This window comes from Emticicia soli, from assembly GCF_037860775.1.
GTDB lineage: Bacteria > Bacteroidota > Bacteroidia > Cytophagales > Spirosomataceae > Emticicia > Emticicia soli.
On sequence record NZ_JBBEWC010000006.1, the window covers coordinates 288358 to 464335 of the forward strand.

Here is a 175978-nt window from a genome sequence, read left to right on the forward strand (position 1 = left end):
GACCGATTTCGGGGTTTGGCGAAAATATAGTAACGATTCCGTCAGGATGAATTGACAGATAAGCATTCGGAGCAAAATCGGCGGCTACTGTTGCAGCAGTAGCATCAGCAGCAAAAACTTCTTTGCCAAACCAATTAAAACTCAACATGAAACCACCACCTGCTAGCGCGGCCGATTTCAAAAAATCTCTACGGCTGTTGTTGCTTGTCTTTTCCATGTTATTTCATTTTGGTTGCGGCTAGTTGAACGGCTTCTCTGATACGGTGATATGTACCACAACGGCATAGGTTGTTTGACATAGCAGTTTCAATCTCTTGCAGCGTTGGTTTAGGATTACTTTTCAGAAACGCAGCGGCGGTCATTATCTGCCCTGCCTGGCAATACCCACACTGAGGTACGTCTACCTCGTTCCATGCGGCTTGCACAGGGTGGTCGCCTTTTTCTGAAAGACCTTCGATAGTAGTTATTTTAGCTTCGCTCACCGACGAAACAGGTAAGATACAGGTACGGGTGGCTTCGCCGTTTATGTGTACCGTACAGGCACCACACATGGCCATACCACAACCATATTTGGTACCTAGCAAACCAAGGTGGTCGCGCAGTACCCATAGTAAAGGTGTGTCGGGGGCGGCTTCAGTCTTATAAACTCGCCCGTTAATGTTAAGGTTGTAAATTGCCATCGTAGCTTTATTTTGTTGATAGTCAATAATTTAACCAAAATTAACCAAAAATATTACATATTGGAAAGAATTTTGATACTAAATATTTTGTTAAACCATCTAACAATTAACAATTCAAAGATATTTGTACCTCAAATTGGGCACTTTTTTCCACATACGTATATAAATTCCCTAAAAACGTAGATGGTTTATTAATTTACAAATATACTTTAATAACTTTGAGGCGCCGAAGCTCCACTAATTAAAGAAAATATGAGTTTACATTCTAAAAAGAACTTGTTCTCCGAAAAAATTGATAACTGGCTAATTGGTTTTAAAGACGGTGCCGATTTCCTGATTTTGTTCGTAAAAGAGACACTTAGTGGAAATTTTGAATTTAAAGAGTTTGTTAACCAATGTTACCGTATCGGTAATAGTTCGCTGCTACTAATATCGCTGACAGGTTTTGTAACAGGTTTTGTATTCACCAAGCAATCACGCCCCTCGCTCGAAAGTTTTGGCGCTACCTCATGGCTACCCTCGCTTGTAACAATTGCAATCATAAGAGCACTAGCCCCATTGGTTACATCCTTGATATGTGCAGGAAAAGTTGGCTCAAGTATCGGAGCTGAGCTAGGCTCTATGAAAGTTACCGAGCAGGTTGATGCCATGGAAGTTTCAGCCGTTAACCCTATCAAATTTTTAGTTGTTACCCGGGTACTTGCTACAACAATCACCATTCCTATTTTGTCTTTTTATTGCGCTATAATGGCCCTCACGGGAGTGTTTCTTAACGTAGCTACCAACGAAGACACAAGCCTTCCGGCTTTTTTTGAACAAGCCTTCAATAGTATAGTTTTCTTAGATATGTGGACCTTGATAATAAAGGCTGTTGCTTATGGCTTTACTATCGGAATTGTAGGTTGTTATAAAGGCTACAACGCCAGTAATGGTACATTGGGCGTAGGTAAAGCAGCCAATTCGTCGGTAGTAACGTCAATGTTCCTGATATTTATTGAAGAAGTGTTTATTGTACAAGTAACCAACTGGTTTAGGTAATATAAATTTAGTGAATGAGTCTTGAACTTTGATTTACCTGATTTTACTGATTTATATGATAGCAAATTTTTCGCACTAATAATTCAGATAATGTTTTCTAGTAAAATCAGTGAAATCATACAAATCAGGTTAATCACAGTTCAAGACATCCACTCAATATCGCAAACATGAACAAAGTAATAGAAATCAAGCATCTTTATAAGGCATTTGGCGACAGGAAGGTACTGGAGAATGCTAGTTTAGATGTATTTCAGAGCGAAAACATGGTGGTACTCGGACGCTCAGGAACAGGGAAGTCGGTATTGATTAAAATCATTGCCGGGCTTTTAAGTGCCGATAAGGGTAGCGTAAAAGTATTAGGAAAAGAGGTAACTCAACTGAATAAACAAGAACTGAATGAGCTTCGGCTAAAAATCGGGTTTTCGTTTCAGAACAGTGCCTTGTATGATAGTATGACGGTGAAAGAAAACCTGGAGTTTCCGCTCGTAAGGAACGTAAAGAATATGTCACGCCCCGAAATAAATAAGGCTGTACACAAGGTATTAGAATCGGTGGGTTTGTTAAACTCTATTAATCAAATGCCTTCTGAACTATCAGGCGGACAAAAGAAACGCATAGGTATTGCCCGTACGCTTATCATGAACCCTGAGATTATGCTGTACGATGAACCTACGGCGGGCCTTGACCCTATCACCTGTATGGAAATCAATCAGTTGATAAACGAGGTAAAAGAAAACTATAAGACAAGCTCTATCATTATTACCCATGACCTTACCTGTGCCAAAGAAACAGGCGACCGTGTGGCAGTATTATTTGATGGCAACTTTAAATTTCAGGGTACATTTGAAGAGGTATTTGGTAATCCTGACCCTAGAATTAAGAATTTTTACGATTATAACTTTATAGAAAATCATTAAAAGAAATAGATATATGGCGACCCCCGAATCTTCACAAAAAATAGCAGCTAAAGTTGGTTTATTTATCCTGATAGGTGTTATTATATTGGCAGCGGGTATTCTGACACTCGGTACAATGCGTAAATCATTCATTAAACGAATTGATGCTACTGCTACTTTTGAAAGTGTAAACGGACTCACCAAAGGCAACAACGTATGGTTTGCCGGTGTAAAAGTAGGCACAGTGCGTGAAATTGCCTTTACCCCCGACTCTAAAGTAAAGGTTCTTTTCAGTATTGAAGATACCTCTCAACCTTTTATTAAGCAAGATGCCACCGTAAGAGTAAGCTCCGATGGTTTGATTGGTAACCCTATCATTCTTATTTCGGGTGGTAGCCCAAATGCCAAAATGATTGAAAACGGCTTTAATTTTCAGATTGAGCCAGACGTAACTCAACAAGAAATGCTTACAACCTTACAGGCAAACAATAAGAATATTCTGGCTATTACAACCGACCTTAAAGATATTACAGCCGATATTCGTGCCGGACAGGGCTCTATAGGCAAATTAATGAAAGACGAAGCACTGTATGCCAATATTTCAAAAAGCATGGCTACTGTTGAAGCAGCCACCCGTGAACTGAAAAAAGGGGCATCTAACCTTGTGGCCTTATCAAACAAATTAACCGCCGATGGTAGCTTTATTAACTCTATTGCCACCGATAAAGAGATGTATCCGGCTATTAAAACCACAATAGCTTCGTTGCAAAGTACGTCGGAAACACTAAAAGAAACCACTGTTTCGGCCAAGCAAATGGTTAATAACCTTGAGCAAACAACCACTACATTGGTAAATAATAAGAAAAGCCCGGTAGGTGTTTTGTTGCATGACGAAAACGCTGCAAACAATATCAGAGAAACCATCAGTAATCTGGAAAGCAGCAGTGAAAAACTAGACCAGAACCTAGAGGCTCTGAAACACAATTTCTTGTTCAGAAGATATTTCAGAAAACAGGCCAAAGCCGAAGAGAAGAAAAAAGAAGAAGAGCAGAAAACGCAATCGGCTACGCCGCAGCAGTAAGAATATTAAGCATAAAAAAATAGGCTGTCTTTTCGGGCAGCCTATTTTCGTATGTATATAAACTAAAACCGCTTCTTACAAAACAGTTTTAATCTTCAATTCGTCCATTTGTTTCTGGTCAATGGTTGATGGTGAATCAATCATCATGTCACGGCCTGAATTGTTTTTCGGGAACGCAATAAAGTCACGGATTGAATCTGCGCCACCAAAGATTGAACAAAGACGGTCGAAACCAAAGGCGATACCTGCGTGTGGCGGTGCGCCAAACTCAAAGGCATCCATCAGGAAGCCGAATTGTTTTTTAGCTTCTTCTTCGCTAAAGCCTAAGATACCAAACATTTTTTGTTGCAATGGTCTCTGGAAGATACGCACCGAGCCACCGCCTACTTCAGTACCGTTAATTACCATGTCATAAGCATTGGCTCTTACACTACCTAAATCGTCAGTTTCTAATAACGGAATATCCTCTGGTTTAGGGCTAGTGAACGGGTGGTGCATAGCAAACCAACGGTTTTCTTCTTCGCCATACTCTAACAACGGGAAGTCAAGTACCCACAAAGCCTTAAATTCATCTGGTTTACGTAGGCCCAAACGGCTACCCATTTCAAGGCGCAGTTCGTTTAGTTGCTTACGAGTTTTGTTAGCTTCGCCTGCCAGTATAAAGATTAAATCGCCAGGTTTTGCATCAAACTTCTCAGCTATTTGTTTCAGCGCAGCTTCATCGAAGAATTTATCGAACGATGATTTAAGCGTACCGTCGGCATTGAATCTGATATATGCCAAACCTCTTGCACCTACTTGCGGGCGTTTTACCCACTCAGTTATTTCATCAATTTGTTTACGGGTATATTCGGCGCAACCTGCGGCGTTAATACCAACAACCAATTCAGCCGAATCGAATACCACAAAATCTTTACCTTTTACTACGTCGTTCAACTCAACAAACTCCATTCCGAAACGAGTATCTGGCTTGTCAGAACCATACAAACGCATCGCATCAGCGTAGGTCATGCGTGGTACTTCCGGCATATCAATGTTTTTTACAGTTTTGAAAAGGTGACGAATCAAGTTTTCAAACATCTGCAAAATATCTTCTTGTTTCACAAACGACATCTCGCAGTCTATCTGTGTAAACTCCGGTTGTCGGTCGGCACGTAAATCTTCATCACGGAAACATTTTACAATTTGGTAGTAACGGTCAAAGCCCGACACCATCAATAATTGCTTAAATGTTTGTGGCGATTGCGGCAAAGCATAAAACTCACCCGGATTCATACGGCTAGGTACAACGAAATCTCTCGCACCTTCAGGCGTCGACTTAATCAATACAGGTGTTTCAACCTCAATAAAATCTTGTCCGTCAAGAAAAATACGGGTTTGTTGAGCTACTTTATGGCGCAATTGTAAGTTCTGACGAACAACATTACGGCGTAAGTCAAGGTAACGGTATTTCATTCTGATGTCATCACCACCATCGGTTTCGTCCTGAATCAGAAACGGAGGCAACTTAGCAGGGTTTAAGATTTCAAGACCCGTTACTTTAATTTCAATATCACCTGTGCCAATTTTATCATTTTTTGATACACGCTCAACTACTTCGCCCGTAGCCTGAATCACAAATTCACGGCTTAGTGTGCGGGCCAAAGCAATTACGTCGGTATCGCTACTATTTTCATTTAAGATTAACTGTGTGATACCATAGCGGTCGCGAAGGTCGATATAAATAATACCGCCTTTATCACGAACAACCTGTACCCATCCACATAAGGAAACCGTTTGATTAACATCTGCGATACGCAATTGTCCGCAGGTATGAGTTCTTAACATTATGTCTAAAGAATTATGTTGAGCAATTTTTTTGCAAAAGTAAGCATTTTAAAGGAAAGCTCTCATGGCTTTTCTAAAAATACCGAATTTATAGTAATCCCGCTCAACAAGCTCCTGACTTATCTGTTTTTATTTGCAAAAATTAGCACATAGTTGCCGGTATTGTTTTCTTTCCGCTTTTCATGTAGTTTCTTACAATAATGCAGGCTTCAAAATATTCTTTTTTCTCGTAGAAGCGAAGTAATTCGGTGAGTTCTTCCATATCTAAGCCACGTACAAATTCGCTTAGGTCGTCTAAGGAGAGATTCAACAACAGTTTTTGAGAAGGCAATGTAAGTACATTGCTACGACTTTTGTGGTAGAAGGATGGCATTTAATTTGGGATATAAATAAGTATAATATAGGTAACTTTTGGCCTAATTAAAATGTTTTATAAATTTCGTTAATGCGCAGTTTTATTTTCAAAGATAAACCTAAGTTTTGCATTCTGGATACAATACTGAAGATTTCTACAAAAATAAACTATAAGGTTTTTTCTAGCCTCTCATTTATTACTGTGTTTACAATATCAAAAAAGCGGCTGAGTTCTTTTTCACGGCCACGAAGCCACACCATTCGCATTTCTGATTTGGTACTCACATGAGTCAGCTCTATGTGTTTTACATTCATATTCTGCCCACTCAATGCCGATTTTGGTTCTATGGAAACACCAACGCCAGCCTCAACCAAACGCAAAACCGTATTGGTATTGCCCGATTGATAAGCTACTTTCGGAATAAACCCATGATATTGGCAAAGTGCTTCAATGCTCTCAACATAGCCTGAGCTTTCACTGCGAGAAGGCAAAATGAAGTTTTCGTCGGCCAATTGTGCCAATGATTTAAAATTTTCGTTGCTCAACCAATGGTCTTGCGGCAGTAGAATTACAAAATTTTCGGCATAAAGCGTGCGGGCATTTATTTCTTTAGGTACTATTACGTTTGGTCCAAAACCTACATCTATTGTGCGGTTAAGCAAGGCATTAATTTCATATACGTTGGTAGATTCTATCAATACCGTTTGCATAGAAGGTATTTCTTTCTGAATCCTGGCCAGAATAGCAGGCAACAAAAACTGCATCGAAGAGCTTGAATGCGCAATCCTGATTTCGCCACCTTCTCCCCTATGTATCTGTGCGGTGTGCTGGCGTACCCTTTCAAAATCGCCTAATATACGTTTGGCCTCATCTCTGAAATAAACGCCAGCCTCGGTAAGTGTTACCTTTCTTTTATGGCGGTCGAACAACACCACGCCCAGGTCTTCTTCTAATTGCATAATCTGGCGGCTTAGTGCAGGTTGAGCAATATAAATATCCTCGGCAGTTTTGCGGTAATTAAGCCTTTCAGTAAGTTTCAGAAAATTCTCTATGGTTCGTAAATCCATCTTAGTGTATTTATCAATTCAAACTGATGCCTAACAAGCATCAATTAATCAAAATTAAGTATTTTTTGTTATCATAAATAAATATTTGCTTTGTGGCTCTAAATATTAATCTATTATGAACCAGCCATTACAAAGCATTTCTGATACCGCTTTCACAGAAAACATATCTGCCATTCAAGCCCAGTTGCACCATGTTGATGCCGTAGCCGAGGTGTTTGATGCCTATCGCCAATATTACGGGCAAGAATCAGACATTGAAGGCGCAAAACAATTTCTTGCAGAGCGCATAAGCAATCAGGAATCTGTCATTTTTCTGGCTTTAGAAAATGGCAAGGCGCTTGGTTTTACACAATTGTACCCAAGTTTTTCATCGGTTTCCATGCGCCGCTCATGGGTACTCAACGATTTGTTTGTAACAGAAGACCTAAGAAGCAAAGGCATTGGCAAGGCACTATTAGCCGCCGCACAGAACTTTGTAGTACAACAAGGCCACAAAGGTTTATTGCTCGAAACTACACCCGACAACACCAAAGCCCAAAGTTTATACCAACGCTTGGGTTGGATACGAGAGCAAAACTATTATTATTTCTGGCAGGCTTAAAAAATATTTGCCGACTTGAGTCGGCATACTAAATGCATTATTCCTTTGTTTAATTAGCCCTCCAATTTATTGGGGGAAGAAAACCATGACACCCAATATACAAAAAGCATTTTCTCCAGACCTTTTCCGCCAACAGGCACATGCTTTAGTTGACCAAATGGCCGATTATCTCGAACAAGCCCAGAGTGGTTCGCTCGAGACCGTAATTCCTTACAAAGACCCGGAAGAAAGTCTGGCATTCTGGCAGGAAGATTACCAACAAGGGCAAAGCGATGTAGCTGCTTTTTTCAACAAAACCATTCAGCACTCTACACACCTGCATCACCCACGCTATATGGGTCATCAGGTTACGCCACCTGTGCCTGTTGCTGCACTTGCGGGCTTGCTTTCGGGTATGCTCAATAATGGCATGGCTGTGTACGAAATGGGCTTGGTGTCTAATCCGCTCGAACGTATTCTTTCAGAATTATTAGCCAAAAAGATTGGCTTCGATAACAATGCCAGTGGCTTGCTTACCTCGGGCGGAACGTTGGCAAATCTTACCGCTCTACTAGCCGCAAGAGCAGCAAAAACTGGTGTTTGGGAAGATGGCACAAGCGAACGCTTGGCAGTAATGGTATCGGAAGAAGCACATTATTGTATTGACAGAGCAGCACGCATTATGGGCATGGGTGACGAGGGTATTATAAAAGTACCAACCAACGAGCGTTTCCAAATCAGAACCGATTTATTGGAACAATATTATAAGGAAGCAAGTGAGAAAGGCTTGCGGGTAATTGCCATTATTGGTAGCGCCTGCTCTACTTCTACCGGCAGTTACGATGATTTAGAAGCCATTGCAGCCTTTGCGCAAAAACACCAGCTTTGGTTTCATGCCGATGGCGCACATGGTGGTGCAGTTGTATTCTCTGATAAATACAGACACCTAGTAAAAGGACTTAATAAAGCCGATTCGGTGGTGATTGACTGGCACAAAATGTTGATGGCGCCTGCCCTGACAACAGCCTTGATTTTTAGGCGAGACGATGATGCCTTTAAGACTTTTCAGCAGAAAGCGCAATATCTCTGGGCTAATCAGCACTCAAAAGACTGGTTTAATTCGGGCAAGCGTACATTTGAATGTACCAAACTCATGATGAGCCTAAAAGTTTACGCTATACTAAAAGCACATGGCGAGCAGATTTTTACTGATAACGTAGAATACCTTTATGATTTAGGGCAAACATTTGCCAAACTCGTAAAAGCACGCCCCAATTTTGAATTAGCCCTTGAGCCTGAAAGCAACATTGTGTGTTTCCGATTAAAGAGCAATTCAGCCGATAGCCCAAACAACCTGAATGCCAGCATCAGAAAAAAACTATTAGAAGACGGCAAATTCTATATTGTACAAACAACACTTGCCGATAAACTCTATCTGCGAGTATCGTTAATGAATCCGCTTACTACTGAGGTTGATTTGATAGCTTTGCTTGATGAGATAGAAAACATAGCTAATCAATTATAGCCCCGGTCAAGGAGTTTTTTCTTCAGAGCCTCAAACTCTTCTTTAGTTAAAACTCCTTCATCAAATAAATCTTTTAGCTTGCTCAATTCATCGGCTATGCTAAACGTGGGGTGCAGTCCATCCGTTTTTTTTGCTTTAAATTCGTCAGGCACTATCACTTCATTAAATTCTATAGCCCCCTCAATATCAACCCAGAATGTCCTGAAACCACTCCCTACAACTAAGTAGTTGGTTTTTCCTATTTTGTTACTTCCTCTTGCTTTTATGCTTTTAATCTTCAGTTTTTTATCACGGTAAGAAACACCTATACCCTCGCCCAGGTCTTGCCCAGTTACATACTTGAAATTCTGGTTAAAGTTCGAACCATTCCCCAAGGTAATTTCATCACCAACCCTAAATACCATACCATTTTTAGCCTCGTAGGTATCTTTATCTATAATTTGTTGCGCATATCCCGAAAACGAGAAGAATATACTTAATGCTATTACAAAATATCTGCCTGCCATACTGTTATAATTTTAATTTATGTGTAGAAATACTAGAGTTTAAACACATTTTAGCGAGAATATATTGCTGTGTTATAGCATTTTAATACCCTCGTCAATGTTTCATTTACTTCATAAAATCTTTATCTTCGCCCTTTTTAAAACATAACAGGTGCCAAAATCTTATTTCCAATTCAAGCAATTCATTATCAATCAGGATAAATGTGCCATGAAAGTGTGTACAGATGCCTGTATTCTGGGAGCTTATACTGATACCACAGGCACTGAAAAGATATTGGATATTGGCACCGGAACTGGGCTTTTGTCGCTGATGCTTGCGCAACGAAGCACCGCCGCCATTGATGCCGTTGAAATAGATGACGATGCCTACGCACAGGCCAAAGCAAATATTGCCGAAAGCAAATTTGCCGATAGTATCAGCCTACACCACAAATCTATTCAAGAATTTAGTCGCCTGCATTCAGTTGAGAATCAATATGACCTCATCATCTCAAACCCACCGTTTTATCAGAACTCCCTGCAATCGCCTGATTTGCAAACCAATAAAGCCCTGCACGCCACAACGCTTACTTTTGATGAGCTGATAGATGCCGTGCTGAACCTTTTAAGCCCCAATGGGCGTTTTATAGTATTGCTGCCGCCTTTTGAAGCCCAACAATTAGCAGCAGTAGCTCAAAAAAAAGCCTTATATTTGTACGAAAAATTGCTGATACAACACAATCCGCAGAAACCCGTATTCAGGAATATTCTCAGCTTTAGCAAAAAGCCTGTACCAGAATACAGCGAAGACACGTTAGTGATTCATGAAAAAAATTCGAATGCGTATGCCGATAAATTCAGGCAACTGTTGAGCGATTATTACACGATTTTTTAGAACTTTGCCACTAATGAACCAAGCACTTCAAATATCTGTCGTTATACCACTATATAACGAAGCCGAATCTTTACCTGAGCTCCACGATTGGATTGTGAGAGTAATGCAAGAACATAACTTTACTTACGAAATTCTTTTTGTTGACGATGGCAGTAGCGATGGCTCGTGGGAAGTAATTGCTGGTCTATCAAAAAGAAACCCCAAAGTCAGAGGTTTTAAGTTTGTGCGTAACTACGGTAAAACTGCCGCTTTACAAACTGCTTTTGTGCAAGCACGTGGTAATGTAATAATTACGATGGATGCCGATTTGCAGGATAGCCCCGACGAGATTCCGGAGTTATACCGCATGATAACCGAAGATAAATATGATTTAGTATCGGGCTGGAAAAAGAAACGCTACGACCCTATCACCAAAACCCTGCCTACCAAACTTTTCAATGCGGTTTCACGTTGGGTATCGGGTGTGCATCTGCACGATTTTAATTGTGGCTTGAAAGCCTACCAGTCGAGAGTGGTAAAAAACATCACGATTTATGGCGAAATGCACCGCAATATTCCAATTATAGCCAAATGGAATGGATTCAAGAAAATTGGCGAGAAAGTGGTTCAACACCGTGCCCGCAAATATGGCACAACTAAATTTGGTTTAGAGCGCTTCATTTTCGGCTTTCTTGATTTGCTGACCGTAGCCTTTGTGAATAAATTTGGCCGCCGCCCTATGCACTTCTTCGGCACTATGGGCGTGCTTTCGTTTGTAATAGGCACTATATCGGCCTTATATCTGCTTTTCGAAAAACTCTATAACATCAGTCAGGGGCTTCGCTACCGCAACGCAACCGACAACCCGACGTTTTTCTTGGCTATTGTAGCCATTATTATCGGTTCGCAATTGTTTCTGGCTGGCTTTATCGGTGAACTCTTTGTGAAACAAACTTTCAAAAAAGACGAATATCTAATAGAACAAACAACAGGTGAATAATCTTACCAAACCAACAAACTATATATGAGAATCATCAAACTAAGCCTTGTCCTCTTTCTTATCACTTACGCCTCACAGGCACAAAAAGAAAATAAATACATAAAAGATGCAGAAGTAAAACGCATCATAAGCACATTAGCTGCCGACGATATGATGGGCCGTAGCTCAATGCACCCCGAGCAAATTGAAAAAGCAACGGCTTTTATTGATGCCGAGTTCAAAAAAGCAGGTTTAAAACCATTGCAAGGGCTTAAAGGCTTCAGACAGGAATTTCCGGTTACAAAAATAGATGGCCTTGAAACAGCAGAAGTGATTGTAAACGGACAGGTGATTCCGAAAGACAAGTTTATTTTTATGTCGGATAACGACGAAATAAACTGGAAATCGGGCGTTCCGGTTGTGATTGTTGGCGCAAGTGACACTTTTAATCCTAACCAGTTTATGAGCGACTCTACCAACAAAATAGTTGTACTAGATGCTGCTCACGAAGCTAAATTAAGCGGACTAAAACGTTTCCTGAGCCGTGCCAGAATATTATCTACACCATCCCGCTTTAAAGGCAATATTTTGTTTGTATCAGGCATCAGTTCAGTTGAAAACTACTCTGTAAAAATCAAACAACGCAAAGAGTCATTTAAAATGACCAATCTGGTAGGTGTGTTGCCGGGTAAAAGTAAGCCTGATGAAATAGTTGTTTTTTCTGGCCATTACGACCACATCGGTATCTTGAAAGCAGTTGAGGGCGACTCTATTGCCAACGGTGCAGACGATGATGCTTCGGGTACTACTGCCGTAATTGCTTTGGCAAATTATTTCAAGAAACTTAAAAACAACGAACGCACACTTGTTTTTACGGCTTTCACGGCCGAAGAGATTGGAGGGTTTGGTTCAAAGTATTTCTCACAACAATTAGATGCCGACAAAGTTGTGGCTATGTTTAACATCGAAATGATAGGCAAAGCTTCTAAATGGGGTACAAACTCGGCCTTTATTACAGGTTATGAGCGTTCTGATTTTGGCACTATTCTACAAAAAAACCTACAAGGCACTGCCTTTAATTTCCACCCCGACCCATATCCTCAACAAAACCTTTTCTACCGCTCTGATAACGCCACTTTAGCCCGTTTGGGTGTTCCGGCACATACCATTTCTACCGACCAGATTGATTCTGATAAATTGTATCACTCGGTTAATGATGAAGTAGAATCGTTAGATATTAAGAATATAGTAGCCACTATCCGTGCCATTGCACTAAGCGCTAAAAGCATTGTAGCAGGTACCGATACCCCTACAAGAATTGATAAAACAACAGTAAAATAAAATGCTGATTTATAGTTAAGGTCTCCCTTTGTGATGTTCATAAAGGGAGACCTTAAAGTATAAAACAAAGCCCTTGTTTGCTTAGTTATAATAGTAGCAGAATTTGAAGCAGGATTTTAATTTAATAAACCTGTTTTATTTAAATGGCTGTTGTTTTTAATACAATAATTCCACAAAACTTTCGTATGATATGTGTCAGAAAGCCTATGGGCATTCATAAAAAATGTCATTTAAACGTGCCAAGGTTTTGCAACAATACACAAAAATGCTTACGTTTGCTTTTATAAAACACCCTTTTCCTCACCAAAATGAAGTTTAAGTTTCCAGAATTAGCCGCAGGTAAATACAAAAAAATAATTTCGAGAATATGGATGTTCACCGGATTCACGGCCATTGCTGTGGTTGTTTATCTGGTGGCCGTGAGCTTTAATTTATTCTGGTTATTTGGTAAAATGCCAGGCCCCGAAGAGATAGAAAACCCTAAGAGTGATGTGGCTTCTGAAATTATTTCGTCTGACGGAAAAGTGATTGGCAAATTTCTTTACGAAAACCGTAGCCCTATCGAATTCAACGAGCTTTCGCCCAATATCATCAATGCCTTAATAGCAACCGAAGATGCCCGTTTTACCGTGCACTCGGGTATTGATGCCCGCAGTACGCTGCGTGTTGTAACAGGGATATTTACTGGCCAGCGCAAAGGGGGTGGTAGTACTATTTCGCAGCAGCTTGCCAAAAACCTGTTTAAACTTCGTGAAACTGACTACTATAAAGGCCCTTTATATAATGTACCGGGTATCAGGCAGATTATCATAAAAACCAAAGAATGGATAACCGCCATTAAGTTGGAGCGTCGCTATACCAAGCAAGAAATAATGGAGAAGTACCTCAACACCATTGAGTTCAGTAGTGGTGCTTTTGGTATTCGTTCGGCTACTAAAACCTATTTCAAAAAAGAGCCAAGCGAGGTAACGCTCGAAGAAGCTGCCGTATTGGTAGGCATGATTCAGAACCCCTCTCGTTTCAATCCTAAGTTTCATCCGCAGGCTTCAAAAACACGCCGTAATATCGTTTTCGACCAGATGGTGAAGTATGATAAACTTTCACCAGCCAAAGCCGAGACCTTAAAACAAGTACCTATTGTACTAAATTACCAGCCCGAAAGCCATAATACAGGCCCTGCGCCTTACTTCCGTGAGTTCCTGAAAGGTTGGTTGAAAGAGCAAATAGCCAAAGAAGGCTACGACCCCGACGATATTTATACTAAGGGTTTCAAGATATATACGACCATCGATTCTCGCATGCAATTCTATGCCGAAGAAGCATTGAGAGAGAACATGAAAGAGCAACAAAAGAAATTTTATGAGCACTGGAAAGGCCGTAACCCCTGGACATTAGAAAAACCGGGAACCTCTGGCGTTTATGCAGAAATTCCGAACTTTATTGAGAATATCGCCAAAACTACTCCTCGTTTCCGTGAGCTGAAAGAAGAATATGACGGCGATATGGACAAGGTTTGGAAAGAAATGAATCGCCCAAATAAAATGAGGGTATTCTCATGGAATGGTGAAAGAGATACAGTGATGTCGTCGATGGACTCAATCCGCTACTATAAACATTACCTACACTCTAGCTTCTTGGCAATGGACCCTCGCAATGGGCAGATTAAAGCATGGGTTGGTGGTATTAACTACAAGTATTTTAAATACGACCACGTAAAACAAGGAAAAAGACAACCCGGCTCAACATTTAAGCCATTTGTATATGTTACAGCCATTGACAATGGCTTTTCAACCTGCGAACACGTAGTTGACCAACCGGTAACTATCTCGGTACCAGGCGGTAGCTGGACACCTAAAAACTCTGATGGAGTTTATAGTTACAGGTCTTTAACCCTACGGCAGGCCTTGGGGCAGTCTATCAATACGGTGAGTGCTTATCTTGTAAATCAGTTTAAGGCCAATAACGTGATAAACTATGCACACAAACTTGGTATTAAAAGCGAATTACCCGAAGTACCCGCTATTTGTTTGGGTATCGGTAACGTTTCTTTGTATGAGCTAATGGCAGGTTATTGTGTATTTGCCAACTCGGGTAAATATACCGAACCGATATTTGTAACACGCATTGAAGACAAAAACGGCGAGCTGGTTAAAGAATATTACTCTGATAGTAAAGAGGTAATCAGCCAGGAAACAGCCTATAAAATGATACACCTGATGCGTGGCGCTACGCAACCGGGTGGTACGGCCTTTGGTGGTTTATCAAGATACGGTGTTTTAGATGGCAACGAGGTGGCTGCTAAAACGGGTACAACCTCAAACTACTCTGATGGTTGGTTTATGGGTATTACACCTACACTTGTAGCCGGAGGCTGGACAGGCGGCGACGACCCGACGATTCACTTCCGAACTATTGCTTTAGGGCAAGGTGCACGGGTATCGTTACCAACCTGGGGTATGTTCTTCCAGAAAGTATATGGAGATAAAACCCTGGAATACAAAAAGGGCTCCTTTTTGAAGCCCTCTACAGTGTCTATATCAGGTGACTGTGTGTTTACTGCCGGTGAAGGGTATCATATTGATTCAACTCAAAAATACACCCCGCCTACTGCAAAACCTGCCGACGATGACCAATTATAATTGAGTTTATGCTGCCATTGGCGCAAAGTCCATATCTGGTTCGGTTTCTACCTCGGTAGATTCGAGCAGCATATAAACTGCTTTGGTTTGTTTTCTGTTAACAACGTACTCGTTCCAGTTTGAAATGATTACGCTGATACCGCAGATTAAACTCAGAATTACATACGGAATTTGGATTAGTAAGACAAAGAAGTGTGACATAATTTTTATAGTTTCATGGAATTACCATAAGTGAATAAAAATCTATGCCATCCATTTTTGCATCAGCAAAAGCAAAACATGAGTAAATATTTACTCATTTTTTGCTTTTTTTTATGTCTTCTTGCCAAAAAAGAATCGATTTTCTTATAAATCAACCCCTTACTACGCTAATTCGCTGTATTCAGGCTATTGCGTTTGGCTTACTTAATAATTGCTTAACATAAGGGTAATATTCTGAGAATAGTAAAACTCTACTTTTGCGGCATGAAAATTAATGAATCGAAAGGTTGAAGAAAGAAAAGTGCAGGAAATTTTACCAAAGAAAAAACAAATCTTCTAATTACCAATTATTCCGTTTTTTGGTTCGATTTAGCGAAAAATTTAAAACGTTTGCAGAACGATTTAAAACGTTTGCATAGCATTACTTAAAAATAATAATATTTTTTATTGTTATAATGCAACAAATTTCAAAGAATTCGTAAATAACACCAATAATCTGAAGATTAATAGTGTGCTTGAGTTTAGGCAGAATCCCGACAGTTAATGCGGCCAAACACTCAATGCTACTATGTTTACCCTTTTCCGTATGCACTATTATTTATCGAAATACCTCACCCTTTGTAATTACATTGTTACAACATCTAATTGTTTAATTAATCATCTTATTATGAAACACCTTTCTACCTCTCCCCCACCTTTAAGATTCCTGTTGGGGGTAATTTTGTTTGCTGCTATGTGCATACCGCAGGTATATGCACAAAAAGCAGTATTCGCCAGTGTGAAAGACTCACGTAGCACAAGCAACGTTGATAGTAAAATTGTAGACATAACTGTAAAAGGCCGTGTAACAGACGAAACCACAGGCGAGCCACTCATTGGTGCCAGTGTGGTTGTAAAAGGCACACAAAAAGGTGCAACTACCGATGCAAACGGTAGCTACTCTATTGTAGTACCTAGCCAAAATTCGGTGCTTGTGGTAGGTTTTATTGGCTATACAAAAAAAGAAGTAACTGTTGGCAACAACACTACACTTGATATAACCTTAAAATCAGAAGCATCTGACCTGGCTCAGGTAGTTGTAATCGGCTATGGTACTGTTGCCAAAAAAGATATGACAGGGGCTGTAAAGTCTCTGAAAAGTTCTGAGTTCAATAAAGGTATCATCAACTCACCTGAGCAATTGTTGCAAGGTAAAGTTGCCGGGGTAAATGTTACATCGGCAAGTGGTGAGCCTGGTGCTGCACAAAACATCAGCATTCGTGGCCCAGGGGGTGTGCGTACAGGTAGTACGCCTTTGTTTATCCTTGATGGTATGGCGCTTGATAACTCAAGCACTGGTGGTGCAACAAACCCATTAACATTTTTGAACCCACAAGATATTGAGTCGATTGACGTATTGAAAGATGCCTCGGCTACTGCTATCTACGGTTCTCGTGGTGCTAATGGGGTAGTTTTAATCACTACAAAAAAAGGTAAAGCCGGTTTCTCAACCCTTACTTATTCGGGTAGTGTAGGTATCTCAAAAATAGCAAGAGCATTGCCTGTTTTTGGTGCCGATGAGTTTAAGAAACAAGTAACAGCTTTAGGTGGTGTATTAGAAGACTTAGGTGCAAATACCGACTGGCAAAAAGAAGTTACACAAACGGCCATTACACAAAACCACAACTTATCGATGGGTGGTGGTGCAGATAAACTAACTTATTATGGTTCGTTTGGTATCCAGAACCAAGAAGGTATCTTGAAAAACAGCAACCTGAACCGTTATACAGGCCGTATCAACGTAACACAAAAATTCTTAGACGACCGCCTTACTGTTGATGTAAACCTGAATGCTACCTACACTACGAACTCAAGACCTCCGACCGAGGGCCTTATTGGTGGAGCTATCACGGCGAACCCAACGTATCCGGTTTATGACGATAAAGGGAATCCTCGTAATTATCCAAACTTTACGAACCCACTTATCACGCTTAAATTGCAAAAAGATGTTACTAACACCAACCGTGTAATTGGTAGTATCTCGCCATCGTTCAAAATCACAAAAGATTTAGTTTATAAACTAAACTTTGGTATTGATAACTCAACTGCAACACGTGATATTCAGTCATTACCAAATGCTGAACCATTACAAGAAGGTAGACTTGAAACTTATAACACGTACAACAGAAATAAGTTGATAGAAAACTACCTTACTTATACTTTAAACAAAAACGCACATAGCCTTACAGCTTTGGCGGGTCACTCATACCAGAAGATATTTATTCAAGGCCGTTTTACAAGTATCAACAAATTCCCGATTACAGACATCGAGCCTATCTATAACCCGGGCTTAGGGCAGGAGTTAACTCTGGCTAACAACAAACCAACAGGTTATGCTATCGTAAACGAGCTACAATCATTCTTTGGCCGTGTTAATTACCAATACAAAGATAAATATCTGGCTACTGCTACTGTACGTGCCGATGGTTCGTCAAAATTTGGTTCGAACAACAAATATGGTGTATTCCCTTCGTTCTCATTAGGTTGGAGAATCTCGGAAGAAGAGTTCATGAAATCAGCTAATTTCAGCGAATTGAAATTAAGAGCTGGTTGGGGACAAACCGGAAACCAGGAGATTCCTTCAAAAATCACGCAGGCCCTATTTACTTCGCAAGTATCGGCTTCTACAAGTTACCCACTGTATCCAACAGGCTCATTCCCTGCCGGAACATCGTATGCACGTTTAGCTAACCCGAATATCCAATGGGAGGTTTCAACCCAAACTAACGTAGGGCTTGATTTTGGTTTGTTCCGTGGTGCCTTAACAGGAGCTATTGATTACTTCCACAAGGTATCAAACAATATCTTATTAGAGGTTATTCCTGCCGACCCGGTTCAACCTGCCGGAACATTCTGGACTAACGTACAAGATATGAATATCATAAACCAAGGTCTTGAACTAGAATTAAACTACCGCTACACAGCCGGAAATGGTTTCAGATTTGATTTAGGTGGTAACGTAACGTTTATCAAAAATATCGTTAAAAACTCGCCTTATTCAGTTATTCCGTCGGGTAGTGCTTCTGGTTCTGGTCTTACTTCGGCCACTATCAATGGTTATATCAGCGGCCAGCCTATCGGTACATTCTTCCTGAAAGAATTTACAGGTTTTGATGACAAAGGCATAAGCACTTACAGAGATGTTAATGGCGATGGCCTTGTAACAGACAACGACCGTGTTGCTGCCGGAAGTGCCCTTCCGACCAGACAATACAACATCAATACAAACTTATCGTACAAAGGATTTGACCTATCGGCCAACTTCAACGGTGTAGCTGGCAACAAAATCTACGATAACACAGCCAATGCTAACTTCTATAAACTAAGATTATCGAAAGGTATCAATACAACGCCTGAGGCAATTGCTTTTGCCAACGAGTCTATCAATAACTCGGCTCCGGTTTCAACAAGATTCCTGAAAGACGGTGCGTTTTTCAGATTGAACAACTTGTCGTTAGGATATAGCGTAAGCCCCAAAGCGATTGGTCTTGATAAATGGGTATCTAATCTGAGATTGTCAGTAACTGGCCAAAACCTATTTGTAATTACAAAATATAATGGTTTTGACCCTGAGGTAAATATCGACAGAACTATTGCCGGTATTTCTTCTTATGGTATCGATTATTTAAGTTATCCTAAAGCTCGTTCGGTAGTATTTGGCCTGAACGTTTCATTTTAAAAATTAGCACTCATGAAAAAGAAATTATATACAGCATTAGCACTTGCCGGCTTGTTGGTTATGAATAGTTGTACCGATTTGAATGAAATCGTTTTAGATGAAACATTCGGCTCTAATCTTTCAGACAAAGAGGCAACAGAGGGAATTATTGCGCCGGTGTATGCCCGCCTTCCCGACATTTTTTTGCATACAAACTATTTTGCTTTACAGGAGATTTCGACTGACGAGGCTATCCTACCTTACCGTGGTGGTACCGACTGGGGCGACAATGGAATTTACCTTGCCATGCACGCTCATACGCACGGTGCCACCGACCCAAACATCCGTAATACCTGGAACCTGATTCTACAAGGTATGTCAAGAGCTATCACGGCTATCAATACCTTGCCTACAATGAAAGATGCTTCGGCTAAAACATTCCTGGCCGAAGCAAGAGGCATGAGAGCCTATTACTCTATGCTTACCTTAGATTTGTTTGGTCTAGTTTTCGTTAAAAATGATGTGGGTGAAACGTCAAAAATTATCAGAGGCGAAGAAGCATTTGAGTACATCAAAAGCGAATTGCTGGCTGTTGAACCAAACCTTGAAACAACTGTTGGCCCTGGTAGATTATCGAAAGGTGCTGCTTGGGGCTTGTTGGCTCGTTTGTATCTGAATGCAGGTGTTTATCGTGACAGATACGCTACGCAGTTTACTTTCAAGCCTGAAGATATGGACAAAGTAATTGAGTATACCGATAAAATCATTTCTTCGGGTCAATACCAATTGTCGAGTGATTATTTCTCTATCTTCAATTCTGACAACCATACCAACAAAGAATTGATTTTTGCAGTAGACCAAAGAGCAGAGTTAAACGGCCACAACCGTATGGCTTATTTCTCAATCTCAGGCGACCAGTTCCCGCTTCCGGCTTATCCGGCGGCCAATGGCACTGATGGCCCTGCCATTACTTCTGATTTCTATCGTTCATGGACAAGTGCTTATGGCACACAAGACCCATCGGTTGACCCACGTTTCTATAAACAAAACATTTCGGTTTACACAAATCCAGCTGATTCGTGTGTAGCCGGAGACAAATTCAATATGAACCGAGGTATTTTACGTGGTCAACAATATGGCTTAATCAGAAGAAACGGTGTATTTGTAAAATGTGCAAACGGCGATTATAAAGTTGCCAAATTGAATTACGATACTCGTAACAGATCTGACTTACCGGTTAATTTCAGCGAAAAAATTGACTTTACAGTAGAAGGCAGTAACTATAACTCTGGTTACAGAGTACTGAAATATGAGTTCAGCAAAAAATCGACAAGTGGCAGAAACTTTGGTGATGCTGATATAGTTATCTTACGTTTGGCTGATATATACCTGATGCGTGCAGAAGCTAAATTGCGTAAAAGCGGCGATGCAGCCGGCGCATTGGCAGATGTAAACATTGTAAGAGCAGCAAGAACAGCGTCTACGCCTCCTCCGGCATTAACCTCTATGTCATTAGATTTATTATTCCGTGAGCGTGGATTTGAATTCTATTGGGAAATGGTACGCCGTCCGGACATGGTTCGCTTTGGTAAATACGAAAGCACCTGGACAGAGAAAACCAACAATGACGTGAAGAAAAGAGTTTTCCCGATTCCGCAAACAGCTATCGATGGCGCGTCTAATATCCCGGGTTATTTAAAACAAAACGACGGATATTAATCGCTTACTTACCTATTCTTTTACACAGCCATGTTTCCAGACTGGAAACATGGCTTTTTTGTAAGCGTTTCACCAGATTTATTCTATAATAAAATTGCTTTTGTCTTTCAAATAGAATGCAACCCAAGCCGATGCAATAAGCATTAAGGCCATCGGGAATGCTCCTCCTGAAATTTCGGCGGCGGCTGCTCCACCCAGATACGACAGTATAAAATAGAAGCCTATTTTATAGGTTTTAGGTATCCAGAATAGAATAACGAAGATGATTTCGGCTATACCAAAAGTTGTAATATAAGGGCCATAGCCTGCTTTTGTAAGCCCTGTTATGACTTGTTCGCCACCCATAATTTTCATTACACCGCTCATAACAAGCATTAACGATGGAATTGCCATAAAAATAATGGCTAAGATTTTCTGTACTTTGTTCGACATGATACTGTAGTTTTAAGATATGTTTTAGTAAATGTTCTATGCTACTACAATAATCGAAAAAAATAAGTTTATATTTTGCAGTTAATTTCTATTAGAAAGTAGTTTCCTTTAAGAAACTATCTAATTTAACTAAAGTATCAGCATAATTTGTTATAGTAGAATCAGATATATCTGCACTAGTGTACACTAATAGCACTTTGTAGCTATCTTTGTTATGAAAATGGAGCGGTATTAGCTTTTTTTAATGCCAATCCGAGTTATTTATGACGCTATGAATAAGAAAATTGCTGAAGTACCCGACCACCGAGACCATGCCCAATGCAGCCAACACATGACGGCCGTGCACGACGCTATGGATATTTTGAGTGGCAAATGGAAAATAATGATAATTGGTTCGCTAAGTTTCGGCAAGAAACGCTTTATGGAATTATTGCGTGATGTAACAGGTATAGGGGCAAAAATGCTTTCGAAAGAACTAAAAGACCTTGAAGATAACGATTTAGTAAAACGCACTGTTTATGATACCAAACCCGTAACGGTGGAGTATGAGCTAACAGAATATGGCGGTACCTTACAAGAAGTAATAGGTTCTATTGCACAATGGGGAGCTGAGCATCGCAAACGCATTTTCAATAAGTAATGTGTTCTAAAACCAAACGCACTCTTTCTGCCACAGTATAATCACCTCTGATTTCAAGAATCGGGCAGGTTTGTTGAGCCAGCCAGTTCTCGTGTGCTGCAAGTGTGCGGCCCGGCGTTGTGTTATCGTCATAACCTCTCGCCCACTCCATAAAATCCAGGTATTGTTGGTTACGCACGGGGTCGGTTAGTATAATATCTCCGTATCGCTCAAGCTCACGTTTTCGGAGCCGCTCCATTCTTACCTCATGCGGAATGTACAGAAAGACGATTAAATCAAAACGTAAATCTAATTCCCATTTAAGCAAAGAGCCGCCAAGTATCCAGCTATCATGCTTTGCTATGTCATCTGTAAGCATCTCATCCCGCAAGGCCGGATTCCGTTTAGTAGTAAAAGGCGGATTGCTTTTCTCCCAGAAATACGCATCACTATCAAAATAAGGTATGCCCAGTTCTTGGGCAAGGGCATTGCCTAAAGTAGTAGACCCACTACACGATGCCCCCATAATATGCAGTTTCATAAAACTTGTTTTGTTAGAAACATAAAGATAACTTATACCCAAAATAAAATAGATTTTAAGCAAACCTGCAAAAAAACTATTACGCTTTTATTAGTAAAATCTTAACTTTGCAAATTATTACAAATTATGTTTCTTTAGTATCTGTTGTTTGCAAAGAAATATTTATTAACAATCTGAAAAAAGATGTTTGAAAATTTAAGTGATAAGCTAAATAAAGCCGTCAAAACCCTGAAAGGGCAAGGTAGAATCTCTGATATTAACATTGCCTCTACTATAAAAGAAGTACGCCGTGCCTTGATGGACGCTGACGTGAACTATAAAGTTGCTAAAGATGTAACCGACCGTGTACGTGAAAAAGCCATTGACCGTAAGGTAATGATTGCCGTTGAACCGGGTCAGTTATTTGTTAAAATTATACAGGAAGAGTTAACAGAATTAATGGGCGGGCAAGCCCAGAGTATTAATCTGAAGGGTTCTCCGGCCATTGTGCTTATTGCAGGTTTGCAAGGTTCGGGTAAAACCACTTTTTCAGGAAAGTTTGCCAACTATCTTAAAAAACAAGGCCGCCAGATATTATTGGTTGCCTGCGATATTTACCGCCCTGCGGCCATTACCCAGCTACAAGTTTTAGGCGAGCAAATTGGTGTAGATGTATATGCCGAGCCTGAAAACAAAGATGCTGTTTCTATTGCACAAAATGCCATTGCTCACGCAAAAAGCAAAGGTAAAAATATAGTCATCATAGATACAGCCGGTCGTTTGGCGGTTGACGAAGTGATGATGAAAGAGGTTGAGAACATCAAAAAAGCCGTTACGCCAAGCGAAATCTTATTTGTTGTTGACTCCATGACAGGGCAAGATGCTGTGAATACAGCCAAGACTTTCAATGAGCGACTTGATTTTGATGGGGTTGTATTAACCAAGCTTGATGGTGATGCCCGTGGTGGTGCGGCGCTTTCTATCAAAAACGTTGTAAATAAACCTATCAAGTTTATTTCGACGGGCGAGAAAATGGAAGCACTTGATGTGTTCTACCCAGACCGTATGGCGAGCCGTATCTTAGGCATGGGCGATGTTATCTCGTTAGTAGAGCGTGCACAACAAGCCTTTGATGAAGACGAAGCCAAACGCCTGAACAAAAAAATGCGTGAGAATAAGTTTGACCTGAACGACTTCCTGACGCAATTAGAGCAAATCAAGAAAATGGGTAATATCAAAGACCTGATGGGGATGATTCCGGGTGTAGGCTCGCAGATTAAAGACCTTGACATAAGCAACGATTCTTTTAAACCAATAGAGGCTATTATCCGCTCTATGACACCAAAAGAGCGTGAAAAACCGGATATTATTGATGGTAGCCGCAAGAAAAGAATTGCCGCAGGTAGCGGAACCCAGATTTTGCAGGTTAATAACCTTTTGAAGCAATTCGATCAGATGCGCTCAATGATGAAGAAAGTGAATCAGATGCAGACAACCGGCAAAATGAAAAGCTTTAAATAAAAACGTTGTATTACGTTCCATCATAAAAAAAACACCTTGTAACGTACAAGGTGTTTTTTTATGGCTTTATGACTTTAAATTAAGAAACTTATTTCGATACAACTTTAAAATCGGCTTTATCGCCACCACCCTGAATACCAATGGCATCGATACGGGTGTCAATAATACCTGCTGCCATTAATCTTTTCTTGATTGCAAAGGCTCTTTTGGTTGCCATAGCCTTGTTATCAATACCTACGGCGTCTGTCGAATGCCCCTGAATTCTTACTTGCATTTTAGGGTATTTCTTCAGCAATTCTGCCAGTTCAGTAATAGCCGCATTAGATTTATCGTCTAGTGCCTGCGAACCTTTAATGAAGGCAACATCTTTCATCGTAAAAACCTGTCCGGCCGGCTTTGTGTTATCAGTCAGGTATGGCTCTACCTCTTTAGTAAGCGCACCACTGCCCGAAGCTGCCGCAGTTTTAATACTATCTTTTATTGCCACCGAATCAACCGCAATTGCATTGGTTGTGTCAGTTGCCAACGAATCACCTATTACCGTTGTTTCTTCCTGGCTTGCACCTTCTTGTGATGGTTTATAGTAGTTTTCATAATAATAATAACCACCGGCTCCGGCAGCAATCACTACCAGTACAATCAACAACCATTTCACAGGGAATGATGAGTTGCTTTCTTCTTCTTCCTCTTCGGCTTCTACCACCTGTGGAGCACTCGTAGGTGTACCCGTAACAGCCTTAGGTTTTACTGATGCAGGCTTAGGAGCAATTACACGCTTTGTTGCAGTTGGAGAGAATTTAGGAGAAAGTAGTTCTTGCAAACCTAATTGCGGAATCATTTTTTCTACCAGTTCTTCCGGTGCTTTCTTAAATAATGGTTCATGATGCTCGGCCAGGTAGGTGGTTAGGGCATCAACATCCATTTTATTATTGTTTATCTCTCTACTTACCGCATCAATCAAAATCGGCGTTGCAAGGCTCGAATACATCGTTGACGAATTCTTTTTAATACCTGCATAAGTACCAATCATACTAATTAACGGGCTTTTGTAAGCCGGAAAAACCTGGCTTACCAATGCATCACCTGTCTTTAATATCGCATCAAGCTTATCTTTTTTATTCAGATAAGACATCACGTCCCCAATCAGCTCTCCTCCTTGGTTACCTTTCTGTACCTGATTGTAAAGCATATTCACGCTCATGGTACTTCCGGTACGTCGTACTAAACCCGCAATTAGTGTACAAAAAATTCCGTCAATAGCTTTCTTAGTTTTCGTAGGCTCTTCGTCGGTCAACTTGGCAATTTTTGATACAACTTCATCAGTCATTGCCTCGTTCAACGTATCAAATAAGTTCATAATTTTTAAATTTTAAGTCATTCTAAATTAATTCCAACAAATTTCTTAATTTGGTTGCAAAACAACACAAAAATAAGGATTATTGGTAAATTTTTTTGCCTTTTTCTCTAACTTAAATTATGACCTCTGAAAATACAACAAAATTACGCAGCCAGGATTGGTTCGGAAAAGATGGAAAAGATGGCTTCATCTACAGAAGCTGGATAAAGAATCAGGGCTATCCTGCACATCAGTTTAAAGGCAAACCTGTTATAGGAATTTGTAATACATGGTCGGAAGTAACACCTTGTAACGGACATTTTCGTGAACTAGCCCAATCGGTTAAAAATGGCGTTTATGAAGCCGGTGGTTTCCCGCTCGAGTTCCCTGTAATGTCGTTGGGTGAAACGCTGATTCGGCCTACTGCAATGCTTTATAGAAACTTAGCAGCCATGACAGTAGAAGAAAGTATCAGGGGGAATCCTTTTGATGCCATTGTTTTACTTACCGGTTGCGACAAAACCACGCCATCGTTAGTGATGGGTGCGGCGAGTGTCGATTTACCAACTATTGTAGTACCGGGCGGCCCAATGCTCAACGGACGCTTTCAGGGCAAAGCCATTGGCTCGGGTACTGATGTATGGCGTTTTGCTGATGATGTAAAAACCGGCAAAATGACACCCGAAGAGTTTGAAGAAGCCGAATCTTGTATGAGCCGAAGCATAGGCCACTGCTCTACTATGGGTACAGCCTCAACAATGGCTGTAATGGTAGAGGCCCTGGGCCTTACCCTTCCGGGAGCATCGGCAATTCCGGCGGCTGACTCTCGTAAGAAGGTACTCGCACACATGTCGGGTATGCGTATAGTAGAAATGGTAAAAGAAAACCAGGCACTTTCTTCGGTACTAACCCGTGAGGCATTCGAAAACGCTATTATGATGAATGCAGCCGTAGGTGGCTCCACTAATCTGGTATTGCACTTATTGGCTATTGCAGGCCGCATAGGTGTTGATTTAGACCTAGAAGATTTCGATAAAATTGGCAGTAAAATGCCTTTCTTGCTCAACCTGATGCCATCGGGTAAATACCTGATGGAAGATTTTTATTATGCAGGGGGGCTTCCGGCAGTTATTAAAGAAATGTCAGAATTTTTGCATAAAACGGCTATCACGGTAAATGGAAAGAGTTTGGTTGACAACTCGAAAGGTGCTAAAATATGGAACGACGAGGTAATTGCCAGCGCCGAAAACCCTATTTTAAGAGAAGGCGGTATTGCCGTTGTAAAAGGTAACCTTTGCGAAAACGGTGCGGTTATTAAACCTTCGGCGGCATCGGCACACCTGATGCAACACACAGGCAAAGCCGTAGTTTTTGAAACCATAGAAGACTACCACGCCCGCATCGATGACCCGAATCTGGAAGTTGATGAAACCTGTGTACTTGTACTAAAAAACGTAGGGCCAAAAGGCTACCCTGGTATGCCTGAAGTAGGCAATATGCAATTGCCGAAGAAAATACTTGAGAAAGGCATAACTGATATGGTGCGTATATCTGATGCCCGTATGAGTGGTACAGCTTATGGCACGGTGTTTTTGCACGCATCACCTGAGTCGGCAGTTGGTGGTACGCTCGGCTTGGTACAGAACGGCGATTTAATTGAGGTTGATGTACCTAATCGTAAAATTTGGCTACATGTACCAGACGAAGAACTTGCCGAAAGACGTAAAAACTGGAAACCGCTCGACCTGGGCTATAACCGTGGTTATACACAATTGTATATCAACACTGTTACACAGGCTGATAAAGGAGCTGACCTGGACTTTTTAGCCGGTAAGTCTGGCCATGAAGTACAAAGAGAATCTCATTAGAAACCAAACATGATTTGAGCCTACCTTGTTAGGCTCAAATCAAAATATTCTTATGAATTTAAAATACCTGACTGCTACTATTCTTTTGCTGTTTTCAGAATTTTTCTTAATTGAGCTACCTGAGAGCCAAAGTGTAATTGCAATAGCTCTAATTCGGATTTTGGCTGCTTTTGTGCTTTGTTTGTGGTATTTCCAGTATCGCAAGCCGCTACCTACTTTAATCGATAAGCTTTTTTTTCTTACCTTACTTCTTCCCGTACTTATTTCGGTTGGTGTTATGTTTTCTCCTGGCATTATGAAAAACATCAACATTATTATACATGCTGGCATTTTGTGCCTGTGGGCAGCAGTTTTCAGGCAAATGGGAGCCGAAATCAAGTTTCAGGGAGAGTTATATAAGTTCCTTTGGAGTATTCCTATCTATGCTTTGTTGCCTATTCTGTTTTATGTCTTTTCGTTGCATACTTCCTTACCAAATTTTGACAAAGCATTGCTTCTGGGCTATACACTCATTTATATATATACGAGTACGTTAGCTTCGTTTCTGCCAATTCAGGCAGTAGATAAATTCTGGATACGTTGGAGTGTGATTCTGATGGCCTTTGCTAACTTGCTTGTTTTCTATAGCATTTTTGTCGAAAAACTTCCATGGTTGGGTACTATCCCCCGAATCACAGTAATCCTCAGCAGATGTATTTTGATTATGGCTATGCTTAATTATTTTTCAGGCAAGCAGGCATCCGAACAAAACTAGTGAAGGTAACACAAAAAATCCCGGAAGATGTTATCAACCGGGATATATCTACTTTTTAAAGTATGGTTCTACTACAAAAACCTGGCTCTCAACTCGGGTGTTGGTAAGCGGCAGGCGTCCATTTTGCCCATCAACCGATAGCGATTTTTAGCCACCAAGTCATAAACAAAATCACGGATAAACCTGGGCAGTATCTTAAAGCCATAAAGCAACTTCCAGAGACCATCCATATTGCGGGCTATCTCCAGTGCAGCATCCGACTTCTGGTAGAGTTTCCCGTCTTTTTCTAGTATTACGCTATCAAAATCAGTTAGCGTAGTTATGTTGTGTTTCTTTAGAATTTCTCTTCCGGGGTCTGACTGCAAGGCGGCAAATTTGAAAATACCTTTTTTGTCTCTGTCAATCAGAAAATTGATAGTGGAATTACAGAAATTACAAACACCATCAAATAAGATAACCATGTTTTTATTGGTTTTGCATCGAAACTGCCGGTTTCATATCTTCTTCTTTCAACTCACCGTTGTTGTATTTCGACGGACATTTCAATAAGATTTGGTCAGCACGAAAAACATTATTTTGTAAGTCCATGCTACCAACCACCACCACTTTCTCCGACTTATCTAAGTCTTGCGGTTTTGGTTGACTATAAATTACTGTTTTTTCGTTATGCAGTGAATCAACCATTTTAAACTGAAAACTATTGGGGTCAGTTACTGGGTCATAAATCATTCCTACAATATTGCCCTGTGCGTCTTTTTTCAAAGAACCCACCACGTGCACCGATTTGTTGCTTCCCTCTTTAGCCAACGATTCAGCTTCAGTGAAACCTACATAAGTACTGGCATCGCCAACAGTAGAGATAATGATTCCGATGGCTATCGCAATTACGCCTAATGCTATAATATGTGATTTTTTCATAAACCTTTTTCTATTTTACTAATCTTTCTATCTAACAAAACTAAGTAAGCAATAATTCCCACAAAAACTACGGCAATTACCGCTACTACAACCCAAATTTTACCGTCAGCACGCATCTTATCAGCCATTTCTACTTCTTGTTGTGCAAAAAGCTTGGTTGAGAAAAGCAGCGTCATTGTTATTAGTGCTAATATTTTTTTCATATACTATTTATTTTACATCAGAATTATAAATACAATTTATTGTTCAGCCTTCAATCGTTGAATCGCTCTCAGCCTGATTCTTAAACTCGTCATCCAAACGCCCAGGAGCGTCCAGCCGATAATAGCAGGGTAAAACACCATTCTTACACGGTTGTCCATATCATATTTACCAAAAGCAGGGTTGCCACCATTGCCAGGGTGTAACGAATCGGTGAGGCGTGGTAGTATCCAGACCAAAGGCATAAAGGCTGCAAACGCAAAAATATTATAAACAGCCGACAGACGGCCTCTTTTTTGTTCGTCTTCAAAAGAACTTCTCAACACAAAATAGGCAGAGTATATAAGTAATCCTACCTCAACCGCTATAATCTTTGGGTCTTTTGGTATTGGGTCTCCCCATGTGTAGTTACCCCATATAGCACCGGTAAGAAAACCCAATGCGCCATAAAGAATAGCAGTATTGGCAAACTCTGACGAATATTCGTCGTCTTGTATATTACCACCTCTCAGGTACTTAATACCAAACCACACCGATGCCACCATGAGGGTCATCATACCAAACCATAAGGGCACATGAAAATACACATTACGGAGCGTTTCGTTCAGCACGGGTTGGCGAGGTATGGTACCAACCAGCCCTTGTATAAGGGTGTATAACAAAAGCACCACAGAAAGGATTTTCCACCAGGATTGTCTCATAAATATATTAAAACAATTATTCTTAATTAATTACACGTCTAACTTCTCCACAAATACGGAAACAACAAATAACTTATACTTAGCACAATGGCATCAATAGCCAGCAATATGGCAATTTCATCGTAGCTCGTGCTCCAGTCCAGACCATCCATTGCACTTTTCGATAGCTTGGTTATCATCATCAACATTGGCAGAATAATCGGAAAACTCAGGATAGCCATGAGCGTTGAAGTATTTTCGGCCTTAGAGGCTATTCCGGCTACCATCGTCAGGGTTGTTGAAAAACCAATAGCACCAAGTACAATAGATACCAGATACATGGGTATATTCATGACCGGATTGCCCATCATGATTATGTAAATCAGAAAACCTAGCAGCGAAAGCACTACCATCAACAGCGTATTATAGATAATCTTTGATATGATAATACTCTGCGGACTCGCCAGCGTATAATAATACAGTTGTCGGCCAGCTCCCTCCTGCGTAAAACTTTTGGTGATAGAATTAACAGCGGCAAAAAGTAAAATTATCCAGAAGAGGGTATTCCACGTGATAGGCTCAATGTTATCTACCTTTAGCTTAAAGCTCATATAACATACAAAAACCGTACTTATAATGTATAGAAGCATGCCGTTAAGGGCATATTTCTGGCGCCATTCTAAACGAATTTCCTTTTCGATAAGAGCTTTGATTTCTTGCATTTACACATTTGCGACTACGTTGTCGTACTATCGTGCTGCAAAGGTACTACGCAAACGTTTAGTATTTTATGATTTTTATTCTTTTTTTCAAGTTTTCTTGTCCATAATTTTATGAGTATAATCTACTATATTCAAGCCCTTATGGGGCTTCAATATACACTAGCGTAAAAATCTTTTTTATTTACGAACAAAAACTAGTAAACTTGCGTTTTATTTAAAATTATTCTAAATAAGTGTAATGAAGTTTTCAGAAAAAACCGTTGCAGACCTAAACATTGGAGAGAAAGGAATTATTAATAATTTTAAAGACCCTGCTATGTCGTTAAAGTTATTAGAGATGGGCTGCTTACCCGGAACCGAAGTTACCTTAGATTTTATTGCCCCTTTAGGTTGCCCCGTTGGTATCAGAGTAGCGGGTTATCATCTTTCTCTAAGAAAAAGAGAAGCTGCAACCATTGTTTTACAAACTGGTCAAGTATAATTCATTCTGCTTGATTACTTAAAATTCGTGGATTTAAGGTGAAAGAAAAAAAAGTTATAGCCCTACTAGGGAACCCTAATGCGGGTAAATCCTCTCTTTTTAATCAACTGACCGGCCTACGCCAAAAAATTGGAAATTTTCCGGGTGTTACTGTCGACAAAAAAATAGGTTTCTGTCGGCTAGACTCCAATCATGATGTTGAAGTACTTGATTTACCCGGCACTTATAGTATCTACCCCAACTCTCTTGACGAGCAAGTAGTATTAGAAGTATTGGCAAACCCGAGCCACCCCGAATACCCCGATGTAGCCGTGGTGGTAGCCGATGCCTCGAACCTGAAACGCAATATGTTACTTTTTGAACAGGTAAGTGATTTGGGGATTCCGACTATTCTAGCACTAAATATGCTTGATGTAGCCGAAGAAATGGGTATTTCTATCAATTCGGGTAAACTTTCGAAGATTTTGGGTGTGCCTGTAGTAGAACTGAACGCCCGTATGGGTATCGGAGTAGATGGGCTGAAGTATACTATTCTGAATCAGCTAGATGCCAAAAAGACCCACATCAATCCTCCTATTTTTGATGATAAAGCCGAAGCAGTTGCTTCTGAAGTACGCAAGAAATACAACATTTCTAATAAATATCTGGCATTGCAGTATGCAGCTCAGTCGTCTAAAATGATGTTTCTGGGCAATAGTGCCCAAAGAGACCTTCAAACACTGGTTAACGACCATGATTTCAACCCTGACTCTTTCCAGTCAGCCGAAACAATCAATCGTTATCATGACATCAGCGGTACATTAACCGAAGTGATGCACGAAACCGGAGCAAAAAAAGAAACAATTTCAGAGAAGATTGATAAAATATTACTACACCGTATCTGGGGTTATGTTATCTTCCTGAGCATTCTGTTTCTGATTTTCCAATCTGTTTTCTCGTTTGCCGAATACCCTATGGACTTAATTGACCAAGGTGTTGCGGGCTTAAACGATTGGTTGAAGTCTGTATTGCCAGATAGTGTTTTGGTAAGCCTGCTCACCGATGGGCTAATTGCCGGCGTTGGTGGTGTAGTTATTTTTATTCCTCAGATTGCTTTTTTGTTTGCCTTTATTTCGATTCTTGAAGAATCAGGCTATATGGCTCGTGTGGTGGTGCTGATGGATAAATTGATACGTCGTTTTGGTATGAGTGGCAAATCGGTTGTGCCATTAATCTCGAGCATGGCTTGTGCTGTACCTGCTATTATGTCGGCACGTACGATTGGTAGCTGGAAAGACCGCCTTATTACTATTATGGTTACGCCCTTAATGAGTTGCTCGGCACGCTTGCCAATCTATACTATTCTGATAGCGCTGGTTGTACCCGACACCAAGGTTCTAGGATTCTTCAATATGCAAGGTATTGCTTTAATGGCATTGTATTTATTAGGTTTTTTCTCTGCTCTTGTAGCAGGCTGGATAATGAAATTGATTCTGAAGTCTACAGAAAGAAGTTATTTCATTATGGAATTGCCTACTTATAAAATGCCTCGTTGGAAACAAGTAGGTTTTATGATTATAGAAAAAGTAAAAACCTTTGTTTTTGAAGCCGGTAAAGTAATCATAGCTATATCAATAGTACTTTGGGTATTGGCTTCTTATGGCCCGGGTGATAAAATGGACCAAGCTCAACAACAAGTAATAGCCACAAACCCAACACAAACGGAAGAAGAACTGGCATCGAAAATAGCATCGGTAAGACTTGAAAACTCTTATGCAGGGCACTTTGGTAAGTTTATCGAGCCAGCAATTGCTCCCCTAGGCTACGATTGGAAAATTGGAATCGCCCTTATTACTTCGTTTGCCGCACGTGAAGTTTTTGTAGGTACTGTTTCTACTATCTATAGTATAGGCGCTGACCCAGACGATGAATCGACGATTAAAGAAAGACTACGTAACGAAATTAATGCTAACACGGGCCAGCCGTCGTTCTCGATAGCCACTTCGTTTTCATTATTGATATTCTATGTATTTGCCATGATGTGTATGAGTACCATTGCCACGGTTTATCGTGAAACCAAAGGTTGGAAATGGCCACTTATTCAGCTAGGCTATATGTCGGTGCTGGCTTATGTTGCGGCATTGGTGGTGTATCAGGTTTTGAAATAAAACTTTTTCAATAACATTTGCGTTTGTTTCTCAACGGTACTTCCTGAACCTGATTCGGGAAGTATTGTTTTTTATACTAATTTTGTACCCCACTATATTCATCATTTATGATTGGCGTAACAGCAGATAATAAACTTAAAAGACTTATTGTAGTAGGCGATAAAGTATTGGTAAAGCCCAATAATCCATCAGATAAAACCAACTCGGGTTTATACCTGCCTCCTACCGTAACCGAAAAAGAAGAAGTTCAAACGGGCTATATTATAAAAGTTGGGCCGGGGTATCCGCTGCCACAACAAACCGAAGACGAGCCATGGAAAGAAACTGAGGAGAAAGTTAAATATATGCCTTTGCAAGCTCAGGAAGGCGACCTGGCTATCTATCTGCAACGCCATGCCATTGAGGTAATGTATGAAGGCGAGAGATACGTTATTCTGCCACAGGCTTCTATTCTGATGCTTGAGCGTTTTGAAGATTTAGGTTAATTTTCTTTTGCTCGTTTGGCAGCAAAATCGGCCTCGTCCATAAAAACCTGTGGAGGCATGATGCCTTCAATTCGATGGAGAACTTTTCCCTCTGGGGCAATAAAGATATATGTCGGATACGAATCTACCTTGTATAAGTTTCTGACAAGCTGCCCCTCAGAAGTATCTCCATCGACTTTGTAATTAATAAACTGCTTATTGAATTTCTCTGCTACACGGGCATCAGCAAAAGTATTGGCGTCCATCCACTTGCAAGGCCCACACCACGTGGCATATACATCTACAAAAATGATTTGCTTTTTGGCTTTGGCTTCTGCCAGTATCTGCTGCATGGTTTTATCTTGCCCCTGTACAAATTTCATTTGCGCATTGGCCATATTGCAGAGCAGTACGGATAGTAGTGTAAATGTGAGTTTCTTCATAAGATTTATTCAAACATAACAAAGCTAGCAATTTCTTTGTAACGTTTTTAAAATAGCGAATGAATTGCAGTTAATCACTCAATCACAAATCACTAATTCACTAAATTACTTAATCACCGCCGGCAAAATATACTCCTGCATCATTTTATCCACCTGTGGGTGACCATACGGGCGACCATACGCTTTGGCCGTGATAACTACCGTGAGCGGAATATCTTTGAATACATATATTTTACTCCCCCCATTACCTGTGCAATAGAATGTCTCATAGTTTTTGCCTTTTATGGTAAAGGTTTTGTTCCAGAATAAAAATCCGTAATATTCATTGTCTCTACCGCCAATAGGCAATTGCTTTGTAAATGTTTTGGCAACCCAGCTTGCCGATAAAAGTTGTTTACCTTTCCACTTGCCTTTGTTTTGATACAATTGTCCGTATCGGGCATAATCTAGTGTCGACATACGTAAACCTCCGGCAGTATTTGCGACTTTCTGTGGAGTATATTGCCACTCGTAGTTTTTAATACCTAATGGCGAAAAGAGTTTCTTGTCGGCATATTTTTCCAGCCCACCATGTACCGATTTGTCAATCACATCGCCCAATACAACCACCCCTGCCGTAAAGTAGTCCCAACGTTTACCATTCGCTTTCGAATTGTCCATTGGTAAATCCAATGCAAATTTTACCCAGTTATCGGTCGGGTACATATTTTCTTCATTGCCCGGTGATTCCATATTAGAATCGTTCCCATTAAATGCCGAACTCATGCTAAGTAAATCTCTTAGTTTTACACTGTCTTTTTTAGTGCTATAGTTGGCATATTGTTTCAAATCATAAAACTTGTTCAGTGTCTGGTTCTCATTTTTAATATAGCCATCCTGAATAGCAAAGCCCATCATGGTTGAGGCAAACGATTTACCAACCGAGCGTGTATCATGCAGCGTATTTCTATCCGCTTTATTAAAATATTCTTCCAGCAATAGCTTCCCATCTTTTATCACCACAACTCCGGTTATTTCTTTTAGCTTATTCAATGCTATCAGCTTATTCATTTCCTCAATTTTCGGCTTGTCGATAGGTGCATTTGAAATTTCCCAGCCTGAATTTGCTTGAATTGGCTGCACAGCTATTTCTTCCTGCGTTAGCACAGGCGTTTTCATAATCAATTGTACTTCGCCCTGAGCTATTATATCACCAACTTTTATTTCGCCTAGGTTTATATAAGGCCGCATTTCTATTTTCAGTTGATGCGTTCCATCTGTAAGCACTTTCTCTCCCCCATTCAGCATGAATCTGTTGAACATATAAATAGCCCACCAATCTTCCCCTTTCGAGCTTGTTATCGGCACTCTGAAAGTGGTTGTGGTATGTTTTTTCAGTCCTGCGCCATAATGTAGATTTTCGGTGTAGACAGACTTACCATCAACATAAAACGTAAACTGATAATTACCTTTCTTAATGAGTTCGTCGGCAGGTAAATCGGGTGCTAATTGGTGAAGATAATTAGTGATTGAATTGGCAAGAAATGGCCGAATGCTTAAGTCTGATACAGGTTTTAACTCATAAGCTGTCAGGAAATCGGTTTCTTTGAGTTGCTCCAGAGGAATATTACTTCCCATAAAAACGATTCGCCCAGCATTGGCTTGATGCAATGGATTGACGAATCCGTCGGTTTCAACAATGTCATTTGTTTGTCCATGAACAGTGATAGTGCACACGGATAGTAAGATTAAAATTAGCTTTTTCATTTTTCATATTTTTTAGAATTGCAAAATTAGGTATTAGGCATTTCTAAAAATAGAACAGAATTAACATCAGCCAAGAATAATTTTACGATATTCTAGTGGATTAACGCCATTAATGGCCTTGAAACAGCGGGTAAAGTGGCTTTGGTCGGCAAAACCACACTCGTAGCTTATATCGGTGAGAGATTTGTTTTTGTGCGAAAGCAATGTAAGTGATTTTTCGACTTTCAGTTTTCGGATATACTCGCCTATGTTACAATGAAAATACTTAGAAAAGTCTCGGGAAAGATGCACAGGGTGAATACCTAGTTCATCAGATAATTCATTCAAGCTCCATTGCTCAGCAAAGTTTTCATGCAATAACTCCTTCAATCTACTTACCCATGTAGGATTTTTGTAGATAGTCGTTTGATTATCTTTCTCCATCTGGCCGAGCAATTGCAGTAATAGGGTTTGAACACCTAAATTAGTCGTCATATCGTCGGTTTTTGATTCTCTGAAAATCTTATATAGCACTAGCTTTAAGGCCGGATTTGAGATATTAATGCTGCCAGTGAGCTTATCCAGACTAAAATCCAAGTTATCAAGCCATTGATGCGCCAATTCAATATGAAAACCACGAGTAAAGCCGGGTGGCTTTATGTTATAATGAGGTTCTTGCCAATTATGAAACAACAGGCTTCCGGCGCTGCAATTATATACTTCTTTCTTGTTACCTTCTATCACGTTACCCTGTAAGATAAAAGTAAAATAGGCGTTTTCGTGATAATGCCAATCTACTTTATCGAGCGTGTATTCGGTATCAGTCAAAGTAATACCCTCCAGCCTGATAGTCTGGTTAGTTTGCCCATGAAATTGCCCTGTTTGTAAGTGTTTCATTGGATTGTTGATCACTAATATATTTGGCGCGAGCTTCCGGCTCACGCCAAATATATTTTACAACTGCGTTTTATCATCAGGTTCGAAATCAAGTGCGATTGAGTTCATACAATAGCGCTTGTGTGTTGGTGCCGGGCCATCATCAAAAAGATGCCCTAGGTGCCCGCCACAACGCCCGCAAAGCGCTTCTATGCGGTTCATACCGTGCGAATGGTCTTCTTCAAACACTACGCTGCTTTTGTCTTCTTGTTCAAAGAAACTTGGCCAACCGCACATACTGGCAAATTTGGCATCAGAGCGGAAAAGCTTATTGCCACAAGCAGCACAGTAGTAAGTACCTTTGCCGGTGTAGTCCCAGAATTTACCTGTAAAAGCCCTTTCGGTTGCCTTTTGGCGCATAATTGCGTATACATCAGGCGGTAGCACTTTTTTCCACTCTTCATTACTGATATTCAACGGGGTTTTATCGGTATGTGAGTAATACGGATTACCTTTTTTTAATTCTTCGGTTTGCATAGTATTTTGTTGGGATTTATTCTGACAACTAAGGAAACTTAAAACTGCTAAAGAAAGAATAAGTATTTTTTTTAGGCCAACAGGTTTTATCATAACAAATATATTGATACTTAAAAATTGATGAGTCTTTCAATTAAACAACGTTTACTCAACAATAAATGTTTCAATAATATAATAGCTAATGAATTTATTGCCGAGCTGGTTTCTCTACAACTCATTTTAATTTCCTTCAACACTATCAGTTTTCAGAAACCATATATTTGCTGTATATTTAAACACTGAAACCTACTACATATAATAACAATCTGAATTTCCTCTAATAAATGAACAACCTGCATATTAAAATCATAAGAAACGACGAATTGTTTCTTTTTACCAATTTAGGGGATGAAGCTATAATGATGAATACCTCAAATGGAGTTTTCATGGAGCTTAATAGGATAGCTGTTGATATATGGATGTTTTTACAAGAACCCATCTCAGTAGAAAACCTAATTAAAAAGCTTACTGATAAATATGAAGTTGATGAATCCGTCTGCAAAAATGAAACAGTAGTTTATCTACAAAAAATGCTGAAAGAAAAAATGCTCCATAAGCTAGCTGATTAAAAGACTGAGCGAGTTCGCTAAAAATATTTGACTTAAAACATTACCCATGACATTGTTTTTTCTAGAACCTTGTCTTGGTATGACTTTATATGCTTCGATAAGATGAGTGCAATTTTTGGCATTATCAATAAAAATAAAGTATTAGTAAAACTGACAGATATTAACACCATGAGCCAGAAACTCATGCATCATGCTATTGATGGCAAAGACATTTATTCTGCTGAAAACGTAATGCTTGGGTATCATCATTTAATGACTCATGCTACGCAGGAAGAAGAGAAAATGCCATTTGTGTACGAAGAATATATTGTTATTGCTGATGCTCGTATAGACAACAGAGTAAACTTGTCCGTGTTGCTAAATATTAGAAAAAAACAAGAAGATATATCTAATGCTTTGTTGCTAATAGAATCGTTTAAGAAATGGGGAGAAAACTGTGTTGAGCATCTGGAAGGTGAGTTCAGCTTTATGATATATCATAAAAGTACAGGGTCTTTTTTTGCTGCCTCTGACCACATTGGTCACAGAAGTTTTTTTTATCATGATTCGCCCGAACGATTCATTTTTGCCAGTGAAATAAAAGCAGTTCTTGCTGTAAAATCTTCACCACACTATTTCAACGACGACTTTATTGTTAAATGCTTTGTCAGAAATTATAATGGGTATACTTACATAAAAGATATTCATGCACTAAAGGGCGGTCATAGTTTGGTCTATAACCCTCACAAAGGTCTGAGGCAACAAAAATACTGGACAGCCCAAATACCTGGAAAATATAGGTTTCAGTCTTTGACACAATGGGGAGAATGCTTGAGAGAACTAATGACCGAAGCTATTGAACAGCGCATCTCAACCAATCAAGCTGTTGGGGTTAAGCTAAGCGGAGGCTTAGACTCTTCGTTTATTACAAGCCTCATAAGCCAGATTTTACTCAAAAAGAATAAATCTTTTACTGCTTTTTCATCAGTCTTAGACGAAAACGACCCTAATAAAGCAAACGATGAAAGTTTCTATATCAATTTATTAGGCAAACACTTGCCTAATATGGAGCAGGTATTTATCTGCCCTCCAAAACACATAGGCCCATTTCATAACCTGAAACGCCTATTTGAAGAGGCCGATGGCGCATTTAACCCTTTTCATTATCTGGATACCACTTTTCTTGAAGCTGCTCAAAGCCGAAACATAAGGTTACTTTTTAATGGTTACGGTGGCGACCATGCCATTTCTAACACCAGAAGGTCATATTTATACCAACTAACAAAGGGGATGGAATTTGGTGAGATATTCAGGATTCTTAAATTACTGAAGAAAGGCTATGGTTACTCAGTTTTACAATTAGTAAGATCTGATATTCTGGCATATACTCCTTTTTATATTTTTCTAAAGAAAACCTTAAAAAAGAAAAGTGATGATAATACAGATTATTTTTCGCCGGAAATCGAAAAAAAGATAGTCGATTTTGATAGAACTTATAGCCTTGATTTGAAAACTACGCTTCTGGATGCTATGAACAACGGCAACCTGGGACGAGACCACCACGAAGTTTATTACAGAGATGCTCATTTTGGTTTACGCAAAACAACACCTTTTCTAGATAAAAAACTACTGGAGTTTTACCTAGATGTACCCGAAAAAGTGCTATTTGATAATGGCTTAAGAAGAGGTCTCATCAGAGAAGCAATGAGAGGATTGGTACCTGATGAAATTGTTTGGCGCAAATACAAAAAGGCTTATTCACCCGATTTTCAAGATAGAACAGGTGCCTTAGAGATATGGAGAAATAAACTATTATATGCCCCTGAATACGAATCGACCCGAGTGTATATGAATAAAAAAAACATAAAAGCTCATTTGCACAAAGGAGATATTAATGCTACCATGAGCGTACTCATATTCGTTTTTATTCAATGGCTAAAAGACCATAACATTGAGTAAGTATACCTTATTTTTAAAAATATTATTAACCTCTACTCCTAAATTTTTATTATGAATCAAAGTACAATCCCTGAATTTCCGGATAAAGACCCTAAAGAAAAAAAAGATACCTGGATAACCCCAGAGTTTACTATTATCGAACAAGAGCGCATTCAAGGCGTTGGTGACTCAGGTGGTGACTTCGGATCACTTGAAATTTCTTAAAGTCCGGAAGGGAGCGCAATAGCTCCCTCTTTTACTTAGCCTAAGCGATATATTAGCTAATATTCTCTAAAAACTACCCATAAAAAATCCCGATTCCACCATAAAGGCAAAATCGGGATTAATTGGTTTAAGCATAATTCTGATTAATTCAAGTGCTAGTTTTATAGTACTAACTTATGGATAAACGTCGTAATTATAAGCAATCATTTTAAGTTGAACCGATACCCAAAAGCAATACTCAATGCCCCATTCCTAAAAGTTATTGATTTTATATCAGGTTCTACATCAGTAAAACCATTGAAGCCTCTAACATCTGCAAAAACAGAGCCTTTTCCTAGTATATATGAAGCACCAATACCTAAAGAGAAACCAATATCATTTTTTGAAATGCTTTCTTTTCCATAAACAATTTTTTCTGACGAAACTGAATTTCCATCTGTTTCTGTAACCTTACCATTAAGCCCTAACACTAATGAAGGCCCTGCAAAACCATATATGCCTATTTGCTCAGTAATACTGTAATCGTATCTTAACAAAACTGGGATTTCGATAGCATTGGTTACTATTTTCAACTCATAATCATCATAATAATCCCAATCATATCCTTTTATACCTCTTTTGGTAATAAATATTTCAGGGTTAATTGAGAGAGATTTAACAGGTAAAGGAAAAGTTGCAGAGAGTCCTATATTTATTGAACTCAACCTTTTTTGATGTGTTAAATCAAAAACTCCTAGAAATCCATCATTACCAATCCACTTTGAGCCCGTAGCTCCAATTTTCAGCGCAATCGTTTGTGAGAAGGCTTGAAATGATGCACATAGTAGAATCATCAACAGTAGCTTTTTTTTCATTTTAATTAAAGTTTTATTGTTTAGGCTTAATTCTTTTTCAAACTTTGATAAATTTCAGAAGAATGCATAATAGAAATAATACTACTCATTAATCAATAACCATCACAAACACAAACCCGATTAATAAATACCGCTAGCAAATATTAAAAATTAATAAACACAAACAAAAAATAATTATTTATCGGTATATTTTTAATAAAAATTAATGCATTTACCCTAATAAGGGAGATATAAGCGAAAACTAAACCCTTGTAAATCAAGCAATAAAAAAATCCCGATTCTACCATAAAGGCAAAATCGGGATTAATTGGTTTAAGGCCAATTGTTTATTAACTCAAAGAATTCTTACAGAATTCTAAGCATTTTTTCACCTCAGCAACCGGATTCGAGCCTTCTGGTACTTTGTATTCTAGTTCGATAGTTGCCGGGAATTTATATTTATTGTCTTTTATCAATTTCAAAGCCTCTCTGATAGGCGTATCTCCTTGCCCCCATACTACGTTGCCTTTGCCGTGCTCAGGTGTCTGGCGGTCTTTGATGTGCATACTCACGATTTTGTCATGTTTCAATTTAATGAAATCAAGCGGTTTCGGGTTACCTGCGGCCACGAAGTGTCCAAAATCAAGGTTTAAAGCATTGGCCGGAGATTGTGCTAAAGCAGTATCCCAGAAAGTATAAGTTTGTTGCTCGTGGCCATGATACCCTACTTTCACACCCACTTTCTCAGCGATTTTGCCCAATTTCAAAGTATGTTCATCATTTGCCGGATGCTCTAGTGTTACTTGATTAGCCCCCAAAGCTTTAGCGGCTTTCATACCAAATTCAATTTCTACATCGCTGTTGTTACGGCCAAAAGCATTTGGTTTGAATGCATATATTGACACCCCTGCTTTTTTATAGATTTTGCCTAGTTCTTCAAACTTCGCCATAGAAGCACCTGCTCTCCACTTGGCTACCTCAGCATTGTATGATTTCATTTGTGCTTCGGCATCTTCCAGTTTCTTTTTCTCTTCTTCGGTCATTTCCTGTTTTTCGTTTCTTTTTCTCATCAACGGAAAAACAGAACGCATATCAACATAGCTCTTAGGTTTACCTGCATAGATTTCGGCAGGGTCGCCCATCAATTCAATGGCACTGATACCTGTTTCTAATACATATTGCAAAACGGCTTCTGCGCTTTGGTCAGGCATTTCTCTGAACGAGTAAGTAATTACGCCAATCTGAACACCATTAATAAGTGAATTGGGTCCGAAAAGATTTTTGATGTAAGCAGGCGCTCCGAAAACAGAATTGCTTGCCAATACCGAACCCGAAACAAGTGTTGCGGCAGTTCCGAGAAACTGGCGACGTGACACAGAGAGATTGTTTGATTTTTCCATTGTATTTTATTGTTCGCTACTGATTTTACGAATTTAATATAATTAATTGAGCTCAAATATTTTTAATTGCTTCATTGTCCATGGAATATCGTCCTCAGGATTATCTACACCCTGATTAAGCTTTATTCTGATAAATTTAGCCTTTCTAGGATTCAAAGCTATAATATTATCACCATCTTTTCCTTGTTGTGAGGCTAGGCTAGGTTGCCAGTTTGTACCATCGGCCGATGTTTCTACTGTGTATATTCTTGGGTAGGTTTGTACCATTGGTCTTTGCCCTGGTGGCGTATTTGGTTTAGGCACCCAACCTCTTTTTACCATTGCAGCCGAATTAAACTGTATTTCGCTAACGGCTGTTTCTTTCGGAAACTCAATCTGATACCACATATCTTTGGCTTGTTTTACACCTGTTGACCAGCCTTCGTAAGTAAACGCACTTGTCGGCGACACATTGCCACCAATACGGGTTGAAGCCGTGTTGCTGGCGGTTACTTTCCAGCCATCACGTTGTTGTAATTCGTGCGGCACAAGCTTAATAAGTTCGTCGTACTTATACATACCTGCTTGGCTAGCCGTTTTCTGGCGTATGCCTGCCACCACATTAGGCGACACTAAAGAAGCATCGTTCGATAAACCATTGCGGATGTAAGAAATCACATCAGCTACCCATTGGTCGGGTTGCTCTTTCATGCTTGCCATCATGCCACCTGCGTAGGTTTTGCCTTCTATGGCGCCATCCATTCCGTGCAACAATACTCTTATGGCATATTCCGGGTGCGCCTGAATACGCTGTGAACCTGCCAACGCCGGAGCTAATAATTTGCCATCACCTGCCGGCGTACCCATGCCATTGTTACCGTGGCATTGCGAGCATAGCTCGTTATAAATTACAGCACCTCGGCTTAGCATTTCCTGCTGGTCTTTACTTAGTTCGCCTCCTATACCCAGTCCTCTGGTAACCCTTGGTGGGGTCATAATCTGCTCACCAACCAGTTTCACCCCTGCGGCTTTATTGTTTGCTACTGTATTTTTGATATTAGCTTCTAAATCAGGCACTTTCAAGAACTTACTGCTCAACATGGCCTGCACTACCACGTCGGTATCGGTATCGTTCAATGCAGTTTTGTAATTGGCATCTAATTCTTTTTGTCCGGCTTTATAAAGCGTTTCACCTGCTCTTAGCGCTTGAATGCGTATGCGAGGGTTAGTATCGTTGGCTAGCTTTTGCACTGTTTCGGTTTTCAAAGCCCCCAAACCTTCAAGCGACCAGATGGCGTGTATGCGGGCCTGTACATTCGGACTATTTAATGCCATTTTTTCTAATGCCGATACCACCGAAAGGTCTTTGCGCAATACTATTAGTTGCTGAGCGGCGTCTCTCCACCAGCCATTCGGATGTTCAAGGTGTTTTACCAGAGCCGATGTTTTCTCGTTCAACATCTTAGGCTTGGTTTTGTCTCTTTCCTTGCCGTCGTAAGTAATACGCCAGATACGCCCCAAACCTACTACTTTATCTAATTGGTATTGTTCGATTTTTGTACGTAGGTAGGTACCTTTTTGTGTCCATTGACCTTCCTGAATAATGCCATGATACATATCTACTATATACATGGTGCCATCAGGCGCAGTGGCCATGTCAACCGGACGGAAAAGCGGGTCGGTAGAACGTAAAAACTCAGACTGCTGGTCTTGATACACGTTATGGAGAGTAGTTAAACCCTCTTTTACGACAGGATTTATCTGGCGCACAATGCGGGCTACCGGCTCACCATAGAAGTACTGACCTCTGAGCGATTCCGGTAGGCGGTCTCCCCTGTACACATCATTTCCTGCCGAACCGGTAACGCGTTTCAACGAGCCATCAGGTTGTCTGATTTCGTCCATACCTCCCTGCATATCCGATATCTTTATAGCTGCTCCCCACGGAATATCAAAACCTTTGGCAAACTCGTTAGGCACTTCAAAGTTTCCGTAATGAATCGGAAACTGGAAGTACGACGGCAAGCCACTTGCACCGCCCTGAAACCATAGTTTACCCTCATCATCGTGCGTGATACCCCATTGAGCACGGTTAAAACCTGTTTTTTCACGTATTACACCGCCCGGCGTTTCCCTTACCCTGAAAGCATTTACTGTGCTATATAGCCAGTTGTCCATGCCCCAGTACATAAAAGCCTGCTGATGCTCTACATTGCCCGAACGGCCATATTTATTGGTAAAAAGCTCTTTTTTATCGGCCTTGCCATCGCCGTCGGTATCGGTATATTTATAAACATTGTCAGCGTCCGACTCCATCGTGAGCACGCAGTCTTTGCCATAAGGCAACACAAAGCGTGGGAATATCAGATTATCAATGAAAGTAGTGCCCGATTCATAAACCCCGTCATTGTCTTTATCTTCCCATCTCGAAATCCGGCTTGTTGGCTCTAGTTCATCTTTAGAGTCGGCAGTGAGCATATAAGACCTTAACTCTAGCACATACATACGCCCGTTGCCATCAAAAGCGATAGCACCCGGTTGCTGAATAGCAGGCTCAGTCAGTATTGGTTCAATGCGATAGCCCGGAGGGAGCAAAAAATGCTTGGCTTCTTCGGCGGGATACAAGGGCTTAACAGGTTGCTTTTCCTCTAAATCAACGCCATTCCAGTCATCGCTTTTAGGGTCTGCCCCTTCCGGCAAACTCAATTGCGGAAGATTGGCCGAAAACGAGCTGATAACGTCTTTCACCAAATCTTGCTCAGGTATAGCAGCCGTAGTTTGGGTAGGTTGGCTTGTTTTACAAGAACTTATGAGGTAGAGACAAAAAGCAACAGGTAAGAAAACTCTTAGGGTTTTGGAAGGCATTTTCTTAGATACTTTCATTTTTTTATTTGAAAAATAATATTTCAATAAAAATACTTGATTGTTGTACATACTTCCAAAAAAATCGACAAATACCCGTATAAAGACGGCAAATTGGGGAATTACAAAATATAGAAGGTGATAAAATTAAGAGTAGGTTCCGCTATCTTTAATTATAAGCTAAAACAAGATGAGTCATAAACTTCACTTTTGCTTCATCAACTTCAAACTCTGCTCCAGTTCTTCGGTATCAATGCCTTGTTTCTTAGCCAGCTTAATTGCTTCTTTTTCTATGGTAATGGCTTCTTTTTTTCTGCCTAGTTTGGCTAATAAATTGGCGTAGGTGTCTAGGTTTCCTGGTAGTTTCAATAATTCAATTGAGCGTTCCGACCATCTTAAGGCTGTTTCGAGTTCGTCTTTGTTTTCTATTAACTGCAAATACCCAAAGGCATAATCATTCAGTTGAAAGGCAGTCAGTTTTTCGGCATTGTTTTGCATTTCTTCCAATGCTGCCCGATACTCAGGTGTATTTTCATTAATACCTCTGGCTTTTGCGTTTTGTATAAATCGCTCGGTTTTCTGCTGTGTTTCTGCTGCCAATTCTTCATTGGTTTTTGCCAGCAAGCGGGCACCCTCTTTAGCTGCAATCATTCTGAAATTTTCGGCATCACGGGTCATTTTGGCATAATCGAGCCTGAATTTCCTTTCTTCTGCTTCAAATCCGACCTCACTATACGAAGTCTGTCTCACGGCTTCAATCAGCCGCTCAAATAGTGCTTTGTCTTTATTTTCAACAGCTATTTTAAAGGTATTCCGTTTAGCTTTTGAGATACCATCTAACACAAAACGCTGCTGCTCGGGTGTCATGTTCATGAAGCGTTTCAAGGAAGCAGTCAGAATCTCAAAAGCCTTTGTGTTAATCACCTCAATATTCTCCGATATTATCATCAATATCTTTTCGGTCTTATGTGCCGACTCCGGTACGGCTTTCAGGTATTCGTCAAGCATTATTGCGGTTGACTCACCATTCAGCTTTTTTCGGTTAAGCAATTCATACAAAAACTCCTTATCTCTGCGCCCCTCGGTGTAGTCTTTTTCCAGCTTGGTAAGAGGCGTAAAAACCTTAACTGCCTGCATGGCTTTGTCGGCTTCTGCCATAAACCTAGTGGCAGGCATAGAACCTTCAATTCGGTGCACCAGTTCGCCATCGGCATTTATAAAAAGGTAAGATGGATACGCTGTTATCAGGTACTTTTTTGCCAAAGTTATTCCCTCGCCTTTTTCGGCATCAATCTTGAAATTGACAAAAGAAGCGTTGAACTTCTCGCCTACTGCGGCATCGGTAAATACCCTGTTGGCCATTGTTTTGCATGGCCCGCACCAGGTGGTATAAATATCTACAAAAATAAGTTTCTGCTGTGTTTTGGCTTCGGTGAGTATATCTGCCCATGTGCCCTCGGTAAAACTGATGCCTTTTGTGTCTTTGGCAGAAGCAGCAGAAACGATAAAAAACAGCAAACAGAGTATTTTTTTCATAGAATTAAGTGTGTTTTTGCACATTTCTAACAAATTTATATGATTAAATCTACATCATGAAAACTTCTGCTTTTTTTTGAGAGGTTTTCGCCCCAAATTTGTTTCTTTGAATAGAGGATTTATTAAATACCTTATATCTTACAAAAATGTTTAGGATATAGTCTCGTGATATGACAACAACGACTTCAAAGACAAATAATTATAGACAAACACTCTGGAATGCGGCGCTCTCATTAGGTTTACCAACAGCCATGTGGCGCTTGCCCAAACAACATACGAAACACTTTCTTACGTCTTTTCTTAAAGAGCCTGAGCAAATCAAGATAGAATTTGAAGAACTGGGCCCGGGTTTTGCGTTTTCGCCATTTATTAATCCAGAGGGGAACGATACGTACTTTCTAAAAGCCGACTTGCACTATATTTTTTCTGATACGACTAATTACGAAAACGAAGTATTTCAAGAAGTCATAAGTCCTTCGTCTCTTGACCCCAGTTTTATAGAATTACAAAAGGCAAGGCTTTCGGCAAAACCCTTTTTTTATACCCAAAACGGTGCTGTTGAAGAAGCTACGAAGAAAGAAGACTTTATTGAAGAAGTAGAGACAGCAATTAATGAGATTGAAGCCGGAAATTTTAAGAAAGTGGTGCTTTCAAGGACAAAAATTATTACTATTCCCAACGATTTTGAAATAGTATCGGTTTTTGATAAACTATGTAATGCCTACCCCAATGCCTTTGTGTCGGCGGTTTCTATTCCAAGCTTAGGTATTGTCTGGATGGGTGCAACACCCGAAACGCTGGTTAGCCAGGATGCGCAAGGAATATTCAGAACAATGGCACTGGCAGGTACGCAGTCGGCTTATGATGCCGATGGAAATCTAATTAAAACATCGGAGGCGATGTGGCGACAAAAAGAGATTGAAGAGCACGCTTTGGTGAGCCGTTATATTGTGAGTTGCCTGAAAAAGATACGGGTGCGTGAGTTTGAAGAAGAAGGGCCAAAGACCGTAATAGCCGGAAACCTGATGCACCTGCGCATGGATTATAGTGTTGATACGGTAGAAATCAATTTCCCTGAAATGGCTACTGTGATGCTCGATTTGTTGCATCCAACCTCGGCAGTTTGTGGCATGCCCAAAGAACCTGCCAAGCAGTTTATATTGGCCAACGAAAAATATAACCGTGAGTTTTACAGTGGATTTTTAGGTCCTGTGAATATCCAGCAGGAATCTCATATTTTTGTTAATTTGCGTACTATGAAACTGCAAAACGGTGTAGCTACGCTTTATGCAGGTTGTGGTATAACGGCCGACTCAAGCGCAGAAAAAGAGTGGCTCGAAACTGAAATGAAATTGCAGACTTTAGGTAAGTTTTTGGGATGAAATTTACGCCTGTGTATCTTTTAGCAACGAATTCGGTTCGTAAGACTGCTTTATTTTTTTATAGTATTATTTATTAAGGTACGCAAAGTAGAGACAGGGCATTGCCCTGTCTCTACAATATTAGGCATTCCAAAGAACGTTTATTTCTTAACTCCTAATCATTCGGTGTAGACGTTAGACAAAATCAATACAAAAAAGGGAATAAGCGTTAAAACTTATTCCCTTTAGTTTTATAAAAAGCCTTGCTTATTTTTTACCGAATAATCGACTCCAGAAACCTTTAGCTTTTTGTGTTGCTTTTTCTGCTGCCTCGGCCGCTTCATTGGCTAATTCCTGTGCTTTTGCTTTTGCCGTTTCAATGGCTTCCTCAGCGTCTTCTTTTATGTCTTCCAATTTATCAGCCGCCTGATTTTTCAGCTCATTGATTTTTTCTTCGGTAGCATATTTGTTTTTAAGCTCTTCAAATTTCTCCGATGCTTCTGCTGCAAACTCCTGTGCTTTAGCTTTTGCCGATGCTGCTGCTTCTTTCACATCATCTTTAAAGTCTTCAAACTTATCGGCTGCATCTTCTGCCACTTCTTTTGCCTTAGCTTTTGCCGACGATGCTGCATCTTTTACATCATCTTTAAAATCATCAAATTTATCTGATGCACTAGCGGCTGCAGCTTGTGCTTTGGCTTTAGCGGCATCAATTGCTTCGGCCGCATCTTCTTTCAAATCATTGATTTTATCGCTAGCTGTTTCGGTAAAAGATTGTACTTTTTCTTTGCCAGCTTCAACTGCTTCTTTGGCATCAGCTTTTACTTCAGCCGCTTTTTCGGCTGCTGCAGTTTTTACCTCTTCTACTTTGTCTTCTGCCGCAGCTACTTTTTCTTCTACTGCTGCTTTTACCTCTTCAACTTTGCCTTTGGCTTCTTCTTTTAGCTCTGAGGCTTTTTCTGCTGCTGCGCTTTTTACCTCTTCTACTTTGGCCTTAGCTTCTTCTTTTACCTCTGCGGCTTTTTCGGCTGCTGCGCTTTTTACCTCTTCTACTTTGTCTTCTGCCTCAGCTATTTTTGCTGTTGCCGCTGCTTTTGCTTCTTCAACTTTAGCTTTGGCTTCTTCTTTTAGCTCTGCGGCTTTTTCGGTTGCTGCGCTTTTTATTTCTTCCACTTTCTCTTCTGCAAGTGCCACTTTTTCTTCGGCTTTGGCTTTTACCTCTTCGGCTTTAGCAGTAGCGGCTTCTTTGGCTTCTGTAGCCTCGGCTTTAATTTCTTCTACTTTTGCTGCTGCTTCCTCTTTTGCTTCTTCTACTTTCTCTTCGGCGGCGGCTTTTGCTTCTTTAGCGGCAATGGCTGCCTCTTCTTTTACCTCAGCAGCTTTTTCTTTACCTGCTTCAATGGTTTCTTTAACAGCAGCTTTTGCATCTGATACTGCATCATTACTTGTTTCTTCAACTTTATCGGTTTCGGGTTTCTTACTAGTTGCCATTTTTTGTTAAAAGTTTAAATGTGTAATTTATTGAAAGAGCCTATCGAAGAGAATATGCAAAGATTATCGTCTGTGGTACAAAGTATCTTGTTGCCTCAGGAAAAATAACACTCAAACCTACTCCGAAAATTTTATTACAAATAAAACCAAAGCAATTGATTTTTAAGCATTTAAGACGTTTTTTTATTATTAAAATAACACACAACGTTTGACTTAATCTTGTTATGTTCAAAATACTTATAAAAGCTTAACTAAATACTTGCTGCTCGTGTTTAAACTTACTTAAAACTAATAATTAAATGCGCCACATGCGGGTTTAGTTTCTGAGCATTGGGGTTCTTAGATTCAAAAGAATTATCGCCCAGTAATTTATCCACAACATTGTTTAATGTCTGGTCGTCATAATCATAGCCAAGAATCACCGATAAATAACTGGTGCTATCGGCATTCATTAATTTACCACCGTTCCAGTCTACTACCGAGCCACCATAATCCCAGCCAAAGCCTGAGAAATTAAAGGGTTTTCCGTTTATTCTTTCTAACTCTGTCAGTTTTGTACCTATTTTTACACCTGTTGTTGTGTACCAATCCACCTTATTCAGGTTGCTGAGTTCGGCAAAACCTACCTCAACATACGCAGGGTCTTTAAAGTTGAGTGTATCCTTCCATGTTATATGCGCTTCATTAGGTGTGCCTTTATAAAGTATTGTTCCTATCGAAAACATGCCTTCGGCACCATAAATGGTATCGTGAGGGCTTACGTTTTCACTACCGAGTAAATCTATTAAGCCTTGTTCGCTACTTGTGCTGTTTACCACTCCTGCTTTTTCGCCCGGAATACACTCCCAATCTACTGTCTTTTTTGCGGCAGAATCGGCTAAGGCTGTAGAATCAGTAGCTTGTTCATTATTATTTGATGTACACGAATTAAGTAATAGAACAAATAAACTCCCAAGTAGTAAAAATCTCATATCAGAATTGTTTAAGGTAACTTATTTTAGCAATTACGTGGTCTTCGGCCTGTGTTTGTTTCAACTGTAAATTATCGAATCCTCGATGGTTATAAACCACGTAAATATACGATAATGGACGATACTCCCAAGACAAACGTATGTTGTAATTCTGTGAATTGTTCTCAGAGTTTTTCTGATAAAAGCCTATCACCTGCACCCTCGGATTCAAAGCAAAACGCCCTTCAATGCTATACAAATCTACTTTGGTAGAAGTATTAAGTTCGCCTACGTTTTTGAAATGGTTGCGGTTATAGCGTGCCTGTATTGAAATATGTGGAATTGGCGCTAGCAATACACGCATATCGTGCCCATTTAAACGACCGTTAAAATAGGTTCCCCAGTTAAACTCAGTATTAAAACTGATAAACTTTGATGGGTCGGTGCTGGCATAAATCTGATGCCTTACATAATTATAATCACCCGTGCCTATGTATACGCCCAGAGGCTGGAAAGGCTCGGTAAGACGCTGAAAAGTTGGATTGACAAGATAGCCAAAGAATCCACCTCGCTGAAAATTCAGCCAGATTGGGTTAATATTCAATTGACGTTCAATAAGTTTTCCGGTTGAAGCCTGATGGTAAAATTCTGTCATGATACCCGGCTCAAAGGCCCTGATAAATTTCTTGAACGGAATCCATTTACCTCGATTAAAGAAAAATATACCTGGTGTAGTACCTATCACATCGCTACGAGAAACAAAGCCCATTTCGGGGTTAAAATTCTTGGTAACAACAGATTGTGTCCACCAGAATTTCAGTTGGTTGGTAGTATAATAATACTGAGCCAAACCCGAAAACCCTTGCTTGCCACCATTGGTTGAAGTTGAGTAAACCGCCATTGTATTAAGCGAATGAGATTCGCTCAAACGGAAAAACCCATCTATTGTGCCCGTCATGTTACTACCATCGGGGCGATTCTTCACGGTTACAAGCCCGCCAATACGGTTTTGTTTACCAAAGTTTTCAGAGTATCGCCCAACAAAGAAATTAGTACCGGGACTATCGCCCACCTCTCGCTGGCGCATGGCAATAGCACCATAATTACGTTTCAGCGAACGATACACAAAGCGAGCACCCACATCAATCGGAATCGGGTTTCCTCTATCATCTAAACCAATTCTACGGCTGAAAAATGGCTGCACACGCATAGTTCCGCCCGAAAGGTCATCGTTTGGCCCTACGCCTACCCCAAACAAAGAAGCATTCTCTAAGAAAAACTGTCTTCTTTCAGGAAAAAACACCGAGAAACGAGTAACGTTATTTACCTGACGGTCGGCATCGGCCTGTGCGAAATCGGTATTGGCCGTGAGGTCTAAAATAGCGTTGGGGTTAATTGCCCATTTGATTTCACCTCCTATCTTATACGTATTATCGTTCGGCTTGTTATCAAAATTCTTATATCTGTCGAATGATGTCAGAAAATACGGCTGTACACGTAAATTGGTAGACGGTGGCGGCGGCTGCAAGTTGGTCAGTACACCTGCGTAGTCCATACGTGTGTTAGTAAACGAACGTGGATAAGGCGAAAAAGCCGTTTGTTCATTAGTTAGCCGACGGTTACGGAATATGTTAATCCCCCAGTTCTGCGTCAGAGAATCAGTTTTCGGGTACCGTAGCGTTTGCCAGGGCACAGCCATTTCGGCAACCCAGCCCGAGTCTGTGCGGCTAGTTCGTACTCGCCATAGGCCGTCCCAGTCAATGTCATAATAAATATCGTCGAACGACAGAAAGTCTCTTTGTACACCATAGGGGTTAGTAACCAAAGCCATCGCATTGCGTTTATCGTTGAAACCATCAAACGAAACAGCCACTAAATCGTGCTGACGGAAACTGAAATCCCGTTTGAAGTCAGTAGCCCTGATAGCTTTTTTTCCTAGAGAATCACTGGCAAAAATGCCAAAATATAAATAGTACTTGTTATAAAGCACCCTTACTTCGGTTCGTTGGCTTGGTTTTTTCCCCTGAAAAGGCTCAATCTGAATAAAGTCAGCTATTGGTCTGGCCAGTTTCCATTCAGCATCGTTCATTACACCATCAATTCTTAAATTGGTGCTTACAGCTACAGCTTCAATCTTTTTTTTGATTGAGTCTGGTTTAAAAATTTCGGCATCTTGAGCAAAAGAGAAAGAGGTAATAAAAAATAAAAAATAAGGTAGTTTTCTTATCATAGGTTCGTAGCTTTTCACATACACAAAAATAGCAAAAAGTAGCACTTCATACTATTTTGCGTACAAATTAAGTGATGAGTTGTTATAGCAGTGTATTGAGTTGTTGAATCATAGCTTATAGTAGAGTAATTAGCGTTTTCTTAAAATATCATTTATTTTATGCATAATATCATTTATTCTACAAATGTTATCTTCTATTGATTAGCTTTGCTGCGAGCGCTAAACCGGCTCAATAGTAATTTTTTTACCCTTATAATTTTAAATACTATGATGTTTACAAAAACCCTACGATTATTAATTTTATCAGTTTTAACTCTCGCCTATTTTCAATCAAAAGCATCTACTGTCGACACTCTGGATGTGCCAAGTGCTGTAATGAAAAAAGCTTACAAAGCAGCAGTTGTATTGCCAGCATCTTATGCCAATAGTAAAGCATCTTATCCGGTATTATATCTGCTACATGGGGGAAGCGGTCATTTTCGTGATTGGCTTACACAAACACCAGACAAAATGCTGGTTAGAAATCTGGCCGACCAGTTTAATATGATTATCGTAATGCCAGAAGGTGAAACCTTTGGCTGGTATCTGGATAGCCCTTTCGACCAGAACAATAAGTTTGAAACCTACATTACTAAAGAAGTTATCCAAAAAATAGATAACACTTACCGCACTGTACGTAGCAATAAAGGCCGTGTAATTACGGGTCTTTCGATGGGTGGACACGGTGCTATGTACCTTTCGAGCCGACACCCGGAATTGTTTTGTGCAGCAGGCACTATGAGCGGAGCAATGGACATGAACTACACTAAGTTTAAAATTAACGAAGACTTTACGAAATCGCTTAAAGCCCGTTTTGAGAAATTACTGGGCACATCAGATACTTCGAACGATGTATTTGTAAAAAACTCAATCATCAACATGGTTGATGCCATTAAGAAAAACGGTATGCCTATTACAATTGATTGTGGTGTAGATGATTTCTTGATTGACGCTAACAGAGAATTGCACAGCCGATTGCTATACAATGGTGTTCCGCACGATTATACAGAAAGACCGGGAGCACATACCTGGGAATATTGGCAGAACTCATTACCTTATCACCTGCTTTTCTTCCAGAAGGTATTAAGAGCGAATGGTGTAGCGGTTGAGAAGTAATAAATACTAGGGCGAACAATTTGTGGCGCGAACTTTTAGTTCGCAGTAGGTCTATAAATATTTCAAAACCATAAATTGTTGGAAATGAAATTATCTAGTTCGACTTGTAGCAATTTTATAAATGATACACTCTGATGCCAACTGCGAACTAAAAGTTCGCGCCACAAACATTTGTTGCTACTACAATTACCCATACGAAAACCCTCCAACCAGAGGGTTTTATTTTTTATGATACAGCCCAAAACCACCCCAAATCTTGTTTACGGAATTTTATTGTACATGGGAATGTTTGTTTACTAAGCAATTTTATAATTTTGCAGCACATTAAACAAAGGAAGGTATATTATGCTTGTAAATATTTTTAAGTCGAAAATCCATAGAGTGAAAGTAACTCAGGCAGAGTTAAATTACGTAGGAAGTATCACGATTGATGAAGATTTGCTCGATGCCGCGGGTATCATGGAAAACGAAAGAGTACAAGTTGTAAATAATAATAACGGCGAACGCCTTGAAACATACGCCATAAAAGGTAAACGTGGCTCGGGTATTATATGCCTCAATGGTGCCGCAGCCCGCAAAGCAGAAGTAGGCGATATAGTGATTATTATCTCTTATGCCTGGATGACGCAGGAAGAAGCCAAAACCCACAAACCCCTTGTAGTGTTTCCTGACGAGAATAACCGTGTTGTGAAATGATAAAAAAAGTTTTGCAATACCTTATCTCATTGGCTGTAGCCGGAGGTTTGCTGTGGTTTGTTTTTAAAGATATTGACCTGAATGCCCTTTGGGCAAAAATAAAACAGGCCGATTACACATGGGTTGCACTCTCGGGTGTATTGGCACTGGTGGCACACTGGAGCAGGGCCTACCGTTGGGCATTAATGCTACAACCTTTGGGCTATAATCCATCGGTTTTCAGAACTACTATAGCCGTATTGGTTGGGTATCTGGCCAATCTGGTTTTTCCGAGAGCCGGAGAGTTTGCACGTTGTGGTACTTTAAAAAACCTTGAAGATATTCCGTTTGAGAAATCTTTCGGGGCTGTAGTGGCCGAGCGCATAGCCGATGTATTGGTGTTATTGGTACTTATTCTGCTAAATCTGGTACTTGAATTCGACCGCCTCAGTGCATTCTTTTTCAATTTCTTTGGCAATAAATTCAAGAACCCGATTTTATTATTTGGTTTAGGTGCAGCATTTATCATATTAGCCTTTATGGCGTATCTGACTTTTAAGCGCAATAAAGACAAAATCTCACAATTGCCACTATACCAAAAAATCAGTAAGGTTGTAGAAGGCTTGGCAAGTGGATTTTTGAGTGTACGTAACCTTAAAAACCCAATGGTATTTGTGTTTCATACGATATTTATCTGGGTTATTTATTACCTTACTACTTATGTACTTTGTTTTGCATTGCCAGAGACAGCCAACCTGTCGCCACTGGCAGCGCTTACAATCTTTGTAATGGGTTCTATTGGCATGGCTGCGCCTACGCAAGGCGGTATTGGCAGTTATCATTTTCTGGTAGGAAGCATTGTAGTACTTTACGGACTTTCAGAGCAAGATGGTATTACGTTAGCTACATTTTTACATGCCATGCAAGGGCTGTTTTTTGTAGTTATTTTTGGTGTTATTGCCTTTTTGCTCAGCCTCACACTGCCAAAGAAAAAGATTGAAAGTGTTTGATTTTTAGGGTACGAAAGAAAAAACTCTGTGTTACTTCGTGCAAAACTCCGGGAAACTCTGTGGTAAAATCTAAAATACTAAATGTGATACTAAAATCCTCCGACAACGTATAAATTTTGAATAATTTCATGACCGAATCCAAAATATTAAATAAAGAAGAAGCACAAAAACAAGTGCAGGAATGGCAATCTGAGGGCAAAAAAATCGTTTTTACTAATGGATGCTTCGACATTGTTCACCTAGGCCACATCGATTATCTCGAAAAAGCCCGCAATTTAGGCGATAAACTTGTATTAGGTTTAAACACCGATGCCTCAGTATCAAGACTTAAAGGCCCAAGCCGCCCCATTGTTAATGAGTACGCCCGTGCCCGCATGATGTCGGCTTTTGAATTTATAGATACTGTCATTTTGTTCGATGAACCAACCCCCAAAGAACTGATTGAGACACTTTGTCCGAATATTTTGGTGAAAGGTGACGACTATAGCATTGAGAACATTGTTGGAGCAGATTTTGTTATAGCTAAAGGAGGAGAGGTAAAAACCGTTGCCCTGGTAAATGGTTACTCAACCACTGCTATCATAAAAAAAATAAAGGATTTAGACTGATACCTTTTAGAGTAGGTTTAAATATTATTGTTCTGACCGCGCGGCGGCCGCCGAAAAGGAAAGATTTTTTATTTAGACAAGGCATATTTTGCAGATGTAGCCAGCAGCTACATCGAAAAATGCAACGAAGTATAGACAAAAAAGATGACTTTGCAGGTCGAATGATAATGGTTAAACATACTCTTTTCAAAATCCGTCAAACTACTATCAACTTTTAAAATGAAAAAGTAACGCTATGATTTTTGTAATAAGTATTGTTTTTATGCTACTTGGCTTGGCGGTTTCGTCAAGATTAAAGAGCAAATTTGCCGAGTATTCAAAAGTAGGATTAGCTAATGGCATGACAGGTGCAGAAATTGCCCGTAAAATGCTTAACGACAACGGCATATATGACGTAAGAATTGTACAGGTTGAAGGTCAGTTATCAGACCACTACGACCCGCTTAATAAGACTGTTAACCTTAGTTACGATGTATATAATGGTAACAGTGCGGCCTCAGCAGCCGTTGCAGCTCACGAGTGCGGGCATGCCGTACAACACAACATTGCCTATGGCCCACTTAAAATGCGTTCGGCCTTGGTGCCTATCGTAAACGTAGCCACAAACGCCATGAACTTCTTTTATATGTTCGGGTTCATGTTTATGGCCTATATATTTTCAAGAAATACAGCTATGGCACAAACAGTGTTATTAGCCCTGATAGTAGCCAACGCTATTATTGCCGGTTTTGCATTGATTACGCTACCAGTAGAATACGATGCCAGCAACCGTGCTTTGGCCTGGATGGAGTCGAGAGGAATTGTAAACAACCGTGAGCATGGTATGGCTAAAGACGCCTTGAAATGGGCTGCTCTTACGTATGTAGTAGCTGCGGCAGGTGCAGTAGCCAACTTACTATATTATGTAAGTATGTTTCTTGGTAGAAGAGACTAAGCGCATCTAGCAAAAAAATATTGGGAAACCATCAATCAAACAAGCTTATTAATTACTTTTGTTTGATTGATGGTTTTTCTGTTTTTTATTCATTTTAATACTATTATCTATTGTGATTTCGACCTTCAACTTCCCTACCAAAATACGCTTTGGCGCAGGTGTCGTAGACGAACTGGCTGATTACCTGAAAGACAACGGGCTTTCAAAACCACTCATAGTTACCGACCCTGTGGTAGCAAACTTGCCTTTCTTAAAGCGAATAGTAGAAAACTTACGTCTTAAAGGCATTAGCTCCGAGGTTTTCTCTGATATTCATAAAAACCCTGTTAAATCAGATGTTTATAAGGGAGATGAGGCTTATTATGCAAGCGAACGAGATAGTATAATAGGTATTGGTGGCGGTGCCGCAATGGATGTTGCAAGAGCCATTTTGTTGCGTATAAACCACAGAGAAGATTTATTTAAGTACGATGATTTGATTGGCGGAGACATCTATGTAACCAACGATGTACCGCATTTTATCACAATACCCACAACCTCGGGCACAGGTAGCGAAGTAGGCAGAAGTGCGATTATTGCCGACGACGAAACACATCAGAAGAAAATTCTTTTTTCGCCTAAATTACTGGCAAAAATAGTTTTCGCCGACCCACTTCTTACAATGGACTTACCGCCATTTGTAACAGCAGCCACAGGCATGGATGCCCTGACACATAACATGGAGGCTTTTGTAGCTAAAATGTATCATCCAATATGCGAAGGTATTGCACTAGAAGGAATTTCTCTCATCCATAATTCATTAGAAAAAGCAGTACTTAACCCTGATGTAGACTCACGCAGCAAAATGTTATTGGGCTCAATGATGGGTGCTATTGCATTTCAGAAAGGTTTAGGTGTTGTGCACTCGTTAGCGCACCCGCTTTCGTCGTTGTTAGATACACATCATGGCTTAGCCAATGCGGTAAACATACCCTATGGCATGAAGTTTAACATAGCAGGTTTTGAAGATAAATTCCGCCGAATTGCCCGCACGCTTGACCTGAAAGACGAAACAGGTGAAGCAGTAGTACAATATCTTTTCGACCTCAATAGTCGCATCAATATTCCACATCGTTTAAGAGACATTGGCGTAAAAGACGAGCATATAGAAACACTAGCCGACCTAGCTATTGCCGACTTTGCCCACCCCAATAACCCCAAACCTGTGAGCAGGGAAGATTTTAAAGCATTGTATCTGGAAGCCTTGTAAGAGTCGCCCCAGTGATATCATAGGTTTGAACAAAATAAATGCACTAATTTCTTGCAATATTTAAACATATTGTAAGAAAAGTACATTTTTTGCTATTATTTTTGTTGTAAACATTTATCCGTATTATACCTATGAAAGCGATTCTACTTTTTTCTGCATTAGTGGCATTGCCGCTATATGTTTCCGGGCAGCAGCTTTATAACTCCCCACAGGGATACAGTTATTTCATAAGAGGGGCTAAGTTTACAGATAACAACCAGACAAAAATTGTTATTAACGAAAAAGGTGATACTACACTTGTGGCCTATTACAATCCGCAAGATATAGTTAACCAAACCTCGCAAGAAATCTCAAAGGTTTTTAAAGGTACTCCGTTTTTTAAAAATGGTTGGTACAAGGGCACAATTAGCTCAGAAAAAGGCAAAGATATGAGCTTTCTGATGGCCTATAATATTCAGAAAGATGTTGTTTACATTGTAGAAAGTGCAAAAAATGATGCTGTGGCCATACGGCCAACAGAGTTTACCATTGAAGGCCATACATTCAGGAAATACGAAAACATATTTCTTGAAACGCTTTACATGAAGCAAAACATTTTACTGAAAGGTTACAATTGCACATTAAGTAGTACGCATGTCGAGAAAACAGGATATGAAGCCCAGGGTGGAGATTTTGCCTACGAGGGAGAATTTACAAAGTCGCATAAATATTTCACCATTCAAAATGATATGCTACAGGTAGTTTCTACGGGGCGAAAAGCTTTGCAAAGTTTCCCGAAAGAAAAACGAGCATCATTAGAACAATTTGTAAAAAACAATAAAATCAACCTGAAAACCGAACAAGGTTTGGTTGAAGTATTTAAGTATTACGATACGCTTTAGGAATATAACGTTTTAAAAATAAAGCCGATTCTATCTCATGTAGAATCGGCTTTACTATAAAAAATCTATCAGAACATAATAATAATCACCGAGCCGATTATCATTATTATACCGCCTATTAGCTTCTTGTAAATATCTTGCTCTTTAAATATTCTGTACCCAAGAAAAATATTCACCAGCACCGACAATTGAAACAAGGATAAGGCATAGCCCACAGGTATCTGCTCAAATACATAATTGGTCGTAAACTGCATTAGCCCAATGCATACGGCAAGTGCTGCAAAACTGCCTGCAATACCTGCATTGATTTTGTTTGCACCTTTAGTTTGGTATTGTTTGCTCACTAAGAGCAAGACAAACGAAAAAATAGCTCCAAACCAGCACCAACTAAAAAACGCTTGTATGGTAGAAGAAAACAATATTACTTTTTTTACAAATATTGCCTCAGTAGCCGTCAGAATCATGGCCCATATTCTGAACTGAATCTCTTTTCGTTTAAATAAACTCCATGTAAAGCCCTCTTCGGTAGTGTTCAACACAAAATAACTTCCAGCAATTATTAGCCCCACTCCTACCAACCCCCATAGAGTGGGCATTTCTTGAAGCAGAAAAACACCTATCAGCATACTTATAACAGCCTTATAGGCATTAATTGGCCCGAGCACCGATAGGTCGCCGGCTTGCAAGGCTTTTACCAGAAACAAGTTACCTAATGCTCCCAATAGACCCATAATAATAGAATAAATCCAAAACTCTGATGAGATGCCCGACCAATCAAGTTTGAAAATAAATGCCAGACAACCCAAACCTAAAATAAAATACGTAAGAAAATTTACAAACAGGGGTGAAATACCACTAATAGTAAGTTTTTTCTGAAAAACATTAGCAACCGGATTCGAGAAGATTCTTAATAAAATAGCTATGGCAAGTATGGCAATTTGGGTAGTCAAGTAGGTAATAAGTTTAAGTTTGTAAGAGCTATTCTGAAAACAAAATTAGAGATTAAATCAATAAATGATACAATTTCAGGTCTGAAAGGCTAATTATTCAAAATAAAGTTATAAATTACTAAAAACTGATATTTTACGCATCAACCACAACAAACCATGCCCATCATCTCTTTAATTGCTGCTATGAGTGAAAACCGAGCCATTGGTCTTAACAATGCTTTACCCTGGGAACCTATTCCGGCCGACTGGGATAATTTGAAAAAAGTTACGGAAGGTAAAAAAATGATTATGGGCCGAAAAAGTTATGACAACCCACACCGCATATGGTCTGAGGTGGGTAATTATGTTATTACTCGTCAACATGATTACGAAGTTGAATCAGGTTTTGAAGTTGTAAGCAGTTTAGAAGAAGCCATAGAAAAATGTGCCGACCAGACCGAAGTTTTTGTGCTGGGTGGCGAAGAAATTTTCAGATTAGCTATACCCTTAGCCGACAAGCTATACCTGACGCTCGTACATGAGACTTTTACAGGCGATACTTTTTTTCCGACTTTTGATGAGAGCGAATTTGATGTAATAGAACGCAAGGAATTTAAAGCAGGCGAAAATACGCCTTATGCTATTTCTATTTTGACATATCGGAGGAAAAGCTTAAATTAGAACTGAAATTAACTAAGCATAGCAATGATACTTGCAACTGAGAAATGGACATATAGTGATATGCTAGCCAAACTGCCTCCCGAATCTCGCTATGAAATTCGGAATTATCATCTGATTGATATGCCTTCACCTACTGAAAAACATCAGGAATTACAATTCAAATTAACTTTACTATTAGGCAATTATATTGTTTCACACAAATTGGGTAAATTTTATCAAGCTCCGCTTGATGTTATACTTGATGAAGGTAATACTGTTCAGCCCGATTTACTTTTTGTGAGTAATGCCAATAAAGATATGATAAAAGAACGAGGGATATTTGGTGCACCTGATTTACTTGTTGAAATTGTTTCAAAAGGCTCTATCATTCGTGATTACGTAGAAAAGAAAGAAGATTACGAAAAATTTGGTGTAAAAGAATACTGGATTATTGACCCTCAAAATCAATTTATTCAGATATTCAGCCTTGAAGCCAATAAATATATACCTTATTCCTCTGCCGATGGAGAAGAATCTTTAAGTGTAAAATCGATTGTTTTGAAAGATTTCGAATTGAAATGGAGCGAATTGTTTGAATAACCTAAAGCATTCTATCACTAACCTTTTGTAAAAAAGCATCACGGTATTTTTCAGAAATCGGGATGCTTTTTTCGTTGATAATCACTTGGTTATCGCTTATTTTTTTGATTTTATTGCAGTTGATGATGTAAGACAAATGTACCCGGGCAAAATTAGCAGGCAAAGACTCTTCCAGCTCACGCATGAGTTTATAAGTAATTACTTTGTCGGCATCTGTCACCAAAGAAACATAATCTTTTAAGCCTTCGATATACAAAATATCATCATACTCTAGTTTAATAATCTCTCGGCCCGACTTCACAAAAATATGAGATTCAACTACATTCGCTCCAACTATCGGTTTTGTTGCTTCTGTCTGCTGCAATCGCTTCACCGATTTCAGAAAACGCTCAAACGTAATAGGCTTCAATAGGTAGTCGAAAGCATTTTTCTCATAACTCTCAATCGCAAACTCAGAGTAAGCCGTAGTGAAGATAACTTTCTGTTTTTCGGGCAAAAAACTCTTTAGCTGCATACCCGTCAGATAAGGCATTTCAATATCCAAAAAAATCAAATCAACCTCGTTTTTCTCCAGATAAGCAATGGCTTCCATGGCATTGAAACACTTACCCACCAAGGCTAGAAAAGGCACTTGTGCAATGTGGTTTTCCATCAAAGCAACTGCCAGTGGCTCATCATCTACAATAAGGCAAGTTAGTTTCATGATACGGGGAACGATAGAGAGGCATTAAAATAAGTATCTTTACAATAAGCTGTAAACTCAAAGCTATCAGGGTATAGCAAGGCCAGACGCTTCTGCAAATTAGCCAGACTTCTCCATACTCCTGCATCCTGGCTGAAAGTTTTGTTTTTTACTGTATATTTTAAAATGTTATCTGCTAAACTCAAAGATATTTCAGCTTCATTGTCTTTCATGGTTTTGTTTACACCATGCTTAAAAACATTCTCTACAAAAGGCATAAGCAGCATTGGCGGCACCAGAAAGTGCTGGTTGGGCAGCTCATTTCTGAAAGTTAATTTCAGGGGGTTCAGCATTCTTATTTGCTCTAGCTCTATGTAGTTTTCCAGAAACTTAATTTCGGTGTCAAGCATTACTTTTTCTTTGGTGGCTTCGTCAACAAAATACCGCATCATGTCTGATAATTTAGCTATCATTTCAGAAGTTTGGGGCGAATTACTGACACTCAGCGAATAAATATTGTTAAGCGTATTGAACAAAAAATGTGGTTGTACCTGTGCTTTGAGCAGGTCTAGTTCTGATGTTAATTGTTTGTTTTTCAATATCTCCTGCGTGTGTAACAAATCAACGTAGTCGATAGAAATACGAAGCAGAAAGCCAAACAAAAAAGCCAGAAACTGGGTAACTAGCACAAACGAAAAATGCGAGAAATTCCAACCATAAAACAGATGTTTGCCTACATATTTATTGAGTAACTGATCCTCGACAAGCATTCTAAAAAAAACAATGATACCCAGAAAAAACACCGAATAGATTGAGTATTGCCAGTGTTTTTTCTGTAAAAAAAATCTTTTTATCAGAAAATTGGCGTTTCCGTAAACGGTTATAAAAAAGAAAAAAATAAAAATAGTGGCTGTGGTCAAACCTATAATCCAACTGATTTTCTGGCTCAGATAAATAAGCAACATGGCATAAACAATAAGCCATAGCACTATTTGTATGAGTCTGAAATTGATTCTATCCTGCTTCATAGCCAAATTTTCAGTTTTTAGGCGAATATCCCTAATTTTTTCGATACTTACCCGTTTTTTTTCGATGCTTTTCTTTGGACTGATTGGGTCGAAAAATCAGCAGAAGCCGTCTAATAAAATTTCAGAGGTTTCAATTGAGTCATAATATTGCAGCATGAAAAGTATGAAAAAGCTCATTTTATTATCGCTGGTGGCTTTTATGCCCACCCAACAAACCAATGCACAAAAGACTCCTTATGTAGCATTAGACATCATCAAGATTAAAAATGGGCTTTGGGAAGAAGCTCTCTTTTTCTTTGAAAACAACTGGAAAGTATATCGGGAAGATGCCATCAAACAAGGCATTATTAGTTCGTATCAGCTATTAATTAACAGAGCCGATAGTGTAAGCAACAATATCATACTCATAACCCAATATCCTGATAGCCTGGCTTATGTAAAAAGTGAAGAGAACTTCCGACCAATTCTAAAAAAGCTCCGTCCTAATGGTCCTATCCATCTGAACGAAAAACAACGTAAAGATTTTATGGAAATTGTTGTTTTCAACGGGTACAAAGTATGGATTGATGATAAAGAAAAACGAAAATAAACCCACGTAATCATGCAAAAATTAATGCTCACTTTCTTCTGCATTCTCATGCAACTTTCTGTAGCCTTAGCACAGAAATCAGACATTGAACTGGTAACAGAAACGGTTCAGAATTACCTTGACGGTGGTACTTATGGAGATACGGCCAAAATGGCCAAAGTTTTTCATCCGTCGGCTACTATGAAGTTTGTTGATGTAAAAACCGGAGAGTTCAGAGATGTGCCCATTGCCAAATACCTTGAAGGCGGCAAAGCCAATGCAGGCAAAAAATCAGACCGCAATACCCGAATCCTGACTATTGACATTACCGGAACAGCCGCACAAGCGAAAATTGAACTAGACTACCCTACCACAAAACTCACCGACTACTTCAATCTATTGAAGATTAATGGCGAATGGAAAGTGGTAAGTAAGATTTTTGCCCGAGAAGACAAAAAATAAGATTATATAGTTTGTTAGAAATCGGCTTAATCTATGCCTAAATATTGGCATAGATTTTTTTATTGCATTTTTCCAATAATCATCCCGCTAAAAATCGTAATTTGTTGCACTGATTTTTTATTATACCTATTACCCTGTTTTTTTAATAATTACACGCATGCAACACACTCGACTCCTATTAGGGCTTCTTACGCTTTTCTGTATTTGCTCTTGTGAAGAAAAAACAACTTATGAAATTATCATCAAAAACGGCTTAGTGTACGATGGCAGCGGTGGCGAGCCTCAAAAAGCTGATGTGGCTATTTCGGCCGATACTATTGCTTTTATTGGCGATTTATCAGGCCAGACAGGCACTAAGCAAACCATCGATGCGCAAGGGCTTGTTATCTCGCCCGGCTTTGTGAATATGCTCAGTTGGAGCACCGAAAGCCTGATTCAGGACGGCCGCTCTATGGGTGAAATAAAACAAGGTGTAACACTTGAAGTAATGGGCGAAGGCGACTCTATGGGGCCATTGAGCGATTCGGTAAAAGCCTATGCACAACGCCTGCAAGGAGATATTAAATACAAAATTGAATGGACTACCCTTGGCGAGTATCTGGCCTATCTGGAGAAAAGAGGCGTTTCAACTAACGTAGCTTCTTTTATTGGCGCTGCCACCGTGAGAGCCAATGAGCTAGGCTATGCCAACCGCCCACCTAAACCCGAAGAACTTGACCGCATGAAGCAACAAGTGCGTAAAGCGATGGAAGAAGGTGCTATGGGCGTTGGCTCGTCGTTGATTTATGTACCTGGTACTTATGCCAATACTTATGAACTAACCGAGCTGGCTAAAGTGGCCTCAGAGTACGGCGGTATGTATATTTCGCATGTGAGAAGCGAGGGCAATAAGCTGGAAGAGGCCGTTGATGAAATTATAAAAATAGGCAAAGATGCCAATATACACGCCGAAATTTACCACCTGAAAGCCGCAGGCAAAGACAATTGGCATAAGCTAGATAAAGTAATTGGCAAGATAGATAGTGCCCGCAAAGCTGGTATCAATATCACAACCGATATGTATAATTACGTTGCTGGAGCAACGGGCCTTGATGCCGCTATGCCACCTTGGGTACAAGAGGGTGGATTGCCGCAATGGCGCCGCCGACTAAAAGGCGAAGTGATACGCAGAAGAGTTGGCGAAGAAATGCAAGCCAAACAAAACGACTGGGAAAATCTATGCCTGGCAGCAGGGCCTGATAAAACGCTTTTGATTGGTTTTAAACAAGATTCGCTAAAAAAATACATAGGTAAAACCCTGACAGAAGTAGCGGCGATGAGAAACAAAACGTGGTATGAAACGGCTATGGATTTGGTGATAGATGATGACTCACGGGTTGATGTGGTGTATTTTTTGATGAGCGAAGAAAATGTAAAAAAACAGATACAATTACCTTACATGAGTTTCTGCTCTGATGCAGCCTCGATGGCACCAGAGGGCGTGTTTCTTAAATCGAGTGCGCACCCAAGAGCTTATGGTAATTTTACCCGATTAATAGGCAAGTATGTGCGTGACGAAAAAGTAATTTCTTTGCAAGAGGCCATCAGAAAACTATCGGCCTTGCCATGCGATAACCTCAAAATTCAGAAAAGAGGGCGCTTAAAAGTAGGTTATTTTGCCGATGTACTGGCTTTCGACCTCGCTAAAATGCAAGATAAGGCCACATTCGAAAAACCACACCAATTAGCCGAGGGCATGGTACATGTATTTGTAAACGGCCAGCAGGTTTTAAAAGATGGTGAGCACACAGGCGTAAAATCGGGTAGGTTTGTAAAAGGCCCGGGTTGGAAGCAGTAATTTTTAGATCTCAGGGGCTTATGCTTAAAACATTGCCCCTGATTTTTACTCCAATACAGCCTTAGCGGCATTTCTGCCCGGTATTCCGCTCACTGCGCCGCCTCGGGCAGCACCCGAGCCACAGATATAAATATGTTCGTAAGGTGTTTCTACACCCCAAGTGCCAATAGCAGCAGTATCTTCGGCATAAAACCACGACAAGCCATTATGAAAAATATTACCTCTTGGCATGCCCAGTTCTTTTTCTAAATCAACAGAGCTTTTGGCTTCTATGCACCAATTACCGTTTTTATCTATAGCCAGACAATCTTCTAAAGGCTCAGCCAAATATGCGTTTATGCCTCGCAGAAACTTCTCTACTACCTCCTTCTTAGCTGTTTCGTTATCTTTCAAAAACAATTCATAAGGTAAATCTAAGCCAAAAACCGTAAGCGTGTGGTAACCCTGCGCTTGCAGCTCGGCCGACAAAATAGAAGGGTCGGTAAGCGTATGGCAATAAATCTCACATGCTATCAGGTCTGGGATTCTTCCTGATTCAGCCGTTTTAAATGTATCTTCCATTTGTGTGTACGACTGATTTATATGGAATGTTCCGGCAAATGCTTCCTCTGGTTTTACCTTTGTATCTTTAAGCAGAGGTAGTTTTTTCAACAAAAGATTAATCTTAAAAGCAGTTCCCTCTTCGGTTGGTTTAGCAGCAGATGGCGTATTACCCAGCAGTTTTTCTAGTACGCCAGGGGCAGCATTAACTAATATATCCTGAGCCAGTACTTCATACGTTTGCTTATTGTGCTGATATATTACCTTAAGCTCTGTGCCTTGCTCAATCTGTTTCACCTCTGAGCTAGCTATTATTTCTACACCTAAATCAATTGCCTTTTTTATCAATTGCGCCGCCACATTGCCCATGCCGCCTTGTGGTACTCGCCATTCGCCTGTTTTGTTGCCGATTATGTGATAAATAAAGGTTCGGTTCTGTAAAAGGCTTGTATCATGGGCATAAGTATATGAGCCAATTTTGGCATCGGTCATTAAAACCCCACGCAGAATATCCGATTTTACATGGCTTTCAATCAGCTTGCCAATAGGTTCTTCCACAAAGTTTGTCCAGAGTTCGGCTTGTCCTTTGGCTTCAAAATAAGCCTTCCACTCTTCTTTGCTTTGAAGAGGCGCAAGAAATGAATCCCAGATAAACTCGGCAAAAGTTTGTTGTTTCTGCAAAATCTTTTGGTACCCCTCCCACTCTGCTTCGCCATAACCCAAATCCAGAATCGATTGTTTCGAAACTTCTTCATCAACATTGCTGATAATTAAGCCTTTATCCACACCTTGCTGGTTATATGGCGTATACGAAGCTATATTTCGGCGCAGTAGGTTTACATCAATACCAAGTTCATTCAGTAGTTCTTTCGGAAAAAGACTTACCAGATATGAGTATCGAGAAAGCTTCGCCTCATAGTCGGCAAAAACCTTTTGTGAGGTTGTTCCACCACCTATATAATCGTTTTTTTCAAGTATCAATACCTTTTTGCCAGCCTTTGCCAGATAACAAGCCGCCACTAATCCGTTATGCCCACCACCAATTATAACCGAATTGTAAATCATGATTTATGCATAAAATAAAACAAGTACTTAACTATTTATTACTCAATTGCCGCCTTCTTTTCAACAGCTTCTATAAATATTTCTCTGATTTTATGATTAAAAGGATTCTGAACATCTTCAATTCGTTCAGGATGCCATTGCACAAGCGTCAGCGAATGTTCATTGGGTACTTTCCATTCCAAGCCCTCTACCACGCCATCTTCCGAAAATGCATTTATTACCAAAGTTTCAGCAGGCACATCGACCGACTGATGGTGCGCCGAATTGATTTCGCCCACGGTTACGCCCACAGTTTTGGCAAAGTCTGACTCCGGCAAAACTGCTATTTGGTGATAGCGGTCTTTGCCCTCATAATATTTAGAATGGTTGTTTTTACCGATACGCTCAATATCTCCTATTAAAGTACCGCCCAGATACGCATTAATAAACTGTAAACCTCTACAAATACCCAGAGTTGGTATTTTATTGTCAAACACATACTCACATACTTTCCACTCAAATTCGTCACGCTGCTCGTCCATAAAGGCTGGGTTACAGAGCGGCATATTCTCTGGTTTGTTATAAAATTTCGGGTGCACATCTTCGCCGCCTGTAAACAACACCCCATCACAATGGGCTATTTCGCTCAGGTTATTTTGCTTATATCCTAGTTTAATGATTTGTATACTAGCATTCTGGTTCAGTATCCATTTTTCATAAATCGGATGTTTTTCTCCACAATCCGTGATGCCAATTGTTATTTTCATCTACAAAAAAGTATTATAGTTAGTAGAAAAAGCCAGTGTGTATCCGCTTAATCAGAAATTAAATAAAATTACGGAGCTGTTTATTTAACATAGCAAAAAGCCCTACATGGTATGATTTTTGAGTATTAAATTGTATTATTGTAATACAAAAATTATAATTAATCGAGCTAAAAACAAATAGTTTAAAAAATAGCTGTTGAAAGCTTTGCATTGAGACCTAAAAACTTTTGTTTGTATCTCTCTGAACGTTAGCACCTACTGCTTTCATTCTTCATCCTTAATGCATATATTACTTAAGAAAGCTTTTTTATTGGGAAACCAATAAAATTTTGATGTTTGGTGTTTGAATTTTAAAGTATTTATATAACCGGAGACATGACAGATTTATTACCTGTGCCTACTAACGAAAAAGAAAGATTACAAGCGCTAAAAAGTTACAATTTACTTGATTCTGTTAGTGAAAAAGAGTTTGACCGCCTTACTCAATTAGCTTCTCTTATTTGCGGGGTACCCATTTCTGTCATTACCCTTATTGATGAAGACCGACAATGGTTTAAGTCTAAAATTGGTTTAGAAAACAACGAAACTACCCGTGATATTTCTTTTTGCCAATATACAATAATGGATGACATTATTTTTGAGGTAGAAGATGCTACAAAAGATACCCGGTTTAAAGATAATCCGTTGGTGACCGGCGACCCAAATATTCGTTTCTATGCCGGTTACCCACTCATAGACCCCGACGGCTACGCTTTGGGCTCGTTGTGTGTGATTGACAACAAACCGAAAAAATTAAATCAAGACCAAGAAACAGCTCTTACCTTACTGGCTCAAGAGGTAATTACCCAGATTATTGCCCGCCGAGAAAAAGAAGAGTTGAAACACTACGAAACATTATTTAATCTGTCTGATGATTTAATTTGTATGGGTGGAACCGACGGGCATTTCAAAAGAATCAATCCTGCATTTGAGAAAACACTAGGCTGGACTAATGAACAAATGATTGAGCACCCTATCGTTGAGTTTATAAATCCAGAAGACAGAGCACACACACAAGAGCAACTCACACAATTGGCCGAGGGTGCTGCGGTGGTGAATGTAAATAATAGATTCAGAACAACTGATAATAATTACAGACTTTTGCAGTGGGTAGTAACCAAAGACCCTGTTACTGAGATTCTTTATGCCATTGCCCGTGATATTACCGAGCAAAACCAAACAGCACAGGAGTTAATAGAAACTAAAAACCTGCTGGAATCTACAAGCAGAATTGCCAAAACAGGAGGTTGGAAAATAACACTTGATACAGATGAAGTATGGTTCTCAGAAACTACCAAAGATATTTATGAAGTAGAGGATAATTATCTGCCCACTATCAACGGCATGATAAATTTCACCAAAGAGGGCGAAAGCAGATACATTGCTGAAAAAGCGCTTCCACATGCCGTAGAAATAGGTGAGCCTTTTGATACCGAAATGCAGATTGTAACGGCAAAAGGTAATACAAAATGGGTAAGAGTGCTCGGGAAAGCCGAGTTTAAACATAACAAGCCCAATATTATTTACGGCACAATACAAGATATTGATAAAGAAAAACAAACTAGGCTCGAGTTAGATAAAGTTAATACCGAACTAAAAGCCATATTAGATGCCGATTCGGGCGTATCAATTATTACTACCGATCCTTATGGCACCATCAGAACCTTTAACAAAGGCTCTGAATTAATGCTTGGCTACAAGGCAAAAGAGGTAATTGACCTAAAAAAAGCCAATATTTTCCATGCCCCTGAAGAAGTAAATGCTTATGCAAAACGCATAAGCAAAGAACTTAATATTGAGCTAAGAACGCCTGACGAATCGCTCATTGCCAAGGCCCGTTTAGGTACAACAGATACTAACGAATGGACTTATATTACAAAAGACGGCACCAGAATAACGGTTGAGTTATCATTGACACCGCTTACCAATAAAGAAAACGAGATTACCGGTTTTGTAGGAATAGCCAAAGATATTACAGCAAAAAAAATATGGGAGCGTAAGATAATGCTCAGCGAAGAGCGCCACAGGGGTTTCTTCGAACACTCGCAGGGGCTGATGTGTACTCACGACCTCAACGGTCGGTTCTTGACAGTAAACCCTGCCGGAGCAGAGTTATTGGGATATTCGGCAGAAGAATATCTGCAAAAAACCTTATTTGATTTAGTTCCGGCCGAATATGCCGATATTGTAAAAGCTTACCTTGCCCAAATAGAGCAAGTAGGGTATTTTAAAGGTCTTATGAAAGTACAGCACCGGGATGGAAGCATTAAAACCTGGATGTACAACAATATTCTTTCAGAATTAATCGATGGGCAGAAATACGTAATCGGCAACGCAGTAGATATGACTGAGCGTATTCTGATGGAAAAAGAGCTGATCAAAGCCAAAGTACAGGCTGAACAGAATGCTCATGCAAAAGACGTATTTCTGGCTAACATGAGCCATGAAATAAGAACCCCTATGAACGCCATTGTGGGTTTTGCCAATCTACTTAAAGATACTACACTGAATGAAGAACAAGCCGAATTCTTGTCGTATATCATTACTTCTACCGAAAACTTACTGGGCATTATTAATGATATTCTTGACATTTCGAAAATCGAGTCGGGGCATATTGTTATTGAAGAAGTACCATTTAGTATAAAAGAAATAACCAGAACCGTAAAAAATATTCTAAAAAATAAAGCTGACGACAAAGGCTTGCTTTTAGATTGTAATGTTGCTGATAATGTTCCGGATACCCTGCTGGGTGACCCCACAAGGCTTAACCAGATATTACTCAACCTTACAAACAATGCGCTTAAGTTTACAACTACAGGTTCGGTGAACATAATGGTAGAGCAATCTGGCAGTACAGATACAGAAAGTACAATCTCTTTTAAAGTTATTGATACTGGTATCGGTATTGCACAAGATAAATTGCAGATGATTTTTGACCGCTTTACACAGGCAAATTCAGACACCACTCGTAAGTATGGTGGTACGGGTCTGGGCTTAAGTATATCAAAATCGCTGGTAGAATTACAAAATGGTACCCTTTGGGTAGAAAGCGTGCCTGACCAAGGCTCAACTTTTGCTTTTACTATTACCTACAAAAAAGTAAAAGAAGAGCAAAATAAAAACAAAAATGGCAACAATGCCTTACTCCGGATCGACAAAGACGTACATGTACTATTGGTAGAAGACAATGTTCTTAACCAGAAACTGGCACTAAGAGTATTGGAGAAATTCGGGTTTACGTCTGACCTGGCAGTAAATGGTAAAATTGCCACCGAAAAAGTGAGAGACAACAAGTATGATGTTATTTTGATGGACTTGCAAATGCCCGAAATGGACGGTTATCAGGCAACTTTGTATATTCGCCAGGAATTAAAAGATAACACGCCGATTATGGCCATGACGGCTCACTCGCTGGTAGGCGAAAAAGACAAATGTATTGAAATAGGAATGAATGAATATATAACTAAACCATTCAATCAACGAGAACTCTTTGAGAAAATCACTAGTTTTGTCTGATTATCAAGACAAATAAATAAATTTAGGTTGTCAGATGCTTGTTATCAACTATTTATATGCCATAACAAGCACCTGAAAACCCGTTTCAAGATACTTTCTTACCCAAGTATTTACAATTTCTTAACATAGTTTCTTTCTACTATCGTAGAAACTTTCAGAATTTTGCATCCATAATAATATGAACACCAATATAATCATACTGTAATAACTTAACCCCAAAAAACTTATGTTTGGCTTAGAAACCGACATTTTTCTGTTACTCTCCTTCTGCCTTTTGGCTGCCTGCGCATTCGAATTCATCAACGGTTTTCACGATACTGCCAATGCTGTTGCTACCGTTATTTATACCAACTCCCTTAAACCAACGCAAGCCGTTGTTTGGTCGGGTATAATCAATTTTATAGGAGTCTTAACCGGCGGTGTAGGCGTAGGGATGAGTATAGTTAACCTACTACCCGTAGAATTATTAATCGACCAGAATGTGTATCATAGTATAGCTATGGTATTAGCTTTGTTGTTTAGCGCTATTATCTGGAACTTCGGAACCTGGTATTTTGGTATTCCGGCGTCTAGTTCTCATACACTTATCGGTGCTATATTAGGCGTAGGTTTAGGTTATGCCCTTCTGCCCGAAAACACAACAGGTGTTGCGGCGGTAAACTGGGACAAAGCCAAAGAAATATTTTACGCATTATTTTTATCGCCCTTGGTAGGTTTCAGCTTAGCTGTTATTCTGATGTTTACGCTCCGCAGAGCCCTAAACAAAGATGTAAGAAAACAGATGTTTGAAGAACCAAAGAAAAACGAAGAACCGCCTTTCTGGGTAAGAGCTATTCTGATAACTACCTGTACGCTTGTAAGTTTCTTCCACGGCCGTAACGATGGACAAAAAGGTATCGGCCTTGTAATGTTGATTCTGATTGGTATTTTGCCTGCTTATTTCGCTATTAACAATACAATTGATTTTGATAAAATCAGACCTGATTTAGATACAATCTCGCAGAAAATAGCAATGATTGACTCTACCAAAACATCAGACGTTGAGAAAGAAAGAATTGGACAAATTAAACAAAGTATAAGTTTTCTGAACGCTTTGGCCGATAGCAATCAAGTAGATAAATCTGATGCGTTAGATGCTCGTAAAGCCTTATTAACCATTAGTGGGAACACCAAGAAACTGGTAGACGATAGCGACATCAAATTAAGCGCCGCTGATAAAGCAGCCCTGAAAGCTGCCGCAGTGCAAGAAGAAAAAGGTATCAGAAAATATACCGACCACGCACCAATGTGGGTAATTCTGATGATTTCGCTTTCGTTGGGCCTTGGTACCATGATTGGCTGGAAACGAATTGTTGTAACTGTTGGAGAAAAAATCGGTAAGTCTCACCTTACTTATGCGCAAGGTGCATCAGCCGAGTTGGTTGCTGCAACTACTATCGGTTTGGCTTCATGGTTCAAACTTCCTGTTAGTACTACTCACTCATTGTCGTCGGGTATTGCCGGTACAATGGTGGCAAGTAAAGGTATTAAAAACTTACAGTCGGGTACTATCAAAAATATTGCACTTGCCTGGGTACTTACATTGCCCGTTGCTATCATATTATCAGCCACCTTGTTCCTTTTCTTCCGCTGGATATTATAATTTATCGCTTGGCAAAAGCTCAAAAAGCTGATTTCCCAAAAATCTTAAGTTTTGTTGCGAGATTCTGACTTATCTTTAGTCCAGAATCTCGCACATAATCAATACCGGGCATAATTTCATTAATTATGCTTTTACTCACCAATATGAAACCATTTTTAAAATTTTCAAAAGGCATTCTTAGCCTTCTGCTATGCCTGAGCGTAGCAAAATCAGTAGCTCAAGACCACGGTGCATTGACCGATATTGATACAACTACTGCCCGAAAACTTATCTCTACGCTCAAAAAATACGAATACATCGGCATAAGCGGCTATATCCAACCACAGTTTCAGTGGATACAAACCAAAGGAGCCAAAAACTTTAATGGTGGTGATTTTCAGCCTAATGCCAGCAATCGTTTTATGATGCGTCGTGGGCGTATCCGTTTCGATTATGCTCGTTTTACTAAAGAAAATAACCCTAAACTATACTTCATTTTTCAGTTTGATGGTACCGAAAGAGGTATCTTTATCCGTGATTTCTGGGGACGTATCTACGACACCAAATTTAATACTTTCTATCTCACAACAGGTATGTTTGCCCGCCCGTTTGGCTTTGAGGTAGGCTATGGTTCACCCGATAGAGAATCGCCGGAACGTGGCCGGATGTCGCAGATATTGATGAAAGTAGAACGTGATTTTGGTTTTATGGGAACCTTTGAACCCCGACTGAAAACCAATTTTCTGAAATACATAAAATTAGACGTTGGCTTATTCAATGGGCAGGGCGTAAACTCAGTTGCTGACTTTGATAATCATAAAGACCTAATTTCGAGGCTTTCGGTTAAGCACTTTAACCTTGCGCCAAAGCTTATCGTAAGTGGCAGTGTATCAGGGTTCTGGGGAGGAATGGAGCAGTTTACGAACCAGATTTATACCATGAATAACGCTACCCGCCGTTTTTCGGTCGATTCTTCGGCAAGCAATGTTGGTAAAATTGCGCCAAGAAAATACTTTGGAGCCGATATTCAGATACGTATCCCGAATCGTGTGGGCGAAACCGAGTTCAGAGCAGAGTATATAAGAGGGCTACAAACAGCCTTGCACAACACCACCGAAACCCCTGCGGTAATACCTATGGAAAATGGCAAATTAGCCCCCTTGTACATCCGTACTTTTGATGGTGCCTACTTCTATTATTTACAACACCTGGGCAGCAAAAAGCATCAGTTGGTATTGAAATACGATTGGTACGACCCCAACAAAAAAGTAAAAGGCAACGAAATAGGGCAAGGTTTTACGGCTGCCGACATAAGATTTAATACTTTTGGCATGGGCTACCTCACTTATCTGAACGAAAATATCAGACTGATGTTCTGGTACGAAATGCCACAGAATGAGAAAACAGCCTTGGCTGATTATAATAAAGACATAAGAGATAACAACTTTACCTGCCGGGTGCAGTATCGCTTCTAGAACCCTAGCGCTCTGAAAGTTACCTCAGTTTCTTCGGTCTTTTTTGCATTAGTACCCAGGGGCATTTGCTTGGTAGTTTTACGTTTAAAGATAGTATTGAAATTGCGTGTATGTTGCAGGCTTACACCATTTACCGTAACGTTGCTATTAAAATTATAAAAATAATTGGGCACGTTACGGCTATATGCTTTTAGCCGCCAGCTACCATCTTCGTTGAGCATCCACTCTACTTCACCACCATAAAAATAGTTTCCGGCGGTTTGTTCCTGATTTTGTAGAATAGTATTGTTTACACTCAGTTTCAGGCGATTATTACTGAAACGATACGAGAAATTAAGCTGCATATTATTGAACAGACTCTGACGAACATTGCTCAAAACACCAAGCTGCACCCCAATTTCAAGATTAGGGTCAATTTTCGAAGCAATAGTACCTAACTGATTGGTAAGCAAGTTACTTACGTTATCGAGCAATAGCTGTGAGTCAACAGCGTCTTTAAAACTGTTATCAGAGAATAATCTGTTAAGTGCCGTAATACCTACAAAGTTATTGGCTAGCAATTGCTCATCGTTTCTTAATCGTTGCTCAAAGGCAATTACTTGTGGTTGTAGATTGAGCGGTAAGCGACGTTGGTCAAACTTAATATCGTATTTTACCGTAGGTTTTGTCAGTTTATCAGTCAGAATCACATAGGCATTTACCGGATACGGCGTTTTCAGCTCGGCACTATTGGTGCTCGATACAATGCCATCGGGCAACAATACATTGGCCGTTACAATGGCACTGATACTAATATCGGCATCATAAGGGTCGCCCGACCAACGAATCCAGCTACCATCGGCAATATTAAACTTTCTTACTCTTGATATATTCTGTAAGCTAAAGTCGTATTGTCCGCTTTTAATGGTATAAGGTCCTGTCATCGTAAAGTCGCCACGTGTATCATATTCAATACTGATACGCCCACTACCTATGGCTGTTAACTGGTCTTTGTTTATCCGGTCGAATATCACCACACATTCTGCATCGGGTGTAATCGTAAAGTTAAATGCCATTTTCAGGCTCCCGGCTTCTTCTCTTACCAAGGAGTCTTTTTTTACTTCTTTATTTTTTGCTTGCTTTGTATTTCTGCTTACAAAAGTGATGCCTTCTTCTTCGGTGTCTACGCTGGTAGCACCATCAAGCGGAATCGTGATTTTTGTACCTTTTTTACTTGTCAGGTTTCCGGTAATAGCAACATTTTTAAAGTTTCCGGTAATGTGCAAATCACCTGCCGCCACACCAACACCATAAAAATCTTCGTTCTGTTTAATGTCGGTAGCCATAATTCTGAAACCATCTCGGCCACGCATATAAGCATGAAGCCCCAGCATGAAATTGCCGTTCCCACCATTAAAAATCCCTCCGGCAAGTTCGGCTTCATTGCCATTTACCAATGCATCTCTTACCTTAAAGCCTTTTCTTACTACAAACCCCTCTTCGTTGAAATTGATTTTATCATCAAAATACAAAGGTGCATTCAGTTCGTTAAGTATCAGGCTTCCTTTCTCTACATCTACACTTCCTCTAATAATAGGGTCTCCCGGAGTTCCTTTTATTGTCAATACGCCCGAAGCATAACCGCCGACATTTGAAAAAATATCATCAACAAACGACTGGAATATTTCAAGATTAGCCTTTTTCAGGTTTGCTTTCAGGTTAAGCGGGTCGTATTCGTCTTTAGGGTCATAAGTGCCCGATAAGCGGAATATCTCATTGTTGATTCTGATAATATTACCCGTTACATTCAGTTTCTGCTCTTGGTTATCCCATAATACCTGCCCTGCTACTGTACCAATCAGGCTGTTTTTATATACCAGTTCGTCAATACCAAATTCACTTGTTATAAGGCCGTCACGGTAAATATCTCTAATCATAAGTTTACCATTCACAATCCCTTTCAGGTCTACATTTGTGAGCGGCTCAATGGTTTGCAGGTCAAAATCGTGCACATCTACATAGGCTTCTTTCTCACTATCGTTAGAGAACAAGCCATTGAGCGATATACTCTGGTTTTTGTTCGAAATAGCTACATCCTGAAAACCAATATCCGAGTTGTAGAAATTAATCTGGTTGTTTTCTGCCAGCAACCATGCTTCGCCCAGCAAATCAAGTCTGGTATTTTTATGATTAAAGGCTACGGTTATTTCGTCGGGCAAGAAAGTAAGCTTACCAAACAACTGGGCTTTGTTAGCACTCTTTTGTTGTTTTATTTTGGCATCAAATTCTATCACATTGGCCTGCCCCCATGTACCGTTTACCTCTAGTTTTTCGGTCGGAGCCATATCGCCCAGTTTTTGTCTGGCCGAATTAAAAACCAATGAGGTCAGAATTTTAGAAGAGCTTACTTCTTTAGAGGTATTAAAATCGAGTTCATTATTATAAAAAGCAAAACTTCCGTGGCGAAGGGTATCAATTTTACCACCCAGCGACACCTCAACGGTATTTCTGATGTTCAGTTGCCCGTTTAGCTCTGTATTAGGCGATATGAATAAATCTGGATAGAAATACGCAAAGAAAGGCTCTGATTTTTTGAATAATAACTTATAGTTGAGGTTGTATCGAGGTTGTACAAAACCAACAGGCAGATTAGCATAATAAGCCATGCGGTCGGCTTCCTTTTCAGTGAAATACTGGGTGTATTCTTTCGAGAAGCGCATTACATCATTAATTACCTGACTAGGCGTAAACTTCCCCGTAATATCAATATTAAAAAACTCTGAGAGCAAACTTATACGGCGGGTATCTTCATCTAAAGAAGAGGTTACAAAAACCGAATCAATACCCAGAAGCCTTTTATCATATTGCAAAACTGTATGCAATAGCTGCGCTTTTCCAATCCAGTTATCAAGCTCATTTCCTCTGAAATTAAGGTTTAGTTCCGAGCGGAGTTTTACATCATTTTTCGAGTACCCAAGTGTTTTAAGATTTGCATTCTGCAATATACCATGAATATCAAAAATATTCAGTTCTTTGCTAAAATCAACTCTTCCACCTACATTAAAGGTAAGGTTTGTATCTTTTACACTCACCCGGCCTTCAAACAATGACTGGCTCATTTCGCCATTTACGGTTATATTTTTATAGTCGTAGCCATTAAACCATATATGATGCACATTACCGTCGAAATTCAGTAAGGCATCTTTAATTGTAAGACCTTTGCCTTTAATCTCTCCGTTAAACGACATTTTCTGCAAGGTATTCTCTTCATTTACAAGTTTACCTAGTTCAAGGTCATTGACCATGAGCGAACCCGAATAAGTTGGCAATGCTTTACCGTCAGGGATTTTCATGGTGATATTACCAGCTACAAGACCTAACTGAGATTTCACAAAGGCATCGGTCGTGAAATCGTTATAAAGGCCCTTGAATATTCCGGCAAAATTTACTTTCCCAAATTTATGAACGTGCTTCAGATAAAGCGAATCGCCCACATACTGGCGGGCGTCGGGCGCATCAATCTGCGATGGCTTCCAGTTCAAATCCATTACTGCCTTTCGCAAATCAGGCATGTGCTTAAAAGCTATTTCGCCATCGAGATAGCTATTTTTACCAAACTTAAGATTAAAGTTCCTGACTCGAAAATCATGCACGGTTCCCTTGAAATCGCCGTTGAGCAGGTAGTCTTCATGGTACTCATACATATCGGTAGCAAATCTTGCCAGGTCTTGCGCATCAATTTCACAATCCTGCAAGTCGCCAACCATTTCTACTTTTTCGTTAAAGTCTTTAAAGTCTCTTGGCGTTACATAATTAAAATGTACCGAGCGCTTGAGTGTAGAGTTGTTTATGCGGGCATATAAATCGTCGAAACGCATATGTTGGCGAGAATAAAAAAACTGAGTATTCAGCTCTTTTATCTCAAGATTACTCCGGCGGTCGGTTCCTTTCAGGTCTGTAAGGGCAAACTTGATAGTATCGCCCTGAATGAAGAAATCTTTCAGAAGCCCCTGCACTCCATGTACCGTAAAATTATTGTAGTCAAATTCTTCTTTCGGGAAACGTGCTATGTCGGGGTCTTGAAGCGTAAAAGTGCCACCTTGTATATAAGTTTCATCAATCGTAAACGGAATATTGTGTTCTATCCGCACCTTGGCTGTGTCAGGTGTTGAGGTAAGCTCTTCTATCTTGGCAATCCATTTATCAATATTCAAATCACCATCAGCCTCATAGATAAGCTTTACCCGAGGGTCAAGCACCATCACATAATCAAGGTTGTTATCAAAAGTCAGAAAGGTATTCCAGCTAAAGTTGAAATTGGTTTTAGAGTTCACATACAATTCTTTCACAAAAATCATTTCACGGTCTTTGTAATCATAAATCGTAATATTCTCTAGCGTAATTTCATCGAACCAGGTAAGCTTTGCCTTCTCTATTTTTACTTGTGAGCCTAGTTTTTCAGACAGAAACTGCGTGGCTCTTTGCAGTGTAAGGGTTTGCACCACAGGCAACTGCAAGGCATAGAATATCACCATTATACTCATAAAGATAATGAGAATAAGATTGAGCAGTATTCTGGTTGATATTTTAAGTATTCGGCGCAAAAATTTAGCGGATCAACAAAATAATTAACAAAATAATGAATTAGTGAATTACTGAATAGTAATTTTGTGTTCTGTTTAATAAATAATTACAAAGAAAGGGAACTCCGAAACCTTAGAACACAAAATTTTAATCTTTAGTTTTGAATATATTAGCTATCGAATCTTCTTGTGACGAAACGTCAGCAGCTGTTATTTCTAACGGTAAAATCTACTCTAACATTGTAGCAGGGCAGCTAATTCATGAGCGTTTTGGCGGTGTAGTACCCGAATTGGCTTCTCGTGCCCACCAACAGCATATTTTACCAGTGGTTGAAAATGCCTTAAAGCACGCAAATATAGCAAAAAATCAGCTAAATGCCATAGCTTTTACCCGTGGGCCGGGTCTTTTGGGTTCTTTACTGGTTGGCACATCGTTCGCCAAAGCTATGGCTCTTGGCCTGAATATCCCCCTGATAGAGGTTAACCATATACAAGCGCATGTGCTTGCACACTTTATTGACGAGCCTGCACCGAGCTTCCCTTTTTTGTGCCTTACAGTAAGCGGCGGCCACACACAAATTGTGCTGGTGCGCAACCACATGGATATGGAAGTAATAGGCCAGACACAAGATGATGCCGTGGGCGAAGCCTTTGATAAAACCGCAAAACTTCTCGGTTTACCATATCCTGGTGGCCCATTGGTTGATAAATATGCCCAACAAGGCAACCCGGAAGCATACGAATTTCCGCTGTCAGAAATGCCAAAATACAATTTCTCGTTTAGTGGTATAAAAACTGCTATTCTGTACTTTTTAAAGGCAAACCAGGCTAAAAACCCTGCTTTTGTTGAAGAAAATATAGCTGATATTTGCGCTAGTGTGCAGCATACATTGATAAAAATGCTCTTGCAGAAACTCCGTAGAGCAGCCCGTGATTTGAATATTAAAGAAGTGGCAATTGCCGGTGGTGTTTCGGCCAACTCGGGGCTTCGTAAGGCATTGCAAGAAATGGGTGAGAAAGAAAGATGGAATGTATATATACCCCAGTTTCAGTATTGTACCGATAACGCCGGAATGATTGCAATGGCCGCTCACTTTAAGTATCTGAAAGGCGAATTTACCTCTCAGGAAGTAAGCCCATTGCCCCGCATGGATTGGTAATTATAAAGCGATTTGTCTTTAAAAATTAAGGGCTTTGCCGCTTGGCAAAGCCCTTAATTTTTTATTTAACAGCAACCTCTTTGTTCCTTTTTCTTGTTTGTGCTATTCTAAGCACCTCCTGCCCTATCTTTATACCACACTTGTTGCCTTCATCGCAACCTGACCAATAATGAATACCACCATACATACGGCTTACACTAGCCATTAAAGCGGCTTCTCTGAACGATTGAAAAGACATAACTCCATGCCCGTGTTTATATTCTGTTGAATCAGTAAAACTCACTTTATCGCCATGCACAAAACTAAATACTTCTGCAGCAGCGGCCGAAATAGTACTATGCCCACTTGTATATTCAGGAAATGGCGGTGTTTGCAAAAATGGTTGCCATTTAGGGTCAAGCTCGGTATTAATAACTGTTTCAGGGCGAATCTTTATACTACGGTATTTTTCGTGCCAGCAACTGATAAAACCATCAAGAAGCGCGATTGAACCTAGCACATATCCTTCAACACTTTTCTCAAAAGAAGCTTTTGTTTTGCGTGACACCGTTGTATGAATAGCCAGCCAATGCCCCCCGGGTGTCATTTTTTTATTGGCAAACATTACGTGCCCCATTACATTCATTACAAATGGGTTGTCATCCCAAAACCAGGCGATTCTCTTTTGTTCTTCAGTCAGGTTTTTACCTAAATCATATACCTGCATGGTTTCTTTCCAGAATGCGCTCTTGCGGTCTTTGTTATAGGCCGGAGGTGGCGGCGGAGGGAATTGCCCTGCCGAATCTAGGGTAAAAGCACGTATTTTATTCCATTCAGGCTCACATGCATCAGCGTAAGCAGGTGGTGTAGGCACCCACGTACCCGGCAGGTTAGTTACCGTAAACCTTATACCACGTGTTTGTTTGTATTTATCGCCACCCGAATATCTTATTACATGTGCAGCTACACTGTCACCAAATGCCATTGAACGCTCAATAACATCTTGCGGAATATCCATTTCTTCATATTTTTTGTAGAAAGTTTTCTCGTAGTCGTCAAAGAAATTACCTGAAAAAGTGAGTGTACGAGCTACTTTCAAAAATGCCCTTGTACTAGCCAACGGAAAACAATAATCTTTGCCATTCTCTGGCATTGGTCCTTCTTTAAAGCCTTTTACTTTATTGGCTAGAGACTGATATTCAGGAAAACCAGGCACCATAGCCTCATAACCTGCCAAAGTAGCATAAGCATAAATACGGCTGGCTACAGGTGGTTTAAAAATATCATGAATAATAACATCTGTCAATAATTCAACAGATTGATGAAAAAGCTCCGGGTCAGCGGCTTTGGCGTTGTAGGTCTTGGCATCACTTTTAGGCTTACAAGCATAGAAAGAAAAACCAATAACAACTACACTCAAAAAGAGGAATGATTTTTTTAACATGGGTAGTGCAATCGAACTAAAAAAAACACAATTAATAAATGCAAACTTACAAAATTTACTGAATTAACTATGATGATTTTAATCATTTTCTGATTAATATTATTTATAAAAAAAAGAATTTTTACTCTAAAAACTGTCTTTTGCAGCCTATAATGTTATAAGATTATTCCTTACATTTAAAAATGTGTTGATTTGGCTCGCTCAAAACACCTCTATTTTTAAATTATAATTAAAATCCTAAACAACCTCAACGTTAAATAAAAGAGTTAAATCATAAAACAGAAATAATACATATAATTTATTTTTTTTTCTTAAAATGCCAATTAATTATAAGAGGCACATTTATGAATAAAATTTTCGCTGTCTTTGATGCTTTATTTTGCATCTTTCAACGCTTTCGGCTGTGGTTTCTGATAACATATTTTTCTTTTATAATTTTAGCCAACTTCGATGTTTGCGCCCAACAACTGCCTCCTGAGCAGATTTTTGAAGAGGCCATCAGTTTTCTGGTAAAAACCCAATGCGATTCTACCATCAATGGAAAGCAATATGCAGGCGAATGGCCTGTTTATATGAACCTTAATGAACCCTATTTTTTTATTGGCCGCAAACAAAAAGCGAGAGATTCAAATTGTTTCAATATCTCGGCGGTGCACAACTTTCTGGCAGAAATCTATCTACAAGATACCTCTCTGCTTGAATTAAAGCCTGTACTAGCCAAAGCCTTTCAGGAAATTCAGTCGTACGAAGTAGACAAACGTTATAACTTCTGGAAATTGCTGCCACCAAATCGTAAACTATACTGGATAGGCAGAGACCCTAAATTATTAGTCAGACGGCCCACCAATTACAGACTGAGGTCGAGATTTATCAATAAAACTGCCAATGTACCCGAAGATGCCGACGACACTGCACAAGCCAATACAGCCGTTTATTACCATAATCGTATTTTTAAAGATACCGTAAGTGCTTTATCATATCTCGGTTTTGACGAATTTTTAGACACAAAACGTAAAAACCGTAATTGGTATAATGTTACAACCCCTACTCCTCGTCATTCGGGGGCATTTCTCACCTGGCATTATCCTGAATATCAATACACTTTCTGGAATCCTGTGAATTCTTTTTTTTCGCTCATGTTCATATTTACACCGTTCAGTTCAGGTTTTCCGGTTGCTTATCAACCTTGGGTTCCGTTCGGGTCTAATGATGTAGATGTTGTAGTGAATAGTAATGTACTAAACTATCTTGCCTTAAGTAGACAAACTTCTGAAAGTGAAGGCAAAAACGGAGCGATAAAGCTTATCGAATACTGTATTAATAAAAAACTATGGCATAGTGCGGGTGTTTACTATCCTAATTATTACCATATAGACTATGCCGTGGCTAAGGCCTATGCTAATGGCATAAAAGAATTACAAAGCGTTGCAGGCAAAATTGCTCAACACCTGCTTGAATCACAGAACCCTGATGGAAGTTTTGAGAGCAGTAAATGGGTAAATAAAAAGGACATTGTTCAATCAACGGCGTATGCACTACATGCCATGCTAGATTTATGTTTGGGTGGTACAGAGATTCCTGACGAAAATATTAAAAAAGCTTTTGCGTTTTTGCTATCAAAAGCACAAAGAAACAATGGTATATGCTATTGGGAAGGCGGGGTATATTTTTCGGGCGGAACGTTGTTAAGAAACATACTTATCTGGCAGTCGGATGCTTATACTACTGCCATGATAGCCAAATGCTTTCAGCGATATTATTTATAATATTTACCGTTTCATACCCCCAATTAAACGGTTCGTGTAATTTTTTAAGAAATTCATCTATCATTTTAAGCCTTTCCACAACCAATTACGTCTTGTTTATGTTGTTTGTCTGAAACGAATAAACATCCCTGCGTGTCTTTAACAGAGAAATTTGTTGTTCAGGCAGGCACTTTAGCACATTTTAAATGGCAACCAACAAACGAAAGATATTCAATGACCCCGTCTATGGCTTCGTAACCATACACTCTGATTTAATTTACGACCTTATCGAGCATCCTTTTTTCCAGCGTTTACGTCGTATAAAGCAATTGGGTATGGCCGAGTTTGTGTATCCTGGTGCATTACATACACGCTTTCATCATGCTTTAGGCGCTATGCACCTGATGCACGAAGCCCTGTTGGTGTTGCAGGCAAAGGGAAACCCAATAGCCGAAAACGAGTTTGAGGCTGCACAAATAGCCATTTTGTTGCACGATATAGGGCACGGGCCGTTTTCTCATGTGCTCGAATATACTATTCTTGACGAGGTTCATCACGAGCATATTTCGTCATTGTTGATGGAAAAACTGAACCATGAATTTGGCGGAAAACTCTCGTTGGCTATCGAAATGTTTAACGGTACTTATGAGCGGGATTTTTTCCATCAGTTGATTTCGAGCCAGCTTGACATGGACAGAATGGATTACCTGAACCGTGACTGCTTTTTTACAGGAGTGGCCGAGGGGACTATTGGTGTTGACCGTATCATTAAGATGTTGAACGTGGTTGGCAATCAACTGGTAGTAGAAGAAAAAGGACTGCTTAGTGTTGAAAACTTTCTGAACGCACGGCGGCTGATGTACTGGCAAGTGTATTTACACAAAACAGCTATTTGTGCCGAAACCATGCTGATTCAGATTATAAGACGTGCCCGTGAGCTCATAAACCAGGGCGAAGAAGTATTTGCCAATCCGCCGTTTATGATTTTTTTAAAAGAAAACATCAGTTTAAAAGCGTTTCAAAGCAATGATAGGTATTTGCAAGCGTTTACACTTTTAGATGATTACGATATATGGGCCTGTGTAAAAAACTGGCAGTTTCATTCTGATAAAGTTTTATCGACCATTTGTCGGGATTTACTGAACAGAAACCTGTTCAAAATCAAAATATCGAACCAACCCATAGAAGAAGCACTCATTATTTCATTAAAGCAATCACTCATTGACAACGGTATCCCAAGCGAGCAGTTAAGTTATTTTCTTACCGAAGGTGACGTAAGCAACAAAGGCTACGTAAGGGGCGACGAAACAATTTATATCTGCACCAAAAACAAAGAAGTAGTAGACATAGCCGATGCCTCAGATTTGCCCACTATCAAAGCACTGAGCAACATCGTGAAAAAATACTATGTATGTTGGGGCAAAAATGTATATTTGCAATGATTTTGCTATGTTGTGGATAATTTTTGCATTATTTTAAGATTATTTTCGACAAAAAGTATTTTGTCGGGATTTTATAAATTTATAATGTTTTAGTTTACACCTTACGCAAATTTAAACACGCTGAAGTATCTTATGCAATTTACGATAAAGCAAATAGCCCACTTGCTTAATGGAGAAGTTAGAGGAGATGGCTCCCTGACTGTCAGCAAGTTAGCTAAAATAGAGCAAGGAAACAAAGGTGACATTTCTTTTCTGGCTAATCATAAATACGAACAGTTTATTTACACTACCAAAGCTTCGGCTGTCATTGTTGGCAAAGATTTCGTTCCTAAAAAAGACATTTCGGCTTCGTTGATTGTAGTTGATAACCCTTATACCTCGTTTACACAACTGCTTGAAGAGTACCAGAAAATTTTGAACTTTTCTAAGAAAGGTATTGAACAACCGGTCTTCGTTGGCGAAGGTTCAGAAATAGGAGAAGGCATTTATCAAGGTGCTTTTTCGTATATCGGAAACAATAGTAAAATAGGCAAAAACGTAAAAATTTACCCGCAGGCTTATATTGGCGACAATGTTGTAATAGGAGATAATACCCTTATTTATGCTGGTGTAAAAATATATAACAATTCGGTGATTGGCAATAATTGTGTCATTCATGCAGGAGCCGTAATAGGCAGTGATGGCTTCGGTTTTGCACCACAAGAAGATGGCTCCTATCGCACAATTCCGCAATTAGGAAATGTGGTGATTGAAGATAATGTAAGTATTGGTGCCAATACAACTATCGATTGTGCTACAATGGGCTCTACGATTATCCGCCAGGGTGTAAAGATTGATAACCTGGTTCAGATTGCACATAATGTTGAAATCGGAAAAAATACCGTAATTGCAGCCCAGAACGGAATAGCCGGCTCGAGTATTATTGGAGAAAACTGTGTGTTTGGCGGACAAGTAGGTATTGTTGGCCATATTTCAATAGCCAATGGCACGAAAGTTGGTGCACAATCTGGAATTACAAAAACAATTAAAAAAGAAAATACTTCTATATCGGGTATGCCCGCCTTTGAACTAAACGATTATCTGCGGTCTGTATCTATTTTCAGAAAACTTCCACAATTAGACAAACAAGTGCGTGATTTAGAAAAACGCCTTGAAGAATTGATTGAGGAAGGCTTATTCTCTGAGGCATAAATACAGCGTACAACAGAAAATATGAAATTTGCCAATGAACGTTAAACAACAAACCATCAAAAACAAAGTGTCAATTACAGGCGTAGGCTTGCATACTGGCGAAAACGTAACGCTTACTATACAACCTGCACCAATTAACCACGGTTACAAGTTTCAAAGAATAGACTTAGATAATAAGCCCATTATTGACGCTGATGTAGATTATGTAGTAGATACCTCACGGGGTACTGTTTTAGAAAAAGACGGCGCGAGGGTACATACTACTGAGCACATTTTGGCAGCCTTGGTTGGTCTTCAGATTGACAACGTTTTGATACAGATAGATGGCCCTGAGATTCCGATTTTAGATGGCAGCGCCATTAAGTTTGTTGAATTGCTTGAAGAAGCAGGTTTTGAAGAACAAGCATCTTTACGCAATTACTACGAAGTAACAGAGGCTATTCATTATCGTAACGACGAGCGCAGCATTGAACTGGCGGCTTTGCCACTTAATGATTATCGTGTTACGGCTATGGTCGATTACAACTCGGCTGTTTTGCATAGCCAGCATGCACAATTACACAATATTGCGCTTTTTAAAGAAGAAATAGCCCCTTGCCGTACGTTTGTTTTCTTACATGAGCTAGAAGCACTTTTCAAAGCAGGGCTTATTAAAGGTGGCGATATTGGCAATGCCGTTGTGATTGTTGATAAAGAAGTATCGCCAGAAGAAATCGAGAGCCTTTCTGCACTACTCAATAAACCAAAAATTGAGGTTGGAAAAACAGGTATTCTTAATGATGACCCTCTGCGTTTCCCGAACGAACCGGCACGTCATAAACTATTAGACGTAATGGGAGACCTTGCTTTGGTAGGTCGCCCTTTAAAAGCCCATATTCTGGCTGCTCGCCCAGGCCATAAACCTAACATCGAGCTTGCCAAAAAAATCAAGAAACAAATGCTTGATTCGGCTAAAGGTGCGCCGCAATATGACCCTAACACCCCTCCTGTATTCAATGTAAACGATATAGCCAAAGTTCTGGCTCATCGCTATCCGTTTGCCTTAGTTGATAAGATTGTGTACCTCGACGGACAAACCGTGGTTGGTATCAAAAATATCACTATGAACGAACCACAGTTTACAGGCCACTTTCCTGAAAATCCGATAATGCCGGGGGTATTACAAATAGAGGCTATTGCACAAACTGGTGGTGTATTGGTACTTACAGGTACCGGAAACCCTGAAGCATACTGGCCGTATCTGGTAAGTATAGATAACTGCCGATTCTATAGAAATGTATTACCGGGCGATACGCTGATTATCAGATGTACGCTGATTAATCCGGTAAAACTGGGTGTAGCTAAAATGCATGGTGAAGCATGGGTGGGTAAAAACCTGGTTTGCGATGTAAATATGATAGCCCGATTAATAAAAAAAGACAAGATAAAGCCACAAACCACCGCTTAAACTTTGGCTTCTCTGAGGCTATGGTTTAAACCCACAAATAAGCACTAAGCAATAATCAAACAATTATGAATCAACCATTAGCATTCATACATCCAGACGCCAAAATTGCTCATAACGTTGTTGTTGAGCCATTTGCTGTGATTAACAAAGACGTAGAAATCGGAGAAGGTACATGGATAGGCTCTCATGCTATAATAATGGAGGGCGCAAGAATCGGTAAAAATTGCCGTATTTTTCCCGGAGCAGTTATCTCTGCTGTTCCACAGGATCTAAAATTTAAAGGTGAAGAAACAGTAACTATCATCGGCGATAACACTACTATCAGAGAGTGTGTAACCGTAAATAGAGGAACAGTTGATAAATATCGCACCGAAATTGGTTCAAATTGCTTAATTATGGCCTATGTTCATATTGCCCACGACTGTATTGTTGGTAGCAATGTGATTCTGGGTAACTGTGTGCAATTAGCCGGACACATAACAGTAGGCGACTACGCAAATATTGGTGGAATGTCGGCCGTACAACAATTTGTTAAAATCGGCAAGCATACTTATATCGGAGGTTGTTCACAAATCCGTAAAGATGTGCCACCTTATATTAAAGCTGCCCGTGAGCCACTTACTTATGCAGGTATCAACTCGGTTGGTCTTAGACGCAGAGGTAAAACCGACGAAAAAATTGCTGAAATACAAGATATTTATCGCTATATATACCTGAAAGGCTTAAATAACAGTGATGCTACAAACCAGGTAGAACTAGAGTTTCCGGCTACACCAGAGCGAGACGAAATATTGAATTTTATTTCTAATTCTGAAAGAGGAATCATCAGAAGCCCTTCAAAAAAAGTTGCGGAAAGTGAAAATTGAGCTCGCTGATATAGGCAAGAAATACCGCAACGAATGGATTTTCCGTAAAACCAACTTAACATTCTCAGCCGGCGAAAGTTATACTTTTGTTGGCCCGAATGGGAGCGGAAAATCCACTCTTTTGCAGGTTATTGCAGGTGTTTTACCCCAAAGCGAGGGCAAAATCACCTATTCTTCTGCCAATAAAGAAATCAGCATTGATGATATTTTCAAAGAAATTACCATTGCTGCTCCGTATCTTGAGTTGGTAGAAGAATTTACGCTACTCGAAACAGTAGAATTTCATCAGCAGTTCAAGCCTTTCAAAAACCAAATTTCTCCTGTTCAATTGCTTGAACTCATACAATTGGCTCAGCATAAAAACAAAATGGTCAAGAATTTCTCGTCGGGTATGAAACAACGCCTTAAATTGGGCTTGGCGTTTTATTCCGACTGCCCCATTATTATGCTCGACGAACCAACTTCAAACCTTGATGCACAAGCCACAGCGTGGTACCTAAGCCAGGTAGAACAACATACACAAGACCGTTTGCTAATTATTTGTTCTAATCAGCCCCACGAGTATACTTTCTGCAAGAATATTGTTGATATTAGAGATTTTAAGTTAAAGTAAGACTTTATTCTGCTATTCCTTCATAAAATCAATATTGCGTCTTAAACCTTCCAGTTTGGTTCTTTTTACTGCCGACCTACGGAAAATCTCCTGAAAGAGTTCTTCTGTTATTTCTTCCCAGTCTTTTTTGGTAAACTCAGCCAACTCGGGGTGTAAATTAAATTCGGGTGTAGTATGTGGGCGGGCAAAGGAGTTCCAGGGGCAAACATCCTGACAAATATCACAGCCGAAAATCCAGTTTTCAAATTTACCTTTTACCTCATTGGGTATCGCTTCTTTCAACTCAATCGTAAAATAGCTAATACATTTGCTGCCATCTACTACATAAGGCTCTACAATGGCATCGGTCGGGCAAGCATCTATGCAGCGGGTGCAAGTGCCACAATAATCTTTAATAGCGCCATCAGGTTGTAGTTCGAGGTCACAGATAATTTCTCCGATAAAGAAAAAACTACCCATCTCCCTATTAATCAGATTAGTATGTTTACCAACCCAGCCTACGCCGCTTTTCTTAGCCCATGCTTTGTCCATCACCGGGGCAGAATCTACAAAAACTCTCCCGTTTACCTCCCCTATTTCTTCCGAAATCGTCTCCATCAAATCCTTTAGCCTGTCTTTCATCACAAAGTGATAATCTTTGCCATAAGCATATTTAGATAGTTTCAGGTCTGAGCCTGTTTGAGGCAGTTTTTGCTCTGGATAATAATTCAGAATAAGCGTAATTACCGATTTTGCACCTTCTACCAATAGGCGTGGGTCAAGGCGTTTGTCGAAGTAATTGGCCATATAGGCCATTTTACCGTGGTAATTCTTGTTGAGCCATGCTTCAAGGCGAGGGGCTTCTTCTTCCAGAAATTCGGCCTTAGATATACCACAAAAATCAAAGCCGAGTTCTTTGGCTTTGGCCTTGATAAGATTGGCATATTTTACTGAATAAGATTGAAGCATGCTGCAAATATACGGCTAATAGCGAGGATATTGCTTCATAGAAGATTCATTAACAGATTTAATAAAAATAACTATACCTCAAAATAAGAATTTAAGGTATGTGAGCCATAAAAGATACCCACGAATTACTATCTTTAACACAATTTTAATTTAAATAACAAAACAATCTACTTTCATGAAAAAAAGTCTGTGCATTTTAATTCTTAGCATTGTATCTATCACAACTTTCGGGCAAGTTATACCAAAAGGAACACGTTTTATCGGTGGAGATTTGAGCTTCAACTTTTTATCAATCCAGGAAGATGGCGTAATGGAAGGCAACTCTATTCAATTAGGCGTGTCGCCTGCCTATACTCAATTTGTAAAAGACAACTTCTCTATTACCTATGTATTAGGGTATAACATTCAATCAACAGGTACCAGAACAAGCTTTGGTAATCAATTTTATTCAGCTGCAACTCATACCGTATCAGCAGGGGTTCGTTTTGCGAACTATAAAATGATTTCTGATAAATTAGGTCTTTCAGTTCAGTATGGAGGTCAGGTTGGCTATTTATTCAATACCATATCAAGAGATATTGCGCAAGGCAACAATGTTCAAGGGGTAACTTTGGGTATTAATGCAGGTCCGGGAATAATCTATTTGCTCAACGAAAAATTTGCGATTGAAGGCACGGCTTCAATAATAAACCTTAATGTAGCTTACTCTTGGATAGATAATGATAATATCATTAATGTTGGCACTGGTTTAAGCGCCAGCCCGGGTTTGGGTATTGGTTTCAGATACTTTTTGAAATAGCCTTAAGCACGAAGTTATCAAACTCATGCTTATCAGATATATGTATTTCTATAGACACATAAAAAAAATAGTTAAGCTCTTGCGCTTGTAGCAAGGGCTTTATTTTTACCATGTCTTTTTCGGTAGTAATAATTTGCGGCAAAGTACCTGCTTGATTGAAAACAGCCTCAATCTCTTTGCGTGAAAAAGCAAAGTGGTCGGGGTAATCAATTATTTTATCAATCTTGTAGCCCTGTGCATTCAGATAATCAATAAACACTTCCGGCTTAGCAATGGCAGTCAGCACGGTAGCCGGATTTTGTGGTGCAAAAGCCTGCTGGTTTGCATAAGAAACAATAGGCTTGTATTGAATCTTTGAAAAAAACACAGGTATATTGGCCAAAGTATACCGGCTTATGTTTTCTTTCATACTTAGCCTAGTACTCACCGAAATATGCTCGGGGCACTTGCTTACAATTACGGCATCGGCTCTGTTGGCACTTTGGCGAATATCTCTTAGCTTCCCTACGGGTGCCAGATGGTCGGTATAGAAAGGTCTGTTATAATCACATAAAAGCAGGTTGAGGTGCGGGGCGATTCTTCGGTGCTGAAAGGCATCATCTAAAACTATCAGTTCGTTTTTCGGAAAATCAGTTTGAATTTTGTTTACACCAGCTATTCTATCTTCACACACCACGACCTTGATTTTATCTTTGAATTTCTGGTAATACTGCATCGGTTCATCGCCTATAGTTTTGGCGGTAGCATTCTCGTCAGCAAGCACAAAGCCTTTGGTTTCACGTTTATATCCCCTACTCAAAATGCTCATCTTGTACTTATCGGCCAGCAAATTGACCAGATATTCAACATGAGGGGTTTTGCCTGTACCACCCAGATTAAGGTTACCTACATTGATAGTAAATACTGCCGGACGAGTGCTTTGTAAGATTCCTATGTTATAAAACCAATTTCTTGTATAAATTGCGGTTGCCAATAATAAGGTAAGCGGGAACAACAGTATTTGTAAAATCAGGCGTATAACAAATCTCATAAAGTTTGTATTAAGCATCAATTGTTAGTTTTTTCACACTTTTTCGCAAGAAAACAACACAAAAGCTGTTATCTAGTGGCATAAAAAATAAAACTTTCTGTACTTTTGCCAAAATTAAGCATTTTTCGATGGGGCTGAAAGCGAAATGGTCTAAACACTTATTGAAGTTTAAATTTGAAGCAGGGACTTCTCGTGGTGTTTATACAGAGAAAGAAACTTTCTATTTAAAAATATCTGATACCGAAAACCCAACGGTTTTCGGCTTGGGAGAGATTGCCCCTTTGCATGGCTTGAGCATTGATTTTGTTCCTGATTTTGAGCAGGTGCTCGATAATGTTTGCGATACTTTTAATAGCCTCGATTTAGAGGTTTTTCCGTGGAATCTGAACATTATTCTTTCACAATTGATTGATGATGCTTTCCCATCGGTGAAGTTTGGTTTTGAAACTGCCTTGCTCGATTTTATGAATGGTGGCAAAAGAGTAATTTTTGATAATGATTTTGTTGATGGTCGAAAAGTGATTCCAATTAATGGGTTAATCTGGATGGGAAGTAAGGAATTTATGGTGAGCCAGGTTGAGGAAAAACTAAAAACCGGATTTGATACCCTGAAACTGAAAATAGGTGCTATTAATTTTCAGGACGAACTGGGCATTCTTGCTTCTATCAGAGAAAGATTTACTCCTGAGCAAATCAGTCTGCGAGTTGATGCCAACGGTGCATTTGCGGTAGAAGAAGCTGAGCAGAAACTAGCCCAACTTAGCACTTATACGCTACATAGTATTGAGCAGCCGATAAAAGCCCAACAGGTAGAGGCAATGGCTGAGCTAAGTGAGAAAAGCCCTGTACCGATTGCCCTTGACGAAGAACTGATTGGCGTGAGCGACTACGTACAGAAAATGCAATTGTTGAAGAAAATAAAGCCTCAATATATTATTCTGAAACCTACCCTACTCGGCGGACTACAACACTGCCGTGAATGGATTGAGATTGCTTCAAGATTACAAATAGGCTGGTGGATAACCTCTGCACTAGAATCAAATATCGGGCTTAATGCTATTGCGCAGTTTACTGCCGAATACAAAAATACACTTCCGCAAGGCTTAGGAACTGGTGGTTTGTATCATAATAATATAGACAGCCCGCTTACAGTAGAAAACGGTAACCTTAAATATGATACCAATAAAGATTGGGATTTGAGTTTTGTTGGGGTTTGATAGTATTATAAAAGTTTAAAGGCTACTAATTATGCGTGCCTTGGATTAGTTCTTGGATTAAGTGTGCCACGGCCATGCTTGGACGAGTATAGCCGTGATACACTTAGGCGTAAATCTGCTTTAAAACATCGGCATTTAGCTCTTGATTTACTAGATAACGATAGGTTTCATCATCGAAACGATCCAGATTAGTACCAAAAACCTCTCTGGTTCTGATGGTTTCTCTTAGAATAATTTCCTGCCCCAATATCAGCCTTATTTTTTCCCAATCGTTGTAGAAATACTCTTGTAATAAGGGAATAATTTTATGCAAAAATACTTTATATAGTTCCTCTACTGTAGTTACTTCAAGCAAATACGCATGGCCGATGGTATGGTTTCGGTCGAGTAAAAACTCAATGCGTTGGTTTATTTTGCTGAGTAGTTTTTCTAAATCAATATCAGCTATTTCTTTCAGTAGATATGGTTTTGGCATCAATTCCTGAAATTCAAACCTACGGCGTAGTGCTAAATCGAGCAGAGCAATTGAACGGTCGGTGGTGTTCATGGTACCGATAATATGCAGATTAGCCGGAACCCCAAAACGCTCTTGCGAATAAGGCAGAATAACCGACAATTCGTTGCTTGCTCCAAGCCTTTTATCAGGCTCAATAAGCGTAATTAACTCGCCAAAAACCTTTGAGATATTGGCACGATTCAGCTCGTCTATAATTAACACATGGCTTTCGGCATTTTTAAACTTCTGCTCACGGTTTTCTTTCTTGTCATCAATACAAGCGGCAAAAGTGTTATAACCTGCCTTTTTCAACGCTTCTTGACAAGCCTTGTAGAATATCCCTTTTACAACCTCATAATGAATCTGCCCGCCCTTACTGATGGGGCGAAGTCCCTCAATAAACTCTTCGTAGCTATATGACTGGTGAAATGTAATAAACCTTGCCTGAGTCTGGCGGGCTATATTTTGGGCCTCATAGGTTTTGCCCGTACCCGGAGGGCCATAATACACCAGATTAAGCGGAATATCCAGTTTTACAGCATAATTGCCCGTCTCCTCACCCACTAAGCTTAAACCACCACTTTCGGGCAAATATGGGCTATCGGGGTTATCCATTTCCCAGAAAAGCTCGTTTCTTAAGTTTTCGTCTTCGGCTACCTGATAAATATATGGGTTATGGTGTTCTTTTCGGGCACTTGATATTGCTCTTCCTTTTAGTTCTTCCAGACACTCCTGCCAGGCACGTCTTATCTTAATATCGTCAATAATATGCTTTTGCTCAAAGGGTATATGGGCATAAAAATAATCAGGATTATTGAGTGGCGTGGTTTCTATGCCCTTGTATTTGGTAAACAATTGCTCATGCCGATTACAGAAGATGAGGTCGAACCAGATACCTTTTTTATTTCTGAAATCGAGGGCTATATAATTGTTGACATTGGCCGAAATAGCCTTGTCTTTGCGTATCGTAAAGGCTATTCTGGGGTCATCAACACCCAGATTGGTTACTTCTATTAACTCTTGCAAAAGCACAAAAAAGCGCAAAGAAGCTTCTTTGCTTCCGATTTCGCGCAGTTTTTTAATAAGTAACTTTTTATTATCTATTGGTGTATTCATGTTTTTTGTCATATGTACCCTCTATTAGCGCAACAATAGTAGCAGATTTGATTTTTTTATCATAATATTAGGTTGAGAATTAACAAATTTAGCCTAATTCTATATCAACCTAAACACTTAACGTTATAAAATGCCTAAAAAACTTCTTTTACTCGTAAACCCTTACTCGGGTTCGGGTAAGAGCCTTGCAGCTTGTGAGTACCTGAAAAAAAAACTCACCGACTACACATTTAACACCATTGTGAGCCAATATAAAGGCCATTTCGCTGATTTTTTGAGTAAAGAAGACTTAAACCAATACGAAAAAATCATCATTTTTGGTGGCGATGGCACCATGCATGAGGTAACAAACGGTATTGCTGAAAAGGGGGCAACCCCTCCTATGCTGCTGTTTCCGTGTGGTGGTGGCAAGGCCCTGAACCATGATATTAACAACCTCGACTGGGAAAGTTCACTACAAAAATTCAAAGTAAATAATACAAAGCTGATAGATATTTTTAAGCTCCGCTTCGCTGACACAACAGACGCACAGCCTTTGTATGGATTCAATGTGATTGGCTGGGGCTTGGTTTCTTACATCAATGCTACTGCCGAGAAACTCCGCTGGGTTGGTGGCTTACGTTATAGCCTAGCGGCCATTATCCATATTTTCAAGAATCCTTCTTTTGAAGCCAAAGTGGTGGTTGATGATGAGGTGTTTACGGGCAATTTTTGCTTTGTGCTGGCCTGCAATACCCAACATACGGGCAAAGCCATGAAAATAGCTCCGCTGGCTGTGTTAGACGATGGTCTGCTCGATGTGCTTGTGATAAAACACGTGCCTTTTTATCATTTGCTACGCTTGTTTCCGCTCATATTTTCGGGTAAGCACATTCATTCGCCATTGGTTATTTATAAAAAAGCACGAAAATTCAGCATTGATGCCGAACCATTGTCTTTGGTGCTTGATGGCGAAGTAAAAGGCCAAACACCCCTGCAAGCCGAGGTGCTGCCTAATAAGTTGAATATGATTGTGTGAGATTATGTAAACACTTATCTAAATTGTGCTATAAGCCCATAGCACAATTTACTCCCCGGCTATAATCAGCCCAACAATACTAAAACTCCCCTCTTTTTCTGCCAGAATATAGTAATTCGTTTCTTTCGATACCGAAGTTGTCTGAACTGTGCCGGGCGGCGTACCGCTTTACCTGATTAAATGATTTACTATGATTACTAAAAATCAATTGACTCACATGAATTACAATTCCAGAAAAGAAAATCATTCAAATCAGATTAATCAGGTAAAGCGGTACGCCGCCCGGCACAGTTCAGACAAAAAATCTTAAATAACCATGCCACCAGAGTATTTCCTTAAAATGCTCAATAATGTGCTACAATGAGCGTTATTGAAAAGAGTCAATACTTGCGAGAGCGCTTTTATGAAAATAAAATTTACTTTAGTTTTTTTCTTTGTTACAATTGCCACCTGGGCACAGAGCCGCCACACGGTAAGTGGCTATATCCGCGAAAAAGGCAGTCAGGAATTATTAATCGGCGTAAACGTCTATCTACCTAATTCTTCTGTTGCTACTACCTCTAACACCTACGGGTTTTACTCGCTCACCATTCCGGCCAAAGATTCGGTTACGCTTGTTTTCTCTTTTGTGGGCTACGAACGAATTGTGCGAACCATAAGCCTACAAAAAAATCATGAGCTGAATATTGATTTAGAGCCATCGAACCAATTGCAGGAAGTGGTGGTATCGGCCAAAAGGCAGGAAGAAAAAGTGAGTGAGTCGGCACAGATGAGCCAGATAGACTTGCCCGTGAATCAGATTAAGAAAATACCGGCTTTTCTGGGCGAAAAAGATGTACTGAAAGTACTGCAATTGATGCCCGGCGTACAAAAAGGCTCAGAGGGACAAGCGGGTATTTATGTACGTGGTGGCGGTGCCGACCAAAACCTGATTATACTCGATGACGCCATTGTTTACAATGCCAATCACTTGTTTGGCTTCTTTTCTACCTTCAATGGCGATGCCCTCAAGAGTGTAGAACTCACCAAAGGTGGCTTTCCGGCACGCCATGGTGGTAGGCTATCGTCGGTTATTGACCTGAACATGAAAGAAGGCAATAAGGAAAAACTGCATGGCGAGGGTGGCATCGGGCTTATTTCTTCAAGGCTTACGCTCGAAGGGCCTATCAAAAAAGGTAAATCTTCTTTTCTGATTTCAGCCCGACGGACTTATCTCGATATTATTGCTCGTCCGTTTATCAAAGCCCAATCAAACGAAGGCTCAGAAGACGTAGGCGGTTATTATTTCTACGATCTCAACGCCAAGCTCAATTATGATTTTGGCCGTAAAGATAAAGTGTATCTAAGTGGCTATTTGGGACAAGACCGTTTCTATGCCAACTCAAAAAGTGCTTTAGAAACCAACGAATCGAACCTGAACTGGGGGAATATCACAGGTACAGCCCGTTGGAATCACTTGTTTAACGAAAAACTCTTTGCCAATACCTCGTTTATTATGAGCCGCTATCAGTTTGGTATTGGTAGTTATTATAAAGATAATGAGCAAGATGCCGATGATTTTACGCTCAAATACAGCTCAAGAATCAACGATATTGGCCTTAAAACCGACTTCGATTATTTCCCAGACCATCGGCACTCTATCCGTATGGGTCTGGCTGTTACCCGCCACCGATTTATTCCTTCGGCGATTGTGTTACAAAGCAACCAGACCAACCTCGACCGTGCAGCAACGCCTATTGATGTAATGGAATCGGGCATTTATGCCGAAGATACCTGGAAAGTAACAGACCGATTCAAGATGAATTTGGGTATGCGTCTAAGCTACTTTCTAGCCCAACAGCGCCACTATGTACGTCCTGAACCACGTTTTTCGGCAGCATTGAAACTGGCAGAGAATTTATCTGCCAAAGTATCTTATGCCGAAATGAATCAGTTTGTACATCTGCTTTCAAACACGGGTATTGGTTTACCAACCGACTTGTGGGTACCTACTACTCGTCGTGTGGAACCACAAAACTCAAGACAAATAGCGGCAGGTATAGCCAAAGATTTACCAAAGCAAAACCTGACCCTAACGGTAGAAGGCTATTACAAAGCCATGAATAAGATTCTGGCCTATAAAGAAGGCTCAACGTTTCTGAACCTTGATGGCTTAGGAGCACAGGAAGTAAGCTGGGAAGACAACGTAACTGCCGGAAAAGGCTGGTCGTATGGTGGCGAGGTACTTTTACAACGCAAAGTTGGGCGTTTCTCAGGCTGGGTTGGTTACACACTTTCGTGGACACAGTGGCAATTTGACGAATTGAATGGTGGTAAAAAGTTCTTCCCGAGATATGACCGCCGACACGATATTTCGGTAGTGGGTATTTATGAGCTAAGTCCCCGAATTACCATATCGGGCACATGGGTATATGGTACGGGCAATGCCCTCACACTTCCTATTGCCTCTTATGATGCCTATACCGATAGGTTTAATAACACCCGCCGAAACCCGACTTTTATAGACCGTATCCAATGGAGCAGCCAAAGGGCAAACGAATATGGTGAAAAGAACACCTTCAGGGCAGAGGCTTTCCATAGGCTAGATTTGGGCATTCAGTTTCATAAAAAACTCAAACGTCATGAACGTACCTGGGAATTTAGCCTTTATAATGCTTATAACAGACGAAACCCGTTCTTTTATGACATAACCACCGATACCAGCACAGGGCCTCCCTATAAAACAGTATTGAAAAAATACTCTTTGTTCCCGATTGTGCCTGCGTTTTCTTACAACTTTAAATTCTGATTGAGCGATGAAACTTCTTATAAAAATATGGCTGATAGGTATGGTTGCAGGTTTGTGTGCATGCGAGAGTCTGATTACGACCATACCTGACAGCAAATTACCCAAAGGTACCGAAAAGGTGGTTTTGCACGCTTATATTTCGCCACAAGACACGGTTATTATGGTAAAACTCACCAAATCTACTCCCCTATTGGGCGTGTATCAGAACAACGGTTTTGGCTTTAGCGTCATCGGCAACGATACCATTTATTACACAGGTGGTGTGATAGAAAACGCCAGCGTGATTCTGACCGATTCAAAAAAGCAATCGGTGAGTATTCCTTATGTAAAAACACAGGCAACCTATGTGCTTAGTGCAAGCCAGTTTCCGATTAAAGCAGGCGAAACATACACTATTACAGCCGAAACGCCTATTGGTAATGTAGAGGCAAGTTGCACTGTTCCCACCGAAACCACGCTTGCGCTTGATTATAAAATAGATACGCTCTATGAGGGTTCGGGTAATTCGAGGAGGAAAATTTTCCATATTAATTTCGATTGGAGAGATATTCCGTCTCAAAGGAATTATTACACCATGAAAGCCAGTATAACTTCTAAAATGATTCTGACACCACTAGCCGGAACTGAAGACCCAACTCCTATCGAAAAATATATCACCTATACAGGTTATTGGGACGAAGAAAACCGACAGTCACAATACCAGAGTGATGCCAACCGAGACGGAACAATATTTTCAACCCCCAATGGTGTTATTCAGTTTGGCAGCGACCTTGTGAATGACAATGGCAAGATTTACCGACCTACTTTTTCGGGCGAAAAAGACATTATTGCATTGGAGGTACTTAATACCGAAAAAAACTATTATGATTACCACAGAGCTGTGCGTGTAAACAACCGCCAGAACGGCAATCCGTTTGTTGAGCCGGTGCCCATACCTACCAATGTTAAAAACGGCTTGGGCTGTTTTGCAGCTTCAAATAAATCGATACGAACCATTGTTTATTAAACATAGCTTTTTGACTGACTCGGGCTTTATTTATTGCCTATTGCTTTGTATCTTTGTGCCCTTATTTATTGCACAGGCAAAAAATACAAGACAGCAGATATTTGTATATCGCTAATATTCAAATAACAATTTTAATAAAAAATGGAAATTACAGGTAGAATCGTACAGTTATTGCCTCTACAGACAGGTCAGGGTAAAAACGGTGTTTGGAAGAAACAAGATTTTGTTATTGAAACCGAAGGACAATACCCAAAGAAAGTGTGTATTTCGGCATGGGGAGATAAAGTAAGTGAAAACATGCTGGTAGAAGGCAAAGAAGTAACTGTATCGTTCGATATCGAAAGCCGTGAGTTCAACGGTCGTTGGTATACCGATGTAAGAGCATGGAGAGTAGACGAAGCAGGCGGTGCACCGGCACAAGAGCCATACTACGCAGCCGCTTCAACACCGGCAGCAAGTGCTCCGGCAGCTAATAAATCAGTAGCCCCAGATTTTCTGATTTCGAACGACGGTGGTAAAGACGATTTACCATTCTAAGCTACAAAAACATATTATATGCATTCAGGAAACACAGAGGTATAATGCTCTGTGTTTCTTTGCATAACCCCACCCTAACCCTCCCCAACAATGGGGAGGGAATCAGAAGAAAGGCTATATCAAAAGTAAAACAGTAGCTTTTTTATGATAAAAAGCTACTTATTTCTCACTTTGAGTCGATAACAAAAAGAGGACTTTTGACTCCCTCCCCACAGTTGGGGAGGGTTGGGGTGGGGTTTAACAACCCATTTATTTATCATTCTTTCATAAAGTTTCACAGTAAAACCTATGTTCTCTATCCAGAATTATACAGTTGAGTCTTTAGCCAGTCAGTTCGGAACACCCCTGTATGTGTATGATGGCAATAAAATTGAGGAGCAAATCGGCAAAATGCGTACAGCATTTGCAGGTACTAACCTTAAACTGAAATATGCCTGCAAAGCACTTACAAACATCAATATCATGAAACTCATGCGAAAGAATGGTGTAGATATTGACGTGGTTTCAACACAAGAAGCTCATCTGGCGATTCTGGCAGGCTACCAACCTCATCAGATACAATATACGCCAAGTGGTGTAGCGTTTGCTGAAATTCAGGAAGCCGTAGCACTAGGCTTAAGAATGAACCTTGATTCGCTGCCATTGCTAGAGAAAGTCGGACAAACTTATGGCAATTCATTGCCTGTTTGTTTGCGTATCAATCCACACATCATGGAGGGTGGTACACTCAAAATCTCTACAGGACACAAAGATTCTAAATTTGGTATTTCAATTGAGCAAGCACCCGAAATCTATGAGATTGTACAGAAATACGACCTCAAAGTAGTAGGCTTGCACCAACATACAGGTTCTGATTTCAAGAATGCCAATGTGATTATCAGTGCAGCAGAAAAGCTCTTCGATTTGGCATTCAAATATTTCCCTAATCTTGAGTTTATCGATTTAGGTTCTGGCTTCAAAGTAGCTTACCACGAAGACGACCACATAACCGATATGGACAAACTCGGCAAAGGCGTAGTAAAAGTATTCAATGAGTTTTGTGCGCAATATGGCAAAGAAGTAGAACTATGGTTTGAACCAGGCAAGTTTCTGGTAAGTGAATGTGGTTATTTGCTTACAAGTGCCAATGTGGTGAAACATAATCCGGGTCGTAATTTCGTAGGGGTTGATTCTGGTCTGAACCACCTTATCCGCCCGATGATGTATGATTCTTACCATGAAATTATCAACGGCTCGAATCCTGACGGAGAAGAGAAAGAAAAATATGATATTGTAGGCTACATCTGCGAAACAGACACATTGGGTAAAGACCGTACGATTCCGACGGTAAAAGAGGGCGATATAATTGTAATAAAAAATGCCGGAGCTTATGGTTTCTCAATGGCATCTAACTATAACTCACGTTTCCGCCCTGCCGAAGTACTGATTTATAACGGAGCGGCACAGGTGATTCGCAAACGTGAAACGATGGAAGATATTCTGAAAAATCAGATTGTGCTTGATATATAGATTGCTTACATTTGAAGCATTATCGAATCAAGTACAAACATGACCGCCTCAGACCAAACATTTCATCGCTCAAGCAAAAAAGACGAATTTGAATCACCTGATTTTTACGGAATAGACGATTTACTAACCGAAGAACAGCTAATGATTCGCTCGGCAGTGCGTGATTTTGTAAAACGTGAAATCTCGCCTATTATTGAAGACGCCGCCCAACGCTGCGTTTTCCCTGAGTTTATTGTCAGAAAGTTTGGTGAGTTAGGCGTGTTTGGCCCAACGATTCCGGTAGAATGCGGTGGGCAGGGATTAGACTATATCTCTTATGGCCTTATGATGCAGGAAGTTGAACGTGGCGACTCAGGAATGCGTTCTACGGCTTCGGTTCAGGGCTCATTGGTGATGTTTCCTATCTACAAATATGGTAGCGAAGCGCAAAAGCAGAAGTTTCTGCCTAAGCTCGGAAGCGGTGAGTTTTTAGGTTGTTTCGGCTTGACAGAGCCTGATTTTGGGTCAAACCCAAGCGGTATGACTACCAATTTCAAAGAAGATGGCGACCACGTGATTTTGAATGGTTCGAAAATGTGGATTTCAAATTCACCCAAGGCTGATGTGGCCGTAGTGTGGGCTAAAAACGAGCAAGGGCGTATAAAAGGCTTAATTGTGGAGCGTGGCATGGAGGGTTTCAGTACACCTGAAATTCATGGTAAATGGTCGTTAAGAGCAAGTATCACAGGTGAGTTGGTGTTTGATAATGTAAGAGTGCCCAAAGCCAATATATTACCAGATGCCGACGGACTGAAAGCACCTATGTCATGCCTTGATAATGCCCGCTATGGCATTGCCTGGGGAGCCTTAGGTGCAGCAATGGACTGCTACGATTCGGCACGCAGATATGCTATGGAACGCATACAGTTCGACAAACCGATTGCAGCTTTTCAGCTTACACAAAAAAAACTGGCCGAAATGCTTACCGAAATTACTAAAGCACAATTGGTATGCTGGCGTTTGGGTAATCTCAAAAATCAGGGAAAAGCCACTAGCGCACAAATATCACTGGCAAAACGGAATAATGTAGCAATGGCACTAGAAATAGCCCGAGAAGCCCGACAAATACACGGAGGCATGGGTATTACAGGCGAATATCCGATTATGCGCCACCAGATGAACCTCGAGTCGGTAGTAACCTATGAAGGCACACACGATATTCATTTATTAATTTTAGGCCAAGCCATTACGGGTATTGCGGCGTTTAAATAATTGTCTTGAACTTTGATTTATCTGATTAAACTGATTTTTATGAACTATTGATTCAACAATCAGATTAATCATACAAATCAGGTAAATCAAAGTTCAAGACATCATTCCCCTCCCATTTCCTGAAACTCAGATAATTCTTTTTTGTTGTTAGTTTCCAGTTGTCTGTAATCTATTTCCCAATTCACAGCAGCGGCTAGTTGGTTCATCATTAAGCCAACCTGTCGGTTTGCTACTCTGGGCAAATCGCTTTCAAGGGCTTTTTCCTGCATTAGTTTCTTGGCTTCGTTCAGAATATTGGTATAATCTTCATGGCTGAATTTATTCAACCAACCTTGGTCAATATCATAAAATTTATAATCCGTATCTATCGAGATTACTTCCGCAACCGGAAACTCCTCAACTATTAGTTTGCGGGTAGTTTCGTCTCTTCTTACTTTCATTTTACCAAAATCAAAGCCAACCGAAACCTTTGCTCTTGAAACCACCAAAGCCTTTTTGTTAATTTTGAACAAACCCCAGAAATCTTTCCTACTACTGTGGTCATATATTTCGGTAAAATATCCCTCTGCCACTACCACCTTGAAAACCTTCTCTATGCGCTCAAGCAATAGGGTTGATTCACGCCGCAATTGCTCACGGTTATCACGTATTTTTTTGCCATATACCCAATTAAAAACCTGCCATGCAGCAATACCGCCAACACCTAATGCTGATATAAAAAATAAAAAATCCATGTACTCTAATTTATAAAATGTTTAATTGCTATTACTTAGACTCAAAAAACAAGCTAAAGTATTCATAACCAAAGATATAAATATTTCGATGGTTTTATAATTACCATACATTTTAATAAAGTTCCACTAATTAAATCACTACTAAAAATTGTAACCTTATTACGTCATTCCTGTTTGAGTGTAATTAAAAATCATCCTAAAGAACAATTTCTGAGCAAAGATTTATCAGATTTTTAATTGCACGAGTTTGAATGATGGCTCTTTTGCGGACGGCTAGTCTTGAGTTACTTTTTTTCAGCTAAAAAAAGTAACATCCCAAGACTATGCAAACAAGACAACTTAATATACTCTATTTTTATCCTTTGCAATTAACCCTAATAAATTAGCAAATTCTTACTTTTGCATCAAAAGCCCTTAATACAATCTTGACACAAACATCACCTAAATATCTGATTTTGCTCGTTGGCCCAACAGCCGTTGGTAAAACCGATCTATCTATCCGACTAGCACATAAACTCAATACCGAAATTATATCAGCCGATTCAAGGCAGTTTTATCAGGAATTGAGCATAGGCACAGCCAAACCCAGCGTAGAAGAAATGGACGGAATCAAACATCATTTCATTGATTCGCATAGCATTGAAGCCTATTACAGCGCCGGAGATTTTGAAAGAGATGTAATAAAGCTATTGGAAGAAGATATTTTCAAGAGAAAAGATGTAGTGATTATGACCGGAGGCTCTGGCTTATTTGTAAAGGCTATTACTGATGGACTAGACGAAATGCCCGAAGCACCCCTAGCCCTGCGTGAAAACCTGATGAAAAGACTAGAAACCGAAGGAGTTGAGCAACTAGCCGCCGAACTCCAGAAACTTGACCCTGAATACGCAGCCACAGCAGATTTACAGAACTCTCAACGAGTAGTAAGAGCCCTGGAAGTTTGCCTAAGCACGGGAAAACCTTTTTCGGAATTTCACAAAAAAGCCAAAGTAGAGCGAAATTTTAAATTCATAAAAATAGGTATCGAACGACCAAGAGAAGAATTGTATGACCGTATCAATAGGCGCATGGATATTATGTTGGCAAATGGTTTGGAAGAAGAAGTAAAAGGCTTAAATGATTACAGAAATCATAATGCACTACAAACAGTAGGCTATAAAGAAGTTTTTGAGTTTATGGATGGCGCTTACGACCACTCAACAATGGTAGAACTGCTAAAACGTAATTCAAGAAGATACGCCAAAAGACAAATGACCTGGTTCAAAAACCAAGACGATTTCCAATGGTTCAACGCTGAAGATTTTGATGGGGTTTATGGGTATATTCAATCTACTTTAAACCAAAAATAACAACTAAAAATTGTAACCTTAAATCATCATTTCCTGTTGAGACGAACGGCTAGTCTTGCGTTACTTTTTTCTAGCCGTACCATTTCACCCAATAAAACGGAAGGCCGTCCCCGTGGGTGGCTAATATAACAAAGGAATATATTTTAGTGTCTAAGCCTGACTCAAGTCAGGCATTTAAATAATAAAAATAACAACTAAAATTGTAACCTTAAAACATCATTTCCTGTTTGAGTACAGTTAAAAATCAGGAAAAAGACTATTTTACAAGAAATGATTTAAAGGATTTTTAATTGTACGAGTTTAAATGATGCCGGTTTTTTTGTTACTTTTTTTCCGGTAAAAAAAGTAAAGCCACGAAATAAGCTATATCAAACAATGTGATGTTATAAAAGAAAAAAACATCAAACCCTCCAATAATCATACTGAATATACTCAGCAGTTTCATTAGCAACTTCTTTACCCAAAAGTTTTGAAACCACATACAAAGACATATCAATCCCTGCCGATACTCCGGCCGAAAGAATAATCCGCCCATTATCTACCCAACGTTCTTCAGGGAATAGCTTTGTATTAGGCGCAACTTCACGCATTTGCTCAACAGCCTTGAAGTGCGTAGTAGCTGATAACCCTTCTAATAATCCGGCTTTTGCCAATATGAGAGAGCCCGTACAAACCGAGAGTAACAGTTCTACTTTTTCGTTCATGGCTTTTACCCATTCCAACAAATGCTCGTTGTTCATCTCTTTTCTTGTACCAAAGGGCGTACCATCAGGTTTAAAGCCTCCACCGCCCGGAATCAGTAATATATCCGGTACTGGACAGTTATCAAACGTATAAGTTGCTTCAACAATCAGGTTATTCCGTGCGGCAATTTTATTTTTCTGGGCTACTGTAAAAACAGTAAAATACCCTTCTCTACCCCCTTGTTTTCCGGCTACGCCAAAAATCTCAAAAGGCCCTGTGAAGTCTAAAACTTCTACATCATCAAAAATAAAGATACCTACCGATTTCATTAATAGTGAAAATAAAGTACTGAAAGTTGAATATTTTTAAGAATAAAACGAAAAATGCTTAAATCCTGACTGCTCAGATTGTTACTCTCGCAAATTAGATTTTTCTTTGCAAAAACTTTAGACTAAATGCAAAAAATTACGATTGCCGTTGATGGCTATTCTAGTTGTGGTAAAAGTACAACAGCCAAAAGAGTGGCAAGTAAATTAGGCTATTCATATATTGATACAGGTGCCATGTATCGTTCGGTAACACTGTATTTTCTTGAGCACCACATAACGCTCACCAACGATAAAGAAGTAGAAAAAGCCCTTGAAAATATAGATATTGAGTTTCGACGGAATCCGAACGATGGCCGTAACGAAACTTTTCTGAATGGGCTCAACGTAGAAGACGAAATCAGAAAACTATATATTGCTGACAAAGTAAGCGAAGTAAGTTCTATTGCTGCTGTTAGGCACGCCATGGTAGCCCAACAACGCCGCATGGGTAAAAAGAAAGGCGTAGTAATGGATGGCCGAGATATAGGCACAGTGGTTTTCCCGGATGCTGAGTTGAAGATTTTTATGACCGCCGACCCTGTTATAAGAGCTACTCGCCGCCAGATTGAATTAGCCGAAAAAGGCGAAATGGTAGATTTGGAAGATATTCTTGAGAACTTAAAAAAACGAGATTTAATAGATACAACCCGTAAGGAAAGCCCGCTCAGAAAAGCTGACGATGCCATTGAGGTTGATACATCATACATCACTTTTGATGAGCAGGTTGATGCTGTATGTCTGCTGGTAGACGAAGCAGTGAGCAAGGCGATGAAAGAAATAAATATTTAATAAAAGCATACTATCACATATGGTAAAATGAACCAAAATGATAAAGAAAAATATAAATCAGAATTTAAACAAGCTTTAGATCAATTTGCTCTAAAACTTGAAGAATATGTTTCTACTGAAAATGGTGATTGGTCTATTAAAGGATTTATTGACGTTTCTAAGAATATTTATACTATTTCTGCCGACACTAAAATTATCTCTAAAATACTCGAAATTCATATTTTCCCTCAGCTTTTACAGTTTGCTAAAGATTATAATTACAAAATTATATTTGCTGAAAAACAAAATTGGTATCCTGACATAACATTTATTAGTAATACTAATGAGTCGGTAAAGTTTGCTCTTGATATAAAAACAACATTTAGACGTAACAATAAAATCTCTGGTTTTACATTAGGCAGTCATGGAGCATATTTTAAAGAAAGGGATAAAAGCAAAAATATTCAGTTCCCATATAACCAATATCTAGCCCATTATTGTTTAGGAGTAATTTATTCAAGAACTCTAGTAAGTGAAGATTTCCCTGAAACCGACATTTATCAAGTAAAAGACTTACAAGATGAAGAAGATAGCATATTAAAAAAGATTGGACAGCGAAAAGTTACTACTGTTAATAATCTAGCTTCTATAACCTCTGTAATTAAAGACTTTGACTTCTTTATTGCCGAAAAATGGAAAATTGCAAGTGACAAGCAAGGATCCGGCAATACTGCCAACATAGGTTCTATCGTTGATATTGCAGATCTTAAAAAAGGGAATGGAGTATTTAGCCAATTGGGGGAAGAATGGTTTGATGAATATTGGATAAATTATGGAGTAGCCACTATGATAAAAGATGGTAAGGCTGTTAAAATAACTACTTTAAAAGATTTTCTTGAGTTTAAAGGTAGAATAGACTTATGGGATAATAAAATAGCCACAACATATTATAAGAAAGTAAAATGAGAGTTATTGTTCCTCCAATTAAAAGTCAAGGTATAAAAACTAAGTTAGTGCCTTGGATTATGGAACTTGCACCAAAAGCAACGGGCAAGTGGATAGAACCTTTTTTAGGTACTGGTGTAGTAGCATTTAACTCTGGATATAAGAAAGCTATTCTCAATGATACTAATCCTCATATTATAAACTTTTACAAGGGTGTACAAAAAAAAGAAATTACGCCATCATTGATGAAAGCATATCTTGAAAAAGAGGGAGAATTATTAAGTAAAGCTAATAACAATGGATATGAACATTATCTAAATGTCCGGAAACGATTTAATGATGGAGAATTTTCACCTTATGATTTCATATTTCTTTCTCGTGCCGGCTTTAATGGTATGATGAGGTTTGGCAGTAAAGGAAATTGGAATATCCCATTTTGCAAAAAGCCTGATAGATTTGCTCAAGCATATATTACAAAGATAATAAATCAGATTGCAAATGTCTCTCAAATTATACAACCAGAGCCTGACTGGATTTTTCATAATAAATCGTTTTCAAAGATTATCCCTTTGGCCACCGAAAATGATATAATCTACTGTGACCCTCCGTATTATGGAAGACATGTTGATTATTATAATGGATGGAAAGAAGAAGATGAAGCTCTTTTATTTAATTTATTAAAAGAAACAAAAGCTAAATTTGTTCTCTCAACTTGGCATCATAATGACTGGAGAGAAAATGATATGATAAATAAATATTGGCGACATTTTAATATAGTCACAAAAGATCATTTCTATCATAATGGGGCTAATATTGAAAATAGAAAAACAGTAGTAGAGGCCCTTGTTTGTAATTTCGATATTTCTGAATTCGCACAGCACAATCATGGAATAAAGAAAAAAGTACAAACAGAACAGTTATTAATTGATTGGGCCGTTTAATAGCGTTTTCTTTTTATAGATTTCATGCAGCAATTTGATTATATCATAGTAGGGCAAGGTATTGCGGGGTCATTATTGGCTTATCAACTGATAAAGGCTGATAAACAGGTGCTTATTCTGAACGATGAAACTCTCCCTACGTCTTCGGCGGTAGCAGGTGGAATATTTAATCCGATCACGGGTAAAAATCTTGATAAAACCTGGCTGGCAGATACGCTCTTTCCGTTTTTTAAAGCGTTTTCTCTATCGCTCGAAAAAGAAACGCACACTAGTTTTTATCATGAAACAAACCTGTTTCGGCCTTATGCCAATGAACAGCAACGTAAGCATTTTTTAAAACTAACTGATGAATACGACCTAGACCGATACATCAGGCTGGTAAAACCAGAGGCTTACAGCGAAATAGAAAACCCCTTAGGTGGGCTTTATACCAGCTCGGCTGGTTGGGTTGATGTACCCGTGATGCTAGAAGCATTGAAGCAGTTTTTCTTGCAAAAAGCTACTTATCAGCCTGAGAAGTTTGATTATCAAGCACTCGAGATTTCAAAAAATAGCGTTGCGTATAAGGGCTTTAAAGCGGCTAAAATAGTTTTTTGTGAAGGCTATTATGCTTCGCAGAATCCTTATTTTAAATGGCTGCCGTTTAATCCGGCCAAGGGTGAAACTTTGATTGCTACGATAGACAACTATTCAATCAAAGAAATTGTCAATCAAGGTTCATGGATTATTCCTTTAGGAGACCAGCAATTCAGATTTGGCTCAACGTATATATGGAATCAGCTAGACTGGCAAACCACCGACGAAAGCAAAGAGGCAATTAGTAGTAAAATAGACAAATTTCTTAAATTACCTTACCAGATTATTGACCAGCAGGCGGGTATCAGGCCCACTACAAAAGACCGTCGGCCGTTCTTAGGCAACCATCCTGCTTATGCCAACGTCTATGTATTCAACGGTTTAGGTACTAAAGGTGTGTCGCTTGCGCCTTATTTTGCACAAGAGATGTTATTTTTTCTTGAAAAGCAGAAAGATTTAATGCCAGAATCTAACATTCAGCGATTTTATTCGTTATATTCGTTATAAGATAAAGTACCAAGTTGGTACAAACCCATAATCCAAAGATATTTAGTGATTGAGCCCGAACGAAGGAGCGGGATTATTCAGAGAGCTATGGAAAAATTCTCTACTTATCGCCAAGGCGCTGTGCGCTTGTTTGCCATTAATGCTCTTATTCTGATAGGAATACAAACTGCTTTTGCCCAAAATTATTTTTCATCTACTCAGGAAGAATTTGGTAAAAACCGCATTCAGGAAAAAAGATTTGAATGGCTCACTATTAAAAGCAATAATTTTGAGTTTAACTACTACCGTGGAGGCGATAAAATTGCTCAGAATGCTGCAAAACTTTCAGAAAGCGAGTATGACCGTATCACAGAGTTGTTGGGTTATACGCCTTTCACAACCATGAAGATTTTTCTGTATAACTCACCAAAAGATTTAGCACAAAGTAACATTGGCCTCATGGCTCCGATAGACCTTGATGGGAGTGTGCTTAATCTGGCAAAATCACGTGTACAGATAGCTTATACAGGTAACGAAGAGACATTTAAAAAAGAGTTAATCAGACAAGTCGCCCGTTTGTTTGTGTATGATATGCTTTACGGCGGCTCACTGAAAGAAGTATTGCAAAGCTCTCTTTTACTTACGGTTCCAGAGTGGTATATGGCGGGTATCTCTGCCTACATTTCTGAAAACAGCGAAGACCCTACCATGCTCGACCGTATGCGGGTGGCTGTGATGAAAAACAAAGACAAGCGAATTGCAAACCTCGAAGGCAAAGACGCCGAGTTGATAGGCCAATCAATCTGGAACTACATAGCCATGCGGTATGGCAAAGATAATATTTCTAATATTCTGAATCTAACACGTATCATTCGTACAGAAGAATCGAGTATTACCAGTACGCTTGGCATATCGTACAACCGTTTCATGAAAGAGTGGAAAGAGTTCTACATCAATAGTGCGTATGCTAATACTAACGATAATAAAATAGACGAACCACAGCAAAAAAGCCCTATTTCGCCTAAAATAGACCTTACGAAACCAAAAGAGAAACTTGTATTAGAAAAAGGCGAAGTAGATACAGATAATTATGAGTTTGATGCCGAAAACATCATGAAGTCGTTGGCTACTGAAACAGCCAAAAGCAAAGTAGATGATATTGACAAAGCAACTCCTAGACTAGGCCGATACCGAGAGGCACTCAAAATAAAAGGTCCGTATGCTTATGAAAACATCATGGTTGCCAACGATGTAAAATCTGAGTTTCTGATGGACCCTGTTCGCCGCATGGGTATGAAAGTTAGCCTGGTACTAAACGATTTACTAGAAAACCATAGCATAAAACTTGGGCTGTTTATTACGCCTGTGCTTCGCAACCACGATATATTTTTAGAATACAACAATTACACCAAACGTATTGACTGGGGCTTGGGCATTATGCGCCGCTCTGTTTCGTTCGGCGAATTAGATAACCGTAGCCTGTACCTGTTCCGTCCGCTTAATATCAATGCACCATCAACGGCTGTAATTGCTATTGACAGACGCTTGTTTTTCAACAGATTTTCGGCTTATGCCAATTATCCGATTAACAAAAACCTGCGTGTAGGTATTACACCATCGTTAACTACTACAACAGACATTGACCTCTATGAAATGGGGCGTGAGAATCTGACCTCTCATTACCTGGGTTATAAAGCCGAACTTGTTTACGACAATACCACGCCCCTATTCAGCAAGGTTTTGTTGGGTACACGTGCCAAGTTGCGCTTAGAGCGTTCTTACAGCCTTACATCAAGCACTCAGAATTTCAGCCGTATGGTGATAGATGCCCGTCATTATCAGCGAATACTGCGCAGCTTTATTTTTGCTGCCCGTATATCTTACGGACGTTCGCTGGGCAGTGCGCCAAAGGCTACATTCTTAGGTGGTGTTGAAAACACCATTAACCGTACTGTTGAAGGTAGCAATGGGCAAGGTATAGGTGTACCTCGTGATTTGCGTGACGTACTATTCTATGATTTCGCAGGAAATCTGAGAGGTTTCAATTTTGCTAAGCTATATGGTACAAGCCACTTATTAACCAATTTCGAATTGCGCCTGCCTTTGGCACAGTATTTCTCTAAAGGAACAATTACCTCTAATTTCTTACGCAATATGCAGTTTGTAGGTTTCAGCGATATTGGTACGGCATGGTATGGCAACAAGGGGCCATTTAACCGCCAGAATAGCTTGAATACCGAAGTAATTGGTGGTGGAGACAACCCATTCCAGGCAACAGTAACCAATTTCAAAAATCCATTTCTGGTAGGATACGGTGTTGGGGTAAGAACTACCATTCTTGGTTATTTCGTAAAAGCTGATTATGCATGGGGACTTGAAGACAAAGAAGTAAGCAAACCTAAGCTATACCTTTCGCTTGGTTACGATTTCTAACAGATACATAGCCTTTGAATAGATGCTATTCAAAGATGATATAGAAAAACCCGTTCAGTCCGAATGGGTTTTTCGTTTGTTTAATGGTATGAATATATGAACTCTGAAAGCAAGCGAATCCAGCAAACGGCAGTCTTATACAACCAGTTGATTAATTTCTTCTGGTCGATGCTGGCTTTTATACCTGTTGTCTACTTCTGTTATCAATACCTACCGCTTAAGCTGCTATATATATTTATCGGCATTAGCTGCATGGTTATTTTGCTGCCTACGGCGTGGCTTAACAAAATACAATTGAGCAAGTCGACAAGGCTTTATCAACAAATAGGTATCAGGTTTGTTAAAAAGTACACACAAGACGGCGACCTTGTGAATCGGCTCATTAAAAAACAACATTCGCAATATAAATATGTAGAAGGCATGCAATCGTTTAAAAAGCTGATTAGCAAATCTTACATGAACGAACGATTCCACTATCTGGCCTTTGTTTTCTTCGTTTGCAGTATGGTTTATGCTTTTATCCTTGGGCTGATAGGCTGGGGCTTTTTCTTGCTAGTAGCCAATATTATTTATAATGTATATCCTATTTTTTTGCAGCAATATAATCGTATCAGAATCAACTACCTTATAAAGCGTCAGTCGTCTTAAATCAAATATTTTCATCTTATCCACTTTCATAAACCTATATCAATGAGCCACTTCCCTGTTATTACCTCAACACTTTCCGAACAACACCTAGCCTTATTTCTGCAAGAAATATATAAGCTTAGTAATGCCACTACTTGCCGATTATTAAAGACCGGAATCAACCATGTGTACCTCGTTACTGATGGTGCTCAGAAATATGTATTCAGAGTTTATAGTCTCAATTGGCGTAGCCAGAAAGAGATTTCAGAAGAAATTCGCCTGCTGAATCTTCTAAAAGACAATCATATTCCGGTTTCGTATGCTATTGCCGATGCGCAGAGTAATTACATTCAAACGCTCAATGCTCCTGAAGGCGAGAGATTCGGCGTGATGTTTTCGTATGCAAAGGGGGAAAAAGTATTCAATTTCTCAACTGACTTACATCATAAAATCGGTGAGATAATGGCGCAGTTTCATAAAATTACCCACAATCTCAGCCTAGACCGTGTTACTTACACACCTGAAAAAGTGCTCTTAGAGTCGCCACAACATTTCTTTGGCTTTTTACCTGACGATACACCCGAAGTTGAGTTTATCAGATACGCCCAGCAACATCTATTAGCAGCGCTAAAAAAAGTAGATGAAACCAAGATAAGAAAAGGTGTGGTGCACCTAGACATCTGGTTCGATAATCTGAATATACTGAATGCAAACGAAATAACGATTTTTGATTTTGATTTCTGTGGCAATGGCTGGCAATGCTATGATATTGGCTATTATATTTTACAAATTCATAGCACCGAGGCTGACGAAAACGAATATAAGCTTAAAGCAGAGGCTTTTCTTAAAGGCTATGAGTCTGTTAGTCCAATCAGCGATGAGGAGAAACGTATTCTGCCTTTGCTGGGTGAGTGTATTTATCTGTTCTATCTAGGTGTACAATGCCAGCGATTTAATAATTGGTCGAATACATTTATCAATGAAGTTTATCTGAAAAGATTCATAAATTTACGTATCAAAAGATGGTTTGATTACAACAAATTAGGTTAAACTATAGCATGACTAATACAGAGATTATTGCCCATAGGCTTTATAACCAACAAATCACCGAAACGCAATTCACCAAGCCGGAAGAAATCGTTTCGTGGCTGGTTGCTGTGCAGGCACAAGAATATGCAATGGCAAAATGGGCTATCGGGCTTCGGCTCAATGGCGTTAATGAGCCTGCCATAGAACAAGCTTTTAACGAAGGCAGAATCCTGCGCACGCACCTCATGCGCCCCACATGGCATTTTGTAAGCCCTGCCGACATCAGGTGGTTGTTGGCGCTCACTGCCCCAAGAGTTCACGCTTTTAATGCTTACCAGTACAGAAAAAACAGTTTAGATAGTACTATTTTCAATAAGTGCAACGATATTATTATCAAAAACCTTGAAGGTGGCAGATACCTCACCCGTCCGGTGCTCAATGAGGCATTTATGCAGGCAGGTATTGTAACCGATGGCGTTGGTTTAAGTTGTATCATGATGCAGGCCGAGCTGGACGGCATTATTTGTAGCGGCCCACGTCTGGGCGGCCCACGTCTGGGAAAACAATTTACTTATGCTTTAATTGATGAGCGTGTGCCTCCTACCCAAGCACTCACGCAAGAAGAAGCACTCAGCCAACTGGCATTAAGGTATTTTACAAGCCGTGGCCCTGCTACTGTACAAGATTTTGTGTGGTGGTCGGGACTGACGATGAAAGAAGCCCGCATAGGTATTGCTAACCTGCCACCCTACTTTATACACCAGAAAATAGAAGGGCATGAATACATCTATGCACCGGGGAATCCGAAGGAGATTGAGCACCCGAAACATTCGTTTTTAATGCCTGATTATGACGAATACGGCATTGCCTACAAAAACCGTGAGGCTATTCTATTGCCCAAGCATTTAACAGCAACAGGCGAAAAACCTGTATTCCCGTTTAATCGCATGGTGATTATCAACGGCACAATTGTAGGTACATGGCAACGAACCATAAAAAACAAAGAGATTAACGTAGAAATTGCTCCTTTATACAGATTTAATGACGAGGAGCATAATAGTATGCAGCACTCTATCAATCGATTTAAAAGCTTTTTTAGTGGCGTAACCGACGATATTGACTAATACTTTGGCTTATGAGCTTTAGCACTTTTATACCTAGCGATGTATTGAAACCTTATATAAGGTTGCTTGCTATTTCGGAAGCAAGCGAAGAAACCGAATATAAGGTTCTGCCTAATACTGCCTTAGTTATGGGTTTCCAGTATCAAGGACAATTGGCTACGGTAGAAAATACAATGCTAAAACCTCTGAATACAGCAGGCATTACAGGTATACAAGATAAATACAGGGTATTCAGAAATTCTAAGGATATTGGTACAGTATTGGTCTTTTTTAATGAAACCGGAGCTGCTTATTTTTTCAGAGAGCCTATGCATGAATTATTTGGCGAAAGTGTATCTCTGGAAAACTTTGTCAGCCAACCTGTCCTCAATCAGATTGAAGAGCAGCTATCGGTAGCGCAATCGCATCAGCAACGCATTACTATTATAGAGCAATTTCTGGTAGCACGCATACAACCGATTCATGCAGATAAATTGGTACAATCGGCTATTCAGCATATTCAATTAGCAAAAGGTAATATCAGAATCAGCGAGCTTGCCAAGCAATTGTACACAAGCAAAAGTCCGCTAGAAAAGCGATTCAGAAAGATTGTGGGAGCATCACCCAAAAAGTTTGCTTCTCTCGTAAGATTCAACGCTTTGCTGAAAGATTACACGCTTGATAAAACACTGACCGAATTAGGCTACGAAGCAGGGTATTTTGACCAGGCCCATTTTATCCATGACTTTAAGGTATTTACAGGCGAAACACCTGAAGCTTATTTTAATGCTACAAAAGAGTAAGTTTTACTCACTTATTATAAAGCAATCACCAACAAAATATAGTTATTTTTACTTATATTTGTATTAATTCAATTTAGTGTTCGCAATTTTCAATATTATTCATCATGAAATGGGCATATAGTATAGAGCAGAAGATGAAAGCTGCCATGGCACTGACAGTTATTTTCGTTTTTTTATTTATTAAGAATGTTTCAGACAAGAGACATTTTAACGAACTGGGGGATAGTTTTTCGGCAGTATATGAAGACCGACTGCTGGTTGAAAGTTATATTTTTGAGATGTCTGACCACCTGTCGAGAAAAAAACTGCTCGTTGATGAATGCAACACGAAAGGCGACCTTAATCAGATAAAAGATAAAATAAATGCGCACAATAACGCCATTCAGGGCTTGATTGTGGCGTATGAAAAAACAAAACTGACACCTACTGAAGAGGTTTTGTTTAAAGATTTCAAGAAAAAAATAGCCAACGGGCTCGAAGTAGAGAAAATCCATATCTATGGCTCTGACTTTACGAATGCCGAAAATACCCGACAGGCATTAGACGAGGTATTTTATAGTGCGCTCAATACACTGAATCATCTGTCAACAATCCAGATTACAGAGGGAGAAAAACTCACCAAAACTTCGCAGAAAATTGTGTTGGGTTCGGCATCTGATACCCAGTTTGAACTGACCCTGCTCATTGTGATAGGCACTATTATCCTGACCCTGATTTTTACATCAAGCTCAACTATGCCTAAAACACCGCAAAATCCGTCTTTGAATTAAAAAATACCCCACCCTACGCGGGTCGCCCTGACCCTCCCCAACAATGGATAGAAAAAGAAAAAAGAACCCCTCTCCCCATTGTTGGGGAGAGGGGCAGGGGTGTGGGGTCATTCATGTGCACACCTATTTATTGCTTCAATCTAATCACCACTCCACCTAATGGCGGTAGTGATAGTTCAACAGAGTTATCTTTTCCGTGTAGCGGAATAGCATCAGATTTTACGCTTCCATTCAGCACACCTGTCCCCCAGTATTTCTGATTATCGCTATTGAATACTTCTTCATAAACACCTGCCGCCGGAACACCAATTCTATATGGTGTGCGTGGAATAGGTGTGAAGTTTAATACCACCACAACCGTTTCTTTTTCGTTGAAACCTTTGCGGGCATATACAATTACGGCGTTTTCACGGTCGCTTGTATCAATCCATTCGAATCCGTCAGGTGAAAACTGTTTGTCAAACAAAGCGGCCTCACCACGATACATACCGTTAAGGTCTTTTATCAGTTCATTGATACCCTTGTTTGGTGCTTGTTCAAGCAAATGCCAGTCGAGACTTTTCTCAAAGTTCCATTCGGCATATTGTGCAAACTCACCACCCATAAACAACAACTTAGTGCCGGGATGCGTAAACATATAAGTAAATAACAAACGAAGGTTGGCAAATTTACGCCATTGGTCGCCGGGCATTTTTTCAATCAATGAGCCTTTGCCATATACCACCTCATCATGCGAAAGCGGCAACATAAAGTTTTCTGAGAAGCCATACACAAGGCTGAAAGTAATATCGTTCTGGTGCCATTTGCGATACATAGGATCTTTAGCAAAATAGCGCAGGGTGTCGTTCATCCAGCCCATCATCCATTTCATTCCAAAGCCTAAGCCACCTGTGTAAACCGGTCTAGAAACCCCAGGAAACGCCGTTGACTCCTCGGCAATGGTTTGTGTATCAGGGAAACTTCTATAAATTTCTTCGTTCAATTCTTTAAAGAGCGAGATTACCTCAAGGTTTTCTCTGCCACCAAATATATTTGGTATCCATTCTCCGGCATTACGTGAATAATCACGGTAAAGCATAGAGGCTACGGCATCAACCCGTAAACCATCAGCATGGAAACGGTCAAGCCAGAAGATAGCGTTACTTATCAGAAACGAACGTACTTCGTAGCGGCCGTAGTTAAAGATATAGCTCTTCCAGTCGGGGTGGTAGCCCATTCTTGGGTCTTCGTGCTCATATAGAGCCGTACCATCAAAACGGTAAATACCATGTGCATCGCCCGGATAATGTGATGGCACCCAGTCTAACAATACACCAATACCATTGATATGGAGTTGCTCTACCAGATACATAAAGTCTTGTGGTGTGCCAAAGCGGCTGCTTGTAGCAAAATAGCCTGTTATCTGGTATCCCCACGATGGCTCATAAGGGTGCTGCATAATAGGCATAAACTCTACGTGCGTAAAGCCCATCTCTTTTATATATGGTACCAAAGTATTGGCTACCTCACGGTAGGTAAGCCTGCGTTCAGGGTCGCCTGGGTCACGTTGCCAAGAGCCTATGTGCAATTCATAAACCGACATCGGGGCGTTCAGGGCATTGTGCTGACGGCGGGTCTGCATCCATTCTTTGTCTTTCCACTCATACCAGGTATCCCACACAACTGAGGCAGTTTTAGGTGGTTGTTCCCAATGCAAAGCATAAGGGTCGCCTTTTTCGATGTCGGCACCTGTATTAGACGATATAAAATATTTATATACCTCACCATTGCCTATGTTCGGAATCCAGCCCTCCCATATACCCGAGCCGTCCCAACGTGAAGCTAAAGGGTGAGCACCACGAGTCCAGCCATTAAAGTCGCCGATTACAGCCACATAACGGGCATTAGGAGCCCAAACGGCAAAGTATGTACCTATTACGCCCTGATTTTCTATGACGTGCGAACCCATCTTTTCGTACAGGCGATAATGTTTACCAGCCTTAAAAAGATTAATGTCAAAATCGGTAAATAAACTGAATGACTCTACGTTTTTGAAATTGGGTGTATTTTCCTGAGGTTCTTCTTGTTTTTTGGTAGAAGTCGTTTTCTTTGCCATAGGTCGAAGCGAATCTGGTTTTGTTTTCGAATTGGTAAAAATAGATGAGTGGTTCTACAATTCCAAGAAGCGCAGTATATTTGTCATAGAAAATATTATCTTGATAAATTTCAATTACTACTAAGATTTTTCATACATCTTTTAATAACAATTACTATGACTGCGCCATTAGCCGAACGCCTTCGTCCGAAAAAATTAGATGATTATATCGGACAAGAACATATTCTGGGCAAAAATAAACCGCTCCGCAAAGCCATTGAAGCCAATCTTGTACCCTCAATGATTTTATGGGGTCCACCCGGTACCGGAAAAACTACACTAGCCTTGCTAATTGCCGAAACAACAAAGCGCCAGTTTCATCAATTAAATGCTGTAAGCTCGGGCGTAAAAGAGCTACGGGAAGTTATCAGCCGCCCGTCGGGCTTGTTCCCTCCTATTGTTTTTATTGATGAGATTCATCGCTATAATAAGTCACAGCAAGATTCGCTGTTGGCAGCGGTAGAAAAAGGACAAATAACCCTGATTGGTGCCACTACCGAAAACCCTTCGTTTGAGATAAACGGTGCGGTGCTTTCACGGTCTCAGGTGTATGTGTTAGAATCGTTCGGAGAAAAAGAGTTAAAAGCCCTCACCGACAGAGCCATAAAAGAAGATGTGGTTTTAAAGGAACGGGATATAAAAGTAGAGTCGTATGATGCACTGATGCGTTTATCAGGCGGTGATGGGAGAAAACTATTGAATCTGCTCGAAATCATCACTTTCTCTTTTCCGCCTGATATGCCTATTGTAATCAACGATGATTTGGTGGAGGAAGTAGCGCAACGCAACATTGCCCGTTATGATAAATCGGGGGAACAACACTATGATATTATTTCGGCTTTTATAAAATCATTGCGTGGCTCTGACCCCAACGCTGCTTTGTATTGGATGGCCCGCATGATAGTTGCCGGAGAAGATGTTGAATTTATAGCCCGACGAATGCTGATTCTGGCTTCGGAAGACATTGGCAATGCCAACCCAACGGCCGTAATTATGGCTAATAATTGTATGCAGGCAGTAAAGACCATTGGTTACCCCGAAAGCAGAATTATCTTGTCGCAGACGGCTATTTATCTGGCTACTTCGCCTAAATCCAACGCTTCTTATGTGGCTATCGATGCTGCCATTGCCTTGGCCGAAAAGACTTCGCATTTGCCTGTACCACTGGCTTTGCGCAATGCGCCAACCAAGCTCATGAAACAGATTGGCTATGGCAAAGACTACAAATATGCCCACAGCTACGAGGGTAACTTTACGAAACTCAACTTCTTGCCTGATGACCTGAAAGGCACAAAACTCTATGACCCGGGCAACAATGCCCGTGAAAACGAGATTCGCCGACAATTGCAGGCCTGGTGGGCTGAGTGGTATGGGTATTGATAAAAAGCCTTGTCCATTCTCACAGACAAGGCTTTTGCGTATCATTTAATCTCTCTTACAAATTCCCTTTCTTCAACTCTTTCACGGCATAATCAGCGGCTCTGGCTGTTAGGGCCATATAAGTAAGTGATGGGTTTTGTGTTGAGGTTGAAGTCATACAAGCACCATCGGTTACGAATACGTTTTTGCATTCGTGCAAGGCATTCCATTTGTTGAGTATCGAAGTTTTAGGGTCTTTACCCATTCTTGCGCCACCCATTTCGTGAATATCCAAGCCCGGTGTACGGTTCGAATCGTTGGTACGAATGTTTTTGAAACCTGCTTTGGTGTACATTTCGGTGAGTTGCTCAAAGAAATCTTTTACCATTTTGCGGTCGTTATCGTCATAATCAACCGAAATGCTCAATTGTGGAATACCCCAAGGGTCAACTTTCGATTTATCGAGTCTCACATAGTTGCTTTCTTTCGGAATCGTTTCGCCCATCATGTGTGAGCCTACGCTCCATACATTGTTCAGATACGGATTCAACAAGCCGTGTTTCAAATCTTCACCCATGCCGCTTCTGTCATCACGCATATATCTGCCTGCCTGGAAACCAGAGGCATAACCACGCAAGAAATCAGTTTCTTGCTTGAACACATTGCGGAAACGTGGAATATAAGGCGAGTTCGGACGACGGCCGTCAGTTGTGCTATCCAAATATCCTTCATAATCGGCATTAATAGTAGCTGTATAGTTATGGAAAGCTACATATTTACCTAAAACACCGCTATCGTTACCCAAACCATTCGGGAAACGGTTTGAGATTGAGTTCAACAGAATTAGGTTTGAGTTCAATGCTGCTGCATTTACAAAAATAATGCGGGCATAGTACTCGGTCATTTGTTTGGTGTTGGCATCTACTACCCTTACACCTGTGGCTTTGCCTTTCTTCTCGTCATAGATGATAGAATGCACCACCGAGTCAGGGCGAAGTGTGAGTTTACCCGTTTTGGCAGCCCAAGGCAAGGTAGAAGCATTACTGCTAAAATACCCTCCGAACGGACAACCACGCTCGCAGATAGTACGGTGCTGACATTGTGCTCTACCTTGGTCGAGGTGTATCTTTTTAGGCTGCGTAATGTGCGCACAACGACCCATAATAATATGGCGGTCGTTGTAGTTTTTGGCTACCTGCTGGCTGAAGTGTTTCTCAACACAGTTCATTTCGTGAGGTGGTAAAAACTCACCGTCAGGCAAGCTGGCTAAGCCGTCTTTATTGCCCGAAATCCCTGCAAATTTCTCTACATAACTATACCAAGGGGCAATATCATCGTAACCGATAGGCCATTCTACTGCAAAACCATCACGTGCAGGGCCTTCAAAATCGTATTTCGACCAACGCTGGGTTTGTCTGGCCCAAAGCAATGATTTACCACCTGTCTGGTAGCCACGAATCCAGTCGAAAGGTTTTTCTTGTACATACGGGTGCTCGGCATCTTTTACAAAAAACTGTTGTGTACCCTCATAAAAAGCATAACACTTGCTTACAATCGGGTTGGCGTCTTTTACTTCTTTTTTCAATTGTCCCCTATGCTCAAACTCCCACGGTTGCATCATGGTTGTTGGGTAGTCGGTTACGTGCTTTACTTCTTTTCCACGCTCCAGTACGAGTGTACGTAGCCCTTTTCCGGTTAATTCTTTAGCTGCCCAGCCTCCGCTGATACCCGAGCCAATCACAATAGCATCGAAAGTTTGCGCCGCTACGGCATCTATATTGAAATATGACATAATTTTAAGCTTTTTTAATTCAATTAGGGTTTTATTTGCCTGCTTGGTTTTTTACAGGTACACAACCATGATAACGGCCCGGAATAAATTCATAAACACGTAGGTTTGTCATTACATATTCAGAGTTCAGGTAGCCCTGAATCGTGATGTTTTTTACTAATCCGATAAATCCTTTTTCTGTTGCATTATCAGCCTTAGCCATTTTATTCAACACCGCCAGTTTTTGTGCTGGTTCGCATTCAGCAAAGGCTTTTCCGTAGTCTTTGGTGGCATTAGCATCAGCAGCAGCCAGCCCTTTGGTGAAGGTATCCTGTGCTTTGGCATCATAGCAATCGGCTACCATAAGCGTAACAAACTTATCTATGTTTAGCTCTTTGGCACCCGGTGTATCTGTTTTCGGAATAATGGTTTCTACTATTTCGGCCAGCAGGGTTTCTTGCGAAGAAGAAAGAATAGTAGCTGACTGATGGAGATTTTCCTTGCTCCAGGCATTAGCCCAGGCAGGTAAAACAAGAGTACTGCCTATACTCAAGGCAAATGTTTTTAGAGCCGCTCGTCTTTGCATTATAGTGCTTAGGGTAAAAATTTATGCAATTTACAGATTTATCGGAAAAAGAAATTATTCGCTCTTCAAAATCGATTAAAGAACGAGGAATTTGATAAATTATTTTCAGCGGGTATTTTGTGTTGGTAATAGTGGGAAATTCTATTTTGCAAAGAAAGACCCCTCACCCTAAATCCCTCTCCCCAACAATGGGGAGAGGGACTTTTGACTCCCTTCCCCATTGTTGGGGAAGGGTTGGGGATGGGGTCTTTTTAATATTATTTGATGCAAAAACTATCAAGCTAGCATCCCATTATTAAATATACATTTAAGATTTCTACTGCCCTTCAATCTTAGTTACCACCATATAAGCCTGGCGATTGCCTTTTTCGTCGAATTGTTCGGTTTTTATTAATCCTACGCCTTTTGCCAGGTATTCTACGCATTTTAGGGTACGATTGCCCATAAATTTCATTTGCATGTTGTAGGTGAGCTTGGCACAGTCAAACTTACCTGCGGGCGTTTCTATGGTTTCGTAGGCTTCTACTTTGCGGTTGGTAATATTGGCATTCATGTTCATGATTGTCATGCCGCCTTCAAAGCCTGATTTGATGTTAATGCTGGCATCTTTCAGGTCGTCGCCTACTTTCAAATCTCTCGGGTAAACCATCTGGTCGCCGGTTATGCTTACTTTCATATCCGGTGATTTTGGCATCATGTCTCCGCTGATATTCCGAATATCGGTGTGGTAGTCTCCATCAACACATTTACCTACCGATTCGCTTTTTGCCATCAGCTTACCTTTTGCATCATAGGTTTCGTGGGCAAATGCCAAGGATGTTCCACCATCAACAGGTTTATAATCTATTACTTCATATTTGGTAACAGCAGTCGGGCGGTCTTTTTTGTCGTAAGAGGTCATTTCAACTTTCATACCTTTTTTGAAATTGAAATAACCACCACAATCTTGTGCTACTGACAAATGTGCGTAGAAGAAAACAACAAATACGTAAAGGGTTGCGAGTGCTTTTTTCATGGTTTTGCTCATGTTTTGGGTTAATACACCTAATAAACTAATATATAATGGCATTTTGCATTTTCCTGCCATTAATAAAGCCAAAAATTTATTAAACGCTTCGCCAAACCATAAACTCGCCTACTCCTTAGTTACAATCTCGTCCAGATTCAGCATGGCATTGGCCGTAACAGCCATTGCTGCCATTTGTGGCGTTACATCGTATCGACCAAAGAATTTATAGGCTTCCACCGGATTTTTGACGTATTCTTTCTCGGTTTGTCGGTAGAGTCGGGTAAGTACCTGTAGTTTTTTCGGGTCTATGTTTCGCATCATAATCAGGTTGAAGCCTGCCTGAATCTGCTCTTCAGGCGTTTTGCCTTTTTTGAGCATATTTTTGGCTAGCTCCTGCGCTGCTTCTACATAAGCGGGATCGTTGAGCGTTACCAAGGCTTGTAGCGGCGTATTGGTACGTAAGCGTCTTAGCTGACAAAACTCACGGCTTGGCGCATCGAACGACATCATTGATGGGTACGGCGCTGTGCGTTTCCAGAATGTATAAAGGGCACGGCGGTATTTGTCTTCGCCTTGTGATAATTTCCATGATTCACCACTCCAAGGCGACTGCCACAGTCCATCCGGCTGATAAGGCATTACGCTTTTACCGTACATTTTTTTAGATAAAAGCCCGCTTACCAGCAATGCCTGGTCTCTTACTTGTTCTGCCGTCAGGCGGATACGTGGTCCACGAGCCAGAAAACGGTTATAAGGGTCTTTTTCAAGTAATTCGGCATTTACATCTGATGATTGCTGATAAGTACCCGACATCACAATCATTTTCAGGAGTTTTTTCACACTCCATTTCATATCGTCCTGAAAAGTAAGTGCCAGATAATCGAGCAATTCAGGGTTGGTGGCGCTAAAGCCTTGTGTACCAAAATCTTCAACGGTTTCTACTATACCCGTGCCGAATATCTGTTCCCAGAAACGATTTACCGCTACCCTTGCCGTTAGCGGATTATTGCCGTCAACGAGCCATTTGGCTAAGCCAAGGCGATTGGTCGGGTAATCTTTCGGCATCTTCGATAAGTACTTAGGCACATCAGGTTTCACTTCTTTGCCATGCACCAGCCAGTTACCACGCTCAAAAATATGTTGCTTACGAGCTAAATCGCCTTCGCCTTCGCTCATGATAGGCGTGTAATCGGCTTTGGCGTTCAGAATCTCTTTGTATTTAAGCTCTACGGGTTCATATTCTTTGCCCTCACCAAAGGTTTTCTGGAACGACAACCACTTTATTTGTAACCAGTCTTTGGGCTTTTTAGGATTCGTAAACGTAAAGTAGAGGTCATGCTTGCCTTCCATTTTAGGCAATTGATAGAACATCACGGTATCTCGGGCTGCAAAAATCGGAATCGTGAGAATAATGTTGCCATCTACTTTTCCGTCTCTTATATGCAATACGCCTTTTTCGGTTCCGGTATTGAAATTCATCACCAAGCGGTTTTTGTCGCTTAGGGTTACGCCTTTCAACCTACCATAGCCGGTATGCTGTAAGCCCAGATACTTGGCATCGAGCAAAGACGATGTTCCGGCCGATAATGGCTCTACATCGTGCGAATTAAACTTGGGTTCAAGAACCTTTACGAATTTCTCAAAGTCTTTTCCATTATGCCCTTTAGCCAATATCCATTGTTTCAGTTCTTCTATTTTGACAGAATCTTCCTGCTTATAAAACCGTAGATACGGCGTATCGCTTACTACGTCTTCGTCACGGGCATTGTTGAAAAACGCCATTAGCTTGTAGTATTCATCATGCACAAAGGGGTCATAAGGGTGTGTGTGGCATTGTACACAACCCATAGTAGTGCCTTGCCAGACATCAAATGTGGTATTTACCCTGTCTATATTGGCAGCAACCCTGAACTCCTCATCTACCGTTCCGCCCTCATCGTTGTTCATTGTATTGCGGTGGAAGCCCGTGGCAATCAGTTGGTCGTTGGTAGGGTTGGGCAATAGGTCGCCTGCCAGTTGTTCTATCGTAAACTGGTCGAAAGGTTTATCTTCATTAAAGGCTTTGATTACGTAATCACGGTATCGCCAGATATTGCGGTACACATCACGCTCGTATCCTTTGGTGTCGGCATAGCGTGCCAAATCCAGCCACATGGCAGCCCAACGCTCACCATAGGTTGATGAAGCCAATAGCTGGTCTACTACTTTTTCGTAGGCATCGGCTGACTTATCGTTTAGAAATGCTTGTAATTGCGCCTCTGTGGGTGGTAAACCTGTCAGGTCGAGGTACACACGGCGTAATAAAGTGCCTTTATCGGCTGGTTTTGCGTGCGAGAGACCTTCTTCTTTTAGCTTATTTAATACAAAATTATCAATCTCATTTTCAGCAAATCGGGTTTCATCATCTTCAAATAGCCCTAAACGGGCAAAAAATCCTCCAACCGATGGCACATCAGGCTTTTCGGGTTTCTGATACGCCCAATGGTCTCCCCAAGGAGCACCCTGGTCAATCCATTTTTTGAGTATGGCTATTTCTTCTTTGTTGAGTGGGTCTTTGCCTTTGGGCATTCGTTCTTCGGTATCGTTGGTAATCAGGCGTTTATAAAACTCCGAATGCTCGGCATCGCCGGGTACAATGCCTACCTTGCCCGATTTCCCTTTGGTATTGAGGGCTTCCTGCGAAAACAAGAAACTAATGTCTCCGGCTTTTTTCACACCTCCATGACAAGCCACACAATGCTTGTTCAGAATAGGTTTAATTTCGGTATTGAAATCGACCTTACTCGAAAAAGGATTGAAATTGAAGGCCATAATGGCGCCAACAGTTGCAATGATTGGGGTGAACAGAAGGACTTTAGAATATCTCATAAATGTCTATACAACAATATCTCTTGTACAAATATAATTATATTTAGGAGAATAAAAATGCTATTCTGGCTGATGAATTGTTTTGATGGCTCGTAATAATTCGTAGCATTCGTAGGGTGCTACGATTACTACGAATGCTACGAATTACGACGAGGTAGAAAATAAGGCTAATTCATTCGACGCTCCTCGACTCATTCGACTATGTGTCGACGGCGTCGAGGCGTCGAGATTTAGTTGTTCTATTGAAAATGATAATTAATTCGTCGTTACTCGTCGCATTCGTACACCCGACGAGTGAGACGAGGTTTAGGACAATTGAAGCTATATTATTATATATTGATATTATATCAATTATAAATGCTTCCCAAAATTGTATTTTTTGCAGAGCCGTATTGATTAGTATTCAAGAAATAAATACTCTTAAATAACCAACCCGATTCGTAGAGACGACATGCTGCGGTGGGTCGCCACCCCGGCTCCAAGGGCCTATCAAAATTAAGAAAATTAGCTATTAAGTAACATCGCTCAAATAGATTTTTGGGATTGCATAGACCCTTGGAGACGCCAGCATGTCGTCTCTACGGAGATGGTTTTAATTTAATTACAAGAACTCTCATTTATTGAATTTCCATTTTTAATATAATTATTTTAATAATAAATATTATATAACCTATAATTATATTCAATTGATGACTCGTAATTCGTAGTAATCGTAGCCCCCTTTATTACGAATGGCAATTCAAATTGATAATGCCAAATCTATTCGACGACTCGACGACTTCGACACATAGTCGAATGAGTCGAGGAGCGTCGAGGGTAAAAGTTCAATTAATAAAACCCTTTATAAATATCAGCGAATAAATTCGCCGTCTAATGAAACAAAGGCGGCCGCCGCGCGGAATAATTTCAATGTAAGCCGGACCGGGCGTCGGTCGCTTAAGTCCGGCATTGTATACAAAAAAATACCTTTGTTATATTAGGCACCGAATTTATTCGGTGAAAACAATCAAGTTGATAATACCTAATCTATTCGACGACTCGACGACTTCGACACATAGTCGAATGAGTCGAGGAGCGTCGAGGGTAAAAATTCAATTCGTCGCACTCGTCGGGTGTAAGAATGCGACGAATAGCGACGAGCACAGACCCAGCATATTCACTCAATAAAGATATTTTGACAAAAATCGCCTCAGATTCATAGGATTTCAAAAATCATCACTAAATTTAACCATTCGACACTACGTTTTACTTGTGTTGTATGATATTGTTTGTACAATCTTTAGAATCCTTCAAAATTTGACCTGAAATTAATCGTCTGATTTCTTTCAAAAACCTATTTAATTATTTCTTTTAAGCTAAAAAACACAGCATCAAGTTAAAAATGAGCGATTTTCTTAAAAAGTTAAAAGGTATTTTTGTGGTAGAAGCTGCTACTGAAGGTCAGGCTGCCGATACTACTACACAGGCTTCGGAAAAGGCTGAAACACCAGCCAGCAAGCCTACGCCAAGTGTTACGCCTGCTGCTCCTGTTGGTAAAGCATCAGATAAATTCTATGATATTCTGCTGGGTGCAATGGAAGCAAACAACCAGGAGGGATTTGATTATCTGGAATATAAAAAATCTCTGCAAACACTGGCTAAAATGCCTATGGACGAGCAAACACGCTATTTCTCGGCTTTTGCAGCGGCTCAGGCTATGGGTGTAACACCGCAGAAACTGACCGATTCGGCTGCTTTTTATCTGAAAATACTGGCTTCGGAAGACTCAAAGTTTCAGGACTCTGTAAACACACAACGCCAGAAACAGATTGGCAATAAAGAAAAAGCCATTGCTGATATGGAAGCTACCATAAAAGCCAAAGGCGAGCAGATAGCGAAACTGACCGAAGAAATTCAGACGCACCAAAGCGATATGGAGAAAATGAAAGCGGAGATTTCGGACGCTGTTGTAAAAATAGAAACAACCCTGAGCGATTTCCATGCTACGTTCGACGAGCTAACAACTCAAATCAACAAAGATGTGGAAAACATGAACAAGTATTTAAAATAAGCTAAACCCTGATTCTGTAAAGAGAAAGCCCCCTTTTCTCGTATAGAATTATAACATACATTAAGAATTTTATCAAACTCCTCTGGGGGCAGAGGGTTATGCAATAAGATATGGAAATGCAAGAAACCAAACCCAAATCGTTTTGGGAACGCCCGGAAGGCAAGACAGGTACTCTTTTCGCCGCAGGTTTACTATTAGGTGGGGGCTATCTTCTGTATAAAGCACTGCCTTTTCTGATTACACTGGCATCAAACACGCTGTATCTGGCTGGTTTGCTAATAGTGCTGGCGGCTGTTATCTATATGATACTTGACCCTAAAATGAGAAACCTGATTTTCTACATTTATAAAAGTATCATGCGTTGGGTAACAGGGCTTTTTGTACAGCTCGACCCTATTGGTATTCTGAAAACGTATATTGACGAACTACGCAGCAATCTGTCGAAAATGAATCAGCAGATTTCAACGCTGAAAGGTCAGATGTATAACCTCAAAACCATTATTGAAACCAATAAAAAACAGATTCAGAACGACCTCAATCTGGCAAGCAAAGCCAAAGAGACCGATAAGCAAGCTATGATGGTGTTAAAGGCCCGCAAAGCAGGTCGCTTACAGGAATCTAACATAAAACTAGAGGATTTATACAAAAAAATGGAGATTCTCTATCGTGTACTTGGTAAAATGTACGAAAACTCTGAGGTAATGCTCGAAGACATAAAAGACCAAGTAAGCGTAAAAGAACAAGAGCGCAAAGCCATTCGTGCCAGCCACTCGGCCATGCGTTCGGCCATGAATATCCTGAATGGCAACAAAGACCAACGCCAGATGTTTGATATGGCTATGGAGTCGATTGCTGATGATGTAAGCCAGAAAGTGGGCGAAATGGAACGCTTTATGGAGATGTCGTCGAACTTCATGGATTCTATTGACCTACAAAACGGTGTGTTTGAAGAAGAAGGCCTGAAAATGCTTGAAAAATGGGAGCAAGAGGGTGTATCGTTACTATTGGGTAATGATAAAAAAGCCCTTATTGCAGGTAGAGACGTACCTACTACCAAGCCATCAGGCAACCAATACGATAAGCTTTTTGAATAAAATAGTAGGTATTACGGCATAAATGAAAGGCACCGCTAAGTGCGCATAACCGGTGCCTTTTCATCAATTATATTTTCACATAAATTACATCCATTACTACAAAATCTTTTAGATTTAAACAACAACATAATGAAAACAACACTTACACCATTTGCCCGGTTTCTGATTACATTGGCAATTCTTGCAGGTTTATTTTTCGGCGGTAAATATATTCTTGATAATACAAGTTGGGGCAAATCATTGATGGATAAAAGCAATGAGGCTCAAACAGAAGAAACTTCAACCAAAGCACCGGAAGATGGTCCGGCTGGCGAAACTTCAGCTACGGCTACATCGTCAGGCAGTAGCAGTGATAACGAAGCAAGCGCTTCTGGTTCGTCTTCGTTCAGTTTTGTAGCTCCTGAGCCTGTAAATGGCAAATTGAAAGGGGTTGTAGAGCTGGGTGCTAGCGGTTTCAACTCGTTTATTGTAAGAATAGACAAAGACAAAAACTGGAAATTAGAGAAATCTGAGTTCGGTAATAGCTTGGTAACTGAAAACATGGCTACCGACGAAGACATCAGAATCGGTTTGAAAAAATATATCGGCAGCATGCTTGACTTCGGTGTTAGCGGCCGTGATATTCACTTTGTGGTGAGTTCGGGTGCTGTAAAAGCTGATGTTACACAAAAAATTGTTAAAAACTTAAAGGCGCTTAACTACTTTGTAAATACCGTTACGCCAGAGCAAGAAGGGGCTTTAGCTTTGAAATGCGTTTTACCAAGAGACTTTGAAGACGATGCTTTTGTAACTGACATTGGTTCGGGTAATACTAAAATATCGTGGTCGAGCAATGGCAGTGTTTCTGCTTTAGAAACTTATGGTGCCAAGTATTTCCAGAATGGTGTTGATGATGGCAAAGTGTATGACGACGTAAAATCGAAGGCTTCATCAGTACCTAGTATGAAACGTAAAACTTGTTTTATTATCGGTGGTGTTCCGTTCTCGATGGCTAAAAAAGTAAGAGAAGGCAAAGAGCGTTATACTATCTTGAAAGAGCCTGCTTACTACAAAGACCTGAAAGATGCAAAAGACAAAGCGGGTGTAAATATCTATAAAGCTATCAAAGACGCTACAAATACGCAACAATTCGTTTTCGACTGGGATGCTAACTTTACCATTGGCTTCTTGTTGGGACTGCCTAATTAATGGTGAATTGTGAATGGCGAATTAGCGAATAAGATTTAGTAAATGAGTGATTTAGTGATTGATTTTCTTTCTACTAAATCACTCATTTTTGTTTATGAGAATCGCAATTTCGACGATAAATAGCTTTCTTATTCACTAATTCACCATTCGCAATTCACAATTAAAAATCACTCATTCACACAATCAATCATTCACTAAATCACTCAATTCCTCTCTGAACCGCCTCAATAATCTTCATTTGTTCTAGTATTTCTTCAGGCTTAATGAGTAGTTCTTTGCCTTCTGCAATGGCTTCATAAAGATTCTGGAACAGAATACCCCAGTTGCCCGGCTCTGTATCAACATGACCTTTAAATGATACACCGTTTATTTCAGCATTCAATATACCACTGTTGTTTTTTGATTCTATGCCAAAACCGTCCATACCCGGCATTAATCCGGCTTTCAGGTTATCTTCCTGTACATCGAGGCCATACTTCACAAAAGAGCCTTTCGTGCCATGTATCACATATCTTGGGCCTTCTTCACGTACCAACAAGCTCGACTTTATGGTGGCTTTCAGCTTACCATAATCAAGCCTTATATCAAAGGCATCATCAATCTCTGAGCCTTCTCGCTGAATGTAAGTTTCACCCCAGACACCTTTTGGTGCACCAAAAAGCGTAATAGCCTGGTCGATGATATGCGCACCTAAATCGTACAGAATACCATTAGCAGGGCTCACAGCTTCTTTCCATTTCTTAGGATTCAGCACAGGCTTATATCTATCATAGTGGGCTTCGTAGCTAATCAGCTCGCCCAATATACCGCTTTCTACTACTTTTCTTACTGTTCTGAAATCACCATCAAAACGGCGGTTCTGAAACACACAAACCACTTTGTTTTTTTGCTTAGCTAGTGCTATAATTTCCTCGGCCTCTGCTACGGTAGAAGTAAAAGGTTTTTCTACCAGAATATGTTTATCGGCATTGAGCGCCTTAATAGCCAGTTCGTGGTGAGTTGAGCTTGGGGAGCATATACTCACTAAATCAATTTCTGCGTCGGTCAGCACCTCATCAATGCTTCGGGCTACCTGTACATTCGGAAATATCTCTTGTGGATTCTGGCTACCAGAAACAATGGTTTTTAAACGGAAGTTAGGATTAGCTTCAAAGAAAGGAGCTTGCAGGTATCTTCCCGAAAGTCCGAATCCTACCAGGGCTACGTTAATCATAATTAATTGGGGTTGTATAATGATGGGCTAAATTAAACAAAAAAGCCTTGCTACAAGAACATAGCAAAGCTTTTTTCAAATAGAATTCAATAACCCTATTGTAAATTCAGCAAACCTAGTCCCGATAGGGACGATATATCGGTAGAAAACTGTGAGAAACCAATAGGTTAAGTCCCGTTAGGGACGAGATATTAAATAATATACCGTCCCTAACGGGACTTAGCTTTTTCTTAGAAGTAGTTTTCTCTACCGATATATCGTCCCTAACGGGACTACAACACACTTGGACTTTATCGAATTTACTTCAAAACATAACCTACTCCTTATAAGTAATCAGAATTCTGGCAGGGCGACCTGCAATGTTTGCATGATTTCCGTTTGAATTTTCAACAACAATTGCTCCTGAAGTAATGTGATAAAAATACTGAAAACCCGGAGTAGTTGAGGACTCAAAACTCGGTGGAAAGTCTTTGCCTGAAGAAGCATTAACCAAAATCGAAACCGATAATATTTTAGCCTGTGTAAGTCCGTGATTGACAATCGCAACACCTCCTGCCGTTGGACTGGTAGTTGCACTAAGCTCTTTCATTTTTATTTTCGGAGCAGTGTTACCTCCAAGGCTTGTGAAGCCTCCTATTGATGTATTTCTTTCAATCAGGGCATCGCCTTCTCCTGTCAAAATTAGCGGCGTTGCACTATTTGCTGAGTTAGTCCAATAAACCAGGTTCGTTCCAGCAGTAGAACCACTTAAAAAATGATTCTCCCAACTATTGCCTGTGGTTGATGAAGCCTTGAGAATCGATGAATTGGTTCCGTTACTTTCCAAGTGCAGATGCGGGGTAGCTCCTGAAGAATTATGCAAAATGTGCAATTTTGCATCTGGAATAGTGAAGCCAATACTAACATTCCCATTATTGTCAATTACCATTCGTTCTGCTGCCACATTGTTATTATTAGCTGTAGTCAGAAAGGTAATTTTTGAACCTGCGCCACTACTAGTCCAGTTTTGAGAGGCTTTGAAAATTATAGATGCTTTCTCAAAATAATAATTGATTGGAGAATAATAGCCACCTGCACCAATTCTGAATAAGGGGTCATTACTTAATACCGCTGTTTTTGCCTCAAAGCTACCGCCATATCTTGTTCCATGAATACCTGCATAGGGGCTACTAGATCTAATGGCAATATTATCTCCTACACTGCTTTCGGCAACTGTATGTGCGGGGTAAATTGTTATACTATTTTGTCCAAAAGCCACTACCGTAACAAAGAACATCAGAAAAGTTGAGAGCGAGGATTTGAAAATGTAAGTAATTTGTTTCATGTCTAATAATTGTTTAAATCGAGAATTTAACCAGTAAAAAGTCATGAAAACTACTACAATTATCAGTGCGATGGGTAAGCTCCTACCCTCTCATTTGGTGAATAACAGGTTCGGTTTGGTGAATAACAGATAATTTATTGATTGGCGAAGAGTTTTTTAAGCAAATCTTCCTTGCGGCTTCTAGAAACCGGAACTTCAGAATCGTCTTGTAGTGTCAGGCTGCCACCATCACCACGTTTGTATTTGCTTACAAAGCCGAGATTTATGATATGAGATTTATGCACTCTTATAAATTTGGTAGCATCTAATTTTTCTTCAAACTCGGCCATCGTGCTCGAGGCCACAATCTGGTTTTGTTGCTGCACATAAAAAACCGTATAGCTGCCTGAAGCCTCAACTCTCACAATATCGTCTTGCTTGATAATGATTGTCCCCTTGTTGGTAGCAATGCTAATCGTGTCAGGTTGGGATGGGCTTTCTTTTTCTTTACTGGTGCTAATGGCATCAAGCAATTTCTGGTGTTCGTTACGTTGTATTTCAATGGTTTGTTTCATCATGGCTGTGCGATAAAACAGGCCCGTTGTAAAAAATATCATTTCTCCCAGATACGCAATGCCCCAAAGTAATTGCAGGTATTCGTCTTGTTCTAAGCGGCTCAGTGAGCTTAACCTAAGCAATAATTGCTGTCCTACAAATGCCACCAGGAACAAAAAACATACCCCCCAAACCAGATATTTATTTTGCTGATTGTATAATTTCAGCAGCCCTATAATGGTAATAACGCTCAACAAAGTTTCTATCAGTTCAAAACCATTGTGTATAGAAATATATAATGGAACAGTATATTTTTCGACAACAACAAAGAGCTCAACAAGGCCATAAAAAGCCATGAAAAGAATCTGAAACTTGATAAATTTATCGAACGAAGGCCAACGGGCAGGTGTATTGGCAAACTCCCGCACAAAAAACAAGTAGCAGATAATTGATAAAAAAGAGAATGTCTGCGAGAATCGACTGATGAAGCCAACATCCCGTAAGCCAACAAAAATATCTTCAACTACCAGCAAGCTGATGCTCATGGCAACCCTGAGCAAGATACAGACAATGTAAAGGAGGTAGATAAAATAGATTTTCTCACGGAATAAGGCCAACTGAATAGCCGTAATTACGAGAATTAGCACCACTATACCTAAGAAAATAGGTTGGCCGTATTTACTGATAAAAGTATTACTTTTCTGAAGTTGTAGGTCTTGATACTGCGTATAATTGTATTTGAGCAAGGTAAGGTCATCGTGCTCGATAGCATAGTTTTTTATTTCTAGTATGTAATCGTGCACTTCACCTTTTTGCAGGTTCAGTTGTATAAATGAAGTTTCGCCCCTTATAGACCGCTCATGATATGGGCAGGTAAAGCCCGTTTGTCCTATCAAATTAGTATCTGTTTTTGATAGTTGGTACAGCTTAACAAAGCCTTGATTATTGCAGTAAATATAAGCCGTAGAATTTCCGGTTGAGTCGCCTTTTAGCTGAAATTTAAGCCAGAGTGTAGAGAATTTTGGTAAAACAAGTTGCCCGTTTGTTTGCTTAAAGATAAGCGTATCTTTAAGATTCAGTTCTTTGGTAACTTGTGTATCGCTGATAAGATAAGAACTATTTTTGAGCAGAGAAACCTGACTCACACAAGTATATGAAAGAAACATCAATAACAAAAACGTATGGATTACCTTCATTTCTGGGAATACGATGGAATATAATCATTCCAAAATATACAAAATGCGTTTGTAATCCAATGTTTATGTTAAATTTAGTTTCTCGGTACTTTATTCTACATCAGCATTTGAACTGCTGAATGCCTCAATGAGGTTTTGTTTAAACGCTTCGTAATCGGTGCTTATCTGTGTAGCTTGTTTTTCTTTATCTAACAATGCCGACAGTCTTTCGGGTATTGGTTGCTCCCCTATCACCTCTTCTACCACATCAAGAAACTTGGCATAGTGTGCGGTAGATAAAAACACGCCTGTTACCGATTCTTCGAGTGTTTTAGTATAATCTTTCAGACCCAGATACGCCACCGCAGTATGCGGGCATATCACATAACCTGTGCGCTCATAAACCAAACGCATGGCCGAACGTGTTTCGGTATCAGAATAAAAATAACCTGTCAGCATTTTTTGCATTTGGGCTAAATCATTGCCAAACAAGGCTTGCATACGTGGGAAATTGCTAGGATTCCCTACGTCCATGGCATTAGAAATAGTTGATAACGATGGACTGATAGGCTCATAAATCCCAGACTTCAAATACTCAGGTACTACTTTATTTACATTGGTTGCTGCTATAAACTGTTTTACAGGCATACCCATGCGCCAGGCGATGATTCCGGCACTCAAGTTTCCAAAGTTGCCACTCGGAACCGATATAACCAGTTCTTTTGCCAAACCTTTTTTCTTTAGCTGTGCATAAGCGTTTACATAATAAAACGCCTGCGGAATAAGGCGGGCAATGTTAATAGAGTTGGCCGAGGCTAAAGAAAACTGTCCGCTTAATTCTTTATCCAGAAAAGCCTGTTTTACCAGTGCCTGACAATCATCAAAAGTGCCAGCAACTTCTAACGCTCTTACATTTGCGCCCAGAGTTGTTAGCTGCTTTTCCTGAATATCGCTTACTTTGCCGCTAGGGTAAAGTATGGTTACATCAATATTGGGGGTTTGGTAAAAACCTTGTGCTACTGCCCCACCAGTATCGCCAGAGGTAGCAACCAGTATATGAATTTGTTTTTCTGATTTTTGTAAGAAATAAGACATCAGCGCAGCCATAAAGCGGGCACCAAAGTCTTTGAAAGCCATAGATGGCCCATGAAATAATTCAAGGCAATAGGTATCTTCTTCTACCTCAACCAAAGGAGCCGTAAAATCAATAGCTTTATCGATAAGTGCCTTTACAGCATCGGCAGGTACATCTTCACCAATCAGGGCATAGGCTATTTCGAAGGCTATTTCTTGCAAACTTAGGTTTTCGACATTGTCCCAGAATGTTTGCGGGAGTGTCGGTATACTCGTGGGCATATATAAACCATTATCAGGCGGAAGACCACGAAAAATAGCTTCTTCTAAAGATACATCAGGGCTTTGGTGTTTGGTACTGTATAATTGCATAGAATGGTTGTCAGAAATTTGTTTTGTCTCAAATAATAGGTATAATCAATTATCTGCAACCCCGTAGGGGTGATATATCGGTAGAAAATAAGAACTAGTTTTAATGAAGAGGCTGTAGGATAGTGTATTAATTAAGGTTCAAGAAATAAACATTTTTCATTTTTTACAATATAATTTCTCAAGGTGCGCAAAGTAGAGACAGGGCAGTGCCCTGTCTCTACAAAATCAGGCATTCCGAAGAACAATTATATCTTGAAACCTAATAAATATATCATCCCTATGGGACTCTACCTCTTATTACTTAGAGATTTTCTACCGATATATCATCCCTATGGGATTTTTTTATCACTTTACATCACAATTGTTCTGCAAAATGAATGTCAGGGAGAAAGTGAATATTTTTTGATGTCTTACCTCCCTATTCACAAATATAGGACGATTTGAAAAACCGTCCTATAAATTTATCTTTTCGTCAATAATACACTTTATAAGCGCATTATTTAGCAAGCATTTTCACGAAATCATCAAATAAGTATCTTGAATCATGAGGCCCTGGTGATGCTTCCGGGTGATATTGTACCGAGAACGCAGGTTTATCTTTTCTACGGATACCTTCAATGGTATCGTCGTTCAGATTAACGTGTGTAAGTTCAATATTTTCGTTGCTTCTCACCTGGTCTGGCTTCACTGCAAAACCATGATTCTGAGAGGTAATCTCGCAAAGACCTGTAATAAGGTTCTTCACAGGGTGGTTCAAGCCACGGTGACCGTTTTTCATTTTATAGGTATCAATTCCACTGGCTAGTGCCAATAGTTGATGGCCTAAACAGATACCAAATACTGGTTTTCCGGTTTCTACTACATCTTTAATTGTCTCTACTGCGTAAGGCATAGCGGCAGGGTCGCCAGGGCCATTCGATAAGAAAAAGCCATCTGGATTAAAAGATTTGATTTCTTCAATGCTCGACTTCGCATTGAAAACCTTACAGTAACAATCTCTTGAAGTAAAGTTGTTAAGGATACTTTTCTTCACGCCAAAGTCAAGCACGGCTACTTTGTATTTTGCGTCTTCTTCGCCTAGTGTATAAGGCTCTGGTGTACTAACTACTGATGAAAGCTCAAGACCTTCCATTGACGGGCATTTTTTTAGCTCTACCATCAACTCTTCAGGGTCTAGTATTTCAGAAGAAATAATGCTGTTCATCACACCTGCATTACGGATATGGCGCACAATCTGGCGGGTATCAACATCGCAGATACCAACTATACCTGCACGCTCAAAATACTCTTGTAAAGAATAATCGGCTGTTGTACGTGAGTAGTAATGATTAGCAAACGCATTACAAACCATACCGCTGATTTTCACGCTCTTCGACTCTTCTTCATCGTCTAATACTACACCATAATTACCGATGTGAGAAGTAGTATTTACAATGATTTGTCCGAAATACGAAGGGTCTGTATAAATCTCCTGATACCCGGTCATACCGGTATTAAAACAGATTTCGCCAGCCGAAGTGCCAATTTTACCAAGAGCTTTACCTTTGAAAAAAGTACCATCTTCAAGAAGTAAAATGGCGTCAGAAGGAGTATGAGTCATTGAAAGAAGAATGTATGTGTTCCGATAAATATTAAATAAAACTGTCTGATTTGTTTATGTCAAGCAAACATTTCAAGTACAGTATCGGAGAACAAAGTTATAAAAAAAATAGATACCTTAAGTATAATTATCTAGTAGCAAGCATCTTTTCTTTTTAAAGTACAATTATTGTCAAATAAAATCACATTACACTGTAATATTAGCAGAAATGTGTATTATCTGATTCGGAGAGAAATTGTGTCTAAAATAAACAACCCATTCGTAGAGACGACATGCTGGCGTCTCCAAAGGTCTGTAAATATTAGAAATTATCTATTAGGTTGGTCTCTCAAATATGATTTTTTGAGGTTTATAGACCCTTGGAGACGCCAGCATGTCGTCTCTACGAAGAAAAACATCTTCTTAAAATCTTAACCCTATTAGTTACCTTTCTTCATATCTCTGAAATACTGGTCACGGGTTACGTTATCGCTTGGTGCTGCTTCTGCCCCTGCTTTCCACGATTTATCTTTCCACGCACCACTTTTAATCGACTTCACAAAGTTGGCCCAAGAGAAGGGGTTCAACAGTGGGTTGGTTGTAACCGAGCCCCGGTTTTGTATCTGCTGTAGAAACTGGTTTTGCCCATATTTATAGTTATCGTAGGAGTTCATACCATGTACCGATGCCATCTTGGCCACGTTTTCGGTGCTATAGGTTTCTCGTAGAATCTGTCTTTCACGTTCATCAGGTAGTTTCATGTCTACCAGGGCCTGTTTAAATTCTTCTTCGGTACTGAACGGATAAACTTTAACTTCTTTTAACATTTTAGAGTCTACCTGTAGCTCTACAAATACCGAATAATCAACATCTGTTTTCTTCGGAATCACGTGGAATTGTTTCTTGAAACCAATATAGCTGAACACCACCGTATCACCCGGAAACACAGCTATACCAAAGTATCCTCGGGCGTTTGACAGGGTTCCTCTACCTGCCTGCGGAATAGTAATATAAGCACCCGGAAGGGGTTCTTTGGTTTGTCCATCAATAACCACGCCCGAGAAAGTAACATACTTTATCTCACCCTGCGAATGAGCTAAATTACTTATTATCAAGCAAATAAAAATAAATAAATATGTAAGATTTCTTTTCATCGTTTCGTCAGTAAGGGTACTACCATACAAAAATACAACATTTTTCTTTCTAAAGAGGCTAAAATAACGACTAAGGGAAAATCTTTAGAAAGGTAACAATAAATGGCATCGAAAGCAGTAATCCATCAAATCTATCCATGAATCCGCCATGCCCCGGAATCAGACTCCCTGAATCCTTTATAGCAATACTACGCTTAAATAATGATTCTACCAAATCGCCGAGTGTTCCGGTTACCGAAATAATAATGGCAATTATATACCATTGCCAGGCCAGAATACAATCGAAATATTGTGTTAAAATAAACGCTATTATGAGTGCCAATATTGCCCCTCCAAAAAAGCCCTCCCAGGTCTTTTTGGGCGATACTCTTTCAAAAAGTTTTCGTTTACCCAAAAACCTTCCGGCAAAATAAGCACCTGTATCGCTACCCCACAAAATAAACAAGCATCCTAGTATCAATTTCGGTTCATAACCTGCTGTATCTGTCAATACCAATTCATTGATTAAGGCAAACGGAACAGCTACATAAATAATACCTAAAAAAGTGTACCCAAGGTTGGCAAAAGGCTTTGAATCTTTCTTTTTATAAAGTTTTATAAAAAACGTGAGGGTCAGTAAAGGCACAATTACATAATAAAACTTAAATGGCAACATATCTTTCTCGATAAAAAACGTGAGCGCATTTAATACAACTCCACAGAATGTACCATAAAAAGTCAATGGCAGATTAGAATCAAGTTTCAATAATTTATAGAACTCCCATTGTGTGAGTACACTTATGGTAAGAAACAAAATCCAGAAGGTCCATTCATTATATAATGTTGCGACTAAAATAATTGATACTCCAATAACAGCAGCAATGATTCGTTGGGTAAGGTTAGATAGTTGGTTTAGTTTCTGAGTCATTTTGGTTAAATATATCGATAATCACTTTTGCAATACCCTCCTGATGGTCGGGCACGTGTATTTCGCACCATCCCAGCAGATAGTTTCTGTCTTTCTTGTTTAAAACTACAGCCATTATTTCATGGGTCAGTAATTCATTCTTGAGGAGTTCAGCTTTAAAAACATTGGGTGTCTCAAAAACCTTTACCCATTGTACCATAGTTTCCATATTATATTTTTATCAAATATAAAGGTATTTTCTTTAAAACCTTACGCCTACACATATTGCATGTGCTATTTTTTCAATTTAAGGTCTCTTGTCTTTTCTAAACACAGCTTGCTTTTGTAGCGTTCTTAAAGCCTAACTTATTTATATAAACCGCCTTGCATTACGGTTTTCCGTGATTGATGCTTATTGGCTAATAGCTGTACTTTGCAGAGGTTTTATTATTTGATTTCAAGAAGAAAGTTCTTTCAGATACAGATTTTGGCTAAAGGTGAGGTAAAGTGAAAATCCTATGTCTAGTCAGAACGATTCAATAGTAATAACTAATACTTTAAAGTAAGCCCTTACCCACGCCCCGATGGGCGGTCAGAACGATTCAATAGTAATAACTAATACCCGTGTTCACCCAATAAATTGGGTGACTAATGTAACAAAGGAATATTTTAATGTATACCCCGACCGCTGCGGCGGACCGTTTAAGTCGGGGGTAGAGATAAGCTTCTTTTGTTTTATTAGACGGTGACCGCGACGGCGGACCGTTTTATTCACCGAAATGGCTTTATTGATTTAGCCAAAATCTGGTTTCAAAGAATGTTCTTTTCTTGATCTTATTCAACAAATACATGACTACTAAATCAAGACTTATGCCACTTGACATGTGCTTTGGAGAGTGTATGTTTAAGAAACTACGCTCCCATTTTTAAATACCACCTACAGGAAAACCTGTAGAGCCAAATCAAGGTTTCCCGTGATTGACATACAAAATTTAATCAGCGACTTTTGTTATGTATTTATCGGGAAGCCATACAGACATTTTTTATCCGATAAAAACCATTCATCAGTACCTTTTTATGTGTCATCAGCACAGTTGGTTTTTAGTGCCAAATGGCAAAATAAGTAAGATTGTACTTTTACATATTATACCGAAGGTTTTTTGAAAACAGCAGCTTATACCTAACAAATGGTAACCTTACGCAGGCGAAAACATGAGTAGTAACGTGCTCAACGATACCGTTGATTATACTACCCAATAAGGCCGACCTAATTGGGAATCAGAACCAACCAGATATGTTTGGCAAATTCTCGAAAAACCTGATGAAAACCAAAAAATATACTTTTGCTAATAAAAAGACTGAGTTGCTTGCATACATACAAAACTCAAATGGTTTCGTAAAATCGTTGATGGGAAAACGTACCGATAAAGACAATAAAACCACCACACGTACTAACAAATATGAGTATACATGCCTTTAAAATTTTTGAATCATGGAAACTATAACCGATGTAAAGCAATCGAAAAATATTTTATGGTTTAACCATAAGAAGTTTTTTGTTCGTACCGAAGAAGTGGTGTATCTGAAAAGTTTCGAAAACTATACAAAGTTCTACCTGAAAAATGGCAAACAGATTATGGCTTCGCACACCATGAAAATTTATGAACAACAATTGCTCGATAAAGGCGATTTTACACGTGTGCACCGAGGCACGTTGCTTAATCTGAAATACCTGACAAGGTTTGAAAAAAATACTGAAGGAAACTGGGCTTGTCTTTCGACAGGAGAAAGGATTTTTGTATCGAGAAGAAAACTAAAAAAGTTTGAGGGTGAGCATCCCTCAAACTTCTCAATATACTAGGCTAATGCCTTACGCATGAGTCTGAGCCAGTTTTTATGAAAGATATTCTCAATATCGGTTTCAGAATACCCTCTTTTTGCCAGCAGGTGCTGATATTTCTGTAAGTCGGCAATGGTTTCTAAATCATACGGCGACTGCTCCTGCCCAAAAGTACCGTCAAGGTCGCTTCCAATGGCTATATGCAAAGTATTGCCAGCAATCTGGCAGATATGGTCGTAGTGGTCTATCAATACTTCAAGATTTGCACCTACCTCACGTGGATTTATCTCCCGTTGTTTTAGGTTGGGTTTCATCATCCAAACGTCAAGGCAGCCACCTATTACGGCATCTCTCTCAATTAGTCTTTTAATCTGTTCATCGTTCAACTGGCGTTGGTGAGGCACCAGACTACGGCAATTATGATGGCTCGCCCAAACTTGTCCTTTAAACAAATCCAGGGCTTCATCAAAACCATCATCGGTCAGGTGAGTCGCATCAAGTACCATTCCGAGTCTGTCCATTTCTTTTACCAGTTCCCTACCCTCTTTGGTCAAGCCGCCTGTCATGCCCGTACCCGGTGCATAACGCCCCGGTCCATAGTGTGCAGGCCCAATGGCTCTTAGCCCATAGGCATAGGCTTTTTCGAGGTAAGAAAGATTTACCAGAGAGTCGGCACCTTCAAGGCTTAATATAAAACCTACGGGTTTGGTGGCATCGTCAATGGCTGTATTTTCCCATAGCGCAATGTGGCTGTCAAGCTGGGCTGTGGTGGTAAGCTGCACCATTTCGCCGGCCTCAGTCATTGCCTGATACCAGGCTAATTGTGCCTGTGTCATGGCCCATGCCTGATGTGGAGAGTTCCAGCCCGAACCGGGCATATTGCCGTTGCTTTCGCTATAGCGCGCCAATTGCGTAGCTACTATTACAGCTATTTTGCCTTTGCGGAGTTCAGGCAATGAGACAACACCCTTGGCCCTGTCGATTTTATCGGTCATGTCTTTCTCCATCGTCCGGATTTCGGCTACCGTTCTTCGGTAATCTCTGTTCCATTCAATGGCATTCATGGCCATATCTAAATGCGCATCTATGATTATCATCTTTGGATTATTTTTGATTGAGCGGCCGCCGCTGCGGTGATTTATTGTAAATTAGTGAATGTCTATAACGCACAGATAAATTTAGTATCACTTTGAATAATAACCACAATGTACACGAAAGAGCACAAAGTAGCACAATTATACAATCACTCTTTTACCGCAGCGTCGGCCGCTAACTCACTCGATTCTCTTTTGCCTATGGCTTTATCAAACTTCTGCCGGATATGCTCCTTTCTCGCCTAGTTTTTTCAAGGCTTCTATAACAGTTGGTTTATCTTCCGGATAAGTTACGCCAAACCATTCTGATTCGTTTGAGAACACTTTACATTTGCCCAAACCATTATGAATCAGGTGGGTCATAACGGTTGGAATGTAAAATTCAGCTTTAGGCGAATGAAGGTTTTTCTTTGAATATTCTTTAAACATATCCTCAATAATCGGGAATACGTTTGGCTTAAAGCCCCAGAAATTCATCGAAACGATGGTATCTTCTTCTAGTTGTGTCAAAATATCGCTTTCTTCAAAAACAATCTGATTGTTTGGCTGGCGGTAGATTTTGGTGCGCTCGGTTACAACTTCTAAGAAACCATCTTTATCTAATTCGCAAACGCCTCTTGATACCGAGCCGTTTTCTGACAATGTATTTTTTATCTGGTAGCCAACCATTGCATGGCAGGTATCATCGGTATCGTTAGCCAGGAAATCAGCCATAATTTTGAAGCCTTCGTATCCATAAAAATCATCGGCATTAATAACCGCAAACGCTGTATCGGTTTGTTCCCAAGCACATAATACAGCATGGCCAGTTCCCCAAGGTTTGGTGCGTTCAACAGTACCTAGTTCGGCAGGCACATAGCTTTGTACGCTCTGAATCGCAAAATCGTAATCGATTTTACCTGCTAGTTTAGGCCCAAATATTTCCTGAAAGTCAGCTCTGAGTTCTTCTCTGATAATAAAAACTATTTTGCCAAATCCGGCTTTAATAGCATCATGTATTGAATAATCGATAATTGTTTCGCCGTTTGGGCCAAACTTATCTAGTTGTTTTATACCTCCATAGCGGCTACCCATTCCGGCCGCCAAAATCAATAAAGTTGGTTTTGACATAAAATGCTTTGGTTTCATTAATTTCCAACAAAAGTACAAAACTGTTTTGTTACTCCTCAAAAAGTTTTTCCGATTTTAATTGTAAAAAATACAATTAATAGGCTAGTTTTGTATTAAAACTCTAATATATTCAACCATGTACCTACGCTCTCTGTCCATTATTTTGGCGTTTTTTCTATGTTTTCAAACATTTGCCCAGGATTTCCCCCTCAATCAATTGACTACCGATAATTGGGATTTAGGCAACTGGAAACTAGCCGAAAGCATTGATAATCCTTACAAAAAGAAAGCAGGTTTTACTGCAGGCAATAAAATATTGTTTTCGAATACTCCGGGCAAAACTACATCAAAACTTATCACTGCCGATGCCAAAGTAAAATTCGATTTTACCTTGGGCAATAACAGTGATGCAATTTTCTACATTCAAGGCCGCCACGGCATTGTGTTAAGCAATACCCGTGCTATGGGGGCAATTATCAGACCTGACGGCACTTTGCAATTACCTGAGCAAAACGCTGGCAAAGCCGTTGGTTTATGGCAAACGCTTGAGGTAACTTTTTCTGATGCCCCTTTTGGTGGTGCATTAATTATCGAAAAAGTTACACTTAACAACGTGGTGATTCATCAAGGGTATGTGATTCCGACAAAAACGAGCAACGAAGGCCCGTTGGTTTTTGAAAACAAAACCGGAAGTATAGGTGTCAGCAATCTTCAATACCTGAAATACGGTAACGAAAAGCCATTGAAACTAAGTGACTTGACTTACGAAATGTATGAAACCTACGACTGGAACCAACAGTTTGCGCCTAAAAGCACTACCCCCAACGATAAAGGAACTACCACTACACTTACCAAAGATTTTGGCGCAGGGTATAACCGTTTCCTTCTGATTTTCAGAGGAAACCTTGATGTTGAAAAAGATGGCAGCTATTCGTTGATTCTTGACTACGCCGGAAAAGGTTCGTTGAAAATAGATGGCAAAGATGTGATTCCGGCAGAGAATGGCGAAAGCTACAGAAAACCAAGAGTCGCTTTTTTAGAATTAACAAAGGGCAAACACCCGATTGAGATACGTTACAACAAAGTATGGTGGAGAGCCGAACTAGGTTTGTTTGCCGCAGGGCCTGAAATAAGACCTTATGCACTACACGCCGGAACATCACTTCCATCGCCGCAGGCAGTTGGCGAAATAGATATTAAACCTACAAGCCAGGTTGAAATGGTTCGTTCGTTTGTGATGTTCGATGGCAAAAAACGTACACACGTTATTTCGGTTGGTACGCCAGCAGGTACACATTATACTTATGATTTAGACCAAGGTGCGCCATTATATGCATGGCGTGGCGATTTTGCCGATGTAACCGAGATGTTCCATGAGCGTGGCGAACCGCAATTGCTTAAACCTAAAGGCGTAAAAACTACTTTTTCGGGCAAACCAACGGTTGCCATGTTAGCAAACGCTAATGCAAATATGCCCGATACGCTTGATGCCTATAAAGAATTGATTTATAAAGGCTATGCGCTTGATACCGAAGGTTTACCAACCTACAAATACCAATACAGCGGTGCCGAGTTGACACAAAAACTTGTACCTTCGGCCGATGGCAGCATTACTACAACTATCACCGCCAATGGTAGCAACAACTTGTATGTTAAGCTAGGCGAAGCCAAGAATATAACAATGGTAAACAAAGGTTTATATGTACTCGAAAGCCCCAACAACGATAGCTATATTCAGCTTGACCCCAAACTGAAACCAATTGTTAGAAGCAACACCAAAGCAGGGCAGGAAATTATCTTACCCCTAACAGGCAGTGTAAGTTATACTATTTTGTGGTAAAATTTTATTTTAAAATACGTTATTCAGGTTGTTTTATAACCTAAACATATTCAACCAAATTATAGAAATGAAAAAAACATTCATTTTATTACTATTCACTATATCAGGCGTATTTGCCCAGAATCGCCCATTAGTTGAAGAAGATTTTTATCGCATTGTTACGCTTCCGGTGCCGCATGGTATTGAGCTGGAAGTAGGTGGGCTATCTGTTTTACCTGATGGCCGCTTAGGAGTAGCTACCCGCCGTGGCGATGTATGGCTTATCTCAAACCCATACATGAAAAATGGCACTATGCCTACTTACAAAAAATTTGCTACAGGCCTGCACGAGCCCTTGGGTTTAAACTATATCAACGGTAACCTGTGGGCAACACAACGTGGCGAACTAACTGTATTGAAAGATACTGATGGCAACGGCGTGGCCGACCAATACGAAGCATTCTATAAATTCCCATTATCGGGCAATTACCACGAATATTCGTATGGCCCGGTGTTGTTGCCAAACAAAGATATGTTGATAACACTAAACCTCGGCTGGATTGGCCACGGGGCAAGTTTATCTAAATGGCGTGGTTGGATGCTTAAGCTAACCCCAGATGGTAAAATGACACCTTGGGCTACCGGTTTGCGCTCTCCTGCGGGCTTTGCTGTATTAAGCAATGGAGATATTTACTATACCGAAAACCAAGGCGACTGGGTAGGCTCAGGCCGAATGACGCAACTGGAAGAAGGTGATTTTGCAGGTAACCCTGAAGGTTTAATCTGGACATCAGAACCAAACTCTCCACTGAAACTACAGGCATCAAATGTACCTGATACCGGCGAACCTATGTATGATGTAGCCAGCAAAGTGCCAAACCTTAAAGTTCCGGCAGTTTGGTTTCCGCATACACTGATGGGGATTTCGACATCTGACATTGCTGAAGATCTATCAGGCGGTAAATTCGGACCATTTGAAGGCCAACTATTTGTAGGAGACCAAGGACACAGCAAAATTATGCGTGTGTTTTTAGAGAAAGTAAAAGGCAAAAGCCAGGGTGCTTGTTTCCCATTCCGTGAAGGTTTCCAATCGGGTATTTTGCGTATGCAATGGGGACTTGATAAATCAATGTTTGTGGGTATGACAAGCCGTGGCTGGTCGTCGACAGGTAAAGATGAATTTGGTTTGCAAAGATTAGAATGGACAGGGAAAACGCCTTTCGAAATGAAAACTATCAAATCGATGCCTGATGGTTTCCTTGTAGAGTTTACTCAACCAGTTGATAAAGCTGTGGCAAAAGACCCTGAGTCTTATAAAGTAAATAGCTTTACTTACAAATACCACCACAACTACGGTAGCCCGATTATCAATACGAAGTCTTTGAAAATCAAAGCTATTCAGGTAGCAGAAGATGGTATGAGTGTTCGTCTGGCGATAGATTCTCTACGTTTAGGTTATATTCATGAACTAAGACTAGAAGGCATCAAAAATACTGAAGACAGAGCCTTATTGCATAATTTCGGATACTACACGCTTAATAATATTAACGATGCTGCTCCTAAAATGGACGTAGCTAAATATGCAGTAATAGAGAAAAAACCAGCCGATGAGCACGCAGGGCATTCGATGAGCAATATGCCTAAAACCGACATGAAAGCCACTGCCAAAAGAATTAACGAAATACCGGAAAGCTGGGGCGGCAAAGTTGACCAGACGATTACGATAGGCACTAAACCGGGTCTCAAATTTGATGTTGCCAAATTACAGGTAAAAGCAGGCAGCAAAATTCGTATCGTATTCAACAACAACGATGATATGCTACACAACCTTGTAATTGTAAAACCGGGTACTGTTGGTAAAGTTGGCGAAGCAGCCTTTAAAATGGGTTTAGATGGCGAAAGCAAAGCCTATGTTCCTGAATTGAGCGAAGTATTGTTCCATACAGGCTTAATGCAGCCCGAAGCACAGGAAACTATTTATTTTGTAGCACCAAGCACACCGGGCGATTATACATTTGTATGTACCTACCCTGGGCATTATACCGTTATGCAGGGTATTATGAAGGTGGTGAAATAAGGATTAATACTATAGAAGACCCCATCCCCAACCCTTCCCCAACAGTGGGGAAGGGAGCAGGAAGTCCCTCTCCCCACTGTTGGGGAGCGGCCGCCGCTGCGGAGGGATTTAGGGAGTGGGGTATTTTTATTTACCCACAAGTATCACTCAGGCACAAGAGAACAAGCTGCTATAAATGTGTTCACAATTTTGGCGGACTCTTCGGTTTTCTCAAACATTCCGGCGTGAGCTACCCCACTCAGTACTGCTGTATGGCCTTTTTTCAAGAGCTTCATTTGCTCTTTGACCGATTCTACCGATACAAATTTATCTTCTTCTCCGGCAAGAATCATTATCGGATACCCCGCCTGCTTTAATACCTTTGTGGTATCTTTGCGGTTGCGCATAGCCAATTGGGCATTCTTCAACGAGCGTTTCGAAAACACACTGTAACGCTCAATATGGCTTTCTATTTGCTTTTTATTCTTTTTCTTGAAATCGTCGGTAAACATTTTCGGATAAAAATCCTTGATAAAGTCCTGTGTACCATGTTTCTCGATAAAATCGATGGTTTTCAGGCGTGTTGCTTTTCTCTCTTCATCATCAGCATAAGCCGACGAATGAAAAAGCCCTAGTCCATGCACCATTTCCGGGTATTTTTCGGCAAATGCCAATGCAATGTAGCCTCCCATCGAATGCCCTATTAAAACACATCTTTCTACATCTCTTTCTTTCAGAAATTCCTTGAGCCATTTTACATAGTCTTCAATACTTTCGCAATCTGTAAATGTGGCGTAGTCGGGAGTATAGTATGTGTGTTTTTTAGGAAGTAACGACATAAAATCAGTCCACACGAAATGGTCTTCACCAAAGCCATGTATCAAAATAATATTCATGTTCTTTGTTGGTAAATGAGTAAATTAGCAAGCAATAAATCAGCAAAAAACGCTTGATTATGAAACATTTTTGGCTTTAACAGAAGCTAATTGGTTTTGTTTAATTTTTTACTCTGGTTAATAATAATTACAACTAAAACAACTTCCTTAATCCTCTTATAATGAAAAAGGCGGAAAAAATTCCGAAGATAATGGCTAAAATATTAATGTGAAGCAACGCAAAAATTATAGCAATTCCTAATAGTACAAGTCCTATTTTTAATCGTTCATTGAACCCATGCCAAAATCCATCCCGTTTCTTTCTTTTCTTTTTCTTCTCAAAAATACCCCTTTTCTCCTGCTTTTTAAAAAGCCCTCTGTTGTTATCTTTCGCCGCTACCCTGCTTTTCTTCTTAAACAACCCTCTTGGGAACAAATCTGTTTTGTCTTTTACCTGATTATTTCCCAGCGGAATTGAAATACCTGTTTCTGCCGCAATTTCATCATCATCGGGCATGGTTGGCAGAGTTATTTCTTCAATAGATGCAGCGCCGAAATCTTCGGGTAAAATAATTGGTTTTTCGGCTTTGTTTTTAGGCTTATGAAAATTCTCAGTAGTTGCGGTCTGAAAATGAGCGTATTCTCGTTTGCAGCCTAGCGCAACAAGCAATACACAGGCAAACTTTAGGGTTCTAAGCATTTGGATAATTTCCTGATAGAGCGAAAATGAAAAGGGACTAAATAGTGATAAAAGGCAACAAAAAACCCTACAAGACCTTTTTGGCAGGCTTTGTAGGGTTCAGTATATGTTCCTGACGATTATGCTACCATTTTTAATTGATAGAACGCCGAGTGTTCGAATTTATTTTGTGCGTAATCGAGTGTTACCGTAAACTCTTTAATATCTTTGTTTGAAGGCAATTCGTACATGATGTCGGTCATGATAGCCTCACAAATTGAGCGCAGCCCTCTGGCACCTAATTTAAACTCCATTGCGCGGTCAACAATATATTCGAGTACTTCCGGTGTAAACTCTAGTTTTACGTCTTCCATGGCAAAAAGCTTCTTGTATTGTTTTACCAAAGCATTCTTCGGGTCTGTTAGGATACGTCTTAAAGTGTCACGGTCAAGCGGATTAAGATATGTAAGTAATGGTAAACGACCGATTAACTCAGGAATAAGCCCAAAAGATTTTAAATCTTGTTGCGTAACAAAACGTAAAAGGCTTGTATTTTCCCATAATTCAACACGTTTGGCATCGTTTGAGAAACCAATCGGGCGGGTATTAATACGCTTTGCAATGTGGCGGTCGATACCATCAAAAGCACCACCGCATATAAACAATATGTTTTCGGTATTTATCTGTACAAGTTTTTGCTCAGGGTGCTTTCTGCCGCCTTGTGGTGGTACACTTACAATTGAGCCTTCTAATAATTTCAATAAACCTTGTTGTACGCCTTCGCCGCTCACATCGCGGGTGATAGATGGGTTATCGCTTTTGCGGGCAATTTTATCTATCTCATCAATATATACAATTCCTCTTTCGGCAAGTTCGGTATTAAAATCGGCAGCTTGCAACAAGCGGCTCAAGATACTCTCAACGTCTTCGCCTACATATCCGGCCTCGGTCAAGACTGTGGCATCGGCAATGGCAAATGGCACCTGCAATACTTTGGCAATTGTGCGAGCCAGGTAAGTTTTACCTGTTCCGGTCTCTCCTACCATAATAATGTTCGACTTCTCAATCGTTACATCATCCTCTTTTTTAGGCTGCATCAAGCGTTTGTAGTGGTTGTACACTGCTACACTCAATACTTTTTTTGCTTCGTCTTGCCCAATCACAAATTGATCGAGGTGGCCTTTCAATTGTGCCGGAGGTTTTAAATCAAATTTTGGTAAATCGTTCTTTTTCTTCTTCTCTTTTTTCGATACCCCATACAATTCCTGTTGCACAAGCTGGTATCCTTGGTCTACACAGTAATTACAGATATTTGCTTCTGTTCCCGATATTAAAAGTTCAACTTCGTTTTTTTTTCTACCGCAGAAAGAGCAATAAGGTTGCTGTCCAAAATCCATTGAGTGTGTTTGTTCTGTTTTTTCTCTTACAAAAGTAAGAAAAATGTTTGAGTTATTAAACTAAAAAAGCCAGAGAGCTACACGTGTAGCTCTCTGGCTTTAACAATATTTTTGCACAAAAAAGTTTACTTAAGGTTGCTTATCGCCCTCTATTGTTGTGCCTTGTAAGCTCAATTTTACTTTAACCACAACTTTATTTTCGTTTCTTACAAACTCAATTTTACCATCATAACCGTCTACCTCAAAAACATTTGCTTCTTTGGTTGGCAATAAGTCTGCCGAGCCTTGTCCTACAGCTTCTCCCATCAATTTGCCATTTTGGAGCGTTACAATTACTTCTTCAAAAGGCGCATCTTTCATTTTGTATTTACCCACATAATCTTTGGCGGCTACAGTGTCAAGAGCAATAGTTGTGTTTGTTTGGGCAGATGCATCAATAGTTAAGGCAAATAAGCCTATAAATAACAGTACTAATAGTTTTTTCATTGTTTAAATGATTTGATGTTGAAAAATGATGAAATAGTTCTGCAAGATAATTATTTTGCTTTTAACAGAAACGAAATTATGATTAGCATTTAATTAAAAACTCTTTATTATCTGAAAATATGTAACAAAACCGATATAAAAACTACATACTTGAAACATTAAAGATAATTTACCTAATAAAATTTGCAACAACAAAAAATATATCTATTTTTGCCAAAAATAAAAGATATATTCTCAATTCAATGGCAAAAGTAACAGAGCATCTGAACAATACTCAAGGGAAGCCCGTTTTCTCAATCGAAATCATACCTCCGGTAAAAGGAAGTAATATAGACGACCTCCTGAAATCAATTGAACCGATGATGGAATTACAACCGCCATTTATTGATGTTACCTTTCATCGGGAAGAATACGTTAGCAAACAATTACCCGACGGAGGCACCAAAGAGATAAAAATACGCAAACGCCCCGGTACTGTGGGTATTTGTGCTTCAATTTTACACAAATTTAAAGTAGACCCTGTACCTCATGTGCTGTGTGGTGGTTTTACAAAAGAAGAAACCGAAGACTTACTAATAGATTTGAATTACCTGGGCATTGAAAACGTGCTGGCTCTGAGAGGTGATTTTGCCAAACCATACAACTCGTTTAAGGCAAAGAAAGATGGCCATTTTTATGCCAACGAACTGGTAAGTCAGATTAATGACATGAATAACGGTAAATACCTGCACGAGGAAACCGAATACATGAGTTCTAGCAATTTTTGTATTGGTGTAGCGGCGTATCCTGAAAAGCACTTTGAAGCTCCTGATTTAGACCAGGATATTGAAAACCTGAAACGCAAAGTTGCCGCCGGTGCCGACTATGTAGTTACGCAGATGTTTTTTGATAACCAGAAATATTTCGACTTCGTAAATCGTTGTCGTGCCGAAGGAATTACGATTCCTATTATTCCGGGCTTGAAGGTGCTGGCTACTAAAAAACAGCTCGATGTATTGCCTAAATTATTTTATCTGGATATGCCCGAGGCTTTCAGAAAAGAAATAATTGCTTGTGAAAACGACAAACAAGCCAAGCAATTGGGTATTGAGTGGTGTGTGCAACAATGCCGTGAGTTAATAGACTTTGGCGTGCCTGCACTACACTTTTATACCATGAGTAAATCAGATACAACACTGGCAGTTGCCAAAAAGGTATTCTGATAAATATTAATGCTACAACAATTATAGCCTTGTAATAAAACAAAAGCGGTGCTAAGAAATCTTAACACCGCTTTTTGTATATTATGCTACGACTTGGGCTTATGCATATAAATCTTCTTTTCCGAATTTGATTACCAATAAAGCATATACCACCGCACGGTATTTGTTACGGTTTGATGAACCCAATTTTTCTACTACTTCGTCAATAGCAGCATCTAATGCAGGGCTATCTGTTAAACCTAATTTACCGATAAGGAAATTGTTTTTTACACGAGCTAATTCTTCAGGGTCTGAAGAAGATACTTTTGAAGAGTCGGCATTGTAAATAGAAGGACCTAAGCCTTTAGCAACGGCTGTTAGTAGGTCTTCACTAATTCCTAAGCCAAGTTCTGCAACTTGTTCTTTGTAGGTCTCAATTGCTTCTGCAAATTTGCTCATTTGTTTTTTAAATTATGGGTGAGTGTTTTTTTGTAAATATTGACGAAAAACTTAGATTTTCCAAATGTTGAAGCAGTTTATTAGTAGTGCTTTACATTAAAAAAACCTTTAATATGACGCCGAAATCAGGCTAAAGTCACAAACCCATATTTTATACAATTAAACACTGATTCGCCTGCGTCGCCCCAGTACCTGCCAAACCTGCTCAACATGTTGATTTTCAACCACATAGGCTTCATCGTACAGATTAACGGTTGGGCATACATGGTAAGGCACGCCATATAAAACATCGCCTACCTTTATTGCATCCCAATCCTGCACTTTCAGCACCCCATGCTCTTCGCTCTGCCCTATTAACTCATAATCAGTCAGGTTCAAGAATCTGATGCGTTTATCGATAGGGTTTTCAGCCGAAACAGCCTTATGCCCCATGTCTACTGTTACAATGCCTTTTTGTGGTTTTGATATTACCCTTGTCAGCACCAAAGCTGCATATTCAAAGGGTTGTTCGGTTAGTTTATCGCCATAACCCCAATCCCACAACACACAAGTGCCTGGGCTGCAATAGGTCTCTGACCGCAAGGCATGAGACGTAAAAGCTGGTGTACCGCCTGCAATCACCATTGGTTTAGTCAAACCTTCGGCTTCTATGGCTTCTAAAAAATGCTTTACATCAACAAAACCCGTATCTATTTCTTGTTTACGTGCTTCAAAATCAGTAGCTCTTATATGCCCGTCGTATACGTGTAATCCGTGTAAATGAATATTCGGTTGGCTAGAAAGGAAACGATATAAAGCTAAGATTTTATCATCAAGCAGATGCCCCGACCTATCCATACCGTTGTTTACATCAAGAAAAACATTTGATACAAGTCCATTTGCTCCGAAAGCTTCGTTGTGTGCTTCGGCCACTTCCTGCGAATCTATCAACGAAGCAAAGGTTACCGCAGGATATAACTTTGTGAGTTGTATTAAACGCTCAATTTTAGGCCCTACCAGCTGATGTGCTATTACTACAAACTTTGCCCCTGCCATAGCTGTTATCTCGGCTTCGGCAATAGTAGCACATTTGAATTTAGTAATGCCCTGTTCTAACATCATTTTTACTACTTCCGGCATTTTGTTGGTCTTTACGTGTGTAAAAAGACGCTCGGTGCTTCCGGCAATAGCAATCATCTTTTTGATGTTTTCTTCTACACGTGCCTTGTATATGAGCAACGATGGCGAGTCGAGTTCGTTTTCGTTGCTTACTTTATACCAATCCATATTCTGCTGATTGTTTAATATTTTTGATGCCTGCAAAATTATTGCTCGTAGATTTCGATAGGCAAATCGTCGGGGTCGGCAAAGAAAGTAAATTTCTTGCCTGTAAATTCATCTATTCTGATTGGCTCAACGTCTACGCCTTTTTGCTCAATGGCTGCTTTAGCTGCTTCTACATCGGCCACTTCAAAGGCAAGATGCCTTAAACCACAAGACTCAGGTCTTGATGGACGAGGTGGTGGATTTGGGAACGAAAACAGTTCTATTACGTAGTTATCATCAATAGCCAAGTCTAATTTATAAGATTGTCGAGCTTCACGGTATACTTCCCTGATAACACGCAAGCCCAGCACCTCGGTATAAAAATGCTTAGATTTGGTATAGTCAGACCCAATGATGGCTATGTGATGAACTTTATTGATTCTAAGCATTTTACTCTTCGTTTAACTCAAACATTACTTCAATTTCAACCGGAATATTATCTGGCAATGTACCCATACCTACTGCCGAGCGCACGCCTATGCCATTTTCTGTTCCCCAAATATCAGCAAATAATTCGCTACAACCGTTAATTACGTAAGGGTGTCTTTCAAAATTGCTGGTAGCGTTTACCATACCCAATATTTTTACTACACGCTTAATTCGGTTAAGGCTGCCTAAAGCTACTTTAAGTGTCGACAAGATGGTTAGCCCAACCTGACGGGCAGCCAATTTTCCGGCTTCAATATCCATGTCTTCCTGAATACGGCCAATGATAAGCGACCCATCTAATTGCACAGGCCCATGACCCGAAACATAGATAAATTTATCAACAATTAAGGCAGGTTTATAAACGCCTTTTGGTGCCGGAGCAGGAGGTAATTCAAGATTTAGTTTTGCGAAATTTTCTTCAGGAGTCATACTCATTTTATAGTTACTAAAATTAAATAGGTTTTATACAAAAAGATTTAAAACTAATACGCCCAATAAGCCTACTACCGAAACGATGGTTTCCATAACTGACCATGTTTTAATAGTATCTTTGATAGATAAATTGAAATATTCTTTAAATAACCAGAATCCGCCATCGTTGAGGTGCGAAAACAATAAACTTCCGGCACCAATCGATAATACCATCAATTCTGGTTTTACACCCGTCTGGTTCTGAATCAGTGGAGCTAATATACCTACGGCTGTTAGTCCGGCCACAGTTGCCGAACCTACACAGAGGCGTAGCACGGCTGCAATGGTCCAACCCAATATTAGCGGATTAATATCAAAACCTTGTAGTTGCATACCGATGTAGTCGCTGGTACCGCTATCTTTTAATATTTGTTTCAAAGCCCCAGCGCCTGCTATAATCAACAATATTACAGCGCAGCTTTTAAAGGCTTCTTCCAGTTGCTTGCTTACTACCTTTATGCTATTACCTTGTTTGATACCCAATAAGTAGATGGCTATTAACAAAGACAATAACATACCTACATAAGGCTCTGCAATCAGTAGCACAATCTGGTTATCAGGCATATAGCCTTTGATAAACGAAGTAAGTGTCAATAAAAACACAGGCATTAAAGCCACCAGTAGGCTTTCAAATAAGCTCGGTTGTTTTTCTTTAGGAATAGGTTTCAGGTTGAACAAAGAGCTATCGATGGCTGGTTTGTATTTTTTCAATGTACGCCCAAATATCGGCCCCGCAATAGCAATGGCCGGAATAGCTACAATGATACCATAGATGAGTGTTTGCCCTACATTGGCATTGAGCTGAGAGGCAATAGCCGCTGGCGATGGGTGCGGTGGCAAGTAGCCATGCGCTACCGATAAAGCCGAGAGCATGGGAATACCCACATATAAAATCGGCATATTGGTTGATACCGCAATAGAGAAAATTAAAGGTACTACAATAATAAAACCTGCATTATAAAACAAGGGAATACCAATAATAAAGCCTGCTAAAGCCAAACCCCATTGCAGGTATTTTTTACCAAAAACATTAATAAGCGTATCGGTAATGCGTTGGGCGGCTCCACTTTCGGCTACCAGTTTACCAAGCATAGCCCCAAAGCCGATAATCAGAATCAAATCGCCGAGGGTTCCGCCGATACCTGTCTGAATGGCTTTGCCAATGGCGGGTACGTCCATGCCGGTTGCCAGACCGAGAGAAATAGCTACTAAAATGAAAGAAATAAAGGTATCGAGTTTCACAAACGCTACCAGTACCACAAGTGCTACAATAGCAATTAAAGTAAGTAAAATAGGCATCAGTTAGAATTAGGTTGAAGGTTGCATCTGCAAGATAAGTAAAAATGTCTAAAGCACCTATCCCGATAAGTACTCAGTGCATTATTTTCCTTACTTCTTCATTGCCTGCGTTCATCAGGTCGAAGGGCAATACCTGTAGCATTAAATCGTCTTCATAATCGAATACCTCGAGCGGTTTTCTGAAGTTTTCGTTGGCCGGATATATCAAAAACAGCTTTTTAGCCTGATATTTTTTGCCGTAGGCATACATCTGGTACAAGTCCGATTGCTCAATGCCGTAGTTCTGTTTAGGCTTTGAGGCATCAATCAGTTTCCATTTTGTATCAAATATCAACACATCTCCGGCATCGTTTTCCACAACAATATCAGGAATAAGCCTGAATCTGGAGTTTTCTCTGTGCTTGGCAATGAGGTGTTTTTGTCGGTCTTGCAGCTTTACCCGATAATCGGCAGGTATGTATTTCTGAAAGAGTTTGCCCACGTAGTTTTCAAACAAAACCTCCATCGGAAACAACAAGGATATTTGTGAGTAATTGCCCGAAAAAGGCAGGAACGATTGTCCGTTCAGAAAAACCCACGCCCATTGCAACAGACTCTCGTATCGCACAAAGTGCGGACTTGGCGTGTTGCTTCTCGTAAAATCCTGAATAAGATTCGTAGACAGGCTAATATCATCAAAAACAGATAGGTTTTGCCAGATACGCTGTTTGGTTACATTGCCAAAGTTATAGGCTTTAAGCCGATGCAGGCAGGTTTTGATGATGCGGTTCTGCGGAATATCGTGCATGAAATCATCGTAGGCAATATGCAACGTGTGTTGTTTCAGTGGATTCTGACGAATGTTTTCGGCAATTAATACCTTGCCCTTAATGTAGGTTTCGTTGGCTTCAATTGTTTCGTAGTTACGGCCTAGCCCTAAGCTGAGCAGTTTTTCTAGCTCGTCTAAAAAAACTTTGACATAGATTTCAAGCAATGGCAGATTACTGATAGCCAGATGTGCGCTTGATAAAGCCTGATAAGATGGTATCTTCTGCAACATTTTAAGCAATATGCGGCGAGCTTCTTTGGGAGATTGCGCAGTAGATTTAGGCAGAATTTCTATCTGGATACTTTCAGAAACCGGAATAAGCCCAACGTAGTTTTTTACCCGTATCTGCTCTTTGCCACGCTGAACCGAATAGGCAAAAAGGGCATCGTTGGCATAGTTAAATATCAACTCTTTTATGCGAAGAAAAACCTTATCTGTTACAAAAACTTCAGCAAAGGAATCAACAGGCGAGTCAAAATCACTCGCTTTTTTTATTGACCCAAACTCTGAAATGACGATGCTTTTTATCAAAATTTTATCTTAATGAAATGTCTAGTATTTTACTAATATCAGTAATATTTTTCAATATTAACAAATATAGGACCGAATAATAAATACATAATATTATATACAAAAATCAAATTATTATAGATTACATTTGAAGTTAGGATTTTATAAAACACTATTTTTTAATAAGTCTTAGATTTCTTTTAAAACAAATATAAAAACTCAATAATTACATAATTATAAATATGAAAAAAACAATAATTGTTACATCAGGAATAGCAAATCAGGGAAAATCAGAAAGTATAAAAAATGTATGTAAAATTATATTAAATACTTTCAACAACGCTGAACCTTCTATAAAAAAAGAATTGATTGATTATACCAAAGATATATTATTGACTATAAAAATTGGTGATATAAAAATTGGTTTTGAAAGTCAAGGAGACCCTAATAGTCGAATGATTTGGGAAGATACTATAAGAAAATTAGCTGATGATGAATTTGACCCTATTCTAGGAGGTTGCCAAATTATTATATGTGCTTCACGTAGCAGTGGAGCTACTGTTGAAAAAATTGAAGAAATCTCAGTAAAACATAGTTATGACACTATTTGGAAAAGTAATTTAACAAGCAAGAATTTGTTAACTAGATCGAACCTTAATCGAATTTCAGCACAAAACACTATTGATTTGATTAAGTCAATTATTAGTGGTGAAATATAAATCTAGCAGATATATTATCTTAAATTCAAAATATAAAAATAATGAAAAGCAATACTGACTTAGAAGGTTTATAAGAGCTTTTAAGTCAGTATTGCTGTAACTATCTAACTATTGTGTCTATTAATTTCCTTTTTTAATAATATAAATATTCCTAATTATATCCTCCCACTATACTTAGCAATCTTCTGATGTAGTTCTTTTGGATTAAAAGGCTTGGTTACGTAGTCGTTCATGCCTACGTTAAAGGCCCTGTCCTGATTATTGAGGGTAGCTGAGGCCGTCAAAGCAATAATTGGTATCTCGGCGCCTGTTTCACGTATCTTTTCTACTGCCGTGTAGCCGTCCATTTCGGGCATCAGTAAGTCCATCAGAATCAGGTCATACTCATTATTCTTAAATTTATCTATTGCTATTAGGCCATTTTCAGCCGTATCAAAAGTAACTTTCCATTTTTCAAGGAATTTCGATGCCACTTTGATATTCACAAAATAATCGTCAACCAACAATAGTTTTACACCTTCAAGGCTCACATCGCTGTCATTTTCAGCTAGAGCTACAGCCATTTGCTGTTTAAGTGTAGTGCCTATTCTTAAGTCTATTGTAAAAGAGAATTCGGCTCCTTTACCAGCTTCACTTTCAAGCTCTATATCGCTGCCATGCAGTTGCACTAGTTTTTTACTGATTACCAGCCCTAAACCCGTACCACCAAATTTGCGGGTAGTTTCGGAGTTTGCCTGTGTAAAGCGTTCAAAAATCAGTTTTTGTTTATCTGGCGGAATCCCTATTCCACTGTCTTTTACCGAGAAGAAAATACGTGCTTTTTCATCATCTTTTTTCACTACCGACACCTCAATCGTTATGCTTCCGTTGAGGGTAAATTTAACAGCATTAGAAACCAGATTGGCTAGCACCTGCCCTATTCTCAACGAGTCACCAATCAGTGTATTCGGAATATCATCGTCGAGCATCAGTTTAATTCTGTTGCCTTTTTCTTCTGCTTTTACCTGATTGGCCTTTTTAATGTTAGAAACCAGCAGTTTCAAATCGAAAGGCATTTCTTCCAACTCTACTTTTCCGGCTTCAATCTTGCTAAAATCTAAGATGTCGTTAATGAGCAAATGCAGGTTTTCGGCCGAAAACTGTAAGGTTTTCAGGTTTTCCATTACCGATGGCGTTTGCTCTTCTTGCTGCATCAGGTAAGTAAGACCAATAATAGCATTGAGCGGTGTTCTGATTTCATGACTCATCATCGACAAAAACTCCGATTTTGCCTGTGTGGCATTTTCGGCTACTTCTTTGGCATGAATCAACTCAGCTTCAATCTGTTTTCTTGCCTGAATTTGTCTTTGAAGCAAATCTACCAACGACGACAAATCGCTGTCACGCACCGAAAGACCATCGCTTTCGGGTGTTTCGAGCAAATAAATAGCCTCAATCAGTTTTTCAACCGAACTGCGGCGCTGTTCTATCTCGCTTTTTAGTTTTCTATTTATTTCATAATACTCCTGCTCATTCAAGAGCGCCGAATGTTCCGAAAGTTCCTTATCTCGGTCGGAACTATGATAAGAGTCGTTTACTGCTTTAATGAAGTTCTGAAAAGCTTCATTTTTTAAACATTCTTCCGAAAGATATTTTTTTACTTGTTTGACGAGTAATCTATGTAGGTTATCGAGCTCCATTGTATTAATTCTCAGATAGGGTAGTAATGGTCATGGTTTGGTTATGCAATTCGCATTGCGCATTTGGGCGGAGTGGCGAAATCTCTCCGTAAGAATAGAATCCAGTGATTACAGTTTCTTTACCAAAAACCTCTCTGGCTGCCTCTACTTCTTCCTCTGTACGTTGCCCTAAAACCAATTTACGCCCTACACAACTGATAAGCAAAGCCAATTCAGGCGCCTTATCTAAATGCTTGATAGAAGTTTGTGCTGCTGTTGATGAAGCATCAACCAGATGGTCGAAATTGGCTTTCATAAACCTTACCATTGCTCCTTCGGGTAGTTCTCCGGCAAAGGTCATACTTTTCTTATCTTCGTCTATCGTCAGAATCGTTCTTACGATGGGCTCCGAATCAGGTTTTACACGCATTGATAGCGGGAATAGCAAAGCAGCACCCGGTAATTCTTTGGCGTATTTACCTAAATATTCTTTATATAAATCAAGCGCAGCTTTATCGCCTATTTTATATAGTACATTGTATTCTGACTCAGTCACTTCTCTTTCGGGGCCAAAAACATCCCAGCCGCCCATAGTGCCATGCCCTACTTTTAGGTCTTTGCTATACAAGCCAACGCCTACAATACGGCCTTCGGTTGGTTGTTCGTTAAGCCCAACCAATGTTTTTTCAAAGCGACCGGCATCACCGGCCAGCCCGCCCGAAATCGGAATTTCATGATTAGTAGCTATGTTCAAAGCTTCTATCAATTTACTGCCATTTACCTTGCCTCCATCCGAAATCACCAGAATAGCAGCCAAATCGTCGGCTATCAGGTTTTGTGCAATCGTTTCGCCTGCACTAAAACTTTCGGTATGGGCAGTAATATCAATTTTGATTGTTTTTACAGTAGTTTTTTCAAACTCAATAGCTGTTACAATAATCGAATCATCATGAACACTATCGGCATAAATTTCGCCAGAGGTAGAGTTTATAATAATCTCAGCAGCAGGGTATTCCTTTTGTAAAGCCGGATAAGGATTATTCGATTCAAGTAATTTTCTTTCACCAAAAGCCAGCACTAATTGGGCTTTTTGATTTAAGAAATTTTCGTCTTTAGATAATTCTTTCCACTCTTTACCGACAAACTTAGTTTGACATATTTTCATCTGATGTTAGGTTTCAAAATATTAAGCAAAAATTACAATTATTTTTGTACAAAAACCATACTATTTTTTATCAGAACACTATAAATGCTGTATAATTGGGCATAAAACACAACTATAATGCTAAATTTCCTTTCAAAACACCTATTTAAACATAATTGATTAAAAGGTTACGTTTAATTGTTGGGCAAAAAAAATTTATGCCAGTTTGATTAATTTTAGATTAAAATTTTGTCAAAGACTCACTGTACCTTCGTCAATCTTAATTACATAGCTTTTTCCGCCTACTGCATCAATGGCATCAGCCACTTTCTGAGGGTCGTTTGGTGCATAAACAAACATACAACCACCGCCACCTGAGCCATTGATTTTACCACCTAAAGCACCTGCTTCTATAGCTGCCGAGAGCATACGCTCAATTTTAGGCGTTGATATTTGTAAAAGGTCTCTCAAGATACTATGGTGTTCGGTCAGCAGTTTGCCCAACAGCTCGTCGGTCATGCTCTGTTTACTGAACATGTCTAAGGCTTCACGTAAAATATCCCGGTTTCTTAATGTACCACTCAGCAATTCATATTCATCTTTACTCAAAAAATCTATCAATTGCTCTTTCTCATACGATTTGAAAGTGTGTAATGAAAAAGAAGGAATCTGCATTTTTATTTTGGCAATCAAATCTAAACGAGCGAATTTGGCTCTTTGCAATACACCAATCGTATCTTTAGGCTCAAGCGAATCGGCCAATACAAAAGCCCCCAGACTAGGCTTTAGTGCTTCGGCTGTTACTTCGGGTTCGAATTGCAGATAAACAGCATTGCCGATGGCTGTTGATAGTTGGTCCATCATTCCGCCCGGCTCATTAAATTCAACTATTTCGGCTACATAAGCCAATTCGCCTAATTCTTTGGGGCTGAACTCGTGTGGATTATCGGCCAGTTTTGATAAAAAATGAAGCCATGTAACCAATAAAGCCGAAGAACTTGAAGTACCTGAGTTGATAGGAATATTGCCATGCACAGTACACTCAAAACCTTTCGAAAACCTTAAGCCTTTATCTAATAATACATTGTATCCACTTCTGAAATAATCACGTTTTTCAAGATACGGCAGGCGGGTATCTGATACCTCCATTTGTAGTTCTGAATTAATGTCGGGCAGATGAACGATAATCTTTCTATCATCACGGTGGTCTCCCTCAATCTGCACTCTTCTCGAAATAGCAGCTGCAATAACCGGTAAGCCTAGATAATCCTGGTGTTCACCAAAAAGGCAGATTCTGCCCGGAGTAGATATTTTTAACATTGTATCAATAATTGTGGTAGTGAGTCAGTAGTTGTACTGAATGCTATTTTCAGGCGCTCATCATAATAGGTTCTACTGAATAACAAATAAGGTTAAAATTGAATTGATTACAAAAATAGTAAAATATAAAGTAAATAAAATAGCTGCCTTCCGAACTAGTACGTGTTGGTGCAAACCACCTAGCCTGCAATAGTTGCTCCACCTGCCTCATAGATGTGCATCAGGTGAGTTAAAGCACAATTGTGGGGAGAGAATGCCACAGCTTTAGCCAGAGCATACTACCCAATATACGTGTATATAAGCATTTTGGGGTATCTGGCATACAATTTTAACGATTATAAGCGTGGTAAGCTTCAGAAGTCTTATACAGCTACGAGGCCAATAAAGCCATACTATTAAAAATATTAACAACTAAATTCATTCACACAATGGGAAATTTACTGTATATAATCGCCGTGATTCTACTTATTTCTTGGGCAGTCGGATTCTTTGCATATAGTGCCGGGGGCATTATTCATATTCTGCTAGTAATTGCCGTAATCTCAATTCTGTTAAGAATTATTCAAGGGAATAAGGTCATAAAATAAATTAGTTTAAAATTAGTACAGCAACAAGGTACCACTCGGTCGAGTCGGGATATTATTAAATTCGCATACTTTAAAATCATGAAAAAAGCATTTTTTATTACAGCAATGGCTGCTCTTTTGGGCATCAATGCTTATGGGCAGGACGGAGTTTCAAATTCTTCAACAGGTATTCATCTTGGCTTAAAAGCAGGTATGAATTACTCGAACATTTATGATTCAAAAAGTGAAGAATATGATGCGCAAGGGAAGTATGGTGTAGCCGGGGGTTTATTCCTTGCTATTCCAATCGGAAGATTTTTGGGGATTCAGCCCGAATTAATGTACTCACAAAAAGGGTATCGGCAATCAGGTAGTTTTTTAGCTAGTAATTACGAGTTTACACGTACATCTCACTATCTTGATATTCCATTATTGGTTTCTATCAAGCCTACCGAGGTGCTAACGATACAGCTTGGTCCGCAATTTTCGTATCTGATGAAACAGAAAAATGTTTTTAACACTGGCTTAGGTAGCGTTACGAACCAGAATCAATTCGATAACGATAATATCCGTAAGAATACTTTAGGTGCAGTTGTTGGGCTCGACTTTAACTTTAACCGGGTTGTTTTTGGTACGAGAGCAGGTTGGGATTTGCAAAACAACAATGGAGACGGTACCTCTACTAACCCACGTTATAAAAATGTGGTAGTGCAGGCAACTTTAGGTTTCAGACTTTTCTAAAATCCTGAAAACAAAAGGTAAAATTATAAAAAAGAGCCGTTGTTCAGCATAATGAACAACGGCTCTTTTTATATCTGAAATATTGCTATTATGCGTGTGCTGGTTTCTTGCCTCTTTGCCAGAAATACAGACCTGCAAATAATACAACAAGTACTATCGGGAACAACGTTAAAATACCGAGTACTTCTTGCCCTGCCGCTAACTCAAGTTGCTCGCCCTGAAGACCCAGACTTGCCTGGTTTGCTTTGGCTGTATCAAGCCATTTACCGATTTGTGGATTCATGAATGCTTGAGACAACATACCGATACCACCAATCACCGACATACCTAATGCACCACTAAGTGGTACTCTTTCGGCTGTGAAACCAATCATGGTTGGCCAGAAATAAGCCACACCCATTGCAAAGAATATAGCTGCTACATAAGCCATAGTACCAGTTTGCGTACTAAACAAGTAAACACCTATAGTAGCCAAAACTGCTGAACCTAGTAAAACACCTGTTTGGTCGAATTTATGAATGATGGCTCCACCAAAGAAACGAGCTACAGCCATTAAACCAGTAACCAAAGCTAAAATCAACATTGGCTTAGCACCACTACTTTTCAAAATTAAGCCTACCCATTGTTGTGGGCCAAACTCAGTAGTAGCAGTTAAAATCATACATACAAATATGAAGATAAATAGCGGCGTAGCCATTGCTTTCAGGTTGTTGCCAACAGATGTTGCACCTTCAACTTTTGGCTTAGGGAATGCTTGTCCGTAAAACAAGAAAGCATAGATAAGCGTCGGAATAAGAATAAACCAGATTTGTGTCTGCCATGCAAAGCCCATAGTAGTCATTAATTCAGACAACAAACTTCCTACTACAATCCCACCAGGGAACCACATGTGGAATCTGTTTAGCATCGTATTCATTTTTGTGCCTGAATACGTATCGGCAATCAAAGGGTTACAAGCGGCCTCTGTACAACCATTACCAAGCCCAATCAAGAACGTTGAAATCAACAAACCAATGTAGCTACCACCATAGATAGTTAGAATGATTCCGGCAAAATGAGCAAAAAATGCAAACTGCATAATGATTTTCGGCCCGATAGTATGGTAAACCAATCCACCGATAATCATCGAAAGCGGAAAACCATAGAACCACATCGAGTTGATGTATCCTACTTCTTCGCCTGTAAGGTTTAATTCTGTTTGAAGTTGAGGTAAAATACCTGCCCTGATACTGAATGAAAATGCTGTAGTAATTAGCGCAAAACAACTTGCGTTAAAAAGACGCGAATCATTAACCATAGTGTTTATAAATTATTTTTAGGGTTTAATAAATTTCTGAACGTAAAAGTAGCTTTTTTTATATTCTTTCAAAAGAAAATGATATTTATAATTGTATTTTATACAATTAACGTGCTATTTAGTGTTGATTCTTTAAAAAAGCATGGTAAATAAAGCCAATTACCACCGAAATAAGCATTTGATTGAGTATAAACGCACCAAAAACCTTCACTCCTGTAAGCCAGAGATTCTCTTCATAGAATTGCTTGGCAGCCCAGGTAGCATAGAGTAAAAACAAAAAGAAAAACGTGTATAAAATAATGTTGTAATACTCACGAAAAAGGTTTACAAAAACAACAAATATCAACAAGAAAAATATAAACCTGAAACCACCCAGAAAACAGTGAAAGATGATGTTTTCGGCAAAGTTGTACTTCTTCTTTCTGAAAAACAACCATGTAAAAAAGGCTTGTATGGGTACAGAAGCAACAAAAATCCAGTTTACACGCTTGGTTACAATGGCCGAAATAGGGTTTGTTGTTTTGGGGTTAACATCAAACAAATGAAAATAAGAAGATAAAAAGGCTGAAATGGCTACAGTAATTAAGAAGAAATTAAAAGGGTTATAGTATTTTTTTCGTTGCCCGGCCACATACTCTTTTACTACCTCGCCCGGCCTGATAGCCAGTTCTTTTACCAGATAAAAAATTCCTGAATCGGCGTGGGTAAAGGCATGAATTACTTCATGAAAAAGAAAATGTGTATTTATGCGATGAACCGACGATTTTTGCCCACAAGTTGGGCAAAACTTGAATGATTCCTGGTTTTCCTGATGGCAATTTAGGCAGGTTTGCATAGAAATTGGTCGATTATTAGAGAAATAAAAGGAATTGTTAATTGTAAAATCAGATTAAACCTTTTTAATTTACACAAAGTTATAGTTTTGCCTTGCATTTGCAAATTCATGCGTTTAATGATATTGTAAAGCGTTTTTTGAAAGTAAAATTAAGATTCAACAACCTATGCACAAGCCTCTATCGGCCAATCAAATTTCTCAATAGAATTGTGTTAGCAAGGTTATCTGTCATCGTATTAAAAACAAGGTCGTTTTTCATAGAATATGTTTATGAAAGGCGGTTTTAATTTATAGATTAATCATAATTTCAACCCTTTAGTCTACAATATGCAACGAAAAATTCGAATGGGAATGGTTGGTGGCGGTCGTGGTGCTTTTATTGGCGCTGTCCACCGAACAGCTGCTGCCATTGATGGCGAAATCGACTTAGTTTGTGGGGCTTTTAGTTCTACTGCCGAAAAATCAAAAGCATCGGGCGAAGATTTAATGCTTGCTCCTGAGCGATGCTATGGCGATTTCAAAGAAATGATTCAGAAAGAGAAACGTCGCAAAGATGGTATTGATGCGGTTTCTATTGTTACTCCTAACCACATGCACTTTGCCCCTGCCAAAATGGCCCTTGAAAACGGCTTCCATGTGATTTGTGATAAACCAGTTACTTTTACTCTTTCTGAAGCCAGAAAGCTTAAAGATATTGTTGAAAAAACAGGCCTTACCTTTGCCCTTACTCACAATTACACGGGGTATCCGATGGTAAAGCAGGCACGTCATTTAGTACAAAGTGGTGCTTTGGGTCAAATCCGTAAAGTAGTGGTTGAATACCCACAAGGCTGGCTGGCGTTTCTGGAAGAAAAACGTGGCTACAAACAAGCCGAGTGGCGTACTGACCCTAAACGCTCGGGCATTGCCGGCGCAGTTGGCGACATTGGTACGCACGCCGAAAACCTTGCCGAGTATATCACGGGTCTGAAAATAACAGAAATGTGTGCCGATGTAAGCACTTTTGTTGAAGGCCGCTTACTAGACGACGACGCAAACATTTTATTACATTTTGAAGGTGGTGCTAAAGGTATTTTGCATTGCAGCCAGATTGCCAATGGCGATGAAAACAACCTGAATATACGTGTTTATGGCGAACTAGGCAGTGTGCATTGGTATCAGCAAGAGCCTAATACTTTGGTTCATAAGTCGCAGGAGTTTCAGAAGGTTTATCGCCCGTCGGTAGGGAATCTATGCCCTGAAGCCAAAGCTAATATCCGTCTTCCATCGGGCCATCCGGAGGGGTATCTGGAAGCATTTGCTAATATTTACCGCAATTTTGCCCGTACTGTTCGTAAACGAATGAACGGCGAAACTCCAAACGAAATAGATTTGGATTTCCCGACCATAGAAGACGGTATCAGAGGTATGCAATTTGTAGAAACGGTAATCGCCTCAGGTAAAAGCAATACGAAGTGGGTGAAGTTTAAATCGTGATAAAAAATAATTTAGTGATGTTTGTCTGAACTTTGATTTACCTGATTGAACTGATTATAATGATTTAATACATGGTTCTTGAAGCTGTTTTTATTAATCAGTTCAATCATATAAATCAGGTAAATCACAGTTCAAGACACTCAATCACTCAAAAACATAAACTAGAAAAATGAAAACAATAAAAGGACCAGCAATATTTTTAGCGCAATTTCTGGGCGATGAGGCCCCTTTTAACTCTTTAGATACGATTGCCGACTACATGGCAGACTTAGGCTATAAAGGTATTCAGATTCCTACTTGGGATAGCCGCATGATTGACCTGCAAAAAGCTGCTGAGTCGAAAACTTATACCGACGAACTAAAAGGCAAATTAGCTGACAAAGGTTTGGAGATCACAGAACTATCAACACACTTACAAGGACAGTTGATTGCTTCGCATCCAACCTATAATGCAATGTATGATGCTTTTGCACCTGCATCGGTACACAACAACGAAAAAGCACGCCGCAAATGGGCAGAGCAACAATTGTTGTGGGCTGCTAAGGCTTCTCAAAATTTGGGTCTTTCTACACACGTTGGTTTCTCAGGTGCATTGGCATGGCCATTTTTATACCCTTGGCCACAACGCCCTTCTGGTCTGATTGAAACAGCTTTTAAAGAATTGGCTCGCCGTTGGAAACCAATCCTGAATGCTTTCGACGAAAGTGGTGTTGATTATTGCTATGAACTTCACCCAGGTGAAGATTTGTATGATGGTACAACTTTCGAGATGTTCCTTGATTACCTGAAAGGACACAAACGTGCTTGTATCAACTACGACCCAAGCCACTTTTTGCTACAACAATTAGATTATCTGGCTTTCATTGACCTATACCACGACCGCATTAAGGCATTCCACGTAAAAGATGCTGAGTTTAATCCATCTGGTCGTCAGGGTGTTTATAGTGGTTATGCTGGTTGGGCAAACCGTGCCGGACGCTTCCGTTCGTTAGGTGATGGCCAGGTTGACTTCTCGGCTATTTTCAGCAAACTTTCTCAATACGACTACGATAGCTGGGCTGTATTGGAGTGGGAATGCTGCATTAAATCGTCAGAGCAAGGTGCTGCCGAAGGTGCTCCATTTATTGCGAGCCACATCATTCAGGTAGCAACCCGTGCATTTGATGATTTTGCTGCTACCGGTGCCGACGAAAAAGTAAATCGCAAAACCTTAGGTATTTAAGCAATAGCAAGACATAATGATATATAAAAGGGGCATATCTTGCCCCTTTTATACGAATAAATCATCAGCTTCGTTATAGTTGGCGATTCGAACATTAAAATTTTTTCACATTTGGTTTGATTTTGATTTATTACGTACTTTTGGATTCAAAATCAACCTCAATCTTACATTACATGAAAAAAATTCAATTTGGTGGAGTGGCTTTAATGGCTCTTCTTATGACCTGCGCTACCACTACATTTGCACAAAAAAAGGGCAAAGCAGTATCAATTTTCAACGGTAAAGACTTCACAGGCTGGCACACCTTCAATAAAACTGAACCTATTTCAGACAAATGGCAAATAGAAGACGGTGCAATGCACCTGACAGCCAGAGGTGGCGGCGATTTAGTTACCGACAAAGAATACGAAAACTTTGAATTAGAACTTGACTGGAAAATTGCCGAAGGTGGCAATAGTGGGGTTATGTGGGGTGTAATAGAAGACAAAAAATTCTGCTGCCCATACATGACAGGCCCTGAAATGCAGGTATTAGACGACGAGCGTCATGCTGATGCTAAAGCAGGTAAAGACGGTAACCACAAAGCAGGTTCGTTATATGACCTTATTCCTCCGGCAAGTTTTGAGTATGTAAAACCAGCTGGCCAGTGGAACACTGCTAAAATGAGAATCGACCATAAAGCGAACAAAGGTACTTTCTGGTTAAATGGCAAACAAACCGTACAATTTGACCTTTCGGGTCCGGGTTGGGATGCGCTTGTTGCTAATAGCAAATTCAAAAAATGGGCAGATTTTGCTAAGTACCCTAAAGGCAAAATTGCTCTGCAAGACCACGGTGATAAAGTGTGGTACAAAAATATTAAAATCAAAGAAATCTAAAATTCTTTAGATTCTTAGTTTCAAAAGCCTGTGTTTCTTGTACGAGACGCAGGCTTTATTTTTTGGTATAGTTATTGATAAAGTCTTAAATAAGTATGACCTATCTCTAAATAATACTCGTTTGAGTTTTAAAATTTTATCAAGCAAAACAATGAAAAGTACAAATTACCTTGCCCGATTTTTTTGTACATTGCTGTGTACATTTATTGGTATTTCTGTGGCTACCGCCTCAAATACAGCTCCAAAAAAGACACTAAAAGAAAAAATGCTTTCAGACATTGATTTCGTAGCACCCCACAAAATAGTAGTTCCTTATGCAGGCAAAACTATTGAAACTACTGCAAAACTAATAGTAGCTAACCTCAATTATAGTAATATTACCAATTCGACAAAAGTAAATAGTATTGTGAATGCTAACACAGGTATTAAAACAGTTGCTTGCCAGGCTCCGGCTTGCACTCCGGTTACTATTACCAAAACTAAATCGTTGTGAGTTTTTCGGTTTCAGGAAGCAAAGGAGTGGTTTATTAAGGTTCAATAAGCATTCTTTTCTATCATGCGTGGATGTTTGGTTATGAACCGCTGTTTCCATTTCGGTGAATAAAACGGTCCGCCGTCGCGGTCACCGTCTAATAAAACAAAGGAATTTTATCTCTACCCCCGACTTAAACGGTCCGCCGCAGCGGTCGGGGTATACATTAAAATATTCCATTGTTACATTAGGCACCCAATTTATTGGGTGAACACAGGTATTAGCTATTACTATTGAATCGTTCTTTGAAACTAGATTTTGGCTCATACCTTTCAAAGAACGCCTATTTCTTAAACCTTAATCACTACTTCTTGCTCAACTTCTCTTTTGCTTCTTCACTACTGCTTACAAAACTCACGGCACGGCCATTATTGCTTTCATAAATAAAATCACGCAGGCTCTTGCTTGTGTATTTCGAGAAGTCGCCAACGATGGCAAGCGGAACACGATAATTTGAAAATTTCTGTAGAATTTCTCCTGCAAGCTTTGTCTTCAAATCAAAGAAATCGGGTGTTATGTTCTTGGCATGAATAATCACTTTTTCAGCACCCGAATACGTAGCATTTGCCATTACATCAAGTGCATCTTGCACATCTTTAATCACTATCTCGTCGGCAATCAATTCTGCTATAAAAACTCCGTTGTGGTTTGTTATTTCAATGTTCATATTTTTCAGTCGTTTCTGGCTCAAAGATAGAGTTTTTGCTTCTTCACTTGTTATCATTACCCATTTATCAACAAAAAAAATACCCCTTGGTTTAAACGCTGAGCGTTGTTGCTTGTCTAAGTTGTTTTGTCTGACAATAAAGATTAAAGTTTATTCGTTTGACTTAAATTGGTTACTTTTGCAAATCTTTTAACAAAAAAAGTCAGGAATGAAGAAAATAACATTAGGTTTTTTAATGATTTTTGGATGCATTAATTTAGGTTTTTCTCAGAACATTGCCCTCAACACTTCAACAAAAACAATCAAAGAAGATAATTGGAAAGGATTAAGTCCACTGCTTGAAGTAAATGACATTCTCCGCTATATTTACAGCGACCCTCTCAAAGAAAATTACATACATACGATCCCTGCAGGTTATCCCCTCGACAAAGACATTCACATCAATTCCTTTTATGGTTCACGTAATCATCCCGTTCACCAAGTGGCGAAGTTTCATCGTGGAATTGATTTGAAAGGAGGCACGGGCGAAAAAGTGTATGCAACAGGCGAAGGCGAAGTGGTAGAAGCTGGTTATAAAAGCGACATCGGCAATTATGTAAAAATCAAACACTTGTATGGTTTTGAGTCTATTTATGGGCACTTGAGCAAAATATCTGTAAAGAAAGGGCAGAAAGTGTCACGCCGCCAGTTATTAGGTAAAGTAGGTGCAACAGGTACTGTTACAGGCCCGCATCTGCACTATACTTTAAAGAAAAACAATCAGTTTATCGACCCATTCGATTTTCTGTTTCTCGATTTCGAATCTGAAGGTATCAGCTTTATGTGGCAACAGAAAGGCAAACTCGCCTGATGTGAGCAGAAGATTAGAGAAAAGAAGAGCCCCATTGAGGGCTTTTTTTATTGGCGTAAGGCTTAAAAATGCTTTTAACTAAAGTGGTTTATCTAATTAATATACAAAAAATTCATCTTATTATACAGAGTGCCTCATAAATCAATAATTATGTATAATTTTGAGAAATTAAACTGTTATTAACCCCATTGAAAAAGAAGAGGTCTATCTACGATGTTGCCAACGAGCTTCAGGTTTCGGTAACTACACTATCTTTTGTACTGAATGGCAAAGGCCAAGAAAAAAGAATCAGCAAAGAAGTAATCAATAAAATTGAAGCCTATATTAAAGAAATAGGCTACCAACCCAATCATTTAGGCCGCAGTTTAAGCACCGGAAAGAGCAAAACCATAGGCATGATTGTTGGCGATATAAACAACCCTTTCTTCTCTGAAGTAGCCAGCGTTATAGAGAAAATTGCCGTGAAAGCCGGTTATACGCTCATTGTGGCTAGTTCGAACAACGAACTGAACCAGATGAAGTCGGTAATAAAACTATTGAACGACCGTAATGTAGACGGCTTTATTATATCGCCGGTTGCAGGTATTGAAGAAGTAATTGCCGACCTGAAGAAGGACGAAAAACCAATGATTATCTACAATTGCTATTTTCCCGAGCTCAATACTTTCAATATATTGGTCGATAATAAACAAGGGGCATTTGAAGCGACCAGCCACCTTTATGATAACGGCTTCCGTAACATTGCTTGTATCACACTCGACCTTTACAGCCAAGTTGACCGTATTGGCGGTTATAGCGATTTTCTGGCATCAAAAAATCTGGACACGCATATTCTTCAATTGCCTTACGAACTGAATTACGAAGAAATAATCAATAAGATCAGCCATTTTCTTACCTCAAACGAAAACCTGGACGCTGTGTTTTTCAGTACCAACTTCCTTACCCTTGGTGGCTTGAAAGCACTTAGCAAGTTGGGTGGTAAATATGCACAAATGGGTATCGTAAGTTTCGACGACCATTTATTGTATGATGTACTGAATCCGGGTATTACGGCTATCAAACAACCGATAACAGAAATCTCGTCGACTATCATTAACAACCTGCTTGAAATGCTCGATGTCTCTGGCAACAAAGTGACCGAACCTCAAACCATTATATTTCCGGTTGAATTAATAGTTCGACAATCGTCTTTTAAACGCTGATACATTTTATGCAAGACCAGCTCATAGCCTATTTTTCGGCAATTATGCCACTAACAGCAGAAGAAATTGCGGGTATCAGAGAAAGTATGTGCATACGAACTTTCAAAAAGGGGACAGTTTTGCTGAAAGAAGGGCAAATAGCCAAAGAATGCTATTTTGTGCTAAAAGGCTGTGTAAGACAATATTATGTGGTAGAAGGCGAAGAGAAAACATCAAACTTCTTTACCGAAAATCAATGGGTGGTATCGGTCAATAGTTTTATGAACAAAACTCCCGCCAATCATTATTTTGATTGTACCGAAGAAACCACATTGGTAATAGGCACCGAACAAAAAGAGAATGATTTATACAGTCAGTTCCCGAAATTTGAGAAACTGGCACGCATTGCCTTAGAAAAAGGTTTTGGCGAACAACAAGCAATAGTAGCCACTCGTGTAACCGACTCGCCCGAACAACGTTATCTGCAACTACTGACACAGCAACCTGCCCTTGTACAAAGAGTACCGCAATATCAGTTAGCCAGCTATCTTGGTATAAAACCTGAATCGTTGAGCCGAATCAGAAAACGGATAGCATTGAAAGCTAAAGCAGAGCAATAGCAGCTTATGCTGCCTTATAAAAGCCTTTTGTAAGCAACCAGACTGCAAAGCCCACTTCAAACAAGCCTCCTGGCATGGCCAATAAGATGCCGATGTTATAACCTGAAAGTTCCCCTAATGCACCAACGAATAACAAAAAATATCCCAGGATACCCCATACCGACAGCCATCGGGCAATGAGTTTTGTCTGATACAAAACCGCACAAAAGCATATACTGCCTAAGCCCAGTATAAGCATAGCAATCTGGTAAAACAGGTAATTTGCCTTTATTAACAAAGTGCCTGTAAGTGCAAAATACGTTTGTTGGGCAATGACTGTTTTTTCAGCCAACTGACCAGCACTTAGCAACAACCAAAGGCATACGATACCTGCTATGAGCAAAATTCCCTCAACAATTCGTGTTATCAGGTACACCAGAGCTATTGATTTGTTTTTATGTGCTAAAATCGGGTAAAAGCAAATACCAATCACGGCAACTGTAACAGAGTTGATAAGCATAAGTAATGCCCCTGTGCCTATTTGCGCCTGATTCCCTGTAATAATCTGCAAGTAATTTTCTTTCTCAATGATTGATGTAATAAGCCCATTGCCAATGCCATAACTTAGCAAAGGAATCAGGAACAAAACGCCGATTATACGGGCGGTATTTTTGTAAATTTCCATCGTCTGAATAATAGTAATGTTTCCACAAAACTATAGCTTGTAAATTCCAGACTCGTTGACCTGGGTTAAGAAATGTGATTACATCACGATTATTTTAGCGATGATTTTACATTGTTAACAGAAAATCATCCTCTTGGTAAGTTTAGTTTTTTTTAAATTTGTGGGTGCTCTTGATTAGTGTATAGCTTCTGTCGGCAGCCCCAAAAAAGCCATCCAACATAGAAAACCAACATAAATTGTACTTTACCAAGAAAAAAATACGCTCAATAAATTTTATTTTTTTTGTTTGTCTCCTCTCTAGAATTTAGATAAATTTGAAACACCCTATTTCCCTTTTGAAGCAGTTTTTATCATAAGCTGCACTTTATGCACGCCATTCTTACTGTAATCAGGTTTATTCTGAAAAAGCAGGTAGTTATTGCTTTTGTCGTATATGACTTACTTCTTGAATGCTAATTTCCGATTCTTTAATAAAAACGCTATAAGTACTTTGTTACTTACATATAGCATAGCCATTAATTCTATGGGAAAAAATTACACTTATTTTCCGGATTTTCGGTTCACATATTTTGTCTTCGCCTTAAAAGTCCGACATGAATCGCCTCTAAATCTTATGGTTTTTCTCTGTTTTTATAATACCCAAAGCAGCCACTTGGTATTTCCATTTAAACAGTCTAAAATTGCTATTATCTCAAGAAAGCAATGCCATAGATACCCTTACTAAGCGTACATCAAAATTTTATACATTTAACCACATAAAAGTAAATCATGAAAAAAATCTCCCTTCTACTCTTATTTTTCATTCCAATAGCACTCTTTGCCCAGGCACCGGCGGGGATTCCGTATCAGGCTATTGCACGGAATGCAAGCGGCAACGCACTCATTAATCAGAACATCAGCGTTAGATTTAGCATATTTAATGGTAGTGCCACAGGCACTCTTGTGTATGCCGAAACACAAACTACCACAACCAACAATTTAGGTTTGTTTACAGTAACTGTAGGTAAAGGAACACCACAAACCGGAACATTCGGCGCAATAAACTGGGGTAATGGAAGCAAATTTCTGCAAGTAGAGCTTGACCCGACTGGTGGCAGCACTTATGTTAATCTTGGTACAACCCAGATGCAAAGCGTGCCTTATGCACTCTATGCTGCTAATAGTGGAACACCCGGTGTAACAGGGGCTACCGGAGCTACGGGGCCTACCGGGGCACAAGGGCCACAAGGTATCGCTGGGGCAACAGGCCCAACAGGAGCTATTGGTGCTACTGGTGCCACAGGAGCACAAGGCCCACAGGGGATACAAGGTGTTACAGGTAATACTGGGGCTACTGGGGCAAATGGATTAACAGGACCAACTGGTGCCCAAGGCCCGCAGGGTATTCAAGGTATTGCGGGGGCAACCGGAGCAAAAGGTGCAACCGGGACAACTGGAGCAACTGGCCCGACGGGAGCAACTGGCGCACAAGGCCCACAAGGTGTACAAGGCGTTACGGGTAATACTGGGGCTACAGGTGTAACCGGGCCTACTGGACCGACTGGTGCACAAGGCACACAGGGTATTCAAGGTATTGCGGGGGCAACCGGAGCAAAAGGTGCAACCGGGACAACTGGAGCAACTGGCCCGACGGGAGCAACCGGCGCACAAGGCACACAGGGTATTCAAGGTGTTACAGGTAGTACAGGTGCTACTGGTGTAACCGGGCCTACTGGACCGACTGGTGCGCAAGGCACACAG

Annotated in this window: 153 protein-coding genes (1 of these 153 cut by a window edge); 83 read left to right on the forward strand and 70 right to left on the reverse strand. The window is 39.8% G+C overall.

The features are described from left to right. Both WAE64_RS11350 and WAE64_RS11355 read right to left on the reverse strand, forming a co-directional pair. Positions 1-217, reverse strand: the 5' portion of a protein-coding gene (locus WAE64_RS11350; RefSeq protein WP_340236517.1) for a xanthine dehydrogenase family protein molybdopterin-binding subunit. Its footprint begins 1934 nt before the window's first position; the window shows 217 of its 2151 coding nt (coding positions 1-217); it begins with the start codon at positions 215-217; the stop codon falls past the left edge of the window. Position 218: 1 nt separating this feature from the next. Then, complete coding sequence (locus WAE64_RS11355) at positions 219-680, reverse strand: (2Fe-2S)-binding protein (protein WP_340236519.1); 462 nt, start codon at positions 678-680, stop codon at positions 219-221. Positions 681-932: 252 nt separating this feature from the next. Here WAE64_RS11355 and WAE64_RS11360 point away from each other — a divergent pair, with 252 nt between their 5' ends. The 3 genes from WAE64_RS11360 (at position 933) to WAE64_RS11370 (ending at position 3695) form a co-directional block, all read left to right on the forward strand. Next, a complete protein-coding gene (locus WAE64_RS11360; protein WP_340236520.1) occupies positions 933-1718 on the forward strand; it encodes an MlaE family ABC transporter permease in 786 nt (261 codons plus the stop codon). Positions 1719-1885: 167 nt separating this feature from the next. Continuing rightward, positions 1886-2635 carry an ABC transporter ATP-binding protein gene (locus WAE64_RS11365; RefSeq protein WP_340236522.1) on the forward strand — a complete coding sequence of 250 codons (750 nt, stop codon included), beginning with the start codon at positions 1886-1888 and terminating at the stop codon, positions 2633-2635. Between the two features lie 13 nt (positions 2636-2648). Next, on the forward strand, positions 2649-3695 hold the full coding sequence (locus tag WAE64_RS11370) for an MlaD family protein (protein WP_340236523.1): 1047 nt from the start codon (positions 2649-2651) through the stop codon (positions 3693-3695). Between the two features lie 75 nt (positions 3696-3770). On the opposite strand, the gene aspS is transcribed toward WAE64_RS11370, so the two are convergent. From aspS to WAE64_RS11385, 3 genes are all read right to left on the reverse strand, one after another. Then, entirely contained in the window at positions 3771-5522 is a 1752-nt protein-coding gene (gene aspS, locus WAE64_RS11375; RefSeq protein WP_340236525.1) for an aspartate--tRNA ligase, read from the reverse strand. Positions 5523-5664: 142 nt separating this feature from the next. Next, positions 5665-5895 (reverse strand): hypothetical protein, encoded by a 231-nt coding sequence (locus tag WAE64_RS11380; RefSeq protein WP_340236527.1) that lies wholly within the window; start codon positions 5893-5895, stop codon positions 5665-5667. 149 nt (positions 5896-6044) lie between these two features. Beyond that, a complete protein-coding gene (locus WAE64_RS11385; RefSeq protein ID WP_340236528.1) occupies positions 6045-6944 on the reverse strand; it encodes a LysR family transcriptional regulator in 900 nt (299 codons plus the stop codon). A 115-nt stretch (positions 6945-7059) separates the two neighbouring features. Between WAE64_RS11385 and WAE64_RS11390 the strand changes: the two genes are divergently transcribed. Both WAE64_RS11390 and WAE64_RS11395 read left to right on the forward strand, forming a co-directional pair. Beyond that, positions 7060-7545, forward strand: coding sequence for a GNAT family N-acetyltransferase (locus WAE64_RS11390; protein WP_340236531.1), 486 nt, complete (start codon positions 7060-7062; stop codon positions 7543-7545). 85 nt (positions 7546-7630) lie between these two features. Then, positions 7631-9049 carry a pyridoxal phosphate-dependent decarboxylase family protein gene (locus tag WAE64_RS11395; RefSeq protein ID WP_340236532.1) on the forward strand — a complete coding sequence of 473 codons (1419 nt, stop codon included), beginning with the start codon at positions 7631-7633 and terminating at the stop codon, positions 9047-9049. Here the strand turns inward: WAE64_RS11395 and WAE64_RS11400 are convergent. Beyond that, positions 9040-9555: an SHOCT domain-containing protein gene (locus WAE64_RS11400; protein ID WP_340236533.1), complete on the reverse strand. Its 516-nt coding sequence runs from the start codon at positions 9553-9555 to the stop codon at positions 9040-9042. The genes WAE64_RS11395 and WAE64_RS11400 overlap by 10 nt on opposite strands. 151 nt (positions 9556-9706) lie before the next feature. On the opposite strand from WAE64_RS11400, the gene WAE64_RS11405 reads away from it, so the two are divergent. The 4 genes from WAE64_RS11405 (at position 9707) to WAE64_RS11420 (ending at position 15367) form a co-directional block, all read left to right on the forward strand. Beyond that, positions 9707-10429, forward strand: coding sequence for a tRNA1(Val) (adenine(37)-N6)-methyltransferase (locus WAE64_RS11405; protein WP_340236535.1), 723 nt, complete (start codon positions 9707-9709; stop codon positions 10427-10429). A gap of 13 nt (positions 10430-10442) precedes the next feature. Continuing rightward, positions 10443-11408, forward strand: coding sequence for a glycosyltransferase family 2 protein (locus WAE64_RS11410; protein ID WP_340236537.1), 966 nt, complete (start codon positions 10443-10445; stop codon positions 11406-11408). Between the two features lie 24 nt (positions 11409-11432). Then, positions 11433-12728: a M20/M25/M40 family metallo-hydrolase gene (locus WAE64_RS11415; RefSeq protein ID WP_340236539.1), complete on the forward strand. Its 1296-nt coding sequence runs from the start codon at positions 11433-11435 to the stop codon at positions 12726-12728. Positions 12729-13036: 308 nt separating this feature from the next. Next, complete coding sequence (locus WAE64_RS11420) at positions 13037-15367, forward strand: penicillin-binding protein 1A (protein WP_340236540.1); 2331 nt, start codon at positions 13037-13039, stop codon at positions 15365-15367. A 6-nt stretch (positions 15368-15373) separates the two neighbouring features. Here the strand turns inward: WAE64_RS11420 and WAE64_RS11425 are convergent, their stop codons facing one another. Further along, positions 15374-15568, reverse strand: a complete 195-nt coding sequence (locus tag WAE64_RS11425) for a hypothetical protein (RefSeq protein ID WP_340236541.1) — start codon at positions 15566-15568, stop codon at positions 15374-15376. A gap of 667 nt (positions 15569-16235) precedes the next feature. On the opposite strand from WAE64_RS11425, the gene WAE64_RS11430 reads away from it, so the two are divergent. Both WAE64_RS11430 and WAE64_RS11435 read left to right on the forward strand, forming a co-directional pair. Next, entirely contained in the window at positions 16236-19286 is a 3051-nt protein-coding gene (locus WAE64_RS11430) for a SusC/RagA family TonB-linked outer membrane protein (protein WP_340236542.1), read from the forward strand. A 12-nt stretch (positions 19287-19298) separates the two neighbouring features. After that, positions 19299-20984 (forward strand): RagB/SusD family nutrient uptake outer membrane protein, encoded by a 1686-nt coding sequence (locus WAE64_RS11435; RefSeq protein WP_340236543.1) that lies wholly within the window; start codon positions 19299-19301, stop codon positions 20982-20984. A gap of 78 nt (positions 20985-21062) precedes the next feature. On the opposite strand, the gene WAE64_RS11440 is transcribed toward WAE64_RS11435, so the two are convergent. After that, positions 21063-21416, reverse strand: a complete 354-nt coding sequence (locus tag WAE64_RS11440) for a DoxX family protein (RefSeq protein WP_340236544.1) — start codon at positions 21414-21416, stop codon at positions 21063-21065. Positions 21417-21687: 271 nt separating this feature from the next. Here WAE64_RS11440 and WAE64_RS11445 point away from each other — a divergent pair, with 271 nt between their 5' ends. Further along, positions 21688-22056, forward strand: coding sequence for a winged helix-turn-helix transcriptional regulator (locus tag WAE64_RS11445; protein ID WP_340236545.1), 369 nt, complete (start codon positions 21688-21690; stop codon positions 22054-22056). On the opposite strand, the gene WAE64_RS11450 is transcribed toward WAE64_RS11445, so the two are convergent. Next, positions 22046-22576, reverse strand: coding sequence for an AAA family ATPase (locus tag WAE64_RS11450; protein ID WP_340236546.1), 531 nt, complete (start codon positions 22574-22576; stop codon positions 22046-22048). The two genes, WAE64_RS11445 and WAE64_RS11450, sit on opposite strands and share 11 nt — an antisense overlap. 183 nt (positions 22577-22759) lie before the next feature. Here WAE64_RS11450 and ffh point away from each other — a divergent pair, with 183 nt between their 5' ends. Then, on the forward strand, positions 22760-24076 hold the full coding sequence (ffh, locus tag WAE64_RS11455) for a signal recognition particle protein (RefSeq protein WP_340236547.1): 1317 nt from the start codon (positions 22760-22762) through the stop codon (positions 24074-24076). 88 nt (positions 24077-24164) lie between these two features. Here ffh and WAE64_RS11460 read toward each other — a convergent pair whose 3' ends face one another. Then, on the reverse strand, positions 24165-25433 hold the full coding sequence (locus WAE64_RS11460; protein ID WP_340236548.1) for a DUF937 domain-containing protein: 1269 nt from the start codon (positions 25431-25433) through the stop codon (positions 24165-24167). Positions 25434-25552: 119 nt separating this feature from the next. Here WAE64_RS11460 and WAE64_RS11465 point away from each other — a divergent pair, with 119 nt between their 5' ends. Continuing rightward, positions 25553-27280, forward strand: a complete 1728-nt coding sequence (locus tag WAE64_RS11465; RefSeq protein WP_340236549.1) for an IlvD/Edd family dehydratase — start codon at positions 25553-25555, stop codon at positions 27278-27280. Between the two features lie 52 nt (positions 27281-27332). Next, a complete protein-coding gene (locus tag WAE64_RS11470; RefSeq protein WP_340236551.1) occupies positions 27333-28034 on the forward strand; it encodes a hypothetical protein in 702 nt (233 codons plus the stop codon). A gap of 71 nt (positions 28035-28105) precedes the next feature. On the opposite strand, the gene WAE64_RS11475 is transcribed toward WAE64_RS11470, so the two are convergent. The 5 genes from WAE64_RS11475 to WAE64_RS11495 are packed head-to-tail and all read right to left on the reverse strand — an operon-like array spanning position 28106 to position 30555. Then, on the reverse strand, positions 28106-28495 hold the full coding sequence (locus WAE64_RS11475) for a thiol-disulfide oxidoreductase DCC family protein (RefSeq protein WP_340236552.1): 390 nt from the start codon (positions 28493-28495) through the stop codon (positions 28106-28108). A gap of 4 nt (positions 28496-28499) precedes the next feature. After that, a complete protein-coding gene (locus WAE64_RS11480) occupies positions 28500-28952 on the reverse strand; it encodes a cytochrome c maturation protein CcmE domain-containing protein (protein ID WP_340236553.1) in 453 nt (150 codons plus the stop codon). Then, positions 28949-29155, reverse strand: a complete 207-nt coding sequence (locus WAE64_RS11485) for a CcmD family protein (RefSeq protein WP_340236554.1) — start codon at positions 29153-29155, stop codon at positions 28949-28951. Before WAE64_RS11485 ends, WAE64_RS11480 begins: the two co-directional genes overlap by 4 nt. A 36-nt stretch (positions 29156-29191) precedes the next feature. Then, the gene (ccsA, locus tag WAE64_RS11490; RefSeq protein ID WP_340236555.1) at positions 29192-29854 is read right to left on the reverse strand and encodes a cytochrome c biogenesis protein CcsA; all 663 of its coding nucleotides are present in this window, start codon (positions 29852-29854) and stop codon (positions 29192-29194) included. Positions 29855-29892: 38 nt separating this feature from the next. Further along, positions 29893-30555: a heme exporter protein CcmB gene (locus tag WAE64_RS11495; protein ID WP_340236556.1), complete on the reverse strand. Its 663-nt coding sequence runs from the start codon at positions 30553-30555 to the stop codon at positions 29893-29895. Positions 30556-30793: 238 nt separating this feature from the next. On the opposite strand from WAE64_RS11495, the gene WAE64_RS11500 reads away from it, so the two are divergent. The 3 genes from WAE64_RS11500 (at position 30794) to WAE64_RS11510 (ending at position 33668) form a co-directional block, all read left to right on the forward strand. After that, positions 30794-31036, forward strand: a complete 243-nt coding sequence (locus tag WAE64_RS11500; RefSeq protein WP_340236558.1) for a FeoA family protein — start codon at positions 30794-30796, stop codon at positions 31034-31036. A gap of 38 nt (positions 31037-31074) precedes the next feature. Continuing rightward, on the forward strand, positions 31075-33183 hold the full coding sequence (feoB, locus tag WAE64_RS11505; RefSeq protein WP_340236559.1) for a ferrous iron transport protein B: 2109 nt from the start codon (positions 31075-31077) through the stop codon (positions 33181-33183). A 107-nt stretch (positions 33184-33290) separates the two neighbouring features. Then, positions 33291-33668 carry a co-chaperone GroES gene (locus WAE64_RS11510; protein WP_130020241.1) on the forward strand — a complete coding sequence of 126 codons (378 nt, stop codon included), beginning with the start codon at positions 33291-33293 and terminating at the stop codon, positions 33666-33668. Here WAE64_RS11510 and WAE64_RS11515 read toward each other — a convergent pair. The 4 genes from WAE64_RS11515 to msrB form a co-directional block, all read right to left on the reverse strand. Further along, on the reverse strand, positions 33665-34090 hold the full coding sequence (locus tag WAE64_RS11515; protein ID WP_340236565.1) for a thioredoxin family protein: 426 nt from the start codon (positions 34088-34090) through the stop codon (positions 33665-33667). The two genes, WAE64_RS11510 and WAE64_RS11515, sit on opposite strands and share 4 nt — an antisense overlap. Positions 34091-34195: 105 nt before the next feature. Continuing rightward, positions 34196-35836, reverse strand: coding sequence for a serine hydrolase domain-containing protein (locus tag WAE64_RS11520; protein WP_340236567.1), 1641 nt, complete (start codon positions 35834-35836; stop codon positions 34196-34198). A gap of 66 nt (positions 35837-35902) precedes the next feature. Then, complete coding sequence (locus WAE64_RS11525; protein ID WP_340236568.1) at positions 35903-36712, reverse strand: helix-turn-helix domain-containing protein; 810 nt, start codon at positions 36710-36712, stop codon at positions 35903-35905. 57 nt (positions 36713-36769) lie between these two features. Next, positions 36770-37228: a peptide-methionine (R)-S-oxide reductase MsrB gene (gene msrB, locus WAE64_RS11530; RefSeq protein ID WP_340236570.1), complete on the reverse strand. Its 459-nt coding sequence runs from the start codon at positions 37226-37228 to the stop codon at positions 36770-36772. Between the two features lie 323 nt (positions 37229-37551). On the opposite strand from msrB, the gene WAE64_RS11535 reads away from it, so the two are divergent. From WAE64_RS11535 to WAE64_RS11545, 3 genes are all read left to right on the forward strand, one after another. Continuing rightward, positions 37552-37836, forward strand: coding sequence for a PqqD family peptide modification chaperone (locus tag WAE64_RS11535; RefSeq protein WP_340236571.1), 285 nt, complete (start codon positions 37552-37554; stop codon positions 37834-37836). A 102-nt stretch (positions 37837-37938) separates the two neighbouring features. Continuing rightward, a complete protein-coding gene (locus tag WAE64_RS11540) occupies positions 37939-39774 on the forward strand; it encodes an asparagine synthetase B family protein (protein WP_340236573.1) in 1836 nt (611 codons plus the stop codon). A 51-nt stretch (positions 39775-39825) separates the two neighbouring features. Beyond that, on the forward strand, positions 39826-39978 hold the full coding sequence (locus WAE64_RS11545) for a hypothetical protein (protein ID WP_340236575.1): 153 nt from the start codon (positions 39826-39828) through the stop codon (positions 39976-39978). A 203-nt stretch (positions 39979-40181) separates the two neighbouring features. Here WAE64_RS11545 and WAE64_RS11550 read toward each other — a convergent pair whose 3' ends face one another. The 4 genes from WAE64_RS11550 to WAE64_RS11565 form a co-directional block, all read right to left on the reverse strand. Continuing rightward, positions 40182-40832 carry an outer membrane beta-barrel protein gene (locus tag WAE64_RS11550; protein ID WP_340236577.1) on the reverse strand — a complete coding sequence of 217 codons (651 nt, stop codon included), beginning with the start codon at positions 40830-40832 and terminating at the stop codon, positions 40182-40184. A 329-nt stretch (positions 40833-41161) separates the two neighbouring features. Beyond that, on the reverse strand, positions 41162-42211 hold the full coding sequence (locus tag WAE64_RS11555) for a sugar phosphate isomerase/epimerase family protein (protein ID WP_340236579.1): 1050 nt from the start codon (positions 42209-42211) through the stop codon (positions 41162-41164). Between the two features lie 42 nt (positions 42212-42253). Then, positions 42254-45073 carry a DUF7133 domain-containing protein gene (locus WAE64_RS11560; RefSeq protein ID WP_340236581.1) on the reverse strand — a complete coding sequence of 940 codons (2820 nt, stop codon included), beginning with the start codon at positions 45071-45073 and terminating at the stop codon, positions 42254-42256. A gap of 183 nt (positions 45074-45256) precedes the next feature. Continuing rightward, positions 45257-46588, reverse strand: coding sequence for a thioredoxin family protein (locus tag WAE64_RS11565; protein WP_340236582.1), 1332 nt, complete (start codon positions 46586-46588; stop codon positions 45257-45259). 170 nt (positions 46589-46758) lie between these two features. Here WAE64_RS11565 and WAE64_RS11570 point away from each other — a divergent pair, with 170 nt between their 5' ends. Continuing rightward, entirely contained in the window at positions 46759-47970 is a 1212-nt protein-coding gene (locus tag WAE64_RS11570; protein WP_340236583.1) for a chorismate-binding protein, read from the forward strand. Positions 47971-48216: 246 nt separating this feature from the next. On the opposite strand, the gene WAE64_RS11575 is transcribed toward WAE64_RS11570, so the two are convergent. From WAE64_RS11575 to WAE64_RS11585, 3 genes are all read right to left on the reverse strand, one after another. Then, positions 48217-49440 (reverse strand): hypothetical protein, encoded by a 1224-nt coding sequence (locus WAE64_RS11575; RefSeq protein ID WP_340236584.1) that lies wholly within the window; start codon positions 49438-49440, stop codon positions 48217-48219. A 278-nt stretch (positions 49441-49718) separates the two neighbouring features. Further along, a complete protein-coding gene (locus tag WAE64_RS11580; protein ID WP_340236586.1) occupies positions 49719-50411 on the reverse strand; it encodes a hypothetical protein in 693 nt (230 codons plus the stop codon). Between the two features lies 1 nt (position 50412). Continuing rightward, positions 50413-52620 carry a carbohydrate binding family 9 domain-containing protein gene (locus WAE64_RS11585; RefSeq protein WP_340236588.1) on the reverse strand — a complete coding sequence of 736 codons (2208 nt, stop codon included), beginning with the start codon at positions 52618-52620 and terminating at the stop codon, positions 50413-50415. Between the two features lie 267 nt (positions 52621-52887). Here WAE64_RS11585 and WAE64_RS11590 point away from each other — a divergent pair, with 267 nt between their 5' ends. From WAE64_RS11590 to WAE64_RS11620, 7 genes are all read left to right on the forward strand, one after another. Then, on the forward strand, positions 52888-53775 hold the full coding sequence (locus WAE64_RS11590; RefSeq protein ID WP_379976455.1) for an alpha/beta hydrolase: 888 nt from the start codon (positions 52888-52890) through the stop codon (positions 53773-53775). Positions 53776-54120: 345 nt separating this feature from the next. After that, entirely contained in the window at positions 54121-54471 is a 351-nt protein-coding gene (gene panD, locus WAE64_RS11595) for an aspartate 1-decarboxylase (RefSeq protein WP_116981318.1), read from the forward strand. Then, the gene (locus WAE64_RS11600; RefSeq protein ID WP_340236595.1) at positions 54468-55460 is read left to right on the forward strand and encodes a lysylphosphatidylglycerol synthase transmembrane domain-containing protein; all 993 of its coding nucleotides are present in this window, start codon (positions 54468-54470) and stop codon (positions 55458-55460) included. Before panD ends, WAE64_RS11600 begins: the two co-directional genes overlap by 4 nt. A 128-nt stretch (positions 55461-55588) precedes the next feature. Then, positions 55589-56068, forward strand: a complete 480-nt coding sequence (gene rfaE2 / locus WAE64_RS11605; protein ID WP_340236597.1) for a D-glycero-beta-D-manno-heptose 1-phosphate adenylyltransferase — start codon at positions 55589-55591, stop codon at positions 56066-56068. A gap of 235 nt (positions 56069-56303) precedes the next feature. After that, positions 56304-57002 carry a zinc metallopeptidase gene (locus WAE64_RS11610; protein WP_340236599.1) on the forward strand — a complete coding sequence of 233 codons (699 nt, stop codon included), beginning with the start codon at positions 56304-56306 and terminating at the stop codon, positions 57000-57002. Between the two features lie 112 nt (positions 57003-57114). Continuing rightward, positions 57115-58251 (forward strand): iron-containing alcohol dehydrogenase, encoded by a 1137-nt coding sequence (locus WAE64_RS11615; RefSeq protein WP_340236601.1) that lies wholly within the window; start codon positions 57115-57117, stop codon positions 58249-58251. Between the two features lie 131 nt (positions 58252-58382). Further along, the gene (locus WAE64_RS11620) at positions 58383-59132 is read left to right on the forward strand and encodes a hypothetical protein (RefSeq protein ID WP_340236603.1); all 750 of its coding nucleotides are present in this window, start codon (positions 58383-58385) and stop codon (positions 59130-59132) included. 68 nt (positions 59133-59200) lie between these two features. Here the strand turns inward: WAE64_RS11620 and WAE64_RS11625 are convergent, their stop codons facing one another. Beyond that, entirely contained in the window at positions 59201-60082 is an 882-nt protein-coding gene (locus tag WAE64_RS11625; protein ID WP_340236605.1) for an EamA family transporter, read from the reverse strand. 156 nt (positions 60083-60238) lie between these two features. On the opposite strand from WAE64_RS11625, the gene WAE64_RS11630 reads away from it, so the two are divergent. Further along, positions 60239-60742: a dihydrofolate reductase gene (locus WAE64_RS11630; RefSeq protein WP_340236607.1), complete on the forward strand. Its 504-nt coding sequence runs from the start codon at positions 60239-60241 to the stop codon at positions 60740-60742. Between the two features lie 24 nt (positions 60743-60766). Continuing rightward, positions 60767-61321, forward strand: a complete 555-nt coding sequence (locus WAE64_RS11635; RefSeq protein WP_340236609.1) for a Uma2 family endonuclease — start codon at positions 60767-60769, stop codon at positions 61319-61321. Between the two features lies 1 nt (position 61322). Here the strand turns inward: WAE64_RS11635 and WAE64_RS11640 are convergent, their stop codons facing one another. Both WAE64_RS11640 and WAE64_RS11645 read right to left on the reverse strand, forming a co-directional pair. Further along, positions 61323-62024 (reverse strand): LytR/AlgR family response regulator transcription factor, encoded by a 702-nt coding sequence (locus tag WAE64_RS11640; protein ID WP_340236611.1) that lies wholly within the window; start codon positions 62022-62024, stop codon positions 61323-61325. Then, positions 62021-63031 carry a sensor histidine kinase gene (locus WAE64_RS11645; protein ID WP_340236612.1) on the reverse strand — a complete coding sequence of 337 codons (1011 nt, stop codon included), beginning with the start codon at positions 63029-63031 and terminating at the stop codon, positions 62021-62023. Before WAE64_RS11645 ends, WAE64_RS11640 begins: the two co-directional genes overlap by 4 nt. 163 nt (positions 63032-63194) lie before the next feature. Between WAE64_RS11645 and WAE64_RS11650 the strand changes: the two genes are divergently transcribed. The 3 genes from WAE64_RS11650 (at position 63195) to WAE64_RS11660 (ending at position 65898) form a co-directional block, all read left to right on the forward strand. Next, on the forward strand, positions 63195-63620 hold the full coding sequence (locus WAE64_RS11650) for a tetraspanin family protein (protein WP_340236614.1): 426 nt from the start codon (positions 63195-63197) through the stop codon (positions 63618-63620). A 12-nt stretch (positions 63621-63632) separates the two neighbouring features. After that, a complete protein-coding gene (locus WAE64_RS11655; protein ID WP_340236616.1) occupies positions 63633-64061 on the forward strand; it encodes a nuclear transport factor 2 family protein in 429 nt (142 codons plus the stop codon). A 157-nt stretch (positions 64062-64218) separates the two neighbouring features. Continuing rightward, positions 64219-65898, forward strand: coding sequence for an N-acyl-D-amino-acid deacylase family protein (locus WAE64_RS11660; RefSeq protein WP_340236618.1), 1680 nt, complete (start codon positions 64219-64221; stop codon positions 65896-65898). 45 nt (positions 65899-65943) lie between these two features. Here WAE64_RS11660 and WAE64_RS11665 read toward each other — a convergent pair whose 3' ends face one another. After that, positions 65944-67503: a phytoene desaturase family protein gene (locus tag WAE64_RS11665; RefSeq protein ID WP_340236620.1), complete on the reverse strand. Its 1560-nt coding sequence runs from the start codon at positions 67501-67503 to the stop codon at positions 65944-65946. 38 nt (positions 67504-67541) lie between these two features. After that, positions 67542-68249: a gamma-glutamyl-gamma-aminobutyrate hydrolase family protein gene (locus WAE64_RS11670; RefSeq protein ID WP_340236622.1), complete on the reverse strand. Its 708-nt coding sequence runs from the start codon at positions 68247-68249 to the stop codon at positions 67542-67544. Between the two features lie 375 nt (positions 68250-68624). Here WAE64_RS11670 and WAE64_RS11675 point away from each other — a divergent pair, with 375 nt between their 5' ends. The 3 genes from WAE64_RS11675 to WAE64_RS11685 all read left to right on the forward strand — a co-directional run bounded on the left by WAE64_RS11675 (position 68625) and on the right by WAE64_RS11685 (position 74900). Continuing rightward, complete coding sequence (locus WAE64_RS11675; protein ID WP_340236624.1) at positions 68625-71804, forward strand: PAS domain S-box protein; 3180 nt, start codon at positions 68625-68627, stop codon at positions 71802-71804. Between the two features lie 226 nt (positions 71805-72030). Then, on the forward strand, positions 72031-73446 hold the full coding sequence (locus WAE64_RS11680; RefSeq protein WP_340236625.1) for an inorganic phosphate transporter: 1416 nt from the start codon (positions 72031-72033) through the stop codon (positions 73444-73446). Between the two features lie 143 nt (positions 73447-73589). Continuing rightward, positions 73590-74900 (forward strand): porin, encoded by a 1311-nt coding sequence (locus WAE64_RS11685; protein ID WP_340236627.1) that lies wholly within the window; start codon positions 73590-73592, stop codon positions 74898-74900. On the opposite strand, the gene WAE64_RS11690 is transcribed toward WAE64_RS11685, so the two are convergent. Further along, positions 74897-79483, reverse strand: a complete 4587-nt coding sequence (locus tag WAE64_RS11690) for a translocation/assembly module TamB domain-containing protein (protein WP_340236630.1) — start codon at positions 79481-79483, stop codon at positions 74897-74899. The genes WAE64_RS11685 and WAE64_RS11690 overlap by 4 nt on opposite strands. A gap of 140 nt (positions 79484-79623) precedes the next feature. Here WAE64_RS11690 and tsaD point away from each other — a divergent pair, with 140 nt between their 5' ends. Next, positions 79624-80622 carry a tRNA (adenosine(37)-N6)-threonylcarbamoyltransferase complex transferase subunit TsaD gene (gene tsaD / locus WAE64_RS11695; RefSeq protein WP_340236631.1) on the forward strand — a complete coding sequence of 333 codons (999 nt, stop codon included), beginning with the start codon at positions 79624-79626 and terminating at the stop codon, positions 80620-80622. A gap of 61 nt (positions 80623-80683) precedes the next feature. Here the strand turns inward: tsaD and WAE64_RS11700 are convergent, their stop codons facing one another. Beyond that, positions 80684-82045 (reverse strand): vanadium-dependent haloperoxidase, encoded by a 1362-nt coding sequence (locus WAE64_RS11700; protein ID WP_340236634.1) that lies wholly within the window; start codon positions 82043-82045, stop codon positions 80684-80686. A 344-nt stretch (positions 82046-82389) separates the two neighbouring features. Between WAE64_RS11700 and WAE64_RS11705 the strand changes: the two genes are divergently transcribed. The 6 genes from WAE64_RS11705 to WAE64_RS11730 all read left to right on the forward strand — a co-directional run bounded on the left by WAE64_RS11705 (position 82390) and on the right by WAE64_RS11730 (position 89349). Next, positions 82390-83811 carry a prenyltransferase/squalene oxidase repeat-containing protein gene (locus WAE64_RS11705; RefSeq protein WP_340236636.1) on the forward strand — a complete coding sequence of 474 codons (1422 nt, stop codon included), beginning with the start codon at positions 82390-82392 and terminating at the stop codon, positions 83809-83811. A gap of 185 nt (positions 83812-83996) precedes the next feature. Beyond that, entirely contained in the window at positions 83997-85232 is a 1236-nt protein-coding gene (locus WAE64_RS11710; RefSeq protein WP_340236638.1) for an HD domain-containing protein, read from the forward strand. Positions 85233-85364: 132 nt separating this feature from the next. Beyond that, positions 85365-86423 carry a UDP-3-O-(3-hydroxymyristoyl)glucosamine N-acyltransferase gene (gene lpxD, locus WAE64_RS11715; RefSeq protein WP_340236639.1) on the forward strand — a complete coding sequence of 353 codons (1059 nt, stop codon included), beginning with the start codon at positions 85365-85367 and terminating at the stop codon, positions 86421-86423. Between the two features lie 34 nt (positions 86424-86457). After that, positions 86458-87870, forward strand: coding sequence for a bifunctional UDP-3-O-[3-hydroxymyristoyl] N-acetylglucosamine deacetylase/3-hydroxyacyl-ACP dehydratase (locus WAE64_RS11720; RefSeq protein WP_340236640.1), 1413 nt, complete (start codon positions 86458-86460; stop codon positions 87868-87870). 65 nt (positions 87871-87935) lie between these two features. Then, positions 87936-88736: an acyl-ACP--UDP-N-acetylglucosamine O-acyltransferase gene (lpxA, locus tag WAE64_RS11725; RefSeq protein ID WP_340236641.1), complete on the forward strand. Its 801-nt coding sequence runs from the start codon at positions 87936-87938 to the stop codon at positions 88734-88736. Next, entirely contained in the window at positions 88726-89349 is a 624-nt protein-coding gene (locus tag WAE64_RS11730) for an ABC transporter ATP-binding protein (RefSeq protein WP_340236643.1), read from the forward strand. The genes lpxA and WAE64_RS11730 overlap by 11 nt, the downstream gene beginning before the upstream one ends. A 12-nt stretch (positions 89350-89361) precedes the next feature. Here WAE64_RS11730 and queG read toward each other — a convergent pair whose 3' ends face one another. Continuing rightward, positions 89362-90297, reverse strand: a complete 936-nt coding sequence (gene queG / locus WAE64_RS11735) for a tRNA epoxyqueuosine(34) reductase QueG (RefSeq protein WP_340236645.1) — start codon at positions 90295-90297, stop codon at positions 89362-89364. A gap of 175 nt (positions 90298-90472) precedes the next feature. Here queG and WAE64_RS11740 point away from each other — a divergent pair, with 175 nt between their 5' ends. Next, on the forward strand, positions 90473-91096 hold the full coding sequence (locus WAE64_RS11740) for a hypothetical protein (RefSeq protein WP_340236647.1): 624 nt from the start codon (positions 90473-90475) through the stop codon (positions 91094-91096). Here WAE64_RS11740 and lpxK read toward each other — a convergent pair. Next, positions 91077-92126: a tetraacyldisaccharide 4'-kinase gene (gene lpxK, locus WAE64_RS11745; protein ID WP_340236648.1), complete on the reverse strand. Its 1050-nt coding sequence runs from the start codon at positions 92124-92126 to the stop codon at positions 91077-91079. The genes WAE64_RS11740 and lpxK overlap by 20 nt on opposite strands. A gap of 128 nt (positions 92127-92254) precedes the next feature. Between lpxK and menC the strand changes: the two genes are divergently transcribed. Then, positions 92255-93343 (forward strand): o-succinylbenzoate synthase, encoded by a 1089-nt coding sequence (gene menC / locus WAE64_RS11750; RefSeq protein WP_340236650.1) that lies wholly within the window; start codon positions 92255-92257, stop codon positions 93341-93343. 103 nt (positions 93344-93446) lie between these two features. Here the strand turns inward: menC and WAE64_RS11755 are convergent, their stop codons facing one another. After that, positions 93447-94955 (reverse strand): McrB family protein, encoded by a 1509-nt coding sequence (locus WAE64_RS11755; RefSeq protein WP_340236652.1) that lies wholly within the window; start codon positions 94953-94955, stop codon positions 93447-93449. A gap of 130 nt (positions 94956-95085) precedes the next feature. Here WAE64_RS11755 and WAE64_RS11760 point away from each other — a divergent pair, with 130 nt between their 5' ends. From WAE64_RS11760 to WAE64_RS11785, 6 genes are all read left to right on the forward strand, one after another. Continuing rightward, positions 95086-95973 carry a diacylglycerol/lipid kinase family protein gene (locus tag WAE64_RS11760; RefSeq protein ID WP_340236654.1) on the forward strand — a complete coding sequence of 296 codons (888 nt, stop codon included), beginning with the start codon at positions 95086-95088 and terminating at the stop codon, positions 95971-95973. A gap of 403 nt (positions 95974-96376) precedes the next feature. Next, entirely contained in the window at positions 96377-98761 is a 2385-nt protein-coding gene (locus WAE64_RS11765) for a TonB-dependent receptor (protein WP_340236656.1), read from the forward strand. A gap of 7 nt (positions 98762-98768) precedes the next feature. Further along, entirely contained in the window at positions 98769-99767 is a 999-nt protein-coding gene (locus WAE64_RS11770; protein ID WP_340236658.1) for a DUF4249 domain-containing protein, read from the forward strand. A 141-nt stretch (positions 99768-99908) separates the two neighbouring features. Next, a complete protein-coding gene (locus WAE64_RS11775) occupies positions 99909-100304 on the forward strand; it encodes a DUF3127 domain-containing protein (protein WP_340236660.1) in 396 nt (131 codons plus the stop codon). Between the two features lie 288 nt (positions 100305-100592). Beyond that, positions 100593-101813, forward strand: coding sequence for a diaminopimelate decarboxylase (gene lysA / locus WAE64_RS11780; RefSeq protein ID WP_340236662.1), 1221 nt, complete (start codon positions 100593-100595; stop codon positions 101811-101813). Between the two features lie 39 nt (positions 101814-101852). Next, on the forward strand, positions 101853-103064 hold the full coding sequence (locus WAE64_RS11785) for an acyl-CoA dehydrogenase family protein (RefSeq protein ID WP_340236664.1): 1212 nt from the start codon (positions 101853-101855) through the stop codon (positions 103062-103064). Between the two features lie 101 nt (positions 103065-103165). Here the strand turns inward: WAE64_RS11785 and WAE64_RS11790 are convergent, their stop codons facing one another. Continuing rightward, a complete protein-coding gene (locus WAE64_RS11790; RefSeq protein ID WP_340236665.1) occupies positions 103166-103798 on the reverse strand; it encodes a DUF4230 domain-containing protein in 633 nt (210 codons plus the stop codon). Positions 103799-104223: 425 nt separating this feature from the next. Between WAE64_RS11790 and miaA the strand changes: the two genes are divergently transcribed. Then, positions 104224-105147 carry a tRNA (adenosine(37)-N6)-dimethylallyltransferase MiaA gene (gene miaA / locus WAE64_RS11795; RefSeq protein WP_340236666.1) on the forward strand — a complete coding sequence of 308 codons (924 nt, stop codon included), beginning with the start codon at positions 104224-104226 and terminating at the stop codon, positions 105145-105147. Positions 105148-105548: 401 nt separating this feature from the next. On the opposite strand, the gene WAE64_RS11800 is transcribed toward miaA, so the two are convergent. After that, complete coding sequence (locus tag WAE64_RS11800) at positions 105549-106160, reverse strand: DJ-1/PfpI family protein (RefSeq protein WP_340236668.1); 612 nt, start codon at positions 106158-106160, stop codon at positions 105549-105551. Positions 106161-106286: 126 nt separating this feature from the next. On the opposite strand from WAE64_RS11800, the gene cmk reads away from it, so the two are divergent. The 10 genes from cmk to WAE64_RS11850 all read left to right on the forward strand — a co-directional run bounded on the left by cmk (position 106287) and on the right by WAE64_RS11850 (position 116680). Then, complete coding sequence (cmk, locus tag WAE64_RS11805; RefSeq protein ID WP_340236670.1) at positions 106287-106988, forward strand: (d)CMP kinase; 702 nt, start codon at positions 106287-106289, stop codon at positions 106986-106988. A gap of 27 nt (positions 106989-107015) precedes the next feature. Beyond that, positions 107016-107933, forward strand: a complete 918-nt coding sequence (locus tag WAE64_RS11810; RefSeq protein WP_340236672.1) for a type II restriction endonuclease — start codon at positions 107016-107018, stop codon at positions 107931-107933. After that, the gene (locus tag WAE64_RS11815) at positions 107930-108853 is read left to right on the forward strand and encodes a DNA adenine methylase (RefSeq protein WP_340236674.1); all 924 of its coding nucleotides are present in this window, start codon (positions 107930-107932) and stop codon (positions 108851-108853) included. Before WAE64_RS11810 ends, WAE64_RS11815 begins: the two co-directional genes overlap by 4 nt. Before the next feature lie 24 nt (positions 108854-108877). Then, complete coding sequence (locus WAE64_RS11820; protein ID WP_340236675.1) at positions 108878-109936, forward strand: NAD(P)/FAD-dependent oxidoreductase; 1059 nt, start codon at positions 108878-108880, stop codon at positions 109934-109936. Positions 109937-110023: 87 nt separating this feature from the next. Then, positions 110024-112348 carry a BamA/TamA family outer membrane protein gene (locus WAE64_RS11825; RefSeq protein ID WP_340236677.1) on the forward strand — a complete coding sequence of 775 codons (2325 nt, stop codon included), beginning with the start codon at positions 110024-110026 and terminating at the stop codon, positions 112346-112348. Between the two features lie 96 nt (positions 112349-112444). Then, positions 112445-112996: a glycosyl-4,4'-diaponeurosporenoate acyltransferase CrtO family protein gene (locus WAE64_RS11830; protein ID WP_340236679.1), complete on the forward strand. Its 552-nt coding sequence runs from the start codon at positions 112445-112447 to the stop codon at positions 112994-112996. 42 nt (positions 112997-113038) lie between these two features. Further along, positions 113039-114025, forward strand: a complete 987-nt coding sequence (locus WAE64_RS11835; RefSeq protein ID WP_340236680.1) for a phosphotransferase enzyme family protein — start codon at positions 113039-113041, stop codon at positions 114023-114025. An 8-nt stretch (positions 114026-114033) separates the two neighbouring features. Beyond that, positions 114034-115128 carry a winged helix DNA-binding domain-containing protein gene (locus tag WAE64_RS11840; protein ID WP_340236681.1) on the forward strand — a complete coding sequence of 365 codons (1095 nt, stop codon included), beginning with the start codon at positions 114034-114036 and terminating at the stop codon, positions 115126-115128. An 11-nt stretch (positions 115129-115139) separates the two neighbouring features. Continuing rightward, entirely contained in the window at positions 115140-115910 is a 771-nt protein-coding gene (locus tag WAE64_RS11845) for a helix-turn-helix domain-containing protein (protein ID WP_340236682.1), read from the forward strand. Positions 115911-116014: 104 nt separating this feature from the next. Next, complete coding sequence (locus tag WAE64_RS11850) at positions 116015-116680, forward strand: MCP four helix bundle domain-containing protein (RefSeq protein WP_340236683.1); 666 nt, start codon at positions 116015-116017, stop codon at positions 116678-116680. Positions 116681-116807: 127 nt separating this feature from the next. Here WAE64_RS11850 and glgB read toward each other — a convergent pair whose 3' ends face one another. Beyond that, entirely contained in the window at positions 116808-118775 is a 1968-nt protein-coding gene (gene glgB / locus WAE64_RS11855; RefSeq protein WP_340236685.1) for a 1,4-alpha-glucan branching protein GlgB, read from the reverse strand. Between the two features lie 156 nt (positions 118776-118931). On the opposite strand from glgB, the gene WAE64_RS11860 reads away from it, so the two are divergent. Continuing rightward, positions 118932-120194, forward strand: coding sequence for a replication-associated recombination protein A (locus WAE64_RS11860; protein ID WP_340236687.1), 1263 nt, complete (start codon positions 118932-118934; stop codon positions 120192-120194). Positions 120195-120249: 55 nt separating this feature from the next. On the opposite strand, the gene WAE64_RS11865 is transcribed toward WAE64_RS11860, so the two are convergent. The 4 genes from WAE64_RS11865 to WAE64_RS11880 form a co-directional block, all read right to left on the reverse strand. Then, positions 120250-121965 carry a GMC oxidoreductase gene (locus tag WAE64_RS11865; RefSeq protein ID WP_340236688.1) on the reverse strand — a complete coding sequence of 572 codons (1716 nt, stop codon included), beginning with the start codon at positions 121963-121965 and terminating at the stop codon, positions 120250-120252. A gap of 31 nt (positions 121966-121996) precedes the next feature. Then, positions 121997-122530 carry a gluconate 2-dehydrogenase subunit 3 family protein gene (locus WAE64_RS11870; protein ID WP_340236689.1) on the reverse strand — a complete coding sequence of 178 codons (534 nt, stop codon included), beginning with the start codon at positions 122528-122530 and terminating at the stop codon, positions 121997-121999. A gap of 316 nt (positions 122531-122846) precedes the next feature. After that, complete coding sequence (locus WAE64_RS11875) at positions 122847-123545, reverse strand: TapB family protein (RefSeq protein WP_340236691.1); 699 nt, start codon at positions 123543-123545, stop codon at positions 122847-122849. A 120-nt stretch (positions 123546-123665) separates the two neighbouring features. Beyond that, positions 123666-126350, reverse strand: coding sequence for a DUF1553 domain-containing protein (locus tag WAE64_RS11880; protein WP_340236693.1), 2685 nt, complete (start codon positions 126348-126350; stop codon positions 123666-123668). Between the two features lie 1438 nt (positions 126351-127788). On the opposite strand from WAE64_RS11880, the gene WAE64_RS11885 reads away from it, so the two are divergent. The 3 genes from WAE64_RS11885 to WAE64_RS11895 all read left to right on the forward strand — a co-directional run bounded on the left by WAE64_RS11885 (position 127789) and on the right by WAE64_RS11895 (position 130739). After that, complete coding sequence (locus WAE64_RS11885) at positions 127789-128457, forward strand: hypothetical protein (protein WP_340236695.1); 669 nt, start codon at positions 127789-127791, stop codon at positions 128455-128457. Between the two features lie 110 nt (positions 128458-128567). Next, on the forward strand, positions 128568-129551 hold the full coding sequence (locus WAE64_RS11890) for a hypothetical protein (RefSeq protein ID WP_340236696.1): 984 nt from the start codon (positions 128568-128570) through the stop codon (positions 129549-129551). A gap of 129 nt (positions 129552-129680) precedes the next feature. Next, the gene (locus WAE64_RS11895) at positions 129681-130739 is read left to right on the forward strand and encodes a hypothetical protein (RefSeq protein WP_340236697.1); all 1059 of its coding nucleotides are present in this window, start codon (positions 129681-129683) and stop codon (positions 130737-130739) included. Positions 130740-130938: 199 nt separating this feature from the next. On the opposite strand, the gene WAE64_RS11900 is transcribed toward WAE64_RS11895, so the two are convergent. The 8 genes from WAE64_RS11900 to WAE64_RS11935 all read right to left on the reverse strand — a co-directional run bounded on the left by WAE64_RS11900 (position 130939) and on the right by WAE64_RS11935 (position 140279). Next, positions 130939-131952, reverse strand: coding sequence for a Gfo/Idh/MocA family oxidoreductase (locus WAE64_RS11900; RefSeq protein WP_340236699.1), 1014 nt, complete (start codon positions 131950-131952; stop codon positions 130939-130941). A gap of 316 nt (positions 131953-132268) precedes the next feature. Next, positions 132269-133276, reverse strand: a complete 1008-nt coding sequence (locus tag WAE64_RS11905) for a hypothetical protein (protein WP_340236701.1) — start codon at positions 133274-133276, stop codon at positions 132269-132271. 134 nt (positions 133277-133410) lie between these two features. Continuing rightward, positions 133411-135006: a LytTR family transcriptional regulator DNA-binding domain-containing protein gene (locus WAE64_RS11910; RefSeq protein ID WP_340236702.1), complete on the reverse strand. Its 1596-nt coding sequence runs from the start codon at positions 135004-135006 to the stop codon at positions 133411-133413. A 90-nt stretch (positions 135007-135096) separates the two neighbouring features. Beyond that, positions 135097-136431 carry a threonine synthase gene (gene thrC / locus WAE64_RS11915; RefSeq protein ID WP_340236705.1) on the reverse strand — a complete coding sequence of 445 codons (1335 nt, stop codon included), beginning with the start codon at positions 136429-136431 and terminating at the stop codon, positions 135097-135099. A 496-nt stretch (positions 136432-136927) separates the two neighbouring features. After that, positions 136928-138031 carry a glutamine-hydrolyzing carbamoyl-phosphate synthase small subunit gene (gene carA / locus WAE64_RS11920; protein WP_340236706.1) on the reverse strand — a complete coding sequence of 368 codons (1104 nt, stop codon included), beginning with the start codon at positions 138029-138031 and terminating at the stop codon, positions 136928-136930. A gap of 419 nt (positions 138032-138450) precedes the next feature. Further along, a complete protein-coding gene (locus WAE64_RS11925) occupies positions 138451-139164 on the reverse strand; it encodes a carboxypeptidase-like regulatory domain-containing protein (protein ID WP_340236709.1) in 714 nt (237 codons plus the stop codon). Between the two features lie 70 nt (positions 139165-139234). Then, the gene (locus WAE64_RS11930) at positions 139235-140071 is read right to left on the reverse strand and encodes a phosphatidate cytidylyltransferase (protein WP_340236710.1); all 837 of its coding nucleotides are present in this window, start codon (positions 140069-140071) and stop codon (positions 139235-139237) included. After that, a complete protein-coding gene (locus WAE64_RS11935) occupies positions 140043-140279 on the reverse strand; it encodes a putative signal transducing protein (protein ID WP_340236712.1) in 237 nt (78 codons plus the stop codon). The genes WAE64_RS11930 and WAE64_RS11935 overlap by 29 nt, the downstream gene beginning before the upstream one ends. A gap of 1011 nt (positions 140280-141290) precedes the next feature. Between WAE64_RS11935 and WAE64_RS11940 the strand changes: the two genes are divergently transcribed. Both WAE64_RS11940 and WAE64_RS11945 read left to right on the forward strand, forming a co-directional pair. After that, positions 141291-141530, forward strand: a complete 240-nt coding sequence (locus tag WAE64_RS11940; RefSeq protein WP_340236713.1) for a hypothetical protein — start codon at positions 141291-141293, stop codon at positions 141528-141530. Between the two features lie 12 nt (positions 141531-141542). Then, on the forward strand, positions 141543-141911 hold the full coding sequence (locus tag WAE64_RS11945) for a LytR/AlgR family response regulator transcription factor (protein WP_340236715.1): 369 nt from the start codon (positions 141543-141545) through the stop codon (positions 141909-141911). Here the strand turns inward: WAE64_RS11945 and WAE64_RS11950 are convergent. Both WAE64_RS11950 and WAE64_RS11955 read right to left on the reverse strand, forming a co-directional pair. Continuing rightward, positions 141908-142987: a dipeptidase gene (locus WAE64_RS11950; protein WP_340236717.1), complete on the reverse strand. Its 1080-nt coding sequence runs from the start codon at positions 142985-142987 to the stop codon at positions 141908-141910. The two genes, WAE64_RS11945 and WAE64_RS11950, sit on opposite strands and share 4 nt — an antisense overlap. A 207-nt stretch (positions 142988-143194) precedes the next feature. After that, positions 143195-144094 carry a nucleotidyltransferase family protein gene (locus tag WAE64_RS11955; RefSeq protein WP_340236719.1) on the reverse strand — a complete coding sequence of 300 codons (900 nt, stop codon included), beginning with the start codon at positions 144092-144094 and terminating at the stop codon, positions 143195-143197. A 217-nt stretch (positions 144095-144311) separates the two neighbouring features. On the opposite strand from WAE64_RS11955, the gene WAE64_RS11960 reads away from it, so the two are divergent. Together WAE64_RS11960 and WAE64_RS11965 are read left to right on the forward strand one after the other, a co-directional pair. Further along, positions 144312-145934 carry a PA14 domain-containing protein gene (locus tag WAE64_RS11960; RefSeq protein WP_340236721.1) on the forward strand — a complete coding sequence of 541 codons (1623 nt, stop codon included), beginning with the start codon at positions 144312-144314 and terminating at the stop codon, positions 145932-145934. Positions 145935-146001: 67 nt separating this feature from the next. Beyond that, positions 146002-147990: a plastocyanin/azurin family copper-binding protein gene (locus WAE64_RS11965; protein WP_340236723.1), complete on the forward strand. Its 1989-nt coding sequence runs from the start codon at positions 146002-146004 to the stop codon at positions 147988-147990. A 143-nt stretch (positions 147991-148133) separates the two neighbouring features. Here the strand turns inward: WAE64_RS11965 and WAE64_RS11970 are convergent, their stop codons facing one another. The 4 genes from WAE64_RS11970 to WAE64_RS11985 form a co-directional block, all read right to left on the reverse strand. After that, positions 148134-148865, reverse strand: coding sequence for an alpha/beta fold hydrolase (locus WAE64_RS11970; RefSeq protein WP_340236725.1), 732 nt, complete (start codon positions 148863-148865; stop codon positions 148134-148136). A 133-nt stretch (positions 148866-148998) separates the two neighbouring features. Beyond that, a complete protein-coding gene (locus tag WAE64_RS11975) occupies positions 148999-149544 on the reverse strand; it encodes a hypothetical protein (protein ID WP_340236727.1) in 546 nt (181 codons plus the stop codon). 119 nt (positions 149545-149663) lie between these two features. Continuing rightward, positions 149664-150920 carry an ATP-dependent Clp protease ATP-binding subunit ClpX gene (clpX, locus tag WAE64_RS11980; protein ID WP_340236729.1) on the reverse strand — a complete coding sequence of 419 codons (1257 nt, stop codon included), beginning with the start codon at positions 150918-150920 and terminating at the stop codon, positions 149664-149666. A gap of 129 nt (positions 150921-151049) precedes the next feature. After that, positions 151050-151406, reverse strand: coding sequence for a hypothetical protein (locus WAE64_RS11985; RefSeq protein WP_340236731.1), 357 nt, complete (start codon positions 151404-151406; stop codon positions 151050-151052). Positions 151407-151648: 242 nt separating this feature from the next. Between WAE64_RS11985 and metF the strand changes: the two genes are divergently transcribed. Further along, complete coding sequence (metF, locus tag WAE64_RS11990; RefSeq protein ID WP_340236732.1) at positions 151649-152608, forward strand: methylenetetrahydrofolate reductase [NAD(P)H]; 960 nt, start codon at positions 151649-151651, stop codon at positions 152606-152608. A 99-nt stretch (positions 152609-152707) separates the two neighbouring features. Here the strand turns inward: metF and WAE64_RS11995 are convergent, their stop codons facing one another. The 6 genes from WAE64_RS11995 to WAE64_RS12020 all read right to left on the reverse strand — a co-directional run bounded on the left by WAE64_RS11995 (position 152708) and on the right by WAE64_RS12020 (position 157889). Further along, complete coding sequence (locus WAE64_RS11995; protein ID WP_340236734.1) at positions 152708-153046, reverse strand: DUF2853 family protein; 339 nt, start codon at positions 153044-153046, stop codon at positions 152708-152710. Positions 153047-153205: 159 nt separating this feature from the next. Continuing rightward, a complete protein-coding gene (locus tag WAE64_RS12000) occupies positions 153206-154312 on the reverse strand; it encodes a D-TA family PLP-dependent enzyme (protein WP_340236735.1) in 1107 nt (368 codons plus the stop codon). Between the two features lie 38 nt (positions 154313-154350). Further along, entirely contained in the window at positions 154351-154740 is a 390-nt protein-coding gene (gene gloA2, locus WAE64_RS12005; RefSeq protein WP_340236736.1) for an SMU1112c/YaeR family gloxylase I-like metalloprotein, read from the reverse strand. Position 154741: 1 nt separating this feature from the next. Further along, positions 154742-155215: a RidA family protein gene (locus tag WAE64_RS12010; RefSeq protein WP_340236737.1), complete on the reverse strand. Its 474-nt coding sequence runs from the start codon at positions 155213-155215 to the stop codon at positions 154742-154744. 27 nt (positions 155216-155242) lie between these two features. Then, positions 155243-156550, reverse strand: a complete 1308-nt coding sequence (locus WAE64_RS12015) for a gluconate:H+ symporter (protein ID WP_340236739.1) — start codon at positions 156548-156550, stop codon at positions 155243-155245. A 73-nt stretch (positions 156551-156623) separates the two neighbouring features. Next, positions 156624-157889: an McrC family protein gene (locus tag WAE64_RS12020; RefSeq protein ID WP_340236743.1), complete on the reverse strand. Its 1266-nt coding sequence runs from the start codon at positions 157887-157889 to the stop codon at positions 156624-156626. Between the two features lie 221 nt (positions 157890-158110). Here WAE64_RS12020 and WAE64_RS12025 point away from each other — a divergent pair, with 221 nt between their 5' ends. Further along, entirely contained in the window at positions 158111-158587 is a 477-nt protein-coding gene (locus WAE64_RS12025) for a hypothetical protein (RefSeq protein ID WP_340236744.1), read from the forward strand. Positions 158588-158742: 155 nt separating this feature from the next. On the opposite strand, the gene WAE64_RS12030 is transcribed toward WAE64_RS12025, so the two are convergent. From WAE64_RS12030 to WAE64_RS12040, 3 genes are all read right to left on the reverse strand, one after another. Continuing rightward, positions 158743-160266, reverse strand: coding sequence for an ATP-binding protein (locus WAE64_RS12030; RefSeq protein WP_340236746.1), 1524 nt, complete (start codon positions 160264-160266; stop codon positions 158743-158745). A 4-nt stretch (positions 160267-160270) separates the two neighbouring features. Then, on the reverse strand, positions 160271-161410 hold the full coding sequence (locus WAE64_RS12035) for an FIST signal transduction protein (RefSeq protein ID WP_340236747.1): 1140 nt from the start codon (positions 161408-161410) through the stop codon (positions 160271-160273). Positions 161411-161641: 231 nt separating this feature from the next. Then, the gene (locus tag WAE64_RS12040) at positions 161642-162709 is read right to left on the reverse strand and encodes a mevalonate kinase family protein (protein WP_340236749.1); all 1068 of its coding nucleotides are present in this window, start codon (positions 162707-162709) and stop codon (positions 161642-161644) included. A gap of 428 nt (positions 162710-163137) precedes the next feature. Here WAE64_RS12040 and WAE64_RS12045 point away from each other — a divergent pair, with 428 nt between their 5' ends. Together WAE64_RS12045 and WAE64_RS12050 are read left to right on the forward strand one after the other, a co-directional pair. Then, a complete protein-coding gene (locus WAE64_RS12045) occupies positions 163138-163296 on the forward strand; it encodes a lmo0937 family membrane protein (protein ID WP_340236751.1) in 159 nt (52 codons plus the stop codon). A 78-nt stretch (positions 163297-163374) separates the two neighbouring features. Further along, complete coding sequence (locus WAE64_RS12050; protein ID WP_340236752.1) at positions 163375-164016, forward strand: porin family protein; 642 nt, start codon at positions 163375-163377, stop codon at positions 164014-164016. 88 nt (positions 164017-164104) lie between these two features. Here the strand turns inward: WAE64_RS12050 and WAE64_RS12055 are convergent, their stop codons facing one another. Both WAE64_RS12055 and WAE64_RS12060 read right to left on the reverse strand, forming a co-directional pair. Next, positions 164105-165322 (reverse strand): MFS transporter, encoded by a 1218-nt coding sequence (locus WAE64_RS12055; RefSeq protein ID WP_340236772.1) that lies wholly within the window; start codon positions 165320-165322, stop codon positions 164105-164107. Positions 165323-165431: 109 nt separating this feature from the next. Continuing rightward, complete coding sequence (locus tag WAE64_RS12060; RefSeq protein WP_340236754.1) at positions 165432-166148, reverse strand: DUF3667 domain-containing protein; 717 nt, start codon at positions 166146-166148, stop codon at positions 165432-165434. A 327-nt stretch (positions 166149-166475) separates the two neighbouring features. On the opposite strand from WAE64_RS12060, the gene WAE64_RS12065 reads away from it, so the two are divergent. From WAE64_RS12065 to WAE64_RS12080, 4 genes are all read left to right on the forward strand, one after another. Further along, a complete protein-coding gene (locus tag WAE64_RS12065; RefSeq protein ID WP_340236755.1) occupies positions 166476-167624 on the forward strand; it encodes a Gfo/Idh/MocA family protein in 1149 nt (382 codons plus the stop codon). A 169-nt stretch (positions 167625-167793) separates the two neighbouring features. Next, on the forward strand, positions 167794-168846 hold the full coding sequence (locus WAE64_RS12070; RefSeq protein ID WP_340236756.1) for a sugar phosphate isomerase/epimerase family protein: 1053 nt from the start codon (positions 167794-167796) through the stop codon (positions 168844-168846). 173 nt (positions 168847-169019) lie between these two features. Then, entirely contained in the window at positions 169020-169724 is a 705-nt protein-coding gene (locus WAE64_RS12075) for a 3-keto-disaccharide hydrolase (protein WP_340236759.1), read from the forward strand. A gap of 151 nt (positions 169725-169875) precedes the next feature. Further along, complete coding sequence (locus WAE64_RS12080) at positions 169876-170217, forward strand: hypothetical protein (protein WP_340236761.1); 342 nt, start codon at positions 169876-169878, stop codon at positions 170215-170217. A 343-nt stretch (positions 170218-170560) separates the two neighbouring features. Here the strand turns inward: WAE64_RS12080 and WAE64_RS12085 are convergent, their stop codons facing one another. Beyond that, positions 170561-170980: a DUF4180 domain-containing protein gene (locus tag WAE64_RS12085; RefSeq protein ID WP_340236762.1), complete on the reverse strand. Its 420-nt coding sequence runs from the start codon at positions 170978-170980 to the stop codon at positions 170561-170563. A gap of 151 nt (positions 170981-171131) precedes the next feature. On the opposite strand from WAE64_RS12085, the gene WAE64_RS12090 reads away from it, so the two are divergent. From WAE64_RS12090 to WAE64_RS12100, 3 genes are all read left to right on the forward strand, one after another. Next, on the forward strand, positions 171132-171773 hold the full coding sequence (locus WAE64_RS12090) for a M23 family metallopeptidase (protein ID WP_340236763.1): 642 nt from the start codon (positions 171132-171134) through the stop codon (positions 171771-171773). 188 nt (positions 171774-171961) lie between these two features. Next, positions 171962-172975 (forward strand): LacI family DNA-binding transcriptional regulator, encoded by a 1014-nt coding sequence (locus tag WAE64_RS12095; RefSeq protein WP_340236764.1) that lies wholly within the window; start codon positions 171962-171964, stop codon positions 172973-172975. Positions 172976-172983: 8 nt separating this feature from the next. Then, positions 172984-173574 carry a Crp/Fnr family transcriptional regulator gene (locus WAE64_RS12100; RefSeq protein WP_340236765.1) on the forward strand — a complete coding sequence of 197 codons (591 nt, stop codon included), beginning with the start codon at positions 172984-172986 and terminating at the stop codon, positions 173572-173574. A 4-nt stretch (positions 173575-173578) separates the two neighbouring features. Here the strand turns inward: WAE64_RS12100 and WAE64_RS12105 are convergent, their stop codons facing one another. Beyond that, entirely contained in the window at positions 173579-174238 is a 660-nt protein-coding gene (locus WAE64_RS12105; RefSeq protein ID WP_340236766.1) for a DUF4386 domain-containing protein, read from the reverse strand. Between the two features lie 768 nt (positions 174239-175006). Here WAE64_RS12105 and WAE64_RS12110 point away from each other — a divergent pair. Beyond that, positions 175007-175978: collagen-like domain-containing protein (locus tag WAE64_RS12110; RefSeq protein ID WP_479690972.1), on the forward strand; the 972-nt coding region annotated here is incomplete at its 3' end.

What these genes read in the sequence shown, in the direction of transcription:
- WAE64_RS11850 (WP_340236683.1), top strand. Translation starts at nt 116,015, where the DNA reads ATGAAATGGGCATATAGTATAGAGCAGAAGATGAAAGCTGCCATGGCA.
- WAE64_RS11610 (WP_340236599.1), top strand. Translation starts at nt 56,304, where the DNA reads ATGATTTTTGTAATAAGTATTGTTTTTATGCTACTTGGCTTGGCGGTT.
- WAE64_RS11510 (WP_130020241.1), top strand. Translation starts at nt 33,291, where the DNA reads ATGATTGGCGTAACAGCAGATAATAAACTTAAAAGACTTATTGTAGTA.
- WAE64_RS11975 (WP_340236727.1), bottom strand. Translation starts at nt 149,544, where the DNA reads ATGCTTAGAACCCTAAAGTTTGCCTGTGTATTGCTTGTTGCGCTAGGC.
- WAE64_RS11415 (WP_340236539.1), top strand. Translation starts at nt 11,433, where the DNA reads ATGAGAATCATCAAACTAAGCCTTGTCCTCTTTCTTATCACTTACGCC.
- WAE64_RS12085 (WP_340236762.1), bottom strand. Translation starts at nt 170,980, where the DNA reads ATGATAACAAGTGAAGAAGCAAAAACTCTATCTTTGAGCCAGAAACGA.
- WAE64_RS11400 (WP_340236533.1), bottom strand. Translation starts at nt 9,555, where the DNA reads ATGGCAGGCAGATATTTTGTAATAGCATTAAGTATATTCTTCTCGTTT.
- WAE64_RS11630 (WP_340236607.1), top strand. Translation starts at nt 60,239, where the DNA reads ATGCCCATCATCTCTTTAATTGCTGCTATGAGTGAAAACCGAGCCATT.
- msrB (WP_340236570.1), bottom strand. Translation starts at nt 37,228, where the DNA reads ATGCAAACCGAAGAATTAAAAAAAGGTAATCCGTATTACTCACATACC.
- WAE64_RS11390 (WP_340236531.1), top strand. Translation starts at nt 7,060, where the DNA reads ATGAACCAGCCATTACAAAGCATTTCTGATACCGCTTTCACAGAAAAC.
- WAE64_RS11895 (WP_340236697.1), top strand. Translation starts at nt 129,681, where the DNA reads ATGAAAACAACACTTACACCATTTGCCCGGTTTCTGATTACATTGGCA.
- WAE64_RS12080 (WP_340236761.1), top strand. Translation starts at nt 169,876, where the DNA reads ATGAAAAGTACAAATTACCTTGCCCGATTTTTTTGTACATTGCTGTGT.
- WAE64_RS11600 (WP_340236595.1), top strand. Translation starts at nt 54,468, where the DNA reads ATGATAAAAAAAGTTTTGCAATACCTTATCTCATTGGCTGTAGCCGGA.
- WAE64_RS11550 (WP_340236577.1), bottom strand. Translation starts at nt 40,832, where the DNA reads ATGAAAAAAAAGCTACTGTTGATGATTCTACTATGTGCATCATTTCAA.
- WAE64_RS11905 (WP_340236701.1), bottom strand. Translation starts at nt 133,276, where the DNA reads ATGAAACAAATTACTTACATTTTCAAATCCTCGCTCTCAACTTTTCTG.
- WAE64_RS11460 (WP_340236548.1), bottom strand. Translation starts at nt 25,433, where the DNA reads ATGAACTTATTTGATACGTTGAACGAGGCAATGACTGATGAAGTTGTA.
- WAE64_RS11900 (WP_340236699.1), bottom strand. Translation starts at nt 131,952, where the DNA reads ATGATTAACGTAGCCCTGGTAGGATTCGGACTTTCGGGAAGATACCTG.
- WAE64_RS11580 (WP_340236586.1), bottom strand. Translation starts at nt 50,411, where the DNA reads ATGAGATTTTTACTACTTGGGAGTTTATTTGTTCTATTACTTAATTCG.
- WAE64_RS11825 (WP_340236677.1), top strand. Translation starts at nt 110,024, where the DNA reads ATGGAAAAATTCTCTACTTATCGCCAAGGCGCTGTGCGCTTGTTTGCC.
- WAE64_RS11485 (WP_340236554.1), bottom strand. Translation starts at nt 29,155, where the DNA reads ATGAAAAAAATATTAGCACTAATAACAATGACGCTGCTTTTCTCAACC.
- WAE64_RS11685 (WP_340236627.1), top strand. Translation starts at nt 73,590, where the DNA reads ATGAAACCATTTTTAAAATTTTCAAAAGGCATTCTTAGCCTTCTGCTA.
- WAE64_RS11495 (WP_340236556.1), bottom strand. Translation starts at nt 30,555, where the DNA reads ATGCAAGAAATCAAAGCTCTTATCGAAAAGGAAATTCGTTTAGAATGG.
- WAE64_RS11770 (WP_340236658.1), top strand. Translation starts at nt 98,769, where the DNA reads ATGAAACTTCTTATAAAAATATGGCTGATAGGTATGGTTGCAGGTTTG.
- WAE64_RS12045 (WP_340236751.1), top strand. Translation starts at nt 163,138, where the DNA reads ATGGGAAATTTACTGTATATAATCGCCGTGATTCTACTTATTTCTTGG.
- WAE64_RS11520 (WP_340236567.1), bottom strand. Translation starts at nt 35,836, where the DNA reads ATGAAAAAGCTAATTTTAATCTTACTATCCGTGTGCACTATCACTGTT.
- WAE64_RS11710 (WP_340236638.1), top strand. Translation starts at nt 83,997, where the DNA reads ATGGCAACCAACAAACGAAAGATATTCAATGACCCCGTCTATGGCTTC.
- glgB (WP_340236685.1), bottom strand. Translation starts at nt 118,775, where the DNA reads ATGGCAAAGAAAACGACTTCTACCAAAAAACAAGAAGAACCTCAGGAA.
- WAE64_RS12010 (WP_340236737.1), bottom strand. Translation starts at nt 155,215, where the DNA reads ATGAGTATGACTCCTGAAGAAAATTTCGCAAAACTAAATCTTGAATTA.
- WAE64_RS11420 (WP_340236540.1), top strand. Translation starts at nt 13,037, where the DNA reads ATGAAGTTTAAGTTTCCAGAATTAGCCGCAGGTAAATACAAAAAAATA.
- queG (WP_340236645.1), bottom strand. Translation starts at nt 90,297, where the DNA reads ATGCTTCAATCTTATTCAGTAAAATATGCCAATCTTATCAAGGCCAAA.
- WAE64_RS12105 (WP_340236766.1), bottom strand. Translation starts at nt 174,238, where the DNA reads ATGGAAATTTACAAAAATACCGCCCGTATAATCGGCGTTTTGTTCCTG.
- WAE64_RS11775 (WP_340236660.1), top strand. Translation starts at nt 99,909, where the DNA reads ATGGAAATTACAGGTAGAATCGTACAGTTATTGCCTCTACAGACAGGT.
- lpxD (WP_340236639.1), top strand. Translation starts at nt 85,365, where the DNA reads ATGCAATTTACGATAAAGCAAATAGCCCACTTGCTTAATGGAGAAGTT.
- WAE64_RS11590 (WP_379976455.1), top strand. Translation starts at nt 52,888, where the DNA reads ATGATGTTTACAAAAACCCTACGATTATTAATTTTATCAGTTTTAACT.
- WAE64_RS11910 (WP_340236702.1), bottom strand. Translation starts at nt 135,006, where the DNA reads ATGAAGGTAATCCATACGTTTTTGTTATTGATGTTTCTTTCATATACT.
- WAE64_RS11705 (WP_340236636.1), top strand. Translation starts at nt 82,390, where the DNA reads ATGAATAAAATTTTCGCTGTCTTTGATGCTTTATTTTGCATCTTTCAA.
- WAE64_RS12035 (WP_340236747.1), bottom strand. Translation starts at nt 161,410, where the DNA reads ATGAAAATATGTCAAACTAAGTTTGTCGGTAAAGAGTGGAAAGAATTA.
- WAE64_RS12100 (WP_340236765.1), top strand. Translation starts at nt 172,984, where the DNA reads ATGCAAGACCAGCTCATAGCCTATTTTTCGGCAATTATGCCACTAACA.
- aspS (WP_340236525.1), bottom strand. Translation starts at nt 5,522, where the DNA reads ATGTTAAGAACTCATACCTGCGGACAATTGCGTATCGCAGATGTTAAT.
- WAE64_RS11465 (WP_340236549.1), top strand. Translation starts at nt 25,553, where the DNA reads ATGACCTCTGAAAATACAACAAAATTACGCAGCCAGGATTGGTTCGGA.
- rfaE2 (WP_340236597.1), top strand. Translation starts at nt 55,589, where the DNA reads ATGACCGAATCCAAAATATTAAATAAAGAAGAAGCACAAAAACAAGTG.
- WAE64_RS11360 (WP_340236520.1), top strand. Translation starts at nt 933, where the DNA reads ATGAGTTTACATTCTAAAAAGAACTTGTTCTCCGAAAAAATTGATAAC.
- WAE64_RS11385 (WP_340236528.1), bottom strand. Translation starts at nt 6,944, where the DNA reads ATGGATTTACGAACCATAGAGAATTTTCTGAAACTTACTGAAAGGCTT.
- WAE64_RS11620 (WP_340236603.1), top strand. Translation starts at nt 58,383, where the DNA reads ATGAAAGCGATTCTACTTTTTTCTGCATTAGTGGCATTGCCGCTATAT.
- WAE64_RS11800 (WP_340236668.1), bottom strand. Translation starts at nt 106,160, where the DNA reads ATGAAATCGGTAGGTATCTTTATTTTTGATGATGTAGAAGTTTTAGAC.
- WAE64_RS11945 (WP_340236715.1), top strand. Translation starts at nt 141,543, where the DNA reads ATGGAAACTATAACCGATGTAAAGCAATCGAAAAATATTTTATGGTTT.
- ccsA (WP_340236555.1), bottom strand. Translation starts at nt 29,854, where the DNA reads ATGAGACAATCCTGGTGGAAAATCCTTTCTGTGGTGCTTTTGTTATAC.
- WAE64_RS12090 (WP_340236763.1), top strand. Translation starts at nt 171,132, where the DNA reads ATGAAGAAAATAACATTAGGTTTTTTAATGATTTTTGGATGCATTAAT.
- WAE64_RS11665 (WP_340236620.1), bottom strand. Translation starts at nt 67,503, where the DNA reads ATGATTTACAATTCGGTTATAATTGGTGGTGGGCATAACGGATTAGTG.
- WAE64_RS11410 (WP_340236537.1), top strand. Translation starts at nt 10,443, where the DNA reads ATGAACCAAGCACTTCAAATATCTGTCGTTATACCACTATATAACGAA.
- WAE64_RS11570 (WP_340236583.1), top strand. Translation starts at nt 46,759, where the DNA reads ATGACAACAACGACTTCAAAGACAAATAATTATAGACAAACACTCTGG.
- WAE64_RS11820 (WP_340236675.1), top strand. Translation starts at nt 108,878, where the DNA reads ATGCAGCAATTTGATTATATCATAGTAGGGCAAGGTATTGCGGGGTCA.
- WAE64_RS11395 (WP_340236532.1), top strand. Translation starts at nt 7,631, where the DNA reads ATGACACCCAATATACAAAAAGCATTTTCTCCAGACCTTTTCCGCCAA.
- WAE64_RS11890 (WP_340236696.1), top strand. Translation starts at nt 128,568, where the DNA reads ATGGAAATGCAAGAAACCAAACCCAAATCGTTTTGGGAACGCCCGGAA.
- menC (WP_340236650.1), top strand. Translation starts at nt 92,255, where the DNA reads ATGGGGCTGAAAGCGAAATGGTCTAAACACTTATTGAAGTTTAAATTT.
- WAE64_RS11970 (WP_340236725.1), bottom strand. Translation starts at nt 148,865, where the DNA reads ATGAATATTATTTTGATACATGGCTTTGGTGAAGACCATTTCGTGTGG.
- WAE64_RS11840 (WP_340236681.1), top strand. Translation starts at nt 114,034, where the DNA reads ATGACTAATACAGAGATTATTGCCCATAGGCTTTATAACCAACAAATC.
- panD (WP_116981318.1), top strand. Translation starts at nt 54,121, where the DNA reads ATGCTTGTAAATATTTTTAAGTCGAAAATCCATAGAGTGAAAGTAACT.
- WAE64_RS11370 (WP_340236523.1), top strand. Translation starts at nt 2,649, where the DNA reads ATGGCGACCCCCGAATCTTCACAAAAAATAGCAGCTAAAGTTGGTTTA.
- WAE64_RS12025 (WP_340236744.1), top strand. Translation starts at nt 158,111, where the DNA reads ATGAAAAAAACAATAATTGTTACATCAGGAATAGCAAATCAGGGAAAA.
- WAE64_RS11585 (WP_340236588.1), bottom strand. Translation starts at nt 52,620, where the DNA reads ATGATAAGAAAACTACCTTATTTTTTATTTTTTATTACCTCTTTCTCT.
- WAE64_RS11565 (WP_340236582.1), bottom strand. Translation starts at nt 46,588, where the DNA reads ATGAAAAAAATACTCTGTTTGCTGTTTTTTATCGTTTCTGCTGCTTCT.
- WAE64_RS11965 (WP_340236723.1), top strand. Translation starts at nt 146,002, where the DNA reads ATGAAAAAAACATTCATTTTATTACTATTCACTATATCAGGCGTATTT.
- WAE64_RS12065 (WP_340236755.1), top strand. Translation starts at nt 166,476, where the DNA reads ATGCAACGAAAAATTCGAATGGGAATGGTTGGTGGCGGTCGTGGTGCT.
- WAE64_RS11995 (WP_340236734.1), bottom strand. Translation starts at nt 153,046, where the DNA reads ATGAGCAAATTTGCAGAAGCAATTGAGACCTACAAAGAACAAGTTGCA.
- WAE64_RS11535 (WP_340236571.1), top strand. Translation starts at nt 37,552, where the DNA reads ATGAACAACCTGCATATTAAAATCATAAGAAACGACGAATTGTTTCTT.
- WAE64_RS11810 (WP_340236672.1), top strand. Translation starts at nt 107,016, where the DNA reads ATGAACCAAAATGATAAAGAAAAATATAAATCAGAATTTAAACAAGCT.
- lpxA (WP_340236641.1), top strand. Translation starts at nt 87,936, where the DNA reads ATGAATCAACCATTAGCATTCATACATCCAGACGCCAAAATTGCTCAT.
- WAE64_RS11560 (WP_340236581.1), bottom strand. Translation starts at nt 45,073, where the DNA reads ATGAAAGTATCTAAGAAAATGCCTTCCAAAACCCTAAGAGTTTTCTTA.
- WAE64_RS12050 (WP_340236752.1), top strand. Translation starts at nt 163,375, where the DNA reads ATGAAAAAAGCATTTTTTATTACAGCAATGGCTGCTCTTTTGGGCATC.
- WAE64_RS11480 (WP_340236553.1), bottom strand. Translation starts at nt 28,952, where the DNA reads ATGAAAAAATCACATATTATAGCATTAGGCGTAATTGCGATAGCCATC.
- WAE64_RS11925 (WP_340236709.1), bottom strand. Translation starts at nt 139,164, where the DNA reads ATGAAAAGAAATCTTACATATTTATTTATTTTTATTTGCTTGATAATA.
- WAE64_RS11525 (WP_340236568.1), bottom strand. Translation starts at nt 36,712, where the DNA reads ATGAAACACTTACAAACAGGGCAATTTCATGGGCAAACTAACCAGACT.
- WAE64_RS11440 (WP_340236544.1), bottom strand. Translation starts at nt 21,416, where the DNA reads ATGTCGAACAAAGTACAGAAAATCTTAGCCATTATTTTTATGGCAATT.
- WAE64_RS11790 (WP_340236665.1), bottom strand. Translation starts at nt 103,798, where the DNA reads ATGGATTTTTTATTTTTTATATCAGCATTAGGTGTTGGCGGTATTGCT.
- WAE64_RS11515 (WP_340236565.1), bottom strand. Translation starts at nt 34,090, where the DNA reads ATGAAGAAACTCACATTTACACTACTATCCGTACTGCTCTGCAATATG.
- WAE64_RS11880 (WP_340236693.1), bottom strand. Translation starts at nt 126,350, where the DNA reads ATGGCCTTCAATTTCAATCCTTTTTCGAGTAAGGTCGATTTCAATACC.
- WAE64_RS11885 (WP_340236695.1), top strand. Translation starts at nt 127,789, where the DNA reads ATGAGCGATTTTCTTAAAAAGTTAAAAGGTATTTTTGTGGTAGAAGCT.
- WAE64_RS11930 (WP_340236710.1), bottom strand. Translation starts at nt 140,071, where the DNA reads ATGACTCAGAAACTAAACCAACTATCTAACCTTACCCAACGAATCATT.
- carA (WP_340236706.1), bottom strand. Translation starts at nt 138,031, where the DNA reads ATGACTCATACTCCTTCTGACGCCATTTTACTTCTTGAAGATGGTACT.
- WAE64_RS11760 (WP_340236654.1), top strand. Translation starts at nt 95,086, where the DNA reads ATGCCTAAAAAACTTCTTTTACTCGTAAACCCTTACTCGGGTTCGGGT.
- metF (WP_340236732.1), top strand. Translation starts at nt 151,649, where the DNA reads ATGGCAAAAGTAACAGAGCATCTGAACAATACTCAAGGGAAGCCCGTT.
- WAE64_RS12060 (WP_340236754.1), bottom strand. Translation starts at nt 166,148, where the DNA reads ATGCAAACCTGCCTAAATTGCCATCAGGAAAACCAGGAATCATTCAAG.
- WAE64_RS11860 (WP_340236687.1), top strand. Translation starts at nt 118,932, where the DNA reads ATGACTGCGCCATTAGCCGAACGCCTTCGTCCGAAAAAATTAGATGAT.
- WAE64_RS11675 (WP_340236624.1), top strand. Translation starts at nt 68,625, where the DNA reads ATGACAGATTTATTACCTGTGCCTACTAACGAAAAAGAAAGATTACAA.
- WAE64_RS11540 (WP_340236573.1), top strand. Translation starts at nt 37,939, where the DNA reads ATGAGTGCAATTTTTGGCATTATCAATAAAAATAAAGTATTAGTAAAA.
- WAE64_RS12015 (WP_340236739.1), bottom strand. Translation starts at nt 156,550, where the DNA reads ATGCCTATTTTACTTACTTTAATTGCTATTGTAGCACTTGTGGTACTG.
- clpX (WP_340236729.1), bottom strand. Translation starts at nt 150,920, where the DNA reads ATGGATTTTGGACAGCAACCTTATTGCTCTTTCTGCGGTAGAAAAAAA.
- WAE64_RS12075 (WP_340236759.1), top strand. Translation starts at nt 169,020, where the DNA reads ATGAAAAAAATTCAATTTGGTGGAGTGGCTTTAATGGCTCTTCTTATG.
- thrC (WP_340236705.1), bottom strand. Translation starts at nt 136,431, where the DNA reads ATGCAATTATACAGTACCAAACACCAAAGCCCTGATGTATCTTTAGAA.
- WAE64_RS11845 (WP_340236682.1), top strand. Translation starts at nt 115,140, where the DNA reads ATGAGCTTTAGCACTTTTATACCTAGCGATGTATTGAAACCTTATATA.
- gloA2 (WP_340236736.1), bottom strand. Translation starts at nt 154,740, where the DNA reads ATGCTTAGAATCAATAAAGTTCATCACATAGCCATCATTGGGTCTGAC.
- WAE64_RS11720 (WP_340236640.1), top strand. Translation starts at nt 86,458, where the DNA reads ATGAACGTTAAACAACAAACCATCAAAAACAAAGTGTCAATTACAGGC.
- WAE64_RS11765 (WP_340236656.1), top strand. Translation starts at nt 96,377, where the DNA reads ATGAAAATAAAATTTACTTTAGTTTTTTTCTTTGTTACAATTGCCACC.
- WAE64_RS11500 (WP_340236558.1), top strand. Translation starts at nt 30,794, where the DNA reads ATGAAGTTTTCAGAAAAAACCGTTGCAGACCTAAACATTGGAGAGAAA.
- WAE64_RS11865 (WP_340236688.1), bottom strand. Translation starts at nt 121,965, where the DNA reads ATGTCATATTTCAATATAGATGCCGTAGCGGCGCAAACTTTCGATGCT.
- WAE64_RS11955 (WP_340236719.1), bottom strand. Translation starts at nt 144,094, where the DNA reads ATGTCAAAACCAACTTTATTGATTTTGGCGGCCGGAATGGGTAGCCGC.
- WAE64_RS11450 (WP_340236546.1), bottom strand. Translation starts at nt 22,576, where the DNA reads ATGAAACTGCATATTATGGGGGCATCGTGTAGTGGGTCTACTACTTTA.
- WAE64_RS11435 (WP_340236543.1), top strand. Translation starts at nt 19,299, where the DNA reads ATGAAAAAGAAATTATATACAGCATTAGCACTTGCCGGCTTGTTGGTT.
- WAE64_RS11785 (WP_340236664.1), top strand. Translation starts at nt 101,853, where the DNA reads ATGACCGCCTCAGACCAAACATTTCATCGCTCAAGCAAAAAAGACGAA.
- WAE64_RS11985 (WP_340236731.1), bottom strand. Translation starts at nt 151,406, where the DNA reads ATGAAAAAACTATTAGTACTGTTATTTATAGGCTTATTTGCCTTAACT.
- WAE64_RS11740 (WP_340236647.1), top strand. Translation starts at nt 90,473, where the DNA reads ATGAAAAAAAGTCTGTGCATTTTAATTCTTAGCATTGTATCTATCACA.
- WAE64_RS11650 (WP_340236614.1), top strand. Translation starts at nt 63,195, where the DNA reads ATGAAAAAGCTCATTTTATTATCGCTGGTGGCTTTTATGCCCACCCAA.
- WAE64_RS11575 (WP_340236584.1), bottom strand. Translation starts at nt 49,440, where the DNA reads ATGGCAACTAGTAAGAAACCCGAAACCGATAAAGTTGAAGAAACAAGT.
- WAE64_RS12070 (WP_340236756.1), top strand. Translation starts at nt 167,794, where the DNA reads ATGAAAACAATAAAAGGACCAGCAATATTTTTAGCGCAATTTCTGGGC.
- lpxK (WP_340236648.1), bottom strand. Translation starts at nt 92,126, where the DNA reads ATGAGATTTGTTATACGCCTGATTTTACAAATACTGTTGTTCCCGCTT.
- WAE64_RS12000 (WP_340236735.1), bottom strand. Translation starts at nt 154,312, where the DNA reads ATGGATTGGTATAAAGTAAGCAACGAAAACGAACTCGACTCGCCATCG.
- WAE64_RS11700 (WP_340236634.1), bottom strand. Translation starts at nt 82,045, where the DNA reads ATGTTAAAAAAATCATTCCTCTTTTTGAGTGTAGTTGTTATTGGTTTT.
- lysA (WP_340236662.1), top strand. Translation starts at nt 100,593, where the DNA reads ATGTTCTCTATCCAGAATTATACAGTTGAGTCTTTAGCCAGTCAGTTC.
- WAE64_RS12030 (WP_340236746.1), bottom strand. Translation starts at nt 160,266, where the DNA reads ATGGAGCTCGATAACCTACATAGATTACTCGTCAAACAAGTAAAAAAA.
- WAE64_RS11425 (WP_340236541.1), bottom strand. Translation starts at nt 15,568, where the DNA reads ATGTCACACTTCTTTGTCTTACTAATCCAAATTCCGTATGTAATTCTG.
- WAE64_RS11935 (WP_340236712.1), bottom strand. Translation starts at nt 140,279, where the DNA reads ATGGAAACTATGGTACAATGGGTAAAGGTTTTTGAGACACCCAATGTT.
- WAE64_RS11870 (WP_340236689.1), bottom strand. Translation starts at nt 122,530, where the DNA reads ATGCAAAGACGAGCGGCTCTAAAAACATTTGCCTTGAGTATAGGCAGT.
- WAE64_RS12040 (WP_340236749.1), bottom strand. Translation starts at nt 162,709, where the DNA reads ATGTTAAAAATATCTACTCCGGGCAGAATCTGCCTTTTTGGTGAACAC.
- WAE64_RS11830 (WP_340236679.1), top strand. Translation starts at nt 112,445, where the DNA reads ATGAACTCTGAAAGCAAGCGAATCCAGCAAACGGCAGTCTTATACAAC.
- WAE64_RS11835 (WP_340236680.1), top strand. Translation starts at nt 113,039, where the DNA reads ATGAGCCACTTCCCTGTTATTACCTCAACACTTTCCGAACAACACCTA.
- WAE64_RS11555 (WP_340236579.1), bottom strand. Translation starts at nt 42,211, where the DNA reads ATGGAAAAATCAAACAATCTCTCTGTGTCACGTCGCCAGTTTCTCGGA.
- WAE64_RS11680 (WP_340236625.1), top strand. Translation starts at nt 72,031, where the DNA reads ATGTTTGGCTTAGAAACCGACATTTTTCTGTTACTCTCCTTCTGCCTT.
- WAE64_RS11365 (WP_340236522.1), top strand. Translation starts at nt 1,886, where the DNA reads ATGAACAAAGTAATAGAAATCAAGCATCTTTATAAGGCATTTGGCGAC.
- WAE64_RS11875 (WP_340236691.1), bottom strand. Translation starts at nt 123,545, where the DNA reads ATGAAAAAAGCACTCGCAACCCTTTACGTATTTGTTGTTTTCTTCTAC.
- WAE64_RS11660 (WP_340236618.1), top strand. Translation starts at nt 64,219, where the DNA reads ATGCAACACACTCGACTCCTATTAGGGCTTCTTACGCTTTTCTGTATT.
- WAE64_RS11430 (WP_340236542.1), top strand. Translation starts at nt 16,236, where the DNA reads ATGAAACACCTTTCTACCTCTCCCCCACCTTTAAGATTCCTGTTGGGG.
- WAE64_RS11380 (WP_340236527.1), bottom strand. Translation starts at nt 5,895, where the DNA reads ATGCCATCCTTCTACCACAAAAGTCGTAGCAATGTACTTACATTGCCT.
- WAE64_RS11670 (WP_340236622.1), bottom strand. Translation starts at nt 68,249, where the DNA reads ATGAAAATAACAATTGGCATCACGGATTGTGGAGAAAAACATCCGATT.
- WAE64_RS11635 (WP_340236609.1), top strand. Translation starts at nt 60,767, where the DNA reads ATGATACTTGCAACTGAGAAATGGACATATAGTGATATGCTAGCCAAA.
- WAE64_RS11545 (WP_340236575.1), top strand. Translation starts at nt 39,826, where the DNA reads ATGAATCAAAGTACAATCCCTGAATTTCCGGATAAAGACCCTAAAGAA.
- WAE64_RS11645 (WP_340236612.1), bottom strand. Translation starts at nt 63,031, where the DNA reads ATGAAGCAGGATAGAATCAATTTCAGACTCATACAAATAGTGCTATGG.
- WAE64_RS11475 (WP_340236552.1), bottom strand. Translation starts at nt 28,495, where the DNA reads ATGGTTATCTTATTTGATGGTGTTTGTAATTTCTGTAATTCCACTATC.
- WAE64_RS11640 (WP_340236611.1), bottom strand. Translation starts at nt 62,024, where the DNA reads ATGAAACTAACTTGCCTTATTGTAGATGATGAGCCACTGGCAGTTGCT.
- WAE64_RS11445 (WP_340236545.1), top strand. Translation starts at nt 21,688, where the DNA reads ATGAATAAGAAAATTGCTGAAGTACCCGACCACCGAGACCATGCCCAA.
- WAE64_RS11470 (WP_340236551.1), top strand. Translation starts at nt 27,333, where the DNA reads ATGAATTTAAAATACCTGACTGCTACTATTCTTTTGCTGTTTTCAGAA.
- WAE64_RS11815 (WP_340236674.1), top strand. Translation starts at nt 107,930, where the DNA reads ATGAGAGTTATTGTTCCTCCAATTAAAAGTCAAGGTATAAAAACTAAG.
- cmk (WP_340236670.1), top strand. Translation starts at nt 106,287, where the DNA reads ATGCAAAAAATTACGATTGCCGTTGATGGCTATTCTAGTTGTGGTAAA.
- ffh (WP_340236547.1), top strand. Translation starts at nt 22,760, where the DNA reads ATGTTTGAAAATTTAAGTGATAAGCTAAATAAAGCCGTCAAAACCCTG.
- WAE64_RS11655 (WP_340236616.1), top strand. Translation starts at nt 63,633, where the DNA reads ATGCAAAAATTAATGCTCACTTTCTTCTGCATTCTCATGCAACTTTCT.
- WAE64_RS11355 (WP_340236519.1), bottom strand. Translation starts at nt 680, where the DNA reads ATGGCAATTTACAACCTTAACATTAACGGGCGAGTTTATAAGACTGAA.
- WAE64_RS11950 (WP_340236717.1), bottom strand. Translation starts at nt 142,987, where the DNA reads ATGATAATCATAGATGCGCATTTAGATATGGCCATGAATGCCATTGAA.
- WAE64_RS11755 (WP_340236652.1), bottom strand. Translation starts at nt 94,955, where the DNA reads ATGAATACACCAATAGATAATAAAAAGTTACTTATTAAAAAACTGCGC.